Below are 230,686 nucleotides of genomic sequence, written 5' to 3'. Positions count from 1 at the left end.
GGGACGCGGTGGTGCCGGGCGAGCCGGGCTCCGATGACGCCGCCGGCGAGGCTGGGCATCTGGGAGATCACGGCGTCGGGCCGGCCGGGCGGCGGCGCGAACAGCCCGGTGGCGAGGACGCTCGCCTCGAACGCGGCTCGTTTCAGGGCTGTCTGACGGGGCGGCACATAGTGCCTGCGTCGGTGCACTCCGACGCCGCCGCGTATCTCCACCGTCCGCCAGACGCCTCGGTAGTTCTCGTCGAGCCGCCAGGACGGGTAGTGCGGCATACCGGTGAGCGCCCGTACCCGGGCGCCGGACGCGGCCCAGTGCTCCGCCAGTTGGGTGGCGTACGGACCGATGCCCGTGAGCTCCGGGGCGTAGTTGGTCGAAACCACCAGAAGCCGGCGGCCTCGCAGCGGACTGGGCCTTGATGTTTCGGACATCGGACGATCGCCTTCCCCCCACGACAACCGCTGTCCCCACCGGGGAACAGCCCCTGCCGAGCTTATCCGTTCACGGCTTGCACAAGTGTTCTTCACAGTAAGGTCGTTGGAACATCACCGGATCACGTTCACCGTGGGGGGAGAGATACGGATGGTGCAGCACAGGGTGGGTTACGCACCCGGGGTGTACGACCTGTTCCACGTCGGGCACCTCAACATCCTGCGGCACGCCCGCAGTCAGTGCGACTACCTGGTCGCGGGGGTCGTGTCGGACGAGATGGCGGCCCTCGCCAAGGGGCACACGCCGATGATCCCGCTCCGCGAACGACTGGAGATCGTCCGCAGTGTGCGGTTCGTGGACGCCGCGTTCGTGGAGACCGTGCCGGACAAGGTCGAGACCTGGCAGCAGGTCCGGTTCGACGTGATCTTCAAGGGCGACGACTGGCGGGGCACCGAGAAGGGCCAGAAGCTGGAGCGCGACTTCGCCGAAGTGGGCGTGGAGGTCGTCTACTTCCCGTACACCGTGCACACGTCCAGCACCCAGCTGCGCCGGGCGCTGGACGTGCTCGTCAGCCTGCCCGGAGCGCTTTCAGCTCCCTGAACCACTTGGTGAGGAAGGCCGCCAGGAACAGCGTGTGCACCACCGCGAGCGCGGCGTACCCGGCGCGGAAGGCTCCGGGTGCGCCGAGCAGCAGGAACACCAGGCAGAACACGCCGTAGTCGGCGGGGAGCAGGACCACGGCACGCACACGGGACACCGGCTGCGCGGGCGTCGCCGGTTCCGCCCAGGACGGGCCCCGGGCGCTCGCCGCCGCCTTGCCGAGCTGTTCGCGCAGCAGCCCCGCGCAGAAGGTCACTACGGCGGCCAGCTGAAAGCCCAGCGGCAGCAACAGCCAGGCATCCGACGGCAGTTCGCCGAAGCGGTAGAAGGAGATCAGGACGGCCGTGTGGACGAGCACCAGCTTCCCGCAGTCCACGACATGGTCCAGCCACTCCCCGTCCGGCCCGCCCCGCCCGGTGAGCCGGGCGAGCTGCCCGTCGGCGGAGTCGAAGGCGAAGCCGACCGCGAGCGCCGCGTAGACCAGCACGGCGAGCGTCCACGACGGCTCGACGAGCGCCACCGACGCCAGCGCGCCGTAGGTGAACAGTGCGCTGGTCAAGGTCACTTGATTGGGCGTCATCCCCGCCCGGTAGGCCCCGGCCGCCAGCACCCGCCCCGCGGGCCGGTTCACGTACCGCGAGTAGAGCGAGACGCCCTTGGCGCTCTTCTGTGCGCCGCGCAATTCGCGCAGCACGGTGCCCGTGCTTCCCACTACGCCCCCCAGCGTCCGGCAGTGCCCGCATCATGGCACGCGGGCCCGGAGCCGTGGGGTGTTTGGCCGCGACGGGCCGGGCGCAGGCGCCTACTTCCCGTCGGTGAGCTGTTCGTCGAGTTCGTCGAAGAGCAGCTCGCTGTGTTCGACCTGGCCGGTGCGGTACGCGGACCGGGCCACCAGGTGCGAGGCCACCGGGCTGCTGAGCATCTGGAAGAAGGCGATGAGAGCGAGGGTGGCGAGCTCCATGCCGCCGCGCAGCCGCAGTGCGACCCCGGCCAGCACCAGGATCATGCCGAGGGTCTGCGGCTTGGTCGCCGCGTGGCTGCGGGAGAGGACGTCGGGCAGCCGGAGCATGCCGATCACCCCGAGCAGACAGATCGCGGCGCCGATGAGGAGCAGGACGGCGCCGGCCGTGTCGACGATCTGGAGCCAGAGGTTCACCGCGGGCCGTCCTGGGTGTCGTCGGGGTACGTCCGGCCGGGCCTGTCGCGTACGGCGATGAAGCGGGCGATGCCCACCGAGCCGGTGAATCCGAGGAAGGCCAGCACCAGCATGATCGGGAAGTAGAACGGGTCGAGCGCGAACGCCGACTTGGCGGCGAGGCCGGCGATGATCAGGGCGGCGCAGACGTCCAGCGAGATCGCCCGGTCCAGCATGGAGGGGCCGCGCCAGATCCTGGCCAGCAGCAGCGCCCCGGCGACGAGGATCAGCACGACGGCGGTGATCAGCAGGATCCGGTCGACCTGTTCGGGTGCGGTCATGGTGCGGGCCTCCCGGCGGCGAGCTGGGGCGGTGGCGGGGGTTCGGCGACCCGGGCGATCTCGTCGCGGGTGCCGAAGGCCCGTACGGTCAGTTCCTCCAGCCGCCACACCTTGCGGCGGGCGGCTTCGAGCTCCTCGGGCCGGTCGGCGTCCAGGACGTGCAGGAAGACGGTGGCGGTGGCCCGGCGCACCTCGATGATGGAGCCGCCGGGGACGTTGGAGACGGCGACGGCGGTGGCGGCGAGCATCAGGTCGCTGCGGCAGCGCAGCGGGACGCCGATGACGGCGGCCCGGTGCGGCAGGCCGAAGAAGGTCTGCCGGGTGACCTTCACCCCCGAGGTGTACATGTCGTGGAAGAGATAACCCGCCAGACACACGATGCCCCAGGGGTGGAGCCGCAGTCCGAGATCGACCCTGGGCAACGGGAAGGCCAGGCACACGACGACCGAGACGACCAGGCCGGTCAGGACGTTGGCCCAGGTGAGGGTCGACCAGAGCAGGACCCAGATGACGGTGAGCCAGGCGATCAGCGGCAGGTCGATCACCCGTCGGCGGCGGGTGCCGAACTCGCAGCTCAGCGGCGGCAGATCGGCGTTGCTGAACGAGAAGCGCAGGATGCGTTTCACCGGCCCAGCACCTCCTGGATGTAGGGGGTCCGCTGGAGGAGTTCGGCGGCCGTGCGGTCGGTGTAGGCGGTGAGCGGATCGGCGAACACGGTGAAGGCGAGGCCGATCGCGATGGTCGCCGCGGTGGCCGCGACCATCGTGCGGGGCAGTCGGCTGGTGGTGATGACGGCCCGTCCGTGCAGGGTCGCGGCGACGGCCCGGCCGGCGGGCGGGGGCATGGCTCCGACGCCCTCGTCGCCGGTGCCGGGGATGTCGTCGGGGCCCGCGTCGGAGTCGTCGTCGCTGTCGTCGCCGGACTCCAGGACCGTGCCCGCGGCGGCCTGTCCGGGCGGGGCGGCCCGCCAGAAGGCGAGGTTCCAGACCTTGGCGACCACGTACAGCGTCAGCAGGCTGGTGGCGGCCGAGCCGGCCACCAGGAGCCAGGCCCAGCCGCCGCCGTCGGCGACGCCCGCGCGCATCAGCCCGAGCTTGCCGATGAAGCCGGACAGCGGCGGGATCCCGGCGAGGTTCATCGCCGGGACGAAGAACAGCAGGGCGAGCATGGGCGCCGCGCGGGCCATGCCGCCGAGCCGGGTCAGCTCCGTGGTGCCGCCCCGGCGTTCGATGAGCCCGGCGACGAGGAACAGCGTCGTCTGGACGGTGATGTGGTGGGCGACGTACACGATGGCCCCGCCGTACGCCTCGCGGGTGGCGAGGCCGATACCGAAGACCATGTAGCCGATGTGGCTGATCAGGGTGAAGGAGAGCAGCCGTTTGAGGTCGGTCTGGGCGACCGCGCCGAGGATGCCGATGACCATCGAGGCCAGGGCGATGGCCATCAGGAGGTCGCCGATGCGGTTGCCGGGGAAGAGCAGGGTCTCGGTGCGCAGCATGCAGTAGACGCCGACCTTGGTGAGCAGTCCGGCGAAGACTGCGGTCACCGGGGCCGGGGCGGTCGGGTAGGAGTCGGGGAGCCAGGCGGCGAGCGGGAAGACGGCGGCCTTGATCGCGAAGACGGTCAGCAGCATCGCCTGGATCAGGGTCTGTACGCCGACGGGGAGTTCGGTCAGCCGCACCGCGAGCTGGCCGAAGTTGGCGGTGCCGGTGGCCGCGTACGTCATGGCGATGGCGGTGAGGAAGAGCATCGAGGAGAACAGCGAGATGATCACGTACGTGGAGCCCGCCCGCATCCGGGGCCCGGTGCCGCCGAGGGTGAGCAGGACGAAGCTGGCGACCAGCATGATCTCGAAGCCGACGTAGAGGTTGACGAGGTCGCCCGCGAGGAAGGTGCAGGAGACCCCGGCGACGAGGATCAGATAGGCGGGGTGGAAGACGGCGAGCGGGGTCTCCTTGTCCCGGTCGGTCATGCCCTGGCCGAGGGAGTAGACGAGCACGCAGAGCGTGACGGCCGAGGAGACCGTGAGCATCAGCCCGGACAGCCGGTCGGCGACCAGGGTGATGCCGAGCGGCGGGGCGAAGTCGCCGAGGTGGACGGAGAGCGGGCCCTGCCGGTCGGCGGCGACCATGAGGGTCGCCGAGAGCGCGGTGACGGCGGTGAGCACGGCCACGCTGATGAAGCGCTGGAAGCGCCCCAGCCGGGTGCCGAAGGCCAGGCTCAGGCCGGTGGCGCACAGCGGCAGCAGCACCGGCAGCGGGACGAGCGCGTTCATCCTCGGGCTCCTCGGTCACGGGGGTAGCGGTCGTCCGCCTTGGCGTCGCCGTCGCGTGCGTAGTCCTCGGGGTCCGCGCCCAGCACGTCGTTCCACAGGTTGCCGGAGGCGTCGCGGCCGCGGGCCTGGCGGGCGCGGTCGGCGCGGAGCCGGTCGCGGAGCCGGCGGCGCTCCTCCCGGTAGCGTTCGCGCTCCTCGGCGGTGGGTTCGGCGCCCGACCGGAACTGCTCGCGCAACTGGGCCCGTTCGCCGAGGACTTCGGCGCGGAGCACGATGCGCCGGTCCTCCAGGTCGTCGTGGACCTCGTCGGTGCCGGTGATCTGGTGGCTGCGGTAGGCCATGGCCAGCAGGAACGCGGTGGTGGCCAGGGTGATGACGATGGCGGTCAGCGCGATGGCCTGCGGCAGCGGGTCGGTGACCCGGCTGAGCGAGACCCCGTACAGCAGCGGGGCGGCGCCGGCCCGGCCGGTGGAGGAGAGCACCAGCAGGTTGATGCCGTTGCTGAGGACGACGGCGCCGAGCAGGATGCGGGTCAGCGGGCGGGTGAGCATGAGGATGCCTCCGACCGTGCAGAGCACGACGGCGGTGGCGATGAGCGAGGCGCTGACGATCATCGCAGGGGCCCTCCCGCCTCGGGGCCGCCGTCGGGTGTGAGGACGCCCGCCGCCCGTTCGATCTGCCGGTCGACCTTGGCGCCGAGGGCCCGCACGATGTCCAGGACGACGCCGAGGACCAGCAGATAGACGCCGAAGTCGAAGAGGACCGAGGTGCTGAGGTGGTACTTGCCGAAGACCGGCAGGTGTCCGTAGTACGTGAACGCGTGCAGGACGGTGCCTTCCGCGAGTCCGATGAGGCCGACCCCGGTGGAGATGAAGAGGCCGAGGCCGGTGAAGAGTCCGGGCTGCAGGGGTGCCGCCTCGGCGAGTTCGAAGCGGCCGCCCGCCAGATAGCGGGTGATCAGGGCGACCCCGGCGACCAGTCCGGCGACGAAGCCGCCGCCGGGCAGTGATTCGGCGCAGAACAGCAGATAGACCGAGAGCACCAGGATCGGGTGGAACAGCAGCCGGGCCACCACTTCGAAGACGATCGAGCGGTGCTCGGGGGCGAGGGTGGCTCCGGCGGCCAGCCAGCTGCGTTCGGGGGCGGCTTCGTCGCCGAGCGGCAGCCGGGAGGAGTGGTGTGCCGAGAGGGACCAGGCGGTGCGGCCCCGCAGCTCCTCCTGGGCCATGGTGCCCTCGCTGCGGCGGTGCAGATAGATCAGGCTGGTGACGCCGACCGCGGCGGCGGCGAGCACCGCGGACTCCCCCATCGTGTCCCAGGCCCGCAGGTCGACGAGGATCGTCGCGACGACGTCCTTGTACCCGTGGTCGGCGACCTCCTGGACCATGGCGGCGCCGGCCGGCGGGGCGGTGCGCGCGGCGGCGGCGACCCACATCCCGACGCCGACGGTGGCGGCCGCCGCGAGGGCGACGGGCACGCGGGTGGCGCGCCGCCAGGTGCTCACGGTCTCCTGGAAGTGGACGGGCATCCGGCGCAGCACCAGCACGAACACGATCATCGCGACGGTCTCCACGCAGAACTGGGTGAGCGCCAGGTCGGGCGCTCCCTGGACGACGAAGAGGAGCGCGGTGCCGTATCCGGTCAGCCCGGCCAGGACGACGGCCTTCATGCGCCGGCGCACCGTCAGACAGAGCAGGGCGGCGGCGCAGGTCAGGGCGGCGACCGCGCCCTGGAGCGGGTTGTCCCAGACTCGGGGGCGTACGGCTCCGTCCCAGGGGGTGTCGACCAGCAGGACGGCGAGCTGGCCGCCGAGCATGACGAGCAGGGTGGTGGCCAGGTACACCGAGAGCGAGCCTCGCTGGATGAAGCCGGTGACCTGGAGGGCGAGACGTTCCTGCCCGAGCAGCAGATGGCCGAAGACGCTGTCGGCGGTGGGCCAGGCGATCCGCCGTGAGAGCCGGGTGACCCGGGCGCGCCCGAGGAAGAGCACGGCGCCCGCCGCCCAGGCGACGGCCGACAGGAGCAGCGCGAGGCCGAATCCGTGCCAGAGGGCGAGGTGGTACGGGTCCGGCTCGGCCGGGAACGTGTCGGCGTACGCGCCCAGCAGCCGGTCGGTCCAGCCGACGCCGGGCCCGAGGACCAGGCCGAGCGCGGCGAGCAGGGCGGGCGGGGCGAGGAAGGCCGGGCCGACGGAGTGGACGGGGGTGTCGGGGACGCCGCGCTTGCGGGCGAACGCGCCCCAGACGAACCGCAGGGTGTACGCGGTGGTCAGCGCGGAGCCCGCGACGACGACGCCCAGCGCCCACCGGTCGGCGGCCGATCCGTGCAGCAGCGCCTCGAACGCGGCCTCCTTCGCGGCGAAGCCGAGCAGCGGCGGCACGGCGGCCATGGAGGCGGCGGCGAGTACGGCGACCCCGGCGACGTACGGCAGCGAGCGGCCGACGCCGGAGAGCTTGCGCAGATCACGGGTGCCGGCGGCGTGGTCGACGATGCCGGTGACGAGGAACAGCGGGGCCTTGAAGAGGGCGTGTCCGAGGATCATCGCGACGGCGGCGAGCGCGGTGTTACGGTTGCCGGTCCCGGCGAGCAGGGTGAGGAAGCCGAGCTGGCTGACGGTCCCGTAGGCGAGGACGAGCTTGAGGTCGTTGAGGCGCAGCGCCCGCCAGCCGCCGAGCAGCATGGTCGCGCCGCCGAGGACGATGGCGACGGGCTTCCAGACGGGGACGTCGGCGAAGGCGGGGGCGAGCCGGGCGACCAGGTAGACCCCGGCCTTGACCATCGCGGCGGCGTGCAGATAGGCGCTGACGGGGGTCGGCGCGGCCATGGCGTTGGGCAGCCACATGGAGAACGGCCAGATCGCGGACTTCGACAGGGCCCCGCAGAGCACCAGGACGACGGCGATCGACACGGCGAGCGTCGTCTCGGGCGGATCGGCGAGGATCGCGGAGATCCGGTAGGTGCCCGCCGCCTGACCGAGGATCAGGAAGCCGACGAGCATGGCGAGGCCGCCGAAGGTGGTGACGACGAGGGCCTGGAGGGCGGAGCGGCGGCTGTGCCGGTGTTCGCTGCCGTGGCCGATCAGCAGATAGGAGAAGACCGTGGTCAGCTCCCAGAACACATAGAGCGTGATCAGGTCGTCGGCGAGGACGAGGGCGAGCATGGCGCCCGCGAAGGCGAGGAGGTTCCCGGCGAAGCGGCCCAGTTGCGGGGTGTCGTCGGTGAAGTAGGAGGCGCAGTAGAGCAGGACGAGCGCGCCGACCCCGGCGGCGAGCAGCACCATCAGCTCGGACAGCGCGTCCAGGCGGAGGTCGAGGGTGACGCCGTAGTCCGGGATCCACTCCCAGGTCCAGGTGTCCGCGCCGCCGGAGGCGGCGGTGTTCCAGCGGGTGAAGGCCCAGACGGTCGCGGCGGCCGGGGGCAGCGCGAGCACGACGAAGGCCCGTCGGCCGAGCCGGTGCACCAGCGGGCCCGCGCAGGCCGCCAGCGCGAAGTGGGCGACGATGAGCGCGATCACAGCGGGGTGTCCGGGTCGGGCGACGGGGCATCCGGAATAAAGGGCACTAAATACAGATATATCCCTCAGGCCGATTCACCCGACCGGCGCGCCGCGCACCCTTCGGCCGCTGTGTCCGGGGCCCGGCCGCGCGGACCGGCTCAGCCGTGTTCGGCGCAGTGGCCACTGTGGTCGCAGTACGGCGTGTTGCCGGTGGCGCCGCAGCCGCAGAGCATCACCCGGGTCTCGTGGCGGGGGCCGTACGGGGTGGCGACTTCGAGGTCGCCGCGCAGGTGGAGAACCCCGTCGGCGTGCAGCGACACATGGGTGGGGACGTCGGGGACCTCGTCGGGCATGCCGTCGGTGCGGTGGTACTGGAGGGCGCCGCTCGGGCAGCGGTGGACGACGTCGGCGACCTCGTCGGCGGGGGCGTTGCCCGGCTGGACCCAGGGCCTGTCGTCAAACTGCCGTCGTCGCCCGAAGGGCGGCCGGGCGGCGCATGGTGCGTGCGATCGCAAGGCGCCGGAATGGTCTCGTAGCGGAGCTACTAGGGCATTTCGGCAACGCAGCGAGCGTGCGTGCCATGCGCCGCCCGGCAGACGGCAGTTTGACGACAGGCCCTGGGGGCGGCGGCCGACGTCGAAGACGGTGGGGAGCCCGCGCACGCACTCGGCGGCGTGCAGGCAGCGGTGCGGGTCGAAGCCGACGACGATGCCCTCGCCGTCGTAGGACTTGGCGGCGGGGCGCGGGGGCGGCTGGCTGGGCACCGCTGAATCTCCTGGGCTGGTCGGCATCCGGACCCTTTCAGCCTCGCCCCGCCGCCGCGCCGCCGCTACTCGGGCGGGCGGCGCGCGGCGGGGAGTCCCGGGGCCGAGGCCTCACGGCAGGACCGCGACCCCGTCGATCTCGACCATCGCCTGCTCGTCCCAGAGCCGGGCCACCCCGATGACGGCCATCGCCGGGTAGTCGCGCCCGGCGAGTCTGCGCCAGATCCGGCCCAGCTCGGCCGCGTGGGAGCGGTAGTCGGCGATGTCGGTGGCGTAGACGGTGACCCGGGCGAGGTCGGCGGGGGCGCCGCCGGCCGCGTGGAGGGCGGTGAGCAGATTGCCCAGCGCGACGGCGAACTGGTCGGGCAGCGTGGCCCCGACGACCTTGCCGTCCGGGTCGAGCGCGGTCTGCCCGGCGAGGAAGACCAGATGCCCGCCGGTGGCGACGACGGCGTGCGAGAAGCCGGTGGGCGGGGAGAGTTCGGCCGGGTTGATCCGGTGGGACGGACTCATGCGGGCGGCTCCTGGGTCGGGGACGCGGACTGCTGGGCGGACGGTTCGGGCGTTGCGGCGGGCGGCCGGTGGGGGCCGGGCAGCTGTGCGGCGTTCGCGTACAGCTCCTTGGCGATGATGGTGCGCTGCACCTCGCTCGCGCCCTCGTAGATGCGCGGCGCGCGGACCTCGCGGTAGAGGTGTTCGAGCAGATGGCCCCGGCGCAGGGCCCGGGCGCCGTGCAGCTGGACGGCGGCGTCGACGACGTACTGCGCGGTCTCGGTGGCGTACAGCTTGGCCATCGCGGCGCGGCGCGGCACCCCGCTCTCCCCCGCGTCGTACGCGGCGGCCGCCGCGTACACCAGGAGGCGGGCGGCCTCGGTGCGGGTGGCCATCTCGGCGACCTGGTGCGAGACGGCCTGGAGGTCGCTCAGCGGACCGCCGAACGCGGTGCGGTGGGCGGTGTGCTCCAGGGTCGCGTCGAGGGCGGCGCGGGCCATCCCGACGGCGAAGGCCCCGACGCTGGGCCGGAAGAGGTTGAGGGTGTTCATGGCGACCCGGAAGCCCCGGTCGGGCTCGCCGAGGACGTCGTCGGCGGTGACCGGTACGCCGTCGAACTCCAGGGTGCCGATCGGGTGCGGGGAGAGCATGTCGAGGGCGGAGCCGGTGAGTCCGGGCCGGTCGGACGGGACCAGGAACGCGGTGATGCCCCGGGAGCCCGCGCCGGGGGTCGTCCGGGCGAAGACCACGGCGAAGTCGGCCTCGGGGGCGTTGGAGATCCAGCACTTCTGGCCGGTGAGCGCCCAGCCGGCCGGGGTGTGCTCGGCGGCCAGGCTCAGGGCCGCCGCGTCGGAGCCCGCGCCCGGCTCGCTGAGCGCGAACGCGGCGACGGCCCGCCCGGCCCGGACCTCGGGGAGCCAGCGCTCGCGGTGGGCGGGGGTGCCCGCCTGGACGATCGGGGTGGTGCCGAGCCCCTGGAGGGCGAGCGCGGTCTCGGCCTCGGTGCAGCCCCGGGCCAGGGACTCACGGAGCAGGCACAGATCCAGCGCCCCGGAGCCGAACATCCTCTCCAGCAGGCCCAGCTCGCCCAGGGCGGCCAGCAGCGGCCGGTTGACCTGCCCGGGCTCGCCCTTCTCCGCCAGCGGGCGCAGCTCCCGCACGGCGAGGGTGCGCAGCTCCTCGCACCAGGCGGTTTGTTCAGGTTCGAGGGAGAATGCCGTCATGGCGGCGCCTCTCTTGTCGCGTCGTTTCGCGTGTCCTGTCGCGTCGCGTGGCAGTTCGTCGCGTCGCATCGCACGTCCTGCCCTTGTGCACCGCACGTCATGTCTTATCGCGGACCGTTGACTACCGTCACCCAAACGATACGCTCCAGAGGCGACAAGGGGGCGATCCTTCATGGAGCCGAATTCCTCGCCGAACACGCCCACAGCCGCCGCCGACGCGTCCGTACGCGTCCCCGGCGCGCCTCACGAGCCGGCCGGGCCCGCCGCCGGCGCCCACATCGACACCTTCGCGCGCGACCATCTCCCACCGCCGGACCAGTGGCCGGAACTCCTCCTGGACGATCCCGCACCGCACTACCCCGACCGGCTGAACTGCGGGCACGAACTGCTGGACCGCACCGTCGAGGAGTTCGGCGCCGACCGCCCCGCCCTGCGCTCCGGCGACGGAACCGTCTGGAGCTACGGCGAACTGCGGGAGACCGTGGACCGCGTCGCCCATGTGCTGACGGAGGACCTGGGCGTCGTACCGGGCAACCGGGTGCTGCTGCGCGGGCCGACCACGCCCTGGCTGGCCGCCTGCTGGCTCGCCGTCATGAAGGCGGGCGCGATCGCCGTCACCGTACTGGCGCAGGCCCGCGCGAGTGAGCTGGCCACCATCTGCTCGCTGGCCCGGATCGGCCACGCCCTGTGCGACGCCCGGTCGACGGCGGATCTGGCGGAGGCGGGCGTGACCGGTCTGCGGGTCACCGGGTTCGGCGGGGACGGCCCCGCGGACCTCACCCGGCTGGCCGCCGCGCACTCCGGTTCCGGCCCGTACCGCGCGGTGGACACGGCCGCCGACGAGGTCGCGCTCATCGCGTTCACCTCGGGGACCACCGGGCGCCCCAAGGGCTGTATGCACCTCCACCGGGATCTGCTGGCCATCGCCGACACCTTCTCCGCGCAGGTGTTGCGGCCCTCGGCCGACGACGTGTTCACGGGCAGCCCGCCGCTCGGCTTCACCTTCGGCCTGGGCGGGCTGCTGGTCTTCCCGCTGCGGGCCGGGGCGTCCACGCTGCTGCTGGAGCAGGCGGGCCCGAAGCAGCTGCTGCCGGCGCTGGCCCGGCACCGGGTCTCGGTGCTGTTCACCGCGCCGACCGCCTACCGCACGATGCTCGGCCAGCTGAACGGCCACGACCTCTCGGCGCTGCGCCGCTGTGTGTCGGCCGGGGAGAACCTGCCGGCGGCGACCTGGCAGGCCTGGTACGAGGCGACGGGGCTGCGCATCATCAACGGCATCGGCGCCACCGAGCTGCTGCACATCTTCATCTCGGCGGCCGACGACGCGATCCGGCCGGGCACGACGGGGGTGCCCGTGCCGGGCTGGCAGGCCCGGGTGGTGGACGAGCACGGCGACGAGCTGCCCGACGGCGAGGCGGGCCTGCTCGCCGTACGCGGCCCGGTCGGCTGCCGCTATCTCGCCGACCCGCGGCAGACGGAGTACGTGCGGCACGGCTGGAATCTGACCGGCGACACCTTCGTCCGAGAACCGGACGGCTACTTCCGCTACGTGGCCCGCGCCGACGACATGATCATCTCCTCCGGCTACAACATCGCGGGCCCCGAGGTGGAGGACGCCCTGCTGCGCCATCCGGAGGTCGCGGAGGCCGCCGTGGTGGGCCGGGCGGACGAACTGCGCGGCGAGATCGTGGTGGCGCACGTGGTGCTGACGGAGGGCTCGGAGCAGACGGCCGACGCACTGCGCGCCCATATGAAGGCCCATCTGGCCCCGCACAAGTGCCCGCGCGTCTTCGTGTTCGAGGACTCCCTGCCACGCACCGCGACCGGCAAACTCCAGCGGTTCCTGCTCCGGGAAGACCTCCGGAAGGACAGAGCCTAGAGTGATCACGTGGCCGAGCTGCGCACCCCCCGCTCCCTGATCATCACGCTCTACGGCGCCTACGGCCGTCCGGCGGACGGTTCGCCGTTCGCGGTGTCGGAGCTGATCCGCCTGCTGCACGCCGTGGGCGTCGACGCCCCGTCCGTACGGTCCTGCGTCTCGCGGCTGAAACGGCGCGGGCTGCTGGTGGCCGCCCGGGCGGCGGACGGCTCGGCGGGGTACGCGCTGTCGCCGGAGGCCCGGCAGCTGCTGGACGACGGCGACCGGCGGATCTACCGGCACCCCGCGCCGCGGCTCGCCGACGGCTGGGTGCTCGCGGTGTTCTCCGTGCCCGAGGCGGAGCGCAGCAAGCGCCATCTGCTGCGCTCCCGGCTGGCCCGCCTCGGCTTCGGCACGGCCGCGCCCGGGGTGTGGATCGCCCCGGCCGGTCTGTACGAGGAGACCCGGCACACCCTGGAACGGCTCGAACTCGCCCCGTACGTCGACCTGTTCCGCGGCGAGCACCTCGGCTTCGCCGCCACCCGCGAGGCGGTGGCCCGCTGGTGGGACCTGGGTGCGGTGGCCCGCCTGCACCACGACTTCCTGGAGCTGCACGAGCCGGTGCTGCGGGACTGGGAGGCGGCCGGGGACGCCGAGGACGAGCCCCGTCCGCAGACCGCCTACCGGGACTATCTGCTGGCGCTGGACTCCTGGCGGCAACTCCCGTACGCGGACCCGGGTCTGCCGCCGGAGCTGCTGCCCGCGGACTGGCCGGGCGGCCGGTCGGCGGAGGTGTTCGGCCGCCTGCACGAGCGGCTGCGGGACGCCGGTGAGCTCTTCGTGAGGCAGTGAGGGCGGGGCAGCCCTCACGCGCGGACGGGACGAGCGCGTCGGCTGTCAGACGCGGCCCAGCTCGGCAGCGCCGAAGGAGACGTTGAACCGGTCGCACCAGATGCTGACGCTGGTGAAGTCCGCCGGGTCGAGGCCGGCGGGCAGCCGGTAGTTGTGGGATCCCTTGTTGCCCTTCAGGCTGCCGAGGCTCTCATGGAGCCCGTCGTCGAAGACGAACCACCCGGCCCGCCCCTCCTTCACCGGTGCGTCGGTCAGCCACACCCTGAGATCCGGTCCGTTGCTGGTGTCGAGGTCTTCCAGCCTCACGACGTGCGAACCGTCGGCGAGCCGCAGCAACTTCACCGTGCCGGAGGTGGCGTGCTCATGGCTGATCAGATCGCCCGAGGCCACGGTCACCGGCGCGGTCCGTTCGGGGCCGGGAGCCTTCCGCGGCGTAGCCGACCGGCCCGCGGAGGGGTCGGCGGACTCCGCTGCCGTCGCTTCGGGCAGGGCTTCCTGAACGGTGTCGTCCTGCCAGAGCGTCCACGGCTTGAACCAGTAGAGCCCCACACCGACCAGCACCACGGCCACCGCAAGAGCCCCTGCGACCATCGGCCGCGTCAGCATGCTCCGCACCCGCCCCATCCTGTGCCCCTCCGCTCAGCTGGGCCGATCAGTTCCACCGGCTCCGGACTCCCATTCAATACGGCCGGCCCGGCTCGCTGCGATCACTTCCCCATGACGAGAGTCTTACGGCAACGCCATCGCCGACCGCGGGACGGGACGCCGGGGAGCAGTTCGCACGAGGCGGGGCCGCTGCGGGGGAAATCCGGATGCCCCGGCAGCCCGCCCCCGGGCAGGATGAGGCATGACCTGGACCTTCACCGACGACGTCGACGTGTTCCTCGCCTCCGCCGGCCCCTCGCTCGCCGCGCGGCCGGTCGAGCACACGGTGGCGCTGACGGTCACCGAACGGCTCAGGCGCTCCGGCCCGCATCACTACGGTGCGGACGATCCCGTGCTCGGCTGGTGGCGCGGGGCGGACGGGGCGGTGGCGGGGACCCTGGTGCGCACTCCCCCGCACGGGGCGCTGCTGACCGCCGTGCCCGCGGAGGCGGTGGGACCGCTGGTGGCGGCCCTGGGCCCGGGCCCCGACCTCGACGACGTCACCGCGGACCGGGACACCGCGGCGCAGCTGGCCGCCCTGCTGCCGGGCCACCGGACCGTGCAGGAGCAGCGGCTGTACCGGCTGGGCACGCTCCGGCCGCCCTCCCCCGTGCCGGTGGGCCGGGCCAGGGCGGCGACGCGGGCGGACCGGGAACTGCTGGTGGTCTGGGTGCGGGGGTTCGCCGACGCGACCGGGCAGGCCAAGTCCTCGGCCGAGTGGCTGGTGGACGAGGGCACGGAACGCGGTTCGTTCACCCTCTGGGAGAGCGGCGGGGCACCGGTGGCGCTGGCGGGGCGCTCCCGGATGCTGGCGGGCACGGTGCGGGTGACGTCGGTGTACACGCCGCCGGAGTTCCGTGGCCGGGGGTACGCGGCCGCCGTCACGGCCGAGGCGTCCCGGGCGGCGCTGGCGGAGGGCGCGGCGGAGGTGCTGCTCTTCACGGATCTGGCGAACCCGACGAGCAACGGCGTGTATCAGCGCATCGGTTACGAACCGGTGGCGGACCGGGTGCAGTTGAGGAGGAACACGTGACGGCCGAGCCCGTCGCGCCGGAGCCGCTGTGGCTGGTCGCCGCGAACGTCGTGCGGTGGCGGCGGTACGGGGACGGCGGACAGGAGCTGCGGCCGGGCACCAGGACGTACCGGGGCGGCGCGAAGGTGTACGTCGTCGACACCTACCCGGGCATGGCGCACGAGCAGGTGACCACCATCGGGCGGGCCCGCACCGGCCGCTGGATCACGGTCGACACCGGCTCGCGCCATCTGCACACCTTCCGGGCGAAGTCGGTGTTCGCACCGGCCGTGCTGCGTCGGGCCGAAGCGCTCGGCGTGCGCCCGCGGTCCCGGGAGGAGACCGAGGAGCTGGCCGGCCTGCTGGAGCGGCTCGCCGCCGGATACCGCGACACCCACCACGGCGCTCCGCACCCCGCCGGGTGCCTCTGTCACACGTGCCCGGTCAGCCCAGCGTGAGCCGGGGCTTCGGCGCGTCGGTGCGGCCGGTGGGCGGGGTGCGGCTGCCCGCGCCGTACGGCAGGGGCCAGGGCGCGCCGGGTCCGCTGTAGCCCTGTTCGGCCGCCGCGTGGAGGGTCCAGTGCGGGTCGTACAGATGGGGGCGGGCCAGGGCGCAGAGGTCGGCGCGGCCCGCGAGGAGCAGGGAGTTGACGTCGTCCCAGGAGGAGATCGCGCCGACCGCGATGACGGGGACGCCGACGGTGTTGCGGATCCGGTCGGCGTACGGGGTCTGGTAGGAGCGGCCGTATTCGGGGCGCTCGTCGGGCACCACCTGACCGGTGGAGACGTCGATGGCGTCGGCCCCGTGCTCGGCGAAGGCGCGGGCGATCGTGATGGCGTCGGCCGCGTCGGTGCCGCCCTCGGCCCAGTCGGTGGCGGAGATCCGGACGGTCATCGGCCGTTCCCCGGGCCAGACTTCGCGCACGGCGTCGAAGACTTGGAGGGGGAAGCGGAGCCGGTTCTCCAGTGGTCCGCCGTAGGCGTCGGTGCGGTGGTTGGTGAGCGGCGAGAGGAAGCCGGAGAGCAGATAGCCGTGGGCGCAGTGGAGTTCGAGGAGGTCGAAGCCGCTGCCCGCGGCGCGTCGGGCCGCCGCCACGAACTGCTCGCGCACGGCGTCCAGTCCGGCCCGGTCCAGCTCCGCCGGGACCTGGTTGACACCGGGCACGTACGGGAGCGAAGAGGCGGCCTTCAGGGGCCAGTTGCCGCGCTCCAGGGGCTGGTCGATGCCCTCCCACATCAGCTTGGTGGAGCCCTTGCGGCCGGAGTGGCCGAGCTGGACGCCGATGGCGGCGCCGGGGGCCGAGGTGTGGACGAAGTCGGTGATCCGCCGCCATCCGGCGGCCTGTTCGGTGTTCCACAGGCCCGTGCAGCCGGGCGTGATGCGGCCCTCGGGGCTGACGCAGACCATCTCCGTCATGACGAGCCCGGCGCCGCCGAGCGCGCGGGCGCCGAGGTGGACGAGGTGGAAGTCGCCCGGGAGCCCGTCGGTGGCGGAGTACATGTCCATGGGCGAGACGACGACACGATTGCGCAGTTCGAGGCCGCGCAGCCGGAACGGGGTGAACATCGGCGGGGTGCCCGGCGGGCAGCCGAACTCCTCCTCCACGGCCGCGGTGAACGACGCGTCGCGCAGCCGCAGGTTGTCGTGGGTGACCCGGCGGCTGCGGGTGAGCAGGTTGAACGCGAAGCGCCGGGGCGGCTGCTCCCCATAGGTGGCCAGCTCCTCGAACCAGCGCAGGCTGGCGGCCGCGGCGCGCTGGGTGGAGGCGACGACCGGGCGGCGCTCGGCCTCGTACGCGGCCAGTGCCGCGGGCAGGTCCGGCTGTTCCTCGACGCAGGCGGCCAGCGCCAGGGCGTCCTCGACGGCGAGCTTGGTGCCGGAGCCGATGGAGAAGTGGGCGGTGTGGGCCGCGTCGCCGATGAGCACCGTGTTGCCGTGGGACCAGCGGGAGTTGGTGACCGTACGGAAGGCGAGCCAGGAGGACCGGTTGCCGTGGAGGGGGCGGCCGTCCAGGGCCTCGGTGAAGAACTTGGCGCAGCGGGCGGTGGATTCGGCCGCGTCACAGGTGTCGAGCCCGGCGGCACGCCATACCTCCTCGCGCATCTCGACGATGACGGTGGAGGCGTCCGCCGCGTACGGATAGCCGTGCACCTGCATGACGCCGTACGGGGTTTCGGCGATCTCGAAGCGGAAGGCGTCGAACGCGAAGTCGGCGGCGAGCCAGATGTAGCGGTTGCGGTGCTCGGTGATGTGCGGGCCGAAGGCGTCGGCGTGCGCGACGCGGGTGGCGCTGTGCACCCCGTCGGCGGCGATGACCAGGTCGTGGTGGGCGGCCAGCTCGGCGGCGGGCGGGGCCACGGTGCGGAAGCGGAGGTCGACGCCGAGGCCGGCGCAGCGTTCGTGCAGGATCTCCAGGAGCCGGCGGCGGCCGAGGGCGGCGAAACCGTGGCCGCCGGAGGTGTGGACGCGGCCGCGGTGGACGATGTCGATGGTGTCCCAGCGGACGAACTCGCGGCTCAGCGCCCGGTAGACCTCGGGGTCGGCGTGTTCGATGCCGCCGAGGGTCTCGTCGGAGAGGACGACGCCGAAGCCGAAGGTGTCGTCGGGGGCGTTGCGCTCGAAGACGGTGACCTCGCGGTCCGGGTCGAGGCGCTTGAGGAGGGCCGCGGCGTAGAGCCCGCCGGGGCCGCCGCCGATGACCGCGATGCGGCGTACGGATGATCCACTGCCCGTCATTGCTACCGCCCCTGCCATTTCGGCGGCCGCTTCTCGGTGAAGGCGGCGTGGAACTCGGCGTAGTCCTCGCCGTGCATCAGGAGGGCCTGGGTGTTGGCGTCCAGCTCGACGGATGCGGCCAGCGGCATGTCCAGCTCGGCGGTGAGCAGGGCCTTGGTCTGGGCGAGGGCGAGGGCGGGACCGTCGGCGAGGCGGCGGGCCAGCTCGGCGGCGCGCTCGTCGGCCTTCCCCTCCTCGGCCAGCTCGCTGATCAGGCCGATCCGCTCCGCCTCGGGGGCGCGGACGGCCTCCCCGAGCATCAGGAGCCGGGTGGCGTGGCCGAGGCCGACGATCCGGGGCAGCAGATAGGCCGCGCCCATGTCGCCGCCGGAGAGGCCGACCCGGGTGAAGAGGAAGGCGAAGCGGGCCGAGGGGTCGGCGACCCGGAAGTCCGCGGCGAGGGCCAGGACGGCGCCGGCGCCCGCGGCGACCCCGTGGACGGCGGCGACGACGGGGAAGGGGCACTCCCGCAGGGCCCGGACGACCTGCCCGGTCATCCGGTTGAAGTCGAGGAGCTGGGCGGTGTCCATGGCCAGGGTGGCGCCGATGATCTCGTCGACGTCTCCGCCGGAGCAGAAGCCGCGCCCCTCACCGGCGAGGACGAGGGCGCGGACGGAACGTTCCCGGGAGAGCTCGGCGAGAAGGTCGCGCAGATCGGCGTACGCGCCGAAGGTGAGCGCGTTGAGTTTCTCGGGCCGGTCGAATGTGACGGTTGCCACACCGTCGTCCCGGGTCAGCCGCAGATGTCGCCATTCCTCGGTGCTCGGGGCGGAGCTGGGAAACGGGCTCATGGAGGGGTCCCCTTCAGCGATCGGGCTGGTGCCGGCCGTGCGCGGGTCGCGTTCCGCCTCCGAAGTTATCACTCATACGTGACTGCCGTCACGAGGTCGCAATACCGCATCCATGAGACTGTTGTGGCGAAAGTCCCCTTTGCTCCGGCCGACCGCCTCTATGGCTGGACCGGAGCGGTTCGTAAGGTTGAATCCAGGAAGTCCCGACACGAGTACGACGTGAACCCCGCACGACGCGTACCCGAGAGCCGAGACCTCCCGCTCAGGAAGACCCGCTCCCGAACGGAAACCCTGCCGTGCCGCCCGACGTCCCCGTTCCCGCCTCCTGGCGCATCGCCCTGCCGCACTCCACCGCGGCCGTGCCGATCGCGCGTGCTCTCGTCCGTACGGCGCTGTCGGACATCGACGCCCCGGCCGACAGCGACACCGCCGAGCTGCTGACCGCCGAGCTGGTGGCCAACGCGGTCGAGCACACGCGGGGCGGCGAGCCCATCGAGCTGGTCGTGGAGCTGCTGCCCACCGGCTGCCAGGTCGAGGTGCACGACCGCGACCCCGCCCCGCCGGGCGACCTCTCCCGGCCGCAGCCGGGCTGTGAGGTCGATCCCTGGCAGGAGCACGGCCGCGGCCTGCTGCTGATCCGGACCCTCAGCTCCGCGTGCGGTCACCGCACCACGGAGCACGGCAAGGCCGTGTGGTTCACACTTCCGGCGATACCGGCGCAGCCGGGTCCGTCGCCGGGGAGCTGACCAGCCGGGAGCGCTTGCGGCCGTAGCCGGCGTAGAGCAGCGAGCCGACGGCCAGGAAGACCGCGAACTGGACCCAGGTCGTCCAGCCGGTCCCGTACATCAGATACAGGCAGAACACAACGCCCAGCAGCGGGCTGACCGGGTAGAGCGGCACCCGGAAGGTCCGCTTCAGCTCGGGGTTGCGGCGGCGCAGCACGACCACCGCGACATTGACGGCGACCATGGTGGCGAGCGTGCCGATGGTCGTCAGGTTCACGACGACGTCGAGCGAGACGAACGCGGCCGGGACCGCGAAGACGCAGGCGACGATCCAGGTGTTGACGACCGGCGTGTGGGTCTTGGGGGAGACCCGTTCGAAGACGCGCGGGATGAGCCCGTCGCGGGACATCGACATCAGGATGCGGGTCTGCCCGTACATCACGGCGAGCACCACCGAGGCGATGGCGACGACCGCGCCGAAGGCGATGATGCCGCCGCCGACCGAGGAGTCGGTGACCTCGTTGACGGCGATCGAGAGAGCGGCGCTCTTGTTGGCCACGGCGTCCGAGCCGATCGCGCCGATGGCCGAGAGCGCCACCGCGCAGTAGAGCAGGGTGACGACGCCGATGCAGATCAGGATGGCGATCGGAATGTTCCGGCGGGGGTTCTTGACCTCTTCGCCGGCGGTGGTGATGGCGTCGAAGCCGATGTAGGAGAAGAACGCGAGCGACGCGCCGGCGGTGATCCCGCCGAGCCCGTGGGTGGCGAACGGCATGAGGTTGTCGTCCTGGAACGCGCTGAACGCCACGGCGCAGAACGCGATCAGGATGCCGATCTTGAGGACCGCCATGGCGGCGGTCGCGGTGGCGCTCTCGCGGACGCCGCGCACCAGCAGGGTGGCGGCCATGGCGATCACGACGACCGCGGGCAGGTTGATCACTCCGCCGTCGCCGGGCCCGGAGGACAGGGCCTCGGGGAGCTCCCAGCCGATCAGACTGTTCAGCAGCTCGTTGACGTACTGGCTCCAGCCCACCGCCACGGCGGAGACCGAGACGCCGTACTCCAGCAGCAGGCACCAGCCGACGAGGAAGGCGGTGCGCTCGCCGAGCGCCGCGTACGCGAAGGAGTAGGAGCTTCCGGAAACCGGGATGGCGCTGCCGAGCTCCGCGAAGGACAGGGCCGTGAAGATGCAGGTGATCGCCGCGAGGACGAACGAGATCACGACGGCGGGTCCGGCCTCGGCGACACTGTCGGACAGCCCGACGAAGATGCCGGTGCCGACGATCGCGCCGACGCCGAAGCAGACGAGCTGGAAGAGGCCCATCGTGCGCTTGAGGCCGTGGCCCTCCAGGTCGCCGCCGGATTCGGCGATGAGCTGCTCGGGGCTCTTGCGGCGCAGGCCCGACGGGTGGGGGCCGGAGGGCTTCGGGGTGCCGGATCGCGGCAGACCGGTGCTCATGCGGACGTTCTCATCTCTGGTGGTGCAGTGGGGGGACGGCCCGTGCGCCGGCGGGCGGCGGCACAGGTAGGGCGTGTCCGCCGGACACGCACCAAGGGGCTCGGGCCCCGCAGGGGGTCTCCCCCGGGTCCGAACCCCACCAAGAGCCGACATCGTAGCCACCAGTACGCATGTTCACCCAATCGGGTGTATGAGCATGCGAACCGCCGCCCCGTGTCCGTACGCACCGCCGCCCCGGATCCGTACCGGGCCCGCGTGCGGGCGGGGCTACTTCCCGGCCAGCGTGGCCACCAGCACGGCCTTGATGGTGTGCATCCGGTTCTCCGCCTGATCGAAGACGACCGAGTGCGCGGACTCGAAGACCTCGTCGCTGACCTCCAGCTCGGTCAGCCCGTAGCGGGCGTGGATGTCCCGGCCCACCTGGGTGCCGAGGTCGTGGAAGGCGGGCAGACAGTGCAGGAACTTCACGTCCGGGTTGCCGGTGGCCCGCAGGACGTCCATCGTCACGGCGTACGGGGAGAGCGCGGCGATGCGCTCGGCCCACACCTCCTTGGGCTCCCCCATCGACACCCAGACGTCGGTGGCGACGAAGTCGGCGCCCCGCACGCCTTCGGCGACGTCGGCGGTGAGGGTGATCGTCGCACCGCTGACCTCGGCGAGCTTCCGGGCCCGCGCCACGACGGCCTCGTCCGGCCAGTAGCTCTCGGGGGCGACGATCCTGACGTCCAGGCCGAGCAGGGCGCCGGTGACCAGGTAGGAGTTGCCCATGTTGAAGCGGGCGTCGCCGAGGTAGGCGAAGGCCGCCTCCGTGACGGGCCCGTCACCGTGCTCGGCCATGGTGAGCACGTCGGCGAGCATCTGGGTGGGGTGCCAGTCGTCGGTGAGCCCGTTGAAGACCGGCACCCCGCCGTACGCGGCCAGCTCCTCGACGGCCTGCTGACTGTCGCCCCGGTACTCGATCCCGTCGAACATCCGGCCGAGCACCCGGGCGGTGTCCTTCACGGACTCCTTGTGGCCCATCTGGGAGCCCGAGGGGTCGAGGTAGGTGGTGGAGGCGCCCTGGTCGGCGGCGGCAACCTCGAACGCGCAGCGCGTACGCGTCGAGGTCTTCTCGAAGATCAGCGCGATGTTCTTCCCGCCCAGCCGCTGGACCTCGGCCCCGGCCTTCTTGGCCGCCTTGAGCTCGGCGGCCAGCGAGACCAGGCCGAGAAACTCCTCGGAGGTGAAGTCCAGCTCCTTGAGGAAGTGGCGGCCGGTGAGGTCTATGGCCATGATGACTGCTCCTGGTTCGGGCGGGGATCGGCGCACTGCGCGCGGCAGAACTGGAAGTCTATACGACTCACCGCATTCCTATACAGGGGCAGAGGGGCGCGTTCCGGCGGCCCCTCATGCCACCGGGTCCCGCTCGACCGGGCAGCTCATACAGCGCGGCCCGCCACGCCCCCGGCCCAGCTCGCTGCCCCGGATCTCGATGACCTCGATGCCCTGCTTGCGCAGATAGGTGTTGGTCGTGGCGTTGCGCTCGTACGCGACGACCACACCGGGCTCGACCGCGAGGACGTTGCAGCCGTCGTCCCACTGCTCGCGCTCGGCCGCGTGGACGTCCTGGGTGGCGGTGAGCACCCGGATGGAGTCGAGGCCGAGGGCGGCGGCGATGGCGCGGTGCATGTGCTCGGGCGGATGGTCGGTGACCTTCAGCTCCCGGGGGCCGCTGCCGGGCTCGATGGTGTACGAGCGGAGCATGCCGAGACCGGCGTACTGGGTGAACGTGTCGCCGTCGACCATCGTCATCACCGTGTCCAGGTGCATGAACGCGCGGGCCTTCGGCATGTCGAGCGCCACGATCGTGCGCGCCGAACCGGCGTCGAAGAGGCCCCGGGCCAGCATCTCCACCGCCTGCGGGGTGGTGCGCTCGCTCATCCCGATCAGGACCGCGCCCTGCCCGATGACCAGGACGTCACCGCCCTCGATGGTCGAGGGATAGTCGTCCTGGCCCTCCGACCAGTGGTGGAAGGCGCCCGCCTCCGAGCCGGTGAAGAGCGGGTGGTGGCGGTAGATGGCCTCGAAGTGGACGGTCTCGCGCTGCCGGGCCGGCCAGCGCATCGCGTTGATGGAGACCCCGTCGTAGATCCACGCCGAGGTGTCGCGGGTGAAGAGGTGGTTGGGCAGCGGGCCCAGCAGGAAGTCGTCCAGGTCCATCACATGGAAGCGGACCGAGGTCGGCTCGCTGTGCCGCTCCAGGAACTCCCGCTTGGTCATCCCGCCGACCAGCGCCTCCGCCAGCTCCTCCGAGGACAACTCCTCGAAGGCGGCCCGCAGATGCTCGGTGGCGAGCGGGCCGTACTCCTTCTCGTCGAAGACCCGGTCCAGCACGAGCCGCCGGGCGACCGGGATGTCGAGCGACTCGCGCAGGAGATCGCCGAAGAGGTGCACCGCGACCCCGCGGTCGCGGAGCACATCGGCGAACCCGTCGTGCTCCTCCCGGGCGCGGCGCACCCACAGGACGTCGTCGAACAGGAGCGCGTCCTTGTTCCTGGGGGTGAGCCGCTTCAGCTCCAGATCGGGGCGGTGCAGTATGACGCGGCGCAGCCGCCCGGCTTCGGAGTCGACATGGAATCCCATGCCTTCATCCTCACCGCGCGGAGCGCCGTTCACCCGGCGAATCGCTCATCGGTTCGTTCAGAGCCGCGGGTCCACCGGCTCCGACTCCAGGGCCAGGACGGCGAACACCGCCTCGTGGACCCGCCACAGCGGCTCGCCCTCCGCCAGCCGGTCCAGCGCCTCCAGGCCCAGTGCGTACTCCCGGAGCGCCAGCGAGCGCTTGTGGCCGAGGAACCGGGAGCGCAGCCGCTCCAGATTCTCGGGACGGGTGTACTCGGGGCCGTAGATGATGCGGAGATACTCCCGGCCGCGCACCTTGATGCCGGGCTGGACGAGTCGGCCCTTGGCGTCCCGGACGAGGGCGCCGAGCGGCTTGACGACCATGCCCTCGCCGCCGCGCCCGGTCATCTCCAGCCACCAGTCGACACCGGAGCGCACGGAGTCCTCGTCGCCGGTGTCGACGACGAGCCGGCGGGTGACCTGGAGCAGCCCGGTCGGGTCGTGCTCCACCAGCCGGTCCAGCCAGGCGAGCTGCTCGTCGTGCGGGACGCCGGCCAGCGAGCGGCCCTGGACGGCGAGGATCTGGAACGGGGCCAGGCGCACCCCGTCCAGCCCTTCGGTGGTCCAGCAGTAGCGTCGGTAGGCCTCGGTGAACGCGGCAGCGTCGTGGGCCCGGTCCTGCTGACGCCCGGTGAGCTCCGCCACCTCGATGCCCCGGGCCACCGCCTGCTCCAGGGCGGCGACGGCCGTCGGGAAGACCGCGCCGGAGGCCGCTCCGACGGCGGCGTACTGCGAGCGCAGCAGCCCGCCGGCCTTGAGCGACCACGGCATCAGTTCGGCGTCCAGGAGCACCCAGTCGGTGTCCCACTCCGCCCAGAGCCCGGCGGCGGTGACGGCGGTACGGAGCCGGTCCAGGACCGCTTCGGTCATGGCCGGGTCGTCCAGGAAGGGGCGACCGGTGCGGGTGTACAGCGCGCCGGTGGGTCCGGTCGTGCCGAAGCGCGCGGTCGCCGCCTCCGCGTCCTTGCAGACCAGGGCGACGGCCCGGGAACCCATGTGCTTCTCCTCGCACACGACCCGCTCCACACCGTCGGCGGCGTACTGCGCGAAGGCCTCGGCCGGGTGCTCCAGGAAGCCGTCCTCGCGGGAGGTGGCGGTGGGAGCCATGGTGGGCGGGAGGTACGGAAGGAGCTGCGGGTCGACGGCGAACCGGCTCATCACTTCCAGCGCGGCGGCGGCGTTCTCCTCGCGCACGGCGACACGCCCCAGGTGCCGGGTCTCCACGACCCGGCGGCCCTGCACGTCGGCGAGGTCCAGCGGCCGGCCCTCCCGCCCCCCGGGCGCCTCGGTGACCAGCGGCTTGGCCGGCTCGTACCAGACCTTCTCGGCGGGTACGTCGACGAGTTCGCGCTCCGGCCAGCGCAGGGCGGTCATCTTCCCGCCGAAGACGGCCCCGGTGTCCAGGCAGATGGTGTTGTTGATCCAGGAGGTGCTGGGCACCGGGGTGTGGCCGTAGACCACGGTGGCGCGGCCCCGGTACTCCTCGGCCCACGGGTAGCGCACGGGCAGGCCGAACTCGTCGGTCTCCCCCGTCGTGTCCCCGTACAGCGCGTGCGAGCGGACCCGGCCGGAGGTACGGCCGTGGTACTTCTCGGGCAGCCCGGCGTGACAGACCACCAGCTTGCCCTCGTCCAGGACGTAGTGGCTGACGAGCCCGTCGATGAACTCCCGCACCTGCCCCCGGAACTCGGGGTGCTCGGCGTCCTCGCGCTCCATCTGCTCGACGGTCTCGGCGAGTCCGTGGGTGAGCTGGACCTTGCGGCCCGCGAGATAGCGGCCGAGCTTGTTCTCGTGGTTGCCGGGAACGCAGAGGGCGTTGCCCGACGCCACCATGGACATGACGCGGCGCAGCACGCCGGGGCTGTCGGGGCCCCGGTCGACGAGGTCGCCGACGAAGACGGCGGTACGCCCTTCGGGGTGGGCGCCGTCCACGTAACCGAGCGTGCCGAGCAGGGTGTCCAGCTCGGAGCGGCAGCCGTGGACGTCCCCGATGATGTCGAACGGGCCGGTGAGGTGGCGCAGGTCGTTGAAGCGGCGCTCCAGGACGACTTCGGCGCTCTCGGCCTCCTCCTCGGTGCGCAGGACGTGCACCTTGCGGAAGCCCTCGCGTTCCAGGCCGCGCAGGGAACGCCGCAGCTCTCGGCGGTGCCGCTGGATGACGTGGCGCGGCATGGAGGCCCGGTCGGGGCGGGCCGCGTTGCGCGCGGCGCAGACCTCCTCGGGGAGGTCGAGGACGATGGCGATGGGCAGGACGTCGTACTTCCGGGCCAGCTGGACGAGCTGCTTGCGACTCTCGGACTGGACGCTGGTCGCGTCGATCACGGTGAGCCGCCCGGCCTCCAGGCGCTTGCCGGCGATGTAGTGCAGCACGTCGAAGGCGTCGCGGCTGGCGCTCTGGTCGTTCTCGTCGTCGGCGACCAGGCCCCGGCAGAAGTCCGAGGAGATGACCTCGGTCGGCTTGAAGTGCTTGCGGGCGAAGGTGGACTTGCCCGATCCGCTGGCACCGATGAGGACGACGAGGGAGAGGTCGGTCACCGGCAGGGTGCGCACGGGGCCCGGGGCGGCGGCGGTGGCCCGGCCGACGGTCTCGGCGGTCTGCGCGGTCGGCGCGGTCTCGGCGGCCTCCGCGCCGGTCGTGCTGTGTTCGTTGTTCATGCGGCTTCCGCCTCCTTCTTCTTCTCGCTCTGCGCTGTCTTGCCGGCCTTGCCGGCCTGCTCGGTGGTGCGGGTGAACACGGCCATCTGGGTCGGCGGCCCCACCTCGGGGTCGTCCGGCCCGACCGGCTCGTACCGGACGGTGTAGCCGTGCCGTTCGGCGACCTGCCCGGCCCAGTCCCGGAATTCGGCCCGGGTCCATTCGAAGCGGTGGTCCCCGTGCCGGGCGTGTCCGGCCGGAAGGGTCTCCCAGCGGACGTTGTACTCGACGTTCGGTGTGGTCACGAGCACGGTCCCCGGTCGTGCCGCGCCGAACACCGCGTACTCCAGGGCGGGCAGCCGGGGCAGGTCCAGATGCTCGACGACCTCGCTGAGCACGGCCGCGTCGTACCCCGCCAGCCGCTTGTCGGTGTAGGTCAGCGAACCCTGCCGCAGGGTGACCCGGTCCGCCTGACGCTCTCCCATCCGGTCCAGCTTCAGCCTGCGCGAGGCGATGGTGAGGGCGCGCATCGAGACGTCCACGCCCACGATCTCGGTGAAACGCACGTCCTTGAGGAGCGCCTGCACCAACTGGCCCTGACCGCAGCCGAGGTCGAGCACCCGGCTCGCCCCTGCGGCGCGCAGCGCGTCGAGGATCGCGGTGCGCCGCTGCGCGGCGAGCGGCACCGGCTTCTCCTCGGTGTCGGTGTGCTCGTCCACCGCGTTGTCGACGCTCTCCACGTCGAGGTCGTCCGACTCGGCGAGCCGGACCAGCTCCAGGGCCTGTTCGGCCTGGCGGGTGAGCCCCCAGCGCCGGGACAGATAGCGCCGGGTGATCAGCGTCCGCTCGGGGTGGTCGGCCAGCCAGCCCTCCCCGGCCCGCAGCAGTTTGTCCACCTCGTCGGGCGCGACCCAGTAGTGCTTGGCGTCGTCGAGCACCGGCAGCAGGACGTAGAGCTGCCGCAGCGCGTCCGCGAGCCGCAACTCGCCCTCCAGGACCAGACGTACATAGCGCGAGTCGCCCCACGCGGGGAACTGCTCGTCCAGTGGTACGGCCGTGACCTCGACCCGCTCCCAGCCGAGCGGCGCGAACAGCTTGTGCACCAGCTCGGCGCCGCCCCGGGCCGGCAGGGCGGGCACCTCGATCCGCAGCGGCAACGGACGTGCGGCCCGCTCCGGCATGGCCCGGCAGACACCGCCGAGCGCGGACTTGAACACGGCCGAGAGCGCGACCGAAAGCAGCGAGGACGCCGCGTAGGGGCGGTCGTTGACATACTGCGCGAGCGCCGCGTCGGGCGCTCCTCCCCGGCCCTTGCCCTTGCCGCGCCGCACCAGCGCCACCGGATCCACCTCCAGCAGGAGTGCGGCCGTGCAGCGCTCGGCGGACGCCTCGGGGTAGAAGACGTGCGCCGTGCCGTGCGAGGTGGAGAACGTCTGCGCCTTGTCGGGATGCTTGTGCAGCAGGAAGCCCAGGTCCGTGGCGGGACGTTCAGGGGTGCCGGTCGTACCGATTGTCAGGAACACCTGTCCGAGTATGATCCTCACCCCCTGCCCCCACCAGGCATTTTCGCCGCGCCCCAGGACACCCCCGCGACGCCCCCGGGGAGCTCTGAACTCCCTTAGCTCTCCAGCCGCCCGGCCAGCTCCGTGATCAGGTCCGGCCCCACCCGGCAGCAGCCCCCGACCAGCCGGGCCCCGGCCGCGGTCCAGGCCCGCACCCGCCCGGGGTCGAAGGTGGAGCGCCCGGTCCACCCGCGCGCTCCGGCGTCCCAGCCCTCCCCGCTGTTCGGATAGACCACGGCGGGCCTGCCCGTGACCGCCACCGCCTGCTCCACGGCCTCCCCCGCTTCCTCCGGCTCGCAGCAGTTGACCCCGACCGCGAGGGCGGACGCCCGCCCCGCCGCCACCGCGAACGCCTCCTCCAACGGCTGGCCGGCCCGGGTCCGGCCGCCCGCCACGCTGTAGGAGAGCCAGTACGGCAGTCCGGTCTCCTCGGCCACCCGGACGAGCGCCTCGGCCTCGTCCAGGTCCGGCACCGTCTCCAGCGCCAGGGCGTCGGGCCCGGCGGCGGCCAGCGCCGCCACCCGGGGGCGGTGGAAGCGCTCCAGCTCCCGGACGCTCAGCCCGTAGCGCCCCCGATACTCGCTGCCGTCCGCGAGCATCGCCCCGTACGGCCCGACGGACGCGGCGACCCAGGTCCGCCGCCCGGGTCCGGCCCGGCGCGCCGCGGCGGCGGCGCCCCGGGCCAGCTCCACGCTGCGGGCGAGCAGGGCGTCGGCCCCGGCCCGGTCGATCCCGTACCGCCCGAACCCTTCGTAGGTGGCCTGATAGCTGGCCGTGATGAGCACCTGCGCCCCGGCCCGGAGGTAGGCGAGGTGAGCGGCCTCGATCTGTTCCGGCGCGTCGGCCAGCAGCCGGGCCGACCAGAGCGCGTCGGACAGATCGCAGCCCTGCGCCTCCAGTTGGTTGGAGAGCCCGCCGTCCAGCAGGACGGGCCCGGCGTCCAGTGCCTCAACGAGCGTGCTGCCCGTACTCACGGCCGCCTCCTCCTTCGTTCGGGTCGGATCAGGTCAGGTCAGGTCAGGTCAGCTGGGACTGGATCTGCGAGGAGATCAGTTCCAGATGGTCCAGGTCGTCGAGGTCGAGGACCTGGAGATAGATCCTCGACGAGCCGATCGCCCCGTAGCGGCCGATCTTGTCGACGACCTCGGCGGGCGACCCCGCAAGCCCGTTCGCCTTGAGCTCCTCCACGTCCCGGCCGATGGCCGCCGCCCGGCGGGCGACCTCGGCGTCGTCCTTGCCGGTGCAGACGATCAGCGCGTTGGAGTACACGAGGTCGTCCGGTGAGCGCCCGTGCGCCTGCGCGGCGGCCCGGACCCGGCCGAACTGCTTCTCGCTGTCCTCCAGCGAGGCGAACGGGATGTTGAACTCGTCGGCGTACTGCGCGGCGAGCCGCGGCGTGCGCGTCGCACCGTGGCCACCGATCAGGACGGGCACCTTGGCCTGGGCGGGCTTGGGCAGCGCGGGCGAGTCGGTGAGCTGGTAGTAGGTCCCGTCATAGCTGAAGGTCTTGCCGACCTCCGTCGCCCACAGGCCGGTGACGATCGCGAGCTGCTCCTCCAGGCGGCCGAACTTCTCCTTCGGGAACGGAATGCCGTAGGCCTTGTGCTCCTCCTCGAACCAGCCTGCCCCCAGGCCCAGTTCGATCCGGCCGCCGGACATCTGGTCGACCTGGGCGACCTGGATGGCCAGCACCCCCGGAAGCCGGAACGTGCCGGCGGTCATCAGCGTGCCGAGCCGGATCCGCCGGGTCTCGCGCGCCAGCCCGGCCAGGGTGATCCAGGCGTCCGTCGGTCCGGGCAGACCGTCGCCGGAGCCCATGCGGAGATAGTGGTCAGAGCGGTAGAAGGCGTCGAAGCCCAGGTCCTCGGCGGCCTTGGCGACGGTGAGCAAGGTGTCGTAGTCGGCCCCCTGCTGGGGCTCGGTGAAAATGCGAAGATCCATGCCTCCATCCTGCCTCTCCGACTCCCGGTCCTCCTGACCGGCCCGGCCGGGCCCCCCGATATCTCCACCTCTCCCCCGGGCTCCTCAGGGCCCCGCCGCCGACGGCGCGGGGCCGCGTATGCCGCCGTAGGGGCCGTCGCGCTCCCTCTCCCGCTCCGCCAGCCGTCTCAGCATCCCGTGCACACGGTCCAGTGATTCGTCGGCCGCGTCCATGGCCTCGATGCACTGCCAGTACAGACCGTCCTCCCCCGTGTCGCAGGCCACCCCGACCAGCGCGATCCCGGCCTCGCCGAGCAACAGCGCGAGCCCGGCCAGGGCCGGCCGCACCTCGGCGATCCCGGACAACTGGGCCGCCCTGGCCCCGCCGGAGAGCACCGACGGATGGTCCAGCGCCGAGCATCCGGCGCCGATCTCCCCCAGCGCCCGCGCCTCGCTCCGTAATTCCACCGGGCCGTCCAGCGCCAGCCGGCTGCCGATGGCCCGGGCGAGCGCCTGTGCCTGCCAGGCCTCCGCCATGACGTCCAGCGCGCCCCGGCTGACCGCCAGAGCCCGCCGACCCGCCTCGATGAGTCGCTCCGCTTCCATGTGTCTCCCCCGTCCGTACGAAAACCCGCTCACCTCATTCATTACCCACAGTGAGGTAGACAGCACCGTAAGGCCAGAGGAAATCGGAAATCTGTGGACAGGAAGTCGAATGTGGATATCTCGATCACTCCGAAGAGTGACGATCGCGGAGTTCCGGAGCGCCCGGCACGGGGAATCGCTTCTCGTTCCGCTCGATCTTGTCCGCCAGCGCCGCCGTCGGATCGATGCCCAACACCTCGCAGAACTGCAGGAGATAGGCGAGCACGTCCGCCACCTCGTCGGCGACCCGGTGGGCCGATTCGGGCTTCTCCATGATCCGCGCCGACTGTTCGGGCGTCAGCCACTGGAAGATCTCCAGCAGTTCCGAGGCTTCGACGCTGAGCGCTGCCGCCAGGTTCTTCGGGGTGTGGTACTGCCCCCAGTCCCGCGCCGCCGCGAACGCGGCCAGCCGCCGCTGGAGTTCTGCCACATCGATGTCCGTCACAGCCCCAGGTCTATCACCGGCCACCGACAGCGCCCCCTCGCCCGCCCGCGGCAGCGGCGGCATGTGCGCGGCCGGGGGCGGCGGTCCGAGCCGGCTGCCGCCCCGACTGCCGCTTCCTACGAGTGGGCGATACCCGCGGGCGTGACCCCCTCGACCTCCATGCCGACCGGCGCGAGCAGGAAGACATTGCGGTCGACGCGGTGCATGCCGCTGCCGAGGCCGAAGACCACACCGCTGCTGAAGTCGAGAATCCGCTTGGCCACGTCCGTTTCCGCCGCCGTCAGGTCGAGCAGCACCGGCACCTGGGCGACCAGGTACTCGGCGACCTCGCGCGCGTCCGCGAAGACCTGCACCCGCAGCACGACGAGGCGGCGCTGTTCGGCGGCGCGCTCGTCCGGGACGGTGCGGTGGTCGATCCGGGACGGCCACTCGTCGCGGCCGCGCAGCGGTACGACCTGGGCGAGCCCCTCCCACTGTTCGTCGGTGGCGTCGTATCTGTCGTACCTGTCGTACCTGCTCACGCGGCCACCCCGTCGTCGAGCCGGTCGGGTCGCCGCCGGCTGCACTCACTGTTCATCGGGCAATCCTCTCGTCCCTCACCCGTTCGGCGTACCAACGACACGGCGAAGTCGGCCTCTGTGTCACTTCCGGTACTCACCCGTATCGCTTCCGGTTCCCACCCGTGTCGCATCCGGTTCCCGCAGGCGGCCCCGACCATCCGGCACCTGGCGCTTCCCGTACCCGACGGACGCCGGTTCAGACCGCGATGACCTGAACCCCGGCCTCGCCGAACCGGTCCCTGGCCTCCGCCGCGATGTTGGAGTCGGTGACCAGGACGTCGACCAGTCCGAGGTCGCAGACTCGGGCGAAGGCCCGCTTCCCGATCTTCGACGAGTCGGCCGCCACCACCACCCGCTGGGCCTGTTCCGCGAGCAGCCGGTTGACGCTGGCCTCGCCCTCGTGGTGGACGTACGCGCCGCGTTCGATGTCGATGGCGTTCACCCCGAGGACGGCGACGTCCAGGGTGATCTCGTTCATCACGCCGACGGCGAGCGGGCCCGTCAGTTCGTACGACTGGGGCCTCGCGACCCCGCCCGTCACGACCATCTTGATCTGCGGCCGGATCGCCAGCTCGCTCGCGATGTTGAGGGCGTTGGTCACCACGGTCAGCGTCGGATGTCCGCCCGCCGCCGTCGGCTCGCCCACGATGTCCTGGCGCACCGCCAGCGCCCTGGCCACCTCGGTCACGGTCGTCCCGCCGGTCAGGCCGACCACCTCGCCGACGGCGACGAGGCCGGAGACCGCGCGGCCGATGGCCTGCTTCTCCGGGGCGTGACGGCCCGTCTTGTAACGGAGCGCCAGTTCGTAGGAGACCCCGTGCGCGACCGCGCCGCCCCTGGTCCGGGTGAGCAGATGCTGTTCGGCCAGCTGATCCAGATCGCGGCGGATGGTGGCGGCCGAGACGTCGAGCGCCGTCGCCGCTTCCTCGACGTCCACCCTGCCGTGCTTGCCGACCAGTTCCAGCAGCGCGTCCCACCGGGCGTCCCTGGACAAGAGCGTCTCCTCACCGTCCGGCGCGGGCACCGCGTTTCGCGGGAACGCGGTCGCCGGTGGCCGGACCGCCGCAAGCGTCGCACAGGGCCTCTCGCGGGCCCCTCACCCACCTGCACCTTGCTTGTTTTTGCTCGATAACTGCATGTAACGTGCAGAATTCTACATGCGGGCTTCATCGGCCCCTTTCCCGTGGTCCACCTCGTTCCCGTGGAGTGCAGACGTGTCGTATGCCGAGACCGAGACAGCCAGTCAGCCCGCATGCTGGCGGCGCGCCGCCGCCCTGGCGGACGGCCCCGAGGCCGCAGCCCTGCCCGTCGCGGGCGAGCGGATCGCGGTCGTCGGCTGCGGTACCTCCTTCTACATGGCGCAGGCCTACGCCGGGCTCCGCGAGGGCTCGGGCCAGGGCGAGTCGGACGCCTTCGCCGCCTCCGAGTTCCCCTTCGGACGCGGCTACGACCGGGTCGTCGCACTGACCCGCTCGGGGACCACGACCGAGGTGCTGGCGCTGCTCGACCGGCTGCACGGCACCTGCCGCACGGTGGCCGTCACGGCGGACCCGGAGACTCCGGTCAGGGCGGCGGCCGACGATCTCGTCGTCCTGGACTTCGCCGACGAACGGTCCGTCGTGCAGACGCGTTTCGCCACGACCGCCCTCACCCTGCTGCGGGCCCACCTCGGCCTGCACTCCGATTCCGTGGTCGCCGACGCGGAGACCGCGCTCGCCGAGCCGCTGCCCGAAGAGCTGCTGCGGAGCACCCAGTTCTCCTTCCTCGGCCGGGGGTGGACGGTCGGTCTGGCCCATGAGGCGGCGTTGAAGATGAAGGAGGCGTCGCTCTCCTGGACCGAGTCCTACCCCGCGATGGAGTACCGCCACGGGCCCATCAGCATCTCCACCGCCGGCACCGCGACCTGGATGTTCGGCGAGGCCCCCGAAGGGCTGGCGGATCAGGTGCGCGCGACGGGCGCCCGGTGGGTGGACGACGCCCTCGACCCGCTCGCCGACCTCGTACGCGTACAGCGTCTCGCCCTCGCCCGCGCGGCCGCACAGGGGCTCGACCCGGACCTGCCGCGCCACCTGAGCCGTTCGGTGGTGCTCGACTGGGCCTGAGGGACCATGGACACATGCACCTGACCCTGTCAGCGGCCCGGGAGCTGTCGGCCGGCCCGGAGCCTCAGGGGGGTATCGCCGGCTGGGCCGCCGGTCTCGTCGAGACGTTCGGCGGGCCCGGCGCGGGTGCGGCCATCGCGCTGGAGAACGTGTTTCCACCGCTGCCCAGCGAGATCATCCTGCCGCTGACCGGGTTCGCCGCCTCGCAGGGCGTGCTCAGCATCGCCTCGGCCCTGTTCTGGACGACGCTCGGCTCGGTCGTCGGGGCGGTGGTCCTGTACGGGATCGGGGCCGTGTTCGGCCGGCAGCGGATGCACGCCTGGTGGGCGAAGCTGCCGCTGGTCACGTCGTCCGACCTGCTGCGGACGGAGGCGTGGTTCGCCCGGCACGGCACCAAGGCCGTCCTGCTGGGCCGGATGGTGCCGGTGTTCCGGAGTCTGATCTCGGTGCCCGCGGGCGTGGAGCGCATGTCGCTGCCGGTGTTCGTGGCGCTGACGGCGACGGGGAGCCTGGTGTGGAACACCGTGCTGGTGATGGCCGGATACTGGCTCGGCGACCAGTGGGACGTGGTCGGGGCGTACGTCGGCGTCGTGTCCAAGGCCGTGCTGGCGCTGGCCGTCGTCGCCCTGGCCGGTTACGTCGTGCTGCGCGTCCGGGGCCGCAAGCGTGGACGCCCCTGACGGCAGGGCTCGGCACGGAAGGGCTCGGCTCGGGGCGGCACGGAGGCGCTGCCCGAACTGCCCTGGTTCACCCTGGCCGTCCTGGCCGTCCGGTCGACGAGACGCCCCCGAGGGGGCGTCTCACGCACGACCGCTCCGGACCCGACGTAGGCCTCACTCCTCGAAATAGGCGTCCAGGACCTTGTCCAGCTCGGCCGGCCAGCCCTTGAGCTCACCGCGGCTCGCCGCCTCGACCTCGGCGTTGAACCAGCGGCGGGTCGAGAGGTGGACGGTGACCGTGAACCTGCGGCCGAAACGGGCCGGGGTGGTCTCCACGGCCCCGATCTCGTCCCAGCCGAACTCGGCCTCCTGGTCGTCCAGCCGGAACCGGACGCCTTCCCGGGCCACCCGGATCGAACCGCGCCGGTCGCTGACCTCGAATACGGGGCCCTCCTCGGCCTCGTCGCCCTCGGCCCCGTCCTCCGCTTCGGCGGCGTCCGCGGCCGCTTCCGCCTCCGTGTCCGCATCGGCCTCGGCCTCCGCGGCCGCCGCCCCGGACGCGTCGTCGCGGTCCGACTCCGACTCCGACGCCGATTCCGACACCGCGTCCGATCCCGACTCCGGAGCGGCGTCCTCCGGACCGTCCTCCGATTCCGCTTCGGGCTTCCGGGTCGCGACGGGCGCCGCCAGTCCGGGCAGGGGGATGAACGCCGGGTCGGTGCCTGCGGCGAACTCGGGCTTCTTGTTCGAATCTATGCTCTGCTCCACGGCGGGCAGTATGGTCGACGAACCTGTACGTGACCAGTCGTCACCGCCGCGGCGCGGCTCCCGGCCCCCGCCTCCCGGGTGAACTCCCTTCCACGGAACGCCCGAAGCCCTGTCGCCGGCCGTCCACCGTGACCTGCGCCGATCGGGTCGTGGTCCTCGACGAGGGACGAGAGTGCCGCTGCGTTCGGCATGCCGGGCCCTCAGAGCACGCCCTTGCGCCACTCCCGTACCAGCAGGTAGCCGAGGTAGGCGCCGCCGATGGCCATGGTGTAGATCCCGACCGGCAGATCGTCGAAGAGGGCCAGCTGCTGTGAGCAAAGGTCCGCGAGCACCAGCAGCAGACCGCCGGTGAGGGCGGAGAGCAGCAGATGCGGACCGGAGGAGGAGCGGGTGAGGCGTTTGGCGATCTGCGGCGCGGTCAGGGCGATGAAGGCGATGGGTCCCGAGACGCTGACCGCGGCGGCCGAGAGGGCGATGGCCAGGAGCACGGCGAGGGTCTTGGCCTTCTTCGGTTCGGAGCCGAGCCCCTCGGCGATGTCGTCGCCCATCTCGCCGATGTCGAGCCGCCGGGAGATCAGGGCGGCCGGCAGGGTGGCGGCGAGCAGGACCAGCCAGACGGTGGTGGCGTCGGTCCAGGAGCGGGCCGTCAGGCTGCCGTTGACGTAGGCGGTGAGGACGGAGGCCTTGTCGCGTTCGAGGGCGTAGACGACGTACTGGGTGACGGCCGCGCCCATCGCGGCGACCCCGATCCCGGCGATGACGAGCCGGGCGGGGTTACGGAAACCGGTGCCGGTGGAGACGTACACGAGGGCCATCGCGAGGATCGCGCCGATGAGCGCGCCGACGGGGACCGGGACGGTGCCGGGGAACATCAGCGCGCAGAACGCCGCGCCCGCGCCCGCTCCGGCGGAGAGCCCGATGACGTCGGGGCTGCCGAGCGGGTTGCGGGTGACGGACTGGAACAGCGCGCCGGACAGGCCGAGCGCCGCGCCGACCCCGATGGCGACGGTGAGGCGGGGGCCGCGCAGCCGGTTGAAGACGAACCGGTCCTTGCCCTCGGCGTCGCCGAGCAGTGCGGCGGGCAGGTCGGCGAGGTCGATGCCGAGGCGTCCCCAGGTCAGCGTCGTGACGGCGGCCGCGAGGAGGAGGACGAGGAGCCCGGCGCCGGCGACCACGGAGGCCCGGCGCATCGGTATCGCCACGGTGCGGCCGATGACCAGATAGCCGCGGGGGGCCGTGCGGACACGGGTGGCCCGGTCGGTGACGGTGCGGTCGGTGACGGTCATGAGGTGCCCCTCATCCTGCGTACGGCGATGAGCAGCGCGGGTGCGCCGATGAAGGCGGTGACGACGCCGACCATGAGTTCGGTGGGGCGCATGACGACCCGGCCCACCACGTCCGCGAAGAGCAGGAGGGTGGGGCCCAGCAGGGCGGAGAAGAGGATCTGGACGCGGAAGTCGACGCCGGCCAGGGCCCGTACGACGTGCGGGACGGCGAGGCCGACGAAGGCGATCGGGCCGACGGCCGCCGTCGCGGCGGCGCTGAGCAGGGTGGCGGCGAGCAGTCCGCCGCCCCGGGTGCGCCCGGGGTGCGAGCCGAGGGCGACGGCGGTCGCGTCGCCCAGGGCCAGGGCGTTGAGGCCGGGGCCGAGGGCGAGGGCGAGCAGGAAGCCGACGGCGGCGAAGGGCAGGACGGACCAGAACACGTCGAAGTCCCGGCCGCCGAGGGCCCCGACGACCCAGTAGCGGTAGCTGTCGAAGACCTGCGGCTTGCTGAGCGTCACCGCCTGGATGAACGCCATGAGCACGGCGGTGAGCACGGCCCCGGCGAGCACCAGGCGCACCACGCTCGTCCCCGTACCGGCGGAGCCGATGACATGGACGAGGACTCCGGCGGCCAGCGCTCCGGGCAGCGCCCACCACATGGTGTCGGTGGCGCCGGAGGCCCCGAGCCAGGCGGTCGCGGCGACGATGCTCGCGGAGGCTCCGGCGTTGATGCCGAGGAGGCCCGGTTCCGCCAGCGGGTTGCGCGAGACGCCCTGCATGAGGGTGCCCGCGACCGCGAGGCAGAGTCCGGCGAGAACACCGAGGACGGTGCGGGGGTAGCGGCTCTCGATGATGACGGTGATGTTCGGGTCGGCGCTGCCGCGCAGGACGTCGAGCACATCGCCGAACGAGGTGGAGCGGCTGCCGAACATGACGCTCGCGCAGAGCGCGATGGCCAGCGCGACCAGCCCGAGGAGCAGGAGGAACGCCGTCCGAGCGGCGCCGGTACGGGAGGTACCGGCGCCGCTCGGCGGTGCGACCGTGGTGGTTGCCATGGGAGTGGAGTGTGCCTGGTGGCCCTGGTCTTCCGGATACCCGGCCGGGGTTACTTGCCGGCGGTCTTGACGGCCTGGTCGATGATCGGCAGGTAGCGCTCGATCGTCCAGGGCACGGTCAGCGGGTTGATGATCGAGGAGGCGGTGACGAAGGAGTTGTCGTCGCTCGCGACGACGGCGCCCTTCTTGATCGCGGGGATCGCGCCGTACAGCTTCTGGCCCTCGATCTCCTTGCGGTTCTTCTCGTCCGTGTAGAACGTGAAGATCAGGTCGCTGTCCTTGAGCTTCTCGGCGTTCTCCAGGCCGATGAGGGCCGAGTCGGTGCCGGGGGTCTCCTTGAAGCCGTTGACGACCGGGTCGACCTTCAGGCCGAGCGAGGAGACCATCTTGACGCGCTGCTCCTCGGGCTTGAAGACGCCGAGGGTGCCGGGGCCGGAGTTGTAGATGTAGGAGAAGGTGACGTCCTTGTAGTTCGGCCGGGTGGCCGCGGCGTCGGCGAGCTGCTTCTCGATCTTCTTCTTGAGGGCGTCGGTGTCCTTCGTCCGGCCGAGCGCCTTGCCGATGATGTCCATCTGCTGGTCCCAGTCGGTGCTCCACGCCTGGTCCGGGTAGGCGACCGTGGGGGCGATGTCCTTGAGGACGTCGTACTGCTTCTGCGTGATGCCCGACCAGGGGGCCAGGATGACGTCCGGCTCCAGCTCGGTGATCGCCTCGAAGTCGATCTCCTCGCCGCCCGTGAACTGCTTGGGGAGCTTGTCGCCGGACTTCTTCACGGCCTCGTTGATCCACGGCAGGTAGCCGGACTTGTCGCTGCCCCACGGGTAGCTCTCGATGCCGACCGGGGTCTGGCCGAGGGCTATCGCGGTCTCGGCGGAGCCCTGCCCGAGGGTGACGATGCGCTCGGGCTTGCCCTTGATCGTCGCGGTGCCGAGCGAGCTCTTGATCGTGACGGCCGCCTCGTCCTCCTTCTTGTCGCCGCCGTCCTCCGAGGAGCAGCCGACCAGGGCGACGGCGAGGGCGACGGTGGTGGCCGTGGCGGCGAGGGTGTGGCGACGCACGCGGGTGAAGCCGAGCATGGAGGGTCCTCAGGGTTTGGCCGAGCAATGAAGGTTAGGCAAGCCTAAGCCAGCCGGACCGGAGCTCCAACCGGACCCCCCTCACCCTCTCCCAAAAACCGGGAAGCGACACAATCGCGCAACATTTAATCTTCTGACAGATGATTGACCAGCAAATCAATAATCCGTACCGTCGGGTCCCGTGCCACGAACCCTTCGACGCGAACGCCCTTGAACGGACGGAGCACCATGCCCCCGCTCGACCTCACCGCCGATGAAGTGCTGTCCACCACCCGGGCGGTGCGCAAACGCCTCGATCTGGCCCGGCCGGTGGAACGCGAGCTGATCGAGGAGTGCCTCCGGCTCGCCGCCCAGGCCCCCACCGGCCGCAACCGGCAGCGCTGGGACTTCGTCCTGGTCACCGACCCCGGGAAGCGGGCCGCACTGGCGGACCTGTACCGGCTGGGGCTCGCCCGGCCCCGCCAGCAGGTCGTCAGGGACGGGGTGAACCGGGGCGATCCGGTGCGCGGGCAGCGGATCGCGGACAGCGCCCAGTACCTCTACGACCATCTGCACGAGGTGCCGGTGCTGCTCGTCCCGTGCATCCGGGTCCAGGGCCGGCACGAGAACGGTTCGCACGTCGGGCAGGCCAACACCTGGGGGTCGATCCTCCCGGCCGTCTGGCAGTTCATGCTGGCCGCCCGCTCCCGGGGGCTCGGCACCGCCTGGACCACCCCGCACCTGCACTACGAGAAGGAGGCCGCCGAGCTGCTCGGTATCCCGTACGAGACGGTGCTCCAGGCCGCGCTGATCCCGCTCGCGCACACCATCGGCACGGATTTCCGGCCGGGGACGCGGGTGGCGGCGGAGCAGATCGCGCACTGGGACGCCTGGTAGACGGCGGGAGGGCGGCGGGGGCAGTGGGGTTTACGGGCTCCGGGCCGGTGGGGCTTACGGGCTCGGGCGGTTCGGCCGGCCCGGCCCGCTCAGGCGCGATCGGCAGGCCCGCCCCGCTCAGCCCGTACGGCCGGACTCGGCCGCGGGGGCGTTCCCGCCGGTCCCGGGGGCGGGCTCCGGGGCCGGCGGGATGTTCGCGAGTTCCGCGCCGATCCGGTCCGCGAGCACGTACTCCCCCGCGGCCGTGGGGTGGAGGCCGTCCGCGTACAGCCTTCCGGCGTCCGCCACGGGCGCGATGGCCGACCCGTCCAGCAGATGGAGAGCGCGGTCGCCCAGCCGTTGCAGCACCCGCACCGCCTCGGCGGCCAGGGACCGGGTGTCCTCCAGCGTCAGCCCGGCGCTGTTGACGGCCCGTTCGCGCTCGGGCGAGGAGAGCGGGGTGAGCACCACGACCGGGGTGTGCGGGTGGCCGTCGCGGATGGTCTCCAGGAACCCGCAGACGGCCGGGCCCCAGCTCCGGGCGGTGAACGCGCCCCGGATATGGGCGTTGATGCCGAGTTCCAGGGTGATCAGGTCCGCCGGGGTGTCCCGGATGATCCGGGCCACCAGCGGATCGAGGTACGCCTCCCCCGCGAACCCGAGGTTGCGCAGCCGCCAGCCGCGCCCGGCCGCGACCAGGGCGGGCCAGCTCTCCGAGGGCCCGGCGGCGTACATGCAGTGGGTGAGTGAGCTTCCGTGGACCAGCAGGCGGCGGCCGGTGCGCTCCACCGCGAGCAGCTGCCGGTGGCCGCGCAGGGTCACCGCCGCGATCCGGGTGACGCTCAGATGCGGGAGCCAGACCTCCACTTCGGCGGGGCCGCCGCCCGCGCCGGGCAGCGGGAAGGCGATGCGGTGGCGTCCGGGGCCGCCCGTCCAGCGGTGGGCCAGGGCGCCGTCGACCCGGACGTCCAGCGGGGAGCCGCCGGGGTCGTTCTCCACCTCCAGCTCCAGCTCGGAGGCGTCCGCGCGGACCGCGAAGCGGACTCCGGCGGTGGTACGGGCCAGTCGGGAGAAGTTGGCGGACATCGCGGTGGCGAGCCGGTCCACCGGCATCCGCAGCGGCAGCTCGGCGTGGTGGTCGCCGCCGCCCCGTTCCCAGCCGGCGATCCCGTCGAAGGACAACCGCGGGTCGCCGGGGGCGAGCCGTTCCGCCATGGCGCTCTCCGGACCGACCACCGCGGGTAAGGGGGAATCCGACATCGTTTACCGCGCTCCTTTTCATCTATCTCCAAACAATCTTGCGGGAAAGCGTAGTCGTGACTCATGGAGGTGCGTAGTGCGTGTGGAAGCGGCACTAGGCTGGGGGAGAGCGAAAACGTTCTGGGACCGGACAATCTCGACTCACCGGATGGCCCGCCGTCCTGGACCGCAGGAGGAGCAGTCATGACCGCCGCACAGCCTTCCCGCCCCACCTCGCCGAGCCGGGATCCGGAGGGCGGCGAACGCGAGCGGTATTTCTCCCGGCTGGCGCGGGAGCGCCCCGACATCGCACTGTGCCGGGCGACGACGCTGGTGGCCCGCGCGGTCGACGAGGAGTTGTCCGGGCACCGCCTGACGGTGGCCCAGCATCTGGTGCTGAAGATGCTGAACGACGTGGGCCCCTGTTCCCAGCAGGAGTTGAGCGAGCAGTTGCGCATCGACCGCAGCGTGATGGTCGGCTGCATCGACGGGCTGGAGGACTCCGGCCTCGTACGGCGTGAGCGTCACCCCCGGGACCGCCGGGCCTATGCGGTGACCCTCACCCCGGAGGCGGGGCCGGCGCTGGCGGAGGCGGAGGGCGGGGTGCCGCGGCTGCTGGACCGGGCCTTCGGATCGCTGACGGCCGCCGAGCGGCGGACCCTGACCCGGCTGGTGGGCAAGATCCTCGACGTGAACTGAAGCCCGGCCGGAGGGCGCGACGGTCCGCTCAGTGCCCGTGACCGGCGGATTCGCCGTGCTCCGGGGCGGACTTCTCGGGCGCCGCGCCTCCCGCGTGCACGGTGAAGGCGGCCGTACGGACCTTCCCCTCGTGCCGGAAGTCGAGGAAGAGGCGGTAGGCCCCCTTGCTCGGAGCCGTCGCGGTGAAGGAGACCTCCGGCCCGGGCTTCGTCCGGCCGTCGCCCGGTTCGCCGTTCGGGTGGACGTGGAGGTACGCCAGGTCCCCGGCGCGCAGGGCGACGAGGTGGCCGTACGCGCCGAGGTAGGGCTGGAGGTCGGTGACCGGCCTGCCGTCCTTCTCGACCGCCAGCTTCAGCTCGCTGCCCGACCCGGGACGCAGCGCCCCGTCGAGCGTCACCTCGTACCCGTCGACGGTCACGGTCCGCTGCTCGCGCGGCAGCGGCTCGGGGCGTGCGTCGCCCGATACGGCGAGGTCCGCGCCCAGGGTGATGCCCTCGGCGTTCTTCACGTCCGGGGTGAAGTCGGCGAAGACCCGGTAGCCACCGGCCTCGGGCAGCTCGACGGGGGCGGACCAGGTGCCGTCGGCGGCCCGTACGGGATGCAGGTGCCGGTAGGTGGTGAGGTCGTTCGACGCCACGATCAGATGCAGCTCCTTGCCGTGCTCGCGGCTGAACGCGGTCACGTTGCGCGAGGTGCCCTCGTCCACGACAGCGAAGCGCAGCTCGGCCGGCTCGCCCGCCTCGACGCGCTCGGTGCCGAGGTCGAGGGTGAAGCCTCCGTCGGAGACCTGGAGACCGCCGGGCAGCTCCGAGCCCTTCCCCGCGCCCTCCTCCGCCGCGCTCTCCTCGGCCGCCGGGTGGTCCTTCGCTCCGTGGCCGTCGTTCCGGGCCGTCTCCTTCGGGGCGACGGCGGGATCGAGGGCGTCGCCCACCGCGTACGCCGAGCCGAAGGCCGCCGCGAGCCCCACGGCGAAGGCCGAGATCTTGAGACCGGTTTGCATGACCCACTCCCTCGTCAAGGCCGCCGGGTCGCGACCACACACCTCGAAGGATACCCCCCAGGGGTATGAAGTCAACCGACACCGATCTTGCGGGGAGCGGGTCGGAGCCAGGAGAATCGCCACCATCGGGCAGGCCGGAGCAGGGGGAGAGCGGGACTTCATGGGGACGTTGGTCGCGTTACTGGCGGTGCTGGGCGGAGTAGCCGCGTGCTGTGCGGTGATTCTGGTGCGGCGCGGCCGCCGCGGGCCCACCGAGAACGCGGACGGGTTGCTGATCGAGCAGGAGGCCCGGCTGCGGGCGCAGCAGATGCGGAGCAACGGGCGGGACTACCGGGCCCACCCGCACGGAAATCCGGGATCCACCTCAGGACCGGGCCGCCGCTGACCTTCGTCGGCTCAGGACCGCGACCGGCCGGGGGCGCGCGTCGTCACCGGCCCTCGCCGCTCGACTCGCTCAACTCACCCACGTCGCCCGGCTCGTTCATCGCCGCCAAGGTGCGCAGCAGGGTGTCCGTCTGCTCGTCCATCGGGAAGAACGACTCCACCGCGAGCTCCGAGAGGGTCACGTCGGCGGGGGCTCCGAAGGTGGCGATCGTGCTGAAGAACGCCATGTCGCCGAGCGGCGTACGGATGCGCAGCGGGACGACGAAGCCCGTCGGGTCCACCGGGCCGGGGTCGACGGCGAGGTCCGGCGGGGCCGGGTAGGCGGACACCTCCTCGTACAGCTCCCGCAGATCGCCGTGGCCGGTGGTGTCGACCTGGTGCCGCAGCCGGCCGAGGGCGTGGGCGCGCACCTGGGCGAAGTTCAGACACTGCGAGGCGAGCCCCTCCGGGTGGAGGATCAGCCGCATCACATTGGCGCCCGACTCCGTCAGGTGCGGCGGCACGGTGGCGAGCAGGAGGGACATCGCGTCGTTGTGGTCGACGATGTCCCAGATCCGGTCGATCGCGGCGGCCGGATACGGTTCATGGCCGGCCAGCATCGCCCTGACGGCGGAGCGGACCATGGTCATCCGCTCGCTGTCGAGCGGCGACTCCCGGTAGGCGGGGGCGTAACCGGCCGCCAGCAGCAGGCCGTTGCGGTCGCGCAGCGGGACGTCGAGGTGTTCGGCGAGCCGGAGGACCATCTCCCGGCTCGGCCGGGCGCGGCCCGTCTCCACGCAGGAGAGGTGCCGGGTGGAGGTATCCGCCATCAGGGCCAGGTCGAGCTGGCTGAGCTTGCGGCGGCGGCGCCACGCGCGGAGCAACAGGCCTACGCGGGGCGGCTCTTCGGTCTCCATGACCTCACCGTATCCGGGGCCCGCGGCCACCCGTCCATGACCTCGGAGGTCATGGAGTCCGGGACCTGCGGCGTGGCACGGTGTCATCGCCCCACCCACCCGAGGAGGTCCGAGATGACGTACACCCTTTCCCCGTCCGCGGCGACGGTTCCCGCACGGGACACCGCCCGGTTTCTCCGTCTGGTGCTGCGCGTCGACGGCGTGAGCACCGCCGTGATGGGCGTCGTCCTGATCGCGGCCGCCGCACCGCTCGGCTCCGCGACCGGGATGCCGGTGGCCTTCGCCGTGGCGTTCGGCGTCTTCCAGATCGGCGGGGCGGCCTGCCTCGCCCTGATCGCGGGCTATCCGGTGATCCCGCCCGCCCTGGCCAGGACGGTCGTCGCGGTGAACGCCCTGTGCGCGGTCGGGTGTGTGGTGATGGCCTTCGCGGACTTCATGCCGCTCAACGGGTTCGGGACGGTGTTCCTGATGATCGGCGCGCTGATCGTGACGGTCTACACCGCGCTCCAGTACACGGGACTGCGACGGATGACCGGCGCGGCGGTCTGACCCGGCCGCGCGGGGGCCTCAGTCCCCCGCCAGGTCGTCCGGCGTCGAGCGGGCCAGGTCGGCGAGGGTAGCGAGGGCCCGGGAGAGCACCTCCCGGGTGGGAGAGGCCAGGCCGAGGCGGATCGCGTGCGGGCCACGGGGGCGGCCGGCGGCGAACGCGGCGGCCGGGGTCACCGCGATGCCGTGCCGCGCGGCGGCGGCGACGAAGGTGTCGGCGCGCCAGGGGCCGGGCAGCTCCCACCAGCGGTAGCAGGAGACCGGGTCGCTCCGGGTGCGGAAGTCGCCGAGGTGGCGGTCAGCGATCTCCTGCCGCGCCCGGACTTCGCGCTGTTTGGCCCGTACGAGCGCGTCGACGGTGCCGTCCGCCTGCCACCGCACCATCGCCTCCAGGGGGAAGCGCATGGGCGTCCACCCTCCGGAGCGCAGGGCCCCCGCGACCCGGCCCGCCGACGCGGCGGGGGCCACGGCGAAGCCGAGGGACAGCCCCGGCGACAGGCGTTTGGAGAGGCTGTCGACGAGGACCGTGTGCTCGGGGGCCCGCGATGCGAGGGGCGGCAGGTCGTCCCGGAGGAAGGCCCAGACGGCGTCCTCGATCGCGTGGATCCCCGCGGTCAGCAGGACATCGGCCAGTCGGTCGAGCCGCCGCCCGGGCATGGTGACCGACAGCGGGTTGTGCAGGACCGGCTGTACGTAGACGGCGTGCAGCGGATCCGCGCGGTGCGCGTCCTCCACCGCTTCCGGGATCAGCCCGTCCTCGTCCATCGCGAGGGGCACGAGGGTGACGCCGAGCCGGGCGGCGATGGCCTTCAGCACCGGGTAGGTGAACTCCTCGACACCCAGCCGGGCGCCGGGCCGGGTCAGTGCGGCGACGGCGGCGGAGATGGCCTGGCGGCCGTTGCCGGCGAACAGGATGCGTTCCGGATCGGGCCGCCCGCCACCCCGCGCGAGAACGTCGGCGGCGGCTTCGCGGGCGGCGGCCGTGCCGTCCGGCCCGACCGGGCGGAGCACCGACTCCAGGTGGTCGGAGCGCACCAGCTTCTCCAGGCCGGCGGCGAGCAGCCCGGCCTGTTCGGGCACGACGGGGTGGTTGAGCTCCAGGTCGACCCGGCTGGCGGCGGGCTCGGACAGGGCGGGTGCGGGAGCGGGCGCACCGGGCGCGTCCGTGACGAAGGTGCCGCGCCCGACCTGGCCGACGGTGAGACCACGCCGGGCGAGCTCCTGGTAGACGCGGACGGCGGTGGAGTTGGCGATGGCGTACCGCCGGGCGAACTCCCGCTGTGGAGGCAGGCGTTCCCCGGCCCTGAGCCGGCCTGCCGCGATCTCCGCCGCCACGAGGTCGGCGACGGACCGGAAGTCCTTCACGGGCCCCCTCCCCTGGTGCGTGGAACGGTATCGAAGCACAGCATTGCACCGAGTGCAATGTCCCCTATTGAACCGACCAGAAAGGCGAACCTAGACTCAGATTGCACCGAGCAGTGTGGTCGGCGCACAGAGTGCCGGGCTGTCCGGCTCCGGGTGAACAGAGCGGCGGACACGCATGGTTGAACTGAGCGGGGTGCTGGGTGTCGCGCTCGTGGCACTGGGCATGGTGCTCACCCCGGGCCCGAACATGATCTACCTCGTCTCCCGGAGCATCACCCAGGGCCGTCGTGCGGGCGTGGTGTCGCTCGGCGGGGTGGCGGTGGGCTTCCTGGTCTATCTGCTGGCCACCAATCTCGGTCTGTCGGTGGTCTTCCTCGCGGTGCCCGAGCTGTACGTGGCGGTGAAGCTGGCCGGCGCCGGCTATCTGGCCTACCTCGCCTGGTCCGCCCTGCGGCCCGGCGGCATCTCCGTGTTCGCGCCCAAGGACCTGCCGCACGACTCCTCGCGGAGGCTGTTCACGATGGGCCTGATGACGAATCTGCTCAACCCCAAGATCGCCATCATGTATCTCTCCCTCATCCCGCAGTTCATCAGCCTGGAGGCGGGAAACGTCCTCCTCCAGGGCTTTCTGCTGGGCTCCGTCCAGATCGCGGTGGCTCTCACCGTCAACCTGTGCATCGTCCTGGCGGCCGGAGCCATCGCCGTCTTCCTCGCCCGCCGCCCCTCCTGGCTCCGCGCCCAGCGCTATCTGATGGGCACCGCCCTGGGTCTGCTGGCCGTCTCGGTGGCCATGGACTCCTCGGCTCCGGCGACCTCGGGCTGAACGGGCCCCGGGGTCAGAGCATGATGAGCAGGCGCGTGTCGGCCTTGAGCTTCCTGTTCACCGAGCGGCTCTGCACATAGACCTCCAGCTTGGGGTTGTTTCCGGCCTTCACCGAGACGGTCCCGCGGACTCCGGCGCCGAACAGGAGGTTGCGCGCGGCCTCGCCCGTGTAGGCGCGGTCGGTGTCCTTCTCGACCACGATGACCTCCTTGTCGGGCTGCACCTGAACGCGGGAGCCCAACTGGTAGTAGCAGGAGCCGCGTTCGTACGTGACGCCCGGGTGCGAGTCGACGAAGGCGCGGATCTCCGTCTCCTTGTCGACCTTCAGCAGGCGGTACTTGTCGGCCGCGACCGGTTCGAGGGTGGCCCGCACATCGTCAACGGATATGTCCTGGCCGACGGCGAACAGGTTTTTCGTACCGCGCACGCCCTGCTCGCGGCCCCGGAGGAAGCTGGTGGCGGCGGCGCGCACCGTGCCGATCGCGTCCTCGACGCCCTTCTGGGAGTCCGCGTCCCAGATGGCGATGTTGCCGGCCGGGAAGCCGTAGTTCTGGGCGGTGCGCTTCGCCAGGGAGTTGGGGACGAGGATCGCGGAGGTCCAGTGCCCCGGGAGTCCGTTCATCTTCGCGGTGATCCGGTCGAGCCACGGGCCGAGGATGCGCATGTCGCCGTCGTGCCGCCGGTCGCCGCCGGAGGCGTTCTCCTCGCCGTCCGTCACGACGATCTGGAGGAAGCTGTGCTCGCCGTACTCCTCCCAGATGTGCCCCAGGTCGTCCAGGGACTTCAGCGAGGCCTCGATCAGGGCGGTGGCGCCGTTGTTGACCTTGTACAGCCCGCGCATCGACGGAAGATGCTTCACGTCCATGTCCCAGACCAGGTTCTCCACCCGGTGGTCGAAGGAGTAGAGGCTGATCCGGGTCTCGTGGCCGAGGCTGTCCGACTCGGCCTTCAGCCCCGCGACGAACTCGTCCACGACGCGGATCAGCTGACCCTGGTGCTGGTACATCGAACCGGAGGCGTCCACGACCAGAGCGACGTGATTCACCTTGTGCTGGATCCTGTTGGCGGACATGGCTGTGGCCCCTTCTCCGGTGTTCCCCGACTCCCCCGGCGCGTTCCCCGAGCGATGTCTTCGACTGTAGGGGGAGGCACTGACAGTGGGCCCGGGGCCGGACGCGCGTGGCGTCCGGCCCCGGCCGGAGGGTGCGGCGGGCGGATCAGTGGGCGGTGGTCAGGGTGGCCCCGCCGAAGGTGCTCGCGGCGTGCAGGCTGATGTAGTTGGCGCCCGCGGGCGGGTTGGTGACGGTCAGGGTGTGGGTGTTGCCGGGGCCGGTGTCGCGGCTGGTGTACGCGGTGGTGGTGGCCCAGCCGGTGCCGCTGTAGTAGAGGTCGGCGTCGCCGGTGCCGCCGCTGACGGTGATCTTCAGCTGTGCGGTGCCGGCCGGTATGTACAGGTAGTGGTAGGCGTAGTTGCCGGTGGTGGCGGAGAGGCCGCTGCGGCGGCAGTTCTCGCCCAGGACGCGGGTGTCGGGGTCGGTGCACTCGGAGACGGGGGCGGTGGAGCCGTCGCCGCAGTCACCGGCCGCGCAGCCCGCCAGCCAGGTGCGGAAGTCGCTGTCGTAGCGGGTGCCGACGGTGCCGGTGAGGTGGGTCCGGGCGGCGGCCCACTCCCCGGCGCGGTAGTGGCCGAGCACCGTGTCCATGTCGGCGCGGTGCTGCTCCAGCATGTAGCGCACGGCGAGGTAGCCCCAGCGGTACACCCGGGTCGTGTCGTGACTGTAGTCGGTGCCGAACAGGGTGCTCAGGGCGTAGGTGCCCTTGCCCGCCTCGGTCATCGCCGCGGTGTAGGGCTCGCCCCGGTGGTGGTAGGAGATGTACTCCGCGAAGCCCTCCACCCACCAGACGGTCGGGGTGCTCATGCCCTCGGCGAAGTCGCCGTACATGGTGAACCGGCCGTCGAGGTAGTGGGTGTACTCGTGGTTGAGGTTCCAGATGTGGAAGTCCGGCCGCAGCCACTCGGCCTCGTAGGCGATGAAGCGGGGCTGGTTGCCGACGACGGAGGGGTCGCCCTCCAGGTACATGCCGCCGTTGTTGGTGTCGATGCCGTACATCGCGCCGGCGTACGTCTGGTAGTCGGCGCTGGAGTCGTAGGCGATCACCTCGATGGAGGTGTTGTTGTCGTCGGCGACCGGGCCGTCGTCCTTGGCGATCCGGTGGAAGTAGGCGTCCTGCTCGATGAGGCTGGTGCAGCTGGCGGCCAGCTCGGCGGACGTCATCTGCTGGGCGAGGATGCGGATGCTCGGGCTACAGGTGTGACGGACCGGCAGGACCTCGCGCTTGAGGCGTTCCTGGAGGTCGCAGACCCCGTAGTCGGAGCAGTTCGCCTTGTCGTAGTAGTCGGCCATCTCCGCGATGCCCACCCAGAGCGGGGCGGTGGGGCCGGTGATGGAGGTCTGCTGGAGCAGGGCGGTGGCCGGCGGGCGGGCCTTGCCGCGCAGGCTCTCGTGCTGGAGGAAGCGGCCCAGCTCGCGTCCGGCGTTGGAGGTCAGATACGCCTGGTCGCCGCCCAGCAGGGCGAGGTGGTCGGCGGCGAAGCGGTACAGCGCGTCGATGAGGCCGGGGTCCGCCTCGACGGCGCTGACGAACGCGGGCACCTGATGGCCCCGGAAGGTCACCGTGTACACGTTGTTGACCGCGGCGAGCATCCGCGCGTAGGCGTTCCAGGAGGAGTCGTAGTCGGCCAGCATCCGCTTGACGACGTGGAGGTAGCGGGCGTTCTCCTGGGCGCTGTCGATCAGGATGACCGCCTCGGAGAGCGTCTCGCCGTTCTCGTCGGTGACATCGTGCGAGCGGGGGCTCGCGAAGAAGGTGTCGAGGCCCGAGCGGATGGCGGTCGTCAGGGCGCTGCCGTACGGTCCGACGACGTCCGGGTTGTACCACTGCACGTAGTACCCGGCGCGGAGGTAGAGGACGAGCTGCGGGGTGCCGGTGCTCGCGTCGCCCGGGTAGTAGGCGGCGTTGTCGCGCAGCGCGTAGGCCACGGTGACCATCTGGGTCTCGCGGAAGGCCAGTTGGGCGTTGCTGCCGGTCAGGCCGAACAGGGTGTTGACGCAGTCGATGGTGGAACCCTTGATCTGCCGGACCAGTTCGCTTCCGGTGCGGCCGGTGAAGTCGGCCGGGTCGCACGCGGCGGCCGCCTTCGCCGATGGCTTCTTGACCGCGTCCCGCTTCCGCGGGGCGTCGTGGTGGCCGTAGGCCTCCTTGAGGGCGGACTTGTCGGCGCTCAGCGGGGGAAGCTGCGACGCCTTCAGCCGGTCCTTGAGCTGGTGACCGGTGTCCGGGGCGGGGGACTGCTGCGCCTGCGGCGCGGGGTCGGCCGTCCCGGCGGGGCGGGACGGCTGCGACGCGTTCGATGCCGTGGCGGCCGAAGGGGAGTTCGGCTGCGCCTGGGCCGGCTGCGCGAGCAGCGCGACGCTCATCGCCCCGGCGAGAGCCAGGGGCAGAACGGCACCCACACCTCGGCGGACGAGTGTGGTTCTCACGTTGTTTCCTCCCATGAGGGATCGGAGGCACGCACCTGCGTGACCGATGGGATGTCCGGGGCGTGGGCCGGGGGGGGGTGTTGCGCCGTGCTGTCGGCCGGACGGGATGGGGCCGGGTCCGGAGTTGACATGCCCACGCCCTGTGCCATGTACCATTGCACAGGTCACACTTCACGGGGAAGGCGTAGGACCGAATCCGATGCGGCTTCCCGGTGAACGCGGCACCGGCGGGCCGGGCGCCCCGGCCCGCCGGGTGCCGCTCAGTCCGTTTCGGGGAAGTGGCAGGCGGCCGTGCGCGCGCCGGAGCCGACGACCCGGAGCAGCGGCCGCTCGGTACGGCAGACGGCCTGCGCCTTGGGGCAGCGCGGATGGAAGCCGCAGCCACTGGGCGGCGCGGCCGGGCTCGGCGGGTCGCCGAGCAGCAGGATCCGCTCGCGGCGGCGCTCCGCCGCCGGGTCGGGCAGCGGGACCGCCGAGAGCAGCGCGCGGGTGTAGGGGTGCGCGGGGCTGTCGTACAGCTCGTGCTTGTCGCCGATCTCGACGATGCGGCCCAGATACATCACCGCCACCCGGTCACACACCCGCTTGACGACGGACAGGTCGTGGGCGATGAAGAGGAACGACAGGCCCAGCTCCTCGCCCAGACGCTCCATCAGATTGACGACCTGGGCCTGGACGGACACATCGAGCGCGGAGACCGGCTCGTCGGCGACGATCAGACGGGGTCCGGTCGCCAGCGCCCGGGCGATGCCGATGCGCTGGGCCTGACCACCGGAGAACCGGTACGGATGCCGGTCCAGGTGTTCGGAGCCCAGCCCCACCAGATCGAGCAGTTCGGCGGCCCGGTCCCGGGCCGCCCCGACCGTGGCGCCCTGCACCAGCAGGGGTTCGGCGATGATGCGGGCGACGGTCTGCCGCGGGTTCAGGGAGGCGTGCGGATCCTGGAAGATGATCTGGAGGCGCCGCCGGACGGGCCGCAGTTCGCGCGGGGAGAGATGGGTGATGTCGCGGCCCTCGAACTCGACGGTCCCCGCGGTGGGTTCCAGCAGCCGGACCAGCATCCGGCCGGTGGTGGACTTGCCGCAGCCGGACTCTCCGACCAGCCCGAGCGTCTCCCCCGCCGCGAGCTCCAGATCGACACCGTCCACCGCGCGGACCGGTGCTGCGGCGCGCCCCAGGACGCGGCGGCCGGGGAACGCCTTCACCAGACCGCGTACGGACAGCAGGGGTGCCGCCGCCCCGATGCCCTCGACCGAACGGGCCCGCGAGAGCGGAGAGTTGATGTACGTGGGTTTCATCGGGCCTCCTCGGCCGGTACGGGCACCCCACCGGCCGGACCGGCGTGCGGGGTGGCCGGGGTGGGCGGCAGGGGTAGATGGCAGGAGACCAGCCGGCCGCCGCCGGGCACGTCCCGGGGGTGCGGGCTCTCCCCGGCGCAGCGGGCCCGCTCCGGGGCGGTGGCGGCGGCCGCCCGGGGGCAGCGCGGCGCGAAGGGGCAGCCGGCCCGTGGTGCGGCGGGGGACAGCGGGGAGCCGGGGATGGCGCGCAGCGGGGCGTCGTCCGGGTCGTCCAGGCGGGGCAGCGAGTCCAGGAGGCCCCGGGTGTAGGGGTGGGCCGGGCTGTGGAACAGGTCGTCCACCGGGGCCTGTTCGGCGCCGCGCCCGCCGTACATCACGAGCACCTCGTGGGCGACGCGGGCCACCACGCCCAGGTCGTGGGTGATCATCAGCACGCCCAGTCCGCGTTCCTGCTGGAGCCGGGCGATGAGTTCGAGGATCTGCGCCTGGACGGTGACGTCGAGTGCGGTGGTCGGTTCGTCGGCGACGAGCAGTTCGGGTTCGCAGGCCAGGGCCATGGCGATCATGGCGCGCTGGCGCATGCCGCCGGAGAACTGGTGCGCGTACTCCCCCGCCCGGCGGGCCGGTTCGGGGATGCCGACCTCGCCGAGCATCTCCACGGCCCGTCTGCGGGCGACGCGCCGGCCGCTGCCGAAGTGGTGGCGGTGGGCCTCCGCGATCTGTTCGCCGACCGTGTACGCGGGGTGCAGTGCGGACAGCGGGTCCTGGAAGACCATGGCCATCCGGCGTCCGCGCAGCCGGCCGAACCGGCGGTCGGTCAGGCCGAGGAGTTCCTGTCCGGCGAGGGTGACCGATCCGCTCACCCGGGCCCGGCGGTGCAGGCCCATCACGGCGAGAGAGGTGACCGACTTGCCGGAGCCGGATTCGCCGACCAGACCCAGGGTGCGGCCAGCCTCCACGGTGAAGGAGACCCCGTCGACCGCCTGGACGGTGCCGGCGGGGGTGTCGAAGGCGACCCGCAGGTCGTGGACGCGCAGCAGGGGCCGGTCCGGTTCGAGGAGTCGGTCCGGTTCGGTGGTGGACGGCACGTCAGTTCCTCACCCTCGGGTCGACGACGGCGTACAGGAGGTCGATGACGACGTTGGCCGCCACGATGAAGAAGGCCGCGAGCAGGGTCACGCCGAGCACGACGGGCTGGTCGGAGCGTTGCAGGGCGTCGTAGAAGAGGCGGCCGACGCCGGGGATGCCGAAGATGGACTCCGTGATGACCGCTCCGGCGAGCAGGGCGCCGAGGTCCATGCCGAAGAGCGTGAGCACCGGCATCATCGCGGAGCGCAGTCCGTGTTTGACCACGACGGTCCGGGCGGGCAGGCCCTTGGCGCGGGCGGTCCGGATGTAGGGCTGCGCCATGGTCTCGATCATCGAACTGCGGCTCTGCCGGGCGTACATCGCGGCGTAGAGCAGGGCCAGCGCGATCCAGGGCAGCAGCAGGTTGGACGCCCAGGCCAGGGGGTCGTCGGTGAGCGGGACGTAGGCGGGGTAGGGCAGCAGCCCGGTCAGCCGGACCAGGCCGTAGAGCAGCATCATCGCGGTGAAGTAGACGGGCAGCGAAGCGGTGGCCACCGCGCCGACCATCAGGGTGCGGTCGAGGAGGCCGCCCTTGCGCAGGGCGGCGGTCACCCCGGCGGTCAGCCCGAGCACCAGCCACAGGCAGGCCGCGCCGAAGGCCAGCGACACCGAGACGGGCAGCCGGTCCATCAGCAGGTCCCACACCGGCAGGGCGTTCTCGTAGGAGTAGCCGAGGCAGGGGAAGCCGCACTGGATCGCGTGGGGGCCGCTGCCCAGCTCGCGGCCGGCGAAGATCCCGACGAGGTAGTCGCCGAACTGCCGCCACACCGGCTGGTCGAGGCCCATGAAGTGGCGTACTTCCGCCAGGCGTTCGGGGCTGCACGTCTTGCCGCAGGCCGCCGCGGCCGGGTCGGCGGGCAGCAGGTAGAAGATGACGAAGGTGACGGCGCAGATGGCGAGCAGGACGCCGGTCACGCCGAGGATCCTGCGGACCAGGTAGGCGGTCACGGGCGTCCTCCCTGGGGGTCGAGGATGTCGCGCAGCGCGTCGCCGAGGACGGTGAAGGCGAGGACGGCGACGAAGAGGAAGACGCTGGGGACGATGAAGTACAGGGGGTCCGTCTCGTAGTACGCGACGGCCTCGGCGATCATCTGGCCCCAGGAGGGGGTGGGCGGGCGCACGCCCACCCCGAGGAAGCTGAGCGCCGCCTCGGTGCTGATCATTCCGGGGATCAGCAGGGTGGTGTACGCGATGACGGGCCCGGAGATGTTGGGCAGCACCTGCCGGGTGAGGATGCGCCAGGGCCCGCTGCCGCAGGCGCGCGCGGCCTCGACGTACTCGCGGTGGCGCAGCGAGAGGGCTTCGGCGCGCACCACGCGGGCGATGCCGGGCCAGCCGAAGACGCCGATGACGACGGTCATCAGCAGGACCCGGTTGACGTCCTGGGCCACCGACATCATCGCGATCATGAAGATGAGCGAGGGGAAGGACATGGTGAGGTCCATCAGCCGGCTCAGTACGGTGTCGACCCGGCCGCCGAAGTAGCCGGCCGCGATACCGGCGGCGGTGCCGGTGACGACGACGATCGCGGTGGCGGCGAAGGCGATCAGCAGGGAGACCTGGGCGCCGTGGACGACGCGGGCGAACAGGTCGCGGCCGGTTACCGGTTCGACGCCGAGCCAGTGTTCGGCGCTGATGCCGCCGAGGGTTCCGCGGGGCAGGCCGCCGAGGTAAGGGTCGATGGCGTCGGCGTCGAAGGCGGTGGGCGTCCAGCCGCCCAGCCGGCTGAGCAGGGGCGCGGTGAGGGCGACCAGGACGAGCAGGGCGGCGGCGATCAGGGCGGTCCGGCTGCCCCGGTCGCCCCACAGGCGGCGCCAGGTGGCCCGCCAGGGAGCGGCGGGCGGGGCCGGGGAGCCGGGTCCGTCGGCGGCCGGGTTCACGGGCGGCCCGGCGCCCGGTCCCGTGGGCGGTCCGGCGGTCTGCTGGGTGACGGGAGTCATGGCGATGCGTCCTCGTTCCTTCGGTGTCTCCGGTCTCTTCAGCCCCTGCTCCGGGACGGGTCCTTCAGCCCGATCACCGCGAAGTCGAACTGGCCGGTCCAGGACGGGTGTCCGAAGGCCCCGGCGATGTTGTCGCCCACCAGCAGCGGCTTGCGCTCCCAGAGCAGCGGAACGGCCGGGGAGGAGCGCTGGATCTCCTGGTCGAGCGCGGTCCACGCGGTGTTGGCGGCGGTCGCGTCGGGCATCGCGGCGATCTCGTCCATGCGCCGCTCCACGGCCTTGTCGCGGAACTGGGAGACGTTGCCCTGGTTGCCCTTGGGCTTGATGGTGCGGCCGTCGAAGACGAACGGCAGGAAGGTGGCGGCGGACGGGTAGTCCGGGCACCAGCCGCTGATGGCCATGTCGGGGGCGCCCGCGGTGTCGCCGATGGTGTCGTAGTAGACCGAGGGGTCGACGGTCTCGATGCGCAGCCGTATGCCCACCCGGGCCAGGCTCTGCTGGAGCGCCTCGGCGCGGGTCCTGTCGCCGGTGGACACGGTGATCGTCGTGTCGAACCCGTCGGCCCTGCCCGCCTCGGCGAGCAGCTTCTCGGCCTTCTCCACATCGCCGGTGGCCGGTCCGTCGTGGACCGGTTCGGCGGGCCGGCCGCCCGTCAGCGACGGGGGCAGATAGCCGGTGGCGACGTCGTTGAGGGCCGGTCCGCCGTTGGCGGTCACCTGGGCCTCCTTGTCCACGGCGTACTGCATCGCCTGACGGAGCATCGGGTCGTCGAAGGGCGCCCGGGAGGTGTTCAGCGCGAGCATGTCGGTGCAGCCGGTGCGCTCGGCGGAGAGCCGCTGCCGGATCGCGGGCTTCGGCAGCACCTTGGCGACGCTGGAGGGCTGGAGGTCGGACCACTCGACCGCGGAGGCGTCGGCGCCCGCACTCTCGATGATCCGGTCGTCGATCTGGCCGCCCTTGAGCCCCTGGATCACCACGATGCGGTCGGGGTACGCCTTGCGCACGGGGTCGGTCGCCGCGTCCCAGTGGGGGTTGCGGACCAGCACCAGCTTCTTGCCGCGTGCGTAGCTCTCGATGCGGTACGGCCCGGAGGAGAAGGGCCGCAGGTCGTACTGGACACCCTTCTCCCGGGACTCGGGCACGGGAGAGAAGGTCGGCAGCGTGACCGTGTAGGAGAACTCGGCGACGGGCCTGCGCAGCGAGAAGACGATGGTCCGGTCGTCGGGGGTACGGACCGAGTCGAGGTGCTCGCCGTCCAGCGGACCGGCGTACCCCTCGGTGCCGGCCAGATAGCGCTGGGCGTAGTCGGGGCCGCCCGCGAGGTCCGGGGCGAAGGAGCGCTCGACGTTGTACTTGATGTCGCGGGCGCGGACCGGGGTGCCGTCCTCGTAGACGAGTCCCGGCTTCAGGGTGAAGGTCCAGGTGCGGCCGCCGTCGGAGGATCTGCCGAGGTCGGTCGCGAGGTCGGGGACGATCTCGCTGCCCCGCTTCCCGGGCGCGGCCCGGAAGGTGGTCAGGGTGCGGTAGATCAGCCGGGTGCCGAAGTCCATGGTCGGCATGACCCAGTTGCGGGCCGGGTCCAGGTGGGCGAAGTCCTGATTGGACAGCACGGTCAGGGTGCCGCCGCGCTTCGGGGTGCCGCCGATGACGGTGCCGGTCGCCACCCCGGGCTGCCGCTCGTCCGGGCCGCGGTCGTCACCTCCCTGTGCAGAGCAGGCGCCCAGCAGGGCCAGGGCGAGCGAGGCGCTCAGGGTCGCGGACAGCGTGCGGGTGCGACGGGACATGGGTGCACTCCTCGTACGGGAAGGGGGACGCGGCGGAGCGGAACGGGCCTGACCGGGCCGGGAGGTGCCGGAGAAAGGGTGAGGTGGGCCGGGCCGGAGGGCTCGGCGGCGATCCGGGCGGCCGAGCGGCCGCCCGCGTCCATAGCGTGTGACCCGTAACATAGTAATGTGAAATTGCACAGCCAAGATGTACGTCGCCCCGTTACCGAAACGTGTCCCCTCGAACCCGGACCGCGCACCGGTCCCCGTGCCCCTCGACCACCCTCCGGAGGGTGCCGCCTCGCCGCGCAACGTGACATTGTATGGTGCGGTGACAAATCGTGAAGGGGAACGCATGAGTGAGCTGAAGTCCCGCAAACTCATCTCGGTGCAGGAGCATCTGCGCGACCAGGTGGCCAACGCACTGCGGGCCGCGCTGATAGCGGGTGAGCTTCAGCCCGGCGTGATCTACTCCGCGCCCACCCTCGCCGCCGAGTACGGCGTCTCGGCGACGCCCGTCCGCGAGGCCATGCTCGACCTGGCCCGCGAGGGTCTGGTCGAGGCGGTGCGCAACAAGGGCTTCCGGGTCACCGAACTCTCCGAGCGCGACCTGGACGAGTACACCGAGATCCGTGCGCTCATCGAGATCCCCACCATCGGCCGCGTGACCCGCACCGCCTCCCGCGAGCAGTTGGAGGCGCTGCGCCCGGTGGCCGAGGAGATCGTGACGGCCGCGCAGGGCGGCGACCTGATCGCCTATCTGGAGTCCGACCGCCGCTTCCATCTCGAACTGCTCGCCCTCGCCGGGAACGCCCGCCTCGTCGAGACCGTGGCCGACCTGCGCAAGCGCTCCCGGCTCTACGGGCTCACCGACCTGTCCGAGGAAGGGTCGCTGGTGAGTTCGGCGCGGGAGCACACGGCGCTCCTGGACATCATGATCGCGGGGGACGCGGAGGCGGCCGAGGAGCACATGCGCGGCCATCTCGCGCATGTGCGGACCCTGTGGGCGGCCCGGAAGCGGGAGGCCGAACGCGCCGCCCCGACCCGCAGGCTCGGCGCGCGCTGACGCGGAAGTCCGGTGGGGGCGGGCCGTGTTGAGGCGGAGGCCCGATGCGGTGGCGTGCGCCGACGCGGAAGCCCGGTGGGGGCGGCGGGCGTTGAAGCGGGGCCCCTACGTCGTGGCGCGCGCCGACGTCGAAGTCCGCCGCGCGCGGCGCGCGTTGAGGCCGAGACACCGGCGCGCACCTCAGCCGCGCCTCCCCACCGTCCCCGTCTTCCGCCGGTAGGCCGCGACCGCGACCACCAGGTCCTGCCAACCCGCCCCGCAGGTCTTCACGACCAGCGGGCGGTCGGCCCGTGCCCCGGACAGGTCCGCCGGGGTGACCAGGCCGTCCGGGGCGAGCGTGCCCTCGCGGATCGCCAGGACGACGTCGCCCGCCTCCCGGAGGGCGATCCCACGGCTCTCCACCACAACGGTGGCACGCCCCATCAGCACGCTGTCGAGCTCCCGTACGTCCGGCTCGTGCGAGCCGACCGCCAGGACCACCGCGTCGTCGCGCACCAGCCGCCCGTCGACCACCGGCCTGCGCGCGGACGTCGCCGTGACGACGGCCTCCGCCCAACGCACCAGGTCCGCCACTCCCCCGTCGTCCGCCGCCAGATGCCGGTCCGCCCAGCCCGGAACGGGTCCTCCGCGCCGGGTGACGACCGCGACATCGGCCACCGGCACATGGGCCCGTACGGTGGCGACGTGCCCCTCCCCCTGGGGGCCCGCGCCGAACACCACCAGCCGCAACCCCCGGCCCTCGCCCCCGCACCCGGCCGCGAGCGCGCGCAGCCGCTCCAGGCCCACCGCGACCGAGACGGCGGGGGTGCGCAGGGTCGTCAGCGCCACCCCGTCCAGCAGGGCCACCGGTGTCAGGGTCGCGCTGTCGTGCAGCAGATAGGTGGCGTTGATCCGCCGCAGCCCGCGCGCGGTGTTGCCGGGTGCGACGGTGGCGACCTTCACTCCGTACCAGCCGCCGTGCTCGGAGGGCATGAGCAGCCCCTGACCGTGCGCCAGCGGCACCACCGCCCGCGGTACGTCACCGTCCGGGTCGAGCCCTCCGGCCAGAGCGTCCCGGACCGCGGCGACGGCGGCCACCGGACCGAGCGCGGACACGTCCGCCGCGTCGAGCGACACCGTCGTCGCAGGCCGGACCCGGCGGGTACGAGGGTGTCGTCGGGTACGAGGGCGTCGTCGGGTACGAGGGCGTCGTCGGGTACGAGGGCGTCGTCGGGATCGACGGTGAAGCGGCCGGTTCCGGTGGCGTACGCGGTGCCGGTCAGGGTCGGTCCGGCGCAAGAGTGAACGCTCGTACGGTGAAGGCTCATACGGTGAAACCTGTCGGGTAGGGGTCCGTCGGGTCGAGCAGATACTGCGCGGTTCCGGTGATCCAGGCGCGGCCGGTGACCGAGGGCAGGACGGCGGGCCGGTCGCCGACCGTGCCTTCGCCCAGGATGCGGCCGGTGAAGCGGGAGCCGATGAAGGACTCGTTGACGAAGTCCTGCCCGGCCTTCAGCAGTCCCCGCGCGTGCAGTTGGGCCATCCGCGCGCTGGTTCCCGTACCGCAGGGCGAGCGGTCGAACCATCCGGGGTGGATCGCCATGGCGTGCCGCGAGTGCTCGGCGGTCGAGCCGGGGGCCTCCAGATAGACGTGGTGGCAGACGTCGATGGCCGGGTTCTCCGGATGGACCACCGGGTTCTGTTCGTTGATCGCCGCCATGACGGCCAGGCCCGCGTCGAGCAGCCGCCCCTTCTCCGACCGGTCGAAGGGGATACCGAGGTCGTCGGTGCGCACGACGGCGTAGAAGTTGCCGCCGTACGCCATGTCGTAACGGACCGCGCCGAAGCCCGCCACCTCGACCACCTGGTCCAGCGCGTGGCTGTAGGAGGCGACGTTCTCCAGGGTGACGGACTCGGCGCGGCCGTCGCGCACGGCGACCCGCGCGGTGACGAGACCGGCGGGTGTGTCGAGGCGGATCAGGGTCTCCGGTTCGACCGCCTCGACCATGCCCGTCTCCACCAGGACCGTCGCCACGCCGATGGTGCCGTGGCCGCACATGGGCAGGCAGCCGGAGACCTCGATGAACAGCACGCCGAAGTCGGCGTCCGGCCGGGTCGGAGGCTGGAGGATCGCGCCGGACATGGACGCGTGCCCGCGCGGCTCGCACATCAACAGGGTGCGCAGCCCGTCCCGTTCGGCCATGAACCGCTGCCGCCGCTCGGCCATGGTCGTGCCCGGCAGTACGCCCACCCCGCCGGTGATCACCCGGGTCGGCATGCCCTCGGTGTGCGAGTCGACCGCGTGGTAACAGACCTTCGAGCGCACGTCAGTTCACCCCCGCGTCGATGAGGGCCTGGGTGGCGGAGCGGACGACGGCCTCGGTCTCCGGGTCCAGGGCCTGCCGGGGCGGGCGGCAGACTCCGCCGGTCCGGCCGATCATGTCCTGGCCGAGCTTGATCGCCTGGACGAACTCGGTCCTGCTGTCCCAGCGCAGTACGGAGTGGAGCCGGCGGTAGAGCGGCAGCGCGGTGTCGAGATCGCCCGCCAGCGAGGCGTTGTAGAGGTCGAGGCAGGCGCGCGGGAAGACCTGGGGGTAGCCGGCCACCCAGCCCTTGGCGCCGGCGACGGCGACCTCCAGGACGGTGTCGTCGGTGCCGATGATCAGGTCGAGGCCGGGGGCGAGTTCATTGATGGCGTAGCAGCGGCGGACGTCTCCGGAGAACTCCTTCACGCCCACGATGAAGCCCTCGGCGTGCAGTTTGGCCAGCAGCTCCGGGCGCAGGTCGACCTTGGTGTCGATGGGGTTGTTGTAGGCGGTGACGGGAAGTCCGGCGGAGGCCACCATCGCGTAGTGCTCCAGGACGGCGCGGTCGTCGGCCCGGTAGGCGTTGGGCGGCAGGCACATGACGGCCTGGCAGCCGGCGTCCCTGGCGAACAGCGCGTGCCGCCGCGCCTCGATCGCGCCGTACGCCCCGACGCCCGGCATCACGGTGAAGCCCTCGGGGGCGTGGGCGACGGCGGTCTCCACGACGCGGTCGCGTTCCTCGTACGTCAGGGTCTGGTACTCGCCCAGCGAGCCGTTCGGGGCGACGCCGTGCAGGCCCTGTTCGGCGAGCCAGGCGACGTTCTCGCCGTAGGCGCCGTGGTCGACGGCGAGGTCCTGGCCGAAGGGGAGGCCGGTCGCGACGATGACGCCGTGCCAGGGCGTCCGGGGACGGGGGGAGGTGCGGTCCATGGGAACTCCTCAGGTGGGATCGGAGGCGGGAGCGGGGTCGAGGTCGGGGGCGGGATCGAGGGGCGGACCGGGTGGGGACGCGTCGGCATCGGCGAGCGCACCGAGGGTGACGGGGGTCGCGATCAGCCGCTCGGCAGGGGCGTAGGGCTGGTCGCGGGCCACGAGGCAGTGCACGGCGGGCCCGCACATCCGGCCCTGGCACCAGCCCATACCGGCCCGGGTCAGCTGTTTGACCTGCCGGTGGTCGGCCGCCGCGTCATCGGCGCGGGCGGACCGGACCGCACCCGCGGTGACCTCCTCGCACCGGCAGACCGGGGTGTCGTCGGTGAGCCAGGCGGGCCAGGCCGGTGGCAGCGGGTGGGCCCGGGCCATCGCCCGGGCGAAGGCGCGGTGCCGGGTCACCGTCCGGCGCTCCGCGGCGAGCCGCCTGCTGTTCGGCAGGCCCGGCGCGGAGAGGTCGGTGAGAATCGAGACGGCGGCGACGCGGCCCTCGCTCACCGCGAGCGCGGCCCCGCCCACCCCGCAGGTCTCCCCCGCCGTGTAGAGCCCGGGCACCGTGGTGCGCTGTCCGTCGTCGACGGCGGCGGCCATGGTGCCGTCGCCCGCGTCGGCGAGGTCGCAGCCGAGCGGGAGCAGGAGGTCCACCTGGGGTACGAAGCCCCAGCCGACGCCCACGGTGTCGGCCGCGATCCGGCGCTCCGTACCCGGCAGCGGGTTGCCGTCGGCGTCCAGGGCGGCGGTGAGGACGGAGGCGACCCGGCCCTCCGCTGCTCCCCCGACTCCGGCCTGTCCTCCTGCTCCTGCTCCTGCTCCTGCTTCGGCGCCGATGATCGCGGTACGGGTGCGGACCGGGATCCGGTGCCGGGCGAGGGTGCCCGCGTACCGGGCGGCCTCGGCCCACTTGGCGGGGTTGCGGAGCAGGGCCGCGGGGTGGCGCAGCCAGGCCGAGGGCGCCGCCGCCTCGCACACCGCGACGACCTCGGCCCCGCGGACGGCGAGAGCCGCCGCGACGGGCAGCAGGAAGGGGCCCGTACCGCCGAGGACCACCCGGCGGCCGGCCACCGCTCCCCCGCCCTTGAGCAGCGCCTGAAGCCCTCCGGCGGTGAGCACACCGGGCAGGTCCCAGCCGGGAAAGGGGAGTTGGCGGTCGTAGGCGCCGGTCGCCACCAGCAGGGCCGGGGCGCGCAGCACGACGGTCCGCTCCTCCGGCGCCCGGCTCCGGTCCACCGCGTGGACGGTGAATCCGTCGTCCTCACGGGCCGTGGTCCACACCGGGTGGTTCAGCAGCAGCGCGAGCCGGCCGGTGCGCTCGTGGGCGGCCAGCCTGGCGCACAACTCCCGGTAGACGCCCAGGCCGTGGTGGAGGTCCGCGGTCGGCACGGCCTCCTGCGCCAGGGGCGGTGGGTGGCGCCAGAACTGGCCGCCGAGAGCGGCCCCCGCGTCGACGAGGACGACCCGCAGTCCGCCGTCCAGGGCGGTGGCGGCGGCGGCCATACCGGCCGGGCCCGCGCCCACCACCACGAGGTCATGGGGCTCACCCGTCACCAGGAGGTCGCCGGACTCACTCATCGCCGTCCTCCCCGGTCGTGACGGCCATGCCCGGACGGGCCAGGACCAGACAGGCGCGCTGTCCGCCCCTGCCGTCGACGGTCACCAGGCAGTCGAAGCAGACGCCGATCCCGCAGAAGATCCCCCGGGGCCGCTGCCCGCCCCGGGTGGTCCGCCAGGCGACCCGGCCCGAGGCGACGAGCGCGGCGGCCAGGGTCTGTCCGGGGACGAACGCCAGCGGCTCGCCGTCCACGGTGAACGCGGTCTCCGCCATCTCTGCCGACTCTGCGGTCACTTCGGTCACTTCGGCGCACCTCCGGTGGTGAGGAATCGGTCGGGCAGCAGGCCGGTGTGGGCGGCCGGATCGGCGCCGCGCCAGGGCTTGCCGAGCAGCTGGGCGGTGACCAGGGCGCCGGTCGCGGGGGCCAGGCCGATACCGGCGCCCTCGTGGCCGCACGCGTGGACGACGCCGGGGACGCGGGGGTCCGGTCCGACCACCGGCAGATGGTCCGGGCAGTACGGCCGGAAGCCCCGGTAGGCGCGGATCAGGTGGACGCCACGCAGAAACGGGAAGAGGCGGCACGCCCGGGCCGCGAGCGCGGTCACCACGGCCGGGTTCATCGCGGTGTCGAAGCCGACGCGTTCCCGGCTGGCGCCGATCAGGATGGTGCCGGCGCGGGTGCCCTCGACGACGCACGAGGTCTCCAGGCCCGCGTCGCTGGAGGCGACGTTGGCGACGTAGTCGGCGGAGTAGACCTTGCGCCGGATCATCGGCGGCAGCGGCTCGGTGACGAGGACGAAGCCCCGGCGCGGCAGGATCTCGACGGGTGCGCCGAGCCGGCGGCCGACCTCGCCGCCCCACGTTCCGGCCGCGTTGACCACGGCGTCGGCGGCCAGTACCGAACCGCCGGCCGTGCGAACTCCGGTGATCCGCCCGCCGGTTCCGGTGACGGCGGCGACGGCCTCGCCGGTGTGCGTACGGGCTCCGCGGCGCACGGCGGCGCGCAGCAGCCCGGCCGCGGCGAGAACGGGCTGCACCTGGGCGTCCTGCGGATAGTGGACGCCGCCGGGCAGACCGGGTGCGATGTGCGGTTCGAGGTCGCCGGGGCGCTCGACGGGTTCGGTACGGACGCCGGACTCCGCCTGGCGCGCGGCGAACGCGTGCAGGGCGGTGAGGGCTTCGGGCGTGCTCGCGACGACCAGGCCGCCCTTGGTCTCGAACTCGACGCTCTCCGGGCCGAGTTCCGCGGCGACCTCGCCCCACAGTCCGCGGCTGAGCCGGGCCAGTTCCAGTTCGGGCCCCGGCTCCTTGTCGGAGAGGAGGATGTTGCCCTCGCCCCGACTGGTCGTGCCCGCGCCGACAGGGCCCCGGTCGAGCACCGTGACGTCGAGGCCGGCCGCGACGGCGTGGAACGCGCAGGCGGCGCCCACGATGCCCGCGCCGACGACTACGACTTTCATGGCCACCCCTTTGGCGCCCGCACGGCCGCCGCTAGTGCAATGTCACATGCCATTGCCTAGGCTATACATCCGGACGACCCGAGGACAACGCCGCCGCCCCGGTGACTTTCACCCGGGCACCCGACGACGGCGCGCCGGACACCCGGCGCGCCCGGCCGGGCCCGGTCCCACAGCATCCGGTCTCACACCACCGGGGTGAACTCCGGTAGGACCAGCGCCGAATGAGCAGGCCGGCCCTCCGCCGGGGGCGGCGCGACAAGACCGCGCAGCATGGCGTTGCGCTGCTCCAGGGCCCGGGCGGTGGCCGGGAAGAGCACGGCGTCCCCCTCGCCGACCCGGTCCTGGTTGAGCGTCACGAACGCACGGGTGTCCCGCTCGTAGGCGGCGAAGCCCGCGGTGTGGTCCCGTTCGGCCGCCAGGGAGCCGGCCAGCATGTACGCGCCGACGAGCGCGAGGCTGGAGCCCTGTCCGGTGAGGAACGAGGGCGCGTACGCGGCGTCGCCGACCAGGGCGACCCTGTTGTCGGACCAGCGGGGCATGCGGATCTGGCCGACCGCGTCGAAGAACAGGTCCTCCGCCTCGCGCAGGGCGGCGAGCAGGCCCGGGACCTCCCAGCCGGCCCCGGCGAACACCTCGGCGACCAGGTCGCGTTGGGCCTCCGGGTCGCGGAACGCGCCGGACGGCGGTTCGGGGCGGGCGAAGTTGAGGAGCGCGTGGACCTCGTCGCCGTCCTCCACGGCGTACAACACGGCGGCCCGGCCCGGGGAGTTCCACATCGTGGCCTCGCGAACGAGCCCGAAGGTGTTGCGCACGGTGAATCCGGCGAAGCAGTAGCCGAGGTACCGGTGGAACCCCTCCTCGGGGCCGAACACGAGCTCGCGGGTACGTGAGTGGAGCCCGTCCGCCCCGACCACGAGGTCGAACGTACGGCTGCCGCCACCGCGGAAGGTGACGTCGACCCCGTGGCGGTGCTGGTCGAGGGTGTCGATGGAGTCGTCGAACAGGAACTCCACGTCGTCACGGACCGCCGCGTACAGAGCCCCGGCCAGCGCCCCGCGCCGTACCTCCAGGTCCTCCCCCGCGACTCCGCCGGTGACGGCGTTCGGGTCGACCGAGGCCACCTCGCCGCCGTCCTCGTCGAGGAAGGTCAGCCGGCGCAGGTCGATGTGCGCGTCGCGCAGGCGCGGCAGGATGCCCATCCTCCGGACGACGTCGAGCGCGGTGCCCCGTACGTCGATGGGATAGCCGCCGCCGCGGAGCGCGCCCGCCTTCTCGACCACGGTGACCGCGCATCCGTAGCGGTTCAGCCAGAACGCGAGGGCGGGCCCCGCGATACTGGCCCCGGAGATCAGGACCGTGCGCCTCCGCACGGCGGGGGCTCCCTGGGACAGAGCGGTGCGGGTCATTCCTGGTCTCCTTTGTTCAGGGTGCGGACGACGAGCAGGGACAGCGCCGTGACGGCGCCGGCCAGGACGAAGCCGGTGACGAAGGCCGATTCGGCCGGGATGTTCGATCCGGTGGGGGTTCCGGCGGTGAGGATCGCGCCGCTGATCTGCACGCCCACGGCGAAGCCGATCACGCGCGTCACCAGGACCAGGCCGGTGGCGATGCCGGTGTCACCGCGGTCGACGGAGGTGGCGGTGCCGGTCACCAACGCCGTCACGCACAGGCCGTTGGCGAGCGCGATCAGCAGCTTGCCAATGACCAGGTGCCCGACCTCGTCGTGCGCGGCCGCCAGGGCGATCAGGGCGGCGCTCATGATGACGATCCCGGCGGTGACCACGGCACGCGAGCCGTACCGCCGTGCCCCGAACCCGCTGACCGGCCCGGCCAGCGAGGCGGCCACGGCGCCGGGCAGCAGGAAGAGGCCGATCTGCGTGGCGCTCGCCCCGAAGCCGTATCCGTCGGCGGACAGCCCGAGGAGCTGCGGGACGAGATGGACCGCCATCGAGGTGCCGACGCAGATCACGAACGTCAGCACACAGGACTTCCACACGGCGGGGCGGCTCAGCATGCGCAGATCGACCATCGGCGAGGCCGCCCGGCGCTCGACGGCCACCCATCCGGTCACGAAGGCGGCCAGCAGCACGGCCAGGGCGCCGAGTACGAGAGGCCGTGCGGCGATCTCGGGCGCCAGCGCGAGGACGAGCATGAGCGTGACCAGCGTGCCGCTGAGGAGAACCAGGCCGGGCAGGTCGACGCCGGCGCCGTCCGAGCGGCGCGGCGGATCGTGCGGCAGCACCCGGTTCACCAGCACGGTGGCGCCGATGACCGCGAACGTCGGCAGCGCGAACATCCAGTGCCGGGACAGCCCTTCGGCGACCGGCCCGGCCGCCAGCGTCCCCGCCATCCCGCCGCCGACGAACAGCCCGCTGACCACTCCGACGGCCACCTTGGCCTCGCCCGCCGGGAGGTGTTCGCGCACCAGGATGAACGACAGGGGCAACGCGCCCACCATCGCCCCCTGGAGGATCTGACCGAGCAGCAGCACCGGCAGGTTCGGCGCCAGGGCGGACACCAGACCCCCGGCGCAGACCACCGTCATCAGCCGGACCATGATCTGTTTTCCGCCGTGGCGGTCGCCTAACTTTCCCGCGATCGGTGTGACGAGCGCGCCGGTGACGAGGAGCACGATGCTGAGCAACGCCCCTTCGGAGGGGCTCAGTTCGAGCTCGCGCTGCAGGAGCGGGAGCGTCGGCGTCACCACCGATTCCAGTGCGCCGGTGGCCACCGCCAGCGCGCCGAGGGCTCCGACGGCGGCCTTCCCGACACGGAGCGGCGGAGTCTGGGTCGTGGTCATGGACATCCTTTCCGTCACGGCCCGGCGAGAAGGAGTCGGCCACGCACGGATGGACGCGTACGGAGGACGCGTACGGCGCGCACCGGGCCAGAACTACACTACACCGTGCAGTGTAGAACGGTTAGGATGAGTCCATGCCGACCACCAAGACGCTGCGCGAGGGATCCGCACACAAGCGGGCCGCCATCCTCTCGGCGGCCCGGGAGCTGTTTCTCGCCGACGGCTTCGACCGGTCCAGCGTGGACGCGGTCGCCGCCCGGGCCGAGGTGTCCAAGCGGACGGTCTACGACTACTTCGGCGACAAGCGGACGCTGTTGCGGGCCGTCGTCGACTCCGTCGGCCAGTCGCTGATCACCACGATCCGGCGCACGCTGGACGACACCCTCACCGAGCTCACGGACGGCGACGAGCTGGAGGAGCGCCTGGTCACGTTCGCGATGCGCATCGCGACCGACATGCTCGGCTCGGCGGAGTACGCCACGCTGCAGCGGCTCCTCAGGACGGAGTCGGACCATCTGCCGCACCGGGACTACAACTCGATGGCCGACACCCCCGACGAGGCCATCGCCGACCGGTTCGCCGCCTTCGCCGAGGCCGGCCTGCTCGACGCCCCCGACCCCCGGCTGGCCGCCGACCAGTTCCTCGCGCTGACCTTCGGCGTCGCCCTGGACCGGCTCGGCTCCGCGAACGCCGCGCAGGACGCCCGCGTACGGCCGCTGGTCGTCGAGGGGGTACGGACCTTCCTGCGGGCCTACCGTTCCGGCCGGGGCCCGAGCGGCACCGCCTGACACCGGCCGGCGGGCCGGGCTCCGACGCAGGCACCCACCCGCGGCCACGCCCTTGGAAGACGCCCGCTCCGAACGCCCGCGCCCCTAGGGCCTGTCGTCTAACTGCCGTCGTCGCCCGAAGGGCGGCCGGGTGTCTCCCGGCAGACGGCAGTACGGCACCCCCTAGCCGCCGTTCCACCCCGCGACCAGCCCGCCCAGGGCGTCGACGGCCTCCTCGGTGTCGCGTCCGTCGTCCGCGCGGGCGTGGCGGGCCAGCTCGACGTGGACGAAGCGGGCGTGTTCGCGGTCCGCCGAGCGGCCCTGGACGTTGGCCCGGCCCTCCAGCGGGCAGCGTGCCGCCCAGGCCCGGCAGACCCGCAGGCCCTTGTCGTCCATGCGGTCGGCCATCGCCACCACCTCGGCGGGCGCCGTCTCGACGGCGCCGGTGGAGACGACGGCGTCGTAGGGGCGGTCGGCGGAGTCGGTGAATCCGTGCAGCTGGACGCCGGGCACCCCGCGCTTCTGCAGCTCCACGACGATCGTGTGGAAGGCGCTGTCCTCGCGGTGGGCGACATCGGCCGCGTCGTTCTCGCCGGCCCGGCGGTGGGCTCCCGCCAGAACGAGAGCGCCGCCGGGGTTCTGCTCCAGGAGCCGGACTCCGAGGACCTCGGTGTCGCGGTCGGAGACAGGGTGCGGGACCTGGGCGTTCCAGCGGACGGTGGAGTCGGCGTTCAGGTAGAGCCGGCCCCAACGGGCACTCCGGCCCGGCCCGGTGGCGGCGATCTCGTCGTAACGGCGGCCCGAGTCGGTGTCGGTGAGGCGGGTGAGGCCGAGGCCGAGCGGGGCGAGCTGCCGCTCCGCCTCCTGGGCGTCACCCGACAGCAGGCTCCCGACGGCCTTCGCCAGCCGTACGCGCTGCGCCTTGCCCGGCGGACTGTAGGGAGCATCGGCACGGAGCTTCGCCGTGTACCCGAGCACGCGGCTGCGCAGGTCGACCAGTTCCCGGGCGCGCGGAACGGAATCTTCCGGGGTCGGGGACGTATCGGCCTGGCAGCCGACCAGAGCCAGGAGCAAACCCAGGGCGATGAAAGTGCGCAGCAAATGTGACCATCCCGTGATGACAATCCGAAGGTCGGTCATGAGGGCCATGTAAGTATGACTTAGTGACAATCCGTAATTCTCTCGGTATGGGTCGCTCGCTGACCCTCCTGGCGATGGCCGTCGGCCTCACCGTGTCGTGCGGCACCAAGCCGGCGCAGCCCCAGGCCAAGGCCGGTGGGCGCAGCTTCACCGTAGCCGCGGCCGGCGATGTCCTCATCCATCCGGAGCTGGTCGAACAGGCCGCGAAGGACGCGAAGGAGAGCGGTCGCGGAGAGGCCGGACTGGACTTCGGACCGCTGCTCGCCGGGGTGAAGCCCGTGATCAGCAAGGCCGACCTCGCGATCTGTCACATGGAGACGCCCGTCGGGAAGCCCGAGGGGCCGTTCCAGGGATACCCGGAGTTCCTCGTTCCGCCGCAGATCCTGACCAGCCTGAAGGACGTGGGGTACGACACCTGCTCGACGGCCTCCAACCACACCTTCGACCATGGGCTGAAGGCCGTGCGGCGCACGCTGGACACCATGGACAAGGTGGGCCTCGGGCACAGCGGGTCGGCGCGGACGCCGGAGGAAGCGGAGAAGATCAACATCCTGGACGTCAACGGCGTCAAGGTCGCTCACCTCTCGTATTCCTGGGAGTCCTTCCTCAACCCCACGCCCAAGAAGCAGAGCTGGGCCTTCAAGCGTTCCAGCACGGACGAGATCAAGAAGGCCGAGAAGCGGGCCCGCTCCCAGGGCGCCGAAGTGGTGCTGCTCTCCGTGCACTGGGGCCTGGAGCACTACAACGAGCCGAGCGTCCCGCAGTTGGACATGGCCCAGCGGCTCACCGAGGAGACCGGCGTCGACCTGGTGATCGGCCATCACGCCCATGTGGTGCAGCCGATCCAGAAGGTCAACGGCACCTGGGTCGCGTACGGCCTCGGCAACCAGGTGGCCCGGCACTCCTCGCCGACCGGTCTCACCGAGGAGGGGGCCATCGGCTGGTTCGAGTTCCGCGAGACCGCCGACGGCTGGGACGTCTCCGCCCGTTACCGCACGACGCAGATGGACATCCCGCCCGAGGTCGAGCCCGGGGAGAAGGCCCCCGAGGGTGCGGTCGAGAACCTCCGCCTCGTCGACGTCCAGCAGGCCCTGGACCACCCCGAAGGGCTGTCCGACGACCGGATCGCCCGCTACCGGCTGGCCGAGGACCGTACGCGCGGCTTCCTCTACAACCGGGGCGCGCCGGGCGGTGACGGCCTGAAGCGGCTGTCGCTGGACAAGTGATCAGGCCCACATTTTTCTGCACGCTGACAGACACAACCTATTAGGCGCTTATCCGTCTTTTATGTGACAGCGTCTCGCAGCCATGCGACAGCGGTGCTTCCTCGGCACTGAGCACACGCAGCGACCAAGGAAGAAAACCGGTGACATCGACTCCTGCCGCGCCCCTCGTGCCGAAAGGCCGGCGGCGCAGCCGCAGACGTGCGGACATGCCGCTGCTGGGCGGTATCCGGCCGCCGATCGCGTTGCTGTGCGTCCTGATCCTCGCCCTCGCGGGTCTCACGGCCAAGGTGCTGGGGCCGGGCGCGGAACCGGTCGTGCCCAAGGCGGTGCTCTCCTCGCAGCAGTACTTCGCCCAGGACGGCGCCATCGCCCTGCGCGCCTCGATCGACGAGCGGGTCACGGACCTCGAACGCACCGCCACCGCGCTGAACGCGGGCAGCACGACGGACCCCGAGCGCGTTCTGTCGGACCTGAGCAAGGCGTACCAGAAGTGGACCGGCACCACCGTGCTGGACCTGGGCACCGGCAAGGTGCTCGCCGCCCGCGGCGAGCGCATCCCGCTGGCCTGGGTGGACAAGGACGTCCTCACCGGCGACAAGGCCCTCACCCCGCGCATGGTGCGGCTGGAGACCGGTGACGTACGGCTGATGACGATGGCCGTGCTGGAGGGCGAGGAGGGGGCGCAGCAGCTGCTGGTCGCCTCCAACAGCCTCTCCGTGCCGCCCATCAACCTGGGCCCGTTCCGCAGCATGGCCGTCGTGGCGCGGGGCGGCGAGATCCTCGCCACCGCCGGCTTCGAGCAGTCCGAGGCGCTCAACTCGGACGCGGAGCGCAAGGAACTCACCTTCCTGCAGAAGCAGATGACCCGGCTGTCCGACCAGGCGGCCGAGGAGAGCGAGCAGAATCCGGTCAGCGCCCGGGAGCCCGGTTCCCGCGGCTACCCCGGAGTCAGCGGCACCCTGGTGGGCGGGGTGTACAACGGCCGGGTCGCCACCATGGGGTACGCGTCGCTCGCCGCCTCCGACCCGGAGGACGGGGAGAGCGTCGCCGCCGGCCTCGGCCTCACGGTCGTCGCCATGCTTCCCGTGGTCCAGCAGCAGACCCTCGCCGAGGACAACCGGCAGCTCTTCGGTCTGCTCGCGGCGGGCGCCCTGGTCCTGCTCGGACTGCTCTCGGTCGCCGTGCTGTGGATGACCGTGCAGCGTCCGCTGCTCGGCCTGTTCCTGGAGTCCCGCCGGCTCGCCCGGGGCGATCTGGTCCGCCCGGTCACGGTGCCCCGCTGGGGCGAGGCCGCCCGGATCGGCGCCGCGCTGGAGCGCATCCGCGGTCAGCTCGGCGGCGCGAGCGCCCAGGACGGGGTCGTCGGTGTCCGGCCGCCCGGCAGGTTCCGGGGCGGTGCGCGCGGTCCGCTGGTGCTGACGGCGGTGCTCCTGCTGCTGTGGTGCGTCCCCGTGGGGCTGCTGCTCAACCGCACGGACGGGACCGTGAGCATCCCCGCGGTCATGGTCAACGACCAGCGCGACCGCACCGATCTGGTCGCCGACCGGGCCCGCCGGGCGCTCAACGAGGCCCAGGCCGACCTCGTGTCCACCTCGCGTCTGCTCGACACCGACGACGTGGCCGCCACCGAGAACCTGCTGAAAGGCGCCCTGCGGGAGCACTCCCGCTATCAGGCGCTGTACGTCGTCGGCAAGGACGGCTCCGTCGTCGCCCGGGCCGGCGACGCCCCCCACCCGTGGACCGCGGAGAAGGACTCCTCGCTGGTCCGTGTCTCCGGCCAGGGCGAGAAGAAGCCCGTCGTGCAGGCCGGGGCGCCCGTGCCGGAGCACGAGGGCATGACCCTGGTCGGCGAGGTGCGGGTGGAGTTCCTCAACTCGCTGCTCAAGCGGCCCGGTCTCGGCGAGGTCCGGATCGTGAACACCGAGGCCCGGACGCTCGCCGCCAGCGACGGCTTCCGCGCCTTCGAGGGGCTGCCGAACGACGCGCTGCCCGATCTGGTGCGCGCCGCCAATGTGCGGGTGGGCGCCGGGCCGCTGGAGAACGGTCTGCTCATCCGGGACGGGGGCGCGGTCACCGTGGCCGCCGCCGCGCCGTTCACCGGCGGCGGTGTCGCCTCCGACGTCGGCTGGACCGTCGTCAGCTGGCAGAACGCCGCCCGGTTCGAGATCACCGCCTACGAGCGCGAGGACCGCAGCGTGCTCGCCAGTCTGCTGGGCCTCGCCCTGATCGTGGTCTGCCTGGGCTGGATCCACCTCGTCGTCGTACGGCCCCTGCGGGCCCTCGCGGCCGGTGCCGAGAAGCTCGCCGACGGAGACCTCAAGACCGTGCACTACCCCCGCTACCAGGACGAGGTCGGTGCTGTCGTCCGGAGCCTCGAACTGATCCGCCAGCAGTTGCAGGCCCGCCGGCAGACCCAGGCGCGCCGTCCCGCCGAGTCCCGGCCCGGCGCCGGAGGAAGGTGACCAAGCGTGCTCTATCTGTACTTCGTCCTGTTGACCGGCAGTCTGTTCCTACTCGTCGCGGGCATCGTGGAGCAGCGCAGGCACTACGCCGCGCTGCACACGATCCCCTCGCGGGTGCTGGTCAACGGCATCCGCGGCAAGTCCTCCATCACCCGGCTCTGCGCGGGCGCGCTGCGGGGCGGTGACCTGATCACCGTCGCCAAGACGACCGGCACCGCCGCCCGCTTCATCCACCCGGACGCCACCGAGGAGCCGGTCTACCGCAAGTTCGGCATCGCCAACGTGGTGGAGCAGATCGGCATCGTCCGCCGGGCCGCCACCTACCGGCCCGACGCGCTCGTCATCGAGTGCATGGCCGTGATGCCGGCGCTCCAGGAGGTCAACCAGAGCAAGCTGATCCGCTCGACGATCGGCGTGCTCTGCAACGTACGCGAGGACCACCTCGCCGAGATGGGCCCCACCCTCGACGACGTGGCCCGCTCGCTGTGCCGCTCGATGCCCGAGGACGGGATCTGCGTCACCGCCGAGAAGGAACGTTTCCACATCCTCCAGGAGGAGGCGGACGCCCGGAACTGCCAACTGGTGTACGCCGATCCGGAGACCGTCAGCGACGAGGAGCTGCGCGGCTTCAGCTGGTTCACCTTCAAGGAGAACGTGGCAATCGCCCTGGTCGTCGCCGATCTCCTCGGCGTGGAGCGCGAGGTCGCCCTCCAGGGCATGTACGACGCCCCGCCGGACCCGGGTGTGCTCTCGGTGGAGCGGTATGTGGCCCCCGACGGCAACCGGCTCGCCTTCGCCAACGTCTTCGCGGCCAACGACCCCGAGTCGACGCTGATGAACATCAATCAGCTCCTCGACCTCGGCGCCATCCGCCGCCCGCTGAACGTGGTGATCAACTGCCGCCCCGACCGCGTCGAGCGCAACGGGCAGATGGGCGAGATCATCCCCGACCTCCAGCCCGACAACGTCTTCGTCATCGGGCACCCCGCCAAGAGCGCCATCGACGCCATCCCCGCCGACTGGCAGGACCGGGCGGTCGACCTGGGCGGTGAGAAGCGGGCCGCCGAGGAGTTCATGCCGGCGATGCTCGGCCGGATGTCCGACGGCGCGTCGCTGGTGGCGATCGGCAACATCCACGGCCAGGGCGAGGAGTTGCTGGAGTACCTCGCCGAACTCCCCGCCGACGAGAGCGAGATGGACGAGGAGACCCCGGGCCCCGTCGCCGCCACCCCGGCGCAGGCGCCCCGCCTGGACCCGTTCGCCTCGTACCACCCGGCGTACGAGGAGCGCTACCAGGCCTCGCAGACCCAGGAGATCCCGGTGGTCCACATCCCGGTCCAGCCCTCGGATTCCCACCGGCAGCGGCCCGAGCACCACGAGCAGTACGCCCAGCGGGAGCCGTACGCACAGCCCGAGCGGCACGCACAGCCCGAGCGGCACGCACAGCAGGAGCCGTACGCCCAGCAGGGCCAGGTGCAAGACCGGAGCCAGGACCGGCCCTTCGAGTTCTTCGGCGGCGCGCGGCAGCAGCCTCACGAACCCGCCCAGCAGACCTGGCCGCCCCACGACGAGCCGCACGACGACGCCCGGAGATCCCGTTGACCACCGCCGCACTGACCCCCGAGATGGCCGCCCTGGGTATCGCGATAGGGCTGTTCTTCTCGCTGCTGTGCTACCTCACGACCAACCTCTCGCCCGGCGGGATGATCACTCCGGGCTGGCTCGCCCTGACGCTGATCGAGGATGTCCAGCGCGCGGCCATGGTGCTGGGCGTCACCGCCCTCACCTACGCCGGCACCAAGGTCATGCAGCGGCTGGTGATCCTCTACGGCAAGCGGCTGTTCGCGTCGGTGGTGCTGCTCGGCGTGCTGCTCCAGAGCACGGTGATGATCCTGCTCTCGCTGGAGTTCCCGCTGCTCTACGGCAACCAGACGCTCGGCTTCATCGTGCCCGGCCTGATCGCCTATCAGCTGGTGCGCCAGCCCAAGGGCCCCACCCTGCTGGCCACCGGCACGGTCTCGCTCATGGCCTACATCGTCGTCGCCGCCGGGCTGCTGCTCGGCATCATGCCCGCTGTCTGACAGCCCGCCCACGAACAACCGAGGAGTAACCGATGGCAGGGAAGAAGAAGTCGCGACCCGTCGTCTCGGGTCTGGTGGTGCTGGCGCTCGTCGCGACCTCCGGCTACCTCACCCTGGAACTGCGCAAGCAGGAGATGCCCGGGGTGACCGAGGTCCGCAACGTCGGCGTCCTGGACGGCGGCAAGGCCTCCGGCGCCTCCGACGACAAGGGCGAGGCCGCCTGGTCCCGGCTGGAGAACCCGGCGCGCTCGGTGCTGCGCGGCTCCGACGGCCAGATCAAGGCGGTGTTCACCGACGGGGCGCGGCTGGCCACCCTCACCGGCCCGGCCCGCACCTTCACCGAACCGGCCTCCACCTCCTCCAAGGTCTCCACCACGGACTGGGTGCGTCTGATGCCCGAGCCGTGGAAGAAGGGCGCCGAGAAGCAGAAGTGGTTCAAGGACTGGTACGCGGAGTACGAGGACAGCAAGGAGGACGACCTCTTCGCCATCTCCTTCCAGTACGTGGCCGGCGCCCCGCAGAAGAAGGACGAGCAGGGCGTCGCCTACGCCGGTGACGCCAACTTCGGGCCGCTGAACACCACCGGCGCGGAAGGCGGCGACCTGCGCCTGGAGCAGTCCGACTTCTACGACTACCTCGGCCTGCCCTACCCCTTCCGCGACGGGCAGACCGGCAGTCCGGAGTCCATGCGCGCCAAGTCCCTGGACTGCTCGGGCTTCGTACGGATGGTGCTCGGCTACCGCACCCGCTACCCGCTGATGTCGTCGGACACCTCCGGCGACGGCCTCCCGCGCACCGCCAACGGCATGGCCCGCTCCGACGAGGGAGCCGACGTGCTTCCGCTGACCGGGGTGAGCGCCGACGACCGCCCGTCCGCCATCGACCAACTCCAGCCCGGCGACCTCGTCTTCTTCAAGCTGGACGCCCGTACCAAGGACCGGCTGGACCACGTCGGCATCGTCCTCGGCTACGACACCGAGGGCCACCTGATCTTCGTCTCCAGCCGCGAGGAGATCAACGGCCCGACCATCGGCGACGTCGGCGGGGTCTCCCGGCTGGACGGCAACGGCTACTACGCGAAGACCCTGCGCAGCGCGAAGCGGCTCTGAGGCCGTGGGCCCCGCCGCCACGGCGGCGGGGCGCGGCGGTCCGGGCCGTCGGCTGAGCTCACCCCCGTGAAGCTCGGCCCCCGCCCGACCGGTGCCGCCACCCACCCCCTCGACACTTCAGTGGTGACGAAGCATTGGTAACGTACACCAGAGTGACTGCCCGGCGTCAACCAAAGTGTCGCCGGATCCGGCCCAAGAGGCTTCGAGAAACACTGTGGTGGACGAAAGCTCGGCATCACGCCAAGGAGGTCGTGTACGTGGAGGATGACCGGTCACCCACCTTCGCCCAGCTCCTGGACCACCTCTTCCGCGAGGTGCACCCGCCGTCCCGGGGGCCGTACACCTACGCGGAGGTCGCCGAGGGAATCCGCAAAGCGGCCACATCGGAAGGGCGCGGGGTGACGGCGAGCGCCATCCAGCAATTGCGCACCGGCGCCAAGCGGAACCCGACGCGGCACACCATCAAGGCCCTGGCCGACTTCTTCGGCGTACCGGCGGGCTACTTCGTCGACAGCGCGGCGGCCGAACGCACGAAGGCGGAGATCGGCCTCCTCGCCGCCATGCGTGACCAGGACGTCCGCAAGGTGGCGCTGCGCGCCAACGGCCTGAGCGTCGACAGCCTGAAGATGCTGTCGACCGTGATCGAACAGGCCCGGAAGCTCGAAGGACTCACCACCGACGACAGCGGGCACGATCTGAACCTGGACGACTGAACCGCGCACCCCGCCCGCCGGGGGACGTCTCGAACATGTCAACATTGGTGCGCTCGCACGGGCTTCAGGGGGTGATCCGCCCCGGTCCGAACACCCGACCGGCGTCACCAGAGTGAGGACATGGACTTCGAGCAGCTTCGCGCCGCGTGCGAGGCGCGCGTCGAGGCGCTTCGGCTCCCGCACCGCTTCAGCACCCGCGACCTCCGCGACGCCGTGGCCGAACAGCGCGGACGCCCCATCGTCCTGCGGCCCCTGAGCAGCCTGGGCGCCCTGGACGCCCCGTGCGGCATCCGCCTGGAGACCCCGGACGCCGACCTGTTGTTCTACGAGGAGGCCACCTCGCCCCTCCACCAGAACCACATCCTGGCCCACGAGATCAGCCACATCATCTGCGACCACGCCGGCAGCCTTGAGCTGGACCGGGACACGCTGCGCGCGATCGGCTTCGACCCCGCCCTCGTGCGACGCATGTCCGGCCGGACCAGCTATACGAGCGAGGACGAGCGCGAGGCCGAGGTGATGGCCAGCGTGATCCGCCAGCTCATGTACCGGGGCCGCGAAGTCCCGTCGAGCCGGCCCGCCAGCGGCGCCGAGAGCTGGGACGCCCTGTTCGCCGAGCCACACAGGAAGAAACGCCACCGGAAATGATCACTGTCCTGTTCACGGGCACGGCCGTCGTGCTGCTGTGCTTCGCCGCGTACTGGGTACAGGGACAGAATTGTACACTTACAGGCACCTGGGCGATAGCGCGGCACTGCTGGCCTCGTTCGCTCGCGCCCCGCGCGCCACTGCCAATGGCGCGCGGTCAGTCGGTGGTCTACGTCGCCCGGCTACTCAGCAACACCTTCACCCTGACGGCGGCCACCTCGGTCACTGCTCGCAAAACTGCGGATGACGCTTGTCGGGTCTCAAACGCGTCCTTCGCCTGGCTTCTCTCGCGCGTGGCGACCTTCTTCGTCATGAAACTCACGGGCCGGAACCCGGTGTTCGTTTGGCGCGTTGCTACGATGCTGATCATCTCGCCACCGGCGCAACGACTGCTGCGCCAGCGTGGCGGGCTGCGCTCTGCGGTACCATCGGCCTCGACACAAGGCTCGTTCCCGACCACGCCGGTCAGCCGCCACGGCTGCGGCGCGCGCCGCCGATGTCCTCGATATGACGCCAGCCCGCGCGCGCAGGACGGCGCGATCTCGCGCAGTGCGGAACATTATGCGCCGGCGGGACAGACCGCGGCGCCCGTTCAGTGTCCGGGCCGTGGCGCCAGCCAGACCGAACCGCCTGGACATGGACCGCGGCGACGCGAAACGCGGTCGACTTCACCACCATCGGCGGCCCGTTACCAGTGTCGCGATCGCAGCACCGAAACGCCCGACGTTGCACCGATCGCTGCCGGAACGCCGCCCTTTCTTGGCCCACGCGACCACACCGCGCGGCGCGCACCCAGCGATACCACTGGCGGCGGCTGACCGCGCTTCGACGCTGCGCCTGTTCATTACGCGGACTGCCAGTGCCGTCGGGTGCCGATCCGGCGTTCATTGCCCGCGCCACCGCCAGGATCGGACCATCCTGACGCCACCACCGGTTTCTGTGGCGCGCCACATTTCGCTCAGCTTTGACGGCGCCGGACGTTGTCCACAACGCTCGCTGCGACTGCCGGTGATGCCTTCCGGCCTGCAACGCGGCGATAAACCGGCAGTTGGCGCATGCGCTGGCCGACGGTGAGATCGCCTGACGTTTCTTCGGTCCGTATGCGTGGTGTGATCTCCTCGTTCACTGGCCCGGTCAGCTGTGTGGGCGCTGGTTCGATGGCAACAAACACGCAGTTCGAGGATATAGCAGTTCGACGATCCGGTGGCCGTCGCGGCCCGTGAAGGACGCGGATGGCCGGGACCGTCGCCACTGCCGCCTGTCGGCTCGGAACGATTGGGGCCGACGGAGGCGACCGGGTCGTGGAGATAGACCTGCACCACTTCGGTCCCCTCCCGCGCACCGGTGTTGCGGACCGTGCAGGAGAAGGTGAACTCCCCTTCCGTCGTGGCCCGTCCGCACTCCACGACGAGGTCGCCCCAGGCGAAGGCGGTGTACGTGAGACCGTGGCCGAACGCGAACGCCGGGGCCGGGTCGACGCTGGACACATCGCTCGCGTGGCCGAGCCGCGCCGCCAGGTAGGTGGACGGCTGGGAGCCCGGGTGGCGCGGCACGCCGACGGGCAGCCGGCCGGACGGCGCGGTGCGGCCGCTGAGCACCGAGGCGATGGCCGTCGTGCCCTCCTCGCCGGGAAAGAACGACTGCACGATCGCGGCCGCCTCGTCCACCGCCCGCCCGAGGGCGTACGGACGCCCGGCGAGCAGGGTGACGACAACGGGCGTGCCCGTGTCGAGGAGGGCGTCGAGCAGTTGCTGCTGGACGCCGGGAAGGGCCAGGTCCTCCGCGTCACAGCCCTCCCCGCTCGTACCCCGCCCGAAGAGCCCGGCCCGGTCGCCGAGCGCGAGGATCACGAGGTCGGCGCTCCGGGCCAGTGCGACGGCCTCGCCGAACCCGTCGGTGGACGTGCCGTCGATGTCCGCGCCCCGCGCGGTGACGAGCTCGCTGCGGGGGAACTCCGCCGCGCATGCCTCGCGCAGGGTGGGCAGGTCGATGCCGAGCGGTGTCCCCGGGTGCCGGCCCCCGACGTGGACGGGAAAGGCGTAGCAGCCGAGGACGGCTGTCGGGGTGTCGGCGTTGGGGCCGACGAGGGCGATACGGGCCGGGGCGCCGGCGTCCGCCGCCAGGGGCAGGGTGCCGTCGTTGCGCAGGAGCACGACGGCCTGTTCGGCGACGCGCCGGGCGAGCGCGCGGTTCTCGTCGGTGTCGAGCCGGACGGTCCCCCGCAGCGCCCGCGAGTTCCCTTCCGTCGGGCCGTCCGGGCCGACGGCCGCGGCCAACACCGCCGGCTCCGGCCTCCAGTCCGCGTCGAGCAGCCCCAACTGGACCTTCTGGACCAGGACTCGGCGTACGGCACGGTCCACCAGGGTTTCGGACACCAGGCCCTGGGCGAGCGCGTCGGCGAGCGGGCCGCCGAACGTCTTCACGGTCGGCAGCTCCACGTCCACCCCCGCGCCGAGTGCGGCACCGGCCGCCTCCCCGAAGGTTCCCGCCACCCCGTGCAGCGTCTTGAGGAAGGCGATGCCGAAGTAGTCCGCGACAACGGTCCCGTCGAAGCCCCAGGTGTCCCGGAGCAGACCGGTCAGCAGCTGCCCGTCGGCCGCGGAGGGGACGCCGTCGGTGTCGGTGTAGGCGTGCATCACCGACCGCACGCCGCTCTCGCGTACGGCCATCTCGAACGGGGGCAGGATGATGTCGGCCCGCTCCCGCGCACCCATGCCGACGGGGGCGAGGTTGCGGCCCGCCCGTGAGGCGGAGTACCCGGCGAAGTGCTTGAGCGTGGCGACGACTCCGGCCGACTCCAGTCCCTGTACATACGCGGTGGCGACGGTGCCCACCAGATACGGGTCCTCGCCGATCGTCTCCTCGACGCGCCCCCAGCGGGTGTCGCGTACGACGTCGAGGACCGGGGCGAGCCCTTGGTGCACGCCGACGGAGCGCATGTCGCGGCCGATCGCGGCGGCCATCTCACGGATCAGTTCCGGATGGAAGGTGGCGCCCCAGGACAGCGGCACCGGGTAGGCCGTCGCGCCCCAGGTGGCGAAGCCCGCGAGGCACTCCTCATGGGCGAGCGCCGGAATGCCGAAGCGATTCGCTCCGGCGATCCGCTCCTGGGTGCGTGACAGCGAGAGGGCGCCCACGGCCGGGTCGACCGGAGCCGTTCCGAACGGGCGGGTGAGCTGGCCGAGGCCGTGCGGAAGAAGCTCGTCGAGGTCGACGGCCTCCTCCATGTCGTGCTGGAACGGCGCGACTTCACCGCCCTCGTCGGATGCGCCCACCCAGACCCCGACGAGCTGGGAGAGCTTCTCCTGGAGGGTCATGGCGTCGATCAGGGCGTCGGCCCTGGCCTCCGGGGTGAGGGCCGGATCGTGCCAGGGCCCGGTGCGACGGCCCGTGCGGCCGGACACCGGCGCCACGGATGCGGTGGTCCCGGCGGCGGCTTTCCGCGGACCGGCGTTGTCGATGTTGGCGGTCACTTTCCTCCGACCCCCATCAGCCCCTGTACCAGGGCCCGACGAGCGAACAGGTAGACGATCAGGATGGGGAGCATGGACAGGACGACCGCGGCGAGCAGGCCGGGTGTGTCGACGCCGTGCTCCGTCTGGAATTCGTAGAGCCCCATGGTGATGACCTTGGTCTCCGCGGACTGTGTCAGGACGAGGGGGAAGAGGAAGCCGTTCCACGCCTGGAGGGCGGAGAAGACGACGATCGTCGCGAGCCCGCTCCTGGACAGCGGCAGCACCAGCTGGAAGAAGACGCGCCGGGACGAGGCGCCGTCCATCGTCATCGCCTCGTACAGATCGGGGGTGATGTCACGCATGACGCCCGTGAGGATCAGGGCGCACACCGGCATGGCGAAGGCCGCCGTCGGCAGGATGACGCCGATGAGGTTGTCGTAGAGGCCGGCCTCGCTGATGACGAAGAACATCGGCACGATGACCGCCTGCGAGGGGATCGCCAGCCCCAGGAGGAACAGCCGGAAGACCGTGGTGGTGGCACGGCCCCGGCTTCTGACGATGGTGTACGCCAGCGGCGGTACGAGGAGGACGACGATGCCCACCACGCACACGGTGACGACGACCGTGTTGAGGAAGTACTGCGCGAAGCCGCTGTTGAGGTCCTTGATGTAGTTGTCGAGCGTGAAGTGCTCGGGGAAGGCCAGCGGGCCGTTCGCCGCGTAGTCGGGGCGCGACTGGAACGTGGCGATGAGCATCACGTACAGCGGCAGCCCCACGACGAGCAGCCAGACCACCGAGCCGAAACCCGCGAGGTGGTTGGGACGGCTCCTGCTCACAGTCCCTCCATGGTGCTGCGCATCTTGTCGTAGCCCGAGAGCCGCACCACGATCAGCGAGATGAGCGTGGAGACGAGGACCAGGAGGAGGGCGATGGCGGACGCCGATCCGTAGTCGAAGCTCTTGAACGCCTTCTGGTACATGTAGTAAGCGCTGATGGTGGTGTCGCTGCCCGGTCCGCCCTGGGTCAGGATGAGCACGGTGTCGAAGGTCGTGAGCCCGCCGACCACCATCAGGATCATCGAGGTGATGATCGCGTTGCGCAGCTGCGGCAGCGTGATGTGGAAGAACTGCCGCACCCGGCCCGCGCCGTCGATCTGCGCCGCCTGGTAGAGGACCGGCGGGACCGCGCGCGCCGCGCCCTGGTAGATCAGCGTGTGCAGCGGGGTGAACTGCCAGGTGCTGACGAAGACCAGGACACCGATCGCACTGGCCTGCATCCCGAAGAGGTTGCCGTCGCCGAACAGCCAGGTGGCGTGCGCGGGGACGCCGAGGTTGGGGTCGAGGAGAGCGCGCCACAGCACGGACACGGCCGCGATGGACAGCAGCATCGGGACGAAGTAGATGGCGGACAGGACGGCCCGGTTGCGCTGGTGTCCCGCCGCCCAGACCCCGAGCAGAATGCTCAGCGGGGTCTGCACGGCGACCCCGAGCACGGTGAGCAGGACGCTCAGCCAGAGGCTCTTGATCATGACGGGGTCGTCGAGGAGCTTCTTCCAGTTGGCGAGGCCGGCGAACTCCGGGTCGCTGAGGCCGTCCCAGCTGGCGAAGGAGAGTACGGCGACCATGATCAGCGGGACGATCGCGAAGAGGCCGAAGAAGACGGCGGCGGGGGCGGCCCAGAGGAACCCCGGCCGGCTCGCTCCGATGCCGACGGACCTGTCTTCACCGACAGGTCCGTCCTTCTTGGAGACCTTCGCGGCTGTCCCCTTGCCCCCGGGGCTTTCGGATGCGACGGCGGTGGGATTCATGTCATCGGTTCCGCGTCCGGATTCGAGTGAGGTCACGAGGTCGGCAGCGCCTGCATGGCCTCGATGAAGGCGTCCTCGTCCATCGAGCCGTTGAAGAACTGCTGGAGGGCCTGGTACATCGCGGTGGCCGCCGACTGGGGGTACGCCTGGTCCCAGGAGAGCTGGAACGCCGGGGCCTCCTTGACCATGTCGTACTGGAACTTCGCGAACCCGGGGCTGGCGGCGGTGTCCAGGAGGCCTTCGGTGTTGGTCGTGGTCGGCAGGTTGCCGATGGAGAGCTGCGCCTTGACGAACCGTTCCGAGTACATGAGCTTCAGGAACTCGGCGACGGCCTTCGGGTGCTTCGTCTTCTTCACCACGGAGTAGAAGTTGTTGGTGTTGCCGACGAGGTTCGCCCGGTCGCCCTTGCCGCCCTCGACGGAGGGGAAGGCGCTGAATCCGAGGTCGTTCTTCGCGAACTCCGGGTGGGCGTCCTGCTGCGTCGAGTACTCCCACGAGCCCATCAGCTCGAAGCCCGCCTTGCCGGTCGCCAGGAGCGTGGGGGAACCCTGGTCGGTGAACTTCACCGAGTCGTAGTTGGTGCCGAAGGCCCCGGCGTCCACCAACTCCCTGATCATGCTCAGCGCCTTCCGGCTGTCCGGGCTCGCCCAGGCGTCCTTGTCGCCGTCCAGCGCCTTCTGGAAGAGCTCGGGCCCGGCGATGCGGTCGTAGAGGTACTCGAACCACATCAGCGTCGGCCACCGGTCGCCGCCGCCGAGCGCGATCGGGGTGACGCCGTCGGCCTTCAGCGCCTTGACCGCCGCCAGCAGATCGTCCCAGGTCTCCGGAGGTTCGACACCCGCCTTCTTCAGGACCTTGCCGTTGTTGAACAGCAGGACGGGCTGCGTGCCGCGCATGGGGATCCCGTAGGAGGCGCCGTCGATCACCGCGCTGTTGAACACGGACGGCAGGAAGTTCGCCTTGAGGCCGGGGTCGTCGGCGATGAAGGAATCCAGCGGGAGCAGCAGACCGGCATCGACGAACGGCTTGATGCTGCCGCCGCCCCAGTTGAAGAAGACGTCCGGCGCCTGCTTGCTCCTGATGATGGTCTGCAGCTTGGCCTGGTAGTCGGCGCCCGGGATCGTGTCCAGGACGACCTTCACCTCCGACGTCTCGTTGAAGGTGGCGACGAGCTCCTTCTCCACCTTGTTCGCCGCGTCCCCGTAGACCAGGACATGGATGGCGTCGTCACCGGCCGCGTCGGAGCCTCCCCCGCACCCGGTCAGGGACAGCACCAGGGCCAGCGCGGCACCACCGACGACAGCGGTACGCGAGAACCGTGCGCGTTGTTTCATCGACTCGCCTCTCGAAACTGTTTCGGAGTCATTGCCGAAACTTGTGATTCGGGACGCTAGGACTCCCCCTCCGAGGGGTCAACCCTCCGTCACTGCGTTACCAAAAAGTTACGTACGGTGGGGGAGGCAGAGCCGTGCTTTATGCTCCTCGGCATGCGCGATGACGAGGAAATGGGCCGCATCACCCTGGCTCAGGTGGCCGAGCGGGCCGGCGTCTCCATTTCGACAGTTTCGAAGGTCCTCAACGGGCGGCAGGACGTGGCGGCCCCCACGAGGGTCAAGGTGGAGCGCCTGCTGGAGGCCCACGCCTACCGGCGCACCACCCGGTCGGCCCGCGAGGCGCCGCTCATCGAGATCGTGTTCCACGAGCTGGAGAGCATCTGGGCGATGGAGCTGATCCGGGGGGTGGAGAACGTCGCCAAGGCCCACAACGCCGGGGTCGTCCTCACCGAAAGCGGAACCCGCCACGCGCCCGGCCCGGAGTGGATGGAGGCGATGCTCCAGCGCAGGCCGCTCGGCGTCGTCCTGGTCTTCTCCACGCTGCCCACCGCAGTGAAACAGCAGCTCAGGTCCCGCTCGATCCCCTTCGTCATCATCGACCCTGCGGGCGACCCCGACCCCGACGTCCCCTCGGTCGGCTCCGCCAACTGGAACGGCGGACTGGCCGCGACCCGCCATCTCATCGAACACGGACACCGGCGCATCGGCATCGTCACCGGCCCCGAGGACATGCTCTGCTCCCGCGCCCGGCTCGACGGCTACCGGTCGGCGATGGCCATGGCGGGGCTCGAAGTGGACCCCGACCTCATCCTGTTCGGCGACTTCCACGTGGAGGGCGGATACGACCGCGCCACCGAGATGCTGTCCGGCCCCCACCCGCCCACGGCGATCTTCGCGGGCAGCGACCTCCAGGCCCTCGGCGTCCTGGAAGCCGCCCGCACCCACGGCCTGCGCGTCCCCGACGACCTCTCGGTGGTCGGCTACGACGACGTATCGATCGCCCGCTGGGCAAGCCCGGCCCTGACCACGGTGCACCAGCCGCTGCGCCGGATGGCGGAGGAGGCCACCCAGATGCTGATGCGTCTACGGGCCGATGAACCGGTGTCCACCCGGCTGGAGCTGGCGACGAGCCTGGTGGTGCGGAAGAGCACGGCGGCGGTGCCGACGGGGAGCCCCGACGGCCGCGGCCGCGCCCGTTCCTGACGGCCGGACAGCTCGTCACCACCGGCCGTCGGCGAGCCCTTCGGGTCAAAGCCGCGTGAGACGCGGGTCGGTGCGTCTCAGCCGGTGGGGCCGGTCCAGTTCGTGGGTACGTGGCCGAGGCGGACCCGCTGCGGATGGTCGCCGACGGGGATGGAGGTGACCTTCTCGCCGGTGGCGAAGTCGATCGCCGTCACCTGGTCGGCGCCGCTCTCGGACACCACGCAGTGCTTGCCGTCTCCGCTCACCGTGGCCCAGTACGGCTTGGAGACGCTGACGAGCGGGCCCTCCTGAAGCGTCTCGCGGTTCACGACGGTGACGTAGTCGTCCATGGTTCCGGCGATGCAGAGCTTGTCGCCCCGAGGACTCATGGACATGCCGTGGTGCCGGGAGTCATTGACGAAGGTGGTGCGTTCGTCGCTGGTGTCCGGATTCTTCGGCAGCGTCTTCACCCGGGTGATTCTGTCGTTGTGCACGTCGTACTCGACGAAGCCGTTGAAGAAGGAGACCTGGAAGTACATCTTCGACTCGTCGGGCGTGAAGGCGACGGGGCGCAGCGCGTCGGAAAGGTCCTCACGGCCGAAGGCGTCGAGCCGCTCGCGCATGTCGATGACCTTCTTGACCTCGAAGGTCTTCGCGTCGGCGACGGTGATGCGCCGGTCGCCCTTGGTGAAGTCCTGCCAGGGCGCGTCAAGGTCGGTGTTGACCTCGCCGATGGCCATGTTCCAGAGGTACTTGCCGCCATCGGTGTAGACGTTCTCGTGCGGCTTGTCACCCGCCTTGAACCTGCCCGCCTCCTTACCCGTCGCCATGTCCAGCACGTGCACGGTGTTGGAGGTGGAGGCGGAGACGGCGACCTGGGTGCCGTCGGGGGAGACCGCCATGTGGTCGGAGCGGAAACCGGACACCGGGAATCGCCAGTTGATCTTGCCGCTCTCCACGTCGATGGAGACCACGTCGGCGAAACTCGGCCGGGAGGCGACCACGGACCTGCCGTCCTTCGTGGTGTACATGTCGTCGACGTACTGATCGTGACCCTCACCCGGGCCGAGCCGGATACCGAGGAAGAAGGCGAGCCTGACGGGGTTCAGGTAGATCTCCCACAGGCGCTCCTCCTTGTCGGGAATCATGTCGATGCGGCCGATCCTGGCGTAGTCCCCACGGGAGTTGATGACGTCGGCGGTGCCCTCCCAGTTGTTGCCGACGAAGAACACCTCCTTGAGCCCCTCCGGGGCCGCCTCCCGCACCGGCCGCGGGATCTCGCTCGCGTCGGCCGAGCCGGGGATGCCGGGCAACGCACCTGCCGTGAGTCCCGCGGCGAGTAAGGCGACCATGCCGAAGAGGTGTCGGCGGCGAGGGGTGGTGGAACGCGTCATGGTGGGCTCCAGAGGCAGGGGGGACAGGCGGCTCGCCATCAGGCAGGCCCGTATCTGTTACTGGAGGTAACGTAGCCAGGAGAGGGGCAGTTGAACAGGGCCCATCGGGGTTCCTCGGCCGCTCGGGCGGCGAGGGCCGCACCGGCCTGGAGAACGCCCTCACGGCACTGCGCGAACACTGAGCCGGTGGACCTCGGCAAGCGGTGGCGAACGAGCCGGGGGCGCTGACGCCGTTACTGAGCAGCGCCCCCGATCCGGTCAGCACACCGCTGTTGCCGTGGTCACCGCCGCAGCAGCGGCCCGTCCAGCCCACTCGTCGCGCAGGCGTCCAGCAGCGCTCGAAGGCGTCTTCCCACCGTTCTCCTCATGCGCGGCAGGACGGGCCGGCCGCTCATCGTCGTGCTGCCGTCCCGCAGACCTTGCCGTTCAGCCTGAAGACCTGTGGGTCGTGCACGAGGCCGGCGGGCCGGCCGTTGAAGCCGAACCGCACGGTGCCGCCGGGCGCGACCGTGGCGTTCCAGCTCAACGCCTCGGCGGCGACCCGGGGGCCGGTCTGCGCGATGCCCGCGCCCCAGGTGTCGGTCACCCGCTGCTGGTCGGCGAACGTCCAGTCGAGCCGCCAGGGCTGCACGGGGCGGTCGCCGGTGTTCTTCAGAGCGATGTGGGTGGTGAAGCCGTCGCTCCAGCGCTGCGAGGTGTAGGTCACCTCGCACTGCGTCCTCACGGGCTCGCCGCCGCCCAGATCGTCCACATAGGACGCGACATAGGCGAGCGGGGCGTTCCAGTTGATGGTGATCTCGTTCGTGGCCCAGGACTCGATGTCGTCGATGTAGCACATCGCCGGAGCGCAGCCCTTCAGCTTGGCCTGCGCGACCGGGTCCTCGATGGATGCGTTCGGGCCGCCGGCCAGGGACCCCGGTGCGGGGTTCGGCAGTGCGGGGTCGAGCTGGTTGGCCCAGAACCGGTGGTGCTGGTTGCGCGAGTCCCGCTCGCCGTACCCGGTGACATAGGACTGGTTCAGCGCGTTGCGGCCCAGGAGATAGTCGAGCCCGCGCAGTACGGCATCCCGGTAGACGGTCCTGCCGGTCAGATCGTGCGCGAAGCCCAGGACGACCATGTTGTTGGCGACCTGACTGTTCGAGCCCCATACGTAGTGCCCGTCGTCGGGGGCGTACGGAAGGCCGTACGCGGCCCGGGCCGAATCGGCCGCGTACCCGTCGGCGGCCTCGGTCACCATGCCTCGCACCGTGGCGAGCTGATCGGCGGACAGCCCGCCCGGTACACGCGCGAGGTTCAGGGCTCCGAGCCCGGCGACCGAACCCCAGGACATGCCGCCGCGCGGGAAGACCGCGTCGGTGTCACCGTGCAACGGGGAGCGGAGGACTTCCTGGCGGTAGCTGTCCTCGCCCGTGGTGAGGAAGAGTTCCGCCGCGGCCCAGTAGAACTCGTCCCGTACGTCGTCGTCGTTGTAGGCGCCGCCGCCCGTGGCGTCCTGCGGATCGGCGAGGATGTCCGGATGGGCCTTGGCCGCCGTCCACGCGGAACGCGCGGCCGCCCCGCACCGAGTGGCGAAGTCCGCGTCGTAGGCCCGGAAGAGGCGGGCGCACTGGGCGGCGGCGGCCGCCAGGTTGAGGGTGGCCGCCGTGGTCGGCGGATGCAGTTCCCGGGGCTGGGGGTCACGGTCCGGCCGGAGCGGCAGCCCGGTCCACGCCTGGTCGTGCAGCTTGTGGTGGGCCATACCGGCGAGCGGCTCCCCTGCGGGCACCTGCATCCGCATGAGGAACTCCAGCTCCCAGCGCGCCTCGTCGAGGATGTCGGGAGTGGCGTTCCCGTGCTCGGGCAGCCGGAGCTCGCCGTCGCCGAGCGGCCCTGCGTCGGCTGTCTCCTCGTACAGGGTCCGCTCGAACACGGCCATCAACTGGGCGACCGATATACCGCCGTTGACCACGTACTTGCCGTGGTCACCGGCGTCGTACCAGCCGCCTCGCGCATCGAGACGGTAGTCGCACTCGCCCGGCCGGCAGGGTACGTCGCTGTCGCCCTGGTTGGGGCTCACGCCCAGATGACCGGCCGGCCGCGCGTACCGCTCGCCCACGATGTCCGCGTCGATCTCGATGCCGCTGCGGTTGTGGTAGAAGTACGCGAGCGCGTCGGTGCGCAGCGTCGCGTACAGGTCGTCGCCGATGGCGAACGGCTCGCTCCTCTCCCCGTCGACGGTGACGGTGTATCCCTCTCCCACGGCCGTCACCGCACTGAAGTCGAACGTGTGGACGTTCCTCCGGGATGCGGTGTCCACGCCCGCCGGAGCGGTGGTGCCGTCGGCCACACGCGTCCCGGCGGCCGAATGGAGCGTCCAGGACAGCGGGTCGGTCCGTTCGGTGACGACGGTTCCCGCCTTGGGCCCGTGGGTGAGGTATCCGACCTGGTTGACGCGGACCGGGGATCCGGTGTCCGGTTCGTACGGCGGCTGCGCGGTCCCACCGCGCAGCGATACGTCGTCGACGCAGAAGGTGAAGGCTTCGGCGCTGCCCCCGATCTGGAAGGCGAGCTGCGCCGCGTCGTGGTCGGCCCCGGCCGTGAAGGTCTCCGTGACACGTTCGACGGCCGTCCCGACCTGTTGTGCGGTGGCGAGTTCCGTGGTCCACGGTTCGTTCGCCATCTGCACGTTGGTGTGGATGGTGACCGGCACGGTCGACGTCGCCGAGTAGCTCAGGGTGTAGCTTTCGCCGGCGGCGAGGGCGAGGGCGTTCTGCCCGACGATGGCGTCCCACGCGTTGGCCGTGCCCGCGGGGACGTCGGCGCAGAGCCGTCCGTCCGAGACGGCGATGGGGCTGTTGGCCGTCGACCACCACGGGGCGGTGCCCGCGGAGAAGTCCCCGTTGACGATGAGCTCGGGGGCCTCGTCGAGAGGCTGGGCCGCGCCGACGGGTACGGCGAGGGTGCCGGCGGCCAGCAGCCCGGCAGTTGCCGCGACGCCCGCTAACACGCCGAGGCGCCTGGATCGGTACGGACGGCGGGACGTACGGGCCCGGTGGGGAACGAGCTGGTCGTATCGCGGCACACTGAAGTCCTTACGAGGTGGGGACGGACAGAAGTGGGAGCGCTCCCAACTTCAAGGCCGAGGCACGTTCCGTCAAGCCGTTGGACAGGATTCGTCGCCTCCGGGCGCCGCCCGACGAGCCGCCCGCGCGTCCGTCGATCCGCTCGGCACAACTCCGGCAAGGGGCCTCCGACGGGTTGTCAGGAGCACGGCAACGCTTCTACAGTCCATGAGGATGGCTGGTGGGAGCGCTCCCAACTGTGAATGGCCGGGCGCCTCCGATTCCGTGATCGCCCCATCCGGTCCCCCTCCTGGAGAGGCCCCGCATGCGAGCTTCAGCACACTCCCCCAGGACCACGCGCAGCCCGCCCGTCACGCTCGCCGGCCGGTCCGCCCATGGACCCCCGCACGACGACGGCCGCAAGAGAGAAGCGCAACCGGAAGAACGCACCCACTCAGGCACAGGAGACCTCATGGCCCGACGCAAAAAGCTGTTCGCCTTCATGGCGGCGGTGCTCGCGACACTGCTCGGTGGAATCGGCCTGACATTAATGGGCCAGAGCAGCGCGCAAGCACACGGCGTCACGATGACGCCGGGATCGCGTACCTACCTCTGCATGCTGGACGCCAAGACCGCCACCGGCGCTCTGGACCCGACGAACCCGGCATGCAGGGCCGCGCTCGACGAGAGCGGCGCGAACGCGCTGTACAACTGGTTCGCCGTACTCGACTCCAACGCGGGCGGGCGAGGCGCCGGTTACGTACCGGACGGAAAGCTGTGCAGTGCCGGCGACCGGTCGCCGTACGACTTCGCGGGCTACAACGCCCCACGCTCCGACTGGCCACGGACGCACCTGACGTCCGGAAGCACGATCCAGATCAAGCACAGCAACTGGGCGGCGCATCCGGGCTCGTTCCGGGTGTACCTGTCCAAGCCCGGCTACTCGCCCAGCACCGAGCTGGGCTGGGACGACCTGGAACTGATCGAGACGGTCTCCGACCCGCCGCAGTCGGGCGGGCCCGGCACCGACGACGGTCACTACTACTGGGACCTGGACCTGCCCTCGGGCCGCTCCGGTGACGCGGTCATGTTCATCCAGTGGGTGCGCTCGGACAGCCAGGAGAACTTCTTCTCCTGCTCCGACATCGTCTTCGACGGCGGCAACGGCGAGGTGACCGGCATCCGCGGCTCGGGCGGCACCCCGAATCCGACGCCCACTCCGACCCCGACTCCGACACCCACCGACCCGCACACCGGGTGCATGGCCCTCTACAGCGTGACCAGCTCCTGGAGCGGCGGGTTCCAGGGGTCCGTCGAAGTCATGAACCATGGCACGGCCGCACGTGAGGGCTGGGCCGTCCGGTGGAAGCCCGGCACGGGCACCGAGGTCAGCAGCGTGTGGAACGGTGCGCTGACCAGGGAGCCCGACGGCACGCTGACGGTGAGGAACGTCGACCACAACCGCACCATCGCACCGGAGGGCAGCGCCACCTTCGGGTTCACCGCGACATCGACCGGCAACAACTTCCCCGTCGGCTCGATCGGCTGCGTCGCTCCGTAGCCGCCGTCGCGTGCAGCGCCGGTTCCCGCATCGCGCGTGAACCGGCGCTGTCGTGCGCGACACCCCACCCGCACGTGAGCCGCGGAGCGCGGCCGGCCCGCGGGGCCGAGGCCATCTCCGACCAATCAGAGAACAGGCCGCAGTTCATCGAACTCCAGCGCGTCCCCTGGTTGGGCCGGCCCACCGGACGATCGATCCGCCGTTCACCACCGTCGGGCGGTCGACATGCCGTGGGCATCCTGGGCGAAAGTTTCGAGGATCCCCGAATTCTTCGACGGCACAAGCAAAGGACGTGCGGGCTCTCGATCAAGACTTTCCACTGATCCGTCCATGAACAGCACCTCCCCTTCGGGCCTGACAAGCGATAGCGCCGAGCGGACCTCTGCTGAATGCGTGAATGCAGTTCTCCCAGCCCAGGACGCATGCATGGGAGAGGAGAGCCAGGCACGCAGCGTCCGCACACTCACCCCGGTCGCGGCCCCACGACGCGCGCCAACGGCGGCACCGAGGCTGCATTCCCCCTCGCCAGGGGGACAGAAAGTTTCGAATCATCAACCGAAACTTCTTCTGCGAGAAGTATTGACGGCCCATCACCGATGCCTCAATCATCCCTGTCTGAGGAACTGACCGTGGTCCGAGACGCCGAACGTCGACCTCGGCCCTCTGTCCTGCACGACAGATCCGCGCCCCCCATCAGTCCCCACCTTGGAGGCACAGTCATGGGCTCCTACGCCCTTCCCGGACCCGGTGTCCGCCGGAAAACTCGCAGCCTGCTGTTAGCACTGGTCATCAGCGCCCTCGGTGCGTCCGCCGCGCTGGTCGCACCACCGGAAGCACACGCCGCCGAGAGCACGCTGGGCGCCGCGGCGGCGCAGAGCGGCCGCTACTTCGGCACCGCCATCGCCTCGGGCCGGCTGGGCGACTCGACGTACGCGTCGATCGCGAACCGTGAGTTCAGCATGGTGACGGCCGAGAACGAGATGAAGATCGACGCCACCGAACCGCAGCGGGGCCAGTTCAACTTCAGCTCCGCCGACCGCGTCTACAACTGGGCGGTGCAGAACGGCAAGGAGGTGCGCGGCCACACCCTGGCCTGGCACTCCCAGCAGCCCGGCTGGATGCAGAGCCTCAGCGGCAACGATCTGCGCCAGGCGATGATCGGTCACATCAACGGCGTGATGGCCCACTACAAGGGCAAGATCGTCCAGTGGGACGTCGTGAACGAGGCCTTCGCCGACGGAAGTTCGGGAGCCCGACGCGACTCCAACCTGCAGCGCAGCGGCAACGACTGGATCGAAGTCGCCTTCCGCACCGCGCGCGCCGCCGACCCGTCCGCCAAGCTCTGCTACAACGACTACAACGTCGAGAACTGGACCTGGGCCAAGACCCAGGCCATGTACTCCATGGTCCGGGACTTCAAGCAGCGTGGCGTGCCGATCGACTGCGTCGGCTTCCAGGCGCACTTCAACAGCGGCAGCCCCTACAACAGCAACTTCCGCACCACGCTGCAGAACTTCGCCGCCCTCGGAGTCGACGTCGCCGTCACCGAGCTGGACATCCAGGGCGCCTCGCCCACGACCTACGCCGACGTGACCCATGACTGCCTGGCCGTCGAGCGCTGCCTCGGCATCACCGTCTGGGGTGTGCGCGACAGCGACTCCTGGCGACCGGAGCACACGCCGCTGCTGTTCAACAACGACGGTAGCAAGAAGGCCGCCTACTCGGCCGTCCTCAACGCACTCAATGGCGGCGGCACAACGGAGCCCCCGGCGGGCTCCGGACAGATCAAGGGCGTCGCTTCGAACCGCTGCCTGGATGTACCCAACGGCAGCACTGCCGACGGCACCCAGCTCCAGCTGTGGGACTGCGGCAGCAGCGCCAACCAGCAGTGGGTGGCCACCGACTCGGGTGAGATCCGGGTCTACGGCGACAAATGCCTGGACGCCGCCGGCACGGGCAACGGCAGCAAGGTCCAGATCTACAGCTGCTGGGGCGGCGACAACCAGAAGTGGCGCGTCAACTCCGACGGATCCATCGTCGGCGTCCAGTCCGGCCTCTGCCTCGACGCCGTCGGGACCGGCACCGCCAACGGTACCCAGATCCAGCTCTACTCCTGCTCGAACGGCAGTAACCAGCGCTGGACCCTCACCTGACACGACCTGCCACAGACGAAGGGACGCTCCGATGACGGCCTGCGGTGCGGTTCTCCCGCCCTCCAGGAAGACATCGTTGACGGACCCGGGTCGCCGCAGTGAATCCGGGGCCCGTCGAGGCGGTGAGAGGTAGGACGCTCGGCCTACGCCCCGGGGACCCGGAAAGCGTCTTCGCCCCTGTCCAAGCCGGGCAGCGGCGAAGGCGCATCTGTGTCGCGATCGTGAGCGGGGTTCCGCCCTCTCCCAGGGCGCGGATTCAGCGCGTGGAGTATGGAATGAGGCGGGTGTTGCGGGGAAGAGCTACTGCTCGTCAGCGCGGCTTCTCGACGGGCTCCAGAATCGCCACGTACTCGACATGATGCGTCATCGGAAAGAGGTTAGCCTGGGCGAGTCACGGAAAAGACCAGGTCAGACGCCCTTTTCTCAGCTCGCCATCCTGGGTGGGGGACCTGGAGCGTCAAACGAGCGTCACTGCCGACAGTCAGTGACCAGACTGCCCGCCGGGGCCGGCTACAGGTGCAGTCCCACATAGTTCACGATGAACCGCTTCTCCTCGGAGTCGAGGGAGAAGTAGATGCGTCCCACCTCGTTGGGCGAGATGGTGTCCCGTACCTCGGTGGGCCTGCGCGAGAAACCTCGCCCCGTCCTGGTGCACGATGGTCACGACACCCAGCTACCGACCCACGGCGGCGGGCCCGAGCTCTCTGGGCGTCCTGTCCCGGCGCGGCCTGCATCGCCATCGCGACGCCGCAGGAGATGGGTGACCCCGTCCTGATGTGCTCGGACCGCCCTGACCGCCGAAGGTCGTCCGTCCGGCCCGGGCCATGACACACGCCGTCTTCTCGTAGCTGCGCAACGCTGTTGCCGGGAAGCCGCCCGAGGCGCCCCGGCCACGCCGGACTCCAGGACTACGTCGACCACTTCGCGGCCCGCCTGGGCGACCCGCACCGACGACGCGACGCTCCTCGCCCTGCGCCGGATCGGCACGTAGGGCTGGGGCAACGCGCGGGAAACAGGGTCCGACCGAGGATCTCAGCGGCGGCCTCGATGTACCGGCCGGAACACGGCCGTGCGGGGCGGCGTTGGCTACGAGTTCCGCGACGAGCAGCGCGGTGGTGCCGGATGCCTCGCTGCCGTGCGGCAGGCCCCATGTGTCGAGCTGGTGCAGCAAGAGCCGACGGGCAAGGTGCGCGCCACGCTGGGTGGAGGTGAACCGCTGGAGGAACTCAGCCGCGAAGGGTTGCGCATGGCCGGTGCGCGGCACAGGCGGCCACACCCGGCCGATTCACGTCCGGAGACGGCACCGTGGAGGACCTCGGACCGTGTCGAGGGGACACTCTCTGTGCTTCAGAGGTCTTGCAGGCGGCTGCGCGGAGGCTGGTTCGACGGCGTTGACAAGGCGTCCGCGGCTGCTTCTATGTTGACGTCGACCTGGACTCTGCGGAACTGTTCAAGGGTTTCGAGCTCCTGGTCCGTGAAGCCGCCTTCGCTCAGACGGATAGCCTCCGCTAGGAATTGAATGGTCAGCCCAATGCGAACGGCATCCTCCGCGGCGCCGCGGTGGAGCGATCGATAGGACGTGGCAGTAGCGCCCTGCCAGCCGGTCTCGATGCCGTCGACGATCTCGTCCATGCGCTTGAACTGCTTGCCGAGATACTCGTGCATGTCGTCCAGATCGTCCGCCAGTTTCTTCAACTGCGACGACGTATAGGCGAGTTTGGGCTCATCACCCATGTCGGTCCCCCACGTTTAAACCTGTGTTGCAAGCCGACCAACCCTAGCAACACGAACACGACTTCACAGGCATGGGGCGTCACGCACACACGCACCTCTATCACCCCTGCCGCCGAGGGGCCATGCTTCGAATTGGGCAGATACGTGACCCGATGCCCGCACAGACTCCCCTCAGGTGATGAGTAGCATCATTGGTGACTGCTTCTAGGGGGATCATCACCGTGCCGGACGAAGACCGCATCACCGTCAATTTTGCAACTTTGCAACAGCTTTCGGGTGACCTGGAGGGCATCCTCCGCGTCCTCAACGAGAAGCTGGACACGTTGTACGAGCGGAGCGCCAAAGCCGTGCTGAGCTGGGACGGTGAGGCACGCGAAGCGTTCATCGACGAGCTGGACAAGTGGAGTCACTCCGCCAGCGACCTCAAGGCAACCCAGGCTTGGCTCCACGAGGTGGTGGTGAAGGGGCACCTGAACTACGCCGCGGCCAACAGGTCCGTACTCGAAGGCTGGGGAGGCGGTGCCTGATGGCCGGCCCTTCCTCACCCGCCCAGCCGCCGGGTGGTAGCGGCACCATCGACGTCAAGCCGAGCGACCTCTGGTCGGTCTCCGGTCGGGTCGCCGCACAGCAGGACTTCCTGGTACGGGGTGCCAAAACGCTTCTCGAGGAGCTGGGCAAGTACCCCGACGCAGGCGGTGCCGGCACCGAGGCCGAGAAGTTCGCCCAGGCGTACAAGAAGATCGGCAATCGCTGGCTGGAGGTCTGGGGCCGGTCCGTGCTCAGCGTCGGCGGTGTCGCAGTCGGGTTCACCGAGACAGCCAACGCCTACACCAAGGCCGACGTCGCGGCCCACCCCAAGCCCGGCAAGACGGCCGAGCAGCGCCCCAGGCCCACGGTGATCGACAAAGCCCCGAACTTCGGCTCCATCCCCGACATCAAGTGGGGCGACGACGACGGCGGCGACGACATCCTGCGGGGCTTGATGGAGGGCATGCCCGAAATCGTCCGGGATCTTCTCCATCCCTTGTGCAAGCACGTCTTCCGGGTCGGCAGGGTGGCTGACGTTTACCCCTATCCGGAACAGCACTATCTCAACTCCCTCTGCCACAGCTGGATGAGAGTGTCCGTCACTGCCTCGCTGGGGGCGGACCAGCTCACCCAGGCTGTCGGTGCTATCACCAACCACCAGCAGGCCGAGTGGGAGGCCGCGATGCGGACCTTCTGCAGCGCCCTGTGGGGAGGAACGGCCTGGGGGCAGCGACAGCACGGCTACCAGTGGGCGCAGACCGCCAACTCCGGTCCGGGCACGCCACGCGTCCCCACGGGCAGTCAGCCCGTCCTGGCCGTACTGAAGGACACGGCCGATGACATCGCCACCATCCTGCGCGAGTACGCGGAAGCCGCCGTCGACCTGAACCGCGACGTCAAGGACGAGCTCGACCGCGCCATGTGGAAAGCCGCCAAGGACATCATCGAGGACCTGGCCAAGCCCAAAGACCTAAAGAGCGCGCTCGGCGCCGCCACATCTCTCCTCGGCAGCGGCGCCGGCCTGCTCCTGTCGTTCGACGTCAAGACGGTACTGAACCTCGACACCGGCAAGCTGAACGGGATCGTCGCCAAATACACCGGCATTCTGGACGGCCTGACCACCCGCATGAGGGCGCTGGAAGGGCCGCTGGACGAGGCGTACCGCAGCGCCCCCAAGTTCGAGGCCGGCGTCGCCCGTGCGCACGGCTTCGGTACCCGGGCCCTGGAGGAATTCAAGGACTCGAAGGTCTGGCTGAAGGTTGATTCGAACGGCAACTACGATTTGAATCTCGCCGCTAACGAATACATGGCGAATGGTCATACTTTGGACAAGCATGTCGGCAAGACGGACGAGCAGTTGGCGCAGCGCCTGCGTGACCAGCAGTCGGGTGGCCCGACAGCGGCCTGGCCCCATGGCAAGCCGATGCCCAGCGGCTCCTCCGCCTTCCCGAGCTACCAGCGCGCCGAGGAATTGACCGAGCGCAATCTCAACAAGAACAAGGCCGCCATCGAGGCATGGATCAAGGGGCCTCCGCCGGCCTCCGACGGCGACGTCAAGTCGTTCTACGACACGGTGCCCAGCGGTGAGAGCAGTGGCCGTAGCGTGAGTAAGCAGCCGGTGGACCCCAACGACCCGCTGTCCGGGTACAAGCAGGGCGGTCTGAATGCCAAGGCGTACGACGTGAGCGGTGTCGACACGCGTATCCGCTACGACAGCAGCCGCAACCCTCCATTCACTGTCATGACGTCGATGCCCTCCAAGTCCTAGCGAAAGCCGAGAAAGGCCAGCACTACATGTCCGTCGACCAGACCCCCTGGGAAGCCGCGGTACGCCACTTGTACGAGGACGCGTACCCGTACGACGCCACGGGCCCGCGTCGCCACGCGAACTGGGTCCTCGACGTCCTCGCTCTGATGGCACGGGCCCCGGACCCCCGCGGCTGGACCGGTCTTGATGACGCGGCTCAGGACCCGGAGCGCGAGGCGTCCCCCACCTACCCCTTCGTCGCCCACCCGCCGGAGTACATCGCGAGCCGCCTCCAGGAGATCGATCGGGGCAGCGCCGAGAACCTGCTCCTCGCCCTTACCGACGACGGCTGCACCCTGTCCAACCTGAGTCGCTTCGCCGAGAGCGAGACGGAGCTTCGGGCGATGGCGCGCACGATCCTCACGCGCTATGGGGACTCCGCCAGTTTCCACACCAACGTCAACAAGCCCGGTCACGTGAGCGGCACGCTCGACTTCACATCGTCGGGCTGGGCGTACAGCCCGCTGAGCGTGTACTCGGAGGACTACGGCCTGATCGTCGTCTCGGACACCGAGGTGGGCATGTTCTGGAACTTCGCCGACTACTGAACCGCCTGCCACCCGTGGGAGCTCGGCTCCTGGCGAGGTAATTTGAGAGGATGCCCCGTGCTGACCCGATCCGCCTCCTATCCCGACCGGGAGACCGCCCAGTGGGCCACCCAGCAGGTGGTGACCGCCAACGAACAGGCCGTCCACCGCTGGCTCGCCCAGAACACCCGGGTCCGCCTCACCATCGAGGCAGCCTGGCCGTCCCGTGAGGAGCCCGTGGGCCGGGTCCAGCTGGAGGGCGACCTGCTGGCCGGGCGCGGCCCCGTCGATGTGCACGCGGCGCGCGTGGTGCTGCGCCGCGAAGCGACGAGTCCGCTCGGCTTCGTCGTCCACACGACCGTCCCGTTCTACCTGTAGGGGTCACACGCACATGTCCATGAAGCCCCTCGAACACGACCGGCGGTACGGCGAGCTGGACCAGGTGATGCGCGCGTATCTGGGTCAGCCGGCCGACGACACCCCGGAGCGACGCAGTCGCGCCCTGGACGCATATCTCCGCCATACCTGGCATACCCGCCCCTCGGCCATCGCAGAGGCGGAGCGACAGCTGCGCGAGTACAGCCGCAATCCTCCAGGCCGCCTCCGGCAGGAGCTGGGCGAGTTCTACTCAATCCCGGACACCGGAAAGCCCCAGTCGGACATCGGTGACTGGCTAACAGTGCTGGCCGACCACCTGAAGAGGAGCATCGAGGAGGGCGACGTCCCGGAGCCATCGTCCCCGCAGACGCGCTGGGAGTGGCACGCCCGCTTTCCGGAGACCGCGCAACTGCTGGGGGGCTGGTTCTCGCAGGACATCGTTGACGAGTTTCGCGGCCACGACGCCGCAGTCGCCGACTACGCCGACACCACAAACCCGCAGTTGGTCGCCCGCCTCGTGGGTGAACTGCACGAGTTGCTCGCCCTCCCCCTAGACGAGGGGGACTACGCCCTGGCTGCCGCCGAACTCGGCATGGAGGTCGGCCCACCGGACCCGTTCTCCTACGGCGCCTGGTTCCAGTCGCTGGCGGCGACGCTCTCCGGTGTCCGAGTCGGCTGAGCGGTCGCGGAACGGGCTCTCCACAGCTGCAGGATGGCACGAACATGGACAGCACCTCAGGGCCGAGCCCTCGCGAGACACAACCTGAAGGTCCGTCCGGCCGGTGACCGCAGTCCTTTGAGAACATCGCCAGGGCCTCAACAGAGCAACCCGGAGGAGACGCAGGCGATCCGCAGTCCGAAGGCGGATGTATCTCAGCGCCCTGGCCGCACCGACCGGGACCAGGACGGCTACACCGACCTGGCCACCTGGGCGGCCAAATGGCTTGCGGCGGCCAAGAAACCTCTCCGCCATGATGACGCGACGCCCCGTACTGCGCCGTGGTTTCGAGGCTCACCTGACGCACCATGAGAGCGAGCGTCAGATGAGCGTCGAGCCCGTCGTGCACCATTCCCAACGAAGACCGCCGCAGACTGCCTGCCCCTGCACTTTTGGGTGAAACCGCAGGTCAGAGCAGTGTGCTGGGACTGCTGCGCGCTCCACGTCGCGTCCGGTGGAAAACATGTCGAGCGCATCGCCGTGCCTGAGAACCCCGGGAAAACGGCAGGTCAGAGCCCCTTTGCCGCAGGCTCCAGAATCGCTACGCACTCAACATGCGAAGTCATCGGAAACAGATCGAACGCCCGCAGCGTCCGCACCCTGTATCCCCCGTCCCGGAAGTACGCCAGGTCCCGCGCCAGAGCCGCCGGGTCGCAGGCCACGTAGGCGATCTTGCGGGCGCCCAGGGCCGACAGGTGCTTGACGACCTGCTTGCCGGCGCCCGCGCGCGGCGGGTCCAGGACGATCAGGTCGCATTCCGTGATGCCCGTGCGGGGCAGGACCTGGTCGACCTTGCCGTGTTCGATGCGGACCCGGTCGAGGTCCTTCAGGTTGTGGCGGGCGTCCTCGACCGCTCGTTTGCCGGACTCGATGCCGAGGACCGCGCCCTTCTCGCCGATGCGCTGGCCGATGGCGCCGGCGAACAGGCCGACGCCGCAGTAGAGGTCGAGGGCGGTGTCGTTCTTGCGGGGCAGCAGGCCCTGCATGACCGCACGGACCAGGGTGTTGGCCGCCTGCGGGTGGACCTGCCAGAAGCCGCCGGAGCCGACGCGGTAGGTGCGGTCGTCGGCGCGTTCGCGGACGAAGGCCGCCGACGCGGTGGACCGGCGTCCAGCGTCGACCGGAGTACCGACCGGCTTTCAGCTCGACCGGGCGGTCGTGAGGGACCTGTCGCGGCGGTCTGATCTCGACGCCGTTCTCGACGCAGTTCGACGGAGGCGATCGCTGGCCCGCGGTCGGCGTCGATGGCGTACTGGACCCGGGTGCGCCAGGCCGGCACCTCGCCCGCGGGGAGCTTGTCGCCGTCGGCCGGCATGACCGTGCCGTCCCAGCCGGCCTCCTCGGGGGTCAGGCCCGCCAGCCGCTGGAGCTGCTCGGCGATGACCTCGCCCTTGAGGCGGCGCTGCGCGCCCGGCTTGGCGTGCTGCCAGTCGCAGCCGCCGCACATGCCGGGACCGGCGTACGGGCAAGGCGCCTCGACCCGGTCCTTGGACGGCTCGATGATCCGTACCGCGTCGGCCCGCAGGAAGCGGGAGTCCGTGTCGCCGTCGGTGACCTTGGCGATGATCTTCTCGCCGGGCAGCGTGTGGCGGACGAAGAGGACCTGGTTCTCGGCGGTACGGGCGATGCAGTGGCCGCCGTGTGCGACGGGCCCGACCTCGACCTCGTACTCCTCCCCGACCAGCGACGACGTGGGTTCGTTCTGCATGTGGGGAGGCTCCAGGGAGGAAGGGGGTAAACGGTCGGGCGTACTGCCGGACGACAGCCCACCAGTCTACGCGGGCGCGGTCAGGGTGCTTACCACGAGACACCCGTCACGCCCCTCACCCCTTACGGTGCGGCATCCTGCGGTGCGGCTCCTTGTGGCGTTCCACCGGGCCCCGGCGGACCGACCCCGGAGCGCTCCAGTCCGCGCGCCTGCGGGCCCGCTTCTTCGCGGCCTCGGAGGACTGGAGCTGGTACGGGACGGAGGTGACCATCACGCCGGGGGTGAACAGCAGGCGGCCCTTGAGGCGCAGGGCGCTCTGGTTGTGCAGCAGGTGCTCGTACCAGTGGCCGACCACGTACTCGGGGATGTACACGCTGATCACGTCGCGCGGGCTCTGGCGGCGCAGGCCCTTGACGTACTCGATGACCGGGCGGGTCACCTCGCGGTACGGGGAGTCGAGGATCTTGAGCGGGACGTTGATGCCGCGTCGTTCCCAGTCCTCGCGCAGCGCCTTCGTCTCGGCCGGGTCGACGCTGATGGAGAGCGCCTCCAGGTGGTCGGCACGGATCAGTTTCGCGTAGGCGAGCGCGCGCAGGGTGGGGCGGTGGAGCTTGGAGACCAGCACGATCGCGTGCACGCGGGAGGGGCGCAGGGTCTCGTCGGTGGGGGCCTCGTCGGCGGCGATCTCGGCGGCGACCCGGTCGTAGTGCTTCCGGATCGCGGTCATCGTGCCGTAGAAGATGACCATGCCGAGCAGGGCCACCCAGGCGCCATGAGTGAATTTGGTGGCCAGGACGATCACCAGGACCACACCGCAGAAGAAGGCGCCGAAGGCGTTGATGGCGCGGGAGCGGATCATGTGGCGGCGACGGGCCGGTTCCGTCTCGTCGACCAGCAGGCGGTTCCAGTGCCGCACCATGCCGGTCTGGCTGAGGGTGAAGGAGACGAACACCCCGACGATGTAGAGCTGGATCAGGTGCGTGGAGTCGGCTCCGTAGATCCAGACGAGCAGGATCGCGGCGCCCGCCAGCAGCACGATGCCGTTGGAGAACGCGAGACGGTCACCACGGAGCTCCGGAGGTCCAGCCGAGCAGCCGGTCAGGACCAGCGAGCCGAAGATCGGCGACCTGGGCGATGACCGGGTCCTGGGTGAAGCCGGCACCGACCGGGGAGCCGTCACGGATCAGGTCCACGGCCGGGTTCTCGGCCATCTTGACGTCGGTGGCCAGGGCCAGACCGATGATCCCGCAGAACATGGTGACGGCGAGCAGGCCCATCATGGCGAGCGTGGTCGCGGCGTTCTTGCTCTTGGGCTTGCGGAAGGCGGGCACTCCGTTGCTGATCGCCTCGACGCCGGTGAGGGCGGCGCAGCCGGAGGAGAAGGCGCGCAGAAGCAGAAAGACGAGCGCGAAACCGGCCAGTCCCTCGTGTTCGGGTTTGATCTCGAGGTCGGAGGTGGCGGCGTGCATCGTGTCGCCGAGGATCAGTCCGCGGAAAGCGCCCCAAAGGATCATGAGAAAGACGCCGGCCACGAAGAGATAGGTGGGGATGGCGAAGAGCTTCCCGGACTCCTTCACACCGCGCAGGTTCATCAGCGTGAGCAGAACGATGGCGCCGACCGCGCAGAGCGTCTTGTGCTCGATGACGAACGGGATCGCGGAGCCGAGGTTCTCGACGCCGGACGAGATCGACACGGCGACGGTGAGGACGTAGTCGACGAGCAGGGCGCTGGCGACGGTCAGTCCGGCCTTCGGCCCGAGGTTGGTGGTGGCGACCTCGTAGTCGCCGCCGCCGCTCGGGTAGGCGTGGACGTTCTGCCGGTAGGAGGCGACGACCGTGAACATGAGCACGACGACCGCGAGGGCGATCCAGGGGCTGAAGTGGTACGCCGACACCCCCGCGATGGACAGCACGAGGAGGACTTCTCCGGGTGCGTACGCCACCGAGGACAACGGGTCGGACGCGAAGACGGGGAGCGCGATGCGCTTGGGGAGAAGGGTCTCCCCGAGCTTGTCGCTGCGCAGCGCCCGGCCGATCAGGATCCGTTTGGGCACGTCGGTCAGTTTGGACACGCTGAGGATCGTAAGCGCAGCCCGTGGCCGAAACGCACGCCCTTTCGACGTGGCCCCGCAATCTCCTGCGGTCGGCCGAGAAAGCCGCGCCATTCTTTAACGCGATCCTTGCGCACGCCCACCCTGTTTTGCTTTCCCTTTACCGGAGTGGGCGAGGATACGGACCCGCGGATGAGGCAGGGACCTCCCCGGCGCATAAGCTCGACTCCGGGCCACACCGCGGGTGTGTGCCCCGTTGTTTGCCCAGCAAGCTGAGAGAGAAGTGTGAGCAGCGTGTTTTCGCAGGTCAGCCGGATGACCAGGACGGCGGGGTAGGCGCACAGTGCACATCGTCATCATGGGCTGCGGGCGCGTCGGTGCCGCTCTCGCGCAGACCCTGGAACAGCAGGGGCACACCGTCGCGGTGATCGACCAGGACCCCACGGCGTTCCGTCGCCTCGGGTCCGGATTCGGCGGTCGCCGGGTCACCGGGGTCGGTTTCGACCAGGACACCCTCCGTGAGGCGGGCATCGAGGACGCCGGGGCGTTCGCCGCGGTCAGCAGCGGCGACAACTCCAACATCATCGCGGCCCGGGTGGCCCGCGAGATGTTCTCCATCGAGAACGTCGCGGCGCGGATCTACGACCCCAAGCGCGCCGAGGTCTACCAGCGTCTCGGCATCCCCACCGTGGCGACCGTGCGCTGGACGGCGGACCAGATGCTGCGGCGGCTGCTGCCGTCGGGCGCGGAGCCTCTGTGGCGCGACCCGAGCGGGGGTGTGCAGCTCGCCGAGGTGCACACGACGCCGTCCTGGATCGGCCACAAGATCAGCACGCTCCAGGAGGAGACGGGGGTCCGCGTGGCCTTCCTCACCCGGTTGGGCGAGGCCATACTGCCGACCTCGCAGACCGTCCTCCAGGAAGGCGACCTGGTCCACGTGATGATGCGTACGGACGAGATCGCCAAGGTCGAAGAGGCCTTCGCCCAGGGTCCCGAGGAGGACGGTCACTGATGCGTGTGTCGATTGCCGGGGCGGGTGCGGTGGGCCGTTCCATCGCCGCCGAGCTGCTGGAGAACGGGCACGAGGTGCTGCTGATCGACAAGGCGCCGACCGCCATCTCGGTGGAGCGGGTCCCGATGGCCGAGTGGCTGCTCGCGGACGCCTGTGAGATCACGTCGCTGGACGAGGCGGCATTGCAGCGGTGCAACGTGGTGATCGCCGCGACCGGGGACGACAAGGTCAATCTGGTGGTCTCGCTGCTCGCCAAGACCGAGTACGGCGTGCCGCGCGTGGTGGCCCGGGTGAACAACCCGAAGAACGAGTGGCTGTTCAACGAGTCCTGGGGCGTGGACGTCGCCGTCTCGACGCCGCGTCTGATGTCGGCCCTGGTCGAGGAGGCGGTGAGCGTCGGCGATCTGGTCCGGCTGCTGCGCTTCAGCCACGGCGACGCCAACCTGGTGGAGCTGACGCTGCCGCCGGAGTCGGCGCTGGCCGGTACCCGCGTCGGCGATGTGGCCTGGCCCGAGGACACCTCGCTGGTGACGATCATCCGCGGTACGCGGGTGCTGACGCCGAGCCCCGAGGAGTCCCTGGAGGCCGGTGACGAGCTGCTGTTCGTGGCCGCCCAGGCGCGCGAGGAGCAGTTGGAGGATCTGTTGTCGGTCCGGCGCGACCCGTCGGACGGCTGATCCCGCGCAGGACGACGGAAGGGCCCGGGACCGCTGAGCGGTTCCGGGCCCTTCGTCGTACCGTACGGGCTCAGGCCTTCGGGTCGCGGAGCGCGGCCGCCGCGGCCTTGCGCTCCTTCTCTGCCTTTTCCTCGGCCTCCATCTCGGCGAAGACATCGATGGGCGGCGGCGCCTTCGCGAGGAAGATCCAGGTCAGGTAGACCGCGAGCAGGAACGGCGGGATCTTCAGGGCGATCAGCACCCAGCCGAACTGGGTGGTGTCCGCCCACCAGTAGAGCGGAAAGAGGATCGCGCACTTGGCGAGCAGGATGAAGCCCCAGGCGTAACTGGCCTTGGTGTACGCCTTCTTCCGGCCCGGGTTACGGGTCCGCCAGGAGAGGTTCTCCTTGAAGACCGGGCCGAGGATGAGGCCGATCAGCGGCACCCCGGCGGCGGCTGTGGCGATGTAGGCGACCGACAGGCCCAGGGTGTAGAGCATGCCCGGCAGATAGAAGTCCTTGGCGTCGCCCGTCATCTTCGCGAAGAGGACGCCGAAGGCCACCCCGAAGACGCCGCTGAAGGCGTGCTTGACGGTGTCCCGGCGGACCAGCCGGACGACGACGAGGGCCAGGGACACCGCCAGGGCCGCGATGGCCGAGGCGTTCAGGTTCTTGTTGATGGTGAAGATCGTGACGAAGAGCAGCCCGGGGAGGACTGTCTCCACCATGCCGCGCACCCCGCCGAAGGCCTCGAAGAGAGCGGCCTCGGTGACAGCCTTCGACTCGGCGTCCTGCTGGGCGGCGTGCCTCCCGCCGGTGTGCTGCGGGTCGGTGCGGTGGGGCTGGTCCGTGTCGGACGTCGGCTTGTCGAGAGACGTCACCGGCTACTCCTTGCCGAGCGGTCGGAGTTCGTATGTGGGGTTGAACAGCACCCGGCGGCCGTGGCTCATGGCGACCCGCCCCGAGGCGATGATTCTGCGGCCGGGCTCTATGCCGACGATGGAGCGGCGGCCGAGCCAGACCACGTCCAGCGGTTCGGTGCCGTCGAAGAGCTCCGCCTCCAGGGCGGGCACTCCGGCCCGGGGACGGAGGGTGACGGTCCGCAACGTACCAGCCACCTTCACGATCTGCCGGTCGGAGCACTCGGAGATCCGGGTGCATCCGGTGGCCTGCGCGTCGTCCCGCAGCTCCTGGGACTCCAGGTCCTCCTGGGAGCTGGACAGCCGGTCGAGCATACGGCGGAAGCGCCCGGAAGGTCGCGCCGCCTTCCCGGCCTTCCCGGCTTTCTCGGATCGGGGAACAGCACTCATACCCGAAGAGTACCGGTCCTGCGGGCGGTACACGCGGGGCCGCGGAGACCACTCGAAAGGGTGAGCCGGTGCGGGGTCAGCCCCGCTCGAAGCGGTAGCCCATGCCCGGCTCGGTGACGAAGTGCCTCGGGTGCGAGGGGTCCGCCTCCAGCTTGCGGCGCAGCTGGGCCATGTAGACCCGCAGGTAGTTGGTCTCGGTGCCGTAGGAGGGGCCCCAGACCTCCTGGAGCAGCTGTTTCTGGCTGACCAGCCGGCCGCCGTTGCGGACGAGAACCTCCAGCAGGTGCCATTCGGTGGGGGTGAGCCGTACGTCGCGGCCGGCCCGGTGCACCTTCTTCGCCGCCAGGTCGACGGTGAAGCCGGCCGTCTCGACGAGGGCGATGTCCTCGGCGCCGCCCTCCTGGCCGAGCGGTTCCGCACGGCGTACGGAGGCGCGCAGCCGGGCCAGCAGCTCGTCCATGCCGAAGGGCTTGGTGACGTAGTCGTCCGCCCCGGCGTCCAGGGCCTCCACCTTCTCGTCGGAGGTGTGGCGCGCGGAGAGGACCAGGATCGGCACCCGGGTCCAGCCGCGCAGCCCCTTGATCACCTCGACCCCGTCCATGTCGGGCAGCCCGAGGTCGAGGAGGACCACGTCGGGGTGGCGGGCGGCGGCGAGCTGGAGGGCGGTCGCCCCGTCGGGCGCGGCGTCGACCTCGTACTGGCGGGCCTTCAGGTTGATCACGAGGGCGCGGACGATCTGCGGCTCGTCGTCGACCACAAGCACCCTGGTCATCGCGGTCCTGCCTTTCTGCTGTACGGGGAGGGGGAAGGAAGCGTGTGGGGGCGGCCGGCGTGCGCCCCGGGGGGTGTCACGAGGTGACCTGGGCCGGCAGTTCGGCGTCGGCCCGGGCGCCGCCCGGCGCCGCGGTCAGCGTCAGGACCATGGTCAGCCCGCCGCCGGGGGTGTCCTCGGCGTCGAGGGTGCCGCCCATGGACTCGGCGAAGCCCCGGGAGACGGCGAGGCCGAGGCCCACGCCGGCGCCGCGCGGGGCGTCCCCGTACCGCTGGAAGGGCTCGAAGATCCGCTCCTTGGCCTCGTCGGGGACGCCCCGGCCCCGGTCCACGACCCGTAGCTCGACCCGGCCGCCCAGTGCGCTGGCGGCCACGGCGACGGGCTCCGGGCCCGGGTTGTACTTGACGGCGTTCTCGACGATGTTGGCGACGACCCGCTCCAGGAGCCCGGGGTCGACGGCGACCATCGGCAGCGTCTCGGGGATGTCGAGGTCGACGCTGCCCTCCGGGACGCCGCCGAGCGCCATCGGGACCACCTCGTCGAGGTCGATCTCGCGGATCAGCGGGGTCACGGTGCCGGTCTGGAGGCGTGACATGTCCAGCAGATTGCCGACGAGGTGGTCCAGCCGGTCGGCGCCGTCCTCGATGCCTTCCAGCAGCTCCGCCTCGTCCGCCTCGGACCAGGCGACGTCGTCGGAGCGCAGCGAGCTGACGGCGGCCTTGATCCCGGCGAGCGGGGTGCGCAGGTCGTGGCTGACGGCGGCGAGCAGCGCGGTCCTGATCCGGTTGCCCTCGGCGAGCCTGCGGGCCCGGTCGGCCTCCGAGACCAGCCGCTGGCGGTCCAGGACGACGGCCGCCTGGGCGGCGAACGCGCCGAGCACCCGGCGGTCCTCGGCGGGCAGCACCCGGCCGGACAGCGCCAGGGCCATGTTGTCGCCGACCGGCATGTCCACGTCGGCCTCGTCGGGGCGGGTGACCGGGGCCGGCCCGACGGATCCGGCGCAGGTCCACGGGTCCACGTCGCTGCTGCGCTCCAGCAGGGCGACGGACTCCATGGCGAAGGTCTCCCGGACCCTCTCCAGCAGGGCGTCCAGGGCGGTCTCGCCGCGCAGCACGCTGCCCGCGAGGAAGGAGAGGATCTCCGACTCGGCACGCAGCCGGGCGGCCTGGTGGGTGCGCCGGGCCGCGAGGTCGACCACGGAGGAGACCGCCACCGCCACCGCGAAGAAGATCACGATGGCGACGAGGTTCTCCGGGTCCTGGACGGTCAGGGTGTGGGTGGGCGGGGTGAACCAGTAGTTCAGCAGCATGGAGCCGACGGCGGCGGAGGCCAGCGCGGGTCTCAGCCCGCCGAGCAGGGCCGCGGCCACCGTCAGGAAGAGGAAGAGCAGGACGTCGTTGGCGAGGCCGGGTGCGTCCTCCATGCCGCGCAGCACGACCGCGAGCAGGACGGGGCCCACGACGCCGACGAGCCAGCCCCAGATGATCCGGGCGCGGCCCAGCCGGGCGCCGCGGGCGATGGGCAGGCCGCGGCCCTTGGCGACCTCTTCGTGGGTGACGATGTGGACGTCGAGGTCGGGGCCCGACTCACGGGCGACGGTCGCACCGACCCCGGGGCCGTAGATGTACTGCCAGGTCTTGCGGCGGCTGGAGCCCAGCACGATCTGGGTGGCGTTGACGCCGCGCGCGAACTCCAGCAGGGCCGCGGGTATGTCGTCGCCGATGACGTGGTGGAAGGTGCCGCCGAGGTCCTCGACCAGGGTGCGCTGGACGGCCAGCTCCTTCGGGGAGGCGGAGGTCAGGCCGTCGCTGCGGGCGATGTAGACGGCGAGGATCTCGCTGCCGGAGCCCTTGGCCGCCATCCGGGAGGCGCGACGGATGAGGGTGCGGCCCTCGGGCCCGCCGGTCAGCCCGACGACGATGCGTTCGCGGGCCTGCCAGGGGGTGCGGATGTTGTGCTCGCCCCGGTACTGCTGGAGGTATTCGTCGACCCGGTCGGCGACCCAGAGCAGGGCCAGCTCGCGCAGCGCGGTGAGGTTGCCGGGGCGGAAGTAGTTCGAGAGGGCGGCGTCCATCTTGTCGGGCTGGTAGATGTTGCCGTGCGCCATCCGGCGGCGCAGCGCCTGGGGCGACATGTCGACCAGCTCGATCTGGTCGGCCCGCCGGACCACCTCGTCGGGCACGGTCTCGCGCTGCCGGACGCCGGTGATCGACTCGACGACGTCGCCGAGCGACTCCAGGTGCTGGATGTTGACCGTGGATATGACGTCGATCCCGGCCCTGAGGAGTTCTTCGACGTCCTGCCAGCGCTTGGCGTTGCGGGAGCCGGGGACGTTGGTGTGGGCCAGCTCGTCCACCAGGACCACGGCCGGGGCGCGCTCCAGGACGGCGTCGACGTCCATCTCGGTGAAAACGACGCCGCGGTAGCTGATCTCGCTGCGCCGGACCTGTTCCAGGCCGTGCAGCAGCACCTCGGTGCGTGGCCGGGCGTGGTGCTCCACGAAGGCCACCACGCAGTCGGTGCCGCGCTCGACCCTGCGGTGCGCCTCGGAGAGCATCGCGTACGTCTTGCCGACGCCCGGTGCCGCGCCCAGGTAGATCCGGAGTGTGCCGCGTCCCATGGCCCCATTGTCTTCTTCCGTCCGGCGGCGTCCTGTCGACGGCCGGTGGCGCCCGGTGCGGCCGCCGCCCTCGACGCTACTCCGCCGCGGGCCGTGGTTCGGTCCGGGGAGTGCAGGTGGGGGGCGTATTGACGGAACTCTGATGCGCGCCGGGAGGGCCGGGCCGGGCCGGGGCTCAGGCCTGTTCGACGATGTGGCCGTCGCTCAGCTCCAGGACCCGGTCGGCCAGGCCCAGCAGCTGGGGGTCGTGGGTGGCGACGAGGGCGGTGACGTTCTCGCTGCGGACGACCGCGCGGAGCAGTTCCATCACGGCGAGCCCGGTCTCGGCGTCGAGCTGCCCGGTGGGTTCGTCGGCGATCAGGAGGGCGGGCCGGTTGGCCAGCGCGCGGGCGATGGCGACGCGCTGCTGCTGGCCGCCGGAGAGTTCGCCGGGGCGCTGCTCGGCGTGGTCGGCGAGGCCGACGAGGGAGAGCAGCAGCGCGACCCGCTCGTCACGCTCGGCCGGGTCGGCCTTGCGCAGCCGCAGGGGTACGCCGACGTTCTCGGCGGCGGTGAGGATCGGGATGAGGCCGAAGGACTGGAAGATGAAGCCGACCCGGTCCCGGCGCAGCTCCAGCAGGCCCTTCTCGCCGAGCCCCGACAGATCGGTGCCGTCGACGGTGATCCGGCCGCCGTCGGGGGTGTCCAGGCCGCCGACCAGATTGAGCAGGGTGGTCTTGCCGGATCCCGAGCGGCCCTTGAGCGCGACCAGCTCACCGCGGGGGATCTCGAAGGAGACCCCGCGCAGGGCGTGCACGGCCGCCGCGCCGCTGCCGTACGAGCGGTGCAGGTCCTCGACGGTGACCATGACCGTACGGGCCGGGTCCTCGGCCAGGGCCGTGCCGGACTGCCCGCTGGTGCTCTCGGTCATGCTGCTCCCCCGTCGTACGTACGTGGCCTGCGTCGTCGCCCGCCAAGTATGTGCGGGCGGGACACGGCCGGGCAATGGCCGGTGGGCCGCACCCGGGGAAAGGGTGCGGCCCACCGGCCTGTGCTGCGAAGTGCGGCGAGCCGCCGCGGCGTGGTGCCGACGCCGCTAGCGGACCTCGGTGATCTCGGGGCCGCGCTGGAGCTGGCCCATGCCGCCGGAGAACTTCGAGCTCTCCTGCTCCTCCTGCTGCACGCCCTCGGGCACCATCTGGGCGTCGTTGGGGAGCTTGAGGACGATCGGGTCGCGGGGGGCCATCGGGCCGTCGCCGCGGACGACCACGGTGTCCCGGAAGATCGTCTCCAGCAGCCCGGCGGCCTCCGGCTGGACGGCGCCCTGGCCGGAGATGACTCCGCGCAGGAACCAGCGCGGTCCGTCGACGCCGACGAAGCGCACGAGCTGCACCCCGCCCGTGCCGTCCGGCAGCTGTACGGGGACCTGCGCGCGCAGCTCCCAGCCCAGCGGGCCCTCGACCTCGTCGATGATGCCGCCCTGCTGGGTGATGCCCGAGGCGATCTCGTCGCGGACCTCGCCCCAGATGCCCTCCTTCTTGGGGGCGGCGAAGGCCTGCAGCTGGACCGCGCTGTCGCGCAGCACCACGGTGGCGGCGACGATCGCGTCCCCGGCCACCTCGACACGCAGTTCCATGCCCTCGACCCCGGGGACGAAGATGCCGCCCAGGTCGACCCGGCCCTCGCCGGGCTGGGTGACCTCGGTGCTGTCCCAGGGTCCGTCGGGCCTGGGGGCCGGCGGAAGATTCATCCGACGGGTGCCCTTCGCGGCACCGTCGCTGCCCTCGGGCTCGTCGGCGACCTGCTCGGCCTCGCGCACCTCGTCCGCCGCGTCCTCGGCGGAACCACTCTTCTTGCGACGTCCGAACACGTCACTGTCCTTCCCGGTCGGATACGACCGAAGCGTAGCTGTTCCCACCGTGGGTGATCCCGCCCTCGGCGCCGTCCACCGACGCGTGGCCGCCGGTGGACCCGAAGCCCCCTTCGGCCCGCGCCGAGCCGGGAAGTTCCGCCACCTCGTGGAAGCGCACCTTCTCGACCTGCTGGACAACCAATTGGGCAATCCGGTCGAACCGTTCGAATCGCACGCTCTCGCGTGGATCGAGGTTGACCACGATCACCTTGATCTCCCCACGGTACCCGGCATCCACGGTCCCTGGGGCATTCACGAGGGCCACTCCGCAGCGGGCCGCGAGGCCCGAGCGCGGGTGCACGAACGCGGCGTACCCGTCGGGCAGGGCGATCGAAACACCGGTGGGCAGCACCGCGCGCTCGCCGGGGGCGAGTTCGGCGGCCTCGGTGGTGACCAGGTCGGCCCCGGCGTCGCCCGGGTGTCCGTACGCCGGAATCGGCACGTCCGGGTCGAGGAGGCGGATCAGCACGTCGACGGGGCTGCGGGTCACGGGTTCACCTCGAAGGCGCGGGCGCGCCGGACCTGGTCGGGGTCGGACATGGCCGCCTGGATCTCGGCGGGCCGGCCGTTGTCGATGAAGTGGTCGACCTTCACCTCGATGAAGAGGGCGTCGGCCCGGACCGCGACGGGTCCTTCGGGGCCGCCGATCCGGCCGGTGGCGGTGGAGTAGATCTTCCGGCCGTGCACGGCGGTGATCCGGGCGTCGAGGTGCAGCACGGTGTCCACGGGGACGGGGCGGACGAAGTCGGTCTCCAGCCGTCCGGTCACCGCGATCGTGCGCAGCAGCCAGTTCAGCGAGCCGAGGGTCTCGTCCAGCGCCGTGGCGAGCACACCGCCGTGGGCGAGGCCGGGGGCGCCCTGGTGGGCGGGCTGCACGGTGAACTCGGCGGTGACGCTCACGCCTTCACCGGCCCGCGCCATCAGGTGCAGTCCGTGCGGCTGTCCCCCGCCGCAGCCGAAACAGTGTTCGTAGTGCGCTCCGAGGAGCTCGCCGGGGGCGGGCGCGTCGGGGTGCCGGACCGGCGCGACGGCGTCGGCCGGGGGTGTCAGAGCTGCTGATGTTCCACTCACAGGCGCAGACCTTACCCGCGCGGCGGTGCGCCGGTCGCGCCGTGCCAAGCTTGGTTCCATGCAGCCCTCCGCAGCCCCCTTCGACGAACGTCTCACCGCACCCCGCTCCTGGTGGTTCATCGCCTTCGGGATCGGTATCGCCTGTGCTCTGATGCTGCTGCCGCTGGGCACCCTGCCGCTGCTCGCCGGTCTGGTCGGCGGCACGGCCGCGGCCGCGGTCCTGGTGAGCAGTTACGGCTCCGCCCGGATCCGGGTGGTGGCGGGGGCGCTCGTCGCCGGCGACGCCCGGATCCCGCTGTCGGCGCTCGGCGAGCCCGAGGCGCTGGACGCCGAGGAGGCGCGGGCCTGGCGCACGCACCGGGCGGACGCGCGGGCGTTCATGCTGCTGCGCGGCTATGTGGAGACGGCGGTGCGGGTGGAGGTCACGGATCCGGACGACCCGACTCCGTACATCTATCTCTCCACCCGGGATCCGCAGGGCCTGGCGGCGGCGCTGAGCGGCGCCACGACCGCCTGAAACGGCCTCCGGCACACCGCCCGGCCGGTCTCAGGGGCCCTCGATCTCCTTGGGCAGCTCGGCCGGGTGCAGCGGCTGCTCCAGCGGGGGCAGCGCGGCCAGCCGGTCCCAGGGGATCTGCTGCTTGCGCAGGTCGCTCCTGACCCGGTCGGCGAGCTTGCGGGTGTCGCGACGGTTCATCACGGCGCCGACGGTGGCGCCGATCATGAACGGGATCAGGTTGGGCAGATTGCGCGCCATGCGCTTCATGATCTGCTGGCGCAGCTCGCGCTTCATCTGGCCGCCCAGGGCGGCGTTGAGCGTGGTGGGCCGGGTGACGTCGATGCCGCGCTCCTCGGTCCACGACGTCAGATACGCGGTGCTGCGCTGGCCGAGATTGCCCGGGGGGCGGAGGCCGTAGACCTCGTGGAGCTCGGCGACGAGCTTCATCTCGATCGCGGCGACGCCGGTCACCTCCGCCGCCAGCTCGGCGAGCATGGCGGGCGGTACGGGCATCATGGCGGCGGCCCCGATGCCTGCGCCGACGGTCGCGGTGCCCCGGCAGGCTCCCGTGACCAGCTTGTCGGCCAGCTCCTCGGGCCCCAGCCCGGGGAACTGTCTCCGCAGGGTGGCGAGGTCGCGCACCGGCACGCGCGGGGCCGTGTCGATGATGCGGTCGGCCAGCTGTGCGGCCAGTGCCTTCGCGCTCTCCCCGCCCTTGCGTACGCCCCGTTTCACTGCGTGCAGGCGGCTCCCGGTCGTGGGATCCGCCTGGTCCTGCTGGTCGTGCTCGTCCTGCTCCCCGGCCCGGTCCGGCAGTGCTGCCGCCCCGGCCACTTCGAGCGAGGCCGAGTGGCCTCGCTCGTCGTCGGAGCTGCCGGAGTGATCCGGCAGGGCGGCGGACCGCTCGGCAGACGCGTGAACGCCTTCTGCCGGGCCTGTGCCGCCTGTACCGTCCTGATGGGCCTGCCGGCCGTCCCGACGCCAGGGGCGCCGCTTCCGGAACGGTGTCTCGCCTGCCACGGCCGACTCGACCTCAGTCGCAGTCGCGGCAGATGGGCTGACCGTTCTTCTCGCGGGCCAGCTGGCTGCGGTGGTGCACCAGGAAGCAGCTCATGCAGGTGAACTCATCGGCCTGCTTGGGCAGCACCCGGACGGCCAGCTCCTCGTTGGAGAGGTCCGCGCCGGGCAGCTCGAGTCCCTCGGCCGCGTCGAATTCGTCGACGTCGACGGCGGATGCCGTCTTGTCGCTCCGACGCGCCTTGAGCTCTTCGAGGCTGTCCTGGTCCACATCGTCGTCGGTCTTGCGTGGGGTGTCGTAATCCGTCGCCATGTCGCTCTCCCCCTCTTGGGTGTCTACGGGTGTCTCAGCGCACGTAACGCGTGAGAGGCCGGACTTGTGCCCGACCTGAGGCGGAGATTTTGCCTCACATCAAGGTCTGTTACTCAATCGACACCCAACCGGTCGCCTCGGCGAGGCTTTGCTTGGGTGGCGATGGGGACCGTACACGGTCCCGACTGTGCAGTTCACAGGCGCTACCCCGTGTACTTCCCGTGATAACGATCCCCGAAAACCCGGACGATTACCGGCTTTACGGCAGAGTCGTGATCACGGAGCGTAGATGGTCGGAAAATCGGCCCTGTGATCGATCACACACGACTCACCCGGGAACGGGTCCTGAAAATTCCGCCCAAAGCGAACATGAAGATTCGGTGCAGCGTCACATCGTGCAGCCTCTCAGACCGGCAGGGTGACGCGCATCACGAGACCGCCGCCCTCGCGGGGCTCCGCGATGATACGGCCTCCGTGCGCCCGCGCGACGGACCGCGCGATCGACAGGCCGAGCCCGACCCCCTTGTCGCTGCCCGTACGCTCCGTACGCAGCCGCCTGAAGGGCTCGAAGAGGTTGTCGATCTCGTACGCCGGGACCACCGGGCCGGTGTTCGAGACCACCAGCAGGGCCTGCCCGTCCCGTACCTCGGTGGTGACCTCCACCCAGCCGTCCTCGGGCACGTTGTAGCGCACGGCGTTCTGCACGAGGTTCAGCGCGATCCGCTCCAGCAGGACCCCGTTGCCCTGGACCACGGCCGATCCCCGCTCGCCGCGGATCTCCGTCTTTCCGGCCACCGCCTCCGCCCGGGTCTGGTCGATGGCGCGCTCGGCCACCTCGGCGAGGTCGACCGGTTTGCGCTCGACGATCTGGTTGTCGCTGCGGGCCAGCAGCAGCAGGCCCTCCACCAGCTGCTCACTGCGCTCGTTGGTGGCCAGGAGCGTCTTGCCGAGCTGATGGAGCTCCGGCGGGGCCTCCGGGTCGGAGAGTGAGACCTCCAGCAGGGTGCGGTTGATCGCCAGCGGGGTGCGCAGCTCGTGCGAGGCGTTGCCGACGAACCGCTGCTGCGCGGTGAAGGCCCGCTCCAGCCGGTCCAGCATGTCGTCGAAGGTGTCCGCCAGCTCCTTCAGCTCGTCGTCCGGGCCGTCCAGCTCGATCCGCCGGGTGAGGTCCGTACCGGCCACCCGGCGCGCGGTCCGGGTGATCCGGCCGAGCGGGGACAGCACGCGTCCGGCCATGGCGTAGCCGAAGGCGAAGGCGATGACGCTGAGGCCGAGCAGGGCGAGGAGCGAACGGTTGAGCAGGGTGTCCAGCGCCTCCTTGCGCTGATTGTTGACGCAGGCGTTCATCGCGGCGTTGAAGGCGTCCGGGCTGGCGTCCGTGGGCAGGCTGCAGATCTCGCTGGCGACCTTGCCGCTGACGATCTCGAACGGCAGCTTGCTGCCCACGTGCAGCGCCTGCGCGGCCAGCATGTAGATGATCGACAGCAGTACGATGCCCGCGATCAGGAACATCCCGCCGTACAGCAGCGTGAGCCGTATCCGGATGGTCGGGCGCAGCCAGGGGTACGGGGGGTCCTGCTGCTTGGGCTCCCAGGTGGGCTTCGGGGGCGCCGCGGGGGGCTCGGGGGTGGTGGCCATGGTCCTCAGATCCGGTATCCGGAGCCCGGTACGGTGACGATCACGGGCGGTTCGCCGAGCTTGCGGCGGAGCGTCATGACCGTGACCCGCACCACGTTGGTGAAGGGGTCGGTGTTCTCGTCCCAGGCCTTCTCCAGCAGCTGCTCCGCCGAGACGACCGCGCCCTCGCTGCGCATCAGGACCTCCAGCACCGCGAACTCCTTCGGGGCGAGCTGGATCTCCACCTCGTCGCGGAAGACCTCGCGGCGGTTCGGGTCGAGCTTGATGCCGGCGCGCTCCAGGACGGGCGGCAGCGCCACCGTCGTACGGCGGCCCAGCGCGCGCACCCGGGCGGTCAGCTCGCTGAAGGCGAAGGGCTTGGGCAGATAGTCGTCCGCGCCCAGCTCCAGGCCCTCGACCCGGTCGCTGACGTCGCCGGACGCAGTGAGCATGAGCACCCGGGTGGGCATGCCGAGCTCGACGATCTTGCGGCAGACGTCGTCGCCGTGCACCACCGGGAGGTCCCGGTCCAGCACGACGACGTCGTAGTCGTTGACCCCGATGCGCTCCAGGGCCGCGGCACCGTCGTAGACGACGTCGACGGCCATGGCCTCCCGGCGCAGTCCGGTGGCCACCGCATCGGCGAGCAGCTGCTCGTCCTCGACGACGAGTACGCGCACGGCGCAGTCCTTCCTTCGGTCCTTCGATGGGTTCACAGATCGAGCGGCCCACGCGGGGCCGCTCGGACACGGGCAGCGATGCCGACTGTGCGCCTCCATCCTGCCCGCAACGCGTATAAACCGGCGGTAAGACGGCGGCGGGCCGGACCTTCCGGCGGCGCCCCGCCCGGAAAGCGGCGGATTTTCGGGCCAGTTGAGGTTTCTCTGAGCCATGGCGTGGGGAAGAGGGGTTCACACCCGCGATCTCGCCTGTCACGTGGCCTGCCACGGCCCGCTCCTTTTTCCCCGGAGCGGCGGCGCGATCACCCGCTCCTCCGGCTCCCCTGGCCGGGGGACCCCGGGCACACCCCGTGCCACCGACCCACGATGAGGGGGCGCATCATGGACGCTTTCACCGCAGGTCTGCTGCAACGCATCAAGACGACCGAGTCCGACCTCACGCGGGCGCGCGAGGACGGCGACGACTTCCTCGCGGACGTCGAGCAGGGCGAGCTGGACGATCTTCGCCGGCTCGCCGCCGAGCACGGCGTGGAAATCGGCGCCACCAGCGTCTGAGCCGTACGCCACGGGGCCCCGGACACCGTCTTGGTGTCCGGGGCCCCGTGGCGTGTGCGGCGGCCTCAGGACCCTCGTCAGGGCCTTCGTCAGGCCTTCCGCGAGTCGTGGCCCGTCAGTCGTGCCAGGCGCCCAGCTCGTCGAGGGCGGCCTGCAGCGGCTCGAAGACGCCCGGGGTGGCGGCCACCGTCAGATCGCCGTCGGCGGGCAGCCCCGGGCGGCCGCCGGTCAGCGCGCCCGCCTCCCGGGCGATGAGGTCGCCCGCCGCCAGGTCCCAGGGGTGCAGTCCGCGCTCGTAGTAGCCGTCCAGCCGGCCGGCCGCCACATCGCAGAGGTCGACGGCCGCCGAGCCGCCGCGCCGGATGTCCCGGAGCCTGGGGATCAGCTGCTGGGCGACGTCCGCCTGGTGGGCGCGGACATGGGCGACGTAGTTGAAACCGGTCGAGACGAGGGCCTGGTCCAGCGGCGGGGCGGGCCGGCAGCGCAGCGGTTCACCGTTCGCGAACGCACCGCCGCCGAGGACCGCCTGGTACGTCTCCCGGCGCATCGGGGCCTCGACGACGCCCACGACCCGCTCGCCGTCGCGCTCGGCGGCGATGGAGACGGCCCAGGTGGGCAGGCCGTAGAGGTAGTTCACCGTGCCGTCGAGCGGGTCGATGACCCAGCGGATGCCGGTGGAGCCCGGGGAGCTGGCCCCCTCCTCGCCGAGGAAGCCGTCGTCGGGGCGGAAGTCGGTGAGGTAGCCGGTGATCAGTTTCTCGGCGGCGATGTCCATCTCGGTGACCACGTCGATGGGGCTGGACTTGGTGGCGGCCACCCCCAGGTCGGCCGGGCGGCCGTCGCGCAGCAGGGCTCCGGCGCGGCGGGCCGCCTCCAGGGCGAGGTCGAGCAGTTCGGACAGGGCGGGGTCGGTCACGGGTGCTCCCAGGGGGCTCGACGGGGACGGAGGCTCTACACGTACGGGCTGTCGGCGCCCGCGGCGGCCGGCTTCGGGGCCCTGGCGGGGCAGCAGCCGACCGGACAGAGGTCGTGGGAGGGCCCGAGGGAGCCCAGCGCGCAGCGCTCCACCGCCCGGCCGCGCTCGCTCGCGGCGCGCTCCAGGACCAGGTCCCGTACGGCGGCGGCGAAGCGCGGGTCGTCCCCGACGGTGGCGGACCTGCGGACCGGCAGACCGATCTCGGCGGCCTTCGCGGTGGCCTCGGTGTCGAGGTCGTACAGGACCTCCATGTGGTCCGAGACGAAGCCGATGGGCGCCATCACGACGGCGGGGACGCCCTCGCCGTGCAGGGTCTCCAGGTGGTCGCAGATGTCGGGCTCCAGCCACGGGATGTGCGGGGCGCCGCTGCGGGACTGGTAGACGAGCTGCCAGGGGTGCTCGACGCCGGTCTCCTCACGCACCGCCTCGATGATCAGCCGGGCCACGTCGAGGTGCTCGGCGACATACGCGCCGCCCTCGCCGTGCGCCTCCACCGGGCCGGAGGCGTCGGCGGCGGAGGTCGGGATGGAGTGGGTGGTGAACGCGATGTGCGCGCCCGCGCGGACGTCCTCGGGGAGGTCGGCGAGCGAGGCGAGGACGCCGTCCGCCATGGGTGTCACGAAGCCGGGGTGGTTGAAGTAGTGCCGCAGTTTGTCGACCCGGGGCACCTCCAGGCCTTCGGCCTCCAGGGCGGCCAGCGACTCCGCGAGGTTCTCGCGGTACTGGCGGCAGCCGGAGTAGGAGGCGTAGGCGCTGGTGGCGAGGACGGCGATCCGGCGGTGTCCGTCGGCGGTCATCTCGCGCAGCACGTCGGTCAGGTACGGGGCCCAGTTGCGGTTGCCCCAGTAGACCGGGAGGTCCAGGCCGTGGTCGGCGAAGTCCTTGCGCAGGGCGCCGAGCAGGGCGCGGTTCTGCGCGTTGATCGGGCTGACCCCGCCGAAGAGGAAGTAGTGCTTGCCGACCTCCTTGAGGCGTTCCTCGGGGATGCCGCGGCCGCGGGTCACGTTCGCCAGGAACGGGACCACGTCGTCCGGGCCCTCGGGACCGCCGAAGGAGAGCAGCAGCAGGGCGTCGTAGGGAGCGGGATCGCGCAGATCGGACATGACGTCGATCCTGCCACCCGCCGGTGACCGGGCGGCAACCGACATCCGACGCTCCGTCGGGAAGAGCGGCGAGGCCGTGGGGCTCGGGGTTCGTACGCCTGCTTCCGCTCCCCCGGGCCGCCCCGTAATCCGGTGTCCGGCGCATCCGCCCGGCCGTAAGCTGTATGGGCCAGCTATACGCCTGACAGGCACGACCGGAGTACCCCTTGCCCAGCCCCTACCGCGTCATCTTCTCCGCCCCCGGTACCAAGGGGTTCTCCACCGCAGGCTTCTTCGGCCGGATGCCGTTGTCCATGATGGGCATCGGCGTCGTGACGATGATCTCGCAGCTCACCGGCCGTTACGGGCTGGCCGGGGCGCTCTCGGCGACCCTGGCGATGTCGGCGGCGGTCTGCGGCCCCCAGGTCTCCCGGCTGGTCGACCGCTACGGGCAGCGCCGGGTGCTGCGCCCGATCACGCTGGTGGCGGTGGCCGCGGTGGCGGGTCTGCTGATCTGCGCCCAGCAGGGGGCGCCGGAGTGGACGCTGTTCGTCTTCGCGGTGGGCGCGGGCTGTGTGCCGAGCGTGGGGTCGATGGTCCGGTCCCGCTGGGCGGCGATCTACCGGGGCTCCAGCCGGGATCTGCACACCGCCTACGCGTGGGAGTCGATCGTCGACGAGGTGTGCTTCATCTTCGGCCCGATCATCTCCATCGGTCTGTCCACCGCCTGGTTCCCGGAAGCCGGGCCGCTGATCGCCGCCGTCTTCCTGCTGGTCGGCGTGTTCTGGCTGACCGCGCAGCGCGCCACCGAGCCGGTGCCGCACCCGAAGTCGCAGCACACCGGCGGCTCCGCGCTGCGTTCGCCGGGACTGCAGGTCCTGGTGGCCACCTTCGTGGCGACGGGCGCGATCTTCGGCGGTGTGGACGTGGTGACCGTGGCCTTCGCCGAGGAGCGCGGCCACAAGGCCGCGGCCTCCCTGGTGCTGGCCGTCTACGCGCTCGGATCGTGTCTCGCGGGGGCCGTGTTCGGGCTGCTGCACCTCAAGGGGAACCCCGGGACCAGGTGGCTGGTGGGTGTCTGCGCGATGGCCGTGAGTATGATCCCCCTCCAACTGGCCGGGAACCTTCCGTTGCTGGCCGTGGCGCTCTTTGTCGCGGGCCTCGCCATCGCACCGACGATGGTCACCACCATGGCCCTCGTCGAAGCGCACGTACCGCGCACCAAGCTGACCGAGGGCATGACCTGGACCAGTACCGGGCTCGCGGTCGGAGTGGCGCTCGGCTCCTCGGCCGCCGGCTGGGTGGTCGACGCCGCCGGGGCGAAGGCGGGGTACGCGGTGCCCGTCGCGGCGGGAGCGCTCGCGGCGGCGGTGGCGTTCCTGGGGTATCGCCGGCTGGCCGGGCCGGCTGCGACGGGAGGGCGCGGGGAAGATGACCGACACCTACGCACGGACGACGACGAGCGCGTGGCGTAACTGGGCGGGCACCGTCACAGTCCGGCCCGCCCGCACCGAGTCCCCCGCGTCCGTGGACGAGCTCGCGGACGTGCTGCGCCGGGCGCACGAGGACGGCCTGCGGGTGAAGCCGGTCGGCACCGGCCACTCCTTCACGGCGGCTGCCGCCACGGATGGGGTGCTGATACGCCCTGACCTGCTCACCGGGATCCGGAACATCGACCGTGAGGCGATGACCGTGACGGTGGAGGCGGGCACTCCGCTCAAGCGGCTCAACACCGCGCTCGCCCGCGAGGGCCTCTCGCTCACCAACATGGGCGACATCATGGAGCAGACGATCGCCGGGGCGACCTCCACCGGTACGCACGGCACGGGCCGCGACTCGGCGTCGATATCCGCGCAGATCCGGGCGCTGGAGCTGGTCACCGCGGACGGTACGGTGCTGCGCTGCTCGGCCGGGGAGAACCCGGAGGTCTTCGCCGCGGCGCGGGTCGGGATCGGCGCCCTCGGGGTGATCACCGCCGTCACCCTCGCCGTGGAACCGATCTTCCTGCTGACGGCCCGCGAGGAGCCGATGACCTTCGACCGGGTCACCGCGGACTTCGACGCCCTGGTCGCCGAGAACGAGCACTTCGAGTTCTACTGGTTCCCGCACACCGGCAACTGCAACACCAAGCGCAACAACCGCAGCGCCGGTCCGGCCGCCCCGCCCGGCCGGGTGAGCAGCTGGATCGACGACGAGCTGCTGTCCAACGGGGTCTTCCAGGTGGCCTGTTCGCTCGGCCGCGCGGTCCCGGCGACGATCCCCTCCATCGCCAGGCTCTCCAGCCGGGCGCTGTCGGCGCGTACGTACACCGACATCCCGTACAAGGTGTTCACCAGCCCGCGCCGGGTGCGGTTCGTGGAGATGGAGTACGCCGTTCCGCGCGAGCGGGCGGTGGCGGCGCTGCGGGAGCTGAAGGCCATGGTCGAGCGGTCACCGCTGAAGGTCAGTTTCCCGGTCGAGGTGCGCACCGCGCCGGCCGACGACATGGCCCTGTCGACCGCGTCGGGCCGGGACAGCGCGTACATCGCCGTCCACCTCTACAAGGGCACGCCCCACCGCTCGTACTTCACGGCGGTCGAGCGGATCATGACCGCGCACGCCGGGCGGCCGCACTGGGGCAAGATCCACACCCGGGACGCGGGCTATCTGGCCGAGGTCTACCCGCGCTTCGGGGAGTTCACCGCGGTGCGCGACCGGCTGGACCCGGACCGCCTGTTCGGCAACGACTATCTGCGGCGCGTGCTCGGCGACTGAGCTCCGCCGGCCTCCGGTACGCCGTCGGCCCCGGCTTCCTCCTGACCGGGAGGGAGCCGGGGCCGCTGCGTGTCGTGCGCCCGTCCGGTACGCCGGTCACTCGGCGTCGGCGCCGGGCGGGGCCTGTTCGCCCTGTCCGGGGGCGACGCCCGTGCCGGTCGAAGGTGCGCCGGTTCCGGTGTCGCCGGAGGCCGAGGGGGTGGGCGGTGCCGGGTCGGGCGTGGTCCCGCCGGAGCCGGAGGGCGTCGGGGTGGGGGTGGGCCCGGTGGTCGGGTTCTCGCCGCCCGTGCCCGTACCGGGGTCCGGACTCGTGCCGCTGCCGTCGCCGCCGTCCGTCGCGGGCGCCGATCCGGTGCCGTCGCCGGGGGTCGGCTGCTGCTCGTCGGCTCCCTTGTCCTGTCCGGTGTCCCCGGAGGGCGTGGGGTCGGCGGGCCCGGAGTCCCGGTCGCCGCCGCCTCGGACGACGGAGCTGAGCGTGGTGCCCTGGCCGCCGCTGAGGTCGCCGCCCGAGATCACCTCGTAGGCGGTGATCCCGGCCATGGAGACGGCGAAGACCGCGGCCGCCGCGAGCGCGGGACGCTTCCAGCCGCGCATCCGGGTGCCGCGGGTGACACCGTCGCTGAACGCGTCGTCGGCGACGGGCGCGCCCGCTCCGGCCCGCGGGAGCATCCGCGTACGGTCATCGGCCCGCGGGATCGCGTACGTACGGTCGTCGGCGCCGGAACCCTGGGCCGGCGGAACGCGGAGCATCCGGGTCCGCGCGTCGCCGAGGTCGAGCAGCTGCGTTCGGTCCGGGTCGACGGGCTTGAGCAACCGGGTGCTCTCCGCGTCCGGGACCACCTCCGGGACCGTGCCCGGGCCGACGGTGGGCAGCACCGTGGTGGCGTCGTCGGCCGGCTCCGGCTCGGACCGCCGCGTGGAGGATCTGTGCCCCGAGGGCGTCGTCTCCTTGGTGTGCACCGTCACCTGGCGGCCCTCCGGGTGGGTCACCTGGACCGTCACCTCGCGGATCTGCTCGCCGGTGCGGCGGAAGAAGTGCTGGAAGACCGAGCCGCCGCAGGTGGCGACGACGCTCATCACGCCCGCGCCGGCGATCGTGCCGTACACGCCCAACTGCGAGGCCGCCACCGCTGCCGCGACGGCCGCCACGGCGCTCCCGGCGACCTGCGGGAGACTCAGATCTATGCGCCTTTCCTTGGGTTCTGTGTCACTTTCCGGCTTCTGAACCATTACCAGCCCCTGCTTGACATCTCTCCCACCATGCACCAGGAAGGGACAAATGAGCGAAGTGGATAGTTCCGTTTCCGGTGATTGTGTGAAGCACAACACGCATCAGGGGCATTTCGCGGAGAACTGGGTATCTCAACTCCCGCGCCCGGCGAGAACTTCGGCGGCGCGCCGCTCCACCCCGGTGGCCCGAATGGAGTACTGTGACGAGCCCTGGGGCGGAGTCCGACGTGGGAATCCGTAGTCACCGGAGGGGGCCGACGACGGCACTCGAACCGGGGGCGGCAAGGCATCACACGGGTGCTTGCTGCACAGAGCGGCCAAATCGGTCACTTTGGGTCGCAATGGGTAACCGTGTCATGGTGGTGCACCAGGACGAGCGCCCGACACGCCGGGCAACTTGGCAAGGTTGTGGCAGGCTGCACCCGGGCAGGTCACACTCGACTAGCGGAAGCAGCGACGCACGTGACGTCGGCAGGCACCACCCGGGAGGTTCCCATGCCCGAACTGCGTGTCGTGGCCGTCTCCAACGACGGCACACGACTGGTGCTCAAGGCTGCGGACAGCACGGAGTACACGCTTCCGATCGATGAGCGGCTGCGCGCCGCGGTGCGCAACGACCGCGCACGACTCGGCCAGATCGAGATCGAGGTGGAGAGCCACCTCCGGCCCCGCGACATCCAGGCCCGTATACGGGCCGGTGCCTCCGCGGAGGAGGTCGCCCAGTTCGCGGGCATCCCCGTCGACCGTGTACGCCGCTTCGAGGGCCCCGTGCTCGCGGAGCGCGCCTTCATGGCCGAGCGGGCCCGGAAGACTCCTGTGCGCCGTCCCGGCGAGAACACCGGCCCCCAGCTCGGCGAGGCGGTGCAGGAGCGTCTCCTGCTGCGCGGCGCCGACAAGGAAACCGTCCAGTGGGACTCCTGGCGCCGCGACGACGGCACCTGGGAAGTCCTGCTCGTCTACCGGGTCGCGGGCGAACCGCACTCGGCGAGCTGGACGTACGACCCGCCCAGGCGGCTCGTCCAGGCCGTGGACGACGAGGCGCGCTCGCTGATCGGCGAGACCGACGACGTCGCCGCGCCCGAGCCCAGCTTCCCGTTCGTGCCCCGGATCGCCCGGCTGCCGCGCGACCGGCCGCTGGACCGGAGCCTCGACCGGCAGATCGAGCGCGACCGCCCGCTGGACCGGGCCCTCGACCGGCAGATCGAGCGGCCCGCCCCGGCCGCCGCCGAGCCCGAGGAGTACGTGAGCAGTGCCTCGGCCGGTGAGCGCGACTCGCTGACCAGCCTGCTGGAGGCGGTGCCGAGCTTCCGTGGCGACATGGTCGTTCCGGAGCGGCCCACGCAGCCCGAACCGCCCGCGCTGGAACCGGCGGAGGAGACGGAGGCGGACGAGCCGCCCGCCGCGGCCGCTTCGGCGGGTGCGGGGTCGGCCTATGCGGATGTGCTGATGCCCCGGGCGGTGGCCGGCCACCGTGACCGGCTGACCGGGACGACGGACCGTCAGGCCGAGGCGGACGGAGTCCGGCCGGGCCGCCGGGCGGCCGTGCCGAGCTGGGACGAGATCGTGTTCGGCACCCGGCGCAAGAAGCAGGACTGACCGGGAATGACGACCGGTGGGAGCGGGGTCCGTACGCGTTCGCGTACGGACCCCGCTGTCTTACCGCCCGCCCGTCGTGCGGCGGGACTACTGGGGCTCGGGGCCGGTGGCGACCGGCCGGGAGGGGTCGGCGGACCACTCGGACCAGGAACCGGGGTAGAGGACGCCGGTGAAGCCCGCGATCTCCAGGGCCAGCACCTCGTGCGCGCCGGAGACCCCGGATCCGCAGTAGACCCCGACGCCTTCGGCGCTGTCCGCCGCGCCCAGTCCGGCGAACCGCTCGGCGAGCAGCTCGGCCGGGAGATAGCGCCCGTCCGCGTCGACGTTCGCCGTGGTCGGTGCGGAGACGGCTCCGGGGATGTGGCCGCCGACGCGGTCGATCGGCTCCACATCGCCCCGGTAGCGCTCCGCCGCGCGGGCGTCCAGCAGCAGACCCGACCGGGCGAAGGCCGCCGCGCTGTCCGCGTCCAGCGTGGGCAGGGCCCCCGGCTTCGGCCGGAAATCGCCCTCGGCGGGGCGCGGGGTCTCGGTGGAGAGCTCGCCCGTCCAGGCGGCGAGGCCGCCGTCCAGGACCCGGACGTCCGGGTGTCCCGTCCAGCGCAGCAGCCACCAGGCGCGCGCCGCGGCCCAGCCCTGTCCGCCGTCGTACACCACGACGGGGGTGTCCTGGCCGACCCCGGCCCGGCGCATCACGGCTCCGAAGGCCTCCGGGTCCGGAAGCGGGTGGCGGCCGCCGTCGCCCGCCGGGCCGGCCAGTTCCGTATCGAGGTCGACGTAGACCGCGCCGGGCAGATGGCCGGCCTCGTAGTCGGGGCGGCCGGGGGGTCCGCCGAGCTGCCAGCGGACGTCCAGGAGCACCGGCGGCCGCGCTCCGGCCGACTCGCTCGCACATGCGGATGCGGTGATGATGGGCTTCATGGGTGCCATCCTCGCGCAGCGGAACCGGCGCCCGTAACAGCATCCGAAGGGACGGCCGGCGGGAATCCGGTCGTCCTTCGTCGAGAACGGGTACGACGCGGCGCGGCCGGTGCGCCTCCCGCGCCGGGGGGTGCAAGCATCTGCACGGGGCACGCGGACCACCTCCCGACCCGGGACGGCGTCCCTGTCCCGTTCCCCCGCACGGCCACCACAACGGTCCGAGGAGAGAGAACACGATGACCGAGGCTGCCGCCCGGCGCACGCCCGGAACACCTTGCTGGGTGAGTCTGATCGTGCACGGCCTGACCACGACCCAGGAGTTCTACGGAGCCCTGTTCGACTGGGAGTTCCGGCCGGGCCCCGAACAGCTGGGCCCCTATGTCCGCGGGCTGCTGCACGGCAAGGAGGTCGCGGGCATCGGCCAACTGGCGCCCGACCGGCACCTCCCGATCGCCTGGACCACCTACCTCGCCACGGACGACGCGGACGCCACCGCCGAGGCGATCCGCTCCTGCGGCGGGACGGTCGCGGTCGGACCGCTGGACGCGGGCGAGGCCGGGCGGCTCGCCATCGCCTCGGACCCGAGCGGGGCGGTCTTCGGCATCTGGCAGGGCTCCCGGCACATCGGCACGATGACGGCGGGCGTGCCCGGCACCCCCGTCTGGAACGAGCTGGTGACCCGCGAGACCTCGATGGTCGCGAAGTTCTACCAGACGGTCTTCGGCTACGAGACGGAGGCGGTCGTCTCGGCCGACTTCGACTACCAGACCCTGCACCTGGACGGTGTTCCGGTGGCGGCCCTGCACGGCGTCGGCCACGCGCTGCCGCGCGACCGGGGGCCGCACTGGATGACGTACTTCGAGGTCGCCGACACCGACCGGGCGGCGGCCCGGGTGGTGGAGCTGGGCGGGCGCGTCCTGCAGCCGCCGCGCGAGGGATCGAGCGGGCGGCTGGCGACGGTCGCGGACCCGGAGGGAGCCGTGTTCACGGTCATCAGGTCCTCCGGGAGCGCATCCGCGGACCGCTAGGGCCTGTCGTCGAAACGGTGCACGACAAACCAGTAGTCGTCGTCCTCCTCGGTGAGGGCGCACAGCCGCCTGCCGTCCGGGGACATCGCGATGACCAGGGAGCCGGCCCCGGGTACGAGGGCGGTGGAGAGCGCGGTGTGCGGGGTGAGGCGCACCCGGACCCAGTCGCGATCAGCCCCCCGCACCAGGAAGCAGCCCTCACCGTCGATGACGGCGGCGGTCCGCGCGTGCTCCAGCCACAGCCGGTCGGCCTCCGCCGACGCCCCCGGCGCCGAGCGCGCCACGGTGGCCCGGGGGACCACCTCGACGTTGACGACGGCCTTGAAGGCCCGCGCGTACGAGGGCAGTTCCCCGGCGACGCCCTGCGCCACGACCTCCAGCCCGGCCTTCGCCGGCTGCGGCGCCGGCGCGCCCCCGCTGTGTTCGTCCGCCATCCTCGGCCACCGTTCTCGTAGGACAGGCTCTCGGGCTCCCTCGGCCTGCTGCAGTGTGCAGGAGACCTTGTCGCACCCCGCGAAGGTGTAGACGCTGCGGAAGAGCGAGCCCTCGATGGTGCCGTTGGGCCAGGTGTCCTGTGCCTCAGTCCGACGACACCGGCAGGACGTCCGGCGAGAGCGCGCCGGCGCGGGCGGAACCGCTCGTCATGCGGCGGCAGTGGTGCCGGCGGCACAGCACCTCGTAACCGACCTCGCCCGCCTGCCGGTTGACGTCGCCGACGACGACCTGGGCTCCCTCGACGACCATCTCGCCGTCCACCGTACGGGCGTTGTGCGTGGCGCGGGCGCCGCACCAGCACAGGGCCTCGACCTGGAGGGCCTCTATCCGGTCGGCCAGCTCGATCAGCCGCTGGGAGCCGGGGAACAGCTTGGTGCGGAAGTCCGTGGTGATGCCGAAGGCGAAGACGTCGAGCCCCAGATCGTCGACGACCCGGGCCAGTTGGTCGATCTGGCCGGGGGCGAGGAACTGCGCCTCGTCCACGATCACGTAGTCGACCCGGCCGCCCCGGCTCACCCGGTCGACGATGTGCGCGTAGACGTCCATGCCCTCCTCGGCCTCGACGGCGTCGGTCACCAGGCCGAGCCGGGAGGAGAGCTTGCCCTCCCCCGCGCGGTCGTCGCGGGTGAAGATCACGCCCTGGAGGCCGCGCGCCGAACGGTTGTGACCGATCTGCAGGGCCAGCGTGCTCTTTCCGCAGTCCATGGTTCCGGAGAAGAACACCAGCTCGGGCATGAGAGGTCGAGCACCTTTCGGAGGGGGTACGGCGGGAGGGGTTACGAGCGTACTTCGAGGAGGGGGACGAGCTGTTCCACGGGGGTCAGGGAGCCGTGCACCCCGGCCATCGCCGACTCGTGCGGCTCGTTGACGGAGGCCGTGATGATCACGTCGTCGTGGGCGGCGGCGACCACGTCGCCGATCCGGCCGTACACCCGCTCGTCGATCGTCGGACCGAACCAGCCGGCCGCGACGGCCTCGTCCCGGCTCGCGATCCAGAACTGCTCGCCGAGCACCTCGCGCCAGACGGCCAGGACGTCGGACTGCGCGCCCGGCACCGCGTACACATGGCGGGCGCGGCCCTCGCCGCCGAGGAGGGCGACGCCCGCGCGCAGCTCCCAGTCCTCGTCGAAGTCGATCCGGGACTGCTCGTCGAACGGGATGTCGATCATGCCGTGGTCGGCGGTGATGTAGAGCGCGGAGCGCGGCGGGAGCTGCTCGGCGAGGCGTCGGGCGAGCCCGTCGACGTACATCAGCTGACCGCGCCAGGCGTCGGAGTCGATGCCGAAGCGGTGCCCCTTGCCGTCGACCTCGCTGTAGTACGTGTAGACCAGCGAGCGGTCGCCGGCGGCCAGGCGCTGGGCGGCGACGTCCATCCGGTCCTCGCCGGAGAGCCGGCCGAGGAAGGAGCCGCCGCTCAGCGCGACCTTGGTGAGGGGCGTCTGCTCGAACGTCGGCGCGGAGACCTGCGCGGTGTGCACGCCCGCGGCGTCGGCCAGCTGGAAGACCGTGGGGTGGGGCTGCCAGACCTTCGGCGCCGTCCACGGCTTCCAGCGGAGCTGGTTCATCAGCTCGCCGGTCTCCGGGTTGCGCGCGGTGTAGCCGGGCAGACCGTGCTCGCCGGGCGGCAGCCCCGTACCGACCGAGGCGAGCGAGGTCGCGGTGGTGGAGGGGAAGCCCGCGGTGAGCGGGCGGCCGGTGGAGCCGCGCGAGGTGGGCAGGAGCGAGTGCAGGAAGGGGGCCTCGTCGGGGTGGGCCTTGATCTGCTCCCAGCCGAGGCCGTCGATCAGGAAGACGCAGTTGCGGTCGGCCGGGGTCAGCTCGGGGATCACGGCGGTGAACCCCGGCACCTCCTGTCCGGCGACGAGGGTCGGCAGCAGGTCGGCGAGCGAGCCGCTGCCGTACGCCGGGACGGGCGCGGTGTCGAGGGAGAGCGGGACGGGGTCCTGCCAGGCGGGCTGGGCCATCAGCGGCCACTCGCCGCGGTGGCGGCCGTGGCCTCGGAGAGCGACTGGGCGAAGGCGAGGGTCTGGCGCACCGCGTCGGGGCCGTCCCCGGCCTCGCTGACCCGCAGGCTCAGGTCGTCGGCGGTGGAGCTGCCGGTGTAGCCGTGGTCGGCCTCGCAGTTGGAGTCGCCGCAGGCGGCGGGCTCCAGGTCGATCCGGGAGACCGCGCCCCAGCCGATGGTGAGGACGACCTCGCGGGGCAGGGTGCCCGGGACGTACTTCTCCGGGTTGGCCACCACCCGGCTGACCACGACGGAGGAGATCCGCTCCAGCTTCACCGACTCGGTGGAGGTGGTGGCGTACGGCGTCGGGGAGCTGGTGTCGGCGGCCTGCTCGTCGGTGTGGCTGACGATGAAGCGGTGCTCGGTCAGGACGAGGACCGTGACGTGACGGCGGACCTCGTTGGAGTCGAACGTGGTCTCCTGGTGCACCAGGTACGAAGCGACCGGTTCCCCGCCGACGGCGGCCTCCACCGCCTCGGCCACGAGGGCCGGGTAGTAGCCGCTGCGCTCGATCGCCGCGCGCAGCCCCTGGGTCGTCGTACCGGTCTTTGCCATGAGCACCATCCTACGGCGGGCCGGTGACTGCCGGGGACGCCCCGGCAGCCGGCGGCGGTCAGTAGTTCGGAAGGCGGCGGGGGCCGAGGTCGTTCCGGGCGGGCGGCGGGGCGAGCCGGACGCTCGCGCCGAGCACGGTCAGTCCCTGCGGGGCGACGACGACCGGTTCGAGGGCGACGGAGACCACCTCGGGGTGGTCGTCGACCAGCCGGGACAGTCTGAGCAGCAGCTCTTCGAGCGCGGCCGTGTCGACCGGGGCCGAGCCCCGCCAGCCGAACAGCACCGGAGCGGCCCGGATGGACCGGATCAGCTCGGCGGCGTCGCGGTCGGTGGCGGGGACCAGGCGGTGCGCGGTGTCGCCGAGCAGTTCGGAGGGCGCTCCCGCGAGGCCGAAGGAGAGGACGGCCCCGGCGGCCGCGTCGATGGAGGCCCGTACGACGGTGTCGACGCCGCGCGGAGCCATCGCCTGGACGACGGGGAGCAGCTCGGCGGGCTTGCCGAGGAGGTCGGTCAGGTCTCCGTACGCCCGGCGCAGCGCCTCCTCGTCCGCGAGGTCGAGGCGGACCCCGCCGAGGTCGGCGCGGTGGCGCAGGTGGGGTGCGGTGGTCTTGAGGGCCACCGGGTAGCCGAGCCGGGCCGCCGCGGCGACGGCCGCTTCCGGGTCGGGGGCGGGCAGGGTGGGGCGTACGTCGACGCCGTAGCGGCCGAGCAGTTCGCGGGCCTCGTCGTGGGTGAGCGGGCGCCCGCGCGGGTCGGGTGCGGTGGAGAGCTGGGCCTCGATCAGGGCGGCGGCCCCGGCCTCGTCGATGGTGTCGTCGAGGAACTCGGGAACCTTGCCGGGGACGGCCGCCTGGCGTCGCCACTGGGCGTACTTCACCGCCTCGGCGAGGGCCCGTACGGCGCGTTCGGCCGCGGGGTAGGCGGGGATGCGGCCGGGGCGGGGGGCGGCTTCCGGGGCGGTGGTCGCATCGGGGGTGGCCGGCGCGGTGGTGGCTTCCGGGGCTGCGGGCGTGCCGGTGCCGGTGGTTGTGGCCTGGGCTGCGGGCGTGCCGGTGCCGGTGATCGTTGCCCGGGCCGTCGTGGCGGTGGTGGCCGCTCGCATCCGGGCGGCGGAGGTCACCGTACGGGGGCGGGGGGCGGCCGTGCTGCTCGCGGCGGCCAGTGCCTCGGCGAGGCCGCCGATCTCGACGTGGACGACGGCCACCGGCTTGGCCGATCCCCCGGCCACCGCCTTGGTCAGGGCCTCGGCCAGCACCTGGCCGTCACCGGTCTCGGCCTCGCCGTTCTCCCCCACCCACGGGATGGCGGTGACGATCACGGCGTCGCAGGTGCCGTCCGCCAGCGCCTCCGCCAGCGCGTCCCGGAAGTCCTGCGGGGAGGCGGCGGTGGTGAGGTCGATCGGCGGGCGCGGGCGCAGCCCCTCGGCCAGGCAGGCGTCGTACGTCAGCAGGCCGAGGGACTCGGAGTTGCCGAGGATGGCGACCCGGGGGCCGGCCGGCAGCGGCTGGCCCGCCAGCAGGAGTCCGGCGTCGACCATCTCGGTCACGGTGTCGACCCGGATGACGCCGGCCTGGCGCATCAGCGCGGAGACCGTGGCGTCCGGGATGCGGCTGACCGGGACCGCGTGGCCGGGCGGGGTGGAGCCGCTGTGCCGGGCGCCCTTCACCACGACGACGGGCTTCACGGCGGCGGTGCGGCGGGCGAGGCGGGTGAACTTGCGCGGGTTGCCGAGCGATTCGAGGTAGAGGAGGGCGACGTCGGTGTCCGGGTCCTCGAAGGAGTACTGGAGGAAGTCGTTGCCGGAGACGTCGGCCCGGTTGCCCGCCGAGATGAAGGAGGACAGGCCCGCGCCGCGCCGGTGGAGGCCGGAGAGCAGGGCGATGCCGATCGCGCCGGACTGGGTGAACAGACCGATCCGGCCGCGGGCGGGCGACTCGGGGGCGAGCGAGGCGTTCAGCCGGACGGACTCGGCGGTGTTGATGATGCCGAAGGCGTTCGGGCCGATGATCCGCATGCCGTACGAGCGGGCCTGGCGGACCAGTTCGCGCTGGAGCTCGCGGCCGTCGGCGCCCCGCTCGGCGTAACCGGCGGAGAGGACGACCAGGCCCTGGACGCCGTGCTCCCCGCAGTCGGCGACGGCCTCGGGCACCCGGTGGGCGGGGACGGCGATCACGGCGAGGTCGACCTGCTCGTCGATCTCGCCGAGCGAACGGTGGGCCGGAACGCCGTCGAGGGTGGCGAGGCCCTCGTCGAAGGCGCGGTTGACGGCGTAGGTGCGGCCGGTGAACCCGGCGGCGAGGAGGTTGCGCAGGACCGTGCGGCCCACCCCGCCGTGGTTGCGCCCGGCGCCGATGACCGCGACGGAGCCGGGGGCGAGGAGGCGCTGCACCGAGCGGGCCTCGGCGCGCTGTTCGCGGCCGCGCTGGACGGCGAGGGACTTCTCGGTGGGTTCGAGGTCGAGGGTGAGGTGGACGGAGCCGTCCTCGAAGCTGCGGCGCTGGGTGTATCCGCCGTCCCGGAACACCTTGATCATTTTGTTGTTGGCGGGGAGCACCTCGGCGGCGAACCGCCGGATGCCGCGCTCGCGGGCGACCGCGGCGATGTGTTCGAGCAGCGCCGAGGCGACTCCGCGGCCCTGGTGGGCGTCCTGGACGAGGAAGGCGACCTCGGCCTCGTCGGCGGGCGCGGAGGCGGGGCGGCCCGTGTCGTCGATGCGGTCGTAGCGGACGGTTCCGATGAACTCGCCGCCGATCGTGACCGCCAGTCCGACCCGGTCGACGTAGTCGTGATGGGTGAAGCGGTGCACGTCCCGGTCGGATAGGCGGGGATACGGGGCGAAGAAGCGGTAGTACTTCGACTCGTCGGACACCTGCTCGTAGAAGCTGACCAGTCGCTCGGCGTCGTCCGTGGTGATCGGCCTGATGCGCGCGGTGCCCCCGTCGCGGAGCACCACGTCCGCTTCCCAGTGGTCGGGGTACGCGTGATGCGGACTCTGCTCCGGCGTGGGCTCCATGGCCAAAGCCTACGGCCGGACGGGAGGCCGGGCACAGCACCACGCACTGCATGAGAGACTGGTCTAGACAACCGTTGATATGTGAAGGGCAGAACCATGGCTGAGCGCCGCGTAAACGTCGGTTGGGCCGAGGGCCTGCACGCCCGCCCCGCTTCCATCTTCGTCCGTGCCGCCACGGCCTCCGGCGTCCCGGTGACGATCGCCAAGGCCGACGGCAACCCGGTGAACGCCGCCTCCATGCTGGCCGTGCTCGGTCTGGGCGCGCAGGGCGGCGAGGAGATCGTGCTCGCGTCCGACGCGGACGACGCCGAGGCCGCTCTGGACCGGCTGGCGAAGCTCGTCGCCGAGGGCCTGGAAGAGCTTCCGGAGACCGTCTGACCCACGCGACTCCGGGTCCGCCCGGATGCGACCGGCGAAAGAGCCGTGATCCCGTGAAGGGATCACGGCTCTTTCGCTTTCGGGAAAGATTCAGAAAAGACCCGCGCCCCGATAATGCGGGCAGCCTGAATGGCGCACCGGAATTACTTCTCTTTGTATACGGCTCTTTTGTTAATGCCGGACACTCGCCGTGTTTACGCCGTGTTGCGAACTTCTCACCGGCGGAACGGCGGCGGTGCGACGCCCCGCGAGATCGGGGCGGCGGAGCCGGTGGGCGCCGGTGGCGCGTTCCGCGTGCTGGGCGGTCAGTGCCCTCGCCCGCTCCGCGTCGCCGCGCGCCACGGCGTCCACGATCGCGCCGCGCTCGGCCCAGGCGTCGACCGGACGGGCCGGCTGCTCGACGGCGTACATCCAGGCGATCTTGTGCCGGAGCTGGGTGAGCAGCGCGATGAGGCCGGGGCTGTTCGACGCCTGGGCGAGGGTCTCGTGGAACCAGCCGCCCAGCGAGCGCAGATCCTCGCCCTCGCCCCGGCGGGCCCGCTCCTGGCCCAGCCTGACCAGACCCCGGAGCACCTTCAGATGGGCCTCCGTGCGGCGCTGGGCGGCGCGTGCGGCGCCCAGCGGCTCCAGGAGCATCCGCAGCTCCAGGAGGTCGGCCGCCTCCTGCGCGGTGGGTTCGGCGACACAGGCTCCGGCGTGTCTGCGGGTGACCACGAAGCCCTCGGACTCCAGGGTGCGCAGGGCCTCGCGGACAGGGACGCGGGAGACCCCGTAGCGGCGGGCCAGCAGCTCCTCGGTGAGGCGGCTGCCGCGCTCGTAGACACCGGAGACGATGTCGTCACGGATTGCCGTGCATACCGAATGCGCGGGAATGCGCATGTCCGAACCTCCGCCTTGATCCCCGCGAAACGCGGCCGCCCGACGTCTGTTCCGTGACTCTATGGCAATCTGCCGGAATTTCCGATGGCAGGCCGGAATCCAGGGAAATCTTCAGGCCGGAATTGCCGAAGGCCCCGGCGGGTGCCGGGGCCTTCGGGTGGGATCGCGCACAGGCGGGTCAGACGTTCAGACCGTGCGAGCGCAGGTAGCCGACGGGGTCCATGTCGGAGCCGTAGTCGGGGGTGGTGCGGGCCTCGAAGTGCAGGTGCGGGCCGGTGGAGTTGCCGGTGGAGCCGGAGAGCCCGATCTGCTGGCCGGAGGAGACGCTCTGGCCGACGGAGACGCCGATCGAGGAGAGGTGGCCGTACTGGGTGTACGTGCCGTCCGACATCCGGAGCACGATGTTGTTGCCGTACGCGCCGCCCCAGCCGGCCTCGACGACCGTACCGGCGCCGACCGCGACGACGGAGCTGCCGGAGGCGGCCATGAAGTCCACGCCGGAGTGGCTGCCGGAGGACCAGAGGGAGCCGCCGGTCTTGTAGCCGGTGGTGACGTGGGAGCCGGCGACCGGGAGGTGGAAGGCGTTGAGCCGGGCGCGCTCGGCGGCGCGGGCGGCACGGGCCTTCTCCTCGCGGATCTCCTTGGCGCGGGCCTCGGCCTTGCGCTGGGCCTCCGCCTTCGCCTTGGCCTTGGCGGCCTTCTCGCGGGCCTCGGCGGCGGCCTTGGCCTTCGCCCTGGCGACCGCCTCGGCCTGCTGCTTCTGGGCCTGGGCCTGGGCGTCGATCTGGTCGGCGAGGGTGGCGTCGAGGGAGATGGCCTGGGTGAGGCCGGTGTCGGCGACCTTGGCGGCCTCGGTGTCCGCGGCGAGGGCCGGGGAGGACAGCGAGCCGAGGACTCCGGTGGTGGCCAGGGCCGCGATGCCGGCGGCCTGGGCGCTGCGACGCGTCAGGCGGCTCGGGGCACGGTGCTTCCCGGTGGCACGGGTGAACGCCATGGAGAGGCTGATCCTTTCCTTCCTTCTCGCCTACCGGGTTAGCTGACGGGTTCGGAGCAGGAAGGTCTCCTACGGATCCCCGCGCCGGTTCACGGCACGGGCCTCCGATTCACCCCAGGGACTGCGTGTGGGTCCCCGGCTCCCCAGGCTCGCGCCTGACGGGGACTCGGCGATGACTGCCCGGCGCCGCGGATGCGGCATACGGGTGACGGACAGCCGGGCCGACGCTAGGCGGGGCGACTTCCCATCACCAAACGGACAGGGGGATTTGTCGCGCATCCCACAGGGCAGACAGGCAACCTCTCCAACAAAAGGGAGCGAAGCTAGCCAATCGGGCAAAAAGGGAGGACCCCGGCGAACTTCCGTCCGTCGGGGTCCTCTTCGCGGCGGTGTGCCACAGGTGCCGTCAGCCGGTGACGACGGACACCTCGCCGATGCCGAGCGCCTTCACGGGCTCCGCGATCCGCGCGGCGTCACCCACGAGGACCGTGACGAGACGGTCCACCGGGAAGGCGTTGACCACGGCGGCGGTCGCCTCCACGGTGCCCGTCTCGGCGAGCCGGGCGTAGAGGTCGGCCTGATAGTCGTCGGGGAGGTGCTGCTCGACCTGGTCGGCCAGCGTGCTCGCGACGGAGGCGGCGGTCTCGAACTTCAGCGGGGCGACGCCCACCAGGTTCTGCACGGCCGTCTCGCGCTCGGCGTCGGTCAGCCCCTCGGCGGCCAGCGTCCGCAGGACCTTCCAGAGGTCGTCCAGCGCCGGTCCGGTGGACTCCGTGTCCACCGAACCGCTGATCGCGAGCATCGCAGCGCCGCCCGATTCGGGGCCGCTGGAGCGCAGCACCTGGGCGAAGGCGCGTACGCCGTAGGTGTAGCCCTTCTCCTCGCGCAGCACCCGGTCCAGCCGGGAGGTGAGGGTGCCGCCCAGGCAGTACGTGCCGAGCACCTGCGCGGGCCACACGCGCTCGTGCCGGTCGGCGCCGATCCGGCCGATCAGCAGCTGGGTCTGGACCGCGCCGGGGCGGTCCACGATGACCACGCGGCCGGTGTCGTCCGCGGTGATGGGCGGCACCGGGCGGGCCTGGGCGGTGTTGCCCGACCAGTCGCCGAGGGTCTCCGCCAGCAGCGCGTCCAGGTCGATGCCGGTCAGGTCGCCGACGATCACGGCCGTCGCGGTGGACGGGCGGACGTGGGCGTCGAAGAAGGCGCGCACGGCGGCCTGGTCGATCCGCCGGACGGTCTCCTCGGTGCCCAGGCGCGGGCGGGACATCCGGGCGGTGGCCGGGAACAGCTCCTTGGAGAGCTGCTTGGCGGCGCGCCGGGACGGGTTGGCCTGCTCGTGCGGGATCTCGTCGAGGCGGTTGCCCACCAGGCGCTCGATCTCGCTCTCGGCGAAGGCCGGGGCCCGCAGCGCCTCGGCGACCAGGCCGAGGGCCTTGGCCAGCCGGGAGGCCGGGACCTCCAGGGAGACCCGGACGCCGGGGTGGTCGGCGTGCGCGTCGAGGGTGGCGCCGCAGCGCTCCAGCTCGGCGGCGAACTCCTCGGCGCTGTGCTTGTCGGTGCCCTCGGAGAGCGCCCGCGACATGATCGTGGCCACGCCGTCCAGGCCCTCGGGCTCGGCCTCCAACGGCGCGTCCAGGAAGATCTCCACCGCGACGACCTGCTGGCCGGGGCGGTGGCAGCGCAGCACGGTCAGTCCGTTGGGCAGGGCGCCGCGCTCGGGCGCCGGGAAGGCCCAGGGGCGGGCCGTGCCGGCGGTGGGCTGCGGGTGGAACTCCATGGCTACTCCAGTCACGGCGGCGTCGCTCACTTGGCCGCCCCCTCGTGCGCGTCGGTGCCCTCTTCGCCCTCGGCGCCCTCATCGGCCTCGTCGGTCGGCTCGACGGGCTCGTACACCAGCACCGCCCGGTTGTCGGGGCGCAGGGCCGCCTCGGCCGCCGCGCGCACCTCCTCCGCGGTGACGTCCAGGACCCGGCCCACGGCGCTCAGGGCGAGCTGCGGGTCGCCGAACAGCACCGCGTAGCGGCACAGTTCGTCGGCGCGGCCGGCGACCGTGCCGAGCCGGTCCAGCCACTCGCGCTCCAACTGCGCCTGGGCCCGCTCCATTTCCTCGGGGGTGGGCCCCTCGGCGGCGAACCTGGCCAGCTCCTCGTCGACGGCGGCCTCGATCTGCTCCACCTCGACCCCGCCGGACGTCTTCACGTCCAGCCAGCCCAGCGAGGGCGCCCCGGCCAGCCGCAGCAGCCCGAAGCCCGCCGCCACCGCCGTACGGTCGCGGCGCACCAGGCGGTTGTGCAGCCGGGAGGACTCGCCGCCGCCCAGCACGGTGAGCGCCAGGTCGGCCGCGTCGCAGGCGCGGGTGCCGTCGTGCGGGAGGCGGTAGGCGGCCATCAGGGCGCGCGCCGGGACCTCCTCGTGGACCACTTCGCGCAGCTGCTCGCCGATGATCTCCGGCAGCGTCCCGTCGCGCGGCGGCTGCTTGCCGTCGTGGGACGGGATGGAGCCGAAGTACTTCTCGATCCAGGCGAGGGTCTGCTCGGGGTCGATGTCGCCGACCACCGAGAGCACCGCGTTGTTGGGCGCGTAGTACGTACGGAAGAACGCGCGGGCGTCCTCCAGCGTGGCCGCGTCCAGGTCGGCCATGGAGCCGATCGGGGTGTGGTGGTAGGGGTGGCCCTCGGGGTAGGAGAGGGCGGTCAGCTTCTCGAACGCGGTGCCGTAGGGCACGTTGTCGTAACGCTGGCGGCGTTCGTTCTTGACGACGTCGCGCTGGTTCTCCATGGACTCCTCGTCGAGCGCGGCGAGGAGGGAGCCCATCCGGTCGGCCTCCAGCCAGAGAGCCAGCTCCACCTGGTGGGTGGGCATGGTCTCGAAGTAGTTGGTCCGCTCGAAGCTGGTCGTCCCGTTGAGCGAGCCGCCGGCCCCCTGGACGAGCTCGAAGTGGCCGTTCCCCTTGACCTGTCCGGAGCCCTGGAACATCAGGTGCTCGAAGAGGTGAGCCAGACCGGTGCGTCCCTTGACCTCGTGGCGCGAGCCGACGTCGTACCAGAGGCAGACCGCGGCGACCGGGGTCAGATGGTCCTCGGAGAGCACCACACGCAGGCCGTTGGCCAGGCGGTGCTCGGTCGCTGTCAAGCCGCCGGAGCCGGCCTGTGCGGTGGCCGTGTGACCCATGGGCATGTACGTCCCTTCGATCGCGATACTGGACTTCCTGCCAGACCTGCCACTCTAAGCAAGCGCACCGGCACCTGGCGAAGTTCCCGTTCCGTGGATGTTTCCGTCGATGGTGTCGCGGACGCCCTCGCGGGCGCGCCGCCCCGACCGCTTCGGACCGGCCTTCGGACCGGCCTTCGGACGGGTCGAGGTCGGCGTTGTCAGTGGCGAGGTCCACAATGGACCGCGTCAGCAGCTCGTGTTGTACCGAACAAGCTCAGGTTGTCCGAACAGAATCCGTGAAGGAGTCGCAGCCGCGATGGCCCGCCGTAGCACGAAGACCCCGCCGCCGGACGACTTCGAGGAGAAGATCCTCGACATCGACGTCGTCGACGAAATGCAGGGCTCCTTCCTCGAGTACGCGTACTCGGTGATCTACTCCAGGGCCTTGCCCGACGCCCGCGACGGCATGAAGCCGGTGCACCGGCGCATCGTGTCCCAGATGAACGAGATGGGACTGCGCCCCGACCGCGGCTATGTGAAGTGCGCCCGCGTCGTCGGCGAGGTCATGGGCAAGCTGCACCCGCACGGCGACGCCTCGATCTACGACGCCCTGGTGCGCATGGCCCAGCCGTTCTCGATGCGGCTCCCCCTGGTCGACGGCCACGGCAACTTCGGCTCCCTCGGCAACGACGACCCGCCGGCCGCCATGCGGTACACCGAGTGCCGGATGGCCGACGCCACCTCGCTGATGACCGAGGCCATCGACGAGGACACCGTCGACTTCCAGTCGAACTACGACGGCCAGGAGCGCGAGCCGGTCGTCCTCCCCGCCGCCTACCCCAACCTCCTGGTCAACGGGGTCTCCGGGATCGCCGTGGGCATGGCCACCAACATGCCCCCGCACAACCTGGGCGAGGTCATCGCCGCCGCCCGGCATCTGATCAAGCACCCGGGCGCCGACGTCGAGACGCTGATGCGTTACGTCCCCGGACCCGACCTGCCCACCGGCGGCCGCATCGTCGGACTGGGCGGCATCAAGGACGCGTACACGAACGGCCGCGGCACGTTCAAGATCCGCGCCACCGTCTCCGTGGAGAACGTGACGGCCCGCCGCAAGGGTCTCGTCGTCACCGAACTGCCCTTCACCGTCGGCCCGGAGAAGGTGATCGCCAAGATCAAGGACCTGGTCTCGGCGAAGAAGCTCCAGGGCATCGCCGACGTCAAGGACCTCACCGACCGGGCGCACGGCCTGCGTCTGGTCATCGAGGTCAAGAACGGCTTCGTGCCAGAAGCGGTGCTGGAGCAGCTCTACAAGCTGACGCCGATGGAGGAGTCCTTCGGCATCAACAACGTGGCGCTGGTCGACGGCCAGCCGCTCACCCTGGGCCTCAAGGAGCTGCTGGAGGTCTATCTCGACCACCGCTTCGAGGTGGTGCGCCGACGCAGCGAGTTCCGCCGCACCAAGCGCCGCGACCGGCTGCACCTGGTCGAGGGCCTGATCGTCGCCCTGCTCGACATCGACGAGGTCATCCGGATCATCCGGGACAGCGACAACTCCGCGCAGGCGAAGGAGCGCCTGATGGCGCACTTCTCGCTGAGCGAGATCCAGACGCAGTACATCCTGGACACCCCGCTGCGCCGGCTCACCCGTTTCGACCGGATCGAGCTGGAGAGCGAGCGCGACAAGCTCAACGGCGAGATCGAGGCGCTGACCGCGATCCTGGAGTCGGACGCGGAGCTGCGCAAGCTGGTCTCCTCGGAGCTGGCGGCGGTGGCGAAGAAGTTCGGCACGGACCGGCGCACGGTGCTGCTGGAGTCGGCCGGTTCGCAGGTCGCGTCCGTGCCGCTGGAGGTGGCGGACGACCCGTGCCGGGTGCTGCTCTCCTCGACGGGTCTGCTGGCCCGTACGGCGAACGCGGACCCGGTGGAGATCTCCGAGGACGCCCGGCGGACCAAGCACGATGTGATCGTGTCGGCGGTGGCGGCGACGGCCCGGGGCGATGTCGGGGCGGTCACGTCGACCGGCCGGCTGCTGCGGATCTCGGTGATCGACCTGCCACAGCTGCCGGACACGCACGCGGAGCCGAATCTCTCCGGCGGGGCGCAGATCTCCGAGTTCCTCAGTCTGGAGGCGGACGAGGAGCTGATCTGCCTCACGACGCTCGACGAGGCCTCGCCGGGTCTGGCGATCGGCACGCTCCAGGGCGTGGTGAAACGCGTCGTGCCGGACTACCCGGCCAACAAGGACGAGTTGGAGGTCATCACCCTCAAGGACGGTGACCGGATCGTCGGCGCGACCGAGCTGCGCACCGGCGAGGAGGATCTGGTGTTCATCACCTCCGACGCCCAGTTGCTGCGCTATCCGGCGGCCCAGGTACGCCCGCAGGGGCGGCCCGCCGGAGGCATGGCGGGCGTCAAGCTGGCGGCCGGGGCCGAGGTGCTGTCGTTCACGGCGGTGGACCCGGCGGCCGACGCGATCGTGTTCACGGTGGCCGGCTCGCACGGCACGCTGGACGACTCGGTGCTGACGTCGAAACTGACCCCGTTCGACCAGTATCCGCGCAAGGGCCGGGCGACCGGCGGCGTGCGCTGCCAGCGGTTCCTGAAGGGCGAGGACGTCCTGGTGTTCGCCTGGGCGGGTCCCACCCCGGCCCGGGCCGCCCAGCAGAACGGCACCCCGGCGAAGCTGCCGGAGCCGGACCCGAGGCGGGACGGCTCGGGCACGCCGCTGCTGGAGAAGGTGGCCGTGATCGCGGGACCGCCGCTGTAGGCGCCCGTTCCGTAGGGCACGTACGGCAAGGAGCGGCCCGGGGGCGTTATGCCTCCGCGGCCGCTTCCTGTGGTTCGGGGGCCTGCTCCTGTACGTACCGGAGCACGCCCCACATGCCGCGTTCGACGGCGTCGGCGTCGGCGGAGACATCAGCGGTGGACGCGTCGGAGGCGGTCGCGTCGGGGGCGGGCTCGTCCGCGCGGCAGGCGGCGAGTCCGGCCAGCAGCGCTTCGGCGTCGATGCCCGCGCCGATCATGACGAGCTGGGTGAGCCGCTGTTCGCCGCGCGCCCACGGCCGGGGCACGAAGCGCAGGAAGCGGCCCACCGCGTGCAGCGCGTACGTGTTGTCCCGGTCGCCCGCGCCGAAGTCCGCGAACCCCTTGATCCGGTAGAGCCCTTCGGGCCGGGAGTCGAGGAACGCCATGAAGCGGCGCGGGTCCAGCGGCACGTCGGCGGTGAAGTCGACGCTCTCGTACGAGGCGTGGAGGTGGCCGCCGTGCCCGTGGCCGTCGCACTCCTCGTGCTCGTCGCACTCCTCCTGGCGCAGCAGGTCCTCGAAGCTCAGCTGACCCGCCATCTCCTCGTGGTCCGGCCGCAGCGCGGGGTCGAAGAGCAGCTCGGGGTCGATCCGGCCGTGCACGGCGGAGATCACGGCGGCCGGACCGCTCAGCTCCGCGACCGTCGCGCGCAGCCGCTCCCGCTCGGCCTCCCCCACCCGGTCGGTCTTGTTCAGGACGACGAGGTCGGCGACGGCGAGATGGCGGTCGAGTTCCGGATGCCGCTCGCGGGTGGAGTCGAACTCCGCGGCGTCGACGACCTCGACGAGGCCCCCGTACCGGATGTGCGGGTTGTCGCTGGCCAGCAGCATGCGCACGAGTTCCTGGGGTTCGGCCAGTCCGCTCGCCTCGATGACGATCACGTCCAGCCGGGCGGAGGGCCGCGTCAGCGTCTCCAGGAAGGTGTCGAGTTCGCTCGCGTCGACGGCGCAGCACAGGCAGCCGTTGCCCAGCGAGACCGTCGAGCCGACCTGCCCCGAGACGGTCATGGCGTCGATCTCGATGGCCCCGAAGTCGTTGACGATCACGCCGATCCGGGTGCCCGCCCGGTTGCGGAGCAGATGGTTCAGGAGCGTGGTCTTGCCGGAGCCGAGGAAGCCCGCCAGGACGACGACCGGGATCTGCGGGGTGCGGGGCGGGGTCAACGGGAGCCTTCCTGGGGGCGTCGTCAGGGTGCCGGGACCGGCTGCGGCGGGGGTGCGCCGACGTAGCGGGCCGCCGGGCGGATGATCTTCGAGTCCTCCGCCTGCTCCAGGATATTGGCGCTCCAGCCGACCACTCGCGCCGCACAGAAGGTGGGGGTGAACATCGCGCGCGGCAGCCCGCACAGCTCCATGACCACTCCGGCGTAGAACTCCACGTTGGTGTGCAGCTCCCGGCCCGGTTTCAGCTCGGCGAGGATGGCCTCGACCTGGCGTTCCACCTCCACGGCGAAGTCGACGAGCGGGCCGCCGAAGCCCTGGGCGAGGGACTTGAGCATCCGGGAGCGCGGGTCCTCGGTGCGGTAGACGGGGTGGCCGAAGCCCATGATGCGGCGTCCGGCGAGGACCTGTTCGCGGATCCAGCCGTCGATGCGGTCCGGAGTACCGATGGCGTCGAGGGTGTCCAGGGCCCGGCTGGGGGCTCCGCCGTGCAGCGGTCCGGAGAGCGCGCCGACCGCCGCCACCAGGCAGGCGGCCAGATCGGCTCCGGTGGAGGCGACGACCCGGGCGGTGAAGGTGGAGGCGTTGAAGCCGTGGTCGATGGTCGAGATGAGGTACTGCTCGACGGCCCGGACCCGGTCGGGCTCCGGCTCCGATCCGGTCAGCATGTACAGGTAGTTCGCCGCGTGCGGCAGGTCCGTGCGGGGTTCGACCGGCTCCAGGCCCTCGCCCAGGCGGTGGAGGGCGGTCAGGATCGTGGGGACGGCCGCGCAGGCGGCGAGCGCGTCCTCGCGTCGGCGGTCGGCCCCGATGTCGTACACCGGGCGGAAGCCGGCCGATGCGCCGAGCAGGGAGAGCGCGGTACGGAGTCCGGCGAGCGGTCCGGAGACGGCGCTCGCGCGGGCGATGGCGGGCAGGGCCTCGCGCACCTCGGCGGGCAGGGTGCGCAGCGCGGCCGTGCGGGCGGTGAAGTCGGCGGCGGCCGCCCGGTCCGGCAGTTCGCCGTGGACCATCAGGTACCAGACGTCCTCGAAGCCGCGGGTCCGCGCGAGCTCGATCGCCGAGTACTGGCGGTAGTGGTAGAAGCCCTCGCGGCCGCGGACGTCGCCGAGGGCGGTGTCGGTGACGACGACGCCGGCGAGGCCGCGGGGGACGGCGGGGACGACAGGGGTGGTGGTCATGGCCGTTCTCTCCTCCGTGCATGCAACATTGATTCGACTGTCCATGCTTGACTTGAGATCTGTCAATGTTGATTGAATCAATGTCAACCTGTGGTGGATACGGTGGTCTCCATGACGGATCAACCAGAGCCCGGCTCCCGACCGGACGCACCCCGGCTGACCACCCGTGAGGCGGCCGAGCTGCTGGGTGTGAAGCCCGAGACGGTGTACGCGTACGTCAGCCGGGGCCAGCTCAGCAGCGTGCGGGCGGCCGGAGGCCGGGGCAGCACGTTCGACGCCGAGGAGGTGCGGGCGCTGGCCCGGCGCTCGGGGCGGCGCGAGCCGTCACCGGCCGGGGGCGACCTCGCCTTCCGCACCGGCATCACGCTCATCGAGGGCGACCGCTGCTTCTTCCGGGGCGTCGACGCGACGGAGCTGGCCCGGCGGTACGGCTACGAGGAGGTCGCCGAGTGGCTGTGGACGGGCGAGCTGCGGCCCGGTGCCCGGTTCACCGCACCCGCCGCGACCCTCGCGGCGGCCCGCCGGGCGGTCGGCGCACTGCCGGAGCACAGCGGGTCGACGGACCGGCTGCGGGTGGCGGTGACCGCTGCGGCGGCCACGGATCCGCTGCGGTTCGACCTGTCGCCGGAGGCGGTGCTGAGCAGCGCCCGGGGGTTGATCCCGACGCTGGTGGGCGCTCTGCCGGCGCTGGGCGGCCCGGCGGGCGAAGGGGGCTCGCTGGCGGCGGCGCTGTGGTCACGGCTCACCCCGGAGCCGGCCGACGCCGCTTCGCTCGCCGTGCTGGACGCGGCCCTGGCCCTCCTGATCGACCACGATCTGGCGGCCTCCACGCTGGCCGCCCGGGTCGCCGCCTCCGCGCGGGCCCACCCGTACGCCGTGGTCTCGGCGGGCCTCGGTGTGCTGGAGGGGCCGCTGCACGGGGCGGCGAGCGGTCTGGCGCACCGGATGCTGCGGGAGGCGGTGGACCGGGGCAGCGCGGTCCCCGTGGTCGCCGATCATCTGCGGACCGGGCGGCGGGTGCCGGGCCTGGGCCATCGGCTGTACCGGGGCGAGGACCCCCGGGCGACGACCCTGTTCGCGCTGCTGGAGGACGTACCGCAGGCGGCCGGGGCGCTGGCGGCGGCCCGTGAGGTGGTCGCCACGACGGCCCGCCACGCACCGCTGCACGCCAACATCGACCTGGCGCTCGCCGTCCTCTCCGTCTCCCGCGGAATGGCGGCGGACGCGGGAGAGACGGTGTTCGCGGTCTCCCGCACGGCGGGCTGGATCGCGCACGCGCTGGAGGAGTACGGGGAGCGCCCGCTGCGGATCCGGCCGAGCGGGCAGTACGTCGGCCCCCGGCCGCCCCAGCCCCTCCCCGGGGACGGGTCAGGTCCGGACCAAGGGCCGGGCGGCGCAAATTAGCTACGGATCACAGGGAATTCTCGCGCGGCGGCTGGGCGGTGGAGCCGCGCACCACCAGCTCCGGTTCGAAGAGCAGCTCGTCCGAGGGCACGGTCCGCCCGCCGATCTGGACCGAGAGCAGCTCCACGGCCGCCCGCCCCATGGCCTCGATGGGCTGGCGGACGGTGGTCAGCGGCGGCTCGGTGCAGTTCATGAAGGCCGAGTCGTCGTAGCCGACGACCGACACGTCGTCGGGCACCGAGAGACCCCGGCGGCGGGCGGCGCGCACGGCGCCCAGCGCGAGCGGGTCACTGGCGCAGATGATGCCGGTGACGCCCTGCTCCAGCAGGCGCATCGCGGCGGCCTGTCCGCCCTCCAGCGAGAACATCGCGCGCGCCACCCGCTCGTCGGGGATGCTCGTGCCCGCCTCATCGGCGAGGATCCGGGCGGCGGCGAGCTTGCGTTGCGAGGGCACGTGGTCGGACGGGCCCAGGACGAACCCGATGCGCTCGTGGCCGAGTGAGACGAGGTGGCGCCAGGCCTGCTCGACGGCGACCGAGTCGTCGCAGGAGACACCGGGGAAGCCGAGGTGTTCGATGGCCGCGTTGATCAGGACGACCGGGATCTTGCGGTCGGCGAGCACCTTGTAGTGGTCGTGCGGGGCGTCGGCCTGGTGGTAGAGGCCGCCCGCGAAGACCACGCCGGAGACCTGCTGCTGGAGGAGCAGCTCGACGTAGTCGGCCTCGGAGACGCCGCCCTTGGTCTGGGTGCAGAGCACCGGGGTCAGCCCCTGCTGGGCGAGCGCGCCGCCGACCACTTCGGCGAAGGCGGGGAAGATCGGGTTCTGCAGCTCGGGCAGGACCAGTCCGACCAGCCGGGCCCGTTCGCCGCGCAGCTGGGTCGGGCGCTCGTATCCGAGGACGTCCAGCGCGGAGAGGACGGCCTGCCTGGTGGCGTCGGAGACGCCCGGCTTGCCGTTCAGCACCCGGCTGACCGTCGCCTCGCTGACTCCCACCTTCTGGGCCACTTGAGCAAGTCGTCGCGTCATGAGCGCAAGATTAGCGCAAGAAAAGCAAGAAGATTGCGTTGATGGCAAACTCCCTCGGAACGCCCACCGGCACAGCCGGAACGCTCACAGACATGGCGCCGGGAGGCAAGAGGCCGGCATGGCGGAGCCCTCGGTACGCGACCTCGCGGGGTCCCGCGCAAGCCCTCGAACGAGCCCCGGATACCCGGCGACGCACGGCCGAATTTCCGCCCCGGCCGCCCGGCCCTTACCGTCTCTACGATGAACGCCCCACCGATCTCCGGCCGAGGACCGCGCCGGTTCGGCTGGCCGCAGCGGGTCTTCTCCCAGGTCCTGCTGATGCAGCTGGCCATCATCACCGGCGTGATCGTCCTGGTCACCGGCCTGTTCCTGGCCCCGCTCGGCGAGCAGCTGGACGACCAGGCGATGCGCCGCGCGCTGGCCATCGCCCAGAGCACCGCCGCCCAGCCGGAGATCGTGCGGGATCTGAGCAGCACCGACCCGTCCGACCGGGGTCCTGTCCAGTCGGCCGCCGAGCGGGTCAGACGGGCCACCGGGGCGGAGTACGTCGTCGTCATGGACCGGCGCGGGGTGCGCTGGTCGCACCCGGAGACCGACCGGATCGGCGCGGTCGTCTCCACCGACCCCGGTGAGGCGCTGCGCGGCCGCGAGGTGATGGAGATCGACAGCGGCACCCTCGGCCGCTCGGCGCGGGGCAAGGTGCCGCTGTTCGGCCCCACGGGCGAGGTCATCGGCGCGGTCTCGGTCGGGATCGAGTACGACAGCGTCCGCGCCCGTCTCCTCGGGGCGATCCCGGGGCTGCTCGCGTACGCGGGAGGGGCCCTGGCCGTCGGCGCGCTCGCCGCGTACCTGATCTCCCGCCGGCTGCAACGGCAGACCCATGACCTGGCCTTCTCCGACATCTCCGCGCTGCTCACCGAACGCGAGGCCATGCTGCACGGCATCCGTGAAGGGGTCGTCGCCCTCGACGGGGCCGGGCGCGTCCGGCTGCTGAACGACGAGGCGCAGCGGCTGCTGGGCGTGGGCCCGGAAGCGGCGGGCCGGACGCTGGAGGAGGTGCTGGGCGAGGGCCGGACCGCCGATGTGCTGGCCGGCCGGGTGGTCGGCGACGACCTGCTGGCGGTACGGGGCAGCCGGGTGCTGCTCGCCAACCGGATGCCCACCGACGACGGCGGAGCGGTGGTGACCCTGCGCGACCGCACCGAGCTGGAGCACCTGGGCCGGGAGCTCGACTCCACCACGGGGCTGATCGACGCCCTGCGCGCCCAGGACCACGAGCACGCGAACCGGCTGCACACCCTGCTGGGGCTGCTGGAGCTGGAGATGCACGAGGACGCGATGGAGTTCGTCACGGAGGTGGTGGGCGTGCACCGGGCGACGGCCGAGCAGGTCACCGAGAAGGTCCAGGACCCGCTGCTGGCCGCCCTCCTCGTCGGCAAGACGACGGTCGCCGCCGAGCGCGGCGTCTCGCTGCGGCTGGCTCCCGGCACGCTGCTGCCGGACCGGGTGGTCGATCCCCGGGGCCTGGTCACGGTGGTCGGCAACCTGGTCGACAACGCCACGGACGCGGCGGCCGGATCGGACGCCGCGCGGATCGAGGTCGGGCTGCGTACGGAGGGCCGTACGGTGGTTCTGGAGGTGCGCGACAGCGGCCCCGGCGTCCCCCGGGAGCAGCACGCGTCGATCTTCACGGAGGGCTGGTCCACCAAGGACCTCCCGGCGCACGGCAAGCGCGGCCTCGGGCTCGCCCTCGTACGGAGGCTCGCGGAGCGCCAGGGAGGCAGGGTGACGGTGTCGGCGGCGGACGGGGGCGGTGCGGTGTTCACGGTGGTGCTGCCGGACGCGCTGGCCGAGCCGGGGCCCGAGCCCGGCCCGGGGGCCTTGACCGGTGCCGACGGCCCGCCGCCGCCCGCACGTCCGGCCACGACGGGAGAGCAGCGGTGATCCAGGTCCTGATCGTGGACGACGACGTCCGGGTGGCGCGGATCAACGCGGCGTACGTCGCCAAGGTGCCCGGATTCCGGGTGGCGGCGCAGGCCCACTCGGCGGCCTCGGCGCTGGCGACGGTCGAGGAGGTCCCGGTGGACCTGATCCTGCTGGACCACTACCTGCCCGACCGCAACGGCCTCGCCGTCGTACGGGAACTGCGCCGCCTCGGCCGTCAGGTCGACGTGATCATGGTGACGGCCGCCCGGGACGTCGCGACCGTGCAGGACGCGATGCGGCACGGCGCGCTCCAGTACCTGGTGAAGCCGTTCACGTACGCGGGCCTGCGCTCGAAGCTGGAGGCGTACGCGGCCCTGCGGCACACGCTCGACGGGGGCGGGGAGGCCGAACAGGCGGAGGTGGACCGGCTCTTCGGCGCGCTGTGGGCGGCGGGCGAGCCGGATCTCCCCAAGGGCCACTCCCCCACCACCGCCGAGCTCGTCCGGCAGGCCCTGCGCGGCGCGGAGGGCCCGCTCTCCGCCCAGGAGATCGCCGACAGCGCGGGGATGAGCCGGCAGACGGCCCAGCGCTATCTGAAGCTGCTGGAGCGCACCGGCAAGGTCCGGCTGACCCTGCGGTACGGCGAGACGGGCCGCCCGGAACACCGGTACGCCTGGGCCGCGGGCTGAGCCCTCGACGGGCCCGTCACGCCGCCCCGGCCCCCGTCAGCGCCCGTACCTCGGTCTCGGCGTGCTTGGCCTCGTCGGGCTTCTCGGGCGAGGTGACCGTACCGATCCAGCCGGCCAGGAAGCCGAGCGGGATGGAGACCAGGCCCGGGTTCTCCAGCGGGAAGAGCTGGAAGTCGACGCCGGGGAAGAGGGACGTGGGGCTGCCCGAGACGACGGGCGAGACCAGCACCAGCACGACCGCCGGGATCAGCCCGCCGTACACCGCCCAGACCGCGCCCCGGGTGGTGAAGCCGCGCCAGAACAGCGAGTAGAGCAGGGCAGGGAGGTTCGCCGACGCGGCCACGGCGAAGGCGAGGCCCACCAGGAAGGCGACGTTGAGGTTCTGGGCGAGCAGTCCGAGGCCGATCGCGACGACGCCGATGCCCGCGGCGGCGACGCGCGCCACGGCGACCTCGCCGTGCTTCTTGCGCCCGGGGCGGCGGAGCGAGGCGTAGAGGTCGTGGGCGACGGACGCGGACGAGGCGAGCGTGATGCCCGCGACGACGGCCAGGATGGTGGCGAAGGCGATGGCGGCGACCACGGCGAAGAGAATCGTTCCACCGGTGGACCCTTCGCCACCGCCGAGGTGGAGGGCCAGCAGCGGGACCGCGGTGTTGCCCGCCGCGTTCGACGAGCGGACCTCGGCGGAGCCGACGAGGGCGGCCGCGCCGAAGCCGAGCACGATCGTCATCAGGTAGAAGCTGCCGATCAGGCCGATGGACCAGACGACCGAGCGGCGCGCGGCGCGGGCGGTGGGCACGGTGTAGAAGCGCGACAGGATGTGCGGCAGCCCCGCCGTGCCGAGGACGAGGGCGACGCCCAGGCTGATGAAGTCGAAGCGTGAGGTCCAGTCCCCGCCGTAGCGGAGGCCGGGCGCGAGGAAGTCCTTGCCGTGGCCGCTGCGTTCGGCGGCGGTGTCGAGCAGGTTGTTGATGTTGCCGTGGAAGTGGACCAGGACGAGCACGGTGAGGGCGACGGCCCCGGCCATCAGCAGGACGGCCTTGACGATCTGGATCCAGGTGGTGGCGCGCATGCCGCCGAAGGACACGTAGATCACCATGAGCGCGCCGACGCCGACGACCGTCCAGGACCGGGCCGCGTCGCTCGTACCGCCGAGCAGCAGGGCCACCAGGCTGCCCGCGCCGACCATCTGGGCCACCAGGTAGAGCACGGAGACGGTGACGGAGGAGGTGCCGAGCGCGGTGCGCACCGGGCGCTCCGCCATCCGCGCGGCGACCACGTCGGCCAGGGTGAACCGGCCGCAGTTGCGGACGAGTTCGGCGACGAACAGCAGGACGACCAGCCAGGCGACGAGGAAGCCGACGGAGTAGAGCATGCCGTCGTACCCGAAGAGGGCGATCAGCCCGGAGATGCCGAGGAAGGAGGCCGCCGACATGTAGTCGCCGGCGATGGCGAATCCGTTCTCCATGGGCGAGAACAGGCGTCCGCCGGCGTAGAACTCCTCGGCGGAGCCCTGCCGGTTGCGGCCGACCCAGGTGGTGATGAAGAGCGTCACCGCGATGAACGCGCTGAACAGCAGCAGGGCGAGTGTCTGGTGGTCGCCTCTCAACGTCCGAGCCCTCTCGTCATCTCCTGGGTGTCCCACCGCAGATCGAGCGCCGCGCGGTCCCTGCGCAGCCGTGCGTGCCGTGCGTACGCCCACGTGAGCAGGAACGTGGTGAGGAACTGGCCGAGACCCGCCACCATCGCGACGTTGACCGCACCGGCGACCGGGCGGGCCATCAGCTCGGGTGCGGTGGTCGCGGCGACGACATAGGCGAGATACCAGAGGAGGAAGGCGAGGGCGGCGGGGGCCACGAAGCGGCGGTAGCGGCGGCGCACTTCGCGGAACGCGGCGCTGCGGTGCACTTCCAGATAGATGTCGGCCGCGCTGGGGGCCGGATCCGGCCATGGCGTACCGGACGCGTCGAGGCCGCCGACGTCTCCCGTCCCGTCCCGGTCGCCCCGGTCGGCGACCGGCGCGTCGTCCCACGGGTCGTCGAGCCGCACTCCCGCGGTCTCCGGCCCTGCTTCCTTCTCCACCGAACAACTCCCCTGATCCGCCGACCTTTTCGGCCGCACGGACCACCATGGGCGGTTCGGGAAGATCGCGGGCGCGTCATTCGCCCGACTTCACCCCTTCAGGTGACAGAAGTCCCGGACGGCTGCGCACTTCCCCGGCAGAGCCCCGCGAAACGTCCGCGGCCCCCGCTCCGTGGGACGGGAGCGGGGGCCGGGCGGGTGTACGGGGGTCAGGCGTCGATGCGCGAGCGGTCCAGGGTGGCCGCGGAGCTGGTGATGAACTCCTTGCGGGGCGCGACCTCGTTGCCCATCAGCAGGTCGAAGACCTGCTCGGAGGCTTCCAGGTCGCCGATGTTGATGCGCCGCAGCGTGCGGTGGCGCGGGTCCATCGTCGTCTCCGCCAGCTGATCGGCGTCCATCTCGCCCAGGCCCTTGTAGCGCTGGATCGATTCCTTGATCCGGACGTTCTTGCGCTGGAACTCCAGGAGGGTCTGGCGCAGCTCGTTGTCGGAGTAGGTGTAGACGTACTTGTCCTGCCCCTTCTTGGGCTGGACCAGCTCGATCCGGTGCAGCGGCGGAACGGCGGCGAAGACCCGCCCGGCCTCGACCATCGGGCGCATGTAGCGCTGGAAGAGGGTCAGCAGCAGGGTCCGGATGTGGGAGCCGTCGACATCGGCGTCGGTCATCATGATGACCTTGCCGTAGCGGGCGGCGTCGATGTCGAAGGTCCGCCCGGACCCGGCTCCTATGACCTGGATGATCGCGCCGCACTCGGCGTTCTTCAGCATGTCGGAGACGGACGACTTCTGTACGTTGAGGATCTTGCCGCGGATCGGCAGCAGTGCCTGGAACTCGCTGTTCCGGGCCAGCTTGGCCGTGCCGAGCGCCGAGTCCCCCTCGACGATGAACAGCTCGCTGCGCTCGACGTCGTCGCTGCGGCAGTCGGCGAGCTTGGCGGGCAGCGAGGAGGACTCCAGCGCGGTCTTGCGGCGCTGGGCGTCCTTGTGCTGGCGGGCCGCGATGCGGGTGCGGGCGGCGGCCACGGCCTTCTCCAGCACCGCCCTGGCCTGGGCCTTGGCGTCCCGCTTCGTCGAGGTCAGGAACGCCTTGAGCTCCTTGGCGACCACGTTGGCCACGATCCGGTTGGCCGCCGAGGTGCCGAGCACCTCCTTGGTCTGCCCCTCGAACTGCGGCTCGGCGAGCCGGACGGTGACGACGGCCGTGAGGCCTTCGAGGGCGTCGTCCTTGACGACGTCGTCCTCGGCGACCCGCAGCATCTTGGCGGAGCGCAGCGCCTCGTTCACCGTCTTGGTCAGGGAGCGCTCGAAGCCGGTGACGTGGGTGCCGCCCTTGGGGGTGGCGATGATGTTCACGAACGACCGTACGGTCGTGTCGTAGCCGGTACCCCAGCGCAGGGCGATGTCGACGGCCAGCTCTCGGGTGACCTCGGTGGCGGTCATGTGGCCGCGGTCGTCGAGGACCGGGACGGTCTCCTTGAAGGTGCCCGTGCCACTGAGGCGCTGGACGTCGCAGACGGCCTTGTCCTGGGCCAGGTACTCGCAGAACTCGCTGATGCCGCCGTCGAAGCGGAACGTCTCCTCGGTCTTGCCCTCGCCGTCGAGCCCGCGCTCGTCGCGGACGATGATCGTGAGACCGGGGACGAGGAAGGCCGTCTGGCGGGCGCGCTGGTAGAGCGTCTCCAGGTTGAGCTTGGCGTCCTTGAGGAAGATCTGGCGGTCCGCCCAGTACCGCACCCGGGTACCGGTACGGGTCTTGGGGACGCGCTTGCCCTTGCGCAGGCCGTTGGCCGGGTCGAACGGGCTGTCCGGACCCTGCTCGGTGAACATGCCGGGGACACCGCGCCGGAAGCTGATCGAGTGGGTCGCGCTGTTGCGGTCGACCTCGACGTCCAGGCGGGAGGAGAGGGCGTTGACGACGGAGGCGCCGACGCCGTGGAGGCCGCCGGACGCGGCGTAGGAGCCGCCGCCGAACTTGCCTCCGGCGTGCAGCTTGGTCATGACGACCTCGATGCCGGAGAGGCCCGTCTTGGGCTCGACGTCGACCGGGATGCCGCGGCCGTTGTCCCGGACCTCGACGGAGGCGTCGTCGTGGAGGATGACCTCGATCTGGTCGCAGTAGCCCCCGAGCGCCTCGTCGACGGAGTTGTCGATGATCTCCCAGAGGCAGTGCATCAGGCCACGGCTGTCGGTGGACCCGATGTACATCCCGGGGCGCTTGCGGACCGCCTCCAGGCCTTCGAGGACGAGAAGGTGCCGCGCGGTGTAGTTGGAGCTGTCCCGGTCGCCGCCTGCTCCGGTCAGCATCGCGGTGGACGGCACGGACGTTTCGGCGGTCACGCGGTTCGCTCCTCGCTGAATTTCATCTGGGGCCCCCGTGGGTACAGGGCTGGGCTTCGGTTGCCGCTGAGAGCCTACAGAGGCCTGGTAGAGCGGTTGTAACGCCACCCTCGGGGAATCCTCATGCTAGTCGAGCTTCTTCCAGGCTCGCATGGGTGTTCGATCATTCGTTGGAGTGACGTGCACATCACGTTCCCTTCGACGCATGAACCATTTAGGCTCCGGGCACGTCCTCATGAACAAACCGGCAAGCCGGCCGGCGGGACCAACCCCCTAGACAAGCAATGCGAAACCGTAGCGCTCCGCATACGGCACATTCGCCGCCAACCGGCAACAGACAGCCACACCGAGAAGAAGTTTCGAAGAAAAGCCACGAGCGGGAACGTTTTCGGCCTGGTTGGATGTTGACCCTGGTACGACAGCTCGTCGAGCTAGAGAAGAGGCGACGTGACTACTGTTCTGACCCCCGCGAGCCCGCTGACCGCAGCAGACCGCTGTGACCGTTGCGGCGCCCAGGCATATCTGCGCGTCGTCCTGATCAGTGGCGGTGAACTGCTCTTCTGTGCCCACCACGGGCGCAAGTTCGAGCCGGAACTCAAGAAGATCGCCGCGGAAATACAGGATGAGACGGATCGGCTCACCGCCGTGCAGACGGCTTCCGCCGACGAGGACCAACACTGACACCTCGCATCCACGACGAGCCAGGGGCCGGTCCAGGACCGGCCGACGGGCGGCTCCCCCACCGGGGGAGCCGCCCGTTCTCGTCGTGACGGCCGGACCGCCCACGCGGCCCGGCCGGGCTCAGATGCGGCCCGCGGCCCATTCCAGGGCGGCGGAGACCCGGGTGTACACCCCGGGGCTGCCCGCGCGCCCGCAGCCGCTGCCCCAGGACACCAGGCCGATGAGCCGCCCACGGGCCACCAGCGGCCCGCCGCTGTCGCCCTGGCACGCATCCCGGCCGCCCGCCGGATCGCCCGCACAGACCATCGCCGAAGCCTTGTACGTGCCCTCCTGGCCGCCCGGGTAGGCCCGCGCGCAGTCGCTGTCCGGCAGGACCCGCACCCGCGCGGAGCGCAGCACGGAGGCGTACGTACCGCTTCCGGTCGTGTCGCCCCACCCGTAGACGTCCGCCGCGGTCCCGGCCCGGTAGGCGGCGTCCCCGCCCCGGGCCATCGGGATCACGCCGTTCTTCGGCAGCGCGCGGGACAGGGTCAGCACCGCGAGGTCGCCGGCGTTGGAGACGGGGTCGTACGCCGGGTTCACCCAGATGGACCGGACCAGGATCTCCTGGCCGCCGGAGTCGCTCAGCCGTTCCCGCCCGGCGATCACCAGCAGGTCCTTCACCCGGTTCGCCGGTCCGCCGAGCGCCTCGTCACTCAGACAGTGGGCGGCCGTCAGGACCTTCGTGGGCGCCACGGCGACGCCGCCGCAGAACTGACCCGAGCGCGCCCCTCCGAACCGGTCCCGGCTCGACAGCGCCACCGCCCAGGGGCTGTCCGCCACGGGGGCGGGCCGGCCGCCGACGATGATGCTGTCCGCGGCGGCCGGTGCGGGCGAGGCGAACGGCAGCACGGCCGCGGCGGCGGTCAGGGCGAGCACCCCGGTCAGGGCACGGACGACGGGACGGGGCATGGAGGCTCCTGACGCTGAGGTGACAAGTGATCCACCCAGCGTGATCCAGCCGGTCCGGGTACGCACCCGAGGACACGCCGGAGGGCCCGGATCCCCTGGGGGTTCCGGGCCCTCGGCCGGTGAAAATACCGCGATCTAGTCGAGGTAGTCGCGCAGCACCTGGGAGCGCGACGGGTGACGAAGCTTCGACATCGTCTTCGACTCGATCTGACGGATGCGCTCTCGCGTCACGCCGTAGACCTTGCCGATCTCGTCGAGCGTCTTCGGCTGGCCGTCGGTGAGACCGAAGCGCATCGAGACCACGCCGGCCTCACGCTCGGAGAGCGTGTCGAGCACCGAGTGGAGCTGCTCCTGGAGGAGCGTGAAGCTGACCGCGTCCGCCGGGACGACGGCCTCGGAGTCCTCGATCAGGTCACCGAACTCGCTGTCGCCGTCCTCGCCGAGCGGGGTGTGCAGCGAGATCGGCTCGCGACCGTACTTCTGGACCTCGATGACCTTCTCGGGGGTCATGTCGAGTTCCTTGGCCAGCTCCTCCGGGGTGGGCTCGCGGCCCAGGTCCTGGAGCATCTGGCGCTGCACGCGCGCGAGCTTGTTGATGACCTCGACCATGTGCACCGGGATACGGATGGTGCGGGCCTGGTCGGCCATGGCGCGGGTGATCGCCTGACGGATCCACCAGGTGGCGTACGTGGAGAACTTGTAGCCCTTGGTGTAGTCGAACTTCTCGACCGCGCGGATCAGACCGAGGTTGCCCTCCTGGATCAGGTCCAGGAAGAGCATGCCGCGACCGGTGTAGCGCTTGGCCAGGGAGACCACCAGACGGAGGTTGGCCTCCAGGAGGTGGTTCTTGGCCCGGCGGCCGTCCTCGGCGATGATCTCCAGCTCGCGCTTGAGCTTCGGCGCGAGCTTGTCGGCGTTCGCCAGCTTGTCCTCGGCGAAGAGACCGGCCTCGATGCGCTTGGCGAGCTCGACCTCCTGCTCGGCGTTGAGGAGGGGAACCTTGCCGATCTGCTTCAGGTAGTCCTTGACCGGGTCGGCGGTGGCGCCGGCGACGGCGACCTGCTGGGCAGGTGCGTCGTCCTCGTCGTCGTCGGAGAGGACGAAGCCCTTGTTCTCGCCCTCGCCCTCCTCTTCCTCACCCTTGCCCGCCTTGACTTCCTCGGCGGCCTCGTCACCTTCGAGCAGCTCGTCGTCCTGCTTGCCGGACTTCTTCGCCGCTGTCTTCTTGGCCGCCGTCTTCTTCGCGGCGGTCTTCTTGGCAGCCGTCTTCTTGGCTGCCGCCTTCTTGGCGGGAGCGGCCGCGACGGCGTCGTCGGCCACCGCGTCCGCACTCTCGGCCGCCGGGGCGGCGGTGGCCGCGACGGTCCTGGTCACGGTGGTCTTCGCCGCGACGGTCTTGGTGGCGGTGCGCTTGACCGGGCTCTTCGCTGCGACGCTCTTGCGGGCGCGCTTCGGCGACTCCGCGGCACTGACCATCAGCGTCACACCCTCTTCCTCGAGGATCTGGTTGAGGCTGCGCAGAACGTTCTTCCACTGGGTTGGCGGAATCTGGTCAGCCTCGAAGGCCCGACGCACGTCATCGCCGGCGATCTGCCCATCAGCCTTTCCCCGCTCGATGAGCGCCATCACAGACTCGGACTCGGCGATCTCCGGCGGGAGCGTACGGGATGTGCTGGCCGACACGAACAACCTCTCGGAACGATGGAAACGGCTTCCGGCCCTGCCCTGGAGAGGGCGGGAACCGACGACCGTCGACTGGGGATGTCGCCGACGGCGCGGGTCAGGCCTCAGAACTGCACAGCGCGCCCAAGGGCTGCTGTATTCCTTCCGCGACGCTCACCTCTTAAGTCATCGCGCTGCTTCGAGGAGTGTTACGGCCAATCCGCGTGGCCCGAGTCACACCGCATTTCTGGCGAACCGGTCCATGGACGGCATCCCCTCACAATTGTGCCGCCGGACCCGTGCGGCCCGGCGGCACCGGGCGCACACATCCGGCCGCACCCCGGTCAGTGCTCGCGCGGCGCGGGAACCACACGCTCGACGTCGGGGTGGACGACGAGCAGCTGACGCATGGCCGTCTCGGCGGCCCCGGCGTCACCCGAGGCCAGGGCGTCGGCGATGCGCGCGTGATGGGCGAGCGAGGTCTCACCCGGCCGGTCACAGCCGGTGACGGGACCGCCGGAGACATGGAGGGCGGCCGAGACGATGCCGGAAAGGTGTTCGAGCATCCGGTTGCCCGCGGCCTGGATGAGCAGGGCGTGGAACTCCGCGTCGGCGCGGGAGAACGTGATCGCGTCCCCCTGTCCCATCGCGTGCCCCATGATCTCCACCATGTCGCCGAGGCGCTGCTGAATGTCGTCCCGGCCATGCCCGGCCGCGAGGCGGGCCGCGAGCGGTTCGATGGTCCAGCGGAGCTCGGCCAGCTCACGGCGCTGGTCGTCTCGCTGCGGGCCGAAGGCCCGCCATTCGATGATGTCGGGATCCAGCAGGTTCCAGTCGCTGACCGGGCGGACCCTCGTCCCCACATTGGGGCGCGCGCTGACCAGCCCCTTGGCTTCGAGGACGCGCAGGGATTCGCGTACGACGGTGCGGGAGACCTCGAACCGCTGGCCGATCTCCTCGGGAACGAGGGGGCGGTCCGCGCCGAGGTCACCGGAAACGATCATCTGGCCCAGCTGCTGGACGAGTTGGCCGTGGAGACCGCGCCCGCGGCTGGCCGCCCCCCGTCGGCTCGCCCGTCCCAACTCGGAATCGGCACCGCCCCAGGACCGGGCTGCGGCACGCTCGCCGGCCTGCGCCTCCGTATAGGGGTAGCGGTCGAGTTCGCCCGAGCCGGCCAGGCCGGAGTCGACGGTGCGGGCGGCGGTCATCATGGTGTGCGCAAGGGTACTCACGCATCCTTTGTCGGCGCGGCTCGCCCGCCCCTTGAGGTCTTTGGTGAAAAGCACACGAAAGGGTGATCGGCGCTCGCTCCGCAATTGACGCCATATGCCTACAAATCCGGCATTTCTCAGGGAGTTGTGGGCTCCTGTCCTCGACGCGGGACGACCGTGATCACCAACGCGCCTTCCCTCGAAGGCTGGTGAACAGATACGCGCAGATCAGGGCTGACAACGACAGGGCGAGCGCTGTCCCGACGGGTTGGGCCACCACCCGCGCGACGGCGAGGACCCACTGGTCGGCCTGTTGCGGCAGCTGCCATCCGGCCAGTTCGCGCAGCCGACCCGGGAGTCCGGCCACCGAACGCGCGGACGGCGCCGCGAAGAGCTTCTGCACCAACGGAACGACGAGCACCGGAACGGCCAGCACCGCCGCGATGCCCGCTCCGGCCACCCGGAAGACGCCGGCCGCCAGCAGCCCCGCCCAGGCACAGCCGACCGTCAGAGCGGCCCAACTCACGCCCAGTGCGACGGCGTTCGAAGGGATCTCGACCAAGTCCGGTCCGTATACGAGCCGGAGGCTCTGCGCTCCGCACACCACGACGAGACCGGCGAGCAACAGGGCGAAGCCCGCGGTCACGGAGAGCTTGGCCAGCAGCAGCCCGAGCCGCCGGGGCACGGTGCCGCGCGCGGCGGCGAGTGCCGGATAGCGGAACTCGTCCCCGAAGGACAGCGCCCCGAGCAGACCCGCGCCGAGTGCGGCGGGAGGCAGCGGCAGCAGGGCGGGCCAAGCGGCGAGCACGCGGGGCAGCGCGGTGCCGTCGGTGCGGGCGAGCAGAACGGACACCGCCACCGACACCACCAGAACGGCCGCCATGATCATGGCCGTTGTCCTGACGCCGAGGGAGCGGCGCAGTTCGTACCGGAGCGGGCGCAGGGGGCCGCGTGCGGGGCGCACCCGGATCGGGGGCGGCAGCTCGGACAGGGCGGCGGCCGAGTCGTCGCGCTCCCCGCTCCCGCTCTCCGCCGGGGCGGCGGGTCCGGTGTCGCCGATCTCGTCGGCGAGCTGGTGCACGGGGACGCCGTGCCGGTAGGCGGTGTCGCCGATCTCCGCGCAGTTGCTGCCGTAGACCGTCAGCCGGCCGGCCGCTTCCTCGACCACTTCGACGGAGCGTTGTGCGGCCCGGGCCTCTCTGCTGACCACGGCCGCCAGCCGGGCCGCGTGCGGGGTGCGGACGGCGACCCGGGCCCGGAGCCGGGTGCGGGCGAAGTCGGCGACGTCCTGGTCGGCGACGAGGCGCCCGCCACCGATGGTGACGACGCGGTCGGCCGTGCGAGCCGCCTCCTTGGGGTCGCCGGTGGTGTGGAGAACCGTGCCGCCCTGGGCCGCGTGTGCGCGCAACAGCCCGTACAACCAGCTGTTCTCGCGTGGGGACAGCCCCTCCGCGGGCTCGTCCAGGATCAGCGTGTGCGGGTCTCCGAGCAGCGCGGAGGCGAGGCCGAGCCGACGGTCCATGCCCACCGAGAGCGTGCCCAGACGCTGGTCCCCGAGCCCGGCGAGACCGACCACTTCGAGCACTTCGTCGGCCCGGGTGGCGGGCACTCCGGCTGCCGCGCAGAGCATGCGGAGGTGGCCCCGGGCGGTCCGGGAGGGGTGGCCCGGCACATCGCCGAGCAGTACGCCCACTTCCCGTGCCGGATGGGCGATGCGGTGCAGCGGCCGCCCCCGGAAGTAGGCGACGCCCCGCCCGGCGTCCAGTTCGAGCATCAGGCGCAGGGCCGTGGTCCTGCCCGAGCCAGGGGCGCCCAGCAGGGCCGTGACACGGCCGGGCGGAGCCTCGAAGGTCAGATCGTTCACGGCGGGCGGAGCGTCGCGACGGGGGGTGCTGGTGAGTCCGATGGCCTGGAGCATCGCTTCTCTCGCGTCTCTCGCGGAAGGTGAGACCGCTCGGCGGCAGGGGGTTACCCAGCAACATAACGCGACATTTCCGACTTTTGGTGCAGGGGTGAGTCGACAGGCGTTCCGCGCGGCCATCAACGGCGGAACGCCCGGTGACTCAGACCTCGGGCCGCAGCATCGGCGGATTGAGGACCGTGGCCGCCCCGGCCCGGAACAACTGCGCGGGCCGGCCGCCCTGTCGCGTGGTCGTCCCGCCGGAAGGCACCAGGAATCCGGGCGTTCCGGTGACCTTGCGGTGGAAGTTGCGGGGGTCGAGGACCACGCCCCACACCGCTTCGTACACCCGGCGCAACTCGCCGACCGTGAACTCCGGCGGGCAGAACGCCGTGGCCAGCGAGGAGTATTCGATCTTGGAGCGGGCCCGCTCCACTCCGTCGGCCAGGATCCGGGCGTGGTCGAAGGCCAGCGGCGCCGCCTGTTCGCCCTCACGTCCGGTGCCGGGGTGCAGCAGATCCTCGACCGGCGCCCAGCGCGCGCTGTTGGCATCACCGCCGGCCCGGGGCGCGGGCAGGTCCGGTGCGAGGGCGAGGTGGGCGACGCTGACCACGCGCATCCGGGGGTCGCGCGCCGGATCGCCGTAGGTGGCCAACTGCTCCAGATGTGCGCCGTTGCCCACGGCGGGTTTCGCCGGATCGTGTGCGCAGAGGCCGGTTTCCTCGACGAGTTCACGTGCCGCCGCGGACCCCAGATCCTCGTCCATCCTGACGAATCCGCCGGGCAGTGCCCATCGGCCCTGGAACGGGGTCTCTCCGCGGCGGACGACCAACGCGCAGAGCGCGTGACGGCGCACCGTGAGCACGACCAGGTCGACGGTGACAGCGAAGGGCGGGAAGGTCGACGGGTCGTAGGGCGGCATGTCGCGATCATAGTCGTCTGCCTGACGATAAACACTCCCTTCGGCATGCTCGTGATCAGTCCGGGTTCCGGGGTCGGTTCCGGGTGACGGGTCATCGGCGCGTCCTGGTGCCGCGTCGGCCGTACCGCCGGGCCTCGCTCGGCCGCCGCCCGGCCGCCGAGGGCCGGGGACGGACCGATCCCGGTGCCGCCTTTCCCCGCTCGGCGCCCGGAAGCCGGGGAGCACGCCCGCGCCGTCGGCCGCCGTCGGGCAGCCGACGGACCCTGCGGACCCGCAGCGGGGTGGTACCCCGGTCGGCGGCGGTGGACGCCGACTCCTCCGCCGCCCCGGCGCCGGAGCCCGTCTCCGCACCCACGGCCTCGCCCTCGCCCGGTCCCCCGTCCGGGCCCTCGTCCGCGGTCTCGCGCAGGCAGCGGCGCAGGGCCTCCGGATCGAGCCCTTCGTTGCAGGCCCGGTGCAGCAGTTGGGCGAAGGTGTAGTCGGGATCGGCGCGCAGCGCCAGCGTCAGCGCGACCCGCGCGCCCGGCTCGTCCCCCGTGGACCAGGACACCCAGCCCGCCAGCGTGAGCGGAGCGGCCGCGTGCTCCCCGTACCGCCCGACGCAGCGCCGTGCCAGGGCCCGCCACAGACGCAGCGCCGACTGTGCTTCCGCCCCCTCCATCCAGGCCGCCGCCCTGTCCCGGGTCTCCCGGTCCTGGAGCCCGAGGATGACCGCGGCGGCCTCGTCGGAGCCGATGAGCTGGTCGTCCCCCGCGTCCGCGAGCGCGGGAGGAGCCGGCTGCGCCCGTTCGATGCGGTCCATGAGCGTGCGCGCCAGCCGAAGGGTCCGGGCCGCGACCTCCCGCCTGGCCCGCTCGTCCAGCAGCCTCGGCATCAGCACCGGCACAGCCCTGTCCAGGGCCTCCTGCTGCGTGGTCACGTCGACCGGGGTCCGCCAGGGCTGAAGCCTCGCCTCCATGTCGCGGAGCGTGCCCCGGACATGGACGCCCGCGTAGGTGGCGGCCGCGGCCATCACCGTGGTGCCGGGCATGGCCAGCGGGTTGCCCTGCTCGGGGCAGCACCGGGGGTCGGGGCAGCAGTAGGACCAGTAGCGGCCATCGGAGATGCAGAGCGCTTCGAGGACGGGCACGTCGAGCGCTCCGCACGCCGTGCGCAGGCGTTGCGCGAACGGCCTGAGCCGCTCCATGGTCAGCGGGCCGCCCGAACCGTCCGGCGAGTCCTGGCAGAGGAAGATCACGATCGCGTCGGGCCGTCCTTCGCGGCGCTCGCTCCCCGATACCAGGCACTCCGCCAGTTGGTCGGCGACCGGCCCCCATTCTCCGGGCGCCTGCGGAATGCCGAGCCGGAGCCGGCCGCCGAACCGGCCCTGGCCGCCGTGCAGGGCGACCATCACGACGCTGTCGTTGGGGTAGAAGCCCATGAGATACGGGAGGGCGTCGGCGAGCTCGGCGGGGCCGCGCAGGGTGATCTGCTGTTCCCCGGCCGGGCCGGTGGATTCGTGGTGCTTGTTCATGGCTTGACGGTCCCGCAGCCCGCCGGATCCCGCGACCCCTGTGGATAACGTTATCCACAGGCTCGCCCTGTCGTTCGCGGTTTGTCGTGGCCATCGGGTTGCATGGGGGCATGACCAACGCAGATCGTGCAGCGCTCAGGGCTTCGGCCGATTCCGTCCTCGCCCGCCTGGTGGGCGATGCCACCGGTACGGCCGTGCTGCGCGAGGACCAGTGGGTGGCCATCGAGGCGCTCGTCGCCGACAAACGCAGAGCCCTGGTCGTGCAGCGCACCGGCTGGGGCAAGTCCGCCGTCTACTTCGTGGCGACCTCGCTGCTCCGTGCGCAGGGCGCCGGCCCGACGGTGATCGTCTCGCCACTGCTGGCCCTGATGCGCAACCAGGTCGCGGCGGCGGCCCGGGCCGGGATCAGCGCCCGCACGATCAACTCGTCCAACACGGAGGAGTGGGAGAGCGTCCAGGCCGAGGTGGCGGCGGGCGAGGTCGACGTCCTCCTCGTGAGCCCGGAACGCCTCAACAATCCCGACTTCCGCGACCAGGTGCTGCCGAAACTGGCGGCGGCGACCGGGCTTCTCGTGGTCGACGAGGCCCACTGCATCTCCGACTGGGGGCACGACTTCCGGCCCGACTACCGGCGGCTGCGGACGATGCTCGCCGATCTGCCGACGGGGGTCCCGGTGCTCGCCACCACCGCCACGGCCAACGCCCGGGTGACGGCGGACGTCGCGGAACAGCTGGGCACCGGCGCGGGCACCGACGCGCTGGTGCTACGAGGCCCGCTGGACCGGGAGAGCCTGAGCCTGAGCGTGCTGCGACTGCCGGGCGCGGCACACCGGCTGGCCTGGCTGGGCGACCACATCGGCGAGCTTCCCGGCTCCGGGATCATCTATACGCTGACCGTGGCGGCGGCCGAGGAGATCACGGCCTATCTGCGTCAGAACGGGCACGCGGTGGCCTCGTACACCGGGCGGACCGAGAACGCCGAGCGCCAGCAGGCCGAGGACGATCTGCTGGCCAACCGGGTCAAGGCCCTGGTCGCCACCTCCGCGCTGGGCATGGGATTCGACAAGCCCGACCTCGGCTTCGTCGTGCACCTGGGCTCGCCCTCCTCCCCCATCGCCTACTACCAGCAGGTCGGGCGTGCGGGGCGCGGTGTCGAGCACGCCGAGGTGCTGCTGCTCCCCGGCAAGGAGGACGAGGCGATCTGGCAGTACTTCGCGTCCGTCGCCTTCCCGCCGGAGGAGCAGGTGCGGCGCACCCTGGACGTTCTGGCCCGCGCGGAGCGGCCGGTCTCCCTCCCGGCGCTGGAGCCCCTGGTCGATCTGCGGCGGACCAGGCTGGAGACGATGCTCAAGGTGCTGGACGTCGACGGTGCGGTGAAGCGCGTCAAGGGCGGCTGGATCTCCACGGGTGCCCCTTGGGTCTACGACGCCGAGCGTTATGCCTGGGTCGCCCGGCAGCGGGAGGCCGAACAGCAGGCCATGCGTGACTACGCCTCGACGACGGCGTGCCGGATGGAGTTCCTGCGGCTGCGCCTCGACGACGAGGAGGCCGCGCCCTGCGGACGCTGTGACAACTGCGCGGGCGCCCGGTTCGACGACAAGGTCTCCACCGCCGCCCTGGACGGAGCGCGCGACGAACTGGGCCGGCCCGGTGTCGAGGTGGATCCCCGCAAGATGTGGCCCACCGGCCTGCCCGCGGTGGGCATCGATCTCAAGGGGCGCATCCCGGCGGGAGAGCTGTCCTTCACCGGCCGGGCGCTCGGCCGGCTCTCCGACATCGGCTGGGGCAACCGGCTGCGTCCCATGCTCGCGGCACAGGCTCCGGACGGGCCGGTGCCGGACGATGTCACGAACGCCGTGGTCACCGTGCTCGCCGACTGGGCGAAGGGGCCGGGCGGTTGGGCCTCCGGTTCGGCGGACGCCGCTCCGCGGCCGGTCGGTGTGGTGACCGTCGCCTCGCGCCGCAGACCGCAACTGGTCGGGTCGCTCGGCCTGCGCATCTCCGAGATCGGCCGGATGCCCCTGCTCGGGACGGTCTCCTACGCTCCGGGCGCCGAGGACATGATGATGTCGCAGACCAACAGCGCGCAGCGGGTACGGGCGTTGCACGAGGCCCTGGTCGTGGAGCCGGAGCTGGCGGAGGCGTTGGCGGCCGCGGACGGCCCCGTTCTGCTGGTGGACGATCTTTCGGACACCGGCTGGACCCTGGCCGTGGCCGGGCGGCTGCTCCGGCGGGCCGGAGCACAGGGGGTGTTTCCGCTGGTCCTCGCGGTTCAGGGGTGACAGGAGGAGTCATCCCGGGCGGGTCTGGGCAGGGATATCAGTGTCATTCCGGCTGATTCCCGTCAGCCGCAGTAATTGCTCGTTGCCGCCTGCCGGTAGGCCAGGGAGAATTGGAGATGCCCCCGCACAGTTCCTCATCGGGCCCGGAAGGGCTGTGTCGCGGCGCGCCCTCACTCGACCCTGCCCGCACCACGGGCGCGTAGCGAAGGGAGGACCGTGACCTTCGGATTCGCCCCGCCCACAGCCACTTCGACAGCGGCGTCCTCGGTTTCCGCAGACTCCGTCAACCGCCTTGCCCGGATGCTCGAACCGGCCGAGTGGGCCTCGGCGGGCATACCTCTGCTCCGCAGTCCCCGGGAAGTCGTCAGCGGGCTGCACTCCCGGCACCGGCCGGTGCCGGCCACCGCCGTGGTCGCGGTCCTCGATCATGAGGAACGGCTCACGGCCAGCGCCTCGTTCGCCCGCCGGACGACGGTGGCCGCGGACGGCTGGGAGTTCCGCAACGCCCTGCTGGCGCAGTTGCGGCGCGTCATCCCGCACGATCTGCGCCGCCGCACTCCGGTCCGTACGGCCGTTCTGCTGTACTGCCGCGACGGCGACGAACGGTGGACCGAGGAGGACGGCGCGTGGATGTGGGGCCTCCGGGACGCCTGCACCCTGCACGGGCTCCGCTGCGGTGCCTACATCACGCTCACCCGCGGGGGCTGGCAGGTGCTCGGGGAGGGAAGGGGCGGGCGACGGCCCAGTTCACTGTCGGAGCCCTCGTTGCTGGCCGACTCCGTCAGCGACCACCTGACCTCCCCGACCCGGTCGGGCGGCGGCGCGGCGGAGGCCCTGCGCCGGACCGCCGCCCGCTGAACGGACACCGATCCGGCAGGCGCCGGTCCGGGCAGGCAGGGGTCAGGCCCGGTGCACGGCCCGAAGACCGGCGGTGGTGCCTCCGGCCGCCCGTGCGGGCGGCCGGGGACACCGGTGGGGCGTGTTCGGACCGTGTTCAGACCCCGGCGCCGAGCGCGGAGTTGATCGTCTGCGGGTCGCCGCAGACGATCAGCAGCGCCGCGGCACGGTCGCGTGCGACGGGCAGCGTCCGGGCCGCCGCGGTCCGGTCGGCGTCGTTGACCGCGACGACGACCACGGGCCGGGAGCCCGCCTTCTGCGCGAAGGAGGCGTCGGCGAAGAAGACGTCGTCGCCCGCGTCGTGCTGGGCCCAGTACGCCGCTTCGCCGAAGGACAGCTCGTGGGCGGCCCACGGGTGCTGTTCGCCGGTGGTGAGCACCAGGATGTCGCCCGGTGCGCGACCGGACTCCAGCAGCAGGTCGACGGCCTCCTCGGCCGCGTCGAGTGCGCCCGCCGCCGGTGCCGGGATCAGCTGGATCTGCGGCGCGGAGCGATCCTCCGTCGGCGCCGGGCGGGTGGGTGCCGGTGCGGCGGGCGCCGCGGGGGCGGGGTGGGCGCGCTGCGCCGGGGGCGCGGGGCGCGCGGGGCCGGGGCCCGGGCGACCGGGACGCGGGGTGGCCGCGGAACGCGGGCCGGGTACGGGACGGGGGGTCGGCGCGGTGCGGCCGGCGGCCGGAGTGACGCGGGGACCCTGGGCGCTCTCGGGAATCTGAGGCTCCTCGAAGATCAGAGGCAGGAAAGTGGTCGGTGCGAACGCCGATGTCGTCGGCGTCGGTAAAAGGGGCGCGTGTGCGCGATCAGAATTCGAAGCCGAGCTGGCCCCCGCTTTCGAGTGCGGCCGCCTCGGCGGAAATACGGACCTTCTTCAGGTGCTGCCACCGGGGCAGCGCGTCCAGATACGCCCAGGAGAGCCGGTGATGGGCCGTGGGCCCCCGCTCCTCCAGAGCGGCCCGGTGCACCGGCGAGGGGTACCCCGCGTTGGCGTCGAAGGCGAAGCCGGAGCAGTCCTCGGACGCGGCGCCCAGCTCGGCCATCATCCCGTCGCGGTGCACCTTGGCGATCACCGAGGCCGCCGCGACCGCGATACAGGACTGGTCGCCCTTGATCACGGTGCGGACCTTCCAGGGGGCGCCCAGGTAGTCGTGCTTGCCGTCGAGGATCACCGCGTCGGGCCGCACCGGCAGTCCGTCCAGGGCCCGCACGGCGGCGAGCCGGAGGGCGGCGGTCATGCCGAGGTCGTCGATCTCCTGCGGCGAGGCCTCTCCCAGCGCGTAGGCGGTGACCCAGCTCCGGAGTACGGGGGCGAGTTCGGCACGCCGTCGGGGGGTCAACAGCTTGGAATCGGTGAGGCCTTCGGGCGGTCGGCGCAGTCCGGTGACCGCCGCGCACACGGTGACGGGTCCGGCCCACGCACCGCGTCCGACCTCATCGACACCGGCGACGGTCCTGGCACCGGTGGTAGCGCGAAGCGAGCGCTCGACGGTGTGCGTGGGTGGTTCGTACGGCATGGCGCCTGACAGCGTACGCCGAGTGCCACGGCAGCAACACCCCGGGGCGCCGGGCATACCGCGAATCAGTCGTCGGAGGCGGCTTCGAGACCTCGTGGCCCCGCCGAACCCATGGGGCTCGGCGGGGCCTTCGCCCCGGCGGGACGTGCTCAGTACGGGTCGTACCCGTCGTCGTCCGGCTGGTAGCCGTCGCGGGTTCCGCTCCGGCCCGCCCGGTAGCAGTCGCGGCCGTCGCCCTCGACCGGCCGCTTCTCCAGGATCTCCTTCGCCCGCGCCTCGCCCCAGCTGGTCGCGTACCAGGGGGTGTCGGCGTGGAGGACTTCGTTCTGGATGATCCGCAGCGCACAGGAGCGTTCCGGTTCGGGCAGTCGGTCCAGGGCAGGCACGGCGTCGGCGGAGAGGTCCTTGACGTAGTCGATGTCGATGGCGGTCGACGTGCTGTTCTCGAAGCGCTGGACGTTCTGTTCGGCGATCAGTCCGTCCGGCGAGAGCAGCCCGAAGGCCAGGACCCCGGCGGCCGCGCTCACCGCGATGGCGCGCGGAAGGAACCGGGCCCCGAAGACTCCGGCCGCCAGGATCAGGATCAGCACCACCCCGAGCCAGAGCTCCATCGCGGCCACGGATATCCGGAGCCTGGTCAGGCCGTACTCCTCGACGTACAGGTCCATGCGGCGCAGCGCGGAGGCGACGACGACGAGGGTGAGCGCACAGAGGGTGCCGAGGACGGCGCGCACCAGCGTCCGGTCCCGGCTGCCGCCGCGCGGCGCCCAGCGCAGGGCCAGGGCGATCACGAGGAGGGTGAGCAGGGTGGCCCACAGCAGTTGCCAGAAGCCCTGGCGGGCGTACTCGGCGTGATCGAGCCCGGTCTCCGCCCGCACCTTCTCGTAGCCCCCGAGGAGGACGACGAGCTGGAGGGTGATGAACGCGGCGAAGAGCAGGTTGAGCACCATCAGCGGAAGGGCCCACTCCGCCCGTCCCCGGGGTTTGCCGGGCCGTACGGTGAGACCGTCCCAGCGCACCGGGGCCGCGGCGGCGTACGCGGCGGCGAGCGCGCCCGCCAGTCCGAGGGCGAACAGGAAGATCCGCCACGGCCCCTCGCCGATCGAGGCGTCGGGCATCAGGCTGCCGAGCAGATCGGCGAACGCGGCGTCCGCACTGGCGAAGAGGGTTCCGAACACCACCAGCAGCACGAGCGCCACCGCCGTGGTCCGCAGGGCGGCGCCCCAGCGCGCCCGGGAGCCGTCGGCCCGCGCGCGGATCCCCCGTACGCCCCAGATGATGCCGGGCACGACCGAGTCGAACAGGCCCAGCGAGCCGACCAGCACGCCCAGCCAGCTGCGGCTGCCGTGCAGCGCCAGCGAGCCGAGCGCCAAGGCCGACACCACGGCGAGGAAGGTGGGCCAGCCCGCGTCCCGGAGCGCCGGTACCGCGAGCAGCGCGAGACCTCCCAGCGCCCAGGTCGCGGTCCAGGGCCGCAGCCTGCGACCCGCGGCCCGTGCGGCGAAGAACGCGGCCAGCGCGGCGGGCACCGCCACGATGAGAAGGTTCACCCCGATTCCGTCGCCCAGGAAGAGCGCGCTCAGGACGGCGGTGGCCAGGACCGACCAGAGCACTGCGGGGCGGATGAGGGGCGGAGCGGCGGGGCGGAGCCGGGCCGTCACACCGTCGTCCTTGGCGCCGGGCGCCCCTGCGGCGTGCTGCCAGGGGCCGCCGGGCTTACCGGCACCGGCGGCGGCCCGCGCACCGGTGGCCTGGGAGCGGGCCGGCTGCGGCTTGTCCGCGGACGGTGTGGCGGTGACCTCGGCGGGCTTGGCCGCCTCCGAGGCCGCCGGCGGATCCGGCTGCTCCGGTGGCCGGGGCGTACCGGCCTCCTCGGACTTCTCCGGCGGTCTGGACGGTTCGGACGGCTGATCGGACATGGGACCCCTCCCCGACCGGGTCCACGCGCGGCCCGGGGCCGTCCGCCTGTCCCGGCGTCTCATTCGGCGCACGCCCTCAAGATCAACCAGGGGCGGCGTGGCCGAAAGAGTAATCCCGAACTCGCGTTCGCAGGCGCTTCACCGACACGCCGAGGGCTCCTGTGGCAGGACCGTGACAGAGGACGGCGCGAACGGTGTCAGCCCGGAACCGGGATCGGTGCGGCGGCCGGGATCAGCTCAGGAACCGGCATCAGCGCAGGGCCCGGGTCAGCGCAGCGACGGGGTCATCCACGCCGGCGGTTCCTCCGTCTGTGCCAGCCAGTCGGCAGGCGGTGCTCCGGCCTCGCCCGAGGCGACGACACCGCCGACGATGGCGCACGTCGTGTCGACGTCGCCGCCGGCCTGGGCCGTGACCCAGAACGCCTCCTCGTAGTTCCCGAGGCTCCGGGCCGCCGACCAGAGCGCGAACGGCACGGTGTCGTGTGCGCTGGTCCGGCGGCCGTTGCCGAGGACCGCGGCGACCGTCCCGGCGTCCCGGTAGTCCAGCATGTCGCGGGCCCGGCGCAGCCCCGCGCCGACGGCACTGCGCGGCACGAGCGCGATGACGCCGTCGAGGAGGTCCTCGGGGCTCGGCGGCCCGCCGGGGGCGGCGGCGAGCGAGGCGGCGGCGGCCACGGCCATCGCGCCGACGACGGCCTCGCGGTGCTGGTGCGTGGTGTACGAGGAGATCTCCGCCTGGTGCGTGGCCTGCTCGGGATCGTCCGCGTACCAGGCGCCGAGCGGGGCGATGCGCATCGCCGAACCGTTCCCCCAGGAGCCCTGGCCGTTGAAGAGCGCCGAGGACAGTTCCCGCCAGTCGCCGCCCTCCCGTACGAGCCTGAGGAGCCGGTTGACGGCGGGGCCGTAGCCCCGGTCGAAGTCGTGGCGTTCGGCGAAGGAGCGGGCGAGCGCGTCCTGGTCGATGCGGCCGTGCTCGGTGAGCACGGCCAGGACCGAGCAGGCCATCTCGGTGTCGTCGGTCCACTGCCAGGGCCCGGGCGGCAGGGCGCGCTGTTTGAGGAGGGGGTAGTTGACGGGGACGAAGAACTGGGAGCCCAGGGCGTCTCCCACGGACAGCCCACGCAGGCTGGCCAGGGCGCGTTCGAAGCGCCGCGCGGAAACAGAATCAGCGGTCATCGCACAGCCACTCTATCCGGTGCGGCCGTACGGCTCAGGGGTTCGCCAGCGTTGAAAGGGCCGGTCGAGCGTGTAGCGGCCGTTCTCGCCGAGCAGCAGGGTCCGCGTCTCGCCGTTGCCCGGGTTGGACAGCGACTCGAACTCCGCGACCGACCAGTGGAACCAGCGCATGCAGAACAGCCGCATCGTCAGTCCGTGGGTGACCAGCAGGACGTTCTCCGGGTGGTCCGGCTCCTCGAAGCTGCGGTGCAGGCTCTCCAGGAACGCCCCGACCCGGTCGTAGACGTCGGCGCCGGACTCGCCCTGGGCGAAACGGTAGAAGAAGTGCCCGTAGGCGTCCCGGTAGGCCTTCTGCTGCCGTACGTCGTCCCGGTCCTGCCAGTTGCCCCAGTCCTGCTCGCGCAGCCGGGGCTCCTCGCGGACCCGGACGCGTGCCGGGTCCAGGCCGAAGGACCGGAACGTCTCGTGGGTACGGCGGTACGGCGAGATGTAGACGCTCACCCGCTCCTCGCCGAACTGCTCCCGCAGCTCCTCCCCGGCCGCCCGGGCCTGCCGCAGACCCGTGTCGGTGAGCCGGAGCGCGTGGTCGGGCTCCCGCTCGTACACCGTGTCGTCGGCGTTGCCCTCGGACTCGCCGTGCCGGACGAGGACTATGCGCTGCGGTCGTGCCATGTCCCGAGCCTAGATCGGATCGGAGCCGCACGACCGGCCGGGGCGGCCGGAGGGGGCCGCGCGGGTCGCCCGGTCCGGGAGGGGCCGGGCCGCCCGGGTCACACCGTCCAGGACGGTTCCAGGTCCACGACGTCGCCCGTCAGCTCGATCACGTCCGTCTCGGTCTGCGCGCGGGCCGCCAGCCGCTCGGCCCCCGCCGTGCGGTACTTGCCGCGCTCGGCGCTCGACTTCCACAGGGACAGCGCCAGGAACTCGTTGCCGGGCGCCTCGCCGAACACACCACGCACCATGCCGGGCGATCCGGCCATGGCGGGATTCCACACCTGCTTCTGCATCAGCACGAAGTGCTCCGCGCGCTCCTCGTGCACCCGGCTGTGCGCGACCCTGACGACGTCCGCCTCCGCGAAGTGGGGTTCGAAGCCCGTCTTCACGTCGAAGCGGCGCTCGAAGAGGGTGACCTGCATATCCCGGAACATGCCCGACTGCCCGGCTGCCAGCCGGTCGTGTCCGCGGGCCATGAAGGAGTCGTAGAAGACGCGGTTCTCCCAGAAGGCGAAGACATGGGCGACGTCGGGGCGCGTTCGGCTCCACCCACCGCTCTGTCCTATGAACCCCGGCTCGCCGAGCAGCCCCGCCCACTTCCGCTGTCCCCGTTCGAAACCATGACGGTCCACCACGGAGCAGCGAATCCACTTCACCAGCACCGCGCCATCGTACGGCGCGGAACGTGGCGCCGGTCACGGTCCCGGTGGGTGGCCCGAATCCGCCGTCCGGTTCCGGGGCAGTTGGTTCGGCGGCCGGTTCCGTACATGATCGGGTCAGTCGTGTATCGGGCGAAGAGAACGGTCCGTGGGCCGTAGGCCGGGAGGGGAGTTTCTTGAGCACTCCGAACAAGGACATCGAGAAGGTCGAAGTGCGGGTCAAATGGGACCCCAGCCCGCACGGGGCGCCGGCCAACGACCTCGACATCATCGCGGCGACCTACGCGGCCGACGATCCGTACGGCGCCCCCGCCTATCTGGTCCACTTCGACAGCCGCTCCCCGGACGGCACCATCACGCTGAACCGGGACAGCCGGACCGGCCAGGGCTTCGGCTTCGACGAGGTCATGACCATCGAGCTGAACCGGCTCGCGGATCGGTACGGGCGGGTGGTGGTCGGCGTCGCCATCCAGCAGCGCGAGGGTCACAAGACCTTCGGCGCCATAGGGAGTACGGCGATGGAGATCGTCGAGGGCTACACGAAGCTGGCGGAGAACGACTTCTCCGACGTGGCGTGGGCGACCGCGGCGGTGGTCGGGGAATTCACCCGGGACGGCTCGGGCCCCTGGGGTTTCCGGTCGGCCGTACGCGGTTACGACGGCGACCCCGACGCGTTCGCGGCCGCGATGGGAAGCCGGGCCGCCGAGGGCTGACAGCGGTCAGTTCCGGACAACCCGGGACGGCATGCCGAAGGGGACCGGCCGGTGGCCGGTCCCCTTCGTGCACCCGCAGGTCAGCCGGACCCTACGCGGTGCCGCTCACGCTTCCGCGGCCGGTCAGCTGCAGCCGCTCGTGGAGCCGCAGCCCTCGCAGATGTAGCAGGAGCCGGCGCGCTGCATCTTCGTACCGCAGGAGAAGCAGAGCGGGGCGTCGGCGCTGATGCCGAGCTGCATCTCGACCAGTTCGGCCGAGGTGTGCGCCGTCCTCGGCGCGGGCTTCGCGGCGGACTCCTGGGGAGCCGCCACCACCTTCAGGGGCTCGGCGTGGACCGGGGCCGACTGGGCCAGGCTGTCCGCGTCCAGGCCGTCCGCCTCGAACGACGGCTCGTAGCTGCCGGTGTCCAGGTGGCGCTGACGCTCCTCGGCGGAGTGGATGCCGAGGGCCGAGCGGGTCTCGAACGGCAGGAAGTCGAGCGCCAGGCGACGGAAGATGTAGTCGACGATCGACTGTGCCATCCGCACGTCCGGGTCGTCCGTCATACCGGCCGGCTCGAAGCGCATGTTGGTGAACTTCGAGACGTACGTCTCCAGCGGGACGCCGTACTGCAGACCGACCGAGACGGCGATGGAGAAGGCGTCCATCATGCCCGCCAGGGTCGAGCCCTGCTTGGACATCTTCAGGAAGACCTCGCCGAGACCGTCGTCCGGGTAGGAGTTGGCGGTCATGTAGCCCTCGGCGCCGCCCACCGTGAAGGAGGTGGTGATGCCGGGACGGCCCTTGGGGAGGCGCTTGCGGACCGGGCGGTACTCGACGACCTTCTCGACCGCCTCGCGGATGGTCTCCTCGGCCTTCGCGGTGACCTCTTCCTTCTCCTTGTCCTTGGTCTTGGCGGAGAGGGGCTGGCCGACCTTGCAGTTGTCGCGGTAGATCGCGAGCGCCTTGACGCCCATCTTCCACGCCTCGAAGTAGACCTCCTCGACGTCCTCGACGGTGGCCGTCTCGGGGAGGTTCACCGTCTTGGAGAGCGCGCCGGAGATCCACGGCTGGATGGCCGCCATCATCCGGACGTGGCCCATCGCGGAGATGGAGCGCTCGCCCATCGCGCAGTCGAAGACCTCGTAGTGCTCGGTCTTCAGGCCCGGGGCGTCGACCACGTTGCCGTGCTCGGCGATGTGGGCGACGATCGCCTCGATCTGCTCCGGCTGGTAGCCGAGACGGCGCAGCGCCTGCGGCACCGTGCCGTTGACGATCTGCATCGAGCCGCCGCCGACCAGCTTCTTGAACTTGACCAGGGCGAGGTCGGGCTCCAGACCGGTGGTGTCGCAGGACATCGCGAGACCGATGGTGCCGGTGGGCGCGATGACCGAGGCCTGCGCGTTACGGAAACCGTTCTTCGCGCCGAGCCGGATCACGTCCTGCCAGGCCTCCGTCGCGGCGGCCCAGACCGGCGAGTCGAGGTCGTCGACGTGGACGGCCTTGGCGTTGGCGTCGGAGTGCTGCTTCATGACGCGCTGGTGCGGCTCGGCATTGCGGGCGTAGCCGTCGTACGGGCCGACGACCGCGGCCAGTTCGGCGGAGCGGCGGTAGGAGGTGCCGGTCATCAGCGAGGTGATGGCGCCGGCGAGCGCGCGGCCGCCGTCGCTGTCGTACGCGTGACCGGTCGCCATCAGCAGGGCGCCGAGGTTGGCGTAGCCGATGCCGAGCTGGCGGAAGGCGCGGGTGTTCTCGCCGATCTTCTGCGTGGGGAAGTCCGCGAAGCAGATCGAGATGTCCATCGCGGTGATGACCAGCTCGACGACCTTGGCGAAGCGCTCGGACTCGAAGGACTGGTTGCCCAGGCCGTCGTCCTTGAGGAACTTCATCAGGTTCAGCGAGGCGAGGTTGCACGAGGTGTTGTCCAGGTGCATGTACTCGCTGCACGGGTTCGAGCCGTTGATCCGGCCGGACTCCGGGCAGGTGTGCCAGGCGTTGATGGTGTCGTCGTACTGGATGCCCGGGTCGGCGCACGCCCAGGCGGCCTCGGCCATCTTGCGGAAGAGGGACTTGGCCTCGACCTCTTCGATGACGTCGCCGGTCATCCGGGCGCGCAGCCCGAACTTGCCGCCGGACTCGACGGCCTTCATGAACTCGTCGTTCACGCGGACCGAGTTGTTGGCGTTCTGGTACTGGACGGACGTGATGTCGTCGCCGCCCAGGTCCATGTCGAAGCCCGCGTCGCGCAGGGCGCGGATCTTCTCCTCCTCCTTGACCTTGGTCTCGATGAAGTTCTCGATGTCGGGGTGGTCGACGTCGAGAATGACCATCTTGGCCGCGCGGCGGGTGGCACCGCCCGACTTGATCGTTCCGGCGGACGCGTCGGCGCCGCGCATGAACGAGACCGGTCCCGAGGCGTTGCCGCCGGAGGAGAGGAGCTCCTTGGAGGAGCGGATGCGGGAGAGGTTCAGGCCGGCGCCGGAGCCGCCCTTGAAGATCATGCCCTCTTCCTTGTACCAGTCGAGGATCGACTCCATGGAGTCGTCGACGGCCAGGATGAAGCAGGCGGAGACCTGCTGCGGCTGGGGCGTGCCGACGTTGAACCAGACCGGGGAGTTGAAGCTGAAGACCTGGTGCAGGAGGGCGTAGGCCAGCTCGTGCTCGAAGATCTCGGCGTCCGCGGGAGAGGCGAAGTAGCTGTTCTCCTCACCGGCCTTGCGGTACGTCTTCACGATCCGGTCGATCAGCTGCTTGAGACCGGTCTCGCGCTGCGGCGTGCCGACAGCTCCGCGGAAGTACTTGCTGGTGACGATGTTGACCGCGTTCACCGACCAGAAGTCGGGGAACTCGACGCCACGCTGCTCGAAGTTGATCGAGCCGTCGCGCCAGTTGGTCATGACGACGTCACGGCGCTCCCACGCCACCTCGTCGTACGGGTGCACGCCGGGGTTGGTGTGGATGCGCTCGATACGCAGACCCTTGCTCGCCTTGGCGCCCTTGGTGCGGGAACCTCGTGCCGGGCCGCTCGCCGTCTCTGTCATGCCGCCTCCCATATGTGGGCGAAAACGCCCTGAAGTGCCCAGATCTTCCCAGGCACAATGTGTGTCCGTTGCCCCGGAAGCCGCACTCGGCAGCCGGAAGCACTCTCATGTCGCCCTGCCGCCGGTCCACAGAGATACGTCTGCGGGCACGGGCGTCCCGGGCGGGTACCGCTCTCAGTCGGCGGCAATGGCGGGCGCGGGGACCTCAAGGGTCTCGCCGCTCCCGCAGTCCTCGGTGGAAGGCCGCTGCTCACGCAGTTCCACGATGGCGGCCTCGAAGTCTTCCAGGGAATCGAACGCCCGGTACACGGACGCGAAGCGCAGGTACGCGACGAGGTCGAGTTCCTGCAGGGGGCCGAGGATGGCCAGGCCCACGTCGTGGGTGGTCAGCTCGGCGCTGCCGGTGGCGCGCACCGCCTCCTCGACCCGCTGGCCGAGCTTGGCGAGGGCGTCCTCCGTGACGGGTCGCCCCTGGCAGGCCTTGCGGACGCCGGAGATGACCTTGGTGCGGCTGAAGGGTTCGGTCACGCCGCTGCGCTTGACCACCATCAGCGAGCAGGTCTCCACCGTGGTGAAACGGCGGGAACAGTCGGGGCACTGCCGACGGCGACGGATCGACGTCCCGTCGTCGGTGGTGCGACTGTCGACGACCCTGCTGTCGGGGTGCCTGCAGAAGGGGCAGTGCATGGCTCCCAACCCTCCTTCACACGCACGACTGAATAGCCTCTTCAGGGCCGTGTTCGGGCCCCTGGAAGCAGTCCCCAGCATAGGCGATGACCACGGCGCGGTTGAACCGAGACCACAACTTCTGGGTGACTGGAGCAATCCAACCACTAGATCTAGGGTTGAGTCGCGTTTTGGGCCCTATCGCGTGTCGCGCGCCGGACCTCTCGCCGAGGCCGCCCGGGGGACGCGTGGGCCAGGGAAGAGGGTACGGGAAACACGGGGCCGCCGAGCCGCCGGGGCTCCGGCGCACAGGTCCGGATGAAAGACTCGGCCCGGGAACGCGACCGCGCCTCCGCGGAGGCCGTGCGCGGCCCCCGAACTACCGCTCATACACCTGTCGGTAGCACCGCGGCACCCCTTTATTCGTTTTTCACTCGAACGTGTGTTTGGCGCAACCTTTCGAAAGCTACTACCGTTGTCCAGCTAGGGAGAACATTCGAGAGGGGCCGACGTGACCACCACCGCAGACAGTGCCACCATCACCGCCCGGGACCACCGCTCCCAGAGCCGACTTGAGCCGGTGCATGCCATGAATGACTCAGTCACGAACACGGATGGGCCCGAGCCCGCACGCCCGGGACGATCCATGCCCGGCAGGCCTCCCGGCATCCGGGCGGACAGCTCGGGGCTCACCGACCGGCAGCGGCGGGTCATCGAGGTCATCCGGGACTCCGTGCAGCGGCGAGGGTACCCGCCCTCCATGCGGGAGATCGGTCAGGCGGTGGGTCTGTCCAGCACCTCGTCCGTCGCCCATCAGCTGATGGCGCTGGAGCGCAAGGGATTCCTGCGCCGGGACCCGCACCGGCCCCGGGCCTACGAGGTGCGCGGCTCCGACCAGCCCAGCACCCAGCCGACCGACACCACGGGCAAGCCCGCCGCGTCCTATGTGCCGCTGGTGGGCCGGATCGCCGCCGGTGGCCCGATCCTGGCGGAGGAGTCCGTCGAGGACGTCTTCCCGCTCCCCCGCCAGCTCGTCGGCGACGGTGAGCTGTTCGTTCTGAAGGTCGTCGGCGACTCGATGATCGAGGCCGCGATCTGTGACGGCGACTGGGTCACCGTCCGCCGCCAGCCCGTCGCGGAGAACGGGGACATCGTCGCCGCCATGCTCGACGGCGAGGCGACGGTCAAGCGCTTCCGCCGGGAGGACGGTCACGTATGGCTGCTCCCTCACAACGCCGCGTACCAGCCGATCCCCGGCGACGAGGCGACCATCCTGGGCAAGGTGGTGGCGGTGCTGCGCCGCGTCTGAGGAGACGGAAGCATCGGTCACGGCTCGTCCGGCCCCGGGATCTCTGCCTAGGACGTCGATCATGACGTCGGTCCCGGGGCTTTGCCTTGCCCCGGGCACCCATCCGTCTACGCGTCGTCCGCCTTGGCCTTGGCGTCGATGGCGGCCAGTGAGCGGCGCGCCTGGTTCCGGTCCGTGGTGTACCAGAAGTCCGGCAGCGAGGCGCGCAGATAGCTTCCGTACCGCGCGTTGGCGAGCCTCGGGTCCAGCACGGCGACGACACCCTTGTCGCCCGTGGCCCGGACCAGTCGGCCCGCGCCCTGGGCCATCAGCAGAGCGGCGTGCGTCGCCGCCACCGCCATGAAGCCGTTGCCGCCGGCCTCCTCGACCGCCTTTTGCCGGGCGCTCATCAGCGGATCGTCGGGCCGGGGGAAGGGAATCCGGTCCATCACCACCAGCTGACAGCTCGGCCCAGGGACGTCGACGCCCTGCCAGAGCGACAGGGTGCCGAAGAGGCAGGTCTCCGGGTCGGCCGCGAAGTTCTTGATCAGCTCGCCGAGCGTCTCCTCGCCCTGGAGCAGGATCGGCTTGTCCAGGCGTCCTCGCAGCTCCTCGGCCGCCGCCTTCGCTCCCCGCATCGAGGAGAAGAGCCCCAGCGTGCGGCCGCCGGCCGCCTCCACCAGCTCGGCGAGCTCGTCCAGCATGTCCGTACGCGAGCCCTCGCGCCCCGGGGTGTTGAGGTGCCGGGCGACATAGAGGATGCCCTGCTTCGGATAGTCGAACGGGGAGCCGACGTCCAGCCCCTTCCACTGCGGGACGTCCTCGCCCGCCGTGCCCTCGGGGGCCAGCCCGAGGGACGCGCCCACGCCGTTGAAGTCCCCGCCGAGCTTGAGGGTGGCCGAGGTCAGCACCACGGACCGCTCGGCGAAGAGCTTCTCGCGCAGCAGCCCGGAGACGGAGAGCGGGGCGACCCGGACGGAGGCTCCGAACCGGTCGTGCTGCTCGTACCAGACGACGTCGTACTCGGAGCCCTGGGTGATGCGCTCGGCGACGCCGTGGATCGACTCGACCGAGGCCAGGGCCTGCTTGCGGACGGCGTTCTCGTCCTCGACCGACTTGTCCCGGGTGGCGCCGATCGCGGAGATCACCGTGCGCGCCGCGTCGCGCAGCGCCATCAGCGCGTACCCGAGGTCCTCGGGCACCTCTTCGAGCCGGCCGGGCAGCGCCAGCTCCATGACCCGCTCGAAGCCCTCCGCCGCGGTCTGGAGGGCGTCGGCGGCCTTCTCGTTGACCAGCTTCGCCGCCCGCCGGACCGCGCGGTTGACCTGGGCGGGGGTGAGCTCGCCGGTGGCGACGCCGGTGACCCGGGAGACCAGCTCATGGGCCTCGTCGACGATCAGCACCTCGTGCGAGGGCAGCACCGGCGCGCCCTCGATGGCGTCGATCGCGAGCAGCGCGTGGTTGGTGACGACCACGTCCGCGAGCTTCGCGCGCTCGCGGGCCGCCTCGGCGAAGCACTCCGCGCCGTACGCGCACTTCGTCGCGCCCAGGCACTCGCGCGAGGAGACCGAGATCTGCGCCCAGGCCCGGTCCGAGACGCCGGGGGTCAGATCGTCCCGGTCGCCCGTCTCCGTCTCGTCCGACCAGTCCCGCAGCCGCAGCAGGTCCTGCCCCAGCTTGCTGGACGGTGCCGCGGCCTCGAACTGGTCGAAGAGCCCCTCCTCCTCGTCCTGCGGAACCCCTTCGTGGAGCCGGTGCAGACAGAGGTAGTTCGACCGGCCCTTGAGCATGGCGAACTGCGGGCGCCGGCGCAGCAGCGGATGCAGCGACTCGACCGTACGCGGAAGATCGCGCTCCACGAGCTGGCGCTGGAGGGCGAGGGTGGCCGTGGCCACGACGACCCGTTCCCCGTGCGCCAGGGCCGGCACCAGATAGCCGAGCGACTTGCCCGTACCGGTGCCGGCCTGGACGAGCAGATGGGATTGGTCGTCGACGGCCTCGGCGACGGCTTCGGCCATGGTGACCTGGCCGGGCCGTTCCGTACCGCCGACGGCGGTGACGGCGGCGTGCAGGAGCGCGGGGAGGGATGGCTTCGTCATAGCCCGACCACCCTACGGCGCACCACTGACAACGGCGGTCACTCCCGGATCCGGGCGGAGGGATGCAACGGGTTGGGGACCGTGCCGTGGATCGCCGCGTGCGGGCGGCTGGCCCGGTCCCGATAGCCGTCGACATGCAGGCGGTTACGGTTCAGACAGAGGCGTTCGATCTCCGGTGTGAGCATGTCGAACAGCTCGAACCGCTCCTTCAGCTCCGGGAAGCGCCCGTGGTGGCGCACGATCTCCGCCCGGACGAGTGACCAGAAGGTGTCCTCGGAGACGCCGAGCTGCTCCTCGCACAGGGGGGACAGATAGCGGAAGACGCCCACGAAGAGTCCGGAGTGGATGAACTGGGTGAGGAAGGACGGCTCCTCGGTGAGAAGGACGGCGCGCACCTCCTCGGGCATGGCGTCGTGCTCCGGCAGCGGGTGGGCGCTGATGTTGACGTCGTCGACGAAGTCCTTGATCGCGAGCCGTACGGGCACGTCGTTCTCGTCGAACACGACGATGGCGTTCTCGCCGTGCGGGGAGAAGACGGTGCCGTAGCGGTAGAGGAAGTGCAGCAGGGGCGGCAGGAGCGCGGCGAAGAGCCGCTTCAGCCAGGTCTCCGGGGAGAGACCGGAACGCTCGGCCAGCTCGGCGGTGAACGCGCGGCCCGCCGGGTCCGTATGAAGGAGCGAGGCGAGCGTGCGGGCGCGTTCGCCCGGGGCGAGGCGGGGCGGCAGGGGCTCCCGCCAGATCGCGCCGAGAAGTTCCTTGTACTGGTAGGGCGCTTCGGGGAGGTGGTCGTACAGCGGATGTTCCACGGCGACGGAGGCGACCTCGCCGAGGAGGACGACCCGGCAGGTGTCGCGCAGGAACGGGTCGCCCTCGCACAGCCCCTGGACCCAGGCGGTGACCGCGGGCGCGGCGAGGGTCCGCTCGGTCGGCAGACCGCGCCAGACCAGGGTGTTGAGGATGGAGAGCGGGAGCTTCACGGTATGCCGCTCGGGCCGTTCCACGTTGGCGAAGGTGCGGATGGACTGCTGCGGAAGGCGGGCGTCGCCGTCGGTGTGCAGGGCCACGATGTCGCCGTCGGCGATGGCCGGGGCGAAGAGCGGCACGATCCACTCGTCCCACTGCCAGGGGTGCACGGGGAGGTAGAGGTAGTCCCGCGGGTCGTGTCCCCGGCTCCGCAGCTCTTCGGCGAAGGCGTCCTGGACGTCCCGGTCGAGCTCACCGGCGTACAGCCGGCCGGGGGTGGTGAGGCGGCCGACGCCCCGGTACTGCGCGATGCGGGTGCTGACCGCGATCCACGGCAGCCGGAGCGGGCTGCGGGTCTCGGGGGTGAAGCGGGCGGCGTCGGCGGCTGAGAAGCCGAGCCGGCCCTTGCTCGCCACCAGCCAGGGGTGGCCGGTCTGGTGGCCCTCCAGCTCCGCGTAGTCCAGGGCGGCGAGCCGGTCCGCGGTGAGCGCGGTGTGGTCGAGCCGGGCATCGGCGGACAGGGTCCGGGTCAGCTCGCGGATGAGGTGGCCGAGCGTCGTGCCGTCGAGCCCGAGGAGCTCGCGGGCCCGGGCGAGGAACGTCAGCGGGTCGCGGAACGGCCGGGGTCCGGTGGCGGTGGCGGAGCCGTTGGACAGTGCGTCGACTGATCCGGTGGTGGCCGGGGTGCCGTTGGACGGTGCGTCGGTGGGCGCGGCGGCCGGGGGCCGCGCGGTGATCTCGATCGAGTCGGGGTCGACGCGCCAGCTGCCGTAGACACCGCGCCGGGCGGCGAAGGCGAGCACGCCCCCGTCGTCGAGGGTCAGCCGGTGGAGCCCGTCGGTCCCGGGCCCCGGGACCGGCTCGATGATCTTCTCGTAGGCGAACTCGCCGAGCATCTTGGCGAGGAGCCGTGCTGCGGCCCGGTCCCAGATCTGTCGGTCCAGCTCCGGAGGGCTGAACAGCTGCGGGGACTCGGCTGAATCACGGCTCGCGGGATATGTCGGCACGGGGACTCCTCCGGATGGAACCTATGAGGTTCGAGCGGTGTGGAAAGTGCGGCGAGTAAGTCACAGCTGGTCTCGGTACGTTCGGTCGCGGATCATCAGCGCGGCGCGTTTGTCGGGGAGATCCACTTCGGCGGAGAAGCGGAAACCGGCGCTGAGGAACGCGGAGACGGACGGGGTGTTGCGCAGGTCGGGCTCGGCGACGACCCGCCCGCACCGCGGAAGGTTGTCCAGGACGAGGTCGGCGACGGCGCGGATCAGGGTGGTGCCCACGCCCCGGCCACGGTTGTTCACGCCTCCGATGAGGAGGTGAATGCCGGTGTCGTGCGGGCGGGCCGGGTAGTGGCGGGCGAGGGGGTCGAGGTCGGCGCGGTAGATCTCCCAGTAGCTCATGGGTGTGCCGTCGAGCACGCCGAGGCAGGGAATGCTGCGGCCGTCTCCTTCGAGCTGGGGCCCGAGGTGGTCGGCGGTGACGGACTCCGGTCCGGCGAGCTCCCAGAAGGCCGCCACGGCAGGGTCGTTCATCCAGCGGCTGAGGACGGGGAGATCGCGCTCCGGCCGGACGGGCAGCAGCGCGAACTCCCCCGCCGTCGTGGCCGCGGGCGGCCAGGCCCCCGGGTCGCCCAGCAGCTCCTGGGGTACCCGGTCCCGGGCCCGGTCCGCCCCGGTGTTCCGCTCCTCGGCGATCAGCGCGAGGAGCTCCTCGGTGAGCTTCAGGTCGAGGGTGTCCTCGACGGCGTTGTGCTCACCCGCGCCGCTGCCGGACCGTTCGGCCGAGCCGGGGCCGGCAGCCGGGGCGGAGCCGTGGTCGGCCGGTGCGGCATCGGTCTCCGCTGAGGCGTCGGCGGGAGGCACGGTGGCGCTCTCCTCTCTGGACCGGGTGCGGTCGGTGGGCTGCTCCGGAGCGGGTGCGCTCGGAGTCTGCCTGGTGCGGGTGCTCAGCTGTGCAGCGGGTTGGCGATGGTGACGTACACCGACTGCGTGTCGACCGGTCCGACCAGCTCGTCGAGGCCGTGCAGCCGGGTCAGCAGGTTGGCCTTGCAGCGCAGTTGGCGGTTCTGAAGGAGATACGCGGGCAGGGGCGAGCCCAGTTCCGCACTCTCGGTGAGGAATTGGCGCAGGACGGTGAGGAGTTCCTGTTCGTCCGCCAGGCGCTGGGCACCGAACGCCCCGATCAGGCCGAGGACGTTGTTGATGCCGAGGTAGTAGGCGAACCGCTCGTCGGTGACCGGGTCGGAGACGAAGGTGTCGCTGACGGTGCCGATGCCGGGAAGCCGCTGTTCCAGCTCGGCGCGGCGGGAGTCGCGGAAGTAGTAGCCCTGGTTGTCCCGGTAGCGGCCGCCGACGGGCCAGCCGTCCGGGTCGAGCAGCACGAGGGTGTTCTGCTGGTGGGCTTCGAGCGCGACTCCGCCGTGGGCGTCGAGCCAGAGCACGGGGCGCACGATGTGGTGCAGATAGCGCCGGAACCATTCGGCGGAGACGGCGGTGGTGGAGCGGCCGGTGCGGGCGGCCAGCCGGGAGACGGCCTCGGCGAGCCGGGAGCGCGTGCCGGGGCTGCCGGGCCGGGGGCGCTCGGCGGTGAGTCCCGCGATGCAGGCGGCGTCGTCGGCCGGACCGAAGGGGTTGTGGCGGAGCACCACGTCGAGCCCGGTGACGGGTGCGCCCTCGGGGTCGTCGACGGCGAGCCAGGCGGGGTCCCGGACGATGTCGAAGCCGGGGTGCTCGCGCTGCCACTGCTCGGCGAGTCCGCTCGACAGCAGGCGGTGGACCTCGGCGCCCCGGTGCAGCTCCTTGCGGAGGTTCTCCCGGCGGGAGTTGGTGATGCGTACGCCGAGGGAGAGCTTGAGCATCACCCGCGCGCCGGGCCGGTGCACGGTGCGGATGGAGGAGGTGGGGTGCCAGTGCTCGCCGTGCGGGCCGAGGTCGTGGAGCAGACCGGTGGCGGCGAGGGCCTGGACCCCCGGGCGGTGGAGCAGGTCGGCGGCCTGCCAGGGGTGTACGGGGACGGCGACGGTGCCCGGCGGCGGGGTCAGCCCTTCGGCGTGCGGGGCGAGCAGTTCCTCGGCGGTGGCCGGAGCGCCCTCGGTCCAGGCGGAGTCGGTGGCGACCAGCGACCGGTCGACGGCGAACCAGTGGAGCGGGAAGGAGCCGTGGAGCTCGGGCGAATAGCGCCGGGCCTCCGACGCGGAGAGGCCTTCGCGGCTCTTGGGCGTGGGGTGGAGGGGGTGGCCGAGCAGCAGGGACTGTTCGGCGGTGAGGAAGAGGTCGGCCTCGGCGGGGTCCGCCGGGCTGCGCCGGCGCTGCTCGATGAAGACGGCGGTGTGGCGTACGGAGTCGGCGACCCGGCCGACCAGATCGCCCGCGCCGCTCTCGCCGCCCTCGCGGCCGATGAGGACGGCGACGGTGGCGGCGTCGGCGGGCGGGGCGTCGGCGGGGGCGTTCTCCAGGACGGGCGCGCCGAAGCGGTGGGCTCCGGTGGCGGACCAGTAGCGCACGGGGACGAGGAGGGCGGTGCCGCTGGCGGGGAAGGCGATGCGCAGGGTGTCGCCCTCGGGGCGGGGCAGGTCGGTCTCCCGGGTCCAGCAGCGCAGCAGGCTCTCCGTGCCCGCCGCGTCGGCGGCCCGCGCCGGGTCCGGGTCGTGGAGTGCGTCGGGCTCCCGGTCCCGGTCCTGGCCGTCCCGTGGATCGGAGCCCGAACCCGGCCCGTACGAGCGGGGGTTCGGGTCGCCGTGGTGGGAGGTTTTCTGGCGGGGCACCGTCGTCGCCTCGACCGTGCCGGGGGCGGCCGGTCCGTCCTGCCCTCGGAGCTGGGGGGTGCCGGGGCCGTCGGCCTCGGACGCGGGGGTGGGGTTCACGGCGTTCTTCCTTGTGGGGATTCCGGGCTCAGGTGGTCGGCCCGGCGGTGGTCCGACGGTGCGGGGAGCGTGTCGCGGCTGCCAGCGCGTCGGCGAGACGGTCGACGACGGCACTCGCCTGCTCGTCGGTGAGGGTGAGGGGAGGCAGGAGGCGGACCACGGCGTCGTGCCGGCCGCCCAGTTCGACGATGAGGCCGCGCCGCAGGCATTCCTGCTGGACGGCGAGGGCGAGGGCCGGGTCGGGCGGCGGGGCCGGGGCGGGATCGGCGGCTTCGGCGGGCAGGGGCGCGCGCTCGGGATCCACCAGCTCCAGACCGATCATCAGTCCCCGCCCCCGTACGTCACCGATGCCCGGGTGATGCGCCCTCAGTTCCCTGAGACGGGCGAGCATCCGGGCCCCCAGGACCGCCGCGCGGTCCGCCAGTTGGTTCTCCCTGACGTACGCGAGCGTGGCCGCGCCCGCCGCCATGGCGAGCTGGTTGCCACGAAACGTACCCGCGTGCGCGCCCGGCTGCCAAAGATCCAGCTCAGCGCGGTAGACGATCACCGCGAGGGGCAGGGAGCCGCCGATCGCCTTGGAGAGGACCATGACGTCGGGCACGATCCCGCTGTGCTCGACGGCCCAGAACGCGCCGGTCCTGCCGACCCCGGTCTGCACCTCGTCGGCGATGAGCGGGATGGAGCGGTCCGCGGTGATCCGGCGCATGCGGCGCAGCCAGGCGTCCGGGGCGGGGTTGACGCCGCCCTCGCCCTGGACCGGCTCCACGATCATCCCGGCCGGGGTCGGCACTCCGCCCTTGCGGTCGTCCAGGAGGTGTTCGGTCCAGCGGGCGGCGAGCGTCGCGCCGTGCTCGCCGCCGGTCCCGAACGGGCAGCGGTAGTCCTGCGGGAAGGGCAGCCGGGTGACCCGTACGTCGGTGGCTCCGCCGGAGGCCGCCAGGGCGTCGGCGGTCACGCCGTGGTAGGCGCCGGTGAAGGTCAGCAGGCCGGTGCGGCCGGTGGCGGCGCGGACCAGTTTGAACGCGGCCTCGACGGCGTCGGTGCCGGCGGGGCCGCAGAACTGGATGCGGGCGTTGTCGGCGAACTGCGGCGGCAGGGTGGCGAACAGCTCGGTGGTGAAGGCGTCCTTGACCGGGGTGGCGAGGTCCAGCACGTGCAGCGGGGCGCCGGAGTCGATGACCTTCCGGATGGCTTCGAGCACGACGGGGTGGTTGTGCCCGAGCGCCAGGGTGCCCGCTCCCGACAGACAGTCCAGATAGCGCCGTCCGTCCGCGCCCTCGATGGTGAGCCCCCGGGCGCGGACCGGGACGATCGGCAGGGACCGTGCGTAGGTGCGGGCCGCCGATTCGCGCAGGGACTGGCGGCGGAGGATGCCCTCGTGCGCGGAGGGCGTCGCCACCGGTGCGGGTTCGGTCACGGACACGGCTCTTGATCCTCCTGCGGTAACAGTTGCGTTGCACGTCGGTACGTTTTCGCGCGGACGCACCAAGGGCGTGAACGCTGTCCTGGTGTCCCCCGTACGTACCAACGACGCCGTCCGCGATGGATCACGGGTAAATCGGAACATCCTCGCGGCGACGGAACCGCGGACCTGCCGCGTACCGTCACCATCGGCACCGGCATAGTGGGGGCCGCACAGCGGCGCGGAAGCACCTGCTCCGGCGCCCGAAGTGTCCGCAATGCAGCACGAGTACCGAGTGACGAAGTCCCAGGGGGATCACGAGATGCGACCCATTCGCCCGACCGATACCGCACGGCGCGGGAGGCGCGCACGGCGCATGCCCTCCTCCGCGCTCGCCGCGACCGCCGTCGCCGCCGTGCTGGCGCTCACCGCCACGGCGTGCGGCCCGGAGGAGGACAACGCGGGCGGTACGCCCAGCGCCTCCGCCGAACAGTCCTCCGACGGCAAGGTCACGATTCCGGACGACCTCAAGAACCGTCTCAAGGAACACGGGATCGACCCCGACAAGTGGCGGGACGGTGAGTGGAAGAACTGGGACAAGGACAAGTGGCTGCGTGAGGCCAAGGACTTCGTCAACCCGATCATCGACGGTCTGTGGGACCCGGACCGGATGCGCGAGGCCGACAAGCCCCCGGAGAACCCGGTCGACAACGACATCTCGGGCGACGACGGTGTGACGGACCCGACGCCGGCCCCGGTCCAGGCCGCCGGTGTCGCGACGCCGTACCACGACAACGCCCCGGAGTCCGGGAAGCTGCTCTTCGACGGCCCGCAGGGCTCGATGGTCTGTTCCGCGACCGTGGTGAAGGACCCGGCGAACCCCGGCAAGTCCAACATGGTGTGGACCGCCGGGCACTGTGTGCACGCGGGCAAGAAGGGCGGCTGGTACCGCAACATCGCCTTCGTCCCGGCGTACAACAACGACGGCCTGTCGCTGGACCAGCTGGAGACCGCGCCCAAGGAGAAGATCGCTCCGTACGGCGTGTGGTGGGGCCAGTGGGCCCAGACCTCCGAGCAGTGGATCGAGCAGGGCGCCGCGGTCGGCGGCCAGGGCGCGCCGTACGACTTCGCGGTGCTGCACGTGACGCCGGAGAAGGGTGCGGGCGGCAAGTCGCTGGAGGAGACGGTCGGTTCGGCGCTGCCGGTGGAGTTCAACGCTCCGGCCGTGCCGCAGATCACCGACATGACGGCCACCGGCTACCCGGCCGCGCCGCCGTACGACGGCCAGAAGCTGCTCCAGTGCAAGGACAAGCCGGGCCGGCTCTCCGTCTTCCAGGACCAGCCCACGATGTACCGCATCGGCTGCACGATGACCGGTGGCTCCTCCGGCGGCGGCTGGGTGGCGGCGGGGCAGGACGGCAAGCCCGCCCTGGTCTCGAACACCTCGATCGGCCCGGTCACGGCGGGCTGGCTGGCCGGTCCGCGGCTCGGCAAGGAGGCCGAGGGCATCTACCGCGCGGTGAGTGAGAAGTACGCGGGTCAGTAGGACCCGCCGCAGCATGTACGTCCGTGGCCCCCGGCAGTCGACTGCCGGGGGCCACGGACGACCGGCCGCCGACTCCGGCACCCGGCGTGACAAGCACATGACACAATGCTCGACCGCGCCCGCGCACCACCGCGCTTCCGCGCATCGTGCGCCCGCGCGCCACCGTACGACTCAGTTGGTTCAGGGGGATCTCTTCCATGCGATCGATACGTCCGCTGCTGGCCGCCACCGGCCTCGTCGCGGCGCTCACACTGACGGCCACGGCCTGCGCCCCGGACGAGGACGCCGCCTCCGCCGCCAAGCCGTCCGCCTCCGACGGGGCGGCCGACAAGGGCCCCGGCGGCGGCCTGGCCGGTGATCTGGGCGACGCCCTGGAGAAGCACGGGGTGGACCCGGAGAAGTGGAAGGACGGGGGGTGGAAGAACTGGGACAAGGACAGCTGGCTCCGCAAGGCCGAGGACTTCGTCAACCCGGCCATCGAGGGTCTGTGGGAGCCGGACCGGATGGCCTCGGCCGACGAGCCCGCCAAGACGATGGCGGCCGGTGACCTCTCCGCGGGCCAGGACGTCAGCGACCCGGAGCCCGCACCGGTGCGGGCCGAGCCGGAGAAGACCCCGTATCACCGGCACGCCGCCCCGGTCGGCAAGGTCTTCTTCGACTCCCCCAAGGGCTCCATGGTGTGCTCGGGCACGGTCGTGAAGGACCCGAAGAACCCGGGCCGGTCCAACCTCGTGTGGACCGCCGGACACTGTGTGCACGCGGGCGCGGGCGGTGGCTGGTACCGCAACATCGTCTTCGTGCCCTCGTACAACGACCAGGGCAAGAACGCGGCGCAGCTGCGGACCGCGCAGCCGCAGGAGATCGCCCCCTACGGCACCTACTGGGCGGACTGGGCCGCGTCCTCCGGCGAGTGGATCTCCGGCGGCGGCCCGACGGGCGGCGCGGGCGCGCCGTACGACTACGCGATCCTGCACGTGAAGCCCGAGAAGGGCACGAAGTCGCTGGAGGAGACGGTGGGCAACGCGCTGCCGGTCTCCTTCGACGCTCCGGAGGTCCAGCAGATCAGCGGCATGGGCGCCTGGGGCTACCCGGCCGGTCCGCCGTACGACGGTCTGCTGATGCACCAGTGCGTCGACCGTCCCGGCCGGCTCTCGATCGCCCCGGGCACCCCGACCATGTACCGGATCGGCTGCACGATGACCGGTGGCTCCTCCGGTGGCGGCTGGTTCGTCGCCGGTCCTGACGGGAAGTCGATGCTGGTGTCCAACACCTCGATCGGCCCGGTCACTTCGGGCTGGCTGGCCGGTCCTCAGCTCGGTGAGGACGCCCGGCGCACCTTCACGATGATGAGCGACAAGTTCGCCGGCCGGTAGTCCCGGCCACCGGCCGTACGCCGAAGGCCCGGCCCCCTCTCCCGGAAGAGAGGGGGCCGGGCCTTCGGCTGTCGTACGGCCGTCAGTGCGCGACGGGGACGAAGGTCCCCAGCTCGGCGGCCAGCTCCTCGTGGACCTGGGCCTTGAGCAGGGTGCCGTCGGCGGTGTGCTCCTCGGAGAGCACCTCGCCCTCGGCGTGCACCCGGGAGACCAGAGCCCCCTGGATGTACGGCACGAGCACCTCGATCTCGACGGAAGGACGGGGCAGCTCGGCGTCGATGAGCGCGAGCAGCTCGTCGATTCCGGCGCCGGTCCTGGCCGAGACCGCGATGGCGTACTTCTCGTTGCGCAGCAGCCGCTGGAGGACCAGGGGGTCCGCCGCGTCCGCCTTGTTGATCACGACGATCTCTCGTACGTTCACCGCGCCGACGTCCCGGATGACCTCGCGCACCGCGGCGAGCTGCTCCTCCGGCACCGGGTGGGAGCCGTCCACCACGTGGAGGATGAGATCGGACTCGCCGACCTCCTCCATGGTGGAGCGGAACGCCTCGACGAGGTGGTGCGGCAGATGCCGGACGAATCCGACGGTGTCGGCCAGGGTGTAGATACGGCCGCTCGGCGTCTCGGCCCGGCGGACGGTCGGGTCCAGGGTGGCGAACAGGGCGTTCTCCACCAGGACTCCGGCCCCGGTCAGGCGGTTGAGCAGCGAGGACTTGCCCGCGTTGGTGTAGCCGGCGATGGCGACGGAGGGCACCTTGTTGCGCTTGCGCTCCTGCCGCTTGATCTCGCGGCCGGTCTTCATCTCCGCGATCTCCCGGCGCATCTTCGCCATCTTCTCGCGGATCCGTCGCCGGTCCGTCTCGATCTTGGTCTCACCGGGACCACGGGTGGCCATGCCGCCACCGCCGCTGGAACCGCCGCCGCCCATCTGACGGGAGAGCGACTGACCCCAGCCGCGCAGCCTGGGCAGCATGTACTGCATCTGCGCGAGCGAGACCTGTGCCTTGCCCTCCCGGGACTTGGCGTGCTGGGCGAAGATGTCGAGGATCAGGGCGGTCCGGTCGACCACCTTCACCTTGACGACGTCTTCCAGGTGGATCAGCTGGCCGGGGCTCAGCTCACCGTCGCAGACGACGGTGTCGGCACCGGATTCGAGCACGATGTCACGCAGCTCCAGCGCCTTGCCCGAGCCGATGTAGGTGGCCGGGTCGGGCTTGTCGCGCCGCTGGTACACCGCGTCGAGCACCTGGGCGCCCGCCGTCTCGGCGAGTGCGGCGAGCTCCGCGAGGGAGATCTCCGCGTCGTGCACCGTCCCCGAGGTCCAGACGCCCACCAGCACCACGCGCTCCAGGCGCAGCTGGCGGTACTCGACCTCGGTGACGTCCTCGAGCTCCGTGGAGAGACCGGCCACGCGGCGCAGCGCGGCACGCTCGGAGCGGTCCAGCTGTGCGCCGTCCCGTGCTCCGTCGATCTCGTGGCTCCAGGCGACGTCCTCTTCCATCAGGGCGTCGGCCCGGCGGGCCTCGGTGAGGCTCTCGGTGGTGTTCTCCGTGGCGCTCTGCGCGTCCTGCGCGTCCTGGGGAAGGGAAGAAGAGGAGGTCATTGGATCCTTACGTCGATAGAAGTCTTTACGCCAGTCACAACGTGTGATCTTCCCGGATGATTCCCTTCCGGGAACTCCGGTGCGGTCCGCCGCGCCGACGCGTCGATAGTGGCACGCCCCCACCGGGCCCGTCACGCGGGTTTCGCGCTGCTCCAGTCCGGGTGCCCGGGCATCGGCGGGGTCTTCTTCGCGTACAGCCAGCCGTCGAAGAAGGCGGTCAGATCACGGCCCGCGATGCCGGAGGCGAGCCGTGTGAAGTCCGCGGTGGTCGCCGTGGAGTCCCGGTGCACCCGGACCCAGGTCCGCTCCAGCCGGTCGAAGGCGGCCTCGCCGATCTCCTGGCGCAGGGCGTAGAGCACCAGCGCACTGCCGTCGTACATGACCGGGCGGAACAGGCTGAGCTTCTGCCCCGGGGCCGGGCCGTCCGGGTGCGCCGGAGGGCCGCCGTCCGCGCGCCAGCCGTCGGACAGCTCGTACGCCTGTCGCATCCGCCGTTCCAGGGTCCCGCCGCCGTTCTCCTCGGCGTACCGGGCCTCGTACCAGCTGGCGTGTCCTTCGTTGAGCCACAGGTCGGACCAGCTCGCGGGCGAGACGCTGTCGCCGAACCACTGGTGGGCCAGTTCGTGGATCATCACCGATTCGACGTACCACTGCGGGTAGCCGGGCTCGGTGAAGAAGGACTTCCCGAACAGGGAGAGCGTCTGGGTCTCCAGGGCGAAGCCGATGGGGCTGTCGGCGACGAGCACCCCGTACGTCTCGAAGGGGTAGCGGCCGACCTGCTCCTCCATCCAGGTCAGATGGGCCGGGGTCTTCTTCAGCCAGGGCTCCAGCTTCTTCCGGTCGGCGGCCGGGACGACGTCGCGCACCGGCAGCCCGTGCGGTCCGGTGCGGTGCGCGACGGCGGAGCTGCCGATGGAGACCTGGGCCAGCTCGGTGGCCATGGGGTGCTCGGTGCGGTAGGTCCAGGTGGTCGTGGCCCCGTGCCGGGTCTTCCCCACCGGCAGGCCGCCCGCGACGGCCGTCAGCTTCTCGGGGGCGGTGATCCGGAAGGTGAAGTACGCCTTGTCGGAGGGGTGGTCGTTGCTGGGGAAGACGCGGTGGGCGGCGTCGGCCTGGTTGGCCATGGCGAGCCCGTCGGCGGTGCGGACCCAGCCGCCGTCCTCGCCGGATCCGCTCGGGTCGCTGGTGTGCCGGACGGTGATGTTCAGCGGTACGCCAGCGGGGAGGCGGCGGGGGGCCTGGAGGACGAGGTCCTCGTTCTTGCTGCCGAAGTCGACGCTCTGCCCGTTGACCTCGACGTCCCGGACGGTGCCCCGGGCGAAGTCGAGGTTGATCCGGTCGAGCGGGGCGGTGGTGCGGGCCTTGATGCTGGTGACGGCGTCCAGGGGTTCGGTGTTGCTGCCGTGGTACGTGAGGGCGATGTCGTACGCGAGGACGTCGTAGCCGGGGTTGCCCAGCTCGGGGAAGAGCCGGTCGCCGATGCCCAGGGGCTCGGGTGCGGGCAGGGTGGCGGCGACGAGGGTGGCCGAGGCGGTCGCCAGCAGGGCGGCGCGCAGGCGGCGGGTCAGGTGCGGCATGCACTACCGCTATCAGCGCGGCGCCACCCGGCCGGGGAGCCGCGCGCCGCACCACCCGAACGAGAACGCCCGGACCGTGGCCGCTCGGCCGCCCATGGCCGCTCGGCGGCCCGTGATCGGTCGGCCGCCCGTGATCGGTCGGCCCACTGGACCGTGCAGCCTGCTGGAACCCTTCAGCCGGCCGGGGCCGGGTGCTGGGCGCGGCTGACGTCGTAGACCCCGGCGACCTCGCGCATGGCCCGCATCAGGGCGGGAAGGCCCGCCGCGTCGGGGAGCTGGAGGGTGTAGGTGTGGCGGACCCGCTGTTCGCTGGGCGGTTCCACGGTGGCGGAGACGATCGCCGCCTCGGCGGTCGCGATGGCCTCGGTGAGGTCGGCGAGGAGCCGGGGGCGGCCGAAGGACTCGGCGACGAGGGTGACCCGGCAGCCCGCGTCGGACTCCCGGCCCTCGGCGTCCGCCCAGCGGGCCCCGACCGGGTCGCGGCCGATCTCCTGCATGGCGGCCACGGCGGGGCACTCGCGGCGGTGCACGGTGACGGCGCCGCCCCGGACGACGAAGCCGGTCAGCTCGTCGGGGGGCACCGGCGTACAGCAGCCGGCCAGGCGCACCGGGCCACCCGCCCCTTCGACGACGACGCCCGTGGCGCGGGGGCCGGAACGGGTGCGCGCCGGTGCGGTGACCTGGGCGTCGCGCTCCGGGGCGAGGCCGGTGGGACCGGGTGCGCCCGCGTCCGCCGACGTCATCATCGAGGGGGCGGGCTTCGCCTCGTCGGGGTGGTCGGTGAGCCAGCCGGTGATCGCGATCCGGGCGGCGGGGGTGCGCACATGGTCGAGCCAGTCGGGCGAGGGGCCGGACGCGGTGTCCTGGGCGAGCAGCAGCTGCACGGTGTCGCCGTCGCTGAGGACGGTACTCAGGGTGGCGAGGCGGCCGTTGACCCGGGCGCCGATGGAGGTGTGGGCCCGGTCGCCGTACTGCGCGTAGGCGGCGTCGACGCAGCTGGCCCCGGCGGGCAGTCCGAGGGTGCCGCCGTCGGTGCGGAACACGGTGATCTCGCGGTCCTGGGCGAGGTCGTCGCGCAGGGTGGTCCAGAAGGTGTCGGGGTCGGTGGCGGACTCCTGCCAGTCCAGCAGCCGGGAGAGCCAGCCGGGCCGGGTCGGGTCGGCACGCTCGTCGGACGGCTCGGCGTGCTGGGCGGCGGCGTGGTCCTGGGCGTACGGGTTGCCCAGCGCGACGACGCCCGCCTCGGCGACCTTGTGCATCCGGTGCGTACGGATGAGGACTTCGGCGACGGCGCCCTCGGGGCCGACGACGGCGGTGTGCAGCGACTGGTACAGGTTGAACTTGGGGGCGGCGATGAAGTCCTTGAACTCGGAGATCACCGGGGTGAAGCAGGTGTGCAGTTCCCCGAGGACGGCGTAGCAGTCGGCGTCCTCGGCGACCAGGACGAGCAGCCGGCCGAAGTCGGTGCCGCGCAGTTCGCCGCGTTTCCGGCGGACCCGGTGCACGGAGACGAAGTGGCGTGGCCTGATGAGGACTTCGGCGCTGATGCCGGCGTCGCGCAGGGTGTGGCGTACGTTGTCGGCGATGGTGTCGAGGGGGGCGTCCGGACCCGCCGCGGCGGCGATCAGGGCGCGGGTGTGCTCGTACTCCTCGGGGTGCAGGATCGCGAAGACCAGGTCCTCCAGCTCGGTCTTGAGGGCCTGCACGCCGAGCCGTTCGGCGAGCGGGATGAGGACGTCGCGGGTGACCTTGGCGATCCGGGCCTGCTTCTCGGGGCGCATCACACCGAGGGTGCGCATGTTGTGCAGCCGGTCCGCGAGCTTGATCGACATGACCCGGACGTCGTTGCCGGTGGCGACGAGCATCTTGCGGAAGGTCTCCGGTTCGGCGGCGGCGCCGTAGTCGACCTTCTCCAGTTTGGTGACGCCGTCGACGAGATAGCAGACCTCGTCGCCGAATTGTTCCTGCACCTGATCGAGCGTCACCTCGGTGTCCTCGACGGTGTCGTGGAGCAGGGAGGCGGTGAGGGTGGTGGTCTCCGCGCCGAGCTCCGCGAGGATCAGGGTGACGGCCAGCGGGTGCGTGATGTACGGCTCGCCGCTCTTGCGCATCTGGCCGCGGTGCGAGGACTCCGCGAGGACGTAGGCCCGGTGCAGGATGGTCAGGTCGGCGTCGGGGTGGTGGGCGCGGTGCGCCTCGGCGACATGGCCGATGGCGTCGGGGAGCCGGTCGCGGGAGACCGGGCCGCGCAGTGCCACCCGGCCCAGTCTGCGCAGATCGATCCGGGGGCGGCTCCGCCTGCGAAGGGGAGCGCCCGGATCGGCGGCCTCTGCACTCATGGGCACCTCCGGCGACTCGGCCGGCGGGGCGAGGTCCGGATGCGCCTCGGGGCCGGTGCTTGATGCTATCGAGCCCACCACGTGGCGCAGTCCAGCTCTCGCCCAGCGTGAAACGGATCACCCATTCGAGCGAAGCTCCGGCCGATCACCGTTTCGAGCGAAACCGGCCGGGTGGCTGCTTCGGGACGGTCGAAAGGGCCTAGTCGGTGACTGCGTCGAGCCAGGCCGGGTCGATGACGCCCTCGGCGACGATCACGGCGGGGCCGGTCATGTCGATCGAGCCGTCGGGGTGCTCGGTGATGACGAGGGTGCCGCCGGGGAGGTCCACCCGATACGTCACGGGGAGGCCGGTCCCGGCGGGGTCGGCGCCGTCACGGCGGGCGGTGGCGACGGCGACCGCGCAGGCGCCGGTGCCGCAGGAGCGGGTCTCGCCGGAGCCCCGCTCATGGACGCGCATACCGACGTGGCGCGGGCCCCGGTCGACGACGAACTCGACGTTGACGCCTTCGGGGTAGACGGCCTCGGGGCTGATGGGCGGGGCGGTGAACAGGTCGCCGGCCTGGTCGAGGTCGTCGACGAAGGCGACCGCGTGGGGGTTGCCCATGTTGACGTTGCGGGCGGGCCAGCTGCGGTCGCCGACGGTGACCGTGACGCTCTCGTCGGGCAGCACGGCGCGCCCCATGGAGACGGTGATGTCGCCGTTCTTGGCGAGGTGCACCCGCTTGGGGCCGCCCCGGGTGGCGACGGTGAGGTCGCCCTCCTCGACGAGGCCGGCGCGCTGGAGGTAGTGGGCGAAGACGCGCACGCCGTTGCCGCACATCTCGGCGATCGAGCCGTCCGCGTTGCGGTAGTCCATGAACCACTCGGCGGTCTCCGCCATGTCCCGTGCCTCGGGGTGCGCTGCGGACCGCACGACGTGCAGCAGACCGTCGCCGCCGATACCGGCCCGGCGGTCGCAGAGCCGGGCGACGACGGCGGCGGGCAGCGTGAGGGCGTTGTCCGGGTCCGGGACGATCACGAAGTCGTTCTCGGTGCCGTGACCCTTGAGGAAGGCGATCTGCGAGGTGCTCACAGGCCAACTGTACGAGGCGGCGCCGACAACCCGCACGAGCGGCCCGGTCGCACGGGCCGCGCCGCCGTCAGCGCAGCCGGGCCACGCGCCAGACGGCGAGGGCGACCAGGGCGACGCCGGTCGCGGCGTACAGCGCGATCACCCGCCAGTCGGGGCGGTCGCCCGAGCCGCGGGAGGGCAGGCCCGGCCAGGTGTGGCCGACGCGGCGGGCCGCCATCATGCCCCAGCCGGCCGCGCAGCAGCTGATCAGGAGACCCAGCATGGCGACGATGGCGCCGCCGTCACCGAACTCGAAGGCGAGCGGGAAGGCGAACATCAGCGAGCCGACCGCGGCCAGCATGACGATGGGCGCGAGCTGCCAGATCCGCAGCTTGCGGGTGGGCCGCAGCTCGACCTCGACCTCGGGGGTCACGTCCTGCTCGTCGGGCCCGTCCGGGCTCAGCCGTCCCGCGGTCTCCCGCTGTGACGGCACCTCGTGCTCTGTGTCGCGCTGCTCCGTGTCGCGAGGGCCGGCCTCCATCGCCACGCGCCCTCCCAACTCGGACTCCACTGGTGGATCGATGCTCGATGATGGCACGATCACGGGTGCCGAATTGACGGCCGGAGCTTCCCGATGCCATCACGTGATCAGGCTGTGACCGCTCGTTCGACCAACGTCAGCGCCCGGTGCGGGAGTTCCCCCCGGTCACGGTGTCCGCCGCCGAGCCACACGACACGCGGGTCACGGCGGAACCACGAGTCCTGACGGCGGGCGAAGCGCTTGGTGGCGCGTACGGTCTCGGCCCGCGCGTCGTCCTCGGTGCACTCCCCCGCGAGCGCCGCGAGGATCTGCTGGTAGCCGAGGGCCCGGGAGGCGGTGAGGCCCTCGCGCAGCCCGGACTTCTCCAGGGCGCGCACCTCGTCCACGAGTCCGGCCTCCCACATCCGGTCCACGCGCAGCGCGATGCGCTCGTCGAGTTCGGGGCGTTCCACGTCGACGCCGATCTGCACGGCGTCGTAGACCGGCTCGTCGCCGGGGAGGTTGGCGGTGAAGGGCTTGCCGGTGATCTCGATGACTTCGAGGGCGCGCACGATGCGGCGGCCGTTGCTCGCCAGGATGGACCGGGCGGCGTCCGGGTCGGCGGCGGCGAGGCGGGCGTGCAGGGCTCCGGAGCCGCGCTCGGCCAGTTCCGCTTCGAGGCGGGCGCGGACCTCGGGGTCCGTACCGGGGAACTCCAGGGCGTCGATGGCGCCCTTCACGTACAGCCCGGAACCGCCGACCAGGACGGGGGTGCGCCCCTCGGCGAGCAGCCGGTCGATCTCCAGGCGGGCCAGGCGCTGGTACTCCGCGACGCTGGCGGCCTCGGTGACGTCCCAGATGTCCAGCAGCCGGTGGGGCACGCCGTCGCGCTCGGGGAGCGTCAGTTTCGCGGTGCCGATGTCCATCCCCCGGTAGAGCTGCATGGAATCGGCGTTGATCACCTCACCGCCCAGCCGCTGGGCCAGGAAGACCCCCAGATCCGATTTTCCGGCTGCGGTGGGGCCTACGACGGTGATGACGCGGGGGGCGGAAGCGGGAGGGGTCACCCGGACAGTCTCCCAAATATCCGGGCCGTCCCGAACACGTCGGGCGGGGCAGGGGGCGCCGCCGGGTGCGGAGAGCGACGTCAAGGACGCGCTCGGAAAACGCCTGCGGGCGCTACAGGGCGAGTAAAAACGGCAGGAACGGACAGGTGACGGACAATGGGGGCGGGAGAACGCTCCCGAGAACAGTCCTCACTGCACGGAAGGTGACCCAATGGGGTTCCTGGACAACCTGAAGGCCAAGCTGGGTCCGGCCAAGGACAAGGTCGGCGACCTCGCGCAGCAGCACGGGGGCAAGATCGAGCAGGGCCTCGACAAGGCCGCGCGCACGGTCGACCAGAAGACCAAGGGCAAGTACAGCGACAAGATCGATTCGGGTACGCGCAAGGCCAAGGAGGCCGTGGACAAGCTGGGGCAGAAGGACGGCGGCACTCCGCCTCCGCCGCCGCCCGCCTCCTGACGCGGTGGCAGTACCCCGGCGGCGGGTACGGAGCCGAGTGCTCCGTACCCGCCGCCGGTCTGTTCAGGACCAGGCGGCGACGGTGTAGCCCACGCCGTACGGGGCGCCCTCGTACAGCAGCCGTCCGGCGAGCCCGGCGTCCCGCGCGGCGCCGCCGAGCAGCTGCCAGGGGGCCCGTCCGGCCGCCTTGAGCTCGTGGGCGAGCGTGGCGTCGAGCGCCGCGAGGGCGTCGAGGTCGGCGGAGCCGAGCGCTTCGGTGGCCCCCGCGTCGAACGCGGCGGCCCGCTCGTCGAGGTAGCCGGGCGCCTTGAGGGTGCGGCAGGCGCTGCCGTCGCCCATCACCAGGAGCGCGACCCGCTCGGCCCGTCCGGCGAGGGCCCGCCCGGCCGACGCGCACTCCTCGGCGGCCTCCCGCTCGGCCACGGCGAGCCCTTCGACGGGCGCGCCCGTCCACCGGGCCCGGCCCAGCAGCCACGCGCCCACGGTGAGGGACTGCGGCAGCGGCCGGTCCGGGACCGCCGCGTCCCGCGGTGCGTCGCCGAGCGTCACATCGAGGTCCACGCCGACGCCCCGGAAGGTGCCGTGCGCTCCCGCCGGGTAGCGCCCGGCGGAGCGGTCGTCGCCCGGTCCCACCACGACGAGCAGGTCCGGGCGCGAGGCGGCGAGCACCCCCACGGCGTCGAGGCACGCGTCCCGCGCGGCGTCGAGCTCGGCGGAGGCCCCGGCGGCGACCTCGGGCACCAGGAGCGGCGGACAGGGGCACACGGCGGCGGCGACAAGCATGCCGGTCAGCGTACTTGCCGGGGGTGCCGGCCGGGCCCGGAGCGCCGGCCGATGCCGGGCCCGGGGCCGTCAGCCGATGCCGCAGGCCGGGGCCGCGGCGGCCGGGAGCGGGTCCGGGGCGCCGATTCCGGGGAGGCCGAGCATCACTCCGGCGGGCTTGGCGGCCGCCTCGGTGGTGCGCTTCTCCCAGGCGTCGCCCGCGCGGGTGGACCGTACGGCGAGCGGAGTGCCCTCGGCGAGCAGGTGGTGCGGGGCGGCGTAGGTGATCTCGACGGTCACCACGTCACCGGGGCGCACGGCCTTCTCGGGCTGCGTGAAGTGGACCAGCCGGTTGTCGGGGGCACGGCCGGAGAGGCGCTGGGTGGCGCCGTCCTTGCGGCCCTCGCCCTCCGCGACCATGACGTCCAGGGTGCGGCCGACCTGCTTCTTGTTCTCGTCCCAGGAGATCTGCTCCTGGAGGGCGGACAGGCGCATGTAACGCTCCTGGACGACCTCCTTGGGGATCTGACCGTCCATGTCGGCGGCGGGGGTGCCGGGGCGCTTGGAGTACTGGAAGGTGAACGCGTTGGCGAACCGCGCCTCGCGGACGGCGTGCATCGTCTGCTCGAAGTCCTCCTCGGTCTCGCCGGGGAAGCCCACGATGATGTCCGTGGAGATGGCGGCGTCCGGCATCGCGGCGCGCACCTTCTCGATGATTCCCAGGAAGCGCTCCTGACGGTAGGAGCGGCGCATCGCCTTCAGGATGGTGTCCGATCCCGACTGCATCGGCATGTGGAGCTGCGGCATCACATTGGGCGTCTCGGCCATGGCGGCGATGACGTCGTCGGTGAAGTCGCGGGGGTGCGGCGAGGTGAAGCGGACGCGCTCCAGGCCCTCGATCTTTCCGCAGGCGCGCAGCAGCTTCGAGAAGGCCTCGCGGTCGCCGATGTCGGAGCCGTACGCGTTCACGTTCTGGCCGAGCAGGGTGATCTCGGAGACGCCCTCGGCCACCAGGGCCTCGATCTCGGCCAGGATGTCGCCGGTGCGGCGGTCCTTCTCCTTGCCGCGCAGGGCCGGGACGATGCAGAACGTGCAGGTGTTGTTGCAGCCGACGGAGATGGAGACCCAGGCGGCGTAGGCGGACTCGCGGCGGGTGGGGAGCGTGGAGGGGAAGGCCTCCAGCGATTCGGCGATCTCGATCTGCGCCTCCTCCTGGACGCGGGCGCGCTCCAGGAGGACCGGCAGTTTGCCGATGTTGTGGGTGCCGAAGACGACGTCGACCCAGGGGGCCCGCTTGACGATGGTGTCGCGGTCCTTCTGCGCGAGACAGCCGCCGACGGCGATCTGCATCCCGGGGCGCTTGGTCTTCATGGGCGCGAGGCGGCCGAGGTTCCCGTACAGCTTGTTGTCGGCGTTCTCGCGCACCGCGCAGGTGTTGAAGACGACGACGTCGGCGTCGCCGTCGGAACCCTCGGGCGCCCGGACGTAACCGGCGCCCTCCAGGAGACCCGACAGCCGTTCGGAGTCGTGGACGTTCATCTGGCACCCGTAGGTGCGCACCTCGTAGCTCTTCTGGACGTCCACTGCTTCGCTCCGGTTGCCGCTGCTCATGGGACAAGGGTAGGCGGTTGCCGGGCAGGCCCCTCCCGTAGCCTTCCGCAACCTCGTGCCGCCCCTCCCCTGGGCCGTCCGCTGTGGGCCGGGCCTCACGGGGAAGCCTGGCCAGGGGGGTGGGTGAGCTGGCAGGATCGCGCGCATGTTCCACGCTCTGTCCCGATTCGGCCGCCGGCGCACCCTGCAGACGGGCGCCGTCCTCGCCATCGTGCTCGGGCTGCTCGCGTGGTGGCTCCAGCCCCAGGGGGACGACGGTGACCCGAGCGGGTCGCTCACCTTCTCCACCGGGGTGCCCAGCGGCGTCTACCAGCGGTACGGGGAGCGGCTGGAGGGCGCGCTCGCCAAGGACATGCCGGAGGTGTCCATACGGCTGCGGACCAGCGAGGGGTCGCAGCAGAACCTCGCCCGGGTGGCGACCGGCGAGGCGGACTTCACCATCGCCACCGCCGACGCCGTGGCGACCTATCTGCGGGACGGGCGGCCGGGGGCCCAGCGGCTGCGCGGCTGCGTCCGGCTGTACGACGACTACGTCCAGCTGGTCGTGCCCCGCGACTCCGACATCCGCACCCCTTCCGACCTGCGGGGCAAGCGGGTGGGCGTCGGCCAGCAGGGCTCCGGGGTGCGGCTGGTCGCGGACCGGCTGCTGGCGGCGGCGGGGCTCGATCCGGCCGAGGACATCACACCGGTGCCGGTGGGCATCGACACCATGCCCGTACGGCTGACCCAGGGCCGGCTCGACGCCTTCTTCTGGTCGGGCGGGCTGCCGACCGCGGCCGTGCAGGAGCTGTCGCATCGCTTCGACATCCGGCTGGTGCCGCTGGAGGCGGCCCTGGTCGCGAAGTTGCAGGCGGCGACCGGCCCCACCCGCTTCTACCGGTCGGCGATGATGCCCGCCGACGCCTATCCGGAGGCCCAGCAGGGTCAGTCGGTGCCCACGGTCGCCGTCGCCAATCTGCTCGTCACGACCGACCGGACGGACGCGGCGATGACCGAGGCCTTCACCCGGACGGTGATCAACAGCCGGGACCGGATCGGCCGCGAGGTCCACGCGGCGCAGCTGGTGGATCTGCGGACGGCGATCTACACGGATCCGCTGGATGTGCACGACGGGGCGAAGGACTACTACCGCTCGGTGAAGCCGTGAGCGCTCCTCGGCGAGGGCGCGAGGCTTCCTGACGCGGGACTGCCGGCTCAGCCGCCCGGCCGTTCGCGGGGCAGTGAGACCGTCACCCGCAGGCCGTGCGGTGGGTGGTGCTCGTACGCGATCGAACCGCCGCCCGCCGCGAGCAGCACCCGGGAGATGGAGAGGCCCAGGCCCGATCCGCTGACGTTCTGGTGGCGGGTGCTGCGCCAGAAGCGGTCCCCGACGCGCTCCAGCTCCGCCTCGGTGAGGCCGGGGCCCCGGTCGGCGACGACGACGGTCGCCGCGACGGCTCCGGCGGCGACGGTGACGGTGACGTCCTCTCCTGCCGGGGTGAACTTCAGGGCGTTGTCGATCACCGCGTCCAGGGCGCTGGAGAGCGCGATGGGGTCGGCCCAGGCGGTGGCCGCCGGGGCCCCGTCCAGGGTGAGGGCCACCCCTTCCCGCTCCGCCATCGGCCGCCAGGAGGCGACCCGTTCGGCGGTGAGCGGGACGATGTCGATCAGCTGGAGGTCCGCCTCGGCGTGCTCGGCCAGCGCGAGGTCCAGGAGATCGTCGAGGACCCGGGCCAGCCGCTTGCCCTCGGTGCGCACGGCCGCGATCTCCTCGCTGCCCTCGGGCAGTTCGAGGGCGAGGAGCTCGATGCGCAGCAGCAGGGCGGCGAGCGGGTTGCGCAGCTGGTGCGAGGCGTCGGCGACAAAGGCGCGCTGCTGCTCCAGCACGTCCTCGACGTTGTCCGCCATCTCGTTGAAGGAGCGCGCCAGGCGTCGGAGCTCCGGCGGCCCGGCGGAGGCGGCGACCCGGGAGCGCATGCGGCCGCCGGCGATGTCGTGGGTGGCCGCGTCCAGGGTCCGCACCGGCAGCAGGACCCAGCCGGTGAGCCGGACGGCCGCGCCGACCGCCACCAGCAGGGCCAGCGCCTCGCCGAGGCCGATGAACAGCCAGGTCCGCAGGGTCCGCGACCGCATCTCGCCGGTGGGCGAGTCGATGACGACCACGGCGACCACATCGCCGTCGCGCACCACGGGCGAGGCGACGACGACCCGGCCGTCGCGCCAGGGCCAGACCTGCGGCGGGTCGTGCGAGCGGCGGCCCAACAGCGCCTCGTCGAAAGCCGTACGCCCCTCGCCCTCGGCGGGCAGGCTCCAGAAGCTGGGCGCCTTGGCCAGGGCCCGGTCGTCCCGGAAGAAGACGCCGGCGCGGATGTCGTACACCGAGGTGTAGACCTCCAGGTCGGTCTGGAGGGTGCGGCGGCGCTCCTCGCTGTCCGGGGAGGTGTCGGTGATGGCCTGTGCCAGGGCGGCGAACCGTGCGGTGTCGTCGATCCGGTCGATCACCAGACGCTGCTGTTCGGCCGCCGCCACACTGACCGCGAGCGGCAGGCCGAGGGTGAGCAGAACGGCGGCCATCAGGACGATGAGCAGCGGGAGCAGACGGGAGCGCACCGGGGAAACGTACCCGCCGGTTACGCGGACGGCGCGACGAGCCGGTAGCCGACGCCCCGTACGGTCTCGATCAGGGCGGGCAGCCGCAGTTTGGAGCGCAGGGAGGCGACATGGACTTCCAGCGTGCGCCCGGTGCCCTCCCAGCTGGTGCGCCAGACCTCGCTGATGATCTGTTCGCGGCGGAAGACGACGCCGGGACGCTGGGCGAGGAGCGCCAGCAGGTCGAACTCCTTGCGGGTGAGCTGGACTTCCTCGCCGTCGACGCTGACCCGGCGGGTCGGCAGCTCGATGGCGACCGACCCGAGCCGCAGGGCGGCGACGGGGGTCGGCGCGGTGTCCTCGCCGCTGGTGGTGCGCCGGGCGACCGCGTGGATACGGGCGAGCAGTTCGCCGGTGTCGTACGGCTTGGTGACGTAGTCGTCGGCGCCCAGGTTGAGTCCGTGGATGCGCGAGCGCACGTCGGCGCGGGCGGTGACCATGATCACGGGGGTGGCGGTGCGCTTGCGGATCTTTCCGCACACCTCGTAGCCGTCCTGGTCGGGCAGGCCGAGGTCGAGGAGGATCACCCCGAAGGGCTCCTTCTCGGCGGGCAGCAGCGCGCGCAGGGCCTCCTCGCCGTTGCGGGCGTGCACGACCTGGAATCCGTGCCGGGCGAGCACGGCGGACAGGGCCGCCGCGACATGGTCGTCGTCCTCGACGAGCAGCAGTCTCATGGCCCTCCTCTCCGCGTCTCCCGGGGCCGAACGGCTCCTCGGGTTCCTTCGCGCCACCGTTGCACGGTGTCACCAGGTGTTATCTCACGTTTCACGCCGCTTCACCCGGAAGATCGTCTGCGAGACCTTCCGTTCATCGACGCTTCGCGTCTTCCTTGCTCAAGGCATCCACGCCGATGAGCGGCACACCAGTCAAGAGCCTGCCGGTTACAGCAGGGTTTCCGTTATGCACCCGGTACGCCCCGGGGCGGCGCGTGACGTCCCGTTCACGCGGAGTGTCCGGTTGCCGCCGGATCGTTATGCTCAATTTCCGCTCAGATGTAATGACGTTGGTCGCACTGCGTCATTAGTGTCCTGCTTCAACCGAGGAGGACGGAGCAAGAAGCCGATGAGCGGAGTTTCAGTGACCAAGGACGCCGAGGATGCCGCGCCCGCGGCGAACGACCTGGTCGTACTGAGCAACGTCAACAAGCACTTCGGCGCGCTGCATGTGCTCCAGGACATCGACCTGACCATCGCCCGTGGCGAGGTCGTGGTCGTCATCGGGCCTTCCGGGTCCGGCAAGTCCACGCTGTGCCGCACGATCAATCGCTTGGAGACGATCGATTCGGGAGCGATCTCGATCGACGGCAAGCCCCTGCCCCAGGAGGGCAAGGAGCTGGCGAGGCTGCGCGCCGACGTGGGCATGGTCTTCCAGTCGTTCAATCTCTTCGCACACAAGACGGTGCTGGAGAACGTCATGCTGGGCCAGGTCAAGGTCCGCAAGGCCGACAAGAAGGCGGCGGAGGAGAAGGCCAGGACACTGCTCGACCGGGTGGGCGTCGGCGTACAGGCCGACAAGTACCCGGCGCAGCTCTCCGGTGGCCAGCAGCAACGCGTCGCGATCGCACGGGCGTTGGCGATGGACCCGAAGGTCATGCTCTTCGACGAGCCCACGTCGGCTCTCGACCCGGAGATGATCAACGAGGTCCTCGAGGTCATGCAGCAGCTGGCCCGGGACGGGATGACGATGATCGTCGTCACCCATGAGATGGGCTTCGCCCGTTCCGCCGCCAACCGCGTCGTGTTCATGGCCGACGGGAAGATCGTCGAAGAGGCGACCCCCGAGCAGTTCTTCAGCAATCCGCGCAGCGACCGGGCCAAGGACTTCCTGTCGAAGATCCTTCACCACTGACGACAACGACCTACGAACTTAAGGATTGTTCACATGAAGCTCCGTAAGTCCGCCGCCGTCGCGGCCATCGCCGTCCTCGCCCTGACCGCCACCGCGTGTGGTGGCAAGGAGGGCTCCGCCGGTGACAAACCGGGCGGCACGAAGCCGGGTTCCTCCGAGGCCCCCGCGCTGCCCACGTACACCGTGGCCAAGGACGTCGCCCTGGACTCCCCGGTCTTCAAGAAGGCCAAGGAGCGCGGCAAGCTGGTTCTCGGCGCCAAGGCCGACCAGCCGTTCCTCGGCTTCGAGGACCAGTCGACCAAGGAGCGCTCGGGCTTCGACATCGAGATCGCCAAGATGGTCGCGGCCGACCTCGGCTTCTCCGACAAGCAGATCGAGTGGAAGACCGTCGACTCCGGCGTCCGTGAGACGGCCATCTCCAAGGGCCAGGTCGACTACTACGTCGGCACCTACACGATCAACGACGAGCGCAAGAAGCAGGTCGGCTTCGCCGGTCCGTACTACAAGGCCGGTGCGGCCCTCCTGGTGCGCAAGGACGACAAGTCGATCACCGGCAAGGAGTCGGTGAAGGGCAAGAAGGTCTGCTCGATCGTCGGCTCCACGCCGCTCCAGGAGATCAAGAAGCCGGAGTACGGCGCGAGCGTCGTCGAGCTGGCCAAGTACTCCGACTGCGTGCAGCAGCTGCTGACCAAGCAGATCGACGCCGTCACCACGGACGACTCGATCCTCAAGGGCTACGCCGCCGCCAACTCCGGCAAGCTCCAGGTCGTCGGCGAGCCGTTCACCGACGAGCCCTACGGCATCGGCCTGAACAAGGACGACAAGGTCCTCCGCGAGGCCATCAGCAAGTCGCTGGAGGAGCGCGTCAAGGACGGCACGTACAAGAAGATCTACGAGGCCACGCTGGGCCTGTCCGGTTCGGAGTACGTCGACCCGCCGGCCATCGAGCGCTACTGACGCCGTCGGGCGCCCGGCACCGCCGGGCGCCCGAGCGCCGACACCCGTCACGACGCCCCGCGAGTGACCCAGGCGTCCCGTACGCCGCCGCCGTGGCCCTCTCCCCGGGGCCGACGGGCGTACGGGGCGCCCCTTCCCCTGCCCTGATGCCGCTGACCGCCGACGCGGAGACCTCATGAACGTACTGCTCGACAATTTCCCAGAGTTCCGCGACGGCTTCATAGGAACCGTGTCGATCACCGCCGTCAGCTCGGTTATCGCCCTGGTCCTCGGTGTGCTCATCGCCGGATTCCGGGTCTCGCCGGTGCCGCCGCTGCGGTACTTCGGCACCGCCTGGGTGACGCTGATGCGCAACACCCCGCTGACGCTGCTCTTCCTGATCTTCTTCTTCGTCGTGCCCGAGATCCTCTTCCCGGGGATGAGCCCGTTCGTCCTCGGTTCGCTGGCGCTCGGCTTCTACACCTCGTCGTTCGTGTGCGAGGCGGTCCGCTCCGGCATCAACACCGTGCCGCTGGGACAGGCCGAGGCCGCGCGCTCGATCGGTATGACGTTCGCCCAGACGCTCCAGATCGTGGTGCTCCCCCAAGCGACCCGGACCGTGATCCCGCCGCTGAGCAGCATCTTCATCGCGCTCACCAAGAACTCCGCGATCGCCGGGGCCTTCAGCGTCGCCGAACTGTTCGGCTGGCAGAAGCTGATGAGCGACAAGGGTTACGACATCGTCCCCGTCTTCATCTGGGTGGCCCTCGGCTATCTGGTCGTCACGTTTACCATCAGCGGCCTCTTCCGGCTGCTGGAGCGTCGCATGGAGGTCGCCCGATGAGCGCCAGCGTTCTCTACGACGCCCCGGGTCCCAAGGCCGTCGTCCGCAACCGGATCTACGCCGTCGTCGGCACCCTCGCCATCGCGGCGCTGATCGGCGCCAGCATCGTGCGGCTCGCCGACAAGGGGCACCTCGCCCCCGAGATGTGGGACATCTTCAACTACGCGGGCATCCGGCAGAACATCGCCGACGCCCTGATCGCCACGCTCAAGGCGTTCGGTCTCGCCGCGATCGGCTCGCTGGTCCTCGGTGTGCTCCTGGTGGTGGGCCGGCTCTCCGACCACAAGCCGATCCGCTGGGCGGCGACCACCTTCATCGAGCTGTTCCGCTCGCTGCCGCTGCTGATCACCATCTACGCCATCTGGGTCGGCTTCCTCACCGACTACTCGATGTGGGCGCTCGCGGCGGGCCTGTCCGTCTACAACGGCTGCGTCCAGGCCGAGGTGCTGCGGGCCGGCATCAACTCGGTGCCCAAGGGGCAGAGCGAGGCGGCGTACGCGCTCGGCATGAGCAAGACGCAGGTCATGGTCAGCGTCCTGATGCCGCAGGCCGTCCGGTCCATGCTGCCGACGATCATCGGTCAGCTCGTGGTGACCCTCAAGGACACCTCGCTCGGCTTCATCATCCTGTACCCGGAGCTGCTCCAGACCGCGCGTCTGATCGCCTCCAACACCCAGGTGAACGGCCAGTACCCGTACGTCTCCACGATCGTCGTGATCGGCACGATCTACATCGCGATGTGTCTGCTGCTCTCGGCGCTGGCGACCTGGATCGAGAAGCGCGGCCGCCGCGCCAAGACCGGCATCAAGGTGGCGCCCGGCGCCCCGGCCGCCGGCATCCCCGCGGTGGACGCCGTGCCCGGCCCGGACCTGGGGGGCGCAGGGGGCGCAGGCCCCACGGACGGCGGTGCCGGTGGGGCCGGAGTGACGAAGGGCTGACCACCCCGGGGTCCTGCCGACCCCTCCCGGCAGGAGCATTCGAGGCAGCGGCGCACGCGTCGCTGCCTCGGTCACTTGACGCAAGCACCACCAGTGGGTTGCATACGTTCTGTGATCACGCACCCGGCTTCCTATGCCACGTTCCGCATGACCGTACGGGCCGGAGGGTACGCGCCGTGGACCCGGTGATCGTCGTCGGCGCCGGGCCCGTCGGCCTGACGCTGTCGCTGGCCCTCGCCGCCCAGGGCGTCCCCTCGGTCGTTCTCGACGAGGGCCCCGGCGCCGAGGAGCCCCGTCCCGCCCGCACGGTCGTGCTGCGCGAGGACACCGCCGACCTGGTCGGCCGCCTGGGCTGCCGGGAGCTGGACCGCGTCGGGCTGCGCTGGGCCGGGTGGCGTTCGATGCGCCGGAAGCAGCTGGTCCGGGACGTGCCGCTGAGCGGGGGCCGCGGGCACGAGGAGGCCGAGGAACCGCTCCCCGGGCTCCTTCCCTCGCCGCTCCATGTTCCGCAGCACGCGCTGAGCGGCGCGCTGCGTGCGGCGGTGGACAAGGCGCCGCTGGTCCAGCTGGTGCCGATGAGCCGGATCGACACGCTGGAGCAGGACCCCGACGGCATCACGGTGCACACCCGGGAGCCGGGATCGACCTGGTGGCGCGGGAGTTATCTGGTCGGCTGCGACGGCGCCCGGTCGACCGTGCGCAAGCTGCTGGACATCCGGTTCCCCGGCCGTACGGCGGTGGAGCGGCACGCCGTCGCCGCACTCCGGGCCGAACTGCCCTGGCCGGACGAGGCCGTGTCGCACCGGCAGCCTCCCTGGCGGACCGGGGGCGCCGAGATCTCCGCCCGGCCGCTGCCGGACGGCGTCTGGCGGCTGGACTGGCTGCTGCCGCCGCGCGGCGAACTGGTCACCCCCGAAGCCCTGATCACCCGCATCCGGGACACGCTGGCCGGCTGGTGCGGCGAGACCCCGGCGTACGAACTGCTGGACACCGGCGTCCATACGCTCCACCACCGGCTCGCCCGGCGCTGGCGCAAGCAACGCGCCTTCCTGGCCGGGGACGCGGCGCACCTGCTCGGCGCGCTGGGCACGCAGGGGCTCGACGAGGGTCTCCGGGACGCCGAGAACCTGGCCTGGAAGCTGGCCCACGCCTGGCACCACGGCCCGGCCGAGCACCTGCTCGACAGCTACCAGGCGGAGCGCCGGGCCGCGGTGGCCGCCCGGCTGCGCGCCGCCGACCAGTCGCTGCCGATACTGCGCGGCGGAGGCGGCCTGCGGACCCTGGTCCCGGGCGCCGCGCGCGGTCACGACACCCTGCTCTCCGACGGCCATCTGGGCTGTGGAGCCCTCGGTGCGCCCCCTTCGTACTCGCACTCCCCCCTTGCGCCTCCGCACGCCGAGGCGCACACCGTCGTCGGTACGCCCCCCGGTGCGCCGGTCACCGATGTGACGGTGACGGCGCCGGACGGAACGACGGGGCGGCTGCGGGAGCGGCTCGGGCAGGGCAAGCCGCTGGTGATCCTGGTCGCACCGGGGACCGGCGTCTGGGACCGGCGGCACTGGCGGACCGCGGGCGTCATGCCCCGCCTCACGGACGCCGTCGCGGCGCTCCCGGGGCCCACGGAGCTGCTGGTGACCGAGAGCTATCCGGGGGCCTCGGCCCACACCGTGCTGCTGGTCAGGCCCGACGGGCATCTGGTGGCGGCCTTCGGCGGCGTACGGCCCGCGGAGCTGTACACCGCGGCACAGGCCGCGCTGGGTGGTGCGCCGCGCGGTACGCGGGAGCCCGCGGGACCGGAGGACGGCGAGGGCGAGCGGAGCGCGGACCACGAGCGGCCGCCCCGGGCACGGGTGCACGCCGACGGGACCGCCGCGATCACCTGACCGATTGACCGCCACAGGCGCGCATGGTGTACTCCAGATCATGACCGACACCGATGTGCGCCTGTGGCGGAGGGTCCATATGGACCTCGTCCGTTACGCGGGCTGCGTGTGTCGCCCGTCCTGCTGAATCGCTTCCCTCTGCCGATCCGTGCCGCCTTTCCGCACGGCCGGGCTCCCATGCGAACTCTCAGGACGGTCCTCGTGTCTTCCCCTCACTCCGCCGTGCCCACGGCTGTCTCCGTTCCTTCCCCTTCCGCCCCGGTGGCCGCCACCGCGTCCGCCCCTGCCGGGTCCTCCGCCACCGGGTCCTCCGCCGCCGCGCCGACGGTCGCGGAGCTGATGGATTTCGTCCGCGACACCGCCCGGGACGAGGCCCTCATCGCCTCGCTCCCCCTCGATCCGGAGGGCCGCACCTGGATCCGGCTCGACGGGCCGGGCGGCAGCGAGGCGTGGCTGATCGGCTGGCCGCCGGGCACCGGCACGGGCTGGCACGATCACGCCGACTCGTTCGGCGCGTTCACCACCGCGTCGGGCGCCCTCAAGGAGCACTCGCTGGCCGTGCGGCTGCCCACCGACGGCTGGAAGACGCTGGAGCTGACGGAGGGGGTGGACCGGTCGAGGGTGCTGGCGACCGGTCAGGGCCGGGCGTTCGGTCAGAACCACGTCCACGAGGTCCTCAACGAGTCCACCGACGCCCACGCGGTCTCCGTCCACGCCTACTACCCTCCGCTGCCGCGGATCCGCCGGTTCAGCCGCACCGGTGCGGTGCTCCGTCTGGAGCAGACCGAGCGCCCGGGGGACTGGCAGTGAGCGCGGACCGGAACGCCGCGGTGCGAAGGGTTTCGGCACCGGTGGGCACTGCTCCGGTGGGCATCGACGAGCTGCTGGAGCGGGTCCGGGCCGGCTACGACCGGATCGGCCCGCCGGAGGCCGCCGCGGCGGCGGAGGCCGGGGCCCTGCTGGTGGACATCCGGTACGCGGCCCTCCGCGACCGGGACGGACTGATCCCGGGCGCGCTGGTCGTCGAACGCAATGAGCTGGAGTGGCGGCTCGACCCCCAGGGCAGCCACCGCGCCGCCGAGGCGGTCGGCCACGACCTCCGGATCGTCGTCATCTGCAACGAGGGTTACGCCTCCAGCCTCGCGGTCGCCTCGCTGCGGCAGCTGGGCCTGCACCGGGCCACCGACCTGATCGGCGGCTTCCAGGCGTGGCGGGCCGCGGGACTTCCGGTCACCTCCGTCTGACACCGGCACCTGATACCTGTGGTCCGACACCCGTGGCCCGACACCTGAGCTCGGGTGTCGGGCCACGGGTGTCGCACACCCGAACGCCACGTTCCACTGGAGCAATCGCCGTGCGTAACCGACATTCGCCTCACACAAGAGGTCCGAAATGTACGGAGATGACGCACTCATGGCGATCGCTGTCCTCACCCCGGAACAGCTCGACGACCAGGCCTCCCGGCTGCACGACACCCAGGCGTGGCAGCAGATCGTCACGGGGTGGGAGTACACCGCCCCCGAGCCCCCGCTCGCCCCCGCGAGTCCGGCGGAACCTTCGCCCCCGGGCCCCTTCGACTGGCGGAGCCTGCTGTCCGTGCCCGTGGACCGGCTCGTCGGCGACACGCTGCGGACGCTGCCCGCCCCGCCTCCGGACGAGCGCCCGCTGCCCGGGCGGCTGGGTGCGATGCTGCCCGACCGCGTCCACCTCTGGCGTCGGGTCGGGCAGGGCGACCTGCGCCCCTCGACCCAGCTCGGCTACGCACGGCAGATCCTCGCCGAGTGGGGCTGGCAGAACACCCCGTACCGGCTGCGGAACGCCCGTGGCGCACGCTGCGTCTGCGGCGCCCTGATCTCGGCGCACCGCCTCGGCTACGGCTCCCTCGACACCGTGGACCGGGCCGGCGCCTGGCTGATCACGGAGCTGCGTGCGCAGGGGTGGCCCGGGCTGATCGGCCCCTGGAACCGCGTGCCGGGCCGCACCGCGGCGGACGCGCTGGCCCTCGTCGACGGGGCCGCCCGCCTCGCGGCCCTGGCCGGACAGTAACCACCGGACAGGAGCTCCCGTCAGAAGGGCTCGTCCAGGCCTTCCGTGTCCTCGCCCTCCTCCTCCAGCGCCTGCCGCACCACCCGCAGGGCCATGCCCTCCCCGTACCCCTTGCGTGCGAGCATCCCCGCCAGCCGGCGCAGCCGCTTGTCACGGTCCAGGCCCCGCGTGGAGCGGAGCTTGCGGGCCACGAGCTCGCGAGCCGTCTCCTCCTCCTGATCCGCGTCGAGCTGTCCGACCGCCTCGTCGATCACGGCGGAGTCCACGCCCTTCGTCCGCAGCTCACGGACGAGGGCACGGCGCGCGAGCCCCCGGCCGTGGTGCCGGGACTCCACCCATGCCCCGGCGAACGCCGCGTCGTCGATCAGCCCGACGTCCTCGAAGCGCGCGAGCACTTCCTCGGCCGCCTCGTCCGGGATCTCCCGCTTGCGCAGGGCGTCCGCGAGCTGCTTGCGCGTACGCGGTGTCCCGGTGAGCAGGCGCAGACAGATGGCGCGCGCCTGCTCGACCGGGTCTCGCGGCTCCCCCTTCTCGGCCCTCGACGAGGAAGGGGAGCCGCTGCTTCTGGTACCGGAGCGGGCACGGCGGCCCGCCCCTTCGCCGAATCCGCTCCGGGCGCCCGCTCCACCGCGTGAGCGGCGCCCGGACCGCGCCCCGACGTCGTCCGCTGCCGCCCCCCGCGCGGCGGCGGACGTGTCGGTGGGCCCGTAACCGGATCCGGGATCGCCGCCGGGCTCGGCAGGGCTGCCCGGCCACTCCGTACGACGTGTCACGGCCTAGCTCTTGGCCGCCGCGGTCTTGGCCGGCTTGGCCTTGGCGGCCGCGGTGGTCGCCGGCTTCGCCGCCCCGTCGGCCGCCGGTGCCGCGGTCGCGGCGGCGTCCGCGGCGGGCTCGCCCGTCCCGTCGTCCGGACGGACGCCGACACCCAGCTTCTCCAGGATCTTCTTCTCGATCTCGTTGGCGAGGTCGGGGTTGTCCTTGAGGAAGTTGCGGGCGTTCTCCTTGCCCTGGCCGAGCTGGTCGCCCTCGTACGTGTACCAGGCGCCGGCCTTGCGGACGAAGCCGTGCTCCACGCCCATGTCGATCAGTCCGCCCTCGCGGCTGATGCCCTGGCCGTAGAGGATGTCGAACTCCGCCTGCTTGAACGGCGGCGCGACCTTGTTCTTGACGACCTTGACGCGGGTGCGGTTGCCGACCGCGTCGGTCCCGTCCTTCAGCGTCTCGATACGCCGGATGTCCAGACGCACCGAGGCGTAGAACTTCAGCGCCCGGCCACCGGTGGTGGTCTCCGGGGAGCCGAACATCACGCCGATCTTCTCGCGCAGCTGGTTGATGAAGATCGCGGTGGTCTTGGACTGGTTGAGCGCGCTGGTGATCTTGCGGAGCGCCTGGCTCATCAGGCGGGCCTGCAGACCCACGTGCGAGTCGCCCATCTCGCCCTCGATCTCCGCACGGGGCACCAGGGCCGCCACGGAGTCGATGACGATCAGGTCCAGGGCGCCGGAGCGCACCAGCATGTCGACGATCTCCAGCGCCTGCTCACCGTTGTCCGGCTGGGACAGGATGAGGCTGTCGATGTCGACGCCGAGCTTCTTCGCGTACTCCGGGTCCAGCGCGTGCTCGGCGTCGATGAACGCCACCGAGCCGCCGAGCTTCTGCGCGTTCGCCACGGCGTGCAGCGTCAGCGTCGTCTTACCGGAGGACTCCGGTCCGTACACCTCCACCACACGGCCGCGCGGCAGACCGCCGACGCCGAGGGCGACGTCGAGGGCGGTCGATCCCGTGGGGATGACCTCGATGGGCTCGTTGGGCCGCTCGCCCAGGCGCATCACCGCGCCCTTGCCGAACTGTCGTTCAATCTGTGCGAGTGCGGCGTCCAGCGCCTTCTCGCGGTCGTTGCCTGCCATGGGTTCCACCCGATTTGCTTGAGTCGATCGCTTCACGTCACAGACGCTAACCCCTGCCACTGACAATGGGCCTCGACGTCCTCCCGGCCTGTGGACAACTCCACGGTCGGGCCCGGGAAAACCCGGCCGGAATCCCATCAGAATGGATGTTCGATTTTGGTGTCAAGCGCACCACGCTGACCTCACGCGCACTACCGGGCGGTTTCCAGGGCACGGTCGAGGGCCGCCCGGCCCGCAGGCCCCCATGTCGGCTTACCGCCGGGAAGGCCCCGGTCCCCGTTCCGGCCCACGAGCATGAGGACCAGGCCCTTCAGAACGGCCAGTCCGCGGGCGCGCCGGATCGTCCCCTCGTCCGCATGCGCGTAGGCGTCGAAGAACCGCGATGCGGTGCCCGCCGGAAGGATCACCCATGCGGCCGCCAGATCCCATGCCGGATCACCGGCGAACCGGTCGCCGAAGTCGATCACACCGGAGAGCGTCCCGTCCGAGACGACGACATTCGCCGGGTGCAGGTCACCGTGCACCCATACCGGCGGCCCCTCCCACGCGGGCGCCGCGACGGCATCGGCCCAGACGGCCCGGATCGCTTCGGCGATGTCGCCGGGGGCAACGGCCTCGAAGAGGCCGTCGAAGCCGTCCGTGCATCCGCTGGGATGGGCACCGCGGTCCGAGCTGATCGGCGCCCCGGCGGGCGCCTCCACATGGAGCGCCCGGAGGAAGCCCGCCAGGGCTTCGGCCGCGTGGTCGCCACGGCTGATGGAGGCGTGGTCCAGGGGCTCGCCGGGGACCCACGTCATGACGGTCCAGGGCTTCGGGAAGAGCGCGGACGGTTCACCGGTCCGCACGGGGTTCGGGACCGGGAGAGGCAGGCGCGGGGCCAGGACGGGCAGCCACCGCCGCTCCTTGCGCTGCAGATCGGGGGCGCGTTCGGTGCGCGGCATCCGTACGGCCAGCTCGTCCCCGATCCGCCACTGCTGGTTGTCCCAGCCGCCCGCCACTTCGCGGACGGCCAGCCCCGCAAGGTCCGGGTGCTGCTCCCGCAGCAGGTCCCGAACCAGCTCCGCGGTGATCTCGGCTCCGGCCTCGGCCTCGGTCCCGTTTTCGATCTCGGTCTCGGCATCGGTCATGCGCATGCACGGTACTGGAGCAGGAGGAGCGCCTCCCGGCCTGCCGTCGGCGCGCGACCACTAGCTTCTGGCCGCCGACGCTCGACAGCGCCTGCACACCTGAACGTATCGCCCTATATTCGATCGTTATGGGAGCGACCGCGGAACCCGGAACACCCCACGGAGGGCAGGCCCCCGCATCCGACCTGGCCGGCCGTGTGGCGCTCGTCGCCGGTGGTACCCGCGGGGCCGGCAGAGGCATTGCCGTCCAGCTCGGCGCCGCCGGTGCGACCGTGTACGTGACCGGGCGTACGAGCGGGTCCGAGCGCTCCGAGATGGACCGGCCCGAGACGATCGAGGAGACCGCGGCCCTGGTCGACGCGGCGGGTGGACGGGGTATCGCCGTCCAGGTCGACCACCTGGTGCCCGACCGGGTCAGGGCGCTCGTGGCCCGTATCGCGAGCGAGCAGGGGGCCCTGCACATCCTGGTGAACGACATCTGGGGCGCCGAGATCGAGTGGGACAAGCCGGTGTGGGGGTCGTCGCTCGACACCGGGCTGCACACCCTGCGGCTGGCCGTCGACACCCATGCCATCACCAGCCACTTCGCGCTGCCCCTGCTGATCGAGACTCCGGGCGGCCTGGTCGTCGAGATGACCGACGGGACGGACGAGTACAACGCGTCCCACTACCGCGTCTCGTTCTTCTACGACCTGGCCAAGGCCGCGGTGAACCGGATGGCCTTCGCCCTCGGCCATGAACTCGCACCGCACCGTGCGACGGCCGTGGCGCTCACCCCCGGCTGGCTCCGGTCCGAGGCCATGCTCCAGGCCCACGGGGTGACCGAGGCCACCTGGCGCGACGCCGTGGCGCACGCGCCCCACTTCGCGATCTCCGAGTCCCCCGCGTACGTCGGCCGCGCCGTGGCCGCCCTCGCCGGCGATCCCGAGGTGGCCCGCTGGAACGGCAGGTCGCTCTCCAGCGGGCAGCTCGCCCAGGTCTACGGCTTCACCGATGTGGACGGGGACCGGCCCGACGCCTGGCGTTATCTGACCGAGGTCCAGGACCCGGGCCTGCCGGCCGACGTGACGGGCTACCGCTGAGGCGACCCGACGTCACGGACCACCCCTGAGGCGCCCGCTGCGACCGGCTACTGCGGACGCGGGCCGTCCTCCGCTTCCCCGCGGCCGTTCAGCAGACGGCGTATCCGCGACGGCAACGGCCTCCGGGGAGCGCGGCTGCTTCCGCCGTGCACCCGTGGGTCGTCGGTGACGTCGTACCGCTTCACATAGGCGCCGAGGAACGCCTGGAGCGTGGCGACGGCGGGGATGGCGACCAGCGCGCCGACCGCACCGAGCAGGGCCGTGCCCGCGATGACCGAACCGAAGGCGACCGCCGGGTGGATGTCGACGGTCTTCGCGGTCAGCTTGGGCTGGAGCACGTAGTTCTCGAACTGTTGGTAGATCACCACGAACCCGAGCACCCACACCGCGTACCAGGGGTCGACCGTGAAGGCGATCAGCATGGGCAGGGCGCCCGCGAGATACGTGCCGATGGTGGGGATGAACTGCGAGACGAGTCCGACCCAGACCGCGAGCGCCGGGGCGTACGGCACCCCGAGGATCACCAGCAGGATGTAGTGCGCGACGCCGGAGATCAACGCCATCAGACCGCGCGAGTAGATGTACCCGCCGGTCTTGTCGACCGCGATCTCCCAGGCGCGCAGCACCTCGGTCTGCCGGGCCGGCGGCAGGACGGAGCACAGCGCGCGGCGGAGCCGGGGGCCGTCGGCCGCGAAGTAGAACGAGAACAGGAAGATCGTCAGCAGCCGGAACAGCCCGCCGATGACCGTGGTGGAGACGTCGAGCACGCCGGTGGCGCTGTTCTGGACGTACTTCTGCAACCAGTCGGAGTGCAGCAGGCTGTCCTGGACCTCGACCCGGGAGAGTTCGGTGTGGAAGGTCTGGTTGACCCAGTTGATCACCGAGTCGATGTACTTGGGGAACTCGTCGACCATGTCGACGATCTGGCCCGCGAGCATCGACCCCAGCAGCACCACGAACCCGACACCGAAGATCATCAGGCAGAGGAAGACGAGGAACGTGGCCAGCCCTCGGCGTATGCCACGATGCGCCATCCGCCCGACCGCGGGCTCGATGGCGAGCGCGAGGAAGAACGCGATCAGCACGTTCGTCAGCAGCCCGATGAGCTGGTCGAACGCCCAGCTGCTGAGCTGGAAGCAGGCGTAGAGCGCCAGGGCCAGCACCATCGCACGCGGCAGCCAGCCGGGCATACGGACCCCGCCGGCACCGGACGGCGGCGCGGGTGGCGCGGCCGGCGGGACGGGCGGGGAGTCGGACGGCTGGACCGGGACGGTCTCGTCTGTCGATGGCACGGGACAAGTCTGGCCCATGCCTCCGGCCGCCGGTCCCCCCGCCCCGAGTCGACCTCTCCTGTTCAGCGCCTGTCCGCCGGGACGTCCATGGCCGCGCAGACCCCGCGCCAGACGTCCTTGGCGTCCCAGCCCGCGTCCAGGGCCTGGTGCACCGTGCGGCCGCCGAGTTCGGCCATCACATGGTCACGGGCGAAGGAGTCCGCGTACGCCGCACCGAAGTGGTCGGCCATCCGCTCCCAGAAAATCGTCAACCGCATGCCACCAGTATCCCGCTCCTGAGAGTGCAGCCGGTCCGCCCGGCACATGCCGGGCGCCTTTCCCCTCTACGGTCGGTCCATGGCTGGAACCGGAGCAAACACCCTCGCCCGCGCCGAGCAGTTCATCTGGCTCACGGCCCGCGTCCTCGAACAGCGGAGGTTCGCCCATGGCTTCCTCGGCGGAGGTCCCGACGCCGTCGAGACGGCCCTCTCCGCCTATCTGAACGAGGACGGCGGCTACGGTCACGCGCTGGAACCCGACCTCCGGGGTCCGGTCAGCCAGCCGCTGCACACCGCTCACGCACTGAGCGTTCTTGACTCGATCGGCCGCTGCGACGGACAGCGCGTGGAGCGGATCTGTCGCTATCTGACCGATGTGTCAACCAAAGAAGGCGCACTGCCCGCTCTGCTGCCCACCCAGCGCGGCTATCCCGCCGCGCCGTTCATCCCGATCGTGGACGATCCGCCGGCGGAGCTGCTCGCGACCGGTCCGGTCGTCGGGCTGCTGCACGGCAATCAGGTGTGGCACGCCTGGCTGTTCCGGGCGACGGACTTCTGCTGGAGCGCCGTCGACGCCCTGGAACAGTCCCATCCTTACGAGGTCGAGGCCGCGATCGCCTTTCTGGACGGCGCTCCGGACCGGGCCCGCGCCGAGGCGGCGGCCGACCGGCTCGGCCGCCTGGTGCGCGAACAACGGCTCGCGGTGCTCGATCCCTCCCGGACGGCGGACTACCCGGTGGCGACGGGCTACGCCCCGGGTGAGCACCACTTCCCGCACGACTACGCCCGTACGCCCGGGTCGCTGGCCCGCCGCTGGTTCACGGACGAGGAGCTGGAGCGCTCGCTCGACCACCTGGCCGCCGAGCAGCAGGACGACGGCGGGTGGCCCGTGACCTGGCGCCGGTGGGCCCCGGGAACCGCGTTGGAAGGACGCCCCCTGGTGACGCTCAGAGCCTTGGAGACGCTCCGCTCGTACGGTCGCCCGCTCGGCTGACCACCGCGGAAGTACCCGGCCGGCGGTACGGGGCCGCTCGCTCAGGCCAGCGCGCGTACGACCGCCGTGACCAGGACGCCCGCACCGACGACCACCAGGAACGGAGCGCGCAGGACGAGGGCGAGCGCGGCCGCCGCGAGACCCGCGGCACGGGCGTCGAGGACGAGCTGCTGGCCGTCGCCGAAGGTCTGCTGCGCGGTGAGAGCCGCCAGCAGCGCCACGGGCAGCAGAGCGGCCATCCGCTGGACCAGCGGTCGCTCCAGCACGCCCGCGGGCACCAGCAGGCCCAGGAGCTTGGCGAGGTAGCAGCCCGCCACGGTCAGTCCGATGGCGATCCAGACGTTCATGAGCGCCGCCCGCCCTTCTTCCGCTGTGTCACCGCGTCGTCCTCGGTTTCCGGTCCCCGCTTCGCACGTCCCATCAGGAAGAGGACGACCGGCGCCGCGAGCGCCGACAGCAGTACGGGCACACCGGCCGGCAGGACGGGCAGCAGGGTCAGGGCCAGCAGAACGGCCACGCCCGCCGTGACGCGCTCGGTGGTGCTCTTGAGCATCGGCGCGAGGAGGGCGAGGAACACCGCGGGACTCGCCGCGTCCAGGCCCCACGCGTCGGTGTCGCCCAGCGCCTCGGCGCCCAGAGCGCCCACCAGGGTCGTGAGGTTCCAGAGCACGTACAGGGTGAGCCCGGTGACCGTGAAGCCGATGCGCGCGGCTCGCCGGGTGGGCTGCGGCAGGGTGACCGCGGTCGTCTCGTCGATGACCCAGTGGGCGGCGAAGGGGCGCACCGCGCGGGGAAGGGCGAGCAGCTGGGAGAGCCGCAGTCCGTAGAAGGCGTTCCGCACGCCCAGGAAGAACGCCCCGGCCGCCGCGGTGTAGGGGTTGCCGCCCGCGGCCAGGGCGCCGACCAGGGCGAACTGCGAGGCGCCGGTGAAGACGAGCAGACTCAGGACGCAGGTCTGGAGCAGGCTGAGGCCGGAGCCGGCGGAGGTGACGCCGAAGGCGAAGCCGGAGAGCCCGACGGCGATGCCGACACCGAGCGCGTCCCGCACGACCGCGGCGTCCGGCTTCTCCGGTCGGACCTCGGCCGCCGGGCCGGGCGGACCGGCGGATATGGCACCGGGCGCGCCGGTGCTCTCTGGGGGTGCTGTCTGTTCTGCCACGCCCGGAACGCTACGGGGATCGTTCGGGCCGGGTCTTGTACGTTCTTGCACACCCGCCGGCATGTTCTTGACCCCCACCGGCCACCGGTTTCCCACCCACCGGCGCCACCGGTTTCCCACCCACCGGCACCGGGCTTTCATCCACCGGGCCGCAGCACGCCGCGCTCGCGCTGGTAGGCGCCGGGCGGCACCCCCACGATCCGGGTGAAGTGGCGGTTGAGGTGCGGCTGGTCCGTGAAGCCGACGGCGGTCGCGGCCTCGGCGGGGGCGACGCCGGCGTCGAGCATGCGGCGGGCCCTGCGTACCCGGGCGTCGGTGAGCCAGGTGTGGGGCGGCATGCCGTACTCCTTCTTGAAGGCCCTCAGCAGCGCGAACGGGCCGGTTCCCAGCTCCGCGGCGAGCGCCTCCAGCGTGGGCGGGGCGGCCATGCGCTCCTCCAGCGCGGCACGGGCGCGTACGGCGTTCCGCGCGCTCCCGGCGTGCGTGGTCAGGCCGGGCAGCGGGCTGCCGTGCCGGCTGAGGAGCCGGGTGACCAGGACCCGCAGCAGGCTGTCGGCCGCCAGTGCGTTGCCCTCCTCCGCCGCCCGGTGCACCTCGGTGATCAGCCGGGACGCGTGGGGATCGGTCACCCGGCTCTCGGCGAAGCCGACCGTGCCGCGCAGGGACGTCACCTCGGCCGCGATGTCGTTGACGACCTGGGCCGACGGGTAGAGCGTGGCGTACGCCCAGCCCTCGGGCGCCCCGGAGCGGGCGGTGTGCGGCACCTCCGGGTTGATCATGACGACGGTGCCGGGGACCGCGTGGACGGTGCCGCCCGGCAGTCCCACGTCCTCCACCCCGCCGGTGACCGCACCGAAGACATAGCCCTCGTGGCTGTGCCGGGGGAAGGTGTGGCGGACGTACCGGGCGCGCAGCAGATCGAGGTCGGGCAGGGCGGCGTACTGCCAGTGCCGCGCCCATTCCGCCGTGCCGTCCGCTCCCGTCATGGGGACATTCTCGCAGGTCCCGGCCGTGTGCCGGGGCGTGAGCGGACGGTCGCGGGCGGTCGTTCCGGCCGGTTGTCAGTGGCGGGGTGCACGATGGGGGACATGACCGGCTCCGCTCTCGACGCCTTCTCGCCCGCGACCCGCAGTTGGTTCAGCGGGGCCTTCAGCGCGCCCACCGCGGCGCAGGAGGGCGCCTGGCGGGCCATCGGCGAGGGCAGCGATGTCCTGGTCGTCGCGCCGACCGGTTCCGGGAAGACGCTGGCCGCGTTCCTCGCCTCGCTGGACCGGCTGGCGGCCGGGCCGCCGCCCGCCGAGGCGAAGAAGCGCTGCCGCGTGCTGTACGTGTCCCCGCTCAAGGCCCTCGCGGTCGACGTCGAGCGCAACCTCCGCTCGCCGCTGACCGGCATCCGCCAGGAGTCGGTGCGCCTGGGGCTGCCGGAGCCGGAGGTGCGGGTCGGCATCCGGTCCGGGGACACCCCGCCCGCCGAGCGGCGCTCCCTGGTGACCAGACCGCCGGACATCCTGATCACCACGCCCGAGTCGCTGTTCCTGATGCTGACGTCCTCCGCCCGGGACGCGCTGGCCGGCGTCGAGACGGTGATCCTCGACGAGGTGCACGCGGTCGCCGGGACGAAGCGCGGCGCCCATCTCGCCCTCTCCCTGGAGCGGCTCGACGAGCTGCTGCCCCGCCCCGCCCGGCGCATCGGCCTGTCCGCGACGGTCCGGCCGGTCGACGAGGTGGCCCGTTTCCTGTCACCGCAGCGCAAGGTGGAGATCGTCCAGCCCCGGTCCACCAAGGAGTTCGACCTGTCGGTCGTCGTCCCGGTCGAGGATCTGGGCGAGCTGGGCGGCTCCCCCGCCACCGACGGCGACTCCGGCCAGGCGGACAAGCCCTCGATCTGGCCGCATGTCGAGGAGCGCATCGCCGATCTCGTCCAGTCGCACCGCTCCACCATCGTCTTCGCGAACTCCCGGCGGCTGGCCGAGCGGCTGTGCAACCGGCTGAACGAGATCGCGTACGAGCGGGCCACCGGCACCGCGTTCGACCCCGACGACCCGGCCCCCGCGCTCCCGGAGGCCCATGCACCGGCGGAGATCATGGCCCAGTCCGGCGCGGGCAGGGGCGCCCCCGCCCTGCTGGCCCGCGCCCACCACGGCTCGGTCTCCAAGGAGCAGCGGGCCCAGGTCGAGGAGGACCTCAAGGCGGGCCGGCTGCCCGCCGTGGTCGCCACCTCCAGCCTGGAGCTCGGCATCGACATGGGCGCGGTCGACCTGGTGATCCAGGTGGAGTCCCCGCCCTCCGTCGCCTCCGGCCTCCAGCGGGTGGGGCGCGCCGGGCACCAGGTGGGCGCGGTCTCCACCGGGGTGGTCTTCCCGAAGTACCGCGGCGATCTGGTGCAGGCCGCCGTCGTCACCGAGCGGATGCGCGAGGGCGCCATCGAGGCGCTGCGCATCCCGGCCAATCCGCTGGACGTGCTGGCCCAGCAGCTGGTCGCCATGGTGGCCCTGGACAGCTGGCAGGCCGATGACCTGCTGGCCCTGGTCCGGCGGGCCGCCCCGTTCGCCTCGCTCCCGGAGTCGGCGTTCACCGCCGTGCTCGACATGCTCGCCGGGCGCTATCCCTCCGACGCCTTCGCGGAGTTGCGCCCCCGGGTGGTGTGGGACCGGGTGGCGGGTACGGTCACGGGCCGCCCCGGGGCGCAGCGGCTCGCCGTCACCTCGGGCGGCACCATCCCCGACCGGGGGCTCTTCGGGGTCTTCCTGGCCGGGGCCGACCCGAAGAAGGGCGGCGGCCGGGTCGGCGAGCTGGACGAGGAGATGGTCTACGAGTCCCGCGTCGGCGACGTCTTCACCCTGGGCACCACGTCCTGGCGGATCGAGGACATCACCCGGGACCGGGTCCTGGTCTCGCCGGCCCCGGGCGTTCCGGGGCGGCTGCCGTTCTGGAAGGGCGACCAGCTGGGCCGCCCGCTGGAGCTCGGCCGCGCGTTGGGGGCGTTCCTCCGTGAGATCGGCGGCCTCTCCGAGGAGGATGCCCGGCTGCGCCTGCTCGCCGCCGGACTCGACGCCTGGGCGGCGGACAACATCCTGGCCTATCTCGACGAGCAGCGCCGGGCCTGCGGCCATGTGCCGGACGACCGGACGATCCTGGTCGAGCGGTTCCGGGACGAGCTGGGCGACTGGCGGGTGGTCGTGCACTCCCCCTTCGGCGCCCAGGTGCACGCCCCGTGGGCGCTCGCCCTCTCCGCCCGCCTCGGCGAGCGGTACGGCATGGACGCCCAGGTGATGCACGCCGACGACGGCATCGTGCTGCGGCTGCCCGACGCGGACATGATGGGCCTGGACCTGCTCGACTTCGACGCCCCGCCGGCCCCGGACTCCGGGAGCGACGGACCCGCGCCGGGCACCGTGGCGTACGACAGCGACCAGCCCCCGGTGGCGGCCGCCGACGTCGTCTTCGACCGGGGCGAGGTCCAGCAGATCGTCACCGACCAGGTGGGCGGCTCGGCCCTGTTCGCCGCCCGGTTCCGGGAGTGCGCCGCGCGCGCCCTGCTGCTGCCGCGCCGCTCCCCCGGCAAGCGCACCCCGCTCTGGCAGCAGCGCCAGCGGGCCTCCCAGCTGCTTCAGGTCGCCTCGGAGTTCGGCTCGTTCCCGATCGTCCTGGAGGCCGTCCGCGAATGTCTCCAGGACGTGTTCGACGTCCCCGGGCTCACGGAACTGATGGGCGACCTGGAGGCGCGCCGGGTCCGGCTGGTCGAGGTGACCACCCAGGAGCCCTCGCCGTTCGCCCGCTCGCTCCTCTTCGGTTACGTGGCGCAGTTCCTGTACGAGGGCGACTCTCCGCTCGCCGAGCGGCGCGCCGCCGCCCTCTCCCTGGACTCCCATCTCCTCGCCGAGCTGCTGGGCCGGGCGGAGCTGCGGGAGCTGCTCGACCCCGAGGTCCTCACCGAGCTGGAGCGGGAGCTGCAGTGGCTGACCGAGGACCGGCGGATCAAGGATGTCGAGGGGGTCGCCGATCTGCTGCGCGTGCTCGGTCCGCTCACCGACGCCGAGCTGGCGGAGCGGGGCGCCGAGCCGTCCTGGGCGCCGGAGCTGGCGACGGCCCGCCGGGCGATCCAGGTCCGGATCGCCGGCGCCGACCACTGGGCGGCGATCGAGGACGCGGGCCGGCTGCGCGACGCCCTGGGCACCGCGCTTCCGGTCGGCGTGCCCGAGGCGTTCACCGAGCCGGTGAAGGATCCGCTCGGTGACCTCCTCGCCCGGTACGCACGGACGCACGGGCCGTTCACCGCCGCCCGGGCCGCCGAGCGCTTCGGGCTCGGCACCGCCGTCACCGACGGCGCGCTGCAACGGCTCTCTGCCTCCGGCAGGACCGTGCAGGGCGAATTCCACCCGGCGGGCATCGGCCAGGAATGGTGCGACGCCACGGTGCTGCGCCGACTCCGCCGCCGTTCGCTGGCGGCGCTCCGCCAGGAGCTGGAGCCGGTGGAGCCCGCGGCCCTCGCCTCCTTCCTCCCCCAGTGGCAGCACTTCGGCTCCAGCAGCCTGCGGGGCATCGACGGGCTGGCCCGTGCCGTCGAGCAGCTCCAGGGCGCGCCCGTGCCCGCGTCGGCGCTGGAGAAGCTGATCCTGCCGAGCCGTGTCACGGGCTACCACCCGGCGATGCTCGACGAGCTGACGACCACGGGCGAGGTCGTCTGGGCAGGGGCGGGGGCGCTGCCCGGCAAGGACGGCTGGGTCTCCCTCTACCTCGCCGACAGCGCGCCGCTGCTGCTGCCTCCCCCGCACCCGCTGGAGCTGTCGGCACTCCACGAGTCCGCGCTCACCGCGCTCTCCGGCGGATACGGCCTCTTCTTCCGCCAGATCGCCGACCAGGTCCGGGCCACCACCCACCCGGACTGCACGGACCAGCAGCTGGCCGACGCCCTGTGGGACCTGGCCTGGTCCGGGCGGCTGACCAACGACACCCTGGCCCCGCTGCGTTCGCTGCTGGGCTCGGGGCGGACGGCGGGCTCCACCGCCCACCGTTCCCGGCGCAGCGTCCCACGCGGTCGCTACGGCTCGCTCACCGCGGCCGCCCGCCCCGCGTCCCGCACCGGCCCGCCGACGGTCTCGGGCCGCTGGTCGCTGCTCCCCCCGGTCGAACCGGAACGGACCCACCGTGCCCACGCCCTGGCCCGTACCCTCCTCGACCGGCACGGTGTGGTGACCCGGGGCGCGGTACAGGCCGAGGGGGTGGAGGGCGGCTTCTCCGCGACGTACCGCGTGCTGGCCGCCTTCGAGGACAACGGGCAGGCGCGGCGCGGCTATGTGGTCGAGGGGCTGGGGGCGGCCCAGTTCGCGATGGACGGCGCGGTGGACCGGCTGCGGGCGGCGTCCACCGCGCGGGACCGCCGGGATCCGGACACCGCGCCGCAGGCCCTGGTGCTCGCCGCCGCCGACCCGGCCAACGCGTACGGCGCGGCCCTGCCGTGGCCGGAGTCCCCGGACGGCGCCGGACACAAACCGGGCCGCAAGGCGGGGGCGCTGGTGGTCCTGGTCGACGGTGAGCTGACGCTCTACATGGAGCGCGGCGGCAAGACCCTCCTGGCCTGGCCGTCCGACCCCGAGGCGCCCGCCCTGCGCGCGGCGGCCGAGGCACTGGCGGCCTCGGCCCGGGCCGGAGCCCTGGGCACGGTGACGGTGGAGCGGACGAACGGCGTCTCCTCCCTCACCTCGCCGCTGGGCCGGACGCTGGAGGCGGCCGGGTTCCTCGCCACCCCGAGAGGCCTGCGTCTGCGCGCCTGACCCGGCCACCTGACCGCGCCCCGGACCACTGGCGGACACGGGCCGGCGCATGGACGCCCCGGCACACGCACGGGCGCCCCAACGCACCCATCATGGAGGCATGCCCGAAGGAGACACCGTCCTGCAGACCGCGGCCCGGCTGCACGAGGCCCTGGCGGGGCAGGTGCTGACCCGGTCGGACCTGCGCGTCCCCCGCTTCGCCACCGCCGACCTCACCGGCCGCACCGTCCTGGACGTCACCGCGCGCGGCAAGCACCTGCTGACCCGGATCGAAGGCGGTCTGACCCTGCACAGCCACCTCCGGATGGACGGGGCCTGGCGGGTGTACGCCCCGGACGAGCGCTGGCGGGGCGGCCCGGGGCACCAGATCCGCGCGATCCTCGGCAACGCGGAGCACACCGCGGTCGGCTACCGGCTCCCCGTGCTGGAACTGCTCCGCACCAGCGAGGAGAGCCGGGCCGTGGGCCATCTGGGCCCGGATCTGCTGGGCCCCGACTGGGACCCCGGCCTCGCCGTGGACCACCTGCTCGCCGCGCCGGAGCGCCCCCTCGGCGAAGCGCTCCTGGACCAGCGCAATCTGGCGGGCATCGGCAACGTCTACAAGTGCGAGCTGTGCTTCCTGGCCCGCGTCACCCCCTGGCTCCCCGTGGGCGCCCTCCCCGACGGCGTACTCCCCCGGCTCGTCGCCCTGGCCGAGCGCCTGCTGCACGCCAACCGCGACCGCCCCACCCGCACCACAACCATCACCTCCGAACTCCGCACCCCGCCGGGACCGAACACGAGCCCCGGACCGGCCCCGAGGCCTGCCCCGGCCCCTGGCACCGCCCCGAGCCCCACGCCGCCCGCCGGTCTCCGACCCCGTACCCGGCCACCCGTTCGCGTACAGGAGCGGCTGTACGTCTACGGGCGCGCCCGCCGCCCCTGTCTGCGCTGCGGCACCCCGGTCCGCCTCGCCGACCAGGACGACCGCCCCACCTACTGGTGCCCCGGCTGCCAATCGGGCCCGACGCCCTAGTTGACGCCCCGTCAGACCCGGTCGTACGGTCCCGTCATGCCCCTCTCCGCGTACGACCTCACGGGCCGCGCCGCGTTCGTCACAGGTGCGGCGAGCGGTATCGGGCGGGCGAGCGCCCTGCTGCTCGCGGCGGCCGGAGCCACGGTGCACTGCGCGGACCGTGACGAGACGGGCCTGCGCCGGACGTACGACCGGATCGCCGACGCGGGCGGCAGCGCCCGTACGCACCCCCTGGACGTCACCGAGCGCGACCAGGTCAGGGCGGCCGTGGAGGCCGCCGGGCATCTCGACATCCTGGTCGCGGTGGCCGGGATCATGCACACGAGCAGTGTGCTGGAGACGGCGGACGAGGATCTGGACCGGGTGCTGGCGGTCAATTTCAAAGGCGTGCTGTACGCCTGCCAGGAAGTGGCCCGCTCCATGACGGCCCGCTCCGCCCCCGGCTCGCTGATCACGATGGCGTCCGGAGCCGTGGACTCCGCCGGCGCGGGCCTGCTCTGCTACAGCGTCGCGAAGGCCGCCGTGGTGCAGCTCACCAAGACGCTCGCCACCGAGCTGGGCCCCCACTCCATACGGGTGAACGCCGTCGCGCCCGGCTGGATCCGTACACCGATGACCGACCGGCACGATGCGGCGAGTCAGCACCGCGCGGAGGCGACGATGGCCCGGATCTCTCCACTGGGCCGGGTCGGCGAACCCGAGGACGTCGCCCACACCGTCCTGCACCTGGCCTCGGACGCCTCGGCCTTCATGACCGGCCAGATCCTCCGCCCGAACGGCGGCGTCGCCATGCCCTGGTGAACAGCCCGAAAGACCGCCCCCACCACCGAAGCCACCCCACCGGCCCCACCGAACTCAACGCCCTCGCCGCCCCCACCGAACCCGGAGGCCGCGACAGACCCGCTGCCCCCACCGGACCCGCCGGAGCCAGTGGCTCCACCGGCCCGACGGGCGGCACCGACCGCACCGAGCCCCCCGCCCCCATCGACGCGACATGGACCGGCAGCAGGCTCAGCCCCCAGCCGCCCGCCGCCACCGCCCCCTCCACCAGCCCCGCCTGCTCCGGTTGCAGCACCAGCCGGAGCACCGCCCACCACCACAGTCCACCGAGGACCAGCGCCGGCACCCAACGCCGTTTCATCGCTGCCTCCTGCGGCCGACGTCCTTTCCGGCAGTTTCCCCTGGCCGCGGCGGCGGTGCATCCAGAACGTCCGGCCGAAGGGCCACCCACACAGGAGTGCCCCCGCCGATCCGGCGGGGGCACTCCGATGCCACGCGAGCCCTGGTACGCGCCCGCAGGGACGCAGGGCCGAAGGACTACTTGTCGTCGCCGCTGAGCGAGTCCTTGATGCCCTTCGCACGGTCGCCGGCCTCGTCCACCGCGTCCTTGGCCCGGCCCTTGGCCTGATCGGCCTTGCCCTCGGCCTCCTTGCGGTGGTCGCCGGTCAGCTTGCCGACCGCTTCCTTGCCCTTGCCCTTGAGCTTGTCCATGGCGCTGTCATCACTCACGATGTCGCTCCCTTTCGCTCGGTCACTCGTTTCGCGCGGATCACGCGGATCGCTCAGCCGCAGGTCAGGCGCTTTCCGCTTGGAACATCCAGGCGTGCTTCTCAAGCTCTGCCGTCAGCCCGATCAGCAGGTCCTGGGTGATCGGGTCCGGCTCGTCGGTCGCCTCGATGCGCTCCCGCATCCGGCCGATGACCACGCCCAGCGCGTCCACCAGGATCCGCACGGCGTCGGCGTCCTTGATCCAGCCCTCGGGCACGGACGCGATGGCGGTCTCCTTGGCGACCGTGCCGGAGCGCCCGTCCGGGTTGACCCCGACCGCGGAGGCGCGCTCGGCGACCGTGTCGGAGTGCTGCCGGGCCGTGACGACGACCTCGTCGAGCTGAAGGTGCACGGAGCGGAAGCGCGGACCGACCACGTTCCAATGGACCTGCTTGGCCACCAGGGAGAGGTCGACGAGATCGACCAGAGCGCCTTGCAGCGCTGTTCCCACGACCTTGAGATCGCCTTCGGACAACGTGCTCTTGACCACAGACATGTGCGCTACTCCCATCCGTCAGCTTTCACTGACCGTCTCGGTGCATCACCCACGATGGCACATATGAACCAAAACGGTCACGCGGGCCTTGTCATCCGTGTGCCCACTGACCCCCGCCTCACACACGAAGCACCCCACACAACCGACCCCGCACCCCGCACAGAGAACGCAGAAGTCCCGGCCGACCCCGTCAGGGGCCGACCGGGACTCCGGTCGAGCACTTGTGCCGCGTGGATCAGGCGGCGACGACGTCCACCGCTTCCGCGGGCGCCTTGATGGTCACCCGTCCCGACGGCACACCTGCGACCGAAGAGACGGAGACCGAATTGAGCATGGGACGAACCGGTACTGGGACCGGATCACTGGCAGCTGCCGACTCGGCCAGCTCAGCGAGCGAGAGCTCGTCGCTCACTTCACGCATGAGCTCGGACATCCGTACGTCAAGCGCGTCGCAAATCGCGGAGAGCAGTTCGGAGGATGCCTCCTTCTGCCCCCGCTCCACCTCGGAGAGATAACCGAGCGAGACCCGGGCGGACGAGGAGACTTCGCGCAGAGTACGGCCTTGGCGCTGGCGCTGCCGACGCAGCACGTCACCCAGCAGGCGACGGAGCAGAATCATCGGTGGCTCCCTCCTCGGACCGCGTAGCCGCATCCTTCACGCTCTACCGTACCGCCTTGTGCTGCGGCCGTGCGGGGAGCGATGTCGTGTTCACTCAGGGCTGCAAACATCAATTCCCCCCGTGTTGTTCCGTATCCTGTGCCCGCGCATTCTCACCGAGTTCGCCGGCGAGCAGTTCGAGGACGCTTCGCACACTCTCACTACGGATGTCCGCCCTCCCACCATTCAACCGCAGTGCCGTCACTTTCTCGACGCCGGAAGGCCCTGCCACGGCAACGAAGACGGTGCCGACCGGCTGCCCGTCCTGCGGCTCCGGCCCCGCGACCCCCGTGGTGGAGACGCCCCAGTCCGCGTCGAGAACCCGGCGCACACCGGCCGCCATCTGCAGCGCGACCTCGGGGTCCACGGCTCCGCGCTCCGCCAGAAGGGCCCCGTCCACGCCCAGGACGTCCCGCTTCAGGACGGTGGCGTACGCCGTCACCGATCCCCGGAAGGACAGGGAAGCGCCGGGTACGGAGGTCAGCTCGGCGGCGACCAGGCCGCCCGTGAGCGATTCGGCGACGGCGAGCGTCTCGCCCCGCGCTCCGAGCAGCCGGAGCACCCGGGCAGCGGCTGTCACCGCTCGGCCTCCGCGGCGTCGCGCGCCTCGGCGGCCTGACCAGAGGCCGGTCCGGCTGCCGGACCGGCGCCGACCGCCGTGCCCGCAGGGGTCTGAAGGGCCTCCACGGCCTCCGCGGCCCGCTCGGCGGCGGCGGCGCGCTCGGCGGCGAGGCCCTTGCGGCGCAGGACGACGGCCTGGCGTACGTAATCGAGTCCGGTGACGACCGTCAGCACGACGGCGACCATCATCACCCAGAAGCGCAGCGTCGCCAGCGGCCCGGTGAGCACCAGGACGTACATCCCGGCCGCCGTCCCCTGCGCGAGCGTCTTCAGCTTGCCGCCTCTGCTGGCCGGGATCACCGCATGGCGGATGACCCAGAACCGCATCAGCGTGATGCCCAGCTCACGGGCGAGGATCACGCCGGTGATCCACCAGGGCAGATCGCCCAGGACGGAGAGGGAGACCAGCGCCGCGCCCATGATCGCCTTGTCGGCGATCGGGTCGGCGATCTTCCCGAAGTCGGTGACCAGGTTGTACGCCCGTGCCAGATGACCGTCGAACAGGTCGGTGATCATCGCGATGGCGAAGGCCGCCCAGGCGAAGGAGCGCCAGACCGGGTCGTATCCGCCGTCGTGGAACAGCAGCAGCACGAAGCCGGGCACGAGCAGCAGTCGCACCATGGTCAGGATGTTGGCGATGTTCCACAGGCTGGCCTGGTTGACGGCCGCAGTGCCCAGCTTGCCGCCGCGGACCGGCTTCGCGCCGGAGCCGCCTGCCGCGGATGCCGGGACTCCCGTCATCTGGCTACCTCCGCAAGCTCGTGGTGTTCGGCCACCAGGTCGACGCCCTCGGTGCCCACTGCCTTTGCCTCGACCATACGGCCCGGCACGAGTCCCTCGCGTGTGGTGAAGACCACCTGGCCGTCCGTTTCGGGAGCCTGGTGGGCCGCACGCCCGATCGCGACCTCGCCGTCGTCCTCCGACTCCACGGACTCCACCAGCACCTGGAGGGTCTCGCCGACGCGCTCCTCGGCCCGCTGCGAGGTCAGCTCCTCGGCCAGCTGGGAGATATGGGCCAGGCGCTCCGCGATGGTGTCGGCGTCGAGCTTGTTCTCGTAGCCGACCGCCTCGGTGCCCTCCTCGTCGGAGTAGCCGAACACGCCGATCGCGTCGAGGCGGGCGCTGGTGAGGAAGCGTTCCAGCTCGGCGAGGTCCGCCTCGGTCTCGCCGGGGAAGCCGACGATGAAGTTGGAGCGGGCGCCGGCCTCGGGGGCCTTGTTCCGGATGGTGTCCAGGAGCTCCAGGAAGCGGTCGGTGTCGCCGAAGCGGCGCATCGTGCGCAGCACGCTCGGGGAGGAGTGCTGGAAGGAGAGGTCGAAGTACGGGGCGACCTTCGGCGTCGAGGTGAGGACGTCGATGAGGCCGGGGCGCATCTCGGCGGGCTGGAGGTAGCTGACCCGGATCCGCTCGATGCCGTCCACGTCGGCCAGCTCGGGCAGCAGGGTCTCCAGGAGGCGGATGTCGCCGAGGTCCTTGCCGTAGGAGGTGTTGTTCTCGGAGACGAGCATGACCTCCTTGACGCCCTGCTCGGCGAGCCAGCGGGTCTCCTGGAGGACGTCCGAGGGGCGGCGCGAGATGAACGAGCCGCGGAAGGAGGGGATGGCGCAGAAGGAGCAGCGACGGTCGCAGCCGGAGGCGAGCTTCACCGAGGCGACGGGGCTGGTGCCGAGCCGGCGGCGCAGCGGTGCCCGCGGCCCGGAGACCGGCGCGACGCCTTCGGGCAGGTCCTCGGGGGCCGGGGCGGGCGTCTCCTGGGCGTGGCCGGGCAGCGCGACGGCGGCGTCCTGTCGCTCGGCGGGGCTGATCGGCAGCAGCTTGCGGCGGTCGCGCGGGGTGTGCGAGGCGTGGATGCCGCCGTTGAGGATGGTCTGGAGCCGGTCGGAGATGTCGGCGTAGTCGTCGAATCCGAGGACGCCGTCCGCTTCCGGCAGGGCCTCGGCGAGGTCCTTGCCGTAGCGCTCGGCCATGCAGCCGACGGCGACGACGGCCTGGGTGCGGCCGTGATCCTTCAGATCGTTGGCTTCGAGCAGGGCGTCGACGGAGTCCTTCTTGGCGGCTTCGACGAACCCACAGGTGTTGACGACTGCGACATCCGCGTCGGAGGCATCCTCGACGAGGTCCCAGCCGTCCGCTGCCAAGCGGCCTGCAAGCTCCTCCGAGTCCACCTCGTTACGGGCGCAGCCAAGAGTGACAAGGGCGACGGTACGGCGTTCGGGCATGGACTCAAGACTACTTTGTCCCGGCGGCCCCCCTGCCGTGCAGGGTTGCCTGCCCGCGTCACTGTTACTCCCCGTAGCGGCGAGCCGGGCCGGGGAACGCCGACGGGCGCCCGGCGCGAGGCCGGACGCCCGTCGGACGTCCACGGGAACGGAGGGCGGCGGATCAGCCGGCCTCGGGGTCGCCCTTGGTGTAGGAGAGCCGTTCGACCTGGCCGGGACCGAAGCGGTCCTCGACCTGCTTGCCGTTGACGAAGAGGTCGATCGCCCCGGCGTCGCCGAGGACGAGGTCGATGCGCTCCTTGTCCTGGAAGGTCTTGGACTCGCCCTGGAGCAGCAGCCCGTCGAAGAGCAGCCGGCCGTTGTGGTCCTTGGCCGAGATCCAGCTCTTGCCCCGGTCCGCGCTGAGCTTGACCGTCACCTTGTCCCGGGGGGCGGCGGCGATGGCGCTCTCGGAGGGCACGGGCTCGGGGTCGGCGGGCTTGGTGGCGGTGGGCTTGGCCGCGGTCTTGTCGGGCTTGGAGCCCTCCGCGATCTGTGCGGTGCTGGAGGGTTCGTCCTCACCGTCGAAGAGCGTGAAGCCGACGAACCCGACGACGGCGACGATGGCCGCGACCATGGCCGCGGTCCAGTTGGGCCGCCGGGGTTCGGAACGGATGCGTTCCGCTTCGAACAGCGGTGCCGCGGGGGTCGGTGCGGGACGGCCGCCGTGATCGGCGTCGTACTCCTCGACCAGCGGTTCCGGATCGAGGCCGACGGCACGGGCGAACGTGCGGATGTGACCGCGGGCGTAGACGTCGCCGCCGCAGCGGGAGAAGTCGTCCTGCTCGATCGCGTGCACGATGGGGATGCGCACCCGGGTGGAGCTGCTGACTTCCTCGACCGTCAGACCTGCGGCGATACGAGCCTGCTGGAGGGCACGACCGATCGAAGGCCGGTCGTCTTCGGGGGAGTTGCCGATGGACACGGGGGCGCCTTTCGAGCGTGAGCCACCTGCTGGATGTTCAGTCTAGGGGGGGTACGAAAGGGAGGGGCAACCGGGAGGGACGACTTTGTACGCCATCGGGCTCGCCGGACGGCCCCGCCACCGGCTCCGGGGTGGAGCGGGGGCGGAACACAGCCCCGATCGAGGACTGGGCAACCTGTAGTGGGCCGAACGGGGTGGGGTTACGGGTGAGGTGACGACGGAGCGGGCTGCGGGGAGGAGCACGGTTCCGTCCCTCCCTTCAACTGGACGTACGACCGTACGAAACGGTTGCCCACAAAACCTTTACGGAGCGGATTCTGTGACGACAGGCCCTAGGGAGCGGATTCCCCGCGGATGACGGCCAACACCCCGTCGAGCTCGTCGGGTTTCACCATGACGTCCCGTGCTTTGGATCCCTCGCTGGGCCCGACGATGTTGCGGGACTCCATGAGGTCCATCAGCCGGCCCGCCTTCGCGAAGCCGACCCGGAGCTTGCGCTGGAGCATCGAGGTCGATCCGAACTGGGTGGAGACGACCAGCTCGGCGGCCTGGCAGAGCAGGTCCAGGTCGTCGCCGATGTCCTCGTCGATCTCCTTCTTCTGCTTCGTCCCCACCACGACGTCGTCCCGGAAGACCGGGGCCATCTGGTCCTTGCAGTGCTGGACGACGGCGGCGACCTCGTCCTCGGTGACGAAGGCGCCCTGCATACGGGTGGGTTTGTTGGCGCCCATCGGGAGGAAGAGCCCGTCGCCCTTGCCGATGAGCTTCTCGGCGCCGGGCTGGTCGAGGATGACCCGGCTGTCGGCGAGGGAGGAGGTGGCGAAGGCGAGCCGGGAGGGCACGTTCGCCTTGATCAGACCGGTCACCACGTCGACCGAGGGGCGCTGGGTGGCGAGCACCAGGTGGATGCCGGCGGCGCGGGCCAGCTGGGTGATGCGGACGATCGAGTCCTCGACGTCGCGCGGGGCGACCATCATCAGGTCGGCCAGCTCGTCGACGATCACCAGCAGGTACGGGTACGGGGACAGCTCGCGCTCGCTGCCCTCGGGCGCCTTGCACTTGCCGTTGCGCACCGCGTGGTTGAAGTCGTCGATGTGCCGGTAGCCGAAGTTGGCGAGGTCGTCGTAGCGCAGGTCCATCTCCCGCACGACCCACTGGAGCGCCTCGGCGGCCTTCTTGGGGTTGGTGATGATCGGGGTGATGAGGTGGGGGATGCCCTCGTACGCGGTGAGCTCGACGCGCTTGGGGTCGACGAGGACCATCCGCACGTCGTCCGGGGTGGCCCGCACCATGATCGAGGTGATCAGGCAGTTGATGCAGGAGGACTTGCCGGAACCGGTGGCGCCGGCGACGAGGACGTGCGGCATCTTGGCGAGGTTGGCCATCTCGTAGCCGCCTTCGACGTTCTTGCCGAGCGCCACGAGCATCGGGTGGTCGTCCTCGGCTGCGTCCGCGAGGCGCAGTACATCGCCGAGGTTGACCATCTCGCGGTCGGAGTTGGGGATCTCGATGCCGACGGCGGACTTGCCCGGGATCGGCGAGAT

General features: G+C 71.7%; 197 protein-coding genes, 5 pseudogenes and 1 riboswitch (2 of these 203 cut by a window edge). Of the genes and pseudogenes, 67 read left to right on the top strand and 135 right to left on the bottom strand.

Going from position 1 to position 230,686, the window contains the following annotated elements; genetic code table 11:
* A protein-coding gene (locus KV381_RS29235; RefSeq protein ID WP_030079841.1) for a glycosyltransferase crosses the window boundary here: on the bottom strand, nt 1-425 show its 5' portion. 838 nt of this gene lie to the left of the window's left edge; only the first 425 of its 1,263 coding nucleotides appear in the window; the start codon lies at nt 423-425; the stop codon falls past the left edge of the window.
* Between the two features lie 151 nt (nt 426-576).
* Between KV381_RS29235 and KV381_RS29230 the strand changes: the two genes are divergently transcribed.
* Nucleotides 577-1,026: an adenylyltransferase/cytidyltransferase family protein gene (locus KV381_RS29230; RefSeq protein WP_218786705.1), complete on the top strand. Its 450-nt coding sequence runs from the start codon at nt 577-579 to the stop codon at nt 1,024-1,026.
* Here the strand turns inward: KV381_RS29230 and KV381_RS29225 are convergent.
* The 11 genes and pseudogenes from KV381_RS29225 to KV381_RS29175 all read right to left on the bottom strand — a co-directional run bounded on the left by KV381_RS29225 (nt 995) and on the right by KV381_RS29175 (nt 10,752).
* A complete protein-coding gene (locus KV381_RS29225; RefSeq protein ID WP_218786704.1) occupies nt 995-1,738 on the bottom strand; it encodes a CDP-alcohol phosphatidyltransferase family protein in 744 nt (247 codons plus the stop codon). The genes KV381_RS29230 and KV381_RS29225 overlap by 32 nt on opposite strands.
* Before the next feature lie 90 nt (nt 1,739-1,828).
* Entirely contained in the window at nt 1,829-2,182 is a 354-nt protein-coding gene (gene mnhG / locus KV381_RS29220; protein WP_030079846.1) for a monovalent cation/H(+) antiporter subunit G, read from the bottom strand.
* Nucleotides 2,179-2,502 carry a monovalent cation/H+ antiporter complex subunit F gene (locus KV381_RS29215; protein ID WP_030079847.1) on the bottom strand — a complete coding sequence of 108 codons (324 nt, stop codon included), beginning with the start codon at nt 2,500-2,502 and terminating at the stop codon, nt 2,179-2,181. Before KV381_RS29215 ends, mnhG begins: the two co-directional genes overlap by 4 nt.
* Entirely contained in the window at nt 2,499-3,128 is a 630-nt protein-coding gene (locus KV381_RS29210; protein WP_030631653.1) for a Na+/H+ antiporter subunit E, read from the bottom strand. Before KV381_RS29210 ends, KV381_RS29215 begins: the two co-directional genes overlap by 4 nt.
* On the bottom strand, nt 3,125-4,777 hold the full coding sequence (locus KV381_RS29205; RefSeq protein ID WP_030079849.1) for a Na+/H+ antiporter subunit D: 1,653 nt from the start codon (nt 4,775-4,777) through the stop codon (nt 3,125-3,127). Before KV381_RS29205 ends, KV381_RS29210 begins: the two co-directional genes overlap by 4 nt.
* The gene (locus KV381_RS29200) at nt 4,774-5,391 is read right to left on the bottom strand and encodes a Na(+)/H(+) antiporter subunit C (RefSeq protein ID WP_218786703.1); all 618 of its coding nucleotides are present in this window, start codon (nt 5,389-5,391) and stop codon (nt 4,774-4,776) included. Before KV381_RS29200 ends, KV381_RS29205 begins: the two co-directional genes overlap by 4 nt.
* Nucleotides 5,388-8,291, bottom strand: a complete 2,904-nt coding sequence (locus KV381_RS29195; RefSeq protein ID WP_218786702.1) for a Na+/H+ antiporter subunit A — start codon at nt 8,289-8,291, stop codon at nt 5,388-5,390. The genes KV381_RS29200 and KV381_RS29195 overlap by 4 nt, the downstream gene beginning before the upstream one ends.
* A 140-nt stretch (nt 8,292-8,431) precedes the next feature.
* Nucleotides 8,432-8,725 (bottom strand): annotated as a pseudogene (locus tag KV381_RS36965) ((4Fe-4S)-binding protein); the annotation flags it as partial.
* A 180-nt stretch (nt 8,726-8,905) separates the two neighbouring features.
* Nucleotides 8,906-8,986: pseudogene (locus tag KV381_RS37135) on the bottom strand ((4Fe-4S)-binding protein); the annotation flags it as partial.
* A 162-nt stretch (nt 8,987-9,148) separates the two neighbouring features.
* The gene (locus KV381_RS29180) at nt 9,149-9,550 is read right to left on the bottom strand and encodes a RidA family protein (RefSeq protein WP_030079854.1); all 402 of its coding nucleotides are present in this window, start codon (nt 9,548-9,550) and stop codon (nt 9,149-9,151) included.
* A complete protein-coding gene (locus KV381_RS29175) occupies nt 9,547-10,752 on the bottom strand; it encodes an acyl-CoA dehydrogenase family protein (RefSeq protein WP_230543531.1) in 1,206 nt (401 codons plus the stop codon). The genes KV381_RS29180 and KV381_RS29175 overlap by 4 nt, the downstream gene beginning before the upstream one ends.
* A 172-nt stretch (nt 10,753-10,924) precedes the next feature.
* Here KV381_RS29175 and KV381_RS29170 point away from each other — a divergent pair, with 172 nt between their 5' ends.
* Both KV381_RS29170 and KV381_RS29165 read left to right on the top strand, forming a co-directional pair.
* Nucleotides 10,925-12,631 carry an AMP-binding protein gene (locus KV381_RS29170; RefSeq protein WP_218786701.1) on the top strand — a complete coding sequence of 569 codons (1,707 nt, stop codon included), beginning with the start codon at nt 10,925-10,927 and terminating at the stop codon, nt 12,629-12,631.
* 9 nt (nt 12,632-12,640) lie between these two features.
* On the top strand, nt 12,641-13,462 hold the full coding sequence (locus KV381_RS29165; protein WP_030079859.1) for a PaaX family transcriptional regulator C-terminal domain-containing protein: 822 nt from the start codon (nt 12,641-12,643) through the stop codon (nt 13,460-13,462).
* A gap of 45 nt (nt 13,463-13,507) precedes the next feature.
* Here KV381_RS29165 and KV381_RS29160 read toward each other — a convergent pair whose 3' ends face one another.
* Complete coding sequence (locus KV381_RS29160) at nt 13,508-14,086, bottom strand: DM13 domain-containing protein (RefSeq protein WP_030631639.1); 579 nt, start codon at nt 14,084-14,086, stop codon at nt 13,508-13,510.
* Nucleotides 14,087-14,309: 223 nt separating this feature from the next.
* Between KV381_RS29160 and KV381_RS29155 the strand changes: the two genes are divergently transcribed.
* Together KV381_RS29155 and KV381_RS29150 are read left to right on the top strand one after the other, a co-directional pair.
* Nucleotides 14,310-15,140, top strand: coding sequence for a GNAT family N-acetyltransferase (locus KV381_RS29155; RefSeq protein WP_193462883.1), 831 nt, complete (start codon nt 14,310-14,312; stop codon nt 15,138-15,140).
* Complete coding sequence (locus KV381_RS29150) at nt 15,137-15,577, top strand: hypothetical protein (RefSeq protein WP_193462882.1); 441 nt, start codon at nt 15,137-15,139, stop codon at nt 15,575-15,577. Before KV381_RS29155 ends, KV381_RS29150 begins: the two co-directional genes overlap by 4 nt.
* Here the strand turns inward: KV381_RS29150 and KV381_RS29145 are convergent.
* Both KV381_RS29145 and KV381_RS29140 read right to left on the bottom strand, forming a co-directional pair.
* A complete protein-coding gene (locus tag KV381_RS29145) occupies nt 15,564-17,873 on the bottom strand; it encodes a bifunctional salicylyl-CoA 5-hydroxylase/oxidoreductase (RefSeq protein ID WP_193462881.1) in 2,310 nt (769 codons plus the stop codon). The two genes, KV381_RS29150 and KV381_RS29145, sit on opposite strands and share 14 nt — an antisense overlap.
* Nucleotides 17,858-18,685, bottom strand: a complete 828-nt coding sequence (locus KV381_RS29140; RefSeq protein ID WP_030631628.1) for an enoyl-CoA hydratase family protein — start codon at nt 18,683-18,685, stop codon at nt 17,858-17,860. Before KV381_RS29140 ends, KV381_RS29145 begins: the two co-directional genes overlap by 16 nt.
* A gap of 296 nt (nt 18,686-18,981) precedes the next feature.
* On the opposite strand from KV381_RS29140, the gene KV381_RS29135 reads away from it, so the two are divergent.
* Nucleotides 18,982-19,431 (top strand): ATP-binding protein, encoded by a 450-nt coding sequence (locus KV381_RS29135; protein WP_030079871.1) that lies wholly within the window; start codon nt 18,982-18,984, stop codon nt 19,429-19,431.
* Here KV381_RS29135 and KV381_RS29130 read toward each other — a convergent pair.
* The 11 genes from KV381_RS29130 to KV381_RS29080 all read right to left on the bottom strand — a co-directional run bounded on the left by KV381_RS29130 (nt 19,382) and on the right by KV381_RS29080 (nt 32,290).
* A complete protein-coding gene (locus tag KV381_RS29130) occupies nt 19,382-20,869 on the bottom strand; it encodes an amino acid permease (RefSeq protein WP_030631615.1) in 1,488 nt (495 codons plus the stop codon). The two genes, KV381_RS29135 and KV381_RS29130, sit on opposite strands and share 50 nt — an antisense overlap.
* Nucleotides 20,870-21,136: 267 nt before the next feature.
* Complete coding sequence (gene argF / locus KV381_RS29125) at nt 21,137-22,141, bottom strand: ornithine carbamoyltransferase (protein ID WP_030079875.1); 1,005 nt, start codon at nt 22,139-22,141, stop codon at nt 21,137-21,139.
* A gap of 114 nt (nt 22,142-22,255) precedes the next feature.
* Nucleotides 22,256-23,491, bottom strand: coding sequence for an arginine deiminase (locus KV381_RS29120; protein WP_030079877.1), 1,236 nt, complete (start codon nt 23,489-23,491; stop codon nt 22,256-22,258).
* A 57-nt stretch (nt 23,492-23,548) separates the two neighbouring features.
* Complete coding sequence (locus KV381_RS29115; protein WP_230543530.1) at nt 23,549-26,185, bottom strand: polynucleotide kinase-phosphatase; 2,637 nt, start codon at nt 26,183-26,185, stop codon at nt 23,549-23,551.
* Nucleotides 26,182-27,687 carry a 3' terminal RNA ribose 2'-O-methyltransferase Hen1 gene (locus KV381_RS29110; protein ID WP_103536811.1) on the bottom strand — a complete coding sequence of 502 codons (1,506 nt, stop codon included), beginning with the start codon at nt 27,685-27,687 and terminating at the stop codon, nt 26,182-26,184. Before KV381_RS29110 ends, KV381_RS29115 begins: the two co-directional genes overlap by 4 nt.
* 95 nt (nt 27,688-27,782) lie before the next feature.
* Nucleotides 27,783-28,700 (bottom strand): homocysteine S-methyltransferase, encoded by a 918-nt coding sequence (mmuM, locus tag KV381_RS29105; RefSeq protein WP_193462879.1) that lies wholly within the window; start codon nt 28,698-28,700, stop codon nt 27,783-27,785.
* A gap of 43 nt (nt 28,701-28,743) precedes the next feature.
* Nucleotides 28,744-29,667, bottom strand: coding sequence for an LLM class F420-dependent oxidoreductase (locus KV381_RS29100; RefSeq protein WP_030079886.1), 924 nt, complete (start codon nt 29,665-29,667; stop codon nt 28,744-28,746).
* Between the two features lie 84 nt (nt 29,668-29,751).
* Nucleotides 29,752-30,252: a DUF6099 family protein gene (locus KV381_RS29095; RefSeq protein ID WP_193462878.1), complete on the bottom strand. Its 501-nt coding sequence runs from the start codon at nt 30,250-30,252 to the stop codon at nt 29,752-29,754.
* 124 nt (nt 30,253-30,376) lie between these two features.
* The gene (locus KV381_RS29090) at nt 30,377-30,736 is read right to left on the bottom strand and encodes a nucleotide pyrophosphohydrolase (protein WP_256995169.1); all 360 of its coding nucleotides are present in this window, start codon (nt 30,734-30,736) and stop codon (nt 30,377-30,379) included.
* Nucleotides 30,737-30,852: 116 nt separating this feature from the next.
* Entirely contained in the window at nt 30,853-31,257 is a 405-nt protein-coding gene (locus KV381_RS29085; protein WP_030079892.1) for a cell division protein SepF, read from the bottom strand.
* Nucleotides 31,258-31,492: 235 nt separating this feature from the next.
* Nucleotides 31,493-32,290, bottom strand: coding sequence for a DeoR/GlpR family DNA-binding transcription regulator (locus tag KV381_RS29080; protein WP_218786699.1), 798 nt, complete (start codon nt 32,288-32,290; stop codon nt 31,493-31,495).
* 220 nt (nt 32,291-32,510) lie between these two features.
* Here KV381_RS29080 and KV381_RS29075 point away from each other — a divergent pair, with 220 nt between their 5' ends.
* Complete coding sequence (locus KV381_RS29075) at nt 32,511-33,398, top strand: SIS domain-containing protein (protein WP_030631589.1); 888 nt, start codon at nt 32,511-32,513, stop codon at nt 33,396-33,398.
* Between the two features lie 14 nt (nt 33,399-33,412).
* Nucleotides 33,413-34,078, top strand: a complete 666-nt coding sequence (locus tag KV381_RS29070) for a DedA family protein (RefSeq protein ID WP_030079897.1) — start codon at nt 33,413-33,415, stop codon at nt 34,076-34,078.
* A 153-nt stretch (nt 34,079-34,231) separates the two neighbouring features.
* Here KV381_RS29070 and KV381_RS29065 read toward each other — a convergent pair whose 3' ends face one another.
* From KV381_RS29065 to KV381_RS29050, 4 genes are all read right to left on the bottom strand, one after another.
* A complete protein-coding gene (locus KV381_RS29065; protein ID WP_030079899.1) occupies nt 34,232-34,825 on the bottom strand; it encodes a hypothetical protein in 594 nt (197 codons plus the stop codon).
* A 200-nt stretch (nt 34,826-35,025) separates the two neighbouring features.
* A complete protein-coding gene (locus tag KV381_RS29060) occupies nt 35,026-36,111 on the bottom strand; it encodes an iron chelate uptake ABC transporter family permease subunit (protein WP_030079901.1) in 1,086 nt (361 codons plus the stop codon).
* Entirely contained in the window at nt 36,108-37,145 is a 1,038-nt protein-coding gene (locus KV381_RS29055; RefSeq protein WP_030631585.1) for an iron ABC transporter permease, read from the bottom strand. The genes KV381_RS29060 and KV381_RS29055 overlap by 4 nt, the downstream gene beginning before the upstream one ends.
* 50 nt (nt 37,146-37,195) lie before the next feature.
* Nucleotides 37,196-38,221 (bottom strand): iron-siderophore ABC transporter substrate-binding protein, encoded by a 1,026-nt coding sequence (locus KV381_RS29050; RefSeq protein WP_030631582.1) that lies wholly within the window; start codon nt 38,219-38,221, stop codon nt 37,196-37,198.
* Nucleotides 38,222-38,449: 228 nt separating this feature from the next.
* On the opposite strand from KV381_RS29050, the gene KV381_RS29045 reads away from it, so the two are divergent.
* Entirely contained in the window at nt 38,450-39,097 is a 648-nt protein-coding gene (locus KV381_RS29045) for a nitroreductase family protein (protein ID WP_218786698.1), read from the top strand.
* 117 nt (nt 39,098-39,214) lie between these two features.
* On the opposite strand, the gene KV381_RS29040 is transcribed toward KV381_RS29045, so the two are convergent.
* Nucleotides 39,215-40,336, bottom strand: coding sequence for a GDSL-type esterase/lipase family protein (locus tag KV381_RS29040; RefSeq protein ID WP_256995168.1), 1,122 nt, complete (start codon nt 40,334-40,336; stop codon nt 39,215-39,217).
* Nucleotides 40,337-40,519: 183 nt separating this feature from the next.
* Here KV381_RS29040 and KV381_RS29035 point away from each other — a divergent pair, with 183 nt between their 5' ends.
* Nucleotides 40,520-41,014, top strand: coding sequence for a MarR family winged helix-turn-helix transcriptional regulator (locus tag KV381_RS29035; RefSeq protein WP_218786697.1), 495 nt, complete (start codon nt 40,520-40,522; stop codon nt 41,012-41,014).
* A gap of 28 nt (nt 41,015-41,042) precedes the next feature.
* Here the strand turns inward: KV381_RS29035 and KV381_RS29030 are convergent, their stop codons facing one another.
* The gene (locus KV381_RS29030; RefSeq protein ID WP_218786696.1) at nt 41,043-42,014 is read right to left on the bottom strand and encodes a hypothetical protein; all 972 of its coding nucleotides are present in this window, start codon (nt 42,012-42,014) and stop codon (nt 41,043-41,045) included.
* 160 nt (nt 42,015-42,174) lie between these two features.
* Here KV381_RS29030 and KV381_RS29025 point away from each other — a divergent pair, with 160 nt between their 5' ends.
* Nucleotides 42,175-42,399 carry a hypothetical protein gene (locus KV381_RS29025; RefSeq protein WP_030079912.1) on the top strand — a complete coding sequence of 75 codons (225 nt, stop codon included), beginning with the start codon at nt 42,175-42,177 and terminating at the stop codon, nt 42,397-42,399.
* Nucleotides 42,400-42,442: 43 nt separating this feature from the next.
* Here KV381_RS29025 and KV381_RS29020 read toward each other — a convergent pair whose 3' ends face one another.
* The gene (locus KV381_RS29020) at nt 42,443-43,294 is read right to left on the bottom strand and encodes a helix-turn-helix transcriptional regulator (protein WP_218786695.1); all 852 of its coding nucleotides are present in this window, start codon (nt 43,292-43,294) and stop codon (nt 42,443-42,445) included.
* 114 nt (nt 43,295-43,408) lie between these two features.
* On the opposite strand from KV381_RS29020, the gene KV381_RS29015 reads away from it, so the two are divergent.
* Nucleotides 43,409-43,843 (top strand): hypothetical protein, encoded by a 435-nt coding sequence (locus KV381_RS29015; RefSeq protein WP_030079916.1) that lies wholly within the window; start codon nt 43,409-43,411, stop codon nt 43,841-43,843.
* A gap of 18 nt (nt 43,844-43,861) precedes the next feature.
* Here KV381_RS29015 and KV381_RS29010 read toward each other — a convergent pair whose 3' ends face one another.
* Nucleotides 43,862-45,205, bottom strand: coding sequence for a PLP-dependent aminotransferase family protein (locus KV381_RS29010; RefSeq protein WP_218786694.1), 1,344 nt, complete (start codon nt 45,203-45,205; stop codon nt 43,862-43,864).
* Nucleotides 45,206-45,380: 175 nt separating this feature from the next.
* Here KV381_RS29010 and KV381_RS29005 point away from each other — a divergent pair, with 175 nt between their 5' ends.
* Nucleotides 45,381-46,028, top strand: a complete 648-nt coding sequence (locus tag KV381_RS29005) for a LysE family translocator (protein WP_030631565.1) — start codon at nt 45,381-45,383, stop codon at nt 46,026-46,028.
* A gap of 13 nt (nt 46,029-46,041) precedes the next feature.
* Here KV381_RS29005 and KV381_RS29000 read toward each other — a convergent pair whose 3' ends face one another.
* From KV381_RS29000 to KV381_RS28970, 7 genes are all read right to left on the bottom strand, one after another.
* Complete coding sequence (locus tag KV381_RS29000; RefSeq protein WP_030079922.1) at nt 46,042-47,100, bottom strand: VWA domain-containing protein; 1,059 nt, start codon at nt 47,098-47,100, stop codon at nt 46,042-46,044.
* A gap of 145 nt (nt 47,101-47,245) precedes the next feature.
* Nucleotides 47,246-49,585 carry a M9 family metallopeptidase gene (locus KV381_RS28995; RefSeq protein WP_373461126.1) on the bottom strand — a complete coding sequence of 780 codons (2,340 nt, stop codon included), beginning with the start codon at nt 49,583-49,585 and terminating at the stop codon, nt 47,246-47,248.
* 245 nt (nt 49,586-49,830) lie between these two features.
* A complete protein-coding gene (locus KV381_RS28990) occupies nt 49,831-50,868 on the bottom strand; it encodes an ABC transporter ATP-binding protein (RefSeq protein WP_256995167.1) in 1,038 nt (345 codons plus the stop codon).
* Complete coding sequence (locus KV381_RS28985) at nt 50,865-51,956, bottom strand: ABC transporter ATP-binding protein (protein WP_218786693.1); 1,092 nt, start codon at nt 51,954-51,956, stop codon at nt 50,865-50,867. Before KV381_RS28985 ends, KV381_RS28990 begins: the two co-directional genes overlap by 4 nt.
* Before the next feature lies 1 nt (nt 51,957).
* Nucleotides 51,958-52,944, bottom strand: a complete 987-nt coding sequence (locus tag KV381_RS28980) for an ABC transporter permease (protein WP_030079930.1) — start codon at nt 52,942-52,944, stop codon at nt 51,958-51,960.
* Nucleotides 52,941-53,936, bottom strand: a complete 996-nt coding sequence (locus KV381_RS28975) for an ABC transporter permease (protein WP_256995166.1) — start codon at nt 53,934-53,936, stop codon at nt 52,941-52,943. The genes KV381_RS28980 and KV381_RS28975 overlap by 4 nt, the downstream gene beginning before the upstream one ends.
* Nucleotides 53,937-53,974: 38 nt before the next feature.
* A complete protein-coding gene (locus KV381_RS28970) occupies nt 53,975-55,720 on the bottom strand; it encodes an ABC transporter substrate-binding protein (protein ID WP_218786692.1) in 1,746 nt (581 codons plus the stop codon).
* Between the two features lie 334 nt (nt 55,721-56,054).
* On the opposite strand from KV381_RS28970, the gene KV381_RS28965 reads away from it, so the two are divergent.
* Nucleotides 56,055-56,765, top strand: coding sequence for a GntR family transcriptional regulator (locus KV381_RS28965; RefSeq protein WP_030079936.1), 711 nt, complete (start codon nt 56,055-56,057; stop codon nt 56,763-56,765).
* A 180-nt stretch (nt 56,766-56,945) separates the two neighbouring features.
* Here KV381_RS28965 and KV381_RS28960 read toward each other — a convergent pair whose 3' ends face one another.
* The 8 genes from KV381_RS28960 to KV381_RS28925 form a co-directional block, all read right to left on the bottom strand.
* Entirely contained in the window at nt 56,946-57,881 is a 936-nt protein-coding gene (locus KV381_RS28960) for an ornithine cyclodeaminase family protein (protein WP_218786691.1), read from the bottom strand.
* Between the two features lie 187 nt (nt 57,882-58,068).
* A complete protein-coding gene (locus tag KV381_RS28955) occupies nt 58,069-59,070 on the bottom strand; it encodes a proline racemase family protein (protein ID WP_218786690.1) in 1,002 nt (333 codons plus the stop codon).
* Between the two features lies 1 nt (nt 59,071).
* A complete protein-coding gene (locus KV381_RS28950; protein WP_030079942.1) occupies nt 59,072-59,980 on the bottom strand; it encodes a dihydrodipicolinate synthase family protein in 909 nt (302 codons plus the stop codon).
* Between the two features lie 9 nt (nt 59,981-59,989).
* Nucleotides 59,990-61,549, bottom strand: coding sequence for an NAD(P)/FAD-dependent oxidoreductase (locus KV381_RS28945; RefSeq protein ID WP_218786689.1), 1,560 nt, complete (start codon nt 61,547-61,549; stop codon nt 59,990-59,992).
* The gene (locus KV381_RS28940; protein ID WP_218787317.1) at nt 61,542-61,802 is read right to left on the bottom strand and encodes a (2Fe-2S)-binding protein; all 261 of its coding nucleotides are present in this window, start codon (nt 61,800-61,802) and stop codon (nt 61,542-61,544) included. The genes KV381_RS28945 and KV381_RS28940 overlap by 8 nt, the downstream gene beginning before the upstream one ends.
* Nucleotides 61,803-61,828: 26 nt before the next feature.
* Entirely contained in the window at nt 61,829-62,989 is a 1,161-nt protein-coding gene (locus KV381_RS28935; RefSeq protein WP_218786688.1) for an FAD-binding oxidoreductase, read from the bottom strand.
* 182 nt (nt 62,990-63,171) lie between these two features.
* Complete coding sequence (locus tag KV381_RS28930; protein ID WP_086779265.1) at nt 63,172-64,395, bottom strand: FAD-dependent monooxygenase; 1,224 nt, start codon at nt 64,393-64,395, stop codon at nt 63,172-63,174.
* The gene (locus KV381_RS28925; protein ID WP_103538685.1) at nt 64,392-65,789 is read right to left on the bottom strand and encodes an MFS transporter; all 1,398 of its coding nucleotides are present in this window, start codon (nt 65,787-65,789) and stop codon (nt 64,392-64,394) included. Before KV381_RS28925 ends, KV381_RS28930 begins: the two co-directional genes overlap by 4 nt.
* 134 nt (nt 65,790-65,923) lie before the next feature.
* Between KV381_RS28925 and KV381_RS28920 the strand changes: the two genes are divergently transcribed.
* Nucleotides 65,924-66,577 (top strand): TetR/AcrR family transcriptional regulator, encoded by a 654-nt coding sequence (locus KV381_RS28920; protein ID WP_030631535.1) that lies wholly within the window; start codon nt 65,924-65,926, stop codon nt 66,575-66,577.
* A 162-nt stretch (nt 66,578-66,739) separates the two neighbouring features.
* Here KV381_RS28920 and KV381_RS28915 read toward each other — a convergent pair whose 3' ends face one another.
* Entirely contained in the window at nt 66,740-67,726 is a 987-nt protein-coding gene (locus KV381_RS28915; RefSeq protein WP_373461123.1) for a hypothetical protein, read from the bottom strand.
* Nucleotides 67,727-67,743: 17 nt separating this feature from the next.
* Between KV381_RS28915 and KV381_RS28910 the strand changes: the two genes are divergently transcribed.
* The 8 genes from KV381_RS28910 (at nt 67,744) to KV381_RS28875 (ending at nt 76,753) form a co-directional block, all read left to right on the top strand.
* Entirely contained in the window at nt 67,744-68,922 is a 1,179-nt protein-coding gene (locus KV381_RS28910; protein WP_218786687.1) for a CapA family protein, read from the top strand.
* A 206-nt stretch (nt 68,923-69,128) separates the two neighbouring features.
* Nucleotides 69,129-71,384 (top strand): cache domain-containing protein, encoded by a 2,256-nt coding sequence (locus KV381_RS28905; protein ID WP_218787316.1) that lies wholly within the window; start codon nt 69,129-69,131, stop codon nt 71,382-71,384.
* Nucleotides 71,385-71,390: 6 nt separating this feature from the next.
* Nucleotides 71,391-72,986 carry a poly-gamma-glutamate synthase PgsB gene (gene pgsB, locus KV381_RS28900; RefSeq protein ID WP_218786686.1) on the top strand — a complete coding sequence of 532 codons (1,596 nt, stop codon included), beginning with the start codon at nt 71,391-71,393 and terminating at the stop codon, nt 72,984-72,986.
* Nucleotides 72,983-73,465: a poly-gamma-glutamate biosynthesis protein PgsC/CapC gene (locus KV381_RS28895; protein WP_006128197.1), complete on the top strand. Its 483-nt coding sequence runs from the start codon at nt 72,983-72,985 to the stop codon at nt 73,463-73,465. The genes pgsB and KV381_RS28895 overlap by 4 nt, the downstream gene beginning before the upstream one ends.
* 32 nt (nt 73,466-73,497) lie before the next feature.
* Nucleotides 73,498-74,574 carry a C40 family peptidase gene (locus KV381_RS28890; RefSeq protein WP_030079960.1) on the top strand — a complete coding sequence of 359 codons (1,077 nt, stop codon included), beginning with the start codon at nt 73,498-73,500 and terminating at the stop codon, nt 74,572-74,574.
* A 257-nt stretch (nt 74,575-74,831) separates the two neighbouring features.
* The gene (locus KV381_RS28885) at nt 74,832-75,287 is read left to right on the top strand and encodes a helix-turn-helix domain-containing protein (RefSeq protein WP_030079961.1); all 456 of its coding nucleotides are present in this window, start codon (nt 74,832-74,834) and stop codon (nt 75,285-75,287) included.
* Between the two features lie 120 nt (nt 75,288-75,407).
* Nucleotides 75,408-75,935 carry a regulator component gene (locus KV381_RS28880; RefSeq protein ID WP_218786685.1) on the top strand — a complete coding sequence of 176 codons (528 nt, stop codon included), beginning with the start codon at nt 75,408-75,410 and terminating at the stop codon, nt 75,933-75,935.
* Entirely contained in the window at nt 75,932-76,753 is an 822-nt protein-coding gene (locus KV381_RS28875) for a hypothetical protein (protein WP_218786684.1), read from the top strand. Before KV381_RS28880 ends, KV381_RS28875 begins: the two co-directional genes overlap by 4 nt.
* Nucleotides 76,754-77,126: 373 nt before the next feature.
* Here KV381_RS28875 and KV381_RS28870 read toward each other — a convergent pair.
* The 4 genes and pseudogenes from KV381_RS28870 to KV381_RS28855 all read right to left on the bottom strand — a co-directional run.
* Nucleotides 77,127-79,408 (bottom strand): annotated as a pseudogene (locus KV381_RS28870) (glycoside hydrolase family 3 protein); the annotation flags it as partial.
* Nucleotides 79,405-80,226 carry a carbohydrate ABC transporter permease gene (locus KV381_RS28865; protein WP_218786683.1) on the bottom strand — a complete coding sequence of 274 codons (822 nt, stop codon included), beginning with the start codon at nt 80,224-80,226 and terminating at the stop codon, nt 79,405-79,407. The gene KV381_RS28865 and the pseudogene KV381_RS28870, both read right to left, overlap by 4 nt.
* Entirely contained in the window at nt 80,223-81,197 is a 975-nt protein-coding gene (locus tag KV381_RS28860; RefSeq protein WP_256995165.1) for a carbohydrate ABC transporter permease, read from the bottom strand. The genes KV381_RS28865 and KV381_RS28860 overlap by 4 nt, the downstream gene beginning before the upstream one ends.
* A gap of 32 nt (nt 81,198-81,229) precedes the next feature.
* The gene (locus KV381_RS28855; RefSeq protein ID WP_030079973.1) at nt 81,230-82,531 is read right to left on the bottom strand and encodes an ABC transporter substrate-binding protein; all 1,302 of its coding nucleotides are present in this window, start codon (nt 82,529-82,531) and stop codon (nt 81,230-81,232) included.
* A 141-nt stretch (nt 82,532-82,672) separates the two neighbouring features.
* Here KV381_RS28855 and KV381_RS28850 point away from each other — a divergent pair, with 141 nt between their 5' ends.
* Complete coding sequence (locus KV381_RS28850) at nt 82,673-83,734, top strand: LacI family DNA-binding transcriptional regulator (protein ID WP_030079975.1); 1,062 nt, start codon at nt 82,673-82,675, stop codon at nt 83,732-83,734.
* A 77-nt stretch (nt 83,735-83,811) separates the two neighbouring features.
* Here KV381_RS28850 and KV381_RS28845 read toward each other — a convergent pair whose 3' ends face one another.
* Entirely contained in the window at nt 83,812-85,107 is a 1,296-nt protein-coding gene (locus KV381_RS28845) for a YncE family protein (RefSeq protein WP_256995164.1), read from the bottom strand.
* Between the two features lie 391 nt (nt 85,108-85,498).
* Entirely contained in the window at nt 85,499-88,093 is a 2,595-nt protein-coding gene (locus tag KV381_RS28840; RefSeq protein WP_218786682.1) for a glycoside hydrolase family 9 protein, read from the bottom strand.
* A 527-nt stretch (nt 88,094-88,620) separates the two neighbouring features.
* Between KV381_RS28840 and KV381_RS28835 the strand changes: the two genes are divergently transcribed.
* Together KV381_RS28835 and KV381_RS28830 are read left to right on the top strand one after the other, a co-directional pair.
* Complete coding sequence (locus KV381_RS28835; protein ID WP_218786681.1) at nt 88,621-89,709, top strand: lytic polysaccharide monooxygenase; 1,089 nt, start codon at nt 88,621-88,623, stop codon at nt 89,707-89,709.
* A 719-nt stretch (nt 89,710-90,428) separates the two neighbouring features.
* A complete protein-coding gene (locus KV381_RS28830; RefSeq protein WP_218786680.1) occupies nt 90,429-91,862 on the top strand; it encodes an endo-1,4-beta-xylanase in 1,434 nt (477 codons plus the stop codon).
* A gap of 1,347 nt (nt 91,863-93,209) precedes the next feature.
* Here KV381_RS28830 and KV381_RS28825 read toward each other — a convergent pair.
* A complete protein-coding gene (locus tag KV381_RS28825; RefSeq protein ID WP_218786679.1) occupies nt 93,210-93,596 on the bottom strand; it encodes a WXG100 family type VII secretion target in 387 nt (128 codons plus the stop codon).
* Between the two features lie 221 nt (nt 93,597-93,817).
* On the opposite strand from KV381_RS28825, the gene KV381_RS28820 reads away from it, so the two are divergent.
* The 5 genes from KV381_RS28820 to KV381_RS28800 are packed head-to-tail and all read left to right on the top strand — an operon-like array spanning nt 93,818 to nt 97,515.
* Nucleotides 93,818-94,123: a WXG100 family type VII secretion target gene (locus KV381_RS28820; RefSeq protein ID WP_218786678.1), complete on the top strand. Its 306-nt coding sequence runs from the start codon at nt 93,818-93,820 to the stop codon at nt 94,121-94,123.
* Entirely contained in the window at nt 94,123-95,892 is a 1,770-nt protein-coding gene (locus KV381_RS28815) for an RNase A-like domain-containing protein (RefSeq protein WP_218786677.1), read from the top strand. The genes KV381_RS28820 and KV381_RS28815 overlap by 1 nt, the downstream gene beginning before the upstream one ends.
* A 26-nt stretch (nt 95,893-95,918) precedes the next feature.
* Complete coding sequence (locus KV381_RS28810) at nt 95,919-96,479, top strand: hypothetical protein (RefSeq protein WP_218786676.1); 561 nt, start codon at nt 95,919-95,921, stop codon at nt 96,477-96,479.
* Nucleotides 96,480-96,536: 57 nt separating this feature from the next.
* Complete coding sequence (locus tag KV381_RS28805) at nt 96,537-96,836, top strand: RNase A-like domain-containing protein (protein ID WP_030080002.1); 300 nt, start codon at nt 96,537-96,539, stop codon at nt 96,834-96,836.
* A gap of 13 nt (nt 96,837-96,849) precedes the next feature.
* Nucleotides 96,850-97,515, top strand: a complete 666-nt coding sequence (locus tag KV381_RS28800; protein ID WP_218786675.1) for a contact-dependent growth inhibition system immunity protein — start codon at nt 96,850-96,852, stop codon at nt 97,513-97,515.
* 548 nt (nt 97,516-98,063) lie between these two features.
* On the opposite strand, the pseudogene KV381_RS28795 reads toward KV381_RS28800, so the two are convergent.
* Together KV381_RS28795 and KV381_RS28790 are read right to left on the bottom strand one after the other, a co-directional pair.
* Nucleotides 98,064-99,262, bottom strand: a pseudogene (locus tag KV381_RS28795) (class I SAM-dependent RNA methyltransferase).
* A gap of 115 nt (nt 99,263-99,377) precedes the next feature.
* Nucleotides 99,378-101,334: pseudogene (locus tag KV381_RS28790) on the bottom strand (APC family permease).
* Nucleotides 101,335-101,656: 322 nt separating this feature from the next.
* On the opposite strand from KV381_RS28790, the gene KV381_RS28785 reads away from it, so the two are divergent.
* Both KV381_RS28785 and KV381_RS28780 read left to right on the top strand, forming a co-directional pair.
* The gene (locus KV381_RS28785; RefSeq protein ID WP_006128172.1) at nt 101,657-102,325 is read left to right on the top strand and encodes a TrkA family potassium uptake protein; all 669 of its coding nucleotides are present in this window, start codon (nt 101,657-101,659) and stop codon (nt 102,323-102,325) included.
* Nucleotides 102,325-103,002 carry a TrkA family potassium uptake protein gene (locus tag KV381_RS28780; RefSeq protein WP_030080010.1) on the top strand — a complete coding sequence of 226 codons (678 nt, stop codon included), beginning with the start codon at nt 102,325-102,327 and terminating at the stop codon, nt 103,000-103,002. Before KV381_RS28785 ends, KV381_RS28780 begins: the two co-directional genes overlap by 1 nt.
* A gap of 70 nt (nt 103,003-103,072) precedes the next feature.
* Here KV381_RS28780 and KV381_RS28775 read toward each other — a convergent pair whose 3' ends face one another.
* From KV381_RS28775 to KV381_RS28740, 8 genes are all read right to left on the bottom strand, one after another.
* A complete protein-coding gene (locus tag KV381_RS28775) occupies nt 103,073-103,861 on the bottom strand; it encodes a DUF3159 domain-containing protein (RefSeq protein ID WP_030080013.1) in 789 nt (262 codons plus the stop codon).
* A 3-nt stretch (nt 103,862-103,864) separates the two neighbouring features.
* On the bottom strand, nt 103,865-104,290 hold the full coding sequence (locus KV381_RS28770; RefSeq protein ID WP_179889349.1) for an OB-fold nucleic acid binding domain-containing protein: 426 nt from the start codon (nt 104,288-104,290) through the stop codon (nt 103,865-103,867).
* A 76-nt stretch (nt 104,291-104,366) separates the two neighbouring features.
* Nucleotides 104,367-105,062, bottom strand: a complete 696-nt coding sequence (locus tag KV381_RS28765) for a response regulator (protein ID WP_030080016.1) — start codon at nt 105,060-105,062, stop codon at nt 104,367-104,369.
* A 76-nt stretch (nt 105,063-105,138) separates the two neighbouring features.
* Nucleotides 105,139-107,682: a sensor histidine kinase KdpD gene (locus KV381_RS28760; protein WP_030080018.1), complete on the bottom strand. Its 2,544-nt coding sequence runs from the start codon at nt 107,680-107,682 to the stop codon at nt 105,139-105,141.
* 175 nt (nt 107,683-107,857) lie between these two features.
* Entirely contained in the window at nt 107,858-108,592 is a 735-nt protein-coding gene (locus KV381_RS28755; RefSeq protein ID WP_030631471.1) for an ABC transporter ATP-binding protein, read from the bottom strand.
* Between the two features lie 165 nt (nt 108,593-108,757).
* Nucleotides 108,758-109,531 (bottom strand): DUF3710 domain-containing protein, encoded by a 774-nt coding sequence (locus KV381_RS28750; protein ID WP_030080024.1) that lies wholly within the window; start codon nt 109,529-109,531, stop codon nt 108,758-108,760.
* Nucleotide 109,532: 1 nt separating this feature from the next.
* Nucleotides 109,533-110,063: a dUTP diphosphatase gene (dut, locus tag KV381_RS28745; protein ID WP_030080026.1), complete on the bottom strand. Its 531-nt coding sequence runs from the start codon at nt 110,061-110,063 to the stop codon at nt 109,533-109,535.
* Nucleotides 110,060-110,644: a PaaI family thioesterase gene (locus tag KV381_RS28740; RefSeq protein WP_029182603.1), complete on the bottom strand. Its 585-nt coding sequence runs from the start codon at nt 110,642-110,644 to the stop codon at nt 110,060-110,062. Before KV381_RS28740 ends, dut begins: the two co-directional genes overlap by 4 nt.
* A gap of 58 nt (nt 110,645-110,702) precedes the next feature.
* Between KV381_RS28740 and KV381_RS28735 the strand changes: the two genes are divergently transcribed.
* Nucleotides 110,703-111,161 carry a DUF3093 domain-containing protein gene (locus KV381_RS28735; RefSeq protein WP_218786674.1) on the top strand — a complete coding sequence of 153 codons (459 nt, stop codon included), beginning with the start codon at nt 110,703-110,705 and terminating at the stop codon, nt 111,159-111,161.
* Nucleotides 111,162-111,191: 30 nt separating this feature from the next.
* Here the strand turns inward: KV381_RS28735 and KV381_RS28730 are convergent, their stop codons facing one another.
* The 4 genes from KV381_RS28730 to KV381_RS28715 form a co-directional block, all read right to left on the bottom strand.
* Entirely contained in the window at nt 111,192-112,163 is a 972-nt protein-coding gene (locus KV381_RS28730; RefSeq protein WP_030080034.1) for a hypothetical protein, read from the bottom strand.
* Nucleotides 112,164-112,176: 13 nt separating this feature from the next.
* The gene (locus KV381_RS28725; protein WP_003965732.1) at nt 112,177-112,473 is read right to left on the bottom strand and encodes a DUF4193 domain-containing protein; all 297 of its coding nucleotides are present in this window, start codon (nt 112,471-112,473) and stop codon (nt 112,177-112,179) included.
* A 405-nt stretch (nt 112,474-112,878) separates the two neighbouring features.
* Entirely contained in the window at nt 112,879-114,111 is a 1,233-nt protein-coding gene (locus KV381_RS28720) for a cell wall metabolism sensor histidine kinase WalK (RefSeq protein WP_030631464.1), read from the bottom strand.
* A 5-nt stretch (nt 114,112-114,116) separates the two neighbouring features.
* A complete protein-coding gene (locus KV381_RS28715) occupies nt 114,117-114,770 on the bottom strand; it encodes a response regulator transcription factor (protein ID WP_006128158.1) in 654 nt (217 codons plus the stop codon).
* 381 nt (nt 114,771-115,151) lie between these two features.
* Here KV381_RS28715 and KV381_RS28710 point away from each other — a divergent pair, with 381 nt between their 5' ends.
* The gene (locus KV381_RS28710; RefSeq protein ID WP_164493914.1) at nt 115,152-115,325 is read left to right on the top strand and encodes a hypothetical protein; all 174 of its coding nucleotides are present in this window, start codon (nt 115,152-115,154) and stop codon (nt 115,323-115,325) included.
* A 115-nt stretch (nt 115,326-115,440) separates the two neighbouring features.
* On the opposite strand, the gene KV381_RS28705 is transcribed toward KV381_RS28710, so the two are convergent.
* On the bottom strand, nt 115,441-116,241 hold the full coding sequence (locus KV381_RS28705) for an inositol monophosphatase family protein (protein WP_030080040.1): 801 nt from the start codon (nt 116,239-116,241) through the stop codon (nt 115,441-115,443).
* A gap of 35 nt (nt 116,242-116,276) precedes the next feature.
* Nucleotides 116,277-117,404, bottom strand: a complete 1,128-nt coding sequence (locus KV381_RS28700; RefSeq protein ID WP_030080041.1) for a ferrochelatase — start codon at nt 117,402-117,404, stop codon at nt 116,277-116,279.
* A 206-nt stretch (nt 117,405-117,610) separates the two neighbouring features.
* On the opposite strand from KV381_RS28700, the gene KV381_RS28695 reads away from it, so the two are divergent.
* Both KV381_RS28695 and KV381_RS28690 read left to right on the top strand, forming a co-directional pair.
* Nucleotides 117,611-118,858, top strand: coding sequence for an MFS transporter (locus KV381_RS28695; protein ID WP_030080042.1), 1,248 nt, complete (start codon nt 117,611-117,613; stop codon nt 118,856-118,858).
* Nucleotides 118,815-120,137, top strand: a complete 1,323-nt coding sequence (locus KV381_RS28690; protein ID WP_193464369.1) for a D-arabinono-1,4-lactone oxidase — start codon at nt 118,815-118,817, stop codon at nt 120,135-120,137. Before KV381_RS28695 ends, KV381_RS28690 begins: the two co-directional genes overlap by 44 nt.
* A 96-nt stretch (nt 120,138-120,233) precedes the next feature.
* On the opposite strand, the gene KV381_RS28685 is transcribed toward KV381_RS28690, so the two are convergent.
* Nucleotides 120,234-121,286 carry a hypothetical protein gene (locus KV381_RS28685; protein WP_218786673.1) on the bottom strand — a complete coding sequence of 351 codons (1,053 nt, stop codon included), beginning with the start codon at nt 121,284-121,286 and terminating at the stop codon, nt 120,234-120,236.
* A gap of 576 nt (nt 121,287-121,862) precedes the next feature.
* Between KV381_RS28685 and sepH the strand changes: the two genes are divergently transcribed.
* Complete coding sequence (gene sepH, locus KV381_RS28680; protein WP_193464371.1) at nt 121,863-122,963, top strand: septation protein SepH; 1,101 nt, start codon at nt 121,863-121,865, stop codon at nt 122,961-122,963.
* A gap of 87 nt (nt 122,964-123,050) precedes the next feature.
* On the opposite strand, the gene KV381_RS28675 is transcribed toward sepH, so the two are convergent.
* Nucleotides 123,051-123,881: a sulfurtransferase gene (locus KV381_RS28675; protein WP_218786672.1), complete on the bottom strand. Its 831-nt coding sequence runs from the start codon at nt 123,879-123,881 to the stop codon at nt 123,051-123,053.
* Between the two features lie 236 nt (nt 123,882-124,117).
* Here KV381_RS28675 and KV381_RS28670 point away from each other — a divergent pair, with 236 nt between their 5' ends.
* The gene (locus tag KV381_RS28670; protein WP_218786671.1) at nt 124,118-124,909 is read left to right on the top strand and encodes a VOC family protein; all 792 of its coding nucleotides are present in this window, start codon (nt 124,118-124,120) and stop codon (nt 124,907-124,909) included.
* Here the strand turns inward: KV381_RS28670 and KV381_RS28665 are convergent.
* The 5 genes from KV381_RS28665 to KV381_RS28645 all read right to left on the bottom strand — a co-directional run bounded on the left by KV381_RS28665 (nt 124,906) and on the right by KV381_RS28645 (nt 130,977).
* Nucleotides 124,906-125,343, bottom strand: coding sequence for a hypothetical protein (locus KV381_RS28665; RefSeq protein ID WP_218786670.1), 438 nt, complete (start codon nt 125,341-125,343; stop codon nt 124,906-124,908). The two genes, KV381_RS28670 and KV381_RS28665, sit on opposite strands and share 4 nt — an antisense overlap.
* Before the next feature lie 145 nt (nt 125,344-125,488).
* Complete coding sequence (locus KV381_RS28660) at nt 125,489-126,139, bottom strand: thymidine kinase (protein ID WP_030080052.1); 651 nt, start codon at nt 126,137-126,139, stop codon at nt 125,489-125,491.
* 41 nt (nt 126,140-126,180) lie between these two features.
* Nucleotides 126,181-127,368 (bottom strand): alkaline phosphatase family protein, encoded by a 1,188-nt coding sequence (locus KV381_RS28655; protein WP_030080054.1) that lies wholly within the window; start codon nt 127,366-127,368, stop codon nt 126,181-126,183.
* Nucleotides 127,368-127,964, bottom strand: coding sequence for a DUF5998 family protein (locus tag KV381_RS28650; RefSeq protein ID WP_030080056.1), 597 nt, complete (start codon nt 127,962-127,964; stop codon nt 127,368-127,370). The genes KV381_RS28655 and KV381_RS28650 overlap by 1 nt, the downstream gene beginning before the upstream one ends.
* 58 nt (nt 127,965-128,022) lie before the next feature.
* Complete coding sequence (locus KV381_RS28645) at nt 128,023-130,977, bottom strand: bifunctional GNAT family N-acetyltransferase/acetate--CoA ligase family protein (protein WP_218786669.1); 2,955 nt, start codon at nt 130,975-130,977, stop codon at nt 128,023-128,025.
* Nucleotides 130,978-131,073: 96 nt separating this feature from the next.
* On the opposite strand from KV381_RS28645, the gene KV381_RS28640 reads away from it, so the two are divergent.
* Nucleotides 131,074-131,355: an HPr family phosphocarrier protein gene (locus KV381_RS28640; protein ID WP_007449776.1), complete on the top strand. Its 282-nt coding sequence runs from the start codon at nt 131,074-131,076 to the stop codon at nt 131,353-131,355.
* A 171-nt stretch (nt 131,356-131,526) separates the two neighbouring features.
* On the opposite strand, the gene KV381_RS28635 is transcribed toward KV381_RS28640, so the two are convergent.
* The 4 genes from KV381_RS28635 to KV381_RS28620 form a co-directional block, all read right to left on the bottom strand.
* Entirely contained in the window at nt 131,527-132,234 is a 708-nt protein-coding gene (locus KV381_RS28635; RefSeq protein ID WP_030080061.1) for a GntR family transcriptional regulator, read from the bottom strand.
* Between the two features lie 178 nt (nt 132,235-132,412).
* Nucleotides 132,413-133,228 carry a M23 family metallopeptidase gene (locus KV381_RS28630; RefSeq protein ID WP_218786668.1) on the bottom strand — a complete coding sequence of 272 codons (816 nt, stop codon included), beginning with the start codon at nt 133,226-133,228 and terminating at the stop codon, nt 132,413-132,415.
* Nucleotides 133,229-133,241: 13 nt separating this feature from the next.
* Nucleotides 133,242-133,410: riboswitch (cyclic di-AMP (ydaO/yuaA leader) on the bottom strand.
* Nucleotides 133,411-133,634: 224 nt separating this feature from the next.
* On the bottom strand, nt 133,635-135,005 hold the full coding sequence (locus tag KV381_RS28625) for a pitrilysin family protein (RefSeq protein ID WP_030080065.1): 1,371 nt from the start codon (nt 135,003-135,005) through the stop codon (nt 133,635-133,637).
* 26 nt (nt 135,006-135,031) lie between these two features.
* A complete protein-coding gene (locus KV381_RS28620; RefSeq protein ID WP_086777110.1) occupies nt 135,032-136,405 on the bottom strand; it encodes a pitrilysin family protein in 1,374 nt (457 codons plus the stop codon).
* A 292-nt stretch (nt 136,406-136,697) separates the two neighbouring features.
* Here KV381_RS28620 and KV381_RS28615 point away from each other — a divergent pair, with 292 nt between their 5' ends.
* Nucleotides 136,698-139,151 carry a DNA topoisomerase (ATP-hydrolyzing) subunit A gene (locus KV381_RS28615; RefSeq protein ID WP_030080068.1) on the top strand — a complete coding sequence of 818 codons (2,454 nt, stop codon included), beginning with the start codon at nt 136,698-136,700 and terminating at the stop codon, nt 139,149-139,151.
* A 46-nt stretch (nt 139,152-139,197) separates the two neighbouring features.
* Here the strand turns inward: KV381_RS28615 and KV381_RS28610 are convergent, their stop codons facing one another.
* Complete coding sequence (locus KV381_RS28610) at nt 139,198-140,352, bottom strand: GTP-binding protein (RefSeq protein WP_030631439.1); 1,155 nt, start codon at nt 140,350-140,352, stop codon at nt 139,198-139,200.
* Between the two features lie 23 nt (nt 140,353-140,375).
* A complete protein-coding gene (locus tag KV381_RS28605) occupies nt 140,376-141,530 on the bottom strand; it encodes a citrate synthase/methylcitrate synthase (protein ID WP_030631437.1) in 1,155 nt (384 codons plus the stop codon).
* A gap of 111 nt (nt 141,531-141,641) precedes the next feature.
* On the opposite strand from KV381_RS28605, the gene KV381_RS28600 reads away from it, so the two are divergent.
* Nucleotides 141,642-142,934 (top strand): citrate synthase, encoded by a 1,293-nt coding sequence (locus KV381_RS28600; protein WP_086777109.1) that lies wholly within the window; start codon nt 141,642-141,644, stop codon nt 142,932-142,934.
* A 7-nt stretch (nt 142,935-142,941) separates the two neighbouring features.
* Here KV381_RS28600 and KV381_RS28595 read toward each other — a convergent pair whose 3' ends face one another.
* Nucleotides 142,942-143,961 carry a LacI family DNA-binding transcriptional regulator gene (locus KV381_RS28595; protein ID WP_030080080.1) on the bottom strand — a complete coding sequence of 340 codons (1,020 nt, stop codon included), beginning with the start codon at nt 143,959-143,961 and terminating at the stop codon, nt 142,942-142,944.
* 240 nt (nt 143,962-144,201) lie between these two features.
* Here KV381_RS28595 and KV381_RS28590 point away from each other — a divergent pair, with 240 nt between their 5' ends.
* Nucleotides 144,202-145,905: a sensor histidine kinase gene (locus KV381_RS28590; RefSeq protein ID WP_218786667.1), complete on the top strand. Its 1,704-nt coding sequence runs from the start codon at nt 144,202-144,204 to the stop codon at nt 145,903-145,905.
* The gene (locus KV381_RS28585) at nt 145,902-146,576 is read left to right on the top strand and encodes a response regulator (protein ID WP_030080085.1); all 675 of its coding nucleotides are present in this window, start codon (nt 145,902-145,904) and stop codon (nt 146,574-146,576) included. The genes KV381_RS28590 and KV381_RS28585 overlap by 4 nt, the downstream gene beginning before the upstream one ends.
* A 16-nt stretch (nt 146,577-146,592) precedes the next feature.
* Here KV381_RS28585 and KV381_RS28580 read toward each other — a convergent pair whose 3' ends face one another.
* The 3 genes from KV381_RS28580 to KV381_RS28570 form a co-directional block, all read right to left on the bottom strand.
* Nucleotides 146,593-148,185 carry a cation acetate symporter gene (locus KV381_RS28580; RefSeq protein ID WP_030080086.1) on the bottom strand — a complete coding sequence of 531 codons (1,593 nt, stop codon included), beginning with the start codon at nt 148,183-148,185 and terminating at the stop codon, nt 146,593-146,595.
* Entirely contained in the window at nt 148,182-148,658 is a 477-nt protein-coding gene (locus tag KV381_RS28575) for a DUF485 domain-containing protein (RefSeq protein ID WP_030631430.1), read from the bottom strand. The genes KV381_RS28580 and KV381_RS28575 overlap by 4 nt, the downstream gene beginning before the upstream one ends.
* A gap of 209 nt (nt 148,659-148,867) precedes the next feature.
* Nucleotides 148,868-150,994 (bottom strand): type IIA DNA topoisomerase subunit B, encoded by a 2,127-nt coding sequence (locus KV381_RS28570; protein WP_030631429.1) that lies wholly within the window; start codon nt 150,992-150,994, stop codon nt 148,868-148,870.
* 447 nt (nt 150,995-151,441) lie between these two features.
* Here KV381_RS28570 and KV381_RS28565 point away from each other — a divergent pair, with 447 nt between their 5' ends.
* A complete protein-coding gene (locus KV381_RS28565) occupies nt 151,442-151,675 on the top strand; it encodes a hypothetical protein (protein WP_030080091.1) in 234 nt (77 codons plus the stop codon).
* 120 nt (nt 151,676-151,795) lie between these two features.
* Here KV381_RS28565 and KV381_RS28560 read toward each other — a convergent pair whose 3' ends face one another.
* The 6 genes from KV381_RS28560 to KV381_RS28535 form a co-directional block, all read right to left on the bottom strand.
* Nucleotides 151,796-152,626, bottom strand: coding sequence for a trypsin-like serine protease (locus KV381_RS28560; protein ID WP_103536858.1), 831 nt, complete (start codon nt 152,624-152,626; stop codon nt 151,796-151,798).
* Between the two features lie 135 nt (nt 152,627-152,761).
* A complete protein-coding gene (locus tag KV381_RS28555) occupies nt 152,762-154,309 on the bottom strand; it encodes an RNA polymerase sigma factor (RefSeq protein WP_030631423.1) in 1,548 nt (515 codons plus the stop codon).
* 323 nt (nt 154,310-154,632) lie between these two features.
* Entirely contained in the window at nt 154,633-155,520 is an 888-nt protein-coding gene (locus KV381_RS28550; RefSeq protein WP_181007909.1) for a FadR/GntR family transcriptional regulator, read from the bottom strand.
* Between the two features lie 160 nt (nt 155,521-155,680).
* The gene (locus tag KV381_RS28545; protein ID WP_103536857.1) at nt 155,681-157,417 is read right to left on the bottom strand and encodes an ATP-binding cassette domain-containing protein; all 1,737 of its coding nucleotides are present in this window, start codon (nt 157,415-157,417) and stop codon (nt 155,681-155,683) included.
* Between the two features lie 145 nt (nt 157,418-157,562).
* The gene (locus KV381_RS28540; protein WP_030080101.1) at nt 157,563-158,321 is read right to left on the bottom strand and encodes an NUDIX domain-containing protein; all 759 of its coding nucleotides are present in this window, start codon (nt 158,319-158,321) and stop codon (nt 157,563-157,565) included.
* Between the two features lie 91 nt (nt 158,322-158,412).
* Entirely contained in the window at nt 158,413-159,834 is a 1,422-nt protein-coding gene (locus tag KV381_RS28535) for a DUF4192 domain-containing protein (RefSeq protein WP_098026047.1), read from the bottom strand.
* 110 nt (nt 159,835-159,944) lie between these two features.
* On the opposite strand from KV381_RS28535, the gene KV381_RS28530 reads away from it, so the two are divergent.
* Entirely contained in the window at nt 159,945-162,116 is a 2,172-nt protein-coding gene (locus KV381_RS28530) for a RecQ family ATP-dependent DNA helicase (protein ID WP_030080105.1), read from the top strand.
* Nucleotides 162,117-162,332: 216 nt separating this feature from the next.
* The gene (locus KV381_RS28525; protein WP_030080107.1) at nt 162,333-162,974 is read left to right on the top strand and encodes a hypothetical protein; all 642 of its coding nucleotides are present in this window, start codon (nt 162,333-162,335) and stop codon (nt 162,972-162,974) included.
* Between the two features lie 136 nt (nt 162,975-163,110).
* Here KV381_RS28525 and KV381_RS28520 read toward each other — a convergent pair whose 3' ends face one another.
* From KV381_RS28520 to KV381_RS28495, 6 genes are all read right to left on the bottom strand, one after another.
* Nucleotides 163,111-163,749 carry a hypothetical protein gene (locus KV381_RS28520; RefSeq protein ID WP_218787314.1) on the bottom strand — a complete coding sequence of 213 codons (639 nt, stop codon included), beginning with the start codon at nt 163,747-163,749 and terminating at the stop codon, nt 163,111-163,113.
* 61 nt (nt 163,750-163,810) lie between these two features.
* The gene (locus tag KV381_RS28515) at nt 163,811-164,521 is read right to left on the bottom strand and encodes a ribonuclease HII (RefSeq protein WP_030080111.1); all 711 of its coding nucleotides are present in this window, start codon (nt 164,519-164,521) and stop codon (nt 163,811-163,813) included.
* Nucleotides 164,522-164,670: 149 nt separating this feature from the next.
* Nucleotides 164,671-166,440, bottom strand: a complete 1,770-nt coding sequence (locus tag KV381_RS28510; RefSeq protein WP_218786666.1) for a DUF4153 domain-containing protein — start codon at nt 166,438-166,440, stop codon at nt 164,671-164,673.
* A gap of 267 nt (nt 166,441-166,707) precedes the next feature.
* Nucleotides 166,708-167,616 carry an ADP-ribosylglycohydrolase family protein gene (locus tag KV381_RS28505; protein ID WP_030080115.1) on the bottom strand — a complete coding sequence of 303 codons (909 nt, stop codon included), beginning with the start codon at nt 167,614-167,616 and terminating at the stop codon, nt 166,708-166,710.
* Nucleotides 167,617-167,628: 12 nt separating this feature from the next.
* The gene (locus tag KV381_RS28500) at nt 167,629-168,288 is read right to left on the bottom strand and encodes a histidine phosphatase family protein (RefSeq protein ID WP_030080117.1); all 660 of its coding nucleotides are present in this window, start codon (nt 168,286-168,288) and stop codon (nt 167,629-167,631) included.
* 98 nt (nt 168,289-168,386) lie between these two features.
* Nucleotides 168,387-168,992: a YdbC family protein gene (locus tag KV381_RS28495; protein WP_218786665.1), complete on the bottom strand. Its 606-nt coding sequence runs from the start codon at nt 168,990-168,992 to the stop codon at nt 168,387-168,389.
* 173 nt (nt 168,993-169,165) lie between these two features.
* Here KV381_RS28495 and KV381_RS28490 point away from each other — a divergent pair, with 173 nt between their 5' ends.
* Nucleotides 169,166-169,702, top strand: a complete 537-nt coding sequence (locus KV381_RS28490) for a TerD family protein (RefSeq protein ID WP_030633343.1) — start codon at nt 169,166-169,168, stop codon at nt 169,700-169,702.
* A gap of 123 nt (nt 169,703-169,825) precedes the next feature.
* On the opposite strand, the gene KV381_RS28485 is transcribed toward KV381_RS28490, so the two are convergent.
* Together KV381_RS28485 and nrdR are read right to left on the bottom strand one after the other, a co-directional pair.
* A complete protein-coding gene (locus tag KV381_RS28485) occupies nt 169,826-172,723 on the bottom strand; it encodes a vitamin B12-dependent ribonucleotide reductase (protein WP_030080122.1) in 2,898 nt (965 codons plus the stop codon).
* Nucleotides 172,724-172,897: 174 nt separating this feature from the next.
* Nucleotides 172,898-173,410 (bottom strand): transcriptional regulator NrdR, encoded by a 513-nt coding sequence (gene nrdR / locus KV381_RS28480; RefSeq protein WP_030633345.1) that lies wholly within the window; start codon nt 173,408-173,410, stop codon nt 172,898-172,900.
* Nucleotides 173,411-173,900: 490 nt separating this feature from the next.
* Between nrdR and lexA the strand changes: the two genes are divergently transcribed.
* Entirely contained in the window at nt 173,901-174,698 is a 798-nt protein-coding gene (gene lexA, locus KV381_RS28475) for a transcriptional repressor LexA (RefSeq protein WP_010072358.1), read from the top strand.
* Between the two features lie 107 nt (nt 174,699-174,805).
* Here lexA and KV381_RS28470 read toward each other — a convergent pair whose 3' ends face one another.
* From KV381_RS28470 to KV381_RS28450, 5 genes are all read right to left on the bottom strand, one after another.
* A complete protein-coding gene (locus tag KV381_RS28470) occupies nt 174,806-176,776 on the bottom strand; it encodes an ATP-dependent DNA helicase (protein ID WP_030633348.1) in 1,971 nt (656 codons plus the stop codon).
* Nucleotides 176,777-176,814: 38 nt separating this feature from the next.
* The gene (locus KV381_RS28465; protein WP_030080129.1) at nt 176,815-178,746 is read right to left on the bottom strand and encodes an IucA/IucC family siderophore biosynthesis protein; all 1,932 of its coding nucleotides are present in this window, start codon (nt 178,744-178,746) and stop codon (nt 176,815-176,817) included.
* Nucleotides 178,747-178,806: 60 nt separating this feature from the next.
* Nucleotides 178,807-179,598 (bottom strand): GNAT family N-acetyltransferase, encoded by a 792-nt coding sequence (locus tag KV381_RS28460; protein WP_218786664.1) that lies wholly within the window; start codon nt 179,596-179,598, stop codon nt 178,807-178,809.
* Nucleotides 179,599-179,681: 83 nt separating this feature from the next.
* Nucleotides 179,682-181,598 carry an IucA/IucC family siderophore biosynthesis protein gene (locus KV381_RS28455; protein WP_218786663.1) on the bottom strand — a complete coding sequence of 639 codons (1,917 nt, stop codon included), beginning with the start codon at nt 181,596-181,598 and terminating at the stop codon, nt 179,682-179,684.
* Nucleotides 181,599-181,626: 28 nt separating this feature from the next.
* Nucleotides 181,627-183,021 (bottom strand): diaminobutyrate--2-oxoglutarate transaminase family protein, encoded by a 1,395-nt coding sequence (locus KV381_RS28450; RefSeq protein ID WP_218786662.1) that lies wholly within the window; start codon nt 183,019-183,021, stop codon nt 181,627-181,629.
* A gap of 355 nt (nt 183,022-183,376) precedes the next feature.
* Here KV381_RS28450 and KV381_RS28445 point away from each other — a divergent pair, with 355 nt between their 5' ends.
* Together KV381_RS28445 and KV381_RS28440 are read left to right on the top strand one after the other, a co-directional pair.
* The gene (locus KV381_RS28445) at nt 183,377-184,546 is read left to right on the top strand and encodes a serine protease (protein ID WP_030080141.1); all 1,170 of its coding nucleotides are present in this window, start codon (nt 183,377-183,379) and stop codon (nt 184,544-184,546) included.
* A gap of 197 nt (nt 184,547-184,743) precedes the next feature.
* Nucleotides 184,744-185,919, top strand: a complete 1,176-nt coding sequence (locus KV381_RS28440) for a serine protease (RefSeq protein ID WP_218786661.1) — start codon at nt 184,744-184,746, stop codon at nt 185,917-185,919.
* A gap of 82 nt (nt 185,920-186,001) precedes the next feature.
* Here the strand turns inward: KV381_RS28440 and hflX are convergent, their stop codons facing one another.
* The 6 genes from hflX to miaA all read right to left on the bottom strand — a co-directional run bounded on the left by hflX (nt 186,002) and on the right by miaA (nt 194,076).
* Nucleotides 186,002-187,522 carry a GTPase HflX gene (gene hflX, locus KV381_RS28435; protein WP_030080147.1) on the bottom strand — a complete coding sequence of 507 codons (1,521 nt, stop codon included), beginning with the start codon at nt 187,520-187,522 and terminating at the stop codon, nt 186,002-186,004.
* 131 nt (nt 187,523-187,653) lie between these two features.
* Complete coding sequence (locus tag KV381_RS28430; protein WP_193464385.1) at nt 187,654-189,099, bottom strand: M1 family metallopeptidase; 1,446 nt, start codon at nt 189,097-189,099, stop codon at nt 187,654-187,656.
* Nucleotides 189,100-189,272: 173 nt separating this feature from the next.
* Nucleotides 189,273-191,438 (bottom strand): bifunctional (p)ppGpp synthetase/guanosine-3',5'-bis(diphosphate) 3'-pyrophosphohydrolase, encoded by a 2,166-nt coding sequence (locus KV381_RS28425; RefSeq protein WP_218786660.1) that lies wholly within the window; start codon nt 191,436-191,438, stop codon nt 189,273-189,275.
* A gap of 199 nt (nt 191,439-191,637) precedes the next feature.
* The gene (gene dapF, locus KV381_RS28420; protein WP_030633359.1) at nt 191,638-192,510 is read right to left on the bottom strand and encodes a diaminopimelate epimerase; all 873 of its coding nucleotides are present in this window, start codon (nt 192,508-192,510) and stop codon (nt 191,638-191,640) included.
* Between the two features lie 67 nt (nt 192,511-192,577).
* Nucleotides 192,578-193,030, bottom strand: a complete 453-nt coding sequence (locus KV381_RS28415) for a hypothetical protein (RefSeq protein ID WP_030080151.1) — start codon at nt 193,028-193,030, stop codon at nt 192,578-192,580.
* Nucleotides 193,031-193,137: 107 nt separating this feature from the next.
* Nucleotides 193,138-194,076 (bottom strand): tRNA (adenosine(37)-N6)-dimethylallyltransferase MiaA, encoded by a 939-nt coding sequence (miaA, locus tag KV381_RS28410; RefSeq protein ID WP_030080152.1) that lies wholly within the window; start codon nt 194,074-194,076, stop codon nt 193,138-193,140.
* Nucleotides 194,077-194,287: 211 nt separating this feature from the next.
* Here miaA and KV381_RS28405 point away from each other — a divergent pair, with 211 nt between their 5' ends.
* The gene (locus KV381_RS28405) at nt 194,288-194,533 is read left to right on the top strand and encodes an antitoxin (RefSeq protein ID WP_030080154.1); all 246 of its coding nucleotides are present in this window, start codon (nt 194,288-194,290) and stop codon (nt 194,531-194,533) included.
* A gap of 63 nt (nt 194,534-194,596) precedes the next feature.
* Here KV381_RS28405 and KV381_RS28400 read toward each other — a convergent pair whose 3' ends face one another.
* On the bottom strand, nt 194,597-195,316 hold the full coding sequence (locus tag KV381_RS28400; RefSeq protein ID WP_030080156.1) for a class III extradiol dioxygenase subunit B-like domain-containing protein: 720 nt from the start codon (nt 195,314-195,316) through the stop codon (nt 194,597-194,599).
* A gap of 69 nt (nt 195,317-195,385) precedes the next feature.
* Nucleotides 195,386-196,906: a tRNA (N6-isopentenyl adenosine(37)-C2)-methylthiotransferase MiaB gene (gene miaB, locus KV381_RS28395; RefSeq protein WP_030633367.1), complete on the bottom strand. Its 1,521-nt coding sequence runs from the start codon at nt 196,904-196,906 to the stop codon at nt 195,386-195,388.
* Nucleotides 196,907-197,051: 145 nt separating this feature from the next.
* Here miaB and KV381_RS28390 point away from each other — a divergent pair, with 145 nt between their 5' ends.
* Nucleotides 197,052-198,053: a TAXI family TRAP transporter solute-binding subunit gene (locus KV381_RS28390; protein ID WP_218786659.1), complete on the top strand. Its 1,002-nt coding sequence runs from the start codon at nt 197,052-197,054 to the stop codon at nt 198,051-198,053.
* A gap of 47 nt (nt 198,054-198,100) precedes the next feature.
* Here KV381_RS28390 and KV381_RS28385 read toward each other — a convergent pair whose 3' ends face one another.
* Both KV381_RS28385 and KV381_RS28380 read right to left on the bottom strand, forming a co-directional pair.
* Entirely contained in the window at nt 198,101-199,495 is a 1,395-nt protein-coding gene (locus KV381_RS28385) for a HAMP domain-containing sensor histidine kinase (protein ID WP_086778860.1), read from the bottom strand.
* Nucleotides 199,496-199,515: 20 nt separating this feature from the next.
* On the bottom strand, nt 199,516-200,208 hold the full coding sequence (locus KV381_RS28380; protein WP_164617837.1) for a response regulator transcription factor: 693 nt from the start codon (nt 200,206-200,208) through the stop codon (nt 199,516-199,518).
* A 388-nt stretch (nt 200,209-200,596) separates the two neighbouring features.
* Between KV381_RS28380 and KV381_RS28375 the strand changes: the two genes are divergently transcribed.
* The 9 genes from KV381_RS28375 (at nt 200,597) to KV381_RS28340 (ending at nt 208,029) form a co-directional block, all read left to right on the top strand.
* Nucleotides 200,597-201,382, top strand: coding sequence for an amino acid ABC transporter ATP-binding protein (locus KV381_RS28375; RefSeq protein ID WP_030080163.1), 786 nt, complete (start codon nt 200,597-200,599; stop codon nt 201,380-201,382).
* Nucleotides 201,383-201,415: 33 nt separating this feature from the next.
* Nucleotides 201,416-202,339, top strand: a complete 924-nt coding sequence (locus KV381_RS28370) for a glutamate ABC transporter substrate-binding protein (protein WP_030080165.1) — start codon at nt 201,416-201,418, stop codon at nt 202,337-202,339.
* Nucleotides 202,340-202,514: 175 nt separating this feature from the next.
* On the top strand, nt 202,515-203,162 hold the full coding sequence (locus tag KV381_RS28365; RefSeq protein WP_030080167.1) for an amino acid ABC transporter permease: 648 nt from the start codon (nt 202,515-202,517) through the stop codon (nt 203,160-203,162).
* Nucleotides 203,159-204,100, top strand: coding sequence for an amino acid ABC transporter permease (locus tag KV381_RS28360; protein ID WP_030633374.1), 942 nt, complete (start codon nt 203,159-203,161; stop codon nt 204,098-204,100). Before KV381_RS28365 ends, KV381_RS28360 begins: the two co-directional genes overlap by 4 nt.
* A gap of 176 nt (nt 204,101-204,276) precedes the next feature.
* On the top strand, nt 204,277-205,983 hold the full coding sequence (locus KV381_RS28355) for an FAD-dependent monooxygenase (protein ID WP_218786658.1): 1,707 nt from the start codon (nt 204,277-204,279) through the stop codon (nt 205,981-205,983).
* A gap of 40 nt (nt 205,984-206,023) precedes the next feature.
* Nucleotides 206,024-206,110, top strand: a complete 87-nt coding sequence (locus KV381_RS37130; RefSeq protein ID WP_311605579.1) for a putative leader peptide — start codon at nt 206,024-206,026, stop codon at nt 206,108-206,110.
* A 74-nt stretch (nt 206,111-206,184) separates the two neighbouring features.
* Nucleotides 206,185-206,793 (top strand): cysteine dioxygenase family protein, encoded by a 609-nt coding sequence (locus KV381_RS28350; RefSeq protein WP_218786657.1) that lies wholly within the window; start codon nt 206,185-206,187, stop codon nt 206,791-206,793.
* Nucleotides 206,790-207,227 carry a rhodanese-like domain-containing protein gene (locus KV381_RS28345; RefSeq protein WP_373461106.1) on the top strand — a complete coding sequence of 146 codons (438 nt, stop codon included), beginning with the start codon at nt 206,790-206,792 and terminating at the stop codon, nt 207,225-207,227. The genes KV381_RS28350 and KV381_RS28345 overlap by 4 nt, the downstream gene beginning before the upstream one ends.
* A 169-nt stretch (nt 207,228-207,396) precedes the next feature.
* Entirely contained in the window at nt 207,397-208,029 is a 633-nt protein-coding gene (locus tag KV381_RS28340) for a hypothetical protein (RefSeq protein WP_218786656.1), read from the top strand.
* Between the two features lie 20 nt (nt 208,030-208,049).
* Here KV381_RS28340 and recX read toward each other — a convergent pair whose 3' ends face one another.
* From recX to KV381_RS28325, 3 genes are all read right to left on the bottom strand, one after another.
* Nucleotides 208,050-208,802, bottom strand: a complete 753-nt coding sequence (recX, locus tag KV381_RS28335) for a recombination regulator RecX (RefSeq protein ID WP_218786655.1) — start codon at nt 208,800-208,802, stop codon at nt 208,050-208,052.
* Between the two features lie 3 nt (nt 208,803-208,805).
* Nucleotides 208,806-209,936, bottom strand: a complete 1,131-nt coding sequence (recA, locus tag KV381_RS28330) for a recombinase RecA (RefSeq protein WP_030080182.1) — start codon at nt 209,934-209,936, stop codon at nt 208,806-208,808.
* A 191-nt stretch (nt 209,937-210,127) separates the two neighbouring features.
* Entirely contained in the window at nt 210,128-211,063 is a 936-nt protein-coding gene (locus KV381_RS28325) for an aminoglycoside phosphotransferase family protein (RefSeq protein WP_218786654.1), read from the bottom strand.
* Nucleotides 211,064-211,260: 197 nt separating this feature from the next.
* On the opposite strand from KV381_RS28325, the gene KV381_RS28320 reads away from it, so the two are divergent.
* Nucleotides 211,261-212,145: an SDR family oxidoreductase gene (locus KV381_RS28320; RefSeq protein ID WP_249626292.1), complete on the top strand. Its 885-nt coding sequence runs from the start codon at nt 211,261-211,263 to the stop codon at nt 212,143-212,145.
* Nucleotides 212,146-212,192: 47 nt separating this feature from the next.
* Here the strand turns inward: KV381_RS28320 and KV381_RS28315 are convergent, their stop codons facing one another.
* A complete protein-coding gene (locus KV381_RS28315) occupies nt 212,193-213,335 on the bottom strand; it encodes an AI-2E family transporter (protein WP_098025132.1) in 1,143 nt (380 codons plus the stop codon).
* A 164-nt stretch (nt 213,336-213,499) separates the two neighbouring features.
* Nucleotides 213,500-213,694: a DUF3046 domain-containing protein gene (locus KV381_RS28310; RefSeq protein WP_030080190.1), complete on the bottom strand. Its 195-nt coding sequence runs from the start codon at nt 213,692-213,694 to the stop codon at nt 213,500-213,502.
* 79 nt (nt 213,695-213,773) lie between these two features.
* On the opposite strand from KV381_RS28310, the gene KV381_RS28305 reads away from it, so the two are divergent.
* A complete protein-coding gene (locus tag KV381_RS28305) occupies nt 213,774-214,688 on the top strand; it encodes a hypothetical protein (RefSeq protein ID WP_030080192.1) in 915 nt (304 codons plus the stop codon).
* Nucleotides 214,689-214,729: 41 nt separating this feature from the next.
* Here KV381_RS28305 and KV381_RS28300 read toward each other — a convergent pair whose 3' ends face one another.
* From KV381_RS28300 to KV381_RS28290, 3 genes are all read right to left on the bottom strand, one after another.
* The gene (locus KV381_RS28300; RefSeq protein WP_030633392.1) at nt 214,730-215,035 is read right to left on the bottom strand and encodes an AzlD domain-containing protein; all 306 of its coding nucleotides are present in this window, start codon (nt 215,033-215,035) and stop codon (nt 214,730-214,732) included.
* Nucleotides 215,032-215,847 carry an AzlC family ABC transporter permease gene (locus tag KV381_RS28295; RefSeq protein ID WP_030080196.1) on the bottom strand — a complete coding sequence of 272 codons (816 nt, stop codon included), beginning with the start codon at nt 215,845-215,847 and terminating at the stop codon, nt 215,032-215,034. Before KV381_RS28295 ends, KV381_RS28300 begins: the two co-directional genes overlap by 4 nt.
* A 137-nt stretch (nt 215,848-215,984) precedes the next feature.
* Nucleotides 215,985-216,833, bottom strand: coding sequence for an AraC family transcriptional regulator (locus KV381_RS28290; RefSeq protein WP_030080198.1), 849 nt, complete (start codon nt 216,831-216,833; stop codon nt 215,985-215,987).
* Between the two features lie 102 nt (nt 216,834-216,935).
* Between KV381_RS28290 and KV381_RS28285 the strand changes: the two genes are divergently transcribed.
* The 3 genes from KV381_RS28285 (at nt 216,936) to KV381_RS28275 (ending at nt 223,437) form a co-directional block, all read left to right on the top strand.
* Nucleotides 216,936-221,621, top strand: a complete 4,686-nt coding sequence (locus KV381_RS28285) for a DEAD/DEAH box helicase (RefSeq protein WP_218786653.1) — start codon at nt 216,936-216,938, stop codon at nt 221,619-221,621.
* A 100-nt stretch (nt 221,622-221,721) separates the two neighbouring features.
* Nucleotides 221,722-222,636 carry an Fpg/Nei family DNA glycosylase gene (locus tag KV381_RS28280; protein WP_030080202.1) on the top strand — a complete coding sequence of 305 codons (915 nt, stop codon included), beginning with the start codon at nt 221,722-221,724 and terminating at the stop codon, nt 222,634-222,636.
* A gap of 36 nt (nt 222,637-222,672) precedes the next feature.
* On the top strand, nt 222,673-223,437 hold the full coding sequence (locus KV381_RS28275) for an SDR family NAD(P)-dependent oxidoreductase (RefSeq protein WP_030080204.1): 765 nt from the start codon (nt 222,673-222,675) through the stop codon (nt 223,435-223,437).
* Nucleotides 223,438-223,953: 516 nt separating this feature from the next.
* Here the strand turns inward: KV381_RS28275 and KV381_RS28270 are convergent.
* From KV381_RS28270 to KV381_RS28235, 8 genes are all read right to left on the bottom strand, one after another.
* Complete coding sequence (locus KV381_RS28270) at nt 223,954-224,127, bottom strand: CsbD family protein (RefSeq protein ID WP_030080206.1); 174 nt, start codon at nt 224,125-224,127, stop codon at nt 223,954-223,956.
* Nucleotides 224,128-224,209: 82 nt separating this feature from the next.
* Nucleotides 224,210-224,680: a Dps family protein gene (locus KV381_RS28265; protein WP_030080208.1), complete on the bottom strand. Its 471-nt coding sequence runs from the start codon at nt 224,678-224,680 to the stop codon at nt 224,210-224,212.
* Between the two features lie 235 nt (nt 224,681-224,915).
* Complete coding sequence (locus tag KV381_RS28260) at nt 224,916-225,299, bottom strand: helix-turn-helix domain-containing protein (protein ID WP_003965837.1); 384 nt, start codon at nt 225,297-225,299, stop codon at nt 224,916-224,918.
* A gap of 109 nt (nt 225,300-225,408) precedes the next feature.
* On the bottom strand, nt 225,409-225,918 hold the full coding sequence (locus KV381_RS28255; RefSeq protein ID WP_030633400.1) for a CinA family protein: 510 nt from the start codon (nt 225,916-225,918) through the stop codon (nt 225,409-225,411).
* Nucleotides 225,915-226,700: a CDP-diacylglycerol--glycerol-3-phosphate 3-phosphatidyltransferase gene (gene pgsA / locus KV381_RS28250; RefSeq protein WP_030633402.1), complete on the bottom strand. Its 786-nt coding sequence runs from the start codon at nt 226,698-226,700 to the stop codon at nt 225,915-225,917. Before pgsA ends, KV381_RS28255 begins: the two co-directional genes overlap by 4 nt.
* Entirely contained in the window at nt 226,697-228,178 is a 1,482-nt protein-coding gene (gene rimO / locus KV381_RS28245; RefSeq protein ID WP_218786652.1) for a 30S ribosomal protein S12 methylthiotransferase RimO, read from the bottom strand. The genes pgsA and rimO overlap by 4 nt, the downstream gene beginning before the upstream one ends.
* A gap of 163 nt (nt 228,179-228,341) precedes the next feature.
* Nucleotides 228,342-229,142 carry a helix-turn-helix domain-containing protein gene (locus tag KV381_RS28240; RefSeq protein ID WP_098025122.1) on the bottom strand — a complete coding sequence of 267 codons (801 nt, stop codon included), beginning with the start codon at nt 229,140-229,142 and terminating at the stop codon, nt 228,342-228,344.
* A 332-nt stretch (nt 229,143-229,474) separates the two neighbouring features.
* Nucleotides 229,475-230,686, bottom strand: partial view of a DNA translocase FtsK gene (locus KV381_RS28235; protein ID WP_050495578.1) — the 3' end only. 1,620 nt of this gene lie beyond the right edge of the window; the window shows 1,212 of its 2,832 coding nt (coding positions 1,621-2,832); its start codon lies beyond the right edge, outside the window; its stop codon occupies nt 229,475-229,477.

The sequence above is a fragment of the Streptomyces sp. WY228 genome, from assembly GCF_019287315.1.
Classification (GTDB): domain Bacteria; phylum Actinomycetota; class Actinomycetes; order Streptomycetales; family Streptomycetaceae; genus Streptomyces; species Streptomyces caviscabies.
This window is presented reverse-complemented; position numbering and strand designations above follow the sequence as displayed.

Bases quoted from the DNA above. Each gene is read 5' to 3' on its own strand.
- KV381_RS29230 (WP_218786705.1), top strand. From the start codon at position 577: ATGGTGCAGCACAGGGTGGGTTACGCACCCGGGGTGTACGACCTGTTC.
- KV381_RS29215 (WP_030079847.1), bottom strand. From the start codon at position 2,502: ATGACCGCACCCGAACAGGTCGACCGGATCCTGCTGATCACCGCCGTC.
- KV381_RS29205 (WP_030079849.1), bottom strand. From the start codon at position 4,777: ATGAACGCGCTCGTCCCGCTGCCGGTGCTGCTGCCGCTGTGCGCCACC.
- KV381_RS29200 (WP_218786703.1), bottom strand. From the start codon at position 5,391: ATGATCGTCAGCGCCTCGCTCATCGCCACCGCCGTCGTGCTCTGCACG.
- KV381_RS29180 (WP_030079854.1), bottom strand. From the start codon at position 9,550: ATGAGTCCGTCCCACCGGATCAACCCGGCCGAACTCTCCCCGCCCACC.
- KV381_RS29175 (WP_230543531.1), bottom strand. From the start codon at position 10,752: ATGACGGCATTCTCCCTCGAACCTGAACAAACCGCCTGGTGCGAGGAG.
- KV381_RS29170 (WP_218786701.1), top strand. From the start codon at position 10,925: ATGGAGCCGAATTCCTCGCCGAACACGCCCACAGCCGCCGCCGACGCG.
- KV381_RS29160 (WP_030631639.1), bottom strand. From the start codon at position 14,086: ATGGGGCGGGTGCGGAGCATGCTGACGCGGCCGATGGTCGCAGGGGCT.
- KV381_RS29155 (WP_193462883.1), top strand. From the start codon at position 14,310: ATGACCTGGACCTTCACCGACGACGTCGACGTGTTCCTCGCCTCCGCC.
- KV381_RS29145 (WP_193462881.1), bottom strand. From the start codon at position 17,873: ATGGCAGGGGCGGTAGCAATGACGGGCAGTGGATCATCCGTACGCCGC.
- KV381_RS29140 (WP_030631628.1), bottom strand. From the start codon at position 18,685: ATGAGCCCGTTTCCCAGCTCCGCCCCGAGCACCGAGGAATGGCGACAT.
- KV381_RS29130 (WP_030631615.1), bottom strand. From the start codon at position 20,869: ATGAGCACCGGTCTGCCGCGATCCGGCACCCCGAAGCCCTCCGGCCCC.
- argF (WP_030079875.1), bottom strand. From the start codon at position 22,141: ATGGCCATAGACCTCACCGGCCGCCACTTCCTCAAGGAGCTGGACTTC.
- KV381_RS29120 (WP_030079877.1), bottom strand. From the start codon at position 23,491: ATGGGATTCCATGTCGACTCCGAAGCCGGGCGGCTGCGCCGCGTCATA.
- KV381_RS29115 (WP_230543530.1), bottom strand. From the start codon at position 26,185: ATGAACAACGAACACAGCACGACCGGCGCGGAGGCCGCCGAGACCGCG.
- KV381_RS29100 (WP_030079886.1), bottom strand. From the start codon at position 29,667: ATGGATCTTCGCATTTTCACCGAGCCCCAGCAGGGGGCCGACTACGAC.
- KV381_RS29095 (WP_193462878.1), bottom strand. From the start codon at position 30,252: ATGGAAGCGGAGCGACTCATCGAGGCGGGTCGGCGGGCTCTGGCGGTC.
- KV381_RS29070 (WP_030079897.1), top strand. From the start codon at position 33,413: ATGCACCTGACCCTGTCAGCGGCCCGGGAGCTGTCGGCCGGCCCGGAG.
- KV381_RS29060 (WP_030079901.1), bottom strand. From the start codon at position 36,111: ATGACCGTCACCGACCGCACCGTCACCGACCGGGCCACCCGTGTCCGC.
- KV381_RS29055 (WP_030631585.1), bottom strand. From the start codon at position 37,145: ATGGCAACCACCACGGTCGCACCGCCGAGCGGCGCCGGTACCTCCCGT.
- KV381_RS29050 (WP_030631582.1), bottom strand. From the start codon at position 38,221: ATGCTCGGCTTCACCCGCGTGCGTCGCCACACCCTCGCCGCCACGGCC.
- KV381_RS29045 (WP_218786698.1), top strand. From the start codon at position 38,450: ATGCCCCCGCTCGACCTCACCGCCGATGAAGTGCTGTCCACCACCCGG.
- KV381_RS29040 (WP_256995168.1), bottom strand. From the start codon at position 40,336: ATGTCGGATTCCCCCTTACCCGCGGTGGTCGGTCCGGAGAGCGCCATG.
- KV381_RS29035 (WP_218786697.1), top strand. From the start codon at position 40,520: ATGACCGCCGCACAGCCTTCCCGCCCCACCTCGCCGAGCCGGGATCCG.
- KV381_RS29030 (WP_218786696.1), bottom strand. From the start codon at position 42,014: ATGCAAACCGGTCTCAAGATCTCGGCCTTCGCCGTGGGGCTCGCGGCG.
- KV381_RS29025 (WP_030079912.1), top strand. From the start codon at position 42,175: ATGGGGACGTTGGTCGCGTTACTGGCGGTGCTGGGCGGAGTAGCCGCG.
- KV381_RS29020 (WP_218786695.1), bottom strand. From the start codon at position 43,294: ATGGAGACCGAAGAGCCGCCCCGCGTAGGCCTGTTGCTCCGCGCGTGG.
- KV381_RS29015 (WP_030079916.1), top strand. From the start codon at position 43,409: ATGACGTACACCCTTTCCCCGTCCGCGGCGACGGTTCCCGCACGGGAC.
- KV381_RS29005 (WP_030631565.1), top strand. From the start codon at position 45,381: ATGGTTGAACTGAGCGGGGTGCTGGGTGTCGCGCTCGTGGCACTGGGC.
- KV381_RS29000 (WP_030079922.1), bottom strand. From the start codon at position 47,100: ATGTCCGCCAACAGGATCCAGCACAAGGTGAATCACGTCGCTCTGGTC.
- KV381_RS28995 (WP_373461126.1), bottom strand. From the start codon at position 49,585: ATGGGAGGAAACAACGTGAGAACCACACTCGTCCGCCGAGGTGTGGGT.
- KV381_RS28990 (WP_256995167.1), bottom strand. From the start codon at position 50,868: ATGAAACCCACGTACATCAACTCTCCGCTCTCGCGGGCCCGTTCGGTC.
- KV381_RS28975 (WP_256995166.1), bottom strand. From the start codon at position 53,936: ATGACTCCCGTCACCCAGCAGACCGCCGGACCGCCCACGGGACCGGGC.
- KV381_RS28970 (WP_218786692.1), bottom strand. From the start codon at position 55,720: ATGTCCCGTCGCACCCGCACGCTGTCCGCGACCCTGAGCGCCTCGCTC.
- KV381_RS28965 (WP_030079936.1), top strand. From the start codon at position 56,055: ATGAGTGAGCTGAAGTCCCGCAAACTCATCTCGGTGCAGGAGCATCTG.
- KV381_RS28950 (WP_030079942.1), bottom strand. From the start codon at position 59,980: ATGGACCGCACCTCCCCCCGTCCCCGGACGCCCTGGCACGGCGTCATC.
- KV381_RS28945 (WP_218786689.1), bottom strand. From the start codon at position 61,549: ATGAGTGAGTCCGGCGACCTCCTGGTGACGGGTGAGCCCCATGACCTC.
- KV381_RS28940 (WP_218787317.1), bottom strand. From the start codon at position 61,802: ATGGCGGAGACCGCGTTCACCGTGGACGGCGAGCCGCTGGCGTTCGTC.
- KV381_RS28935 (WP_218786688.1), bottom strand. From the start codon at position 62,989: ATGAAAGTCGTAGTCGTCGGCGCGGGCATCGTGGGCGCCGCCTGCGCG.
- KV381_RS28930 (WP_086779265.1), bottom strand. From the start codon at position 64,395: ATGACCCGCACCGCTCTGTCCCAGGGAGCCCCCGCCGTGCGGAGGCGC.
- KV381_RS28925 (WP_103538685.1), bottom strand. From the start codon at position 65,789: ATGACCACGACCCAGACTCCGCCGCTCCGTGTCGGGAAGGCCGCCGTC.
- KV381_RS28920 (WP_030631535.1), top strand. From the start codon at position 65,924: ATGCCGACCACCAAGACGCTGCGCGAGGGATCCGCACACAAGCGGGCC.
- KV381_RS28910 (WP_218786687.1), top strand. From the start codon at position 67,744: ATGGGTCGCTCGCTGACCCTCCTGGCGATGGCCGTCGGCCTCACCGTG.
- KV381_RS28905 (WP_218787316.1), top strand. From the start codon at position 69,129: ATGCCGCTGCTGGGCGGTATCCGGCCGCCGATCGCGTTGCTGTGCGTC.
- KV381_RS28890 (WP_030079960.1), top strand. From the start codon at position 73,498: ATGGCAGGGAAGAAGAAGTCGCGACCCGTCGTCTCGGGTCTGGTGGTG.
- KV381_RS28880 (WP_218786685.1), top strand. From the start codon at position 75,408: ATGGACTTCGAGCAGCTTCGCGCCGCGTGCGAGGCGCGCGTCGAGGCG.
- KV381_RS28875 (WP_218786684.1), top strand. From the start codon at position 75,932: ATGATCACTGTCCTGTTCACGGGCACGGCCGTCGTGCTGCTGTGCTTC.
- KV381_RS28860 (WP_256995165.1), bottom strand. From the start codon at position 81,197: ATGAATCCCACCGCCGTCGCATCCGAAAGCCCCGGGGGCAAGGGGACA.
- KV381_RS28855 (WP_030079973.1), bottom strand. From the start codon at position 82,531: ATGAAACAACGCGCACGGTTCTCGCGTACCGCTGTCGTCGGTGGTGCC.
- KV381_RS28850 (WP_030079975.1), top strand. From the start codon at position 82,673: ATGCTCCTCGGCATGCGCGATGACGAGGAAATGGGCCGCATCACCCTG.
- KV381_RS28845 (WP_256995164.1), bottom strand. From the start codon at position 85,107: ATGACGCGTTCCACCACCCCTCGCCGCCGACACCTCTTCGGCATGGTC.
- KV381_RS28835 (WP_218786681.1), top strand. From the start codon at position 88,621: ATGGCCCGACGCAAAAAGCTGTTCGCCTTCATGGCGGCGGTGCTCGCG.
- KV381_RS28830 (WP_218786680.1), top strand. From the start codon at position 90,429: ATGGGCTCCTACGCCCTTCCCGGACCCGGTGTCCGCCGGAAAACTCGC.
- KV381_RS28825 (WP_218786679.1), bottom strand. From the start codon at position 93,596: ATGGGTGATGAGCCCAAACTCGCCTATACGTCGTCGCAGTTGAAGAAA.
- KV381_RS28815 (WP_218786677.1), top strand. From the start codon at position 94,123: ATGGCCGGCCCTTCCTCACCCGCCCAGCCGCCGGGTGGTAGCGGCACC.
- KV381_RS28810 (WP_218786676.1), top strand. From the start codon at position 95,919: ATGTCCGTCGACCAGACCCCCTGGGAAGCCGCGGTACGCCACTTGTAC.
- KV381_RS28800 (WP_218786675.1), top strand. From the start codon at position 96,850: ATGTCCATGAAGCCCCTCGAACACGACCGGCGGTACGGCGAGCTGGAC.
- KV381_RS28780 (WP_030080010.1), top strand. From the start codon at position 102,325: ATGCGTGTGTCGATTGCCGGGGCGGGTGCGGTGGGCCGTTCCATCGCC.
- KV381_RS28770 (WP_179889349.1), bottom strand. From the start codon at position 104,290: ATGAGTGCTGTTCCCCGATCCGAGAAAGCCGGGAAGGCCGGGAAGGCG.
- KV381_RS28765 (WP_030080016.1), bottom strand. From the start codon at position 105,062: ATGACCAGGGTGCTTGTGGTCGACGACGAGCCGCAGATCGTCCGCGCC.
- KV381_RS28760 (WP_030080018.1), bottom strand. From the start codon at position 107,682: ATGGGACGCGGCACACTCCGGATCTACCTGGGCGCGGCACCGGGCGTC.
- KV381_RS28755 (WP_030631471.1), bottom strand. From the start codon at position 108,592: ATGACCGAGAGCACCAGCGGGCAGTCCGGCACGGCCCTGGCCGAGGAC.
- KV381_RS28735 (WP_218786674.1), top strand. From the start codon at position 110,703: ATGCAGCCCTCCGCAGCCCCCTTCGACGAACGTCTCACCGCACCCCGC.
- KV381_RS28725 (WP_003965732.1), bottom strand. From the start codon at position 112,473: ATGGCGACGGATTACGACACCCCACGCAAGACCGACGACGATGTGGAC.
- KV381_RS28720 (WP_030631464.1), bottom strand. From the start codon at position 114,111: ATGGCCACCACCCCCGAGCCCCCCGCGGCGCCCCCGAAGCCCACCTGG.
- KV381_RS28710 (WP_164493914.1), top strand. From the start codon at position 115,152: ATGGACGCTTTCACCGCAGGTCTGCTGCAACGCATCAAGACGACCGAG.
- KV381_RS28700 (WP_030080041.1), bottom strand. From the start codon at position 117,404: ATGTCCGATCTGCGCGATCCCGCTCCCTACGACGCCCTGCTGCTGCTC.
- KV381_RS28690 (WP_193464369.1), top strand. From the start codon at position 118,815: ATGACCGACACCTACGCACGGACGACGACGAGCGCGTGGCGTAACTGG.
- sepH (WP_193464371.1), top strand. From the start codon at position 121,863: ATGCCCGAACTGCGTGTCGTGGCCGTCTCCAACGACGGCACACGACTG.
- KV381_RS28675 (WP_218786672.1), bottom strand. From the start codon at position 123,881: ATGAAGCCCATCATCACCGCATCCGCATGTGCGAGCGAGTCGGCCGGA.
- KV381_RS28670 (WP_218786671.1), top strand. From the start codon at position 124,118: ATGACCGAGGCTGCCGCCCGGCGCACGCCCGGAACACCTTGCTGGGTG.
- KV381_RS28665 (WP_218786670.1), bottom strand. From the start codon at position 125,343: ATGGCGGACGAACACAGCGGGGGCGCGCCGGCGCCGCAGCCGGCGAAG.
- KV381_RS28660 (WP_030080052.1), bottom strand. From the start codon at position 126,139: ATGCCCGAGCTGGTGTTCTTCTCCGGAACCATGGACTGCGGAAAGAGC.
- KV381_RS28655 (WP_030080054.1), bottom strand. From the start codon at position 127,368: ATGGCCCAGCCCGCCTGGCAGGACCCCGTCCCGCTCTCCCTCGACACC.
- KV381_RS28650 (WP_030080056.1), bottom strand. From the start codon at position 127,964: ATGGCAAAGACCGGTACGACGACCCAGGGGCTGCGCGCGGCGATCGAG.
- KV381_RS28645 (WP_218786669.1), bottom strand. From the start codon at position 130,977: ATGGAGCCCACGCCGGAGCAGAGTCCGCATCACGCGTACCCCGACCAC.
- KV381_RS28640 (WP_007449776.1), top strand. From the start codon at position 131,074: ATGGCTGAGCGCCGCGTAAACGTCGGTTGGGCCGAGGGCCTGCACGCC.
- KV381_RS28635 (WP_030080061.1), bottom strand. From the start codon at position 132,234: ATGCGCATTCCCGCGCATTCGGTATGCACGGCAATCCGTGACGACATC.
- KV381_RS28630 (WP_218786668.1), bottom strand. From the start codon at position 133,228: ATGGCGTTCACCCGTGCCACCGGGAAGCACCGTGCCCCGAGCCGCCTG.
- KV381_RS28625 (WP_030080065.1), bottom strand. From the start codon at position 135,005: ATGGAGTTCCACCCGCAGCCCACCGCCGGCACGGCCCGCCCCTGGGCC.
- KV381_RS28620 (WP_086777110.1), bottom strand. From the start codon at position 136,405: ATGCCCATGGGTCACACGGCCACCGCACAGGCCGGCTCCGGCGGCTTG.
- KV381_RS28615 (WP_030080068.1), top strand. From the start codon at position 136,698: ATGGCCCGCCGTAGCACGAAGACCCCGCCGCCGGACGACTTCGAGGAG.
- KV381_RS28605 (WP_030631437.1), bottom strand. From the start codon at position 141,530: ATGACCACCACCCCTGTCGTCCCCGCCGTCCCCCGCGGCCTCGCCGGC.
- KV381_RS28600 (WP_086777109.1), top strand. From the start codon at position 141,642: ATGACGGATCAACCAGAGCCCGGCTCCCGACCGGACGCACCCCGGCTG.
- KV381_RS28595 (WP_030080080.1), bottom strand. From the start codon at position 143,961: ATGACGCGACGACTTGCTCAAGTGGCCCAGAAGGTGGGAGTCAGCGAG.
- KV381_RS28590 (WP_218786667.1), top strand. From the start codon at position 144,202: ATGAACGCCCCACCGATCTCCGGCCGAGGACCGCGCCGGTTCGGCTGG.
- KV381_RS28560 (WP_103536858.1), bottom strand. From the start codon at position 152,626: ATGCCCCGTCCCGTCGTCCGTGCCCTGACCGGGGTGCTCGCCCTGACC.
- KV381_RS28545 (WP_103536857.1), bottom strand. From the start codon at position 157,417: ATGCTCCAGGCCATCGGACTCACCAGCACCCCCCGTCGCGACGCTCCG.
- KV381_RS28540 (WP_030080101.1), bottom strand. From the start codon at position 158,321: ATGCCGCCCTACGACCCGTCGACCTTCCCGCCCTTCGCTGTCACCGTC.
- KV381_RS28535 (WP_098026047.1), bottom strand. From the start codon at position 159,834: ATGAACAAGCACCACGAATCCACCGGCCCGGCCGGGGAACAGCAGATC.
- KV381_RS28530 (WP_030080105.1), top strand. From the start codon at position 159,945: ATGACCAACGCAGATCGTGCAGCGCTCAGGGCTTCGGCCGATTCCGTC.
- KV381_RS28515 (WP_030080111.1), bottom strand. From the start codon at position 164,521: ATGCCGTACGAACCACCCACGCACACCGTCGAGCGCTCGCTTCGCGCT.
- KV381_RS28510 (WP_218786666.1), bottom strand. From the start codon at position 166,440: ATGTCCGATCAGCCGTCCGAACCGTCCAGACCGCCGGAGAAGTCCGAG.
- KV381_RS28505 (WP_030080115.1), bottom strand. From the start codon at position 167,616: ATGACCGCTGATTCTGTTTCCGCGCGGCGCTTCGAACGCGCCCTGGCC.
- KV381_RS28500 (WP_030080117.1), bottom strand. From the start codon at position 168,288: ATGGCACGACCGCAGCGCATAGTCCTCGTCCGGCACGGCGAGTCCGAG.
- KV381_RS28485 (WP_030080122.1), bottom strand. From the start codon at position 172,723: ATGACAGAGACGGCGAGCGGCCCGGCACGAGGTTCCCGCACCAAGGGC.
- nrdR (WP_030633345.1), bottom strand. From the start codon at position 173,410: ATGCACTGCCCCTTCTGCAGGCACCCCGACAGCAGGGTCGTCGACAGT.
- KV381_RS28470 (WP_030633348.1), bottom strand. From the start codon at position 176,776: ATGACGAAGCCATCCCTCCCCGCGCTCCTGCACGCCGCCGTCACCGCC.
- KV381_RS28445 (WP_030080141.1), top strand. From the start codon at position 183,377: ATGCCCTCCTCCGCGCTCGCCGCGACCGCCGTCGCCGCCGTGCTGGCG.
- KV381_RS28440 (WP_218786661.1), top strand. From the start codon at position 184,744: ATGCGATCGATACGTCCGCTGCTGGCCGCCACCGGCCTCGTCGCGGCG.
- hflX (WP_030080147.1), bottom strand. From the start codon at position 187,522: ATGACCTCCTCTTCTTCCCTTCCCCAGGACGCGCAGGACGCGCAGAGC.
- KV381_RS28430 (WP_193464385.1), bottom strand. From the start codon at position 189,099: ATGCCGCACCTGACCCGCCGCCTGCGCGCCGCCCTGCTGGCGACCGCC.
- KV381_RS28425 (WP_218786660.1), bottom strand. From the start codon at position 191,438: ATGAGTGCAGAGGCCGCCGATCCGGGCGCTCCCCTTCGCAGGCGGAGC.
- KV381_RS28415 (WP_030080151.1), bottom strand. From the start codon at position 193,030: ATGGAGGCCGGCCCTCGCGACACGGAGCAGCGCGACACAGAGCACGAG.
- KV381_RS28405 (WP_030080154.1), top strand. From the start codon at position 194,288: ATGGGGTTCCTGGACAACCTGAAGGCCAAGCTGGGTCCGGCCAAGGAC.
- KV381_RS28400 (WP_030080156.1), bottom strand. From the start codon at position 195,316: ATGCTTGTCGCCGCCGCCGTGTGCCCCTGTCCGCCGCTCCTGGTGCCC.
- miaB (WP_030633367.1), bottom strand. From the start codon at position 196,906: ATGAGCAGCGGCAACCGGAGCGAAGCAGTGGACGTCCAGAAGAGCTAC.
- KV381_RS28390 (WP_218786659.1), top strand. From the start codon at position 197,052: ATGTTCCACGCTCTGTCCCGATTCGGCCGCCGGCGCACCCTGCAGACG.
- KV381_RS28380 (WP_164617837.1), bottom strand. From the start codon at position 200,208: ATGAGACTGCTGCTCGTCGAGGACGACGACCATGTCGCGGCGGCCCTG.
- KV381_RS28375 (WP_030080163.1), top strand. From the start codon at position 200,597: ATGAGCGGAGTTTCAGTGACCAAGGACGCCGAGGATGCCGCGCCCGCG.
- KV381_RS28370 (WP_030080165.1), top strand. From the start codon at position 201,416: ATGAAGCTCCGTAAGTCCGCCGCCGTCGCGGCCATCGCCGTCCTCGCC.
- KV381_RS28365 (WP_030080167.1), top strand. From the start codon at position 202,515: ATGAACGTACTGCTCGACAATTTCCCAGAGTTCCGCGACGGCTTCATA.
- KV381_RS28360 (WP_030633374.1), top strand. From the start codon at position 203,159: ATGAGCGCCAGCGTTCTCTACGACGCCCCGGGTCCCAAGGCCGTCGTC.
- KV381_RS37130 (WP_311605579.1), top strand. From the start codon at position 206,024: ATGACCGACACCGATGTGCGCCTGTGGCGGAGGGTCCATATGGACCTC.
- KV381_RS28340 (WP_218786656.1), top strand. From the start codon at position 207,397: ATGGCGATCGCTGTCCTCACCCCGGAACAGCTCGACGACCAGGCCTCC.
- recA (WP_030080182.1), bottom strand. From the start codon at position 209,936: ATGGCAGGCAACGACCGCGAGAAGGCGCTGGACGCCGCACTCGCACAG.
- KV381_RS28325 (WP_218786654.1), bottom strand. From the start codon at position 211,063: ATGACCGATGCCGAGACCGAGATCGAAAACGGGACCGAGGCCGAGGCC.
- KV381_RS28315 (WP_098025132.1), bottom strand. From the start codon at position 213,335: ATGCCCGGCTGGCTGCCGCGTGCGATGGTGCTGGCCCTGGCGCTCTAC.
- KV381_RS28310 (WP_030080190.1), bottom strand. From the start codon at position 213,694: ATGCGGTTGACGATTTTCTGGGAGCGGATGGCCGACCACTTCGGTGCG.
- KV381_RS28305 (WP_030080192.1), top strand. From the start codon at position 213,774: ATGGCTGGAACCGGAGCAAACACCCTCGCCCGCGCCGAGCAGTTCATC.
- KV381_RS28300 (WP_030633392.1), bottom strand. From the start codon at position 215,035: ATGAACGTCTGGATCGCCATCGGACTGACCGTGGCGGGCTGCTACCTC.
- KV381_RS28290 (WP_030080198.1), bottom strand. From the start codon at position 216,833: ATGACGGGAGCGGACGGCACGGCGGAATGGGCGCGGCACTGGCAGTAC.
- KV381_RS28285 (WP_218786653.1), top strand. From the start codon at position 216,936: ATGACCGGCTCCGCTCTCGACGCCTTCTCGCCCGCGACCCGCAGTTGG.
- KV381_RS28280 (WP_030080202.1), top strand. From the start codon at position 221,722: ATGCCCGAAGGAGACACCGTCCTGCAGACCGCGGCCCGGCTGCACGAG.
- KV381_RS28275 (WP_030080204.1), top strand. From the start codon at position 222,673: ATGCCCCTCTCCGCGTACGACCTCACGGGCCGCGCCGCGTTCGTCACA.
- KV381_RS28270 (WP_030080206.1), bottom strand. From the start codon at position 224,127: ATGGACAAGCTCAAGGGCAAGGGCAAGGAAGCGGTCGGCAAGCTGACC.
- KV381_RS28265 (WP_030080208.1), bottom strand. From the start codon at position 224,680: ATGTCTGTGGTCAAGAGCACGTTGTCCGAAGGCGATCTCAAGGTCGTG.
- KV381_RS28260 (WP_003965837.1), bottom strand. From the start codon at position 225,299: ATGATTCTGCTCCGTCGCCTGCTGGGTGACGTGCTGCGTCGGCAGCGC.
- pgsA (WP_030633402.1), bottom strand. From the start codon at position 226,700: ATGACGGGAGTCCCGGCATCCGCGGCAGGCGGCTCCGGCGCGAAGCCG.
- rimO (WP_218786652.1), bottom strand. From the start codon at position 228,178: ATGCCCGAACGCCGTACCGTCGCCCTTGTCACTCTTGGCTGCGCCCGT.